Source organism: Paenibacillus sp. FSL H8-0280 (assembly GCF_045040665.1).
In the GTDB taxonomy this organism is placed as follows: domain Bacteria; phylum Bacillota; class Bacilli; order Paenibacillales; family Paenibacillaceae; genus Paenibacillus; species Paenibacillus xylanexedens_A.
On the sequence record NZ_CP150296.1, the window covers coordinates 1,557,126 to 1,787,811 of the forward strand.

The following is a 230,686-nucleotide window of genomic DNA, read 5'->3' on the forward strand; positions in this document are numbered from 1 at the left end:
GAAGGCTGGATACATTCAAGTTCTGGAGCGGAAAACGCAGCGTCTGTGTTTGTTGGTGGAGGACTTATTTGAAGCAGCGAAAATGGCGAGCGGAGATGTGGAACTTCATTTAAAACAGATAGACATGGGGGAGTTACTTCGACAGGCTGTAGCAGAATATAGTGATTCGTTCGAGCAGGCAGAGTTACAGATAAGGATTCGAGAGGAGACTGAGCCTGTATACGCAATGGTGGACGGCAGTCGGATGTGGCGTGTTATGGAGAATATGTTGGGAAACGTTTTGAAATATGGTCTGCCCCAATCCAGAGTCTACATTGAACTGATCGAACAAGGAAATCAATTGGAATTTACGATCAAAAATGTATCCGCATACGAGATGGAGTTCTCATCGGATGAGATTTTTGAACGTTTTAAGCGTGGGGACCGTTCCCGTTCAACGGAGGGTTCAGGTCTAGGCTTGTCCATCGCCAGAAGCATTGTTGAATTGCATGAAGGTTCTATGGGAATACAAGTGGACGGAGACGTATTCAAAGTAAGTGTTTGCCTTCCACGAGCAGACAGGGACATGATCCAAAATACTACCCAACTGGCGATGACCTCTTCCTTCTGAGAGGAAGAAAGCAATACAATTAGGAAATCTTGACAGGTCTGTTGACTTGGATTATTAATCATGATAGATTAATCTTATTCAAGTTAATTTTCCCTGATAGCTCAGTTGGTAGAGCACTCGACTGTTAATCGAGTTGTCACAGGTTCGAGCCCTGTTCGGGGAGCCATTTCTTGGAGAGATACCCAAGTGGCTATAAGGGGACCCTCTGCTAAGGGGTTAGACTGCGTAAGCGGTGCGAGGGTTCGAATCCCTCTCTCTCCGTTCTGAATTAAACTTCTCTGCAAAGGGATGAGAACCCTAAAGGTTCGTCGGAGCATAAGCTTCGTTAGCAATACTTCGCAGTCTCGAACGAAGAGAGAGTACCGCTCTCTCTCTGTTCCGATTGACAAAAAATCCTCTTCACATTAGACCGGTTAACGGTCAGTGTGAAGGGGATTTTTTGCGTTTACTGATCTTTGGTTATCCCTCGTATACGCTTCAGCCTAAAGTGTAATGCTCAACACCTCGTATAAACCTTTCTTGCCTGCTTCCGTTACTTCGACAGAACGACTTCCTGTTTTTTGACGAATCCAGTCCAGTTCCGCTAACTGATGTCTGAGTTGTTCCCCAAGCATACCTGAGATATGATGACGGCGTTCGCTCCAATCCAGACATTTGCGAGCGATGGCCCGGCGTGATCCCGGCTTCATCTGAAGTTCAATTCCGAACGTAGTGAACCACTGTATTCCTTTCTCTGTAACTTGATAATCCTTGCTGTGTGCCTCTTCGGGGTCTGAAAGATACCCCTTCTGTACTAAGGCTTCACAGAGCGAGATTCCCAATTTCCCGGCCAGATGACCATAACAGGTCCGTGCATGACTCAGTTGTTGAAGCTGATCGGATTGTTTGAGAGAGCGGATCTGTACAGGCGGGGCAATACTGGCCATGCTTTCAATCAGATTAGCAATTTCTTTGTTTGCAAGACGGTAGTATCGATGGCGTCCTTGTTGTTCAACTTCGAGTAATCCTCCCTCTACGAGTTTAGCTAGATGGCTGCTTGCCGTCTGGGGAGTGACACTTGCCATATGAGCAAGCTCTCCTGCGGGCAACGCACGGCCATCCAGTAAGGATGACAGAAAAATAGCGCGGCTTGAATCAGCGATTAACGACGCAATAACAGTAATATTCGGATATACATTCATACTTCGATCATACCTGAACTATTACTGTATTACAATCGAGTTGTATCGTCCCATATGGGTCAGATTGAGCTTATAAAGCATTGGAATGGGAACAGGAGAGGTACAGGATGAAAAAGATAACGAAACAGGACTTTGCTACAGAGCAGTTGTCCGCGAGTCCAGCAGTGATTCAACATGAGACGGTTAATCCCAGTATTTTATATTATGGTACGCCTGTAGTGCTGCTAAGCACATTAAATGAGGATGAGTCAACCAACTTGTCACCATTATCCTCGTCTTGGGCACTGGGGGATTGTCTGGTTCTCGGTCTAGGTATACAGGGCAAAGCCTATGAAAATCTGAGTCGACATCCGGAGTGTGTGATTAATTTGCCGGATGCTTCTATGTGGAGACAGGTTGAGGCATTGGGTCGTTATACGGGAGTCACACCGGTTCCTGAGGAGAAAATGAAGATGGGCTATGAATATTGTCATGATAAATTCACTGTAGCTGGACTAACATCTGAATGCTCGGTTCAGGTGGCACCAGATAAAATAGTTGAATGTCCGCTCCAGATTGAAGCGGCTGTACAACACATACGTATTCCCGAACATACACCGTTCATGGCGATTGTTGAAGTGAAAGCGTTGAAGGTACACGCGCACACAAGACTAATATCTGGACCGAACAAGATTAATCCGGAGGAATGGCATCCGCTGATATATAATTTCAGACATTATTTCGGATTGGGCAAGAGACAAGGGGAAAATTTCCGGGCAGAGAATTGACCTGAGTGGAGGCTTTTTATTAGTCAGGGAAAGATTGGGTAATAGTAAAGATAGACTCATGTAAGCATATACATAATGAAAGAGGTGATGTGCATGGAAGTGGAATATTTGATGCGTGTACTCATAGCTGGAATATGTGGTGTGCTAATCGGATATGAGCGCAAGAATCGAATGAAAGAAGCGGGAATCCGTACTCATTTTGTGGTCGCCGTTGGTGCTGCCCTGATGATGATTGTATCGAAATACGGATTCCAGGATCAGGCTGGCTGGGACAATCTGTCCCTGGACCCTTCAAGGATCGCTGCACAAGTCGTTAGTGGTGTGGGGTTCATTGGAGCCGGCATGATCTTCACACAGCGTCACACGGTCAGGGGATTGACCACAGCGGCTGGCATATGGGCTACGGCAGGCATGGGACTTGCTGTGGGTTCAGGTCTGTATTGGACGGGTGCGGGCGTGACACTGCTTATTGTCGTGGCACAGATGTTACTGCATAGACCCACACGCTGGCTGGTATCCGCCCGAACAGAGACGTTAACCATCCATCTGCAAAATGAGGGAGAGGCCCTGAAGACTGTTTTGGCACTGCTGGGACAGGAGAAGATCTCAGTCATCGGATTTAAGACTGAACAGCAAACAAGCACAGACTCCGTGGAAGAGACCGTGCTTGAATTCACGTTGCAACTGCCCGGTTCATACCGGGGAGAGCAACTAATTATTTTGTTACAGGATGTGCCTCACGTTCGATCTGCGGAGTTAAAATGAAGAGAGCCTGCATGGATCAACAGGTGATCATGCAGGTTCAGTGCTTAATTCAGTATGGGTTCATTTACTGACCCTCTCAGACAATCGTTTCCGGACGGGACACCGGTTTACCTTGAAGCAGGCACTCGATGGCATGGGCAACACCGTGCTCCACATTGGTCAGCGTTATGGCTTTGGCTAATGCCTGGATTTCGGGTTCGCCATTACCCATGGCGATGCCGAGTCCTGCCATTTTTAACATGGAGACATCGTTGAAGTTATCGCCGATCGCTACTGTATCCTCCATGGAGATGTTCAGGTGAGCCGCCAGTTTGGTGAGGGCATTACCTTTTGATACGTCCGGGTGCTGCATTTCGAAGTTATGCTCAAAGGATACAACCATGGCGACATCGGATCGGGAAGCGAAGTATTCTCGTCCTGTCTTTACTTTGTCCGGATTCATGGAGAAGGCCATAATATTATAGATGTAGGCTTCTGCCGGAATTTCGAGATGGCTGTTTACGCGGTGGTAGTCTTTTTTGTCATAGTGTTTCTTGATGGAGCGAATCATGCGTGCAATGTCCTCACCAGGGTTTGAACCAAGAACACGTTCCATCTCGGCGAGCAAGGTCTCATGACTGCTACGCGGGGCATAGATGCCTTGTTGTGTTGAAGCCTCATAATAGACATCATGATCTTCCAGCCACTGCATGACGGAAGCTGCTGTGTCACGCTCGAGTGGAAGATGGAATAAACGTTCACCGTCTGCGTCATGAATTGTCGCTCCGTTGGAGCCGATAATTGGGGTTTTGATTCCGCCTTCGCGGCTGATGGTCACAACATCGGAATAAACACGTCCTGTTGCAATGGTAACTTTCATACCGGATTGCTGGGCCTTTTGGATGGCTGCGGCATTCTCCGGGCTAATCTGGCTATCTATGTTCAACAAAGTTCCATCTAAATCTGTGGCAAATAATTTCATATATTTACAACTCCTTATCATCTGTTGGTTCAGGAATGAGAATCTCAACCTGTTGTTCGGCTAGAAAAACAAGCCATTCTTTGGTTGGCCATTGATCCGTAATCAATACATCCACCAATGACCAGTCGGCAAAACGATAACCATAACGTCTATCAAACTTGGATTGATCTGCAAGAACAACAACTTTCTTGGCAGCTTTCATCATTTGGTGTTTAATTTTCCCTTCCTCTTCGGAAGCACTGAAGCCATCCATGGTGATACCGCCAATTCCGATAAAGGCTTTATCTACATAATAGTGGGAGAGGGTCTCGATAACAGAGGTACCGTAGACATAACGTTGTTCCTTATCTACTTTGCCTCCGAGCAAACGAATCTGGACAGCAGTGTGATTGGAGAGAAGATCAGCGGAATGAATCGAATTAGTAATGACGGTACAGGATTTGCCGTTTAAGTTCTCGGCACAGGCCTGTACAGTCGTGGAAGAGTCCAGAATAATGATCTCGCCTTCCCTTACAATGGCCGCAGCGAGTTTGCCGATAGCCCTCTTTTCCTCAGATACATCGAGTAAACGGTCTTTGTAGGATCTGAATTCTTGCGGAGGAGGGGGGAGAATCGCGCCGCCACGGGTTCGGATAATGGCATCCTGTTCCTCGAGCTTAATCAGATCCCTGCGTGCAGTATCCCGTGATACATCAAACAAGGCGACAATATCATCGGCTGAGATGCGATTGTGTTTGCGTAGATGTTCAACAATGAGCTGCATTCGTTCTTCTTGAAACAAACATGTCACCTCCGAGTGTATGGATGACCGTACTTATACTGATACTTTAATTATAAGTATTTTTAATGTGATTTGCAATATTATAAGTGAACGTAAGTTTTTATAAGTGTTTTAATGGATGATTTACATTGTTCCTGCACGGAGATGACACTGGCATGAATGGGGAGATGGCTAATAACGGGGCTCAGAAGAACAGTATGCAATGGGCAAAAAGGCTTGAAAAATAAATTTTAAAAAAAGTATTGCAAGTTCAAATTGTCCTGTGGTATACTCATTCTTGTCGCCAAGAAAGACAACTTGTTATTAGGGCCCGTTGGTCAAGGGGTTAAGACACCTCCCTTTCACGGAGGTAACAGGGGTTCGAATCCCCTACGGGTCATATCTTCACCACCTCATGAGATCTACATTTTCGATGAGTAATCCTCAAAGTCATTGCTCTTATAGACAAGAATGAAGCGTGGCACATCCGGTGAAGTTTACAGCAAGAGCCATTAGCTCAGTTGGTAGAGCACCTGACTTTTAATCAGGGTGTCGAAGGTTCGAGCCCTTCATGGCTCACCATTTTTACAATTGAATATGCGGTCGTGGTGGAATGGCAGACACGCTATCTTGAGGGGGTAGTGGGTGTATACCCGTGGAGGTTCGAGTCCTCTCGACCGCATCACAGCAACAATATAAGATAGACTTCTATGATCATTCATGGGAGTCTATCTTTGTGTTATACGATATACCTCATCCTGTTCCAGGCATATAAAGGCTGAGCATTCAGGAATAATGTGGTATAATTCAAGCAGATGAGTTGATTATTACGGTTGGAAGGCGGTTCTTGTATGCAGTCGATCTATGAGCGAATTGAACACCTGATTGCCGAACGAGGGATGACCAAGAAGGCTTTCTGCCAACAGCTGAAGATTAGCACAGGCAATCTGGGTGATTGGAAACGTGGCAAGTCTATTCCGAGTACGAATAAATTAATTGAGATTGCTTCGTTTTTTGATGTGAGCCTCGACTGGCTCATGATTGGACGTCCATCGAAGGAAGCGATGGTTCGGGAAAAACGGGAGGATTATTTTTTTGACGTTTTGCGGCAATTGAATTGCCAAGAAAGTGAATTATCGACTGTGGAACAGTCTTTTATCAGCGAATATATTGAGTTCACCCGTTACCGCAAATCGAAAGAAAGTAAGGATCCAGGCGACTATCGCTACAAACCTGAGAACAAATCAGAGAACGATTCTGAGGAAAACGAAGCGTAAGTGATATGAGCAGCATCCATAGACTGAATGTACAAAAACCTCTGGACTAATCCGAACACACTCGGAGACAGTTCAGAGGTTTTTTGGTGTTAACCATGCATGCTTCATGCCCTTATTTACGAAAGACAAGAGTTTCTTTGCCCAGCAGATGGGGGCGGAGTGTGTTCCAGATCTGAAGACATTGCTCCTGAAGCTCCCAGGCTGCCATGCCGAGGAGTCGAACGCCGATGCCTCCGGTTGCCAGCAAACTTGCACCTGCGAGCATTCGTCCATCTGGTGGCAGCGCGGATCTGACTTGCTCCAACTCCGCAGTACCCAGTCCAGGTGCGATCATCCACAACGCAGCGGTATGGGTATAGTGAAGGAGAGACGCGGAGTGTTTGGGATCATCGGTATCCGGTTCGAGTCCGAATCGATCCCAGACAGCCAGTTGTTCACCTTGCCATATCTCCGTCAAGCTACGGTAACGCTCAAATTGGAACGCTTCTCCCCGATGAATCCGTCCGGCAGACCAGATATCTGCATAGGCCAGGATTGCCTGTTCTTCCAGCTCAAAGGTTACAGTGAGCGAAGAAGAACTTCCCTTGAAGGGAATGACACATTCAGGGAAGTATTCCAGCGTGGCCCCTTTTCCCAACCGAAAGTGATGATTAACGGATGAGGGAATGGAAGGTGTAGGATGAAGCCTGGTAGCTGACGTGCTGCTCAGCATGACATGGGTGCCTTCCCCTAATTCCCACTCGGAATGATAATGATCCCCGTTAAGAACTCCGGGCGAGACGTCTGACGTGTACACACATAATTCGGTTCCGCCTCCGGGAGGTCGAAAGGATCGGCTAAACCGGAGCGGTGCGCTGTAATAACGATCAGTCATGACAGTCCGGTCGCCTTGAAAGGCAAAGGTGGCCCGAAGCTCGCTGCGGCGTGTGACGGGCGCACCTGCACTTTCATTCCCATTTATCTCTGTTCCCGTGGGGACAGAAGATGAATTAATGCGAGTGAGTGCCATGTTCATGGCTATGTGAATGCAGATGTGCAGCGGAAGCATCGTCATCCATATATTGATGTTCGAGCCAGTGGACAATCTCGGATACACCTTCACCGCTCATTAGATTAGACATGACATAAGGGCGGCCTTCGCGTACCCGCTCGGTATCATTTTTCATAACTTCCAGGCTTGCTCCAACGTAAGGGGCGAGGTCGGTTTTGTTGATTAACAGCAGATCTGAACGTGTGATGCCGGGACCGCCTTTGCGAGGAAGTTTTTCTCCTTGAGCAACGTCGATAATGTAGATGAACACATCAGCCAGTTCCGGACTGAATGCAGCAGAGAGATTGTCGCCGCCACTCTCGATGAAGATCAATTGCAGATCCGGGAAGCGTTCAATCAACTCGTCAACCGCTTCGAAATTCATGGAGGCATCCTCACGAATAGCCGTGTGCGGGCATCCACCTGTCTCTACGCCGATAATGCGCTCTGGTGCCAGTGCATTCTGACGCAGCAAGATTTCGGCATCTTCCTTGGTATAAATGTCATTGGTGATGACAGCAAGGCTATAACGTGTACGCAGTGCCTTGGACAGCTTCTCCACAAGGGCTGTTTTACCTGAACCTACCGGTCCACCAATTCCAATTCGCATCGGACGACTCCGATCAAATGTCTTACGTTCCCACTCCGGATGATGCGTATGATTAGCTCCTCCACACATAACAATTCCTCCTAGGTTAGATAAATGTTGTAGTTAAGACATAAACAGCCGCGCGGGTAAGGTCTCATGCCGCATGGCGTAGATTTCCTGGGCGATTCCGAAGCTGTGCATATCTTCCGGGTCATTTTCCCGAATGAGAGCCCATTCCGATTCGATATCATCAAGCAGTTTCTGAATCAACATCTGCGCTTCGGTTTGTCCGATGGGCAGCAGGCGAAGTGCGCTGTTCACATAAGCGTTCACTGAGGTATACAGATGCCCGGTAACGGCTTCATCCAATTCAATCTCCAATTGATAGTTAATATAACCGTGAATGGTCGTGATGCCGCAATACGCGCCATGTTCCCGGATAGCCTCATCAATTAGGGAAAAGTCCATCCATGGATAGAGTGAACGGGCCAGTTTGAGCAGTCGTTTTCCCATTTTGTGGCCGCTTTCCCTGAGTTCCCGAGGGGAGCGCTGGGCGTGGACACGTTTGTCATACAGGGCAAGTAGAGCGGCATCTTGCTGTTTTATCGCCTGATAGACGCCTTTGATGGCAAGACCATCTAGTCGTACAAGACTGGAATGAAGCTGGTTGCGAATAAACTGTTCAAGCTGCGCGGTATTCCGCACAGTGCCATCATGCGTGTAAGCTTCCAGACCGAAGGAATGGGAGAAACCACCGATGGGCAGGGCCGAATCCAGCAGCTGAACATAACGGAGTAGCTTCGTGCCACTGTTCATCATGAGTGCCCCCTTATCAGCTAATCCGTATTCCTATCAAAACATAAAGTACCGCTGTGCCATAGGCAACTCGTCTGCGGGTTCACAGGTGAGAAGTTCGCCGTCGGCGCGTACTTTATAGGTTTCGGGATCGACTTCAATGACAGGGGTGACGTCGTTATGAATCATGTCTTTTTTGCTGACTGAGCGACAGCCTTTGACGGGTTCAACCCGTTTCTTCAGGCCCAAAGACTCTTTGATCCCCGCATCTGCTGCGGCTTGGGAGACAAAGGTGATTGATCCGCTGGAGATGGCGCTACCATAGGCTCCGAACATGGGTCTGCCAAATACCGGCTGAGGTGTCGGGATGGATGCATTGGGATCACCCATCTGGGCGAATGTAATCATGCCACCTTTGATGACAATCTCGGGTTTAACTCCGAAGTAGGCTGGTTTCCATACAATTAGATCGGCCAACTTTCCAACTTCCACCGAACCGACGAGATGACCGATTCCGTGTGCAATAGCTGGATTGATGGTGTACTTGGCGACATATCGCTTGATCCGATCGTTATCGGAGGGTGAATCCGGGTTGAGTTCAAGTTTGCCGCGCTGTTTTTTCATTTTGTCGGCTGTCTGCCAGGTACGGATAATGACTTCGCCCACTCGGCCCATGGCCTGTGAATCGGAGCTGATGATGCTGAACACGCCAAGATCATGCAAAATGTCTTCGGCTGCGATGGTTTCGGGACGAATCCGCGAATCGGCAAAAGCTACATCTTCCGGGATGGAAGGGTCCAGGTGATGACACACCATCAACATATCGAGATGCTCTTCTACAGTGTTGCGTGTGTACGGTCGTGTTGGGTTGGTTGATGAGGGGATAACGTAGGACTCCCCAGCGGCCCGGATAATATCCGGTGCGTGTCCGCCACCAGCGCCTTCCGTGTGGTACGTGTGAATCGTCCGGCCGTTGATCGCAGCCAGCGTGTTTTCGAGAAATCCGGTTTCATTCAGTGTATCGGTATGGATAGCCACTTGAACATCATGTTCCCCGGCAGCAGTCAGGCAGGCATCGATAGCACTAGGGGTGGTGCCCCAATCCTCATGCAGCTTCAGGCCGATTACACCCGCTTCAATCTGTTCGATTAAAGGTGCGGTACTGGAACTGTTGCCTTTGCCGAGGTAACCGATGTTCATGGGAAAAGCCTCTGCCGATTCTAACATCCGGTGGATGTGCCAGGCTCCTGGTGTGCAGGTGGTGGCTTTGGTTCCTGTTGCGGGTCCTGTTCCGCCGCCGATCATGGTCGTGACCCCGGAGGATAATGCAGTCTGAATCTGCTGTGGGCAGATGAAATGAATATGGGTATCTATGCCGCCAGCGGTTACAATCATGCCTTCACCGGCGATGATTTCGGTGGAAGCACCGATGACCAGTGCGGGATGAACACCATCCATTGTATCCGGGTTACCGGATTTGCCAATGGCGCAGATGTGACCATCTCGAATGCCGATATCGGCTTTTACAATGCCCCAATGATCGATAATGATAGCGTTGGTGATAACAGTATCAGGAGTGCCGTCGCTTCGCAGAGCAGTGGTGGACTGGCCCATTCCGTCGCGGATAACTTTACCACCTCCGAACTTGCTCTCATCTCCGTATACGGCATAATCATGTTCAATCTCTGCCCATAGTTCGGTATCCGCAAGTCTTACGGCATCACCGGTTGTGGGTCCAAACATCGACGCGTATTGTTCACGGCTCATTCGTTTCATGAAGGTTCACCTCCATCTTGTATGGGAGGAGAGAACGTCTTCAGGAATGCCTCCAGTTTCTGTGGATCAGGAGCTTGATCCGCAGAGCCTTCGGTTAGTCCGTTGAACCCGTGAATCTGGCGTTTGCCACCAAAGGTCGTGAGTTCAACCGGTTTCTCTTCACCGGGTTCGAAGCGAACTGCGGTGCCTGCCGGAATGTGCAGGCGATGTCCAAAAGCTGACGTGCGATCAAAGTCCAGTGCTGCATTAACTTCATAGAAGTGAACGTGAGAGCCGACTTGGACGGGGCGGTCGCCGCGGTTAAGGACAAGGAGTCGTAGGGTTAAACGATCCGGATGACAGATGATGTCGTCATCTGGCTTCAAACGGTATTCACCAGGAATCATGGTTTCTCCTGCCTTTCTCAGCGTATAGGTTCATGTACGGTAACCAGTTTTGTACCGTCAGGAAATGTGGCTTCTACCTGTACTTCAGGAATCATATCGGGAACACCATCCATACAGTCTTCACGTGTCAGGATGGTGCCTCCGTATCTCATTAATTCGGCAACACTCATTCCATCCCGTGCTCGTTCCATCAGTTCGGAGGTCAACAAGGCGATGGCTTCGGGAACATTCAACTTGAGTCCGCGTGCTCTTCGTTCACGGGAGAGGTTAGCGGCCACGGTAATCAGGAGTTTTTCCTTTTCCTGCTCAGTCCAGTGCAAGGCAATCCGACCTTTCGCTTATAATGTCTGATATGTTCATGGATCATGTTATATGTTAAATATACTCACACAGGGTGAATCCTTTGTCAATAAGCTTCAAGGCATTTTAGCAGTATGCATGAAACGAGTAGGCATGAAATAAAATTATGTAAGCTATATTGACATGAAGAGTGTGACCCTCCATAATTTGGATCAACGAACATTTCGGACGCAAATGACCTTAATGTTCGTCAATAGACTAAAAAAAGGGAGTGTAGGCTATTGAAGAAGAGGTCGGTCAAGTTATGGAGTATTTTGCTCGGTGCGGTCATTGTGATGACAGGATGTGTGGAGGGCGCTGCGCCGCCTGAAGCCTCGGGTTCAGGTGGTACAGGAGAGCCGGCTGCATCCGGTGATACGATTAAAGTTGGCATTCTTCACTCTCTCAGCGGAACGATGGCGATCAGTGAGGTATCTGTTAAAGATGCGGAGATGCTTGCCATTGAAGAGATTAACGCCGCGGGCGGAGTTTTGGGTAAACAGATCGAGCCTGTAATTGAGGATGGCGCTTCGGATTGGCCTACTTTTGCGGAGAAGGCTGGAAAGTTACTGCAACAGGATAAGGTCGCTGCTGTATTTGGTGGATGGACCTCTGCAAGTCGGAAGGCTATGCTCCCGGTGTTTGAACAGAATAAAGGTTTATTGTTTTACCCGGTGCAATATGAGGGATTGGAATCGTCGCCAAATATTTTTTATACAGGAGCAACAACAAATCAGCAGATCGTTCCATCCGTAACCTGGTTACTGGAGAACAGGGGCAAGACGTTTTATCTGCTCGGTTCAGATTATGTATTCCCGAAAACGGCCAATCAGGTCATTAAGGCACAACTCGTAGCAGAGGGCGGCGAAGTGGTGGGTGAAGAATACACACCGCTGGGCCATACCGATTACAGTACCATCATAAGCAAAATCAAAGCTGCGAAGCCGGATATTGTATACAATACGCTGAACGGTGATAGTAATGTGGCCTTCTTCAAACAATTGAAGGATGCCGGAATCTCCTCGGATCAGATGACGACCCTCTCGGTAAGTGTGGCGGAGGAAGAAATCCGTGGTATTGGCGCAGACGTATTGAAGGGACATCTGGCTTCGTGGAATTATTATCAGACAACAGATACGCCTGAGAATACAACATTTGTTGCCAAATATAAAGAAAAATACGGCGCTGATCGAGTGACAGCTGATCCGATTGAAGCGGGATATGTGGCGGTTTATCTCTGGAAGGCGGCGGTGGAAAAAGCAGGATCAACCGACGTGGAGAAGGTGAAGGCAGCTGCCAAGGGTCTGGAGTTTGATGCTCCGGAAGGTAAGGTAACCGTGGATGGAGAGAATCAGCATATCTACAAAACCGTACGGATCGGTGAGGTGCAGGAAGATGGGCAGTTCAAGGAATTGTGGAATTCTGGTGAGCCTGTCAAGCCGGACCCTTATCTGAAAACGTATGAATGGGGAGCTTCCCTCAGCGCTAAATAACATAGAAACCTCGCAATAAAACAGGTAACTCGATTCAATGCAGCCGAAACATAAACGAGGGTGTGTCAACACATCCTCTCACCGTATCGCGGTAAAGCGTTACTGTGATGTGAGAAGTGTTGCTGCCGCTAATTTAAGTTGTTAAATGTCGAGAGTCACGGTATGGAGGAGGGGATAGCGATGGATATGTTTATCCTGCAGATGTTCAACGGTCTGAGTATCAGTTCAATTCTGTTGTTGATTGCATTGGGGCTTGCAGTAACGTTTGGGCTGATGAATGTCATCAATATGGCTCACGGTGAACTGATCATGATTGGTGCATATGCAACGTATGTAACACAAAATCTGTTCATGTCCTATGCTCCAGCGGCGTGGTTTGGTGCCTACTTTGTTGTGGCTCTACCGATTGCGTTCATTGTAGCTGCTCTGATTGGCTGGTTGCTTGAAGTGGTGCTGATCCGGCATCTATATGGCAGGCCGCTGGACAGTCTGCTTGCGACATGGGGTGTAGGCATGATGCTGCAACAACTGGCCCGTACGATATTCGGAGCGCCAAATGTGGGAGTATCCAGTCCGGCTTGGCTCAATGGGGGATGGGCGATCTCGGATGGTATTGTATTTCCGTATAAACGAATTTTTATTATCGCACTGGTTGCGGTTGTGCTGTTGTGCATGTATCTCTATATCTATCGAACGTCTTCCGGAAGACGAATGAGGGCTGTTATGCAAAATCGGAGCATGGCGGGGTGTCTTGGGATTTCGACCCGGCGAGTGGATGGCATGACCTTTGCGATTGGTTCGGGCATTGCCGGAATTGCTGGCTGTGCATTAACGCTCATTGGTCCGATTGGTCCTTCACTTGGTACGTATTATATTGTGGATGCCTTCATGGTCGTTGTCCTGGGTGGTGTGGGAAAATTGGTCGGAACCGTGTGTGGTGCATTGGGGATTGGTATGTTCAACACGCTATTCGAAACCTATACATCGGCTTCCATTGGCAAGGTGCTCGTGTTTGTATGTATCGTTGCTTTTCTGCAATGGAAACCACGCGGTTTGGTCGCGATGCGTACACGAAGTCTCGATTAACGTGAAAAAGGGGGTTAGTTCATGTCCGCTTTACTCAAGACTGGCAGTCTGAAAATGAGGATTATCTGGGCGGTTGTACTCATCATGATGTGTCTTGCTCCACTGATCTCCACGGAGTTTCGTCTAAGTCTGTTAGCCAAGTTTTTGGCGCTGGCAATCCTGGCCATTGGTCTCGATCTGATCTGGGGTTATGGGGGTGTGTTGAGTCTTGGGCATGGTGTGTTCTTTGGGCTAGGTGGATACGCGATGGCGATGTATCTGAAGCTTCAGGCCAGTGGAGCAACGCTTCCTGACTTCATGGGATGGAGTGGTCTCAGTGGTCTGCCATGGTTCTGGGAACCATTTCGCTCTTTCCCGGTGGCGCTGTTATTGGGGATAGCCCTTCCGGCATTGCTTGCCTTTGCCCTGGGGTGGTTTACGTTCCGTAACCGAATCACCGGTGTTTATTTTACCATCCTGACTCAAGCCTTGGTTCTTATTACGGTAACACTCTTTGTTGGTAAACAGGAATGGACGGGTGGAACAAATGGCATTACCGGATATAATTCGATCTTTGGTTTTACACTTCATTCCGCTGGAACGACGATTGCTCTCTACTATATAACGCTTGCTGTTCTGGTGATCGCTTATATGCTCTGTCGTCGAATGGTGAACAGTCGGTTCGGTCAAGTGCTCGAAGCTGCGCGGGATGGAGAGAATCGAGTGCGATTCCTTGGATATGATCCGGCAGGATATAAAACGCTGGCTTTTGCTTTTTCCGGTGCGCTTGCAGGCATCGCGGGCATGTTGTTTGTTCTGCAGGTGGGTATTATCTCGCCATCAATGATGGGGATTGTACCCTCCATTGAGATGGTCCTGTGGGTTGCATTGGGTGGTCGTGGTACGCTTATTGGAGCGATCATCGGAGCGGTGGTGCTGAATGCAGCCAAAACAGGCATAAGTGAGGCTTATCCCGAAGGGTGGCTGTTTGTCATTGGTGGGCTCTTTGTAACGGTAGTTTTGTTCATGCCAAACGGTATTGTAGGTGTATATCGTCATGTCGTTCGCTTGCTGAAGCGGAGAGGAGAGAGTGCGCATGTCCAAGTCACTCGGGAAAAACCTAAAGTCTACTGAGGAATCAGCGGTGTTGGTAGCCGAGGATATTACGGTGGCCTTTGGTGGGTTCGTTGCTGTCAAAGGCATGAATCTGAAGCTGCATGAACATGACCTGCATTTTCTGATCGGACCCAATGGTGCTGGGAAAACAACGATGCTGGATGTGATATGCGGCAAAACAAAACCCATGTCCGGCTCGGTGAAGATGGCGGATGGCACGGAATTAACACGACTGAAGGAGCACCAGATTGTTCGCAAAGGTGTGGGACGCAAATTCCAGGCACCATCCATCTTTGCGGGTCTGACGGTGCAGGAGAATCTGACACTGGCGGCGGAGACTCGCCGTTCTCCTTTGCAAGCCATCGGTATTCGGAGATATGGGAAAATGAGTGCTGCCATGGAGGTTGTTACCCACCAGATTGGTCTGCAAGACCGCGTTGATGCTCGTGCAGGAGCGTTGTCACATGGGGAGAAGCAGTGGCTGGAGATTGGCATGCTGCTTCTGCAGGAGCCGCGAGTGTTGTTGCTGGACGAACCAGCCGCAGGCATGACGGATGAAGAAACACACAAGACCGGGCGACTTCTGCAAGAGATTGCGCGTGAACGCTCGGTTGTGGTGGTGGAGCATGATATGGAGTTTGTGCGAGAGTTCGCAGCTAAGGTAACGGTGATGCATGAAGGGAAACTGCTGAAGGAAGGTACGATGACGGAGGTACAGGCAGACCCGAAAGTGGCAGAAGTGTATCTGGGCAAAAGGAGGGATGACCATGCTGTCGCTGCAACGAATTGAATCCGGCTACGGGGAAAGCAATGTGCTTCGTGGTGTGAACCTGGATGTACAGCCTGGACAGGTGGTGTGTCTGATGGGCCGTAACGGTGTAGGGAAAACAACGTTGATGAAAACATTAATGGGGCTGCTCAAAACACGCAAGGGCAGTATTCAGTGGCAAAATCAGGAGTTATCCACCTTGGACACAGCCAAGAGGGCAAGGGCAGGGATTGGTTATGTACCGCAGGGGCGGGAAATTTTCCCGCAGCTTACGGTGAAAGAAAATTTATTGCTCGGTCTGGAGACAAGTGCGCCGGGAGTAAAAACGTTCCCAGAGGATGTACTGGCGATGTTTCCAGTGCTTGCTACGATGTATGGACGGCAGGGGGGGGATCTGAGTGGTGGACAGCAGCAACAGTTGGCATTTGCCCGGGCATTGGCTTCGCGTCCGGGGTTGTTGCTCCTTGATGAGCCGACAGAAGGCATTCAGCCTTCTATCGTGGAGGACATTCGGCAGGTTATTTTGCAGCTCAAGGCAAAGGGGAACCTCTCGGTTCTGCTGGTAGAGCAGAGTATTGATTTTGTACGAAGTGCCGCAGATTACATCTATATCATGGACAAAGGAACCATAACCCTGCATGGGACACCGCAAGAACTGGATATGTCGCAGTTTGAACATCATCTCTCCGTATAGTTATAGTTAGTCGGCGAGAGGAGAAAGGTTTCAGGAACGCTTGTCCAGGATATTCGAGTATTTCGGATATAACCGCCGGATGCATTCCGGACAGATGTCATGGGTGAATTCGGCGTGGGTATGCTTCTCCAGATAACTCTCAACGGAGTTCCAGTGTTCCTCTTCGTCCTTGATTTGTTTGCAGACGGCGCAAATAGGCAGCAGTCCGCGCAATGTGCGCACTTCAGACAATGCCTTCTTCAATTGGTGTTCTGTCTTTCTCTGTTCGGTAATATCCATGTGTGCAATCAAAGCGAGATCGGTATCCAGAATTGAATTTGCATAAGATAGAGGGGTGAGTTCTACACGAAACCACCTCTTTTCGTTGTATACAGTATACACGCAGATGTCATATGTATGATTTCGATTAAAGGGTATTCCGCGTTCTTTCAAATTCTGTGCGACAAGTGCCATGTTAGCGTTCTTGCCTCGTTTTGCCCAGGCTTCCGTCAGATTCAGGTAATGTCTATGACTACCGTGTATATCCGGGTTTGGTGAGCATTGACCGAGTCCCTGTTGCCAGGCACGGTTACAACTTTGGATAATCCAATTGTCATCAACGATGATGAGCTGGTGACGTATGGACTGGAACGACAGCCTCTCCAGATCGGATGTAACATGTCTCATGGATGAGACCCTCCTTTGGCAGAAATCTTATCTCAGTTCATCTGGAATATCCAAAATATCAGCGACCAGGTGCCTGAATCGGGTTGCTTTGCGTGTGCCGTGAATAAGATTGGATAAACGATAGGGTGGGATGCCATGCTGTTCACAAAAGGTCTTCTGGTCCACTTGAAGTTCGGTTAGCCGTCGTTTGATGGCCCAGCCGAACGGAGTAACTGGTTTCTTCTTGTTCAAAAGGGTTCACCCCTGGTTAGAATGTAGTATTCAGCCGCCCTTTCTTCATGTAGAATATATAGAAATGCGAGCTGTATGTTTCATTATATACGCAAATTCGTCATCTAACAATTAAAAAAGACGGAAAAAAGTGTATTTTGTGATGATAAATGGCGTAAATACGTAAATAAAACAAATAAAATGACAAAAAACACGTCGGCAAGGAGGTTGCCGCGTGTTTTTAGTTTGTCTGAATGAAGGGGAGTAGATATGAGGAGGAAGAGGATTAGGCCCTGTAGGCATGAAGTCCAGCTCCGAGCATATGGAAACTGGGGAAAAACGATTTCATGGACATCGAGGTTGGCTGTGCCAGTCCATCCGCAGCCGAGGCGCTGACGGTCTTCCATTCATTCTCCAGATCTGTGGCCAGGCGGACCATCAGATCCTTGGTTGTATCGTTGTTCAGGGGAATGACTTTGGAGGCTTCGGTTATGCAGGCATTCATGGCTGAATGCAGGTAACCAAGGACCGCCTCCTCGACCGGGATGTCGAGGTGGTGGTTAATCCAGGCGTGAACAGTGGAGAGGCAGCCAACCGAATCGTATTTGGCAAAGATCTGTTCGAGCTGGCTGAATTCAATCCAGGGGTGCAGAGCGCGTGCAAGTCTGATCAATCGTTTACCCATGGCGGCAGCTTGTTCTCTGAGATCTCCAGGGGTTCGCTGAACATGGACGAGCTTGTCGATCAGAGCTATCCGCCATGTATCCTTGTGATCTGCTGCGGTATAGATGCCTTTGATGGCCATACCTTCAAGACGGACGATGCTGGGATGCAACTGACAACGCATGAATGATTCGAGATCTTCAGCATTACGAATGGTACCCTCCCTGATATGGATATCCATGCCGAAGGAATGGGTGAACCCTCCAACCTGAATAGAGGAATCAAGCAGTTTGACATAATCGAGCAGCTTATTCCCACGGTTCACAATCATTCGCCTCCTGTGTTCGTTAAATGTCACTTAAAGTGACATTTATATTCCTTTTGTTTGCTTTATGTTTAAAAATCCGAATTATATGGTAGTTATCATCCCATAAATGTCCGCTTTTTGTCAATAGTATCCGTGAAATTTAATGGATTAAATTTGTAATTCAATATTTTTGTTATTTTATATAACTCACCGTGTTATTTATATGGCGAAGTGCAGGGAGGACCATATATAAGGAAGGACTATATATAAATGAATCAATAAGATCGACTCATACCGAAAAAGAGGGGATCAAATCTAATAATATGCAGTTCATGGGTAAAGATGACGAGATTATGCGATTTTTGATGAAAATGCCTAGCTGAAAAAGAAGTATTAAAAAATACTTTACTTTTAGTTCTGAACCCGGTATAATCAATTCTGTTGCCGATTATTTACGACATGCGGTCGTGGTGGAATGGCAGACACGCTATCTTGAGGGGGTAGTGGGCGTATGCCCGTGGAGGTTCGAGTCCTCTCGACCGCATCATATGAACGATTAAAAAGAAGCTTTCCGTTATTGGAAAGCTTCTTTTTTGTCTTTTTCGAACAGTATAACATCAAAGTTGAGAAAAAAAGCCATCCATTACCGGGGCAATACTGCTCTACCTTCCGGCTACGGGTGGCCTGTGTATTATTTTTGCAGCAAGTTCTTGATATCTTCTTCAATCTTGTCCGGTGTTGTTTTGGGAGCATAACGTTTAATGACCTGTCCGTTCTGATCCACAAGGAATTTGGTGAAATTCCATTTGATTGCTTTGGAGCCGAGCAGGCCAGGAGCTTCTGTACTAAGGTGTTGGAAAAGAGGGTGAGCGCTTGATCCGTTCACATCAATTTTCTCAAACATGGGGAAGCTCACGCCATAATTCATCTGACAGAACTCGGCAATATCGTCGGAAGATCCTTTTTCCTGTGCAAACTGGTTACTTGGGAAACCAAGAACTTCAAATGGAGCATCTTGAAACTTGTCTTGCAGTTCTTGAAGACCTTTGAATTGAGGGGTAAGGCCGCATGAGCTTGCCGTATTCACGATCAGGAGCACTTTGTCACGGTAGTCGGACATTTCAACTTCTTGACCGCGAAGGGTATTCACTTTGTAATCGTAGACTGTCATCTAAATCGCCTCCATTTATTTACTCTTATATCTTCTATTATATTGGTTACAATTAAATATTGCAAAACTAATATGGTGTTAAAAGAATCAAAACAGGCAAGTTGTGCGGAATACGTGAATGAATTGCGAAGGGATTTTCGTCAGAGTGAGAATTAGATAGCCTTGAAGAGATGGATAGAGTATAACCTTATTGTAAGCGTTATTATGGATGAGTATTGGCAAAAATCTGCCGATTCGGTGATCTGTGAGGACTTTACACCGTCATGGCACGGGTGTATGATTCATAACGTAATTTCAATTTAAACTAAATTGTATATGAAAAACGAAACAAACGATAATATCGCTCGATCTTATCTTAAGATATACGAACGATGTTTTAATCGCTGAGTTTCCATTCATTCATGAGTGGAAAACGGGGGAACCAACGGAATGCGCTGTCCAGGACAGTAGGCATTCATGGGGTGAATTTTCCGGTGACAGCCGGAAATAGGGCGACTCTCGCGCCCGAATCCGTCAGCTAACCTCGTAAGCGTTAAAGGGAGAGGCAACAAGCCGTACGCTGGTTCATGGCGTTTTCGCCATGGATTCTTTAAGAAGCGTTCGGGAGGCCTTGGTCCCCCACGCTTCTTTTTTGTTGTCTTTTCACGCCAAGGGAGGAACGAATGATGGATACTGAGATGATCTTAGTGACTGCTCCAAATGAAGCAGGACGCAAATTTATCAAATTACTGATGTACAAAAAAATGCCGTTTGCCGTTCTAACCAACAGTGCAGGGGAAGAGCGCAGACTCCGTAGAATCGGAGTAGAACATGTCATTCGCATGAACACGGCTGCAGCTCAAAAATGGTTTTTGCCGCAGGGCAGCGTAGGCAACGTGTTTATTTTCGAAAACAGCCTGAATCTGACCTGTCGTTATTTACAGATCTGCCGTTCATGGACATCGAAATCCCTGTGCGTCATTACGGAGCAAAGCCATCCAAAGGGCATCTATCGGGGCATGGGCGCAGACCGGATTGTATATTCGCTCAATGGGGAAGTTGGCTTTCTCCTCAATGGTTAATGCCATAGCTTGTGATTGCTCAGGTGTAAGGTGCCTGTTATAATTGAATGTATCGATAAACGGAAGTTTGAGGAGACTCATGCATGATGGTGAGTCTTCTTTTTTATGGTTACAAGGAGGAATTGGCGTGCCGGATGTAGGTGGATTAAAATGGTTGTTTTTTGATGTTGGAGATACGCTGGTGGATGAATGGGAGCCGGTTGATGATATTATCGGACAGTTCGTCCGTGAAGCTTGTGCTTTAGGGTATCCAGTGAAAATTGATGCGGTACGCGAACTGTTTGCCAACTGTTACCGAAAATATGAGCAATGGCCGATGAGAGTGGCGATTCGCACATTCGTTGAAGACGAGGGACACCAGAAACAGATTCAGGACAAGCTGAAGTTTCAAAAAGATCTTGAACGTCCTTTTCCTTCAGCGGATTCCGTTCTTCAGCAGTTGTCACGGCATTATCGCATTGGCATTATTGCCAATCAGAGTCCAGGAACGGAAGAGAGACTGGAGAGCTACGGCTTGCGGAAGTATGTTGATGTTCTGGCATGTTCGGCTGAAGAAGGAGTGTCCAAGCCAGACCCTGAGTTATACGCTGTGGCCTTGAAACAGGCCGGTTGTGAACCGGAGGAAGCTGTCATGATCGGCGATCGGATCGATAACGACATTATACCTGCTCAGAATCTGGGCATGCGGACGATTCGAATTATGCAGGGTTACGGAAGATTCCAGCCAGAATTATCGGATGACCAACGTGCGGATTGGACTGTTGATTCATTGGATCAACTCTTGCCGTTACTGATGCCAAATCAGGATTAGATTCAGATGGTTGTTTATTGGAGTTTGAGTTTTACTATAAAAGGAAACACCTTGCTATATTGCAACAATAAAGGCTGATCAACTTGGGTATAAAATACCGGAGTTGATCAGCCTTTTTAGTAACGAGTCGATTTGAACGAGATTAGAACAAACGGATCGTCTGAATGATCAGATATACATTCAGTACAACGATAATCGCGGCAATGACCCATGAGATGATTTTGAGCCACAATTTGTTGGCGAATGCACCCATGCTTTTTTTATCACTTGTGAACATCACCAGGGGAATTACAGCAAAGGGCAATTGAAGCGACAGCACGACCTGGCTCAGAATGAGCAGTTCTTCTGTGCCATGTTCTCCTGCAATGGCTGTCACAATTACCGCCGGGATGATGGCGATCAGACGTGTGACCAGTCTGCGCAGCCAAGCCGGAATTCGAATGTTCAGAAAACCTTCCATAACGATCTGCCCAGCGAGTGTACCTGTAAGGGTAGAGTTCTGACCTGATGCTAACAGCGCCACACCGAACAGGATACTTGCAACCGTAGTACCTAATAGAGGTGTCAGCAGATGATAGGCATCTGCGATCTCGGCAACCTGCGTCATACCAGCACTGTGGAATACAGCAGCAGATACAATCAGGATAGCCGCATTGATGAACAGGGCCAGTGTCAACGCGATCGTAGAATCCATGGTCGAGTACCGAATGGCTTCTTTTTTGCCCTGTGGTGTCTGTTCGATCTGACGGGTCTGCACAATGGAAGAATGCAGGTACAGATTATGCGGCATCACGGTTGCTCCGATAATACCAATGGCGATATAGAGCATAGCCGGATTTTGCAGAATCTCAACATTTGGTACAAAACCATGGAGAACACCGCCCATATCCGGTTTCGCCAGAAACAGGTCAATGCCGAAGCAGAGGGCTATGGTTGCCATCAGCACAATGACGAGAGTTTCCAGAGCGCGGAAACCTTTGTTTTGCAGTACAAGAATCAGGAGTACATCGACTGCGGTGATAATAACGCCGTATAACATGGGGATGTTAAATAACAGCTTTAACGCGATGGCAGAACCAATGACTTCAGCCAGATCGGTGGCTGCAATGGCAAGCTCACACAGTATCCATAACATCATGACAACAGGCATGCTGAATCGTTCACGACAGGCTTGAGCCAGATCCCGTCCAGTGACGATGCCGAGCTTGCCAGCCAGCGACTGAAGGACAACGGCCATCAGGTTCGATAACAGGATAACGGATAACAAGGTATACCCGAACTGCGAGCCGCCTGCGATATCTGTTGCCCAGTTCCCGGGGTCCATGTAACCTACGGCAACGAGGTATCCTGGGCCTACAAAGGCGAGGAATTTCTTCCACCATGCAGCATTCTGCGGAACTTTCATGGAACTATGTGCTTCTCCAAGGGAAGGGGCCATGCCCGCAGTAGATAATGATTCTCTTGAAGGAGCGTTGAACGGATTTTTTTTACTCATACGATAATCACCTGACTTTGAATTATTGATTTGGAGATATTGATGCGGGACAACCCGCTCTTGATATATCTAAGTTTTTATGTTTATTGTTACATTGTACTCCTTCAATTATTTTTGTCTAGTGCAACTTTTATGTATCAGCACAAAATTTCGGTTGTAGCTTGAAGATGCCCCTTCGTATATTACCCAACCTTAGGGAAAATACAGCCATGGCATTGAAATGCATGAAAATAATAAAGTTGTAAAAGCTGATAAAGATACAAAATTGCGTTTCAAAATGAGCCAGAAGTTTAAATTGAAAGGAAGGCAGTAAAAACTATATGGATAAGGGAGAGATTCTTAATGGAAGCTTTATATACAGCAGTAGCGACAGTTAAAGGTGGACGTACAGGTTCGGTGACTTCTTCGGATGGCGTGCTTAAGCATGATCTGAAAATGCCAAAAGAGCTTGGTGGCTCCGGTGGTGAAGGTACTAACCCTGAGCAGCTTTTTGCCGCTGGATATGGAGCATGTTATGAAAGTGCCCTTGCCAATGTAGCACGCAAAGCAGGTGTGAAATTGGAGGATGTGGTCGTTACAAGTAACGTATCCATTGGTAAAGACCCTGCGGATGACGGTTTCCAGCTGTCTGTTCGTCTGGACGTTAGCATGCCTGGTGTAGATCACAGTCAAGCAGAGGAACTGGCCCGCAAGGCGCATGATTTCTGTCCATATTCCAAAGCAACACGCGGCAACATTGATGTTGTATTAAACGTAGTTTAAGATTTGACTCCTGGTAAGTAAAGGGAACATATAGAGCAGGGTATTCCAGATACCTGATGTTCGACTACAAAGCCCTGCTGGCAATCGGCAGGGTTTTGTGTTGATCTTCATATAAGGATATGATGCAGGAGATTAGATGCCAGATCGCGTACTATTTTACATAATTGCACTCTCACTTCATGCTACACATTCCATAAAGGGGGAACGAAGATGAGTATTGAAGAGATGATCGAGCGGCGATTTGTGTGTACAAAATGCAGAGGCACGGATTGTAACATTAAGGAAGTTTCCATGTCAGGAGCAGGCCTGAGCAAGATGTTTGATATACAGCATAACCACTACCTGTTCGTGGCTTGTGCTTCCTGCGGGTATGTTGAAGTATTTGATCCGGATGTCTTGAAAGGGAAAAAACAGGGACAGGTAGGGACTATTCTGGATATTCTGTTTGGCGGGTAGACATGCGCGAGTTGACATTGATCTGAATTTTCTTTAATATAACTTAGTACTGAGTAGTGTCATTGCATGAACCAAATTTGAATTAAACAGGTGATATCCATGTCTTATAGACCGCGTATTGCAGATTTAGAATTAGCTTATGGTAACAAGGAAGACGGATTGTATGAATTCAAAATGAATTTGGTAGACGGTACAAAATGCCGTGTATTCTACACCCGTTCCCCGGAATGGAAGATGACCAATATCAGCCGTCTGCAGAAAACGCCTTGTCCAGTATGTCGCAAAGATTTCATTTGCAAATGTATGGACCAGTGGGCAAGTGACCTGCATCAACAGATGATCGATGACCAATGGATGGAAAAGGCAGTTACGGAGTAATTGTCGGACAGATACGAGCGTGGGCACAATGCCTGCGCTCTTTTTCTTTATATTTCCCATTATGCGTGTTCAAAAAGAGCGGTGTTCAGTCTTTTTGAACTACCTCTAGAAATAAATTTAGAATTAGTGAACAAGATGGCCCAGATTGGGTAAGTTACTCTAACCGCAACAATAGGAGGCAGCCAATATGACAGCAAATCAAACAGATGTGCATCAGGGACATCCGATCGTACTGGTGGATGGTGTCTGTCACTTCTGCCAGGGCTTAACCAAATGGATTATCAAGAATGACCCGGAAGGAAAATATCATTTTGCATCGCTTCAATCGGATGTAGCCAAGGAACTGCTGGCGAAGGGCAATTTGTCGACAGACAGTATGGATACCTTTGTGCTGATTGAAAATGGAAAATACTATACACGTTCAACCGCCGCACTGCGATTGGCTAAGGGTCTGAAGTTTCCTTATCCGTTGTTATATGTGTTCATTATTGTGCCGAAATTTATTCGTAATGCAGTCTATAACTGGGTTGCTCGCAACCGTTATCGCTGGTTTGGCAAGGATGAAGCGTGCATGTTGCCTACCCCAGAGATCAAAGATCGATTTTTATGATTAATAACGGAAATAATTGGGTAATGACTACAGATCATATCTATTTTGGGAGGACAACAACTTGAAGAAGTGGACTACATTATTTATCGGGGCATTATTAGCAGTGAGCTTAGCAGCATGCGGTAACGATACAGATAATACGGCAACGCCGCCAGCGACTAACAACGAAACATCTAACGAGGGTAATACACCTGCAGAGCAGGAAACAAAGATCCCTACCTTGGACGAATTGATTACCAAAACCAATGCAGCAACCAAAGAAATGAAAAGCTTCACAACTGAAGCAAACATTGATCAGAATCTGAAACTGGATGCTGGTGAACAGTCCCAGGATCAACAGGTTAAAACATCGCTCAAGATGGATATTATCAAAGATCCAATGATGATCTATCAAGAGATGAAAATGGAAATGTCGGGACAGGAAGCTCAGAACGTGAAGCAGTATATCACATCGGATAAAATCTACTCTCAAGTTGGGGATCAATGGGTTGCGATTCCTGAAGCTCAAACCAAGGAACTGGTTGAGCAGATGAAAGCAAGCATGAATCCGGAAGGTGAATTGGAGCAATTCAAAAAGATCGAAGAAGATACTGAAGTGACCGAAGAAGGCGACAATTATGTGATTAACGCTGACGTATCCGGTGATAACGTGAAGGAACTGGCCAAAGCCGTGATGGAGCAAAACGGATCGGATGCCCAGATGCAAGCCATGCTTGATCAGATGAATATCACCAGCATGAAGATGAAATACATGATCAACAAAGAAACCTATTTGCCTGCAAGTACGGACGTAACCATGGTCATGGAGATGGAACAGAATGGACAGAAAATGACGATGGATATGAAGATGACCAGTACGTTCTCCAACCAGGATCAAGTGGAAGAGATCAAGATTCCACAAGAAGCATTGGATAGCGCTAAATAAAACAGGCACCTCTGAACTAGATCTGTGTGAGCCGAGAGGTTTACCGGATTAGAATCAGGGGTGTTTTTCTGTTTAACGGAGATTATGGTCAGGATTCAAGGTGTTATAGTATAGTCATATTGAAGTAGAGAGGGGAGATAAAAGATGATTGAATATGCACACATCCACCATGTTAGTCTGGCTGTACGTGATCTGGAAATCGCGAAGAAATTCTATTCGGGGTTACTGGGCATGCAGGAGATTGAACGTCCGCCTTTCCGCTCCACAGGTACATGGTATGCCATCGGTAGCCAGCAGCTTCATCTGTTACAGCACCCGGAGGGTCACACGTTACGCGAAGCTGGTATTGATACTACAGACGGTCACTTTGCGATCTGGGTCACCAGTTATTCAGGGACTATAGCCTGGCTGGAGCAGCAGGGAATTGAGTATGAAGCGAGACCTGACAGTGTGGCTGGATTCGCACAGATTTTTATACTTGATCCGGACCGTAACATTATTGAGTTCGATTCACCCTACAACTCTTAAGGAAAAAGGGTTAGAATAAATCCCTTGCTCCCCCAGAAATTGTATGCTATATTATCCATACATTCATAGCACGTGACGGAAGCACCGTCCATATACTGCATATTCATGCGGTTATTGGACGGTGCTTTTTTTGTGCTTTTTGACAGGGAGGGAAGGAAAAATTGATTGTACTGAAGGTTGTTCTGGTTTCAAAGGATAGAGATTACATTAGCGCCTGGCTTGATTACGTACAGGGAAAATCGGCTGGTCTTCATGTGCGTTTCACGGCATTCTCCCAAGAAGATTCGTTCAGGGATCACATGAATGAGCAAGAGGGTCGGGAATTGCCGGATCTGGTTATTGCGGAACCGGAGTTTTTGAATAACTGGCTGAATAACGGGGGAGAAGCATCGGGTGTACCTTGGTTGATGCTTAGTGAAGGGATGGACGAAGTGGATGAGGCCAAGCGGCTGATGAAATATCAGCCCTTGCCTGCTTTGCTGGATGCTGTGATGCATGCTTGCCGGCAGCCACGCCGTAAGAAGGTTCACCATCCGGGGCAAGAGACTCTCTCCATCGGTGTAGTATCCGCTTCAGGTGGAAGTGGCAAAACGGCAGTGGCCCTGCATATGGCGAAGCAATTGGGACTTGCAGGTTATGCTGTTCTCTATCTGAATCTGGAGACGCTGGACAGCACGTTCCCGTTTCTGGAAAAGGGACTAATTAGAAGTGGGCAGCGTCACCCAGATGCGGAGACGGGATTGTCCCGCCTGTTATACGATCTGAAGGTGGGCAGGAAGGAATCCGGTAAGCAGTTACAGATACAATCGAAGGGCGTAGATGGATATGTGGTCCGACATGAAGCGCTGAAATCCGATGTGTTCTGGCCATTATCGAATCGGAAAGAACTGTTGCAAATGACTCGTGAGGATACGTCGAATCTGCTTCGTTATTTAACGGATTGCGGACAATATGACGTGTTGATTCTGGATGGGGATTCCGGTTGGGATGGGCGCAGTGAAGGGGTTCTGGATGCAGCAGATGCATTTGTCTGGTTGGTCGAGGATGATATATCTGCCATGCATCGATGGGGACAATGGTTACAGCATGCTGAGCGTACGAAACCAGATTTATACGAGGGTATGCTGGAGCGTTCACGCTTTGTGGTTAACAAATATCGGGACAATGTCGTTAATGCACTCCCACGCCCTGATCTGCATCTGGATGCAGTGTTGCCCTATATCCCTTCTTGGAAGCAACTCAGTCAGGAGGAAGTCATGCTTAGTTCTCCGATCTTCCAACGTGAAGTGAAGAGATTATGTGCCATGCTGGTACAAGATGGCGAAGAAGAATTGAAGCAGACAGGACGAATTCAGAAGCAGGATCGGTGGGCACTATGACGGATTCATCCAATCGAATACTGGATCGTGAAGAACAGTTTCAGATGATGCGCAGGGAAGTCAGGGCTGGCCTCGATTTAACCTCTTCCGCAGGAGATGATGAACTGTGGCAGGGGATAGAACGCAAAGTTCTCACTGACCCGAAGCTGGATGATCTGACCTCAGGAGAGCGTCATACGCTGGTACAGCGATTGTTTGATTCCTTTCGTGGATTAGATATTTTGCAGCCACTTGTGGATCATCCGGATATTACGGAAATTATGATCAATAGTCACAAGGAGATTTTTGTGGAGCAGGAAGGTGAAGTCAGCCAGATCACCCTCGAATTTGAGTCTAGGGAACGGCTCGAGGATATTATCCAGATGATCGTGTCCGGGGTAAACCGGATTGTGAATGAGTCTTCTCCAATCGTAGATGCCCGTTTAAAGGATGGTTCGCGGGTCAATATCGTGTTGCCTCCTATTGCCTTGAAAGGCCCCACGATGACGATTCGTAAATTCCCCAGTGAACCGATGAAGATGTCTGATCTGATTGAAAAGGGAGCCCTGCATGAAGAAGCGGCAGAATTATTGCAGCAATTGGTACGGAGCAAATACAACATCTTCATTGGAGGCGGGACCGGGTCGGGAAAAACGACCTTTCTAAACGCCTTATCGCAGTTTATCCCTGCCGATGAGCGAATTATAACGATTGAGGATTCGGCTGAACTACAGATTGTTACGGTACCGAATCTGGTATCACTGGAGACGCGGAATGCCAATACCGAAGGCAAGGGGCAGATATCTATTCGGGATCTGATCAAGTCTTCCTTACGGATGCGTCCAAACCGGATTGTGATTGGGGAAGTCAGGGGCGCAGAAGCGCTGGATATGTTACAGGCCATGAACACTGGCCACGATGGATCATTGTCTACAGGGCATGCGAATACCATCTCGGACATGATCAGCAGACTCGAAACGATGGTGCTCAGCGGTGCAGATATTCCTATTGCGGTTGTAAGGCAGCAGATTAGTTCAGCAATCGATATTTTTGTACATCTGTCCCGGCTACGAGACCGCTCACGGCGGGTGACAGAGATTAGTGAAGTAATTGGCATGCAGGACGGTGAGGTTATGCTGAATCCACTGTTTCGTTTCCATGAACAAGAAGAGCGTGAAGGCAAAATTATTGGTGGGTTAGTACAGGTTGGAAAGTTGAATCAGGTGGATAAAATTCAGATGGCTGGGCTCGGGGAATGGCTGGATGGATACATAGAACAATATAGTGTTGAAAAAGATTTGTCAGATAACAACGTGAATTAAAGCCATTGGAAGGTGATTACTGTTGGGTGAAGCCAGACAGATGTTGACGGATTACACCGTATATACGCTTTCCCGGAGACAACGAATGGTCTGTATGCTGATTAGTGGTCTGCTGTTTTTTGGCATCGGAATTCTGTTCTACCATCACTGGTTGGCTGGAGCGATCCTGGCTGCGGGTTGCATATGGGTACCAAAACATTGGACTAAAGTGCTGTTGGAACGAAAAAGAATGACACTCAGTTTACATTTTAAGCAAGCATTATATGCGTTATCTTCGGCACTGGCCGCAGGAAAATCGGTGGAAAATGGATTCAAGGAATCCGTAGAGGATCTGCGGATGTTGAACCCGGAAGCGGATACCGATCTGATTCGTGAGTTCACGATATTGCGGACACGGATGGAGTATGGACAACCAATCGAAGAGGCACTACAGGATTTTTCGGATCGGGCTCAGATTGAGGATATTACGAACTTTGCAGATGTGTTCATTACGTGCAAACGAACTGGCGGGGATCTGGTTGAGGTTGTGCGTCGTACCTCTGCGGTGATTGGTGAGAAGCTGGACATTCAGCAGGATATTATGGTCGCGGTATCGCAGAAAAAATTCGAATCAAAGGTGATGTTTGCCGCTCCATTTATTTTTCTGATATTCCTCAATCTGACCGCCAAGGACTTTATGGAGCCGTTATATAGCGGGATGGGGTACCTCATCTCTAGTGGTGCATTGGCAGTACTCGCCTGCTGTTATCTGTGGATTAATCGCATTATGGATATCAAAGTATAAGGAGCTGAAAAGATGCTGCTTCCCGTTATAGTCGCAGGGATGCTCGGAGCGGGATGGCTGGTGCTGGATCGAACTCGGGGACAGACCTACCGGCATCTGCGCAAGCTGGATATGGAAGGATTACGACTGAAAAAATTGCATGGCCCCTTCCTGTTTATATTGGACAAGTTTGAGATTGGACGCAGATTGCCAGTGCTCATGTTTCGAATGCAACATGCCATTCAGAAAATGTATGGCATACAGCACAGTGGAGAGAAAACGATGCTGTATTGCGCTGAAATGTTGACCTACACGTGGCTCATGCTGCTGGTGGGCTGCCTGTTATCACTCGTTGGAGATATGGGCATCGGAGGTATGGTAGGTGGGCTTGCGCTCGGTGCAGCATTGCCTTTTGCGCTCTACAAAGACCTCAATACGAAAGTGCAGCGAAGAGACCAGGATATTCTTATGGAACTGCCTGAGCTGCTGAACCGAATTGTACTGCTGGTTGGCGCAGGGGAGACCGTGCAACGTGCTATCGTTCACTGTGTCACAAGCCAGGGGGAACGGGATCATCCGCTGTACAACGAACTCAGAAAGACAGTGGGGGATTGGAATAACGGTTATTCGTTTCAACAATCATTTGAACAGTTCAGCCGCCGCTGCGGTGTACAGGAAGTGACGATTTTTACGACAACGGTGCTGCTGAATTTCCGGCGTGGGGGAGGTGACTTTGTATTGGCGCTGCGGGATCTGTCACATGTGTTGTGGGAGAAACGCAAGGCTGTCAGTCGGGCGAAGGGAGAACAGGCTTCTTCCAAACTGGTGTTTCCGATGGTACTGATCTTTTTTACGATTGTGGTCATGATCGGGGCACCTGCTTTTATGATGATGAATATGTAGGAGGAATTGGGATGATGGAAGTGTTAAAAAACAAGGTAAGCGCATTTTGGAAAGAAGAGGACGGACTCGGCACGTTGGAGCTGATTCTGATTATCGGGGTTATTATCATTATTGCTTTGATTTTTAAAGACCAAATTAAAAAATTGGTAGAAAGACTGTTAACTAATGTGAGTAATAAAAGTAATGAATTCTTCGAATAACAAGTTCAAAAAGGAAGAAGGGAGCTTCACCGTTGAAGCCTCCCTGATCTTCCCTGTCGTGCTGTTTATTCTTGTGTTATTACTCTTCTTCACCATGTACATGTATCAAAAGACATTCTTGAATCAGCATGCTTATGCAGCTTCCGAACGTGCAGCCTATAGCTGGGACAACAGCCACAAGCAGGCGATGACAGGTGAATATGTTGTTGGAGAACATGACAATCTGTACTGGAGACTGACGGACGATCGTATGCTTGGAGCACTGTTTGGCTGGGCGGGAGCGGATAATCAGGTTAGCGTCTCTATACCTGCTGGTGAAGGTGGAAGTCTCTCGGAACAGAAATTAGCACAAGCGGTGCAGCATATGCCCTCAGCTATGAAAGGAACAATTGAGTATCAGAATTCTCTGATTCAGCGGAAAGTAACAACCAAGCTGGAACAAGTAATTTCTTTGCCTCTTCCTTCTTTTTTGTTCGATTCAGGTAACCGTGTCCTCACTCAAGGATCGTCCGCAGTTGTTGAACCGGTTGAATTCATTCGAACGGTAGATTTAATCCGGTATTACGCAGCCAAGTTTAAAGGAAAAGGCGGTGCGGCGACCAGTACAGCGGCAGAAGCTGGACAGGTTGTGCAGCATTTTGGCAAAAGCAAAAAGTGAGAAAAGGAGGAGGGCGGAGCTGTTTAGAAAAAAAGACGGTGAGTCGGGAGCCGTAACCCTTTTTTTAATATTAATATTGGCCGGAGTTTATATGTTTGTCGCTATATTTATTGATTACGCTCGAATAGCGGCATTCAAGGTGCAGACCGAACGAATGACACATGCTGCAATGAGATCCGTCATGTCAGCCTATGATACATCACTCCGGGAGTATGGTTTATTTGGGTATGGCGACAGCAGCGGGGATGCGATTATGGCTAAAGTGCTGAACGATAGCGTGAAGCCTTCATCCGTAAAAGATGGATTCCCCATTATGGATATCCAGTGGGATACAACTACGCTGAGTATGGAGCGCGAACTGGGCAGATACGATATATTTAATCGCCAGATTCAGGAGGATATGAAGTATCGGGCTCCGGTTGATTTTACCCTTGAAGTGATCAATCGGTTCAAACCGATATCAGACGAGATGAAGGAAGCTGCACACACGGTAGACTTGTTGAAAAAATTACAGAAGTTATATGACAAACGTGAAGAATTACTGGATGAAGCCATTGCCAATCAGACGGAATCCGCGGAGAAACTGAAGAATCTTCCAAAGTTGATCATGGACCCGCCTTCACAAGCCATCTATGAAGAAATGTTGGAAGAAACACCAGAGACAGCTGCCGAGGCAGCAGCACGTTATGCAGATTATCTGAACAAGAAACAGGCAGATGAGGGACTGCCGTTCAGAGAGCAACAATACATATTGGAACTGGCTCGTTATCGGACTGGTGTTGGTAATGTGGTGACAGGCATCAGCATGATCATACAACCCGCGTTACAGGCCCATCAAACGAAGCTGGAAGAAGCACAGTCCAAAATCGAAGAAGCGCGCAAGATCAATGAGGAAATGAAACGTGTGATCGCGGAGGGGGAGAACCGTTCGCAGAATGCGAGCTATGACAACGTCGGCAACTCGAATCTACCTGGGACGAGTCCTGCATCTGCTGGATCAGGCAGTGAAGCTAAAAGCACACGTTCCCTCGCCTCGGAGCTTGTGAGGGCAGATAGCCTATTTGATCAGTTGAAGGTACGGGTTGTTTCCCAGAATTCGGACTTCTCTAACGTCAGAAGAGACAACATGGAATTGAATACACAGCTTCGCAGTGTCACGGCCATAAGCGGTGTTCCGATTAAACCGGCGGTCAGACAGGCAAGTCAGGTTACGGAACGATATATGGACACCTATGTACGTAGCGGTCCTGCCAATCTCATCCAACAGAGTAAACAGCAGCTGGAGAGTGGTCGTGGGTCGGATGCCCAGCGCAAAGCGAATGACAAAGAATCCAAAGGGAAATTGAAGGAAGTCAAACGAATCTTGTCGCAGATTCAGAATGGAAGTTCGGGGTCCATGGACGCTTTCAAACAGTTGGAGGAATATTACAACACTAATATTTCTTTTAACGAGGCTAGTCGTGAGGAAGCCAAAAAGGCAGAGATTGCTGGTGATCCCTATGACTCGGGTGGCGATGCCATGAAGGGAATGGACAGTTTGTTTGGTGGGATGTCCGGTCTGCTGGACAGTCTTGGCGACGAATTATTTCAGAATGAATATGCTTTAGCCTATTTTAATTCCATGGATTTTGGTCAGTTATTTACCTGGATTGAAGGTGGTGGAGATGCTGGTGATGTCTTCAAACTGGAGAATCAGGAACTGGAGTATATCGTTTACGGGTTTCACAATCCTTCGGGTAACATCGCTGCGGCATATGCGGAGATATTTGGGATGCGGCTGGCTATTCGGACGGCAGAAGGGTTAATTGAGCACAGCAAGCTGGGGAATCCACTTTTGGTATTATCGGCGGCAATCTTATACGGGATTACAAACGCCATCGCGGATATGGTGAAACTAGCAAAAGAGGGCAGTGTGGAATTGTCCAAGTATATCAAAGTCAAACTGTCGTACAGGGACCATCTCCGATTGTTCCTATTGATGCATAGTAACAATGAACGCAAAATGTCCAGAATGCTGGCGCTAATTCGATTGAATACCGGTGTGAATCCAGATGAGAAACAGACGTATGCTTCGGGTAACATGCGTAGTAGCATCAAGCTGTGGTTTTTACCAGGGGTGGTTAGAAGCATAGGTGCAGTTATGGGTAGTGCGGACCAGGTTGAAGATGGGCGATTTTTCATTGAGCGGAAGGCGGATTATTCCTATTGAATAATTAGGATCGTTTCGGTGGAGGGATTATGGACAAGCAGCAACATTACGAAAAAGATAGCGCACAATTTCAGATTCGTTTAACAAGAATAATCAGATTGCAGCGTTTGAAGTCTCTCAAAAAGCAGATATGTTCTCCGAAAAAGGAACAGGGTAGCATGGTTCTGGAAGCCTCACTAGTGTTACCTGTCTTCTTGTTCTTTATCATGTTTCTCATCTTCATAGTGCAAATGACTCTAATCTCCACAGCGTTACAAAGCACAGCGGGTGAAACGGTGAAGCAGTTATCAACGAAAATATATCCCGTTTCCCTTGCATTCACACCTTCTGATTCTGCCGGAGAAGAAGGTTCTGGAGGGGGTTGGAAGATACCAGAGTTATCTCTGACGGAATGGGCAGAAGGTTATGCATCTTCTCTACCCGAGCCATTAAGTGATTGGGTACGTTCAGCTGCGGCCAGTGGTGAACAGCCACTACAGGAGATCAAGACATCCGTCTTGGAAACCGTACTTGATCCCATGGTAAAACCCCTGCTTCAACCATTCATTGAACCAACTCTACTGGATATGGAACGTGTGCATGTGAATGGTATCTCCATCCCTGATCTTAAAAACAAAACAAATCCATATTTCCGAATTGAACTGAGTTATGAATTGCCGGTAAAAGTCCCCTTTCTCAGTAAACCGCTACGGATTCAGGCTGCTGCGGCAGAACGGGTATGGATTGGAGATACCGGAGAAGGATCAGATGGCAGCGCAGGTGACGGAGATAATGCGGGTTCAGCATCGGTGCTGTCGAAGCCTGACCCGGCATACATAGGCAACAATGCAACGATCAAGGTGAAGGTAGAACCAGGAGCGACAGCCAACTTAACGATATTTTACAAGTCAGGTGAAAGTTCTGCGAAGCACATCGGCTGGGCTACCGCAGATGAGAATGGAATTATTGAATGGAACTGGTTTGTTGGTACTCGGACAACAGAAGGAACATGGAGTTTTGTTGTCGAGACAGGGGACGGTGCCAAGACGGAGACTACGTTTAATGTGGCCTCCAGAAAATAAGGAAGGGGATGATGGAGGTGGAGTGGTTTTACTTTGCCTGTGGCATATACGTCATTGCAGCTTTTATTACAGATATTCGTTCAATGAAAATTCCAAATCGATTGACTTTACCCGTGACTGTTGCTGGCGTATTGGCCCATATCATATGGGGAGGTTGGGATGGTTTCTTGTTTTCAGCCGCTGGATTTGCAGCAGGTTTTGGCATTTTGTTTCTGATGTATGCGATTGGAGCCGTAGGGGCAGGAGATGTGAAATTGTTTGGTGGAATTGGTGCATGGACGGGACTTACTTTTGGCATTCATGTCATTATTTACTCCGTTTTGTACGCGGGCGCAATTGGTCTAGTAATACTTCTATTCCGTAAAGATTCAGCGAAACGAATTCGAGGCATGGCAGGTAGTCTTGCAGGTTTTTTCATGCTCGGTTCGCTCAAGCTGGTAAACAAAGAGAAGACATTGAAGTTTCCGTTTATGCTGGCGGTGTTACCTGGATTTATCACGGTGCTTGTCTCAGGACTTTTCCCTTGATATCAGGAGTCTGGAAAACGTTAGGATAACAGTGATCGAAGATAGCACTGCGATTGGAGTGGAAGAGTGTGGTGTATTGTAACTCAACTTATATCAACTAAACTTTTTACACGAGAACGGAGAGGACGGAAAAAACCTGAAGAAGCGGAGCTAAAAGCTTTCTGAAAGAAAGCTGCATCGGAAGCATATGCTTCGCCATTATCCCCGGATTTTCCCCTTTACCAAGGGAATCAAGAAATCTGGGGATAACAGCGATCGGAAGGTTGTTCCGTCATCGAAGTACTCAGTGTAACTTTCTTTAGTTGATCCTATATAGCAATGGAAAGAGAGGATTGGCATGTATGGATTAACGAGAGATTTTATTCGTAACGGCGGAGCGTTCATGGTTTTGGAAAAAGCAGAAGGGTTACGAATGGAGGAATTAAGCCGGGTACAGATGGGGATGTTGTCCTCCAATCAGATTCCGCGACTTCTTCCTGTTCATATACGGGAAGTCGATCGAAATGTAACTTTGCAGTACGACATATCAGGGTACAAGATGTTATCCCAGATGTTAAAGTCAAGCAAAATCAAATTGCGTGTTCTGTATGGTTTGTTGTTCCAACTAGCTGATGCCTTCACGGAATGCCGGCAATATATGCTGGAGCCTCGTAAATTATTGATCCAGGAAGAGTACTTGTTCATCAACGGTTCATTCGAACAGGGTGAGCTTGGGATGGTATATGTACCAATCATGGATACGGTTGAAGTTGATCCAACGCCTCAGCAATTCCGTGAGCTGGTGATCAGGCTGATGGCACATGTACAGGAACTGCAGGGAGAAGGCATTCAGCGTGTTCTGCAGTTATGTGACAACGAACGCTGGGATATCAGACAGTTGCGCGAGCTTTTGCTGGAGTTATACGCTGACGAGCAAGAGAATGGAGGAGGCGCAGCATTTCTCTCGTCCAGAACTTTGGACACACCCAATGATTCAAGAGGTGATCCTCATTCGTCGATTTCTGAGCGAGATAGCAGGCTAGCCGCTGGTACTTCTCGGCCATATCAACCCGGTGCTCCCGTTCAAAATACTCCTGTGGGGCCGCAACTAAATTTCCGACTGCCGCAGAAAACAAGTGAATTCGAGGTTGAAGACATTCCGGTGAGATCTCGAACCTTCCCAGGCAGGCGCTCACCTGAGCAATTTCCATTAGAGAGTTCAAACGGTATGGATAAGAGAGGAAGTAACTCGTATGATTCGCTAGAGCGTGTTGATATGGAAGTGGAGGAGAAGCCTGGATCTTCCAAAGTAACCTATATCATATTGGGCTGCATGGTTGCCATGGCATTGGTATGGAGATTTATTTACATGGAGCAACCGGGACAGACACAGATGATCCTGAGCATGGTACTCAGCCTTGGCTTGCTTGGTGTAGCAGGATGGACGTGGAAGCGCAAGGGAAGCCCTCATAATGACTCAGAGAATAAGCGGTCTTTTTCATTCAATTTAGGTAAGAACAAAGGCAAGCAAATGGAAGATGAAGAGGAGCAATTTCAGGAGAGTTGGCGCTGGAATACAGCTGAAAGGCCAGCGGAACGCATAAACCAAATGGTTGCATCCGCCTCAGAAGGTGGTAGCGAGCATTCCCGTTTTCAAAATTTGCATATGATACCTGAACACTCCGAACCACCGTTCGTTCAGCGCCATGTGGAAACGGTAGCTTCAACCTCAGAGCTAATTCGTCAGGATGCAGTTGCGGAGGCAACCGTGAATTTGCAGAATCTGAGTGGAGGTAATGCTACAGGGGCAGGCGAGGTGATGGCGTCTTATTATCTTGAAAGAAGATCGGGAAGCAGTGACCAACATGAACGGATGGATGTGCAGGGAGCATCTTTTGTCATCGGAAGATCAGCAGACATGGTTCAGTGGGTGGACACAGCGACCGGCGTGTCCCGTGCTCATGTGGAATTGAGCCGGAACAAATCGGGCTATGTGATTAAGGATCTGGGTTCCGTCAATGGAACCATTCTTCAGGGCAATATTCTTGCTCCGTATAAGGAGTATCCATTGGCGGATGGAGACACATTTACACTTGCGGAATCAGTCTACACTTATCGGTCGGTTGGATAAGGCATAGTTCAATCAGTCAGATAAGCCACGGTGTTTCAGATCTTCCAGTGCCTGGGTTAAGGTTGGGAAGGTGAACTGGAATCCGTGGTCGAGAGCTTTTTGCGGAATGACTCTCTGCCCTTGAAGCACGACAACAGATAGTTCGCCGACCAAGGTTTTAATCAGGAAGCTGGGTACGGGGAACCAGTGAGGGCGATGGTACACTTTACCGACTGTACGACCGAATTCATCATTGGTGACAGGGTTCGGTGAGGAAGCATTGACCGGACCTGACACTTGTTTATTTTGAATGCTAAAATCAATGAGTCTTACGATATCCATAATGTGAATCCAGCTAGTCCATTGCTTGCCACTGCCGATCTTGCCACCAACACCCAGCATATAAGGAAGTTTCATCAATGGAAAAGCACCTCTTTTATGTCCAAGAACCAGACTTACCCGGATTTTGACGAGTCTTACATTTTTGATTGCATCTGCAGCAACTTCCCATTGTTCCGAGACCCGGGACGGGAAATTCATTGATTTTTGCGGACTGCTTTCGTCAAAGGTTTCGTTAGGAGAGGTTCCATAGATGGCCATGGCAGAAGCCTGAACGACGACTTCCGGCTTTTGTTCCAGGGATTCCACCAATCGGGCTACCCGCGCTACGGTCGTGACTCTGGATTCAACAATCTCCAGCTTCGCCTTGGTTGTCCATCGTTGATTCAGCGTTTCTCCGGCAAGGTTAACGAGAGCGTCCATACCTTCCAGCAAGTGAGGTTGTTCTTCGACTTGTTCCCACGATATATATGTAAGATTTTTACTTGGATTATGCAAGTCAGGCAGTTTTCGTGTAATAACTTTCACATGGTGCCCGGCTTGCAGCCAGTAATCTACAAGTGCTCCTCCTACAAATCCGGTACCTCCACAAATGGCAATTTTCATATCAAACATCCTCTCTGTAAGTTCACTGCGCTGATACATACCGTTGGATCGACAAACAGCCCCGTACGGTAAGCAATGCCTGTTGGGAACAACTTACCTGACGGAGCATATCTGTATCTAATTAACCAAATCTATATGCCACTTAACTCATCTTTTATTTTATTTAATCAAATGTTGATAAGGGGAATAATCGATTTTGTTTTTCTCCAAAAATTTTACCAAAAACTTATTATCCCGCTTCGGTGTGGCAATAATGTATCCTTTGATGCAATGATCTCTCGATACTTCCGTGGCATTGTCTTCAACTGCAATCTTACCGATCTCTGCTGCAATGGAATGTTTGGCGATGTCACGAAATGGCCCGGGCACAGGCTCCACTAGTTGATCCAAAAAAGCTTTGGCTTCATCTGTCCATAAATGACGGCTGGCTTCAACCCAATAATTCTGCCAATCCAGTTTGGACTTTCCGTCTGCTTTTGGTAGCACTTTCAAAAACTTGCGCATCATAAAAAATCCACCGATACACATGCTCCCAAGCAATAAAAAAGTCCAGAATGCGATCGTATTCATAAACCAATTGCTGGGGGAATAGCTGGTCAGTATCATCGCGTAGGAGTCGAAAATCATTGCGGAATCACCTCGGTTCATTGATTTTCACGGAAAGACGGATTCCGCCCACCATGTTCCACATATTAGCTGTAAAAAATAGCCTCTATCCCGAATTATAGCGCATTTCTAGATTTATTTCGATAATCGCGTTAGAATAAGGGATAATTCAGATTAAGGGGGATCAATAATGCTGAAAATCGGCTCCCACGTGTCCTTTTCGGACAAGGGATTATTGAGTGCAACGAAGGAAGCGTCCTCGTACGGTTCCAGTTCGTTTATGATATATACGGGTGCACCACAGAATACACGTCGCAAGCCAATTGAGTCCATGTATATTGAAGAAGGCAAGGTAGCCATGCAAGAGGGTGGAATGGAAGATATCGTTGTCCATGCACCGTACATTGTTAATCTTGGCTCATACAAAGATAACACGTTTAGACTTGCTGTAGATTTCCTTCAGGAAGAGATTCGTCGGACACATGCCATTGGTGTGAAAAACATCGTATTACATCCCGGCGCATTTACAGACAAAGATGCCCACTATGGGATCGGACGGATCGCAGAAGGGTTGAATGAAGTGCTGGAGGGTGTGAAAGAGACGGATGTGAACATCGCTCTGGAGACCATGGCTGGCAAAGGTACGGAGATGGGGCGCAGTTTCGAAGAGATCGCCCAGATCATTGAGAAAGTAACGTATAACGAGCGCCTGACTGTGTGTATGGATACATGCCACATTCATGATGCCGGATATGATATCGTTAATGATTTTGACGGTGTACTGGAACAATTCGATCGTACGGTAGGACTTGACCGCATTGCCGTAATGCATATTAATGATAGTAAGAATGCTGTGGGTGCGCATAAGGACCGTCATACACCAATTGGTTCTGGCTGGATCGGGTTTGAGGCGATTAACCGCATCGTCAACCATGAGAAGCTTCAAGGACGTCCATTTATTCTGGAGACACCTTGGATTGGTAAAGAGGCCAAGACACAGCGTCCAATGTATGAGGTGGAGATTGCGCTGCTTCGTGGGGATGTTGCCGGTCGATTCGGCCAGGATTTCCTGACAGAAGTAGAACAGTTGCAACACTTTTTCAAAGGTAAAGAGATTGAGTCTCGTTCGTATATTCTGGATGTGTGGACGTTGCTCAAAAATGATGCCAAAGCCAAAAAGGCAGATCCGCGCGAACCGCTGGAACGCCTCTATGACATGGTGACTGAAGCTGCTTTGTTCCCGCATTTGAATGAAGAACAACTGAATCATCGCTTGATTGCATGGCTTGCGGGTTAACCCCGCAGGTCATGGCTTAATTGAAGGAGGAAGAATAACCCGATGGAGATCCACGCTAAACAAGTACGCCCTGATTCTAAAAACCGCGCTGATCGTGCGCGCATGCTTATTTCCTGTCCGGATGGTCCAGGAATTGTAGCTGCCGTTTCTCACTTCCTGCACCAGCATGGTGCAAACATTGTTCAGTCGGACCAATATACAATGGACCCTGCTGGCGGCATGTTCTTTATGCGAATTGAGTTTGATCTTCCGCAATTGTTGGTCAATTTGCCGAAACTGGAAGCCGATTTTGCAGAAGTAGCAAGCCGTTTCCAGATGGAATGGACGTTATCTGCGGTTAGCCGCAAGAAGAAACTGGCTATCTTTGTATCCAAAGAAGATCACTGTCTGGTTGAATTGTTGTGGCAATGGCAGGCAGGCGACCTGGATGCAGATATTGCGCTTGTGGTCAGCAACCATCTGGACATGAAGGATTATGTAGAATCATTTGGCATTCCATATCATCATATCCCAGTTACAGCAGATACGAAAAAAGAAGCGGAACAGCGCCAACTGGACGTCATCGGCAACGATGTGGATGTGATCATTCTGGCTCGTTACATGCAGATTATCTCTCCGATGTTCATTGAGCATTACCGCAATCGAATCATTAATATTCACCATTCGTTCCTGCCAGCCTTTGTTGGTGGTAAACCGTATGCGCAGGCGTACAACCGTGGTGTTAAAATCATTGGTGCGACAGCGCACTATGTTACGGAAGAACTGGATGGCGGTCCGATTATTGAACAGGATGTGCAGCGTGTAAGCCACGGGGACGATGTAACCGAGCTGAAGCGTATTGGACGTACCATTGAGCGTGTTGTGCTCGCACGTGCAGTGAAATGGCATGTCGAAGACCGTGTTCTTGTTCATGAAAATAAAACCGTTGTATTTTAAGCTCACGCTTTAATACTGTGCAAGGTTGATTCGGAACCACGTAATAGACTAACAAAAAAGCGACCCCAATTCGTTTACGAAGCGGGAGTCGCTTTTTTTGTATACACATACTTTCCGCACAAGCCAAGCACAATACCGAATAGCAGATGTCCTACAATCCAGTAGATGATGGCGGACACATCGTACAGGTCTGGCACACGTGATGACAATTGAGAGAGTGGGATATAGAGCAGGGACGAGACTGCACCAAGTAAAATTCCTTTGTTCATAGGGCAGCCTGAATGCCTTACCCACCACAGATAGAAGATACCGATGACAACGGACACGATGAGATGCAAAGCAAATTCAATGAATTCGGGTAAGGTTGCCGGAAGACCAGGCACAAAATCAATATTCAGCAGCAGAGTATATACTTGTTCACCAGTGTTGGCCTGAATCATTTTGAGGAAAAATCCCAGGACAACTCCCGAGAGAATTCCCGTTAAAATACCGGATATCCAGGGTAATGAATGTTTTACGGATGGGGATGGGTGAGCAGCAGGATCTGGCATGATCGAGACCTCCTATGATTGACGCATGTACATTTGAGAAGTAAACTACAGCCCGAATTTCGTAATCCATATTAAGGAACATTATATGTGAATTGAGGATGAATATCTAAAAAATGCATGGTTTTCAGGTAAAAGGTTATACTTCATGCGATGGATTTGCGAGGCTCCTTAAGTCTGCTTTTGGAATTTAGTACCTTGTACAGTACGATTTTTGCTTGATAGGCCAAGGATTATTCATCACAAACCACCGATTTTTCACGAACTTCTAAAAGAAGGTTATGGAAAAGCTTCACGCCAAGTGATACAATACAAAAGTGAATAAGTCAAAATGAAACACTCAAGCGGATTCACTTATTGTGAAATTCGGTTTGCTTGTATGATGAGAGGGATTCGCTTGCGCACCCGACTTATCTAAAGACATGAGGAGGACAAACCATGACTGACAAGAACGAAGCGATTCAAAAGGACGAGAACACTACAATCGACAACCTGTCGATTACTACCGTACGTACTTTGGCGATTGATGCAATTGAGAAGGCAAATTCCGGACATCCGGGTATGCCTATGGGCTCCGCTCCAATGGGGTACCAACTTTTTGCAAAAACGATGACTCATAACCCGGACCACCCAACTTGGGTTAACCGGGACCGTTTTGTCCTGTCTGCAGGACATGGCTCCATGTTGTTGTACAGCTTGCTGCACCTGAGCGGATATGATCTTCCAATGGAAGAACTGAAACAGTTCCGTCAATGGGGAAGCAAAACTCCGGGTCACCCGGAATTCGGACATACTGCAGGTGTTGATGCAACAACCGGCCCACTGGGTCAAGGTATTGCAATGGCTGTAGGTATGGCGATGGCTGAAGCTCAACTGGGCGCAACATACAATAAAGACAAATTCAACGTAGTTGACCACTACACTTACGCAATCTGTGGTGATGGTGACTTGATGGAAGGCGTATCTCATGAATCAGCTTCCCTGGCTGGACGTTTGCACCTGGGCAAACTGATCATGTTGTTCGACTCCAATGACATCACGTTGGATGGTAAATTGGATCTGTCTTCTTCCGAAAGCATCGCGAAGCGTTTTGAAGCTTATGGCTGGCAAGTGCTGCGCGTTGAAGATGGTAACGATCTGCCTGCAATCGAAAAAGCAATTCAGGAAGGTCAAGCAGATACACTGCGTCCTACACTGATCGAAGTTAAAACGGTTATCGGTTATGGTAGCCCGAACAAACAAGGTAAAGGCGGCCACGGCGGTACTCACGGATCTCCACTGGGTGCAGACGAAGCCAAATTGACTAAAGAGTATTACAAATGGGTTTACGAAGAAAACTTCCACGTACCAGCTGAAGTTCGCGATCACTTTGCACAAGTGAAAGATCGTGGTATCTCTGCTAACAAAGCTTGGGACGAGAAATTTGCCGAGTACAAAAAAGCCTTCCCTGAGCTGGCTGCTCAATTCGAAACAGCGATTAACGGCGACCTTCCAGAAGGTTGGGACCGTGATCTTCCTAAATATGCAGCAACAGACAAAGCTCTTTCCACTCGTGTAGCATCCGGTAACGCTCTGAACGGTCTGGCGCACAACGTGCCACAACTGACAGGCGGGTCTGCTGACTTGGAAAGCTCCACAATGACTCACTTGAACAACCTGGAGAACTTCACACCTGAAGATTACTCCGGCCGTAACATCTACTTCGGTATCCGTGAATTCGGTATGGCTGGAGCAATGAACGGTATGGCACTGCACAGTGGTGTGAAAGTATTCGGAGGTACGTTCTTCGTATTTACCGATTACCTGCGTCCGGCTGTTCGTCTGGCTGCCCTGATGGGATTGCCTGTAACGTATGTTCTGACTCATGACAGTATCGCTGTTGGTGAAGATGGTCCTACGCACGAACCGATCGAGCAACTGGCATCCCTGCGTATCATTCCTAACCTGACGGTTATTCGTCCGGCTGATGGTAATGAAACTTCGGCTGCTTGGGCTTACGCGCTTGAGAACAAGAGCAACCCGGTTGCACTCGTACTCACTCGTCAAAACCTGCCGATCCTGGAAGGTACCGTTGAAGGTTCACGTGAGAACGTGAAACGTGGTGCTTATGTTGTCTCTGATGCAAAAGATGGCAAAGCGGTAGCACAAATTATCGCTACAGGTTCTGAAGTGCAATTGGCTGTTAAAGCTCAAGCAGCACTTGCAGAACAAGGCATCCAAGTTCGCGTAATCAGCATGCCAAGTTGGGATCTGTTCGAGAAACAAGATAAAGCTTACAAAGAGTCTGTTCTTCTTCCGGATGTTAAAGCTCGTCTTGCGATTGAAATGGCTTATCCAATGGGCTGGGAGAAATATGTTGGAGATCAAGGTGACATTCTCGGAATCAGCACATTTGGTGCTTCCGCGCCTGGCGACCGTGTTATCCAAGAGTATGGCTTTACAGTGGATAACGTGGTTAGCCGCGTAAAAGCATTGCTGTAATAGCTTCATAAGCGCTGCTATGGTTGGGAGGGCGTCATGTTGTCCTGATCCATGGCAGTAAGTTATTTCCGCAGAGATGGGCGGTGATTCGTTATCGCCCTGATCTGTTTTGCCTTTTGTTTTCATTAACTTCAGGGGAGCGGGTACGCATGTCACAATTCGATCAAGTCAGTGTAGTGAAAGAGGCCAACATTTATTATGATGGTCAGGTAACCAGCAGAACGGTTATTTTGGGGGATGGCAGCAAAGTGACTCTGGGCATCATGCTTCCAGGCAGTTATGAGTTCGGTACGGATTCCCGTGAAATTATGGAGATTCTGTCCGGAGATCTGAAAGTATTGCTTCCCGGAGAAGAAGAGTGGCAAGAGATTCAAGGTCAAGCTACGTTCCACGTGCCTGCCGAATCCAAATTTAAACTGGAGATACGCAGCGTTACTGACTACGTCTGCTCGTACCCGGCGGAATAACATAAGAAGGGTAAGCAGAACCGCAACCCGCGGATTCGGTTTACCCTTTTTGCTTCTTGAATTCTAACGACAAAGTTCGAGCTGCAAGCTTGTCAGCCCCGTGGATTTGAAGTATCCTTAAGGCAAGTTGTTTAGAATGGAATACGGACATAATATAAGAGGTTGTTCAAAAAGTCCGCTTTTGATTACAAAGTTTGAACACGCACTATAACCGAAATCAGGAGGTTTTTGAGATCATGGCAAAAAAAGTGACATTTGACTATAGCACGGCATTGCAATTTGTAAATCAGCACGAAGTGGACTATTTCGCTGAACCGATTCGTCTGGCTCATGAGCAGCTTCACAACGGAACAGGAACAGGCTCCGATTATCTGGGCTGGATTGACCTGCCAACGGCTTATGACAAAGAAGAGTTCGCTCGCATTCAAAAAGCGGCTGCCAAAATCCAAAGCGACTCCGAAGTACTGATCGTTATCGGTATCGGTGGATCATACCTGGGTGCACGTGCAGCGATCGAAATGCTGACTCACTCTTTCTATAACAATCTGCCAAAAGACAAACGCAAAACGCCTGAAATCTATTTTGCAGGAAACAATATCAGTTCCACATATGTAACTCATTTGCTGGATCTGGTTGAAGGTAAAGATTTCTCCGTTAACGTCATCTCCAAATCCGGTACAACAACAGAGCCGGCAATTGCTTTCCGTATCTTCCGTGCAGCACTGGAAGAGAAATATGGTAAAGAAGAAGCTCGCAAACGCATCTATGCTACAACAGACAAAGCACGTGGTGCACTGAAAGAGCTGGCAAATGCAGAAGGATACGAATCTTTCATTATCCCTGATGATGTAGGTGGACGTTACTCCGTTCTGACAGCTGTAGGTTTGCTGCCAATCGCAGCAGCGGGTATCAGCATCGAAGAAATGATGCAAGGTGCAGCTGATGCATCCAAAGAATACAGCAACCCGAACGTAGCTGAGAATGAAGCATATCAATATGCTGCAGTTCGTAACGCATTGTATCGCAAAGGCAAAGGAACTGAGATCCTTGTAAACTATGAGCCATCCCTGCACTTCGTATCCGAGTGGTGGAAACAACTGTTTGGAGAGAGTGAAGGTAAAGACTACAAAGGGATCTATCCTGCATCTGTTGATTTCTCTACAGACTTGCACTCCATGGGTCAATTCATTCAGGAAGGTAGCCGGAATATTTTCGAAACTGTTATCCAGGTTACTGAAGTTGCAGAGCATATCTCGATCAAATCCGATCCGGACGATCTCGATGGTTTGAATTTCCTTGAAGGCAAAACCATGGACTTTGTTAACAAAAAAGCGTTCCAGGGAACACTGCTTGCACATACGGATGGTCAAGTACCAAACCTGATTGTGAACATTCCAGATATGACTCCATATTCTTTCGGATATCTGGTATACTTCTTTGAAAAAGCATGCGGTATCAGTGGCTACCTGCTGGGCGTCAATCCATTTGACCAACCAGGCGTGGAAGCTTACAAGAAAAATATGTTCGCATTGCTGGGCAAACCAGGCTTTGAAGAAGAGAAAGCAGCGCTTGAAGCGAGACTTTCCGAATAATTCATCGGTCTGCTCATATAGTTGAATAAGGTAATGTAAATCTAACCGGGAATCATTGTTCGTGTAAAAGGCAGGGTTCCCGGATATAGATAACCAGGGCAGTTCGTCCGCGTTCGCGCGGTGAACTGCTTTCTTGTAAAATGGACTCAGGAAAAGATCAGAAAGTTGGATTTAGGATGATTGAACGTTATCGCACGGTTCGAGGACCGGGCAATCTGGAAATTGTAATCAAGAAGTCGCGATTTATCGGTCATATTATGCCGGTCACGACAGAGGAAGAGGCTGTTGCCTTCATCGATGAGATCAAGAAAAAACATTGGAATGCAACTCATAACTGCTCTGCATACATGATTGGGGAGCGGGACGAGATCCAGAAGCAATCCGATGACGGGGAACCTAGCGGAACAGCAGGGAAACCTATTCTTGAAGTAATCAAAAATCAGAAATTAACAAATGTGGCAATTGTGGTTACGCGATACTTCGGGGGAATTATGCTTGGAGCTGGCGGGTTAATTCGTGCTTATACGGATGGAGCTGTAGCAGCCATTGAAGCCGGAGAAGCCATTACCAACGTGCTGCATCGTGAAGTGTTTGTTGAACTCGATTATACGTGGCTGGGTAAAGTGGAAAATGAGTTAAGAAGCCGGGAAGTCCGTACAGGTGAAACTGGATTCACCGATAAGGTTACGTTGACTTGTCTTCCGCCGGATAGTGAAACCGAGGCTTTTATAGCCTGGATCACGGATTTGACGCAAGGGCAATCCCGGATCACGGAGGGACAGCGGCTTTATTTTATTGAAGGGGAATAAAATATATGGCTAGAAGAGCAGTCGAACAGGAGTTGTCGAGGGAGCGGATACTGGAGGCGGCGAGGCACCTTTTTATTACCAAAGGATACCGCGCCATTTCGATGCGAAGCATCGGCCAGCATCTGGGCTATAGTCATGGGTCGCTGTATTATCACTTTAAGGAAAAGGCAGAGCTGTTCTATGCCATCGTGGTTGAAGATTTTAATCATCTGGGGCATTTACTGCTGCAAGCCATGGTCAGGCCGGTTCGTGATGATGTGAGCAAGGTAGAGCACATTATGATGGAGTTTATTCGCTTTGGTCTGGAGAACCCCTATCAATACGAAATCATGTTTATGATCAGGGACGAAGAACTATTGTCTTATTGTCGTACCGAACAGGGACGTTGCTTCGAATTGTTTGCATCGATTATAAGGCAGTATATGAATGAAGAGAACTGTACGGAAGAGGATATTCAAAGGGTACCGCGTACGCTATTTTTGGCTATGCACGGATTCATTTCTTATTACATTCAGGACCGTTTAACGTTTGTGGAGATTGAATCGTCTGCGCTGTCTCATGTCAAAGTGCTGTGCCGCAATCTGGGTCAGCAGCCTGGCGTCCAATAATGGCGCTATTGTTGCACCCCTACACTTCAGGGCGGTGATTTGTCATAACTTTAATTCTTTATAACGTTATCTCGCGAAAGTTAATATGCGCAGCAGACCAAGTCAGGCGGCTCCGACCCGAAATGAGGGTGGACCGCCTGTTTGTGTTTGCAAAAATGAATGAGTAGGTGGCAGGTCTGTTGCGCCGAATCTAACCTTCCATGATTTTGAGAAAATACTCCCGCTCACGTGGTCCATCGAATTCACAAAAGTAAATGCCTTGCCATCGGCCAAGCAGCAATCTGCCTTCATGAATAATCACCGTCTGTGATGGCCCCGTTGTGATCGATTTGAGGTGAGAAGCTGTATTACCTTCGGCATGTCGATACTCGGGATGCTCCCAAGGGTACACTTCGTCCAGGCGCAACAATACATCGTGTTTCACATCCGGGTCTGCATTTTCGTTGATGGCGATACCCGCCGTCGTATGTGGACAGTAAATGAGCACCGTCCCATTCTGGACGCCACTACTCTGGACAACCTGCTTTACGTCCCATGTGATATCCTTCATTTCATCTCGTGTGGAAGTGGATATATTCTTCGTATATAACATGTTAGATCACTCCTTATCATCTCTGTTCTTACCCTCGATTGTACCTTAACCACTACATACCAAACAAACCACATATGTAAGGTGAAAAAAGTAAATCGCATCATAACGGAGAGTACAGAAATAACCTGAAGTGATTTTATTAATTAATCTCATATGTGGCCCAATTATATTCAATAAAAGCATTGACGATTAGCACTGCAAACTGGTAAAGTATCAGAAAAGCAAAACCAAGTAGACTAATGGGAATAATATTAAAGTAATATCATCCAACTTAGGAAAAATGTCGCATTGAAGTCAGGAAGACTGCCGACCGGAGTTAAAGCCGGAGGCTGGGAGGGAACGCAGCAATGAATACCGTTCTTCGTCATAAGGGATGGACTTGGGGATTTCGCAGTACCGTATTGTTATATTTTATCGTACTTATTGTACTTCCAATCATCGGTGTGTACGTCAATTCCTTCTCCGAAGGATGGAGCAACTTTGTTCAGAGCATTATGGACCCCATCGCGTGGAAAGCCGTACTGCTGACTATTCGGCTGGCCGTGATTGCCACGCTGATTAATGTGGTTTTGGGCACGATGATCGCCTGGGTGTTGACAAGGTATCGCTTTGTGGGCCGATCGTTTCTCAATAGTCTGGTTGATCTCCCGTTTGCACTGCCAACAGCGGTGGGCGGCTTGATGATTATGTTGCTTTTGGGTCCGGTCAGTGCCATCGGGAAACTGGCAGAATCCATGGGATTTGAGATTGTATTTCACCAGCCCGCCATTGTTATCGCGATGACCTTTGTCACGTTTCCGTTTGTTATCCGTGCAGTGCAGCCTTTGCTGGAAGAAATTGATCCTTCGGAGGAAGAAGCCTCGTATACGATGGGGGCATCCAAGGCTCGCACGTTCATGCAGGTTATTCTGCCGTCCATGGCACCTGGCATGATCAGTGGGGGGATGCTGGCTTTCTCGAGAGGACTGGCTGAATTCGGGGCTGTTGTGCTGGTGGCTGGTAACATTCCGGGAAGAACACTGACCGCTTCCGTATTTATCTACGGGGAGATTGAAAGTGATAATCCAACGGGAGCCGCTGCTGTATCCGTGTTGCTCCTGACGCTCTCCTTCCTGATCCTCTGGCTGATCAATCTGGTGCAGATGCGGGGGAGAAGACGATGAGACGACTGTTAATCGGACTGACGTTTGCGGTATTTATTGTACTGTTGATCATCCCGCTTGGCCGCATTTTTATTGGCGCATTTGAAGACGGGGCAGGTGGATTCCTGAAAGGGCTGATGCGCCCTGAGGCGTTACACGCTTTGATGATGACCGGACTGGTTGTCCTGGTGGTCACCCTGTTAAATACATTGTTTGGCATCATGATGGCTCTGTATCTGGTTCGTGCCGGCTGGCTGAGTGAACGGATAAAAGGGCTGCTGAACAGCATTGTAGACCTGCCTTATGCCGTATCTCCTGTCATTGGCGGCTTGATGATTGTGTTGATGTTGGGACCTAACAGCATTATGGGCGCTTTTTTTGAAGGGATTGGATTCAATGTGGTCTATGCCTTCCCAGGTATGGTGATCGCAACGTTATTTGTTACCTTTCCACTGATGGTCAGAGAGGTTATGCCTGTCCTCCAGGAACTCGGTTCTCAGCAAGAGGAGGCTGCATCTACACTTGGCGCCTACGGCTGGAGAACGTTCTGGAGTGTAACATGGCCTTCGATCCGCTGGGCGGTAGTGTATGGTCTAGTCTTGACGGTTGCGCGCTCGCTTGGGGAATTCGGTGCAGTGCTGGTGGTATCCGGTAATATTATGAATAAAACCCAGACCGCAACAACCCTGGTGTACCAGGATGTTGAGAATTTTAATGTAGCTGCCGCAAATGGTGTGGCATTGGTGCTGGTCACCTTCTCCGTCGGGCTGCTGCTCATGATGGAATGGGCCAAGAAGCGAAAGGAAGTGCATTGATATGCATGTAGAAGTCCGTGATCTGAACAAACATTTCGGTGATTTTCATGCGGTAAAAGATGTCTCATTCGATATTGCCAAAGGCCATCTGATCGGTCTGCTTGGACCCAGCGGAGGTGGGAAAACGTCCATTCTGCGGATGCTTGCGGGTCTGGAGAATCCGGGTTCCGGAGAGATTCGCTTTCACGGAAAAGTCGTGAACCATCTGCCTCCACAGGAGCGGGGCATCGGATTTGTATTCCAGAACTATGCCTTGTTCAAACATATGACGGTATTTGAGAATATTGCTTTTGGACTCAAGGTCAAGAAGACGCCAAAAGCCCAGATCCGTGATCGGGTGATGGAACTTGTTGAACTGACCGGGTTAAAAGGTTTCGAACAGCGCTATCCACATCAGTTATCTGGTGGGCAGCGTCAACGTGTTGCTTTTGCCAGAGCACTCGCCCCTGAGCCACAGCTGTTATTGCTGGACGAACCGTTCGCGGCCATTGATGCCAAGATCCGTCAGGAACTGCGTTCATGGTTGCGGGAGCTAATCGAGCGGGTAGGAATCACTTCGATATTTGTAACGCATGACCAGGATGAAGCGATTGAAGTGGCGGACGAGATTATGATTATCAGTCAGGGTCGTCTGGAACAGAAGGGCACACCTTGGGATATCTACAAAAACCCGCAGACACCGTTTGTGGCTACATTTATCGGGGAGTCTACGGTTGTGGAGGATGCCTCCCAGTTGAAAGGATTCGAACATGCCGTCGAGGGTGAACATACCAAAGCGTTGATTCGACCGGAGTATATTGAGATCGGCTTGAAGAACGAGTTCACCATGTTGTCTGCAACGGAAAAAGGTACAGTCAAACATCTTCATTTCCGCGGTAGTGAATGGATGGTAGAGGTGGACGTACAGGGTCATAAGTTAATCACATATCGTTCCCTGGAGAAAACGACATTGGAGATCGGTCAACAAATTCGAGTCCTTGTACACCGTGCGTACCTGTTCAATGACTCCAACAGTTGGGTGGTTGAGAACCGACTGAAGGAAGATCCGATGCCGGTGATGATTTAGATCAAGTGGAAGAAAGGGGCTGCCCATGCAGACGAGGAAGAAGAAAGCCATACTCTTATATGTTGCCCTCATGCTTCTGCTCGTCTGCATGACCGCTGGATGCAGCAAGCAGGAGGAGTCAAGCGAACAAAACGAGCCCTCTGGTAACGATTCATCCAATACGCTGGTGATTGGTGCTTATAGTGTAGCGAAAGATGCTGTAGGCGAATTGCTGCCCAAGTTCCAAGAGGAGTGGAAGGCAAAAACCGGACAGACAATTAACTTTCAAGAGTCCTATGAAGCTTCTGGCACACAGGCAAGAGCCATCGTTGGTGGATTCGAGGCTGATGTGGCCTTGCTCGCGATGGAGAGTGATATCGAGAAGTTGGTCAAAGCCGATCTGGTTAGCTCTGATTGGAAACAGACCCCTAATGAGGGCATGATCACCCGTTCAATTGTTGTTCTGGGCACAAGAGCGGGCAACCCGCTCGGTATTCGTGATTTTCAGGACTTAACCAAGCCAGGAGTGAAGGTACTGTACCCCAATCCAAAGACATCCGGAGGAGCACAATGGGACATTAATGCCATTTATGGTGCCGGATTGAAACTGTCGGAGGAGCAAGAGGGGAAGAAAGATCCTGCCGCAGCCAAGGCTTTTCTCGAACAGGTACATCGTAACGTTGAATCATTGGACAAGAGTGGGCGTTCTTCGATGGCGGCATTTGAATATGGTGTGGGTGATGTCATCGTCACGTATGAAAATGAATTGCTTGCCCGGATCGCCAAAGGTGTAGATTATGACATCGTCATTCCAAAAAATACGATCCTGATTGAGAACCCGGCAGTTGTGGTGAATAAATATGCCGATAAACATGGAAATCGCGAACTGGCAGAAGCCTTTGTCGCCTATCTGCGTACACCAGAAGCGCAGCGTATTTTTGCCAAGCATGGTTTTCGTTCAGTAGATCCGGATGTATTTGCACAGACGGAGTCGACATTCCCAACGCCAGAAGGACTATTTGATATCAACTATCTGGGTGGATGGGACGAGGTACGCAGTACGTTGTACTCCAAACGCGGCGTGTGGTATCAGGTGCTCGCTGGATTATGAGTATTGCTGATGTAATCGAATAGGTAACCGAGCATGTGGATACAAAACCTTCATTTCAATGGAAGTAGAGATGGAGGTTTTTTACTGCCAAAAGGTTATAATAGAGGTATACTGAATCATGATTGTTACATAGTACTAGCAGGAAGGTGTGAGTTGGATGAGTGTAGAGATCAAATTATCCCAAAGTACAGCGATTCGACTGGAGCAGGCCCGCGGTAAGGGGATGCCTGAGGAAGAAATATTAAAAGCCATTCAAGCCAAAGACGTTTCCGCTTTTGACGCCGTGTCTGAAGAGGAATACCGATATAATGAATTTTTCTCATATGCGGACGAGCATGGTGAAAATCTGGAGGCAGCAGTGAAAGACGGCTACCGGATTACCTTTAACACGCGTGGTGGACTCGGAATCTGGTTGGAAAAGGCCTTTAAGGTACAGCCAGAGAGAGACTTCACAGTGGGTGAAGGAATCGTTACCGGATTACAGTTGAAACCGGAGCAGGCAGAGGTACTGGCGAAGCGGCTTGCATCGAACTGGGTCATTACGGATTCGAAGGATGTACCTGCGGGTCAGGAACTGACGTTGAAGCTGCGGGCACTGGTATAGTTCCAGTGCTATGTGGGTGTGACTCGAAATAATCGGTCGTGGCCTGTTTAAAAGGTAAGGCCTGATCTTCATGCGGATGACCCGCTTATAAGGTTGCACCACATGCTGACGAAGCGTACGCTCCCGAATGGAGCGAAGCATGGAATTAAAGTCTGACGGTGAACGGTCAGACCACAGACTGTCCCGAATTGCAGTGGCTAACTGCAGCGGGATGGTCTTTTTTTTGCAAAAACAGAGGTGGACGATTACAATTTACATATCATTAATTCAGGGGGAATGCGGATTGAATCAGCTAACATTTCTGGGCACTGGCGATGCGATGGGCGTTCCACGTGTGTATTGTGATTGCGAAGTATGTACAGAGGCGAGGCTTACGGGAGAAAATAAACGCAAACGTTCTTCTGTTCTGATTGACGGTGGTGGGAACGGTACGTGTGAACAGTTCATGATTGACTGCGGACCGGACTGGAGATCACAGATGGAGGATCAGGGATTGCGTATGGTGCATACGCTGCTCATCACTCATGCGCATTTTGACCATATTGGAGGATTGCCGGAATGGGCGGATGCATGCCGCTGGTTGGGTGTAAAGGGGCGTTTGTATGCACCACGCGAAGTGATTGCTACCATTCAGGGACAGTTTCCCTGGTTGGGTCGTCATATGGACTTTCTTGAAACGGATGATGATATTGAACTAGGCTGCTGGAAGGTACATTCTTGGAAAGTGTGCCATGGACATAACGGGTATTCTTACGCCTATCGATTGGATCAGGGTGGGTATAGCTGGGCGTACTGTTCAGATGCCATTGACCTGAAGGACGCCGAGAAAGAGCCATTGCACGGACTGGATCTGCTGGTGCTGGGAACAAGCTTTGTGCATGAACTTGCGGAATTCTCCACACGTTCCGTGTACGATATGCGCGAGGCGCAGGAGCTGCTGCGGGAACTGAAGCCAGGTCATACTTATTTTACACATATGTCTCATGACGTTGATGTACGGCAGAATTATAATCTGGATCAAGGTATTACGATTGCCCTTACCGGGATGAAGGTGCCGCTTGGAACATTAAAGCTGGAAACAAATGCGTAACTCAACTTAATGAGCGTTACAAAAATAAATTCAGAAGAGCGTATCCTTTCAAAGGGGTTCTTCGTTTACATAGTGTAAGTCAAAATCAATCAGGAACCAGCAAAGGGGGGCCCCCAAGATGGCCTTTGTGAAGTCCGTGGATTGCAGAATCAACAGACCACATGATGATGGTAAACAAGATAAATTCGATATTGAATCTAATGGCAACGACAGAAAAAATCAATTGAACCAGAACGTCCATACCGTACTACCCGATCTGATGGGTTCGTTGTATGCGTATTGTTTATCTCTGACGAAATCAGTTCCAGACACGGAGGATCTGGTTCAGGAGACCTGTCTCAAAGTATTATCGTCGAATGGTGTTGGAACTTCCGAGATGAATAAAGATATAAACTGGGAAGCTTATCTGATCCGTATTGCACGCAACAGCTGGATTGATATCTTACGTCAGCGTGAGAGATTAGCATATAAACTGGATAGCTTGAAGCCGCTTCTGCACGAGATGGAGGAGGAAAGACGATTCGAGGAGTTGGAGTCTGCTGTTCAACTTCTTGTAGATAAGCTACCACCGTGGCAGCGAGTGATATATGTATTACGTGAATTAATGGGTTATAAGGCGGCAGAGACTGCGGAAATGCTGGATACGACAGAAGGCGCTGTGAAAGCGGCGTTAAGTCGTGCCCGCTCTGCCATAGCTGAAGTGAGGCACAGGTTGGAACAATCGGACGCTGAATTGCAGTATGAAGCAGGCGCAGTGGAAAACAATCGGGAGGAACTGCGCAACTATCTGTTGGCATTTCGTAATGGAGATACAGCTCGAATCATTGATCTGTGCCTGAATCGGACTGATGATCCGATGGCTGTGGCGGGTACTATTTTGCAGCAGGCTTTGCCGTCTCCATCCATGCAGCCAATGATGTACGGGCACTCCACTTCTGGTATGAACTCGATGTCGTATGGAGGTGGGTACACGATCAACATGGTTGCCTAAACCGAGGAGGCGACACACATGAATGTAGTACCCTATGTGGTGGAACAGACTGCTCGCGGAGAGCGGAGTTATGATATTTATTCCCGTTTGCTCAAAGACAGGATCATTATGGTGTCCGGAGAGATTGAGGATCAGATGGCAAATGCCATCGTGGCCCAGTTATTGTTTTTGACTGCAGAAGACCCGGAGAAGGACATCCAGATGTACATCAACAGCCCTGGTGGGTCGGTGACTGCGGGGTTCTCGATCTATGATACGATGCAATTTGTGAAGCCGGATATCTCTACGATCTGTACAGGTATGGCGGCAAGCTTTGGCACGATTTTGCTGGTCGGTGGAACAAAGGGCAAGCGTATGGCGTTGCCGAACAGTGAGATCATGATCCATCAGCCACATGGCGGTACGCGAGGGCAGGCGTCGGATATGCTGATTCATGCTAACCGCATCATTCAGCATCGTCAGCGCCTTAACAAGCTGTTAGCCGACCATACAGGACAGTCAATTGAGCGGATTGAGAAGGACTCGGATCGAGACTATTTCCTGACCGCTGCTGAAGCAGTCGAATATGGATTGGTGGATAAGGTCATATCCAGCACATAACATTAGCCTGGGAGGTCATATGACCTTTCGGGCTTGATTAATCAAGAGGACGAACAGGAAACTGACGTCCTCTTTTTGTCGTCCAGATTAGCTAGCCCGTGTCTATGGATCGAATCAGAATGAGAATAATGTGAAATAAAGATTGACCATCGGTAGGTATAGTGTATATATTATATATATACACTATACCTACTGAAAACTACGTAACATCAATGAGGTGAGGAAAGATTAACATTTTAATATCGAATGCTTCGAGCGATCCGATCTACATGCAGATTCTAACTCAGATCAGACAGAGCATCTTGAGCGGAGAATTGGTTGCTGGAGATAGTCTTCCCTCCATTCGGCAACTCGCCAAGGATCTGCAAGTCAGTGTTATTACAACTAAACGTGTCTATGAAGAGCTGGAGAAGGAGAAACTGATCGATTCAGTTGTAGGCAAAGGGAGCTTTGTATCCGGAGCCAATCAGGACTTTATTCGAGAGCGGCGGATGAAACAATTGGAAGAGAAGATGCTCGAAGTGATTCGAGAGAGCAGAGAACTGGGCATGAGTTCACAGGATGTAATCCATCATCTTACATTGTTGGTTGAGGAGGAATAAGCATAATGAACGCTATCGAATTACGTAATGTAACCAAAACGTATCCCTTATTTAAAGTAGATAATGTATCTCTGGATGTGAAAAAAGGGTATATCACGGGACTTATTGGTCCGAATGGGGCGGGAAAGAGTACTTTGATCAAAATGATCACGGGTCTGATCCAGCCCGATAAGGGGAGCCTCAAGACATTGGGCAGTGAGATGCCAAATCAGGAAGTTGATATCAAGCAACGCCTTGGCATTGTGTCCGATGAATGCTTTTATTATGAGCATCTAACGATCCGGGAGATGACACAAATGATCGCTCCTTTTTACACCAAATGGGATAATAAAGCGTTCAATGACTACTTGGATCAGTTCGAACTGTCTCCCAAAAAGAAAATTCAGGATCTGTCCAAAGGCATGAAGATTAAGTATTCTCTCGCTGTGGCTTTGTCGCATGAAGCGGATCTGCTGATTATGGATGAACCGACATCCGGGCTTGATCCTGTGTTTAGGCGGGAACTGCTTGATCTGCTTGCAGATATGATACAGGACGAAACAAGGTCTATTATTTTCTCAACGCATATTACGACGGATCTGGAACGTATTGCAGACTACATTACGTTTATTCATCAAGGGAAACTGGTGTTTAACGAGGCAAAAGATGATGTGCTGGAAAGGTATACGATTGTAAAAGGGGATATGAGTCTGCTTGATTCCGACATTCGGAAACATTTCATCGGAATACGCGAGACAGCCGTTGGTTTTGAAGCATTGTCGGATCATAAGGTAGAGGCCGAACAGTTATTTGGGAGGTTAGCTCTTTTACAAAGACCTACGTTAGAAGACCTCATTTATTTTACGGCGAAGGGAGGACGCAAATATGCTTAACTTGCTTCGTAAAGATTTCATTGTACTAAAAAGTTCACTGTGGACGATTGGGTTATACCTGGTGGTATTTAGTCTCGCCTTTATACCTAAGAGTGAAATGTCAATGTATTTTGTAGGCATCTACACAGCCTTTGGTTCGGTCATGCTGGCAACCATGATTGATATCAAGAACCATAATCACAATTTCCTGGTTACACTCCCCGTTAGCCGCAAACAGATTGTGAAAGCCAAGTACCTCTCAGCCATAGTCTATACGTTATTCGGGGTGCTCGCGTCGTTTGGGATTCATCAGCTTGTGAACCTGAATTATCCTGAACTGAACAAGCCGAATTATTCACTTAGGGATATTGTCATTGCCGTAGGCATGGTGCTTGTATTAGTTTCCCTATACATGCCTCTTTTCTACGGACTTAGCAAAAAAGGTGCTGGTATCATCAATGCGATATTCATGGTCTGCATGATTATATTGGCGCAACCCGTTGCGTACCTCATGAGTATGGCCAACGAGAACGGTATGATTACCACAACGACAATGGCATTGGTTTCCGTAGGCATTATAGGTTTGTTTTTGGTGTCCTATCTCATTACCATTCGCTTGTTTGCAAGAAAAGACCTTTAAGCACAGAGCGGGTGCAGGTAGAGAATATAGAACACCAAAAGTAAAGTCGCCATAAGGCGACTTTTTTTGATGCAGCGATACGAGTGGCAAATTGCACTTGAAATTCTTCGGAGTGACGTCAGTTCCAAGGAATCCAAACCTTACATTTCTTTCGCAAGCGTAATGAGCCTGCTCATCCCTTCCCGAATCTGCTGCTCATGTGCATAAGAGAAGGACAGGCGCAGCTTGCGACTGGCTGAATGATCCGAAGAATCAAATACGGTTCCGGGTACAAAGGCAACGGATTGTTCCATGCATCGGTGAAGCAGTCTCCCTGTATCCACACCCTCAGGAAGCTCCACCCAAAAGTTGAGTCCGCCCTCCGGCCGGGTCCACGTCCAGTCCGTTTCCAGCAGAGATTGTTCCATCACTTCCATCCGTAGCTGGATGGCGGTCCGCAGCTTGGACAGGTGCTGATGCATACGTTCTGACTGAAAATAACGGAGAAAAAGCTTCTGGTTCAGAAGGGGCGTTCCGTTATCTGTCAGTGATTTTACAGCCTGTAGTCCCGGCATGAAACGCTGACGGCATATGATGGCTGCAATTCGTAGCCCGGGTGCAACATACTTGCTGTAACTGCGGATGTACAGGGTGTGTCCTGTGGTGTCGTAGGTGAAAATGGGTGCAGGAGGTTTCTCCTTAAAATAGATATCATAGGTGCTGTCGTCTTCGAGCAAAAAACAACCATACTGTTCTGCAAGTTCGGGTAACTGCTTACGCTGTTCTACTGGAACATTAACGCCGGTTGGATTATGAAAAGTTGGCGTCGTGTAGAATAAGCGTGGTTTCTCCGATTTCATCAGATGCTCAATCTGCTCCAGATCATAACCATCCGAGTGAATATCCGTAAAGATCAGACGAGCACCCTGCTTGCGGAAAATCTCCATTGCTGGTCCATACGTAGGCCGTTCCATCAACACCCGATCCCCGGGCTTGACCAGCGTCCGCGAGATGACATCAATCGCTTGCTGCGCCCCCGAAGTAATGAGCACTTCGTCTGCAGAGAGGTAAAAGCGTTCTTTTTTCGTCAGATGGCTTGCCAGCGCACTTCGCAATTCCAGATCACCCTGAATTGTGGAATACGTTCCGAGCAAACGAGGATATTGATCCAGCAGATCACGCATTAGTTCACCCCAATAACGGTTGGGCAGCAAAGAGGGATCGATTAACGATTTGGAAAATTGGTATTCTGCTTCAAGGGACTGTACCCGTGCAAGTGAATCCCAATGCAGCCAGGCAGACACGGCGGGATCATCCGCCTGATCCGTTACTGAGAATGGAGTCGCTGGGCTGACATAATAGCCAGACTTATCCTTCACATAAACATTCCCACGTTCCTTTAACTCCTGATAGGCTTTGAATACGGTCAGACGATGTACGCCGAGTAGCTCGGACAGGCTTCGTACAGATGGCAGTTTTTCATGTTCGGCCCACTCTCCCGCTTCTATACGTACAACGAGATAATGGATGACTTGCTCATATAATTTCAGGCTGTTATCTGTCATCATCATGGTTCTGCCCACCCGGCTCACACTCCTTTTGAACTCTATTGTAACAGCTAATGGGAGAAAACTGTTCTGTTTTGTTCATTCTGTTCTGTAGACCATGAGATATGATGGAGAACAGATAAAGGAGTGGTTATCATGGTGGGGATTGCATTTACGGTCATGTGTCTTATTTTCGGTACAACATTTCTGGCTATTAAAATTGGAGTAGAGGCAGGCATGCCGCCTTTTCTGTCAGCCGGATTACGATTTGTAATCGCGGGAGCGCTGATGTTTGCATGGATGAGGATGAAGGGCAAAGTGAGCTGGTCGCTCCTGTTCCGCAAGGAGATGCTGTTGACGGGAGCGGGGCTGACCTTCGGCACCTTTGCCACATTATATTGGGCCGAACAGCATGTGAGCTCGGGTGTGGGTGCCATTCTGTCGGCGACAGGGCCTTTGATGATTATGTTGATGCAGACGGCGCTGTTACGGCAAAAAACATCTGCCCGTATGATTACAGGCTGCCTGATCGGGTTCACCGGTGTGGTACTGGTTGTGTTGCCAGGTGTATCGCTTGGTGCAGGTTCCCTGTTTATGTGGGGTTGTATCGCGGTACTGGTAGGGGAAGTCTGTTATTCAGCAGGTGCATTGTACTCCAAAAAGGTTATTCATCAGTTCAAGGAGGCTAGTCCTGTAGCGATCAATGCGGTGCAGATGATGTATGGGGGACTGCTGTTATCCCTGCTCTCGGTCGGAACGGAATCGTGGAGTATGTCTGCTCTGGACTGGGTGCCTGCTGTGTCGTCGGTGATCTATCTGACTGTCATCGGCTCCATGGTGGGGCATAGTCTGTTCTATTGGATTATGTCGCGTACCAACCCATTGTTTCCAGCAACATGGTTATACATTTCACCACCCATTGCCGTAGGGCTTGGTGCTGTTGTCTACGGTGAGCATGTCAGCTGGGTTACATGGATCGGTGTAGTGCTGGTCGTTTCAGGTCTGCTGGCGATGAATGAGAAGGTGAGCGGCTGGTTGAAGAAAAGAAGTCGTGCGAGGATGACAGTGCAGGCTTCCGAATCTGTTTTAAAATAGGTAAAGTTTGAAGGTATGCAGCTCAATCTCAAAATCAGCCATTGATTTTAGGTTGAGCTGTTTGTTACTCCGACATGATATTCTCGTTAACCAGTAGGTAGTAATATTCATCCATCTGTTCTGCCGTAACATTTTCTTCGAAATGTTGTATCCACCACATCACAAGTAAACGAATCACCCCCGAGTGAAACTCGGCAACAAGTTCTATGGGAAGTGAAAATTGTTTACCTCTTCTCTTCAATTCCAGAAAATCTCGTCTGAATATCTCTCCGATATAATGTATGAAAAAGTTGTTAAACCCCTCATCCTTCTGTTGGTTCTGCACTATGGTCTCCAGTACATTTCCAAACAGAATTTTAGATACGCTTTGCAAAGGCTGTTGTAGCCGCTCTTCTACATTCATGTGTAAATAACCCCGAAGGACCCAAGTTAGGGTGGAGGACAGTAGAGCAAATTTATCCTTGAAATGTTTGTAAAACGTTGTTCGGTGAACCATAGCTTTGTCACATATTTCATTAATTGTGATGTTGCTGAATAGCTGACCTTTCTCACATAACAGATCGAGAAGCGCCATCGTTAACAATTTATGAGTTCGGGTAACTCTCAAATCCACCTTTTTATCAATCATTTTCATCTACATCATTTCCTTATTGTAGTTTAGCTATATAGTATCCTGATATTGATTCTTACTTGATGCGAGATTCCAAGTGTATATTGGTATTATAAGTAATTTTTTGATAGGGCTACAAGTGTAGATAAAATATGATGGATTAGAGAGGATGAAGTGGCGATGTCCGACATGAAAAAAGCTGTGGTAATTGGGGCAGGTATTGCAGGATTAATCACTGCAAGGATGTTATCTGATTATTATGATGAGGTATGTATCATTGAGCGAGATGAATTGCCTTCTGAGCCGGCGAATCGGCAGGGTGTGCCTCAATCCTTTCATCCACATCGTGTATTACCGCGCGGCGGACTCATTCTGGAACATTACTTTCCCGGATACAATGATGAATTGGTCGCGCTTGGTGCCATTCCTTCACATGAAGAGAAGTTTATGATTGCCAATCGCTACGGTACATTAGTTAATAAAGCGAATGCTGCTTCTTCATTCAAAATTGCATCGAGCAGCAGAGCTCTGCTGGAATGGGTATTGCGTCAGCGAGTCCAGAACATAGATCATATAAGCTTCTTAACGAGTACGGAAGTTACCGGGTTAATGGCATCAGAAGATCAGCGTTCGATTACAGGCGTGTATATCAAAGAAAGAGGTCGGGATAATGGGAAAGAAATGCTTGCAGCAGATATGGTTATTGATGCCGCGGGGCGTTCTTCCAAATTGATCAGATGGCTTGAACAGATAGGGTTGTCCGTGCCTGAGCCGGAAGTGCTGAAGGTGTCTCTTGGTTACAGCACCCGCTATTATAAGATACCATCCTCTATTCAAAATGATTGGGGAACGGTGATAACAGAGTCCGATCCTGTGCAAGGAATTCGTGCAGGCATGTTGTGGCGCATTGAAAATGATATCGCTGGACTGTTACTGTTCAACGCAGGAGGAGATGAATATCCGTCAACCCATCCGGATGAGTTCCAAGAGCAAATCAAACATCTGTTTGCTTCGGATGAAATCGTAGCGTTGGCAGACCAGCTGGAGCCTTTTCAAGGGCCGAGGGGATACCGTATTTCCGAGTCTGTTCGTCAACATTTTGAACTGATGGAGAATTGGCCCTCCGGATTACTTGTCCTTGGCGATGCATTTTGCAGCTTCGATCCGATCCATGGTCAAGGCATGACGGTCGCTGCAATTGAAGCCGAGACCATAGCGAAATGTTTGGATGAGCAGCGAATGCATCCTGAGCCGCAGTTTGAGCGCCAAGTGTTGCTTCGTATGCAGCAGGCTATTGAACCGGCCTGGTGGCTTAGTTCGGTGGCTGATCTGCGTTGGAAAGGGGTCGAACATGTTGGGCCTTCCCGAATGAGAGGGGTTGCGTTTGCTCAGAAGTATATAAACTTGTTTACTAAGCAGGCGATGAAAAAGGCGAGTCAGGAAAATAATAAACATCTCTTTTTTACCCAGTTCCTGATGAATGCTCTAATCCTTCCTCCAAGTGAATACTTTAAAGGTGAAATCCTGAACATGATCCTGAACGACAATGGTTCCAAAGAAGAAATGGAGTTAAGAGCAGAGCTTGGTGTCCAAGATCCGGAGCTGTTCCAGCAAAGAATAGATGAGATCATTCCGTCATTTCAACTGGAATTTGATGGGCAAATCAAAAAACTGCTGGAGTCTTTCCAGCATGCCGTGACCAAGTAAGATACTGGATAATGAACAGATTTTTAAAATCAAAAAAACAGCCCTGCACGGCGAAATTCGCCGATTGGGCTGTTCGTTGATCTTATTTACTCTGCGTTCAGCACAAACTTCTCGATAACCTCTTTTACACCGTCTTCGTTATTACTTGCCGTAATGTAGTCCGCCAGCTCTTTCAGCGCAGGGATGGCATTTCCCATCGCTACACCAAGACCAGCAACTTCGAGCATCTCATGGTCGTTCCAGGAGTCGCCGATGGCAATACACTCGCTGAGCTGGTGACCGAAATGGTCAGCCAGGAAGGTCAGGGCGTGGCCTTTAGTTCCTTCGTTGTGCATGATCTCCAGGAAGTAAGGTTTGGACTTTGTGATATGGACTTGAGGTCCGAGCAATTCACGCAGGTCAACGGCAACCTTATCCAAGTAGTCTGGCTCATCGATAATAAGCAGCTTCGGAGTTTTTTGTTCGATCACTTTGATGAAATCAGATTCGATATAATATTGGGTACCGTTTAATTTGGCATAATCACGCAGCTTGTCGTTTTCCTCACGGGCATACAGCTTGTCGTCAATGTATGTTTGAAGGTGGAGATTGTTCTCCAGGCAGTAATCATACAATTTGCGGGAAGCTTCCTGTGGAACATAACGCTCATAGAGGACTTTTTCGTCCAGCAGGTTTTTCACCAATGCGCCTTGATACGTGATGATCGGCACGTTAAGTCCGGTTTGACGAGCAAGCGCTTGTGCGGAAGCATAAGCACGTCCAGTCGCCAGCGTTACAGTTACACCATGGGCAACTGCTTGTTCCAGTGCAGTCTGTGTAGCAGGGGTTACTTCCTTGTTGTCGTTGATCAGTGTGTCATCAATGTCAATTGCGATTAATTTGTAGGTCATCTGTGTTTCTCTCCTTTTTTATCTGTATCTATATTAACGAACGAAAAATAAGTTTTACACGAGGCCACTCCGAATACAGATTCATCTTTCGATCGCTGTTATCCCCGGATTTTTGATTCCATTCCCCAAGGGGAAATCCGTTGATAGCTTATGCTTCCGATGTAGCTTTCTTTCAGAAAGCTTTAAGCGAACGCTTCGCTTCTCCCGATAAATTCTGTCTTCTCCGTTAACGTGTAATCTTAGACTTCGTTCTAAAACTATACTTACATCTAAATTTTATTCTTCTAGAAAAACAAGGCCGATAAAGTCTTCCAGCTCAAGGTTGCCGAAGTAATGTTTTACATCCAGGCCTTCAAGTGCAGTACGCACCTCGGTTTCCTCATACCTCTTGCCGCGTAGCATATTTTCGATATCCGCCACATCGCCTACACCGAAGAAGTCGCCAAAGATTTTGATATCTTCGATGCGTCCATCCTTGATGTTCATGCGCAGATCGATGATGCCTACAGGGAATTTGCGAGTGTGCTTCACATTGCTTTCCGGAGACAAGCCATAGTTCCAGTCCCAGTTGTTATAACGCTCAGCGGAGATTTCTTTGATTTTGTCCCAGTCTTTGTCAGTGAGCGTGTACTGTGGAACGTCCTTAGGCTCCATCCGGAAAATGTGACGTAACAGCTCATCGCGGAACTGCTCAATCGTCAGGTTGGTGTCAATCAGATCCCGTATGTTGGCGACCCGGCTGCGCACGGACTTGGTGCTCTTGGATTTGAACTTCTCGGGATTGACGTTCAGGGAAGCCTGAACATGCTCCAGATTCAGATCAAACATCAATGTGCCATGACTGAACATGCGCCCACGTGTGGAAAACTGGGCATTGCCCGAAATTTTCTTTTCGCCTACTTGCAGATCATTACGCCCGGTCAACTCGGCATTTACACCAAGCTCGTGCAAAGCTTCAACCACAGGCTGGGTGAACTTGCGGAAATTGTGGAAGGATTGACCGTCATCCGCTGTAATAAAACTGAAATTCAGGTTGCCCAGATCGTGATATACCGCTCCGCCTCCCGAAAGACGACGAACCACCTGCACACCGTTATCCTGAACGTACTCGATATTAATTTCTTCAATCGTATTTTGATGTTTTCCGATGATGATCGACGGACGGTTGATGTAAAACAGCAGATAGCTGTCATCCTCCATCGGCAGATGCTTCAGAATGTACTCCTCAATGGCGAGGTTTACAGAAGGATCTGTAATGCCCTGGTTGTCTACAAACAGCATGGTCATTCCTCCATTAATGTATGTGAGGGATTGCTAGTCCCTTATGTAGTGAACCTTGTATATCAAAAGGAACCGAAATTCCTCTTCTATTGTAAACGAATTATGGTTGGGACACAAAGAAAACAGGATTGACCCACACCTCCCGTGCCATCCATAATAAAAAGGACATACAGAAAGGATGACGGAAGAATGACCGGTTATATCGAAGTGTTCGGACATGGCGGGGACGTGGAGACGGCTGCGTCACGATTTGGGAGGGAAGCCGCTGATTTTCTGGACTTCAGTGCCAACATTAATCCGCTCGGTCCACCCAGAGGAGTGCTGGAGGCTATACAGCAAGGATTGCAGTCGGTGATTCGGTATCCCGATCCGGCGCATCGGGGATTCAAAGCACTACTGAGCGAGCGTCTTGGTGTGATGCAGGAGCAGATTTCCGTGGGCAACGGTGCAGCCGAGAGTATGGCGCTCATTCTGCTGGGGCTTGCCCCGCGCAAGGTGGGTACTGTGGAACCGGGATTCTCGGAGTACCGGGCGTTGGCACGACAATTCGGTGCCGAAGTTGTGCATACGGAGGGCAGAGAAGAACTGGCGTGGCGAGCGGAACCCGGGGACATTGAGCAGCTCATGGAAAAGGTAGACCTGCTCTTCCTCGGCCAACCCAACAATCCAAACGGTGTACAATATCCGCTTGAAGTATTACAAAGACTTGCCCGCAAAGCGGAAGTAACGGGAACCGTACTTGTCATTGACGAGGCCTTTATGGATTTTATTCCGGTAGCCCGGCGCCAGTCCCTGGCAGCACATCTGAATGACTATCCAAATGTGATCATCATTCGCTCGATGACAAAGTTTTATGCCATTCCGGGCTTGCGTCTTGGATATGCTCTGGGCCGTGCAGAATACATTCAGGCGATGACGAAGAAACAGGTGACCTGGAGTGTCAACGGTCTGGCGCTCATGGCAGGGGAAGCCTGTCTGCGCAGCGGAGAACGGTACGAACAGGAAACCATATCACTGATCACGCGGGAACGGGGGCATCTCATCGCAGGACTGCAGGCGTACGGGTTTACGGTGACACCGGGAGAGGCGAACTTTATTTTGGCACGTGTGCCGGCCCCTTGGACAGCGGCATCAATGCAGGAGGCGTTGGGCCGAAGAGGCATTCTGATTCGCAGCTGTGCCATGTATCCGGGGCTTGACAAAGGGCATGTACGTTTCGCGGTCAAGGATGCAGATGCCAATGCTACATTACTCGAAGTGCTGGGCGGCGTGCTGGAAACCAAGGGATATCCGAATGTCGATCAGACCTCCATTCATGAATCAAGTCAGCAGGAGCAGACAAAAGATTCGGAACAGGCACAGGGAGGGAAGCGGTCGTGACACTCCCGTTTTATAACTACTTTACGAATGGAGAAACAGGTGAGAATAAATATGCGGCCTCTTCCTGGCCGGGACTGATCATATCTGCACATGAACGACATATCAAAGCACAGAGCCCAATGGCTGTCCAAGCGCTATCAAGTGCGGTATATGGTGGCGGGATGCTTGAACTGGATCGCATTTTTAACATCTATGTGGACAGGCATTACCGCTGTGATGATCCGCCGCGTGATATCGAACAAGCGCTGAACGAATGGCATGAGCCGCGGGATCAATGTGCCGGATTATTGACGGCCGTAAGGCTGGAGCATACCTCCATTCAGGAATATACAAGTGATGAATTTGGTCTTCTGTGCTGCACCACTGCGGGTGTATCGAATGCAGCACGTGCGGGGTCGGAGAGAACGGTATTTGATACGGCGGGAAATAAGAAGATGTCTTCCGGCAGGGAGCGCTCTGCTCCTTCAGCACGGAATCTAACGAGTCACCCCTATGTCCCGGGTACAATTAACATCATGCTCTGGTTGAATGGACGCATGACCACCGGGGCGATGGTGAATGCGGTACAGACGGCGGTTGAAGCCAAAACGGCCGCGCTGGCGGATGCGGGTGTTCTGGATTCGGAGAACGGGTTGCCCGCCACCGGTACCACAACCGATGCCATTGTGTTGGCGGTACGTCAGGCAGTGGAGGAACCTCATCCGATGATCAATTATGCCGGGACAGCAACTACGGCAGGGGCGGCAATCGGCAGATTGGTATACGACACGGTGACGGAGAGCCTTCAGGCCGGACTGTTATGGAAAGAGAGGATCAGGCACAAATGACTTTTGAGCTGGAGCATCTATGGACCTGGTCATTCTGGACAGGCATGGCGGGAGCCTGGATTATTATACTGGCGTACCTGTTGGACCGATGTATCGGAGATCCGCGCTGGATTCCCCACCCGGTGATTGGCATGGGAAAAGGCATCTCGGCATTGGAGCGTGTCATTCGCTCGCGTGTGCGCACAGAATTGGGGCTGAAGAGAGCGGGGCTGTTGTTCCCAATTGTGATTGCAGGGGGTTCTTTTGCCATCACCTGGGGACTCGTATATGTGCTTGGGCTGATTCATCCTGTCATTGCAGCGGCAGCTGAAGTGGTGCTCATTGCAACGACCATTGCTTCAAAAGGGCTGAAGGATGCAGGTATGGAAGTGTATCGTCATCTGAAGCAGCAGGATTGGCCGGCGGCCAGACGTTCACTGGGCATGATTGTTGGACGTGATACGGCACATCTCGACGAACCGGAGGTTGTGCGGGGAACGGTAGAGACGGTTGCTGAAAATATCGTTGATGCCATTGTATCACCGTTATTCTATGCACTTATTGGAGGCGCTCCACTAGCCATGGCTTATCGCGCCGTCAACACGTTGGATTCCATGGTCGGATATAAAAATGACAAGTATCTGCATCTTGGCTGGGCCTCGGCCCGTCTGGATGATGTGGCGAACTGGATCCCTGCCCGGCTGACCGCGATTCTTTTAATCCTGGGTGCCTGGGTTATGAAGATGGACGCGAAAGGAGCAGCACGCATGGTCGCACGGGATGCAAGACTGCACCCAAGTCCGAATAGCGGGTTTCCCGAATCGGCGGTGGCTGGAGCACTGGGCATCCGGCTTGGCGGACATAACGTGTATCATGGAGTTGCTTCATTTCGTGCCTACATGGGTGAAGCCACACGGCCGATGGAAGCCGAGGATATTGTGCGAACATCACGCCTGATGTTCTGGTCGGCAGGTGCTTTTGTGGTACTGTGCATGTTCATAACGCTGGGCGTGTGGCTGGCAGGAGGGACGCTGTTATGGCCGTAAATGAAGGGAATGCAGGCAATGAAGTACATATGGATCAACCTTGCCCGCTGAAACGAAACATTCTGTGGGTCCGTCACGGGACAACGCTGTGGAATGTGGAAAAAAGATACTTGGGGCATACCGACATCGGTCTGCTGCCAAATGCCAAAGAAGAACTGGCTCCGCTTCATGAACAATTGAGCGGTGTTTCGTGGAACGAGGTATATTGCAGTGATCTGCTTCGCTGCCGACAGACGCTGGAACAGATCCTTCCTGATGCCAACGCACAGGTGAAGTTTGACTCGCGTCTGCGTGAGAATGATTTTGGACAGTGGGAAGGGCTGACGTATGATCAGCTTAAGGATAATTCTGTGTACCGAAGCTGGATTGATGCGCCGCAGGAGGTCACTCCGCCCGGAGGGGAATCGTGGCAGGAGTTTACCGGACGGTTGGATTCCTTCCTCCAAGAGATGTTGTTGGAGGATCGTCCTTCGATGCACGTTGATGAGGGGCAAGTGCCAACCATGGTTGTGGTTACGCATGGTGGTGTCATCCGGTATGCCTTGTCCCGTCTGATTGCAGGGCTTGGGTTCTGGGATACACATGTTGTCCCGGGACAGGCGATTCAGGTTCAGCTTGAACAACAGGGGAATCAATGGTTTGGCAGCAGAGTGACTTTTCCGCCAATCGGGTTGTAAGGATGTACAATATACCCTATAATCACAACAGAAGTGTGACTTCAGCATGGATACATACACGCTGCAGGTGTGAAGCCTGAACGAGTATGTAGTATGCAGAAATTACACGGCAATGGTTTACCATATCAGCGACCAAGGGTCCCGCGTGTGAAGGCTGTCTTTTCATGGCAAATTAGTACGAGTCATGAAACACACAAGGGTGAAATGGGGAAGCCGGTGCAAATCCGGCACGGTCCCGCCACTGTAAAACAGGATGATTCCTGTAAGTCAGATTACCTGCCCTGGACGTACAAACCGGTGTTCCTTCGAGGAAAGGACAGCGTTTCGGGCTATTCTATGCGCATGGACAACCCTTGGTTGAACATGTACAGATCGCCATATGCGAGACGTCATCCCTGATCCTTGTCCAAGGATTGGGGATTTTTTATTGTTCATGTAAGATGAACCCAGACCAATTTTACACGAGGTCACTCCGATTGCAGTACCATCTTCCGATCGCTGTTATCCCCAGATTTTTTAATTCCCTTTTTGAAATGGAAAATCCGGTGATAAAGGCGAACACTTCGTTTCTTCAGATTGGTTCTGCACTCTCCGTTAGCGTGTAAATGTTGCAGTTCAAACCTTACACAGGAACACCAAGACATGGGGAATAAGAGTTCGAGCACGATGCAAGAAAATAGCGCAAATAGAGAAGGGGAGAATAACAGAATGAATTTCAAAAATTGGAAAAGCGTAGCGTCCCTGCTAAGTGCAGCGGCACTCGCACTGGCTTTGGCCGGATGTGGCAATGCAACAACAAACGAGGGCACAGGTACTTCACAGCAACCGGCACAGGAGCAATCCCAAGGCCAGGCGCAGACGGACCTCAAAACACAATATCCACTTACCGTTACGGATGCAACGGGTGAATCGTTCACCTTTGAAAAGGCACCAGCCAAAATCGTATCCGTGTCTCCGGCTGAGACGGAATCCCTGTTTGCCCTTGGATTGGACGATCAAATCGTTGGTGTATCCGACTATGACGATTATCCGGAAGCGGCAACAACCAAAGCTAAAATGGGCGGTATCACCAAGCCCAATGAAGAGTCCATTATTGCAGCTGAAGCCGACATTGTCTTCACAGGTATCTCCATGAGCGAAGATGCGGTGAAGAAACTGCGTGAACTGGGCATTACCATTTTCAAAACGGATCCTAAATCCATTGACGATGTGATGAATAATATCGAAACCTTCGGTAAAATTACCGATCATCAGGAAAAAGCACAAGAAATCATCACTCAGATGAAACAGGACGTTACGGATGTAACGGAAGCAGTGAAGGCAGTTAAACCGGAAGATAAGAAAAAAGTATACGTTGAATTCTCCCCAGGCTGGACTGTGGGTAAAGGCGAATTTATGGATGAACTCATCACTGTAGCCGGTGGCAGCAATATTGCTTCGGACAAAGAGGGTTGGTATGAAATCAATGAAGAGAACGTGATTGCCTCCAACCCGGATGTGATTTTGTATGCTAATGATGTAATTGATGAAAACTCCAAAACACTGGATCAGATCATCAAGGCGCGCAGTGGCTGGGATCAAATTACGGCTGTGAAAAATGACGCGGTTATTGGCCTGGATGCCAACCTGCTGAGCCGTCCGGGTCCACGGGTAACTCAAGGGTTGAAAGAAGTAGCCAAAGCGATCTACCCTGACTTATTCCAATGAGTAAAAAGCTGATCCTGTTCGGAACGACGGGCATGGTGCTGCTGGTGCTCACCGTGCTCATCTGCACGGGCATTGGTTCAGTAGCTTTGCCGATCCGGGATATTGCAGGTATCCTGATTCACAAAATTCCCTGGGTGGGCGATTGGATTACACCGGATTGGAATAAGGCAGCCGAACAGATTATCTGGAAAGTCAGATTCCCACGTGTACTGCTTGCCGTGCTCGTTGGCGCATCGTTGGCGATTGCTGGTGCGGGATTCCAGGGGGTTCTTCGGAACCCGCTGGCAGACCCGTTCACCCTGGGCGTATCATCCGGTGCTTCGGTGGGTGCAGCCTTTCTGATTTTCTTCGGATTGCAGTATGCACTGATCGGAATCTGGACGTTGCCACTGGTGGCGTTTTTGACGGGTGTAATCACGTTATGGTTTGTTATGGCACTGGCTCGTGAAGGGCGTAAAATACCTACACACAGCCTCATTCTGGCTGGTGTGGTCATGCAAAGTTTCCTGGGCGCAGTTGTTTCCTTCCTGTCGACCATGTCGAAACAGACGATTAATGAAATTATATACTGGACGATGGGAAGTCTGGCTCTGCGTGGGTGGTCGTATACGGCCATCCTTTTCCCGTATTTTCTGTTAGGGCTGGTCTTTCTCTGGAGCCGCGCACGCTCGTTGAATGTGCTTGCACTGGGAGAACGTCAAGCGGCACATATCGGGATCGGAGTGGACAGGCTCAAGCTGTCCGTGCTGGCAGTTGGCACACTGCTGACTGCAGGCGCTGTCTCGGTATCAGGTGTCATCGGATTCGTTGGATTGGTGATCCCGCATATGTTGCGGCTGGTGGTGGGACCGGATTACCGACTGCTGGTACCTTTGTCAGCCATTGGTGGAGCGATCTTCATGGTGTGGGCAGATACCATAGCAAGGTCGTTGCTGGCGCCAACTGAAATTCCGCTCGGTGTTGTCACCGCCTTTGTTGGTGCGCCATTCTTTGCTTACCTGCTGCACCGGAACAAAAAGTTGCAGAAGGGGATGATGCCATGAATTCCAGTACCAGTTCCAACTCGACTTCACTTATCTCCATTAAGGGAGCAGGGAAGTCATATGGCAATCATCAGGCATTGCGTAATGTAGACTGGCATGTTGGCGAAGGTGACTGGTGGGGAGTTGTCGGACCAAACGGCAGCGGCAAGTCCACTCTGATCCAGCTTATTGCTGGAACGGAACAGTTAAGCGAAGGTCAGATCCATATCGATGGTCGGGATATCAGCTCATACAGCCGTAAGGACTTGTCACGCATGATTGCTGTATTGCAGCAGGACGGTTTGCCACCTATCTCCTATCCCGTACGGGACGTGGTGGAGATGGGGCGATATCCGTACCAGAACTGGCTGGGGCGGGAAACGGGTGATGGGGCACTTGTGGTGGACAGAGTGCTTGAAGATCTGGGATTGACAGAGCTGGCGGACAGACCGCTGGATGCACTCAGCGGGGGACAACGGCAGCGGGTCGCACTAGCCAAAGTTATGGCTCAGGAGCCGAGGTTACTTCTGCTGGACGAGCCGACCACGTTTCTGGATATTAAATATCAATTGCAATTTATGGAATTGTTATCGGCATGGCGACAGAGAAATAACATTACAATTGTGGCTGTGCTGCATGATTTGAATCTGGCCGCGTTATTTTGCGATCACATTCTGGCGCTCCGTGAGGGCATGGCGGTTGGAAAGGGCACGCCTCATACGTTGATCAACGATGAGAATATCCAGGATATATTTCGCGTCAAACCCGCGATTGTCTCCCATCCCGACCATGCCATACCTCAACTGCTGCTGCGGCGGGACATCGATTAAATGAAGCGGGGCAACCCATATTTTGATGAAGGAAGTGCTGGTTGTATGAATAATGAACAGGTGTTGGAGCATTTAATAAGTAAGATTACTGCTCCTGATCAGGAAGTCGCGGCAGAAACCTCTGGACATGTGGATTCGTTGACAAAGCCGCCGGGGAGTCTGGGCAAATTGGAAGAGCTGGTGATCCGTTTGGCAGGCATGACGGGCAATGCACGCCCGCGTTTTGAACACAGAGCGGTCATTGTCATGGCCGCAGATCACGGCGTAGTGGAAGAAGGCATCAGTGCCTTTCCTGCTGAAGTGACTCCGCAGATGGTCCTGAATTTCCTCGCTGGGGGCGCAGCCGTGAATGTGCTTGCACGTCACGCCGGAGCTGATGTGATCTGTGTGGATATCGGGGTGAATGCCGATCTTGAACATCCGGACCTGCTCTCCCGCAAAATTCGCAAAGGCACGGCCAACATGGCCCGAGGGGCAGCGATGACCCGGGATGAGGCAGTTCGGGCTATCCTTGCAGGAGCCGAAGTTGTATCGGCAGAGGTGGCGAAGGGAACACAGCTGTTTGTCACCGGGGAGATGGGAATTGGCAACACAACTGCAAGTGCTGCGGTAATGAGCGCGTTAACCGGAGTTGCACCAGCTGCCGCTGTGGGGAGAGGTACAGGGATTGATGATGCAGGCTTGCAGCGCAAGGCTGCTGTAGTCAGCCAGGCGCTTAGTGTAAACGCACCGAACCCGGATGATGCACTGGATGTTCTGTGCAAGGTGGGTGGACTGGAGATTGCTGGACTCACGGGGGTTATCCTCGCAGCAGCTGCTCATCGGTGTCCGGTCGTTGTAGACGGGTTCATCTCTACCGCGGCAGCGCTGGTTGCAAGACAACTTGCACCTCTGAGTACGGCTTATATGATCGCTTCTCATACTTCACATGAAAATGGGCATGGAGCGCTGCTGCGTGAACTGGACCTGAAATCGATGCTGGATCTGGACATGCGTCTGGGTGAAGGCACAGGCGGTGTGCTTAGTCTTCATCTGATTGACGCAGCATGTCTCATTCTGAACGAGATGGCAACCTTTGCAAGCGCGGGTGTCTCGGACGGGGCAAGCCATGCTTCGGACTCTGCTGCGTCGGTTGATTCATCCCTGCAAGGAGAGAGTTCCCGATGAGCGTACTGGTGACAGGCGGCGCACGCAGTGGCAAAAGCTCCTTTGCCGAGCGTCTCTGCATGCAGCGTTCCTCGGAGGCCTGGTATGTGGCGACAGCTCAGGCCTACGATGATGAAATGCGTGAGCGTATCGCCATGCATCAGCATCAGCGCGAGGCATCGGGGTATCTGTGGCATACAACGGAAGAGCCGATACATCTGCCTGCTTTGATAAGCCGCATGGGTGAAGGGCATACAGGGACTTCTGCACCCACCATTCTGGTGGATTGCCTGACGCTGTGGCTGACAAATGTTCTGTTAGCGCATGAGCATGACGAGAAGCAGGTGTTACAGGGACATTTGGACGCGCTAGTTGAAGCGATTCGCACCTATCCCGGTTTACTTGTTCTGGTTACGAATGAAGTAGGGGACGGGATCGTACCGGAATATGCCCTTGGCAGGAAATATCGGGATTTGGCCGGTGTACTGAATCAGCGCATTGCGGCGATATGCGGTGAAGTGTTTCTGGTGACCGTAGGCATTGCGATTGAACTAAAAAGCAAGGAGTACCGCTTATGAAGGATGGCACGCCTGCTCCTCAGCGTAAACATGCGGCGGCAGCCGCTTTTCAATTTTTGTCCCGTTTCCCTGTCAAAATGCAAATCGATTTTGTCCCGCCGTTGCTGCGGGAAAGTGTAGTCTTTTATCCGCTGGTCGGTGCTGCAATCGGCCTGTGCGTCTGGCTCATGGGAGCCTTAAGCGGTGCAGTGCTTCCCGCCTTCCCGGCAGCCGTCCTGACCTTGACGTTATGGGTATGGCTCACCGGAGGACTCCATCTTGACGGATGGATGGATACGGCGGATGGTTTGCTCAGTTATCGTACCCGTGAGCGGATGCTGGAGATTATGAAGGACAGTCGTGTCGGGGCAATGGGCGTGATCGCCTGCGTGTTGCTTCTGATGATGAAGGCTGCGCTGATCGCCGATTTTATTGCCCGGGGCCACTGGATGTACGGTGCGCTACTAATCCTGCCCATGATCTGGAGCCGCTGGTTCATGGTGTATGCGATGTCGGCCTGGCCGAATGCGCGCGAAGATGATGGACTTGCCGTATTGTTTAAAGGTCTGGGTGAGCGGAAGGAGGTCCAGCGTGCAAGCAGTTCAGCTGTAGGCCTAACCTTGGTCGCAGGGGCACTTACGTTTGCCGCGGTGTGGCTTTTCAAACCGGATATGGGGATTGCGGATGCGATGGTGAGTGGGCTGGGAACACTGCCATGGTGGCTATACCCGGTGACGGCAGTTATTATACTGCCTGTGGCGTGTTATTATATCGGCCGATTCGTGGCTGCCCGGATCAGTGAACGGCTCGGCGGTTTAACCGGGGATACGTATGGTGCCATGAATGAGCTGCTGGAGGCGGCTTTGTTGACCGTGCTGAGCGTGCTTCAAGGACTGTTCTGGCTGTAACTTTTGAAGTAAGAAGCAGTATAGAAAGTGTTACGCATGAGGTTGGGAGCAAGGTGATCTGGATATAACACGGAGACAGGGGGAGAGAGCGTGGAAGATAGGCCATCACAACCAGCGGCGATACTGATGCTGCAAGGAACGGCTTCCGATGTAGGCAAAAGTGTTATCACAACGGCATTGTGCCGGATTTTTAAGCAGGATGGCTTCAAGCCAGCCCCGTTTAAATCACAGAACATGGCACTGAATTCCTATGTGACGGAAGATGGCAAGGAGATTGGTCGGGCTCAGGGAGCACAGGCCGAGGCCTGCGGTATTGAGGCGACAACCGATATGAATCCAATCCTGATCAAGCCGGTGCGGGACATGCATTCGCAGATCGTGGTACATGGTGTACCTTTTGCCCAGATGAGTGCATCAGATTATCGGCAGAAGTTCCTGCCTGAAGCAAAGCAGACGGTGATGGATGCGTTGAATCGGCTACGGGATACCTATGATATTGTGCTGATGGAAGGAGCGGGCAGTCCGGCCGAGATCAATCTGAAGGACCGGGATATCGTCAACATGAATCTGGCAGGCTGGGCCGATGCGCCGGTGATTCTGATCTCCGATATTGATCGGGGCGGAGTGTTTGCTTCCATTGTAGGTACGCTGGAGCTGCTGGAACCCCATGAGGTGGCGCGAGTCAAAGGGTTCATTATCAACAAGTTCCGCGGTGATCTGTCCCTGTTGCAGCCGGGACTCGACTGGCTCGAAGAACGGACAGGCATTCCAGTATTAGGGGTATTGCCTTACATAAGAGATATTCAGATTGAAGCAGAGGATTCAGTGGTGCTGGACTCCATGCGTCATGGGAAATCCGGTAAAACCGAGCTGGATCTGGCGGTGATCCGATATCCGCGAATTTCCAACTTTACAGACTTTGACGCACTTTCCCGTGAACCGGATGTGAATGTGCGTTACGTGACCTCGCCAGAGGAATTGGGAAGTCCTGATGCTATTCTTCTACCGGGTACGAAGGATACCATAGGTGACCTGGCATATCTGCGTGAGTCTGGGCTGGAGCAGGCGATTGCCAGCCAGACCGAGCGTGAGCATGTTCAGCTCGTAGGAATATGTGGCGGGTACCAGATGCTGGGACGTCATCTGAAGGACCCCTTTGCTGTGGAGGCGAATCAGATTCAGGAAGCGAAAGGGCTTGGCTGGCTCCCGCTATCAACAACGTTTCTTCAGGAAAAGCAGACCGTCAGAGCTTCCGGACGGGTGCAGCCTAATCACCCGATTCGTCTGTATGGTGAGCGAGATGTAGCAGATGCTGCATTACCTGTTAATGGATATGAGATCCATATGGGTGTTACAGAGTGCCACGAGCCTGAACGTGTAACCGCACTATTTGAAATATCCCATCCAGGTGGCCAACCTTTCCAAGAAGGCTGGGGCTCAGTAGATGGCAGCGTGTGGGGAACCTACCTGCATGGTTTGTTTGAAAGTGATCAATTCCGACGTTCGTGGCTGAATGCCTTGCGTGAAGGAAAGGGACTGGCTCCACTTCAGGAGACATATAGTGCGCATGAACGTAAGGAGATGGAGTTCGATCGGGTAGCCGAATCGTTGCGTTTGGCATTGGATATGAAACGTGTGTACGAGATTATGGGTGTTCAGGCACCCAAGTGAAACAACAATACCCCCATGCCCGACAAACCGTTCTCTAGAAACGGAATGTTAGCGGCATGGGGGTATTGTATATCCTATGATTAAATGAGGTTTAAAACAGGTGATGATAGGTTAATGGTTAACCTGTTAGTTTATTTTGAAATTCTTCATAGCGGATTGCAGCTCTACAGCTTGTTCATGCAGATGACGAACTGTATTCGAATGTGAATCCATCTCGCTGAGCTGAAGATCTGCTGTTGAAGCAATCTGTAGCATACTTTCACGGGATTTGGTCGTAATCTGTGCCGTTTCTTCAACGGACGCACTCACTTCTTCAGCACCAGCAGATACTTGTTGTGTAGAAGCAGAGACGGTCTGAATGGTCAGATTCACGTTCTGGATCAATTCATTCAGCTGCTGGAAGGCTGAGCCTGCTTGTTGAACAACAGTTGTACCTGAACCAATCTCCTGGGTTACACGGTTCATGGCGTCAACGGAACGTTCAGCGTCTTCACGAATGGTACCCAGATAATCCGAAATTTCTTCGGTGGCTGTCTTGGATTGCTCGGCAAGTTTGCGAACTTCTCCAGCAACAACAGCGAATCCGCGGCCATGTTCTCCGGCACGTGCTGCTTCAATGGAGGCGTTGAGTGACAGCATGTTAATCTGTTTGGTGATTTCAAAAATGGAAGCAACAATGGTGCCGATAGCTACCGAACGTTCATTCATAGTTTCGACATAACGCAACGATTCGCTTGCTGTCTGGCCTACACGCTCCATCTGCTCAATGGCATTCTGAGCCAGTCGGTTACCGTTAACTGCCTCGTTGGCTGCTTCACCAATCTGGTCAGATACTTCAGCGGAAGAAGAAGCAATATGCATGATACCTTGCGTAATTTCTTCCATAGCTCTCGCGTTCTCGGATGCGCTTGAGGCAATGCTGATGCTTCCTTTTTCTGCATCTTCTGCGGAGCGGCTGGAGTTTCGAACCATACCAGACATCGATTCAACTCGCTGAAGCAGGTCATTGGAACCTGACACAACTTCATTGGATGTAGACAAGGCACGGCTAATCATTTCTTTCAGGTTATGCGTCATCGTCTGGAAGCTTGCGGCAAGCTGGGCAATTTCATCTTTACCTTTGATCTCTAGCTCAGCGGTCAGGTCGCCTTGGGAAATTTGTTTACTATGTTGGACAAGCTTGATGATCGGTTTGGTCACTCTTTTGATCATACTAGTGGAGATAAGCCACCCGAGCACAAACACTAATGCTGTAATCCCAAGACATAACCAGAAAATCTGGGTAATCTTGTCTTGAATGAACTGGGCATCCATGCTCACAGCCATAATCATGTTACTTCCTGCAATGGGGATAAAGGCTGCTTTATGTACACCAAAGGAATCGGAGTAGACCTCACTGATTACCATTTCTTTGTTCTCAATAGCTGCATTCATTGCGGGTTCTACACTGATCTCATCCTGCGCTTTCATGCCTGAGGAAGAGTTGGCAACAACCACTTTGGCGGTGCCATCTTGAATAGCAACAACGTAAGCAGCATCCAGATTATGTTCTTTTGCTTTATCTGCCAGATACGATTCCACGGTCATGGCAGCACCTTCAGAACCGGCTCCGCCACTCTGTACCTGTAGGATTTTGGATGCTGAAGTATTCTTGTATATATCCTGAATGGACGTGTTTAGGACTTTGTCAAACTGCGGCAGCACGTAGCTTTGAATAATATTCATCGAAACGGCGTAAAAACTAATACTGAACAACAGGGAAGCAACCAGCAGAACGAGGAACAAAGTGCCTCTGATTTTACCGGCAACGGTGCGATTACGAAACATATGATCATCCTTTCACGTCAAGTTCATTAACATTGTCGCTTTTCCGTAATCCTAAGACCTATCTACCAATGAAGAAAGACCTAAATTATACGTTGAGAAAACTTGGGAATAAGCGGATATACCTATATTACAAAATTAACCGGAGGTTGAATAGAACAATTTTCACGATTTGGTGTATTTTTTTCAGAAATACATGAATCTGTTACATGCATATTACATAATATCAATTAATACCTACCAGAATAGTTTGTTATATGGTATATTGTAAAATGTCTTTGTTGGAAGTACAAAAGATAGAAGAGAAAACCGGATATGTTCCGGTTACACACATGCCTGAGGAGGATTTAAAGAAATGGATACTTTTCTAGTCATATTGAATGTAGTGGTTATGCTTGCCTTACTTGGCATCCTCTACTGGATGCAGAAAAAGCATATCTCCTTTACGAAACGCGTATTTGCGGGTCTGGGACTGGGGGTTGTTTACGGGGTTATTCTCCAATTGGTGTACACATCAGGTTCTGATGTAGTTACGAAATCAGTCGATTGGTTCAATCTGGTCGGTTCAGGATATGTTCGTTTGTTGCAAATGGTCGTGATCCCATTGATCATGGTGTCCATCATCTCGGCCATTATGAATCTGAAGGGCAAACAAAATCTCGGCAAGATGAGTGTTTCCATTATTGCCATTCTGTTGATCACGACAGCGATTGCCGCAGGGGTCAGCATTGTGACCAGTCTGGGCTTCAACCTGACTTCCATTGAGATTCAAGGAGGAGACCGGGAGAATGCGCAGATTCAGAAGGTGGAGGAACGGCTTGTTGATGTGAAGGATCAGACCATCCCGCAGCAAGTGCTGGAATTCATTCCTTCGAATCCATTTGCAGATATGACAGGAGAACGTCGTACATCCACACTGGCGGTGGTTATCTTCTCCGCGTTTATCGGTGTAGCCGTACTTGGACTGGATCGCAAAAAACCTCAGCAGGCGGAGACGTTCCGCGGTATGGTTAATGCGGTGTATGCGGTGGTTATGCGAATTGTTACACTGGTGCTGAGGCTTACGCCTTACGGGATTCTAGCACTGATTACAAAGGTGACGGCGACAACCAATGCGGAAGAGATATTAAAGCTCATCAAATTCGTGATTGCGTCTTATATCGCGCTGGCGATCATGTTTATTATTCATCTGATCATTATCTCTCTGTCCGGCTTCAACCCGGTTACGTATTTGAAGAAGGTGTTGCCAACACTGGTATTTGCCTTTACGTCCCGTTCAAGTGCAGCGGCGATCCCGCTGAATGTGGAGACACAGACGAAGAAACTCGGTGTATCGGACGGCATTGCGAACCTGTCTGCAAGCTTTGGGGCTACGATTGGGCAAAACGGCTGCGCCGGGATCTATCCGGCCATGCTGGCGGTAATGATTGCTCCGACGGTCGGCATCGACCCGCTGAGCTGGGACTTCATTGTGACTTTGATCCTCGTAGTCATGATCAGTTCGTTTGGTGTGGCTGGCGTTGGCGGCGGGGCAACCTTCGCTTCCCTGATCGTATTGTCCACCATGAATCTGCCTGTGGCTCTGGTTGGACTACTCATTTCCGTGGAGCCGCTGATCGACATGGGTCGTACAGCGCTTAACGTGAACGGGTCGATGACATCAGGACTCGTAACGAGCAGAATTTTGAAGGAAAACGATCGGGACACGTTTAACGATCAGAGTCGTGAGCTGGATTCTGCGGCTCAGGCTTAATACAGAATGGATTAGATAGAAGCTCACATTAAGATAGCTAGAGCCGTCTACAAGCCAAGTGAGAAAAGCCGTCCTTCGGAGGAATCCGGAGGGCGGTTTTTTGTGGCAATCAAATTATACTTTACACGGTGTGTGAAGCAGTCTTCTTTTTCGATACATGGTGCAAGGCAAGGAGATACAAAAACAGTCGTATGGTCGAGAGGACATGGGAGGAATATAGCAGGGATCGTATTCACTCAGGCACACTTGGAGTTATTTAGTTCTGTTCATGGGACGAGAAATGTGATAGAGTATTCATGTTTTGGCCCTGAGCCAAACCGCGGTTCGTAACCATCCCGCGTAATCAAAACTAGGAAGGCAGTGTATGTATTTATGTTTAACTTAGGGTGGGGAGCAGTTTTTGTTCTCGTAACTTATGGATTTTTCCTGTTGTGTTACCGCTTGTTCGGTAAAAAAGGTCTCTATGCCTGGATTGGTGTGGCTACGGTTATAGCCAACATTCAGGTGACCAAAACGATAGATATCATGGGAATCGTGCTGACGCTTGGTAACACGATGTATGTCAGCATGTACCTGACCAGTGACCTTCTTAATGAGAAATATGGACCAGGTGAGGCACGCAAAGCCGTATGGTTTGGATTCTTCACGCTCATCATGACGACGGTTCTGATGCAGATGGTGTTGTTTTTTGACCCCGCACCAACGGACTTTGCACAGGAATCCATGGCGAAGTTGTTCGGTCTGCTGCCACGTTTGGCACTCGGAAGTCTGACAGCGTACTTTATCAGTCAGTTCCTGGATGTTCGATTGTACTCATGGTTACGCAAGGTGGCCCCAGGGCGCAATCAGTTGTGGATTCGCACCAACGGTAGTTCGATCATCAGTTCATTTGTGGATACATTGGTGTTCTGCACGATCGCGTTTGCATTCATCTATCCTTGGGATGTTTGGCTGGAAATCTTCCTGACGACGTATATTATCAAATTTGTATTAACTGCGGTTGGAACGCCGTTTCTGTATGCGGCACGTAGCTTTAAGTTTAAGGATGAAGCTTAGACAGTATTCAAAGAGTATCACTTAAAAAAAACCTCTGCGCAGTCAATTGTAATTCGGACTCTGCAAGGTTTTTTTTCATAGAAAAGACCCGAAACAAGAAAAATCCTTTTTACATTTTTATGAAAAAGTTATAATATAAACGACCTGTCGTTATAAGCGTGTATCATTAGGAAAGATGATTTTCATACAAAGGGGAATCGCACATGTACTCTACACTGCGTTATACACTGGAAAGCAATGGCACAACCTACGAGAATGATAGCATTAATGCCTCGTTATTGGTGGAGTTGATCTCCAATCTGGAATTGCAGGAATTCGTAGTACTTGTACCTTCCGAGCTGGTGGAGGGAAGTATGTATATGCAGGCTGCTGCGCTTGAGGAACCGGGGCAAATGGTGGCGGAGATTCGTTTGCAGGAAGGCGAGGGCGGTTTCCGACATTACAGCTGCAGAACAACAGATACGACTGGGATTATTCAATGGTTTCTGGATTACTGGGGGAAGCAACAGCTGCCACAGCTGGAGTCTTGGCAGGACATCACGCATGAGTTTGACTAATGGTAAATGAGTGAGCAGGAATAAGATTACGTAGAATGCAGACGGAGTAATTTAGGATATGCTTTGTATTAATTAAAATCCCGCAACCCATGATATTCATGGATTTGCGGGATTTTTGCGTTCGCGTGTGTACTTTATATTATTGAAGATACAGTTCAGCACAGTTTTGTGCAGTTTAGTTCATGATGCATAATATCGGCTGAGCATTGATGTATATGGGCTGTTTTTGACATAGATCCAATTGGATTAGTCGGTAAGGATTTGCAGTTCTTTTGGATATGTCGTCAGAACTTCCACACCCGTCTCGGTCACAATTACATCATCTTCGATACGGACGCCGCCTGCTGCGGTATAGATGCCCGGTTCAATCGTGAATACGGTACCTTCATTCAGAATGTCCATATTCTCTCCATGGAGAGAAGGATACTCATGTACGTCGATACCCAATCCATGGCCTACTCTATGCATAAAACGCTCGCCATATCCTGCTTCTTCCGTGACCTGGCGTGCTGCACGATCCACTTCGGCGCAGGTGATGCCTGGTTTCACGATTTGGATAGCAGCCTCGTTCGCTGCGAGCACAGTGTTATAGATGGTTTTGAGTTCAGGGGAGATGTCACCAAAGGCGAATGTCCGTGTGATATCCGAGGCATATCCCCCAGCATACACACCCATGTCAAACATCAACAGGTCACCATGTTGCAGTTTCCGTTCACCCGGTGTACCGTGTGGCAGACCTGTTTTGGGTCCCGTGAGCACCATGGTATCAAAGGAAGGACCATCGGCACCCAGCTTTTTCATCTGATACTCCATCTCGGCGACAAGTTCAATCTCGGTTACACCTGTGCGAACATGAGAGAGGCCTTGACGCAATGTTTCTTCGATCAGATGAATGGCGTGGCGAATGCGGGCTACCTCATCAGGTGTTTTTTTCACACGTAATGTGCGAAGCAGGGGGCCAACATCTTCAAAGCTGGCAGCACCGAGAGCGGCGGTCAGTTGTTCATAACGTGCGACCGTCACGTATTCTTTCTCGAGACCTACTCGGCCGAAGCGCCCCTGATAACGATCAAACAAAGCGTACGGATTATCCGTATCCGTGTGCGTGGCAATGTTGGATACCGAGGAAGCAGCTGCGGCAGCTTCAGCATCGAGCGCAGGTACAATCAACAGGGGCTCTTCGCCACGTGCGAGAACCAGACCTAGGAAGCGTTCATGCGGATTGCTCGCAAATCCAGTTAAATAGTAGATATGTTTCGGATCTGTGATCAGCATGGCGTCCAATCCTTGCCCGGACAGATCGGCTTCAAGACGAGATAAAGGGTTTTGATTCATAAGTGTAGTTGTCCACCTTTCCATTCATACTATTCTTCTATTATAAAAGATTATGATGGAATTCCAAACCGCAGTGATTTCATATCCTCGGAATCCTTTGAATTCTCGGTTTAAGCGGCTGATATGAAGGGTAATACAGGGCGAAACCGCTTTACAGATGAATAATAACACCACAACTATAGCGAACAATACATTAACAATACGTTGAAGCTTAAACTTATTTATTTTATACAAAAGAACGATATACGAAGGGAGATGTAATCATGAATAATCGAGTAACCGTTCCGCTGTATGCTTCATTATTAAGTGTGGCACTGTTAACAGCGTCATGTTCTTCAGGTGAACCCTCAACGGGAGGGGGAGGGCAAACGTCTCAGGGGCAGGGAACTGGTCAGGGACAGACAGCCAATGGAGGTAATACCGGTGCAAGTGGAAATGAGAGTGGAGCGCAGGGAGAGACGGTTATTCCGTATCAGGCATCTGTTCTGGTTGAAGGATTGAATGCACCATGGGAGATTGTGAGTGTGCCTGATGGTCGGATGTTTGTAACGGAACGCCCTGGTGCGATTCGGGTCATTGAGGATGGAAAACTAGCCCCTGAACCACTGATTGAATTCTCAGCCCCGTTTAATGAAGAAGGTGAGGGAGGTCTGTTGGGTCTTGCAGCTGATCCGGACTTCGAGGATAACGGTTATCTGTATGCGTACCACTCCTACCTAGAAGGCGACGATATTGCGAATCGGGTGTTACGCCTCAAGGTGAATGATGGCAAAGCCGTCATAGATCAAGAGTTGCTTGGTAACATTCCAGGCGGAACAAATCATAATGGTGGGCGAATCAAAATTGGCTCGGACAAGTTGCTCTATATCACGACAGGTGAGCGTTATGAACCGGAACTGTCACAGAACGAAGATAGCCTTGGAGGTAAAATATTGCGGATAGGTCTCGACGGATCGATCCCGGCAGACAACCCATGGCCGAATTCACCTGTATACAGTATGGGACACCGCAACGCACAGGGACTGGCATGGAATCCGGAAAACGGTTACCTCTATTCCACGGAGCATGGTCAGCGTAATCATGATGAGATCAACCGGATTGTGGCCGGGGAGAATTATGGCTGGCCCGAGGTAGAAGGAGACGACGATGACAATGGCGCATATCAGGCTCCGCTTGTACATAGTGGGAACGATACATGGGCGCCGTCTGGTGTAGCTTTTGTAGAAGAAGGACCTTGGGCCGGCTCGCTGATTGCTGCGAATCTGCGTGGAGAGCAGCTGCTGAAGGTCACTCTTTCGGAAGATGGCACACAGGTGGAGAAGGTGGAACCCATCTTCGAAGATGAGTGGGGTCGAATTCGTAATGTGAGTGCTGGCGAGGACGGCAAGTTGTACGTGCTTACGAACAATCGGGATGGACGAGGATCGCCACGTGATGGAGATGACAAGCTGATTGTACTAACTCCGGAGAGCTGAGTCGGGGTCAATGGAGATAAAGTCAGTGTTGCAGGACAGCGTCGCACCGAATTGGTCTCGCCGTAAGGTAGCGAATGGAGTGAGTTTAAAACGAACGGTTGCCGCTTATCTTGAACCAAAGCCCTGACTGAAGTGCCCTGAATCTGAATCGATCTAAATAAAATTTTTCTAACGAACATGACGCACCTTAAATAGAGGTTTGGTGGCGGTCGTAGAATTTAACGAACCTCAGCCGCGCTAAATCGACAACATTCACTTGAAACCTGCTGAAAAACCAACGAAATGAGTAAATAAGGTGTCTGGAGTTCGTTAGAAAAACTTGATACTCAAAATACTGCGTATAGGGTGTCTGAGATTCGTTACAAAACAACTATAGCGTTTAGACTGTGCCCAATTCATTAGAGGCGGACCTGAGTCAATAAGTAGACACTTACGTTACGGATTTTCCGGTGAATTGATTTGCCAAACGGGCAGGGGAAAGATACTGTGCACATGCCGTGGTGCAATATAAGATACTGCGTGCATTTCTGTATGAATAGTGTGCGCAATAGGTGCTACCGTACGGTCAACACCAGTGCAGTAGAGTAGTAGAAGTGAGTGGTTAATTAATTAAAGGAGCTGTCCCTGTCAAGTTCATGACATTGGGACAGCTCCTTGATTGTAATGTATGTGTCATCCTAATCTTGAATGAGCTACAACGCACAATGCCGCACGAAGAGCAACAGCGTTAATAGGATGCTTGTGTCATTCAAAAGCACTCACAAGTCCGCGTTCTTTACTTACTCTGCGCTCTCCGCAAGTGTGGCAATGCGCTGAGTCGGATCATTCGTGTACTCTCCACCGTGATAACAGAGAACCTTATTGAGCTTAAGGTTGGTCAGTTTCTTCAGGCTTCGCAGCGCTTCAGGCATGTCCGGTGTCGCTTGTGGTGCAGGGCCAACCAGTTCATCATCGACCACACGAAGTTCATCGGCAGCGAGCAGGAACTGTTGCTCTCCGAAATACAGGCAGATATGACCTGGCGTATGTCCCGGTGTATGAATGATCTGTGTACCACCTTGAAGGGGTAACAAGTCTCCGTCCGCCAGAGTTTTACTAATGTTCACTTCAGGCAGCTGCAAGAGCAGTTGGTCTGCCAGTGCCAAAACGGGCGCGGGCAGCAGAGCACGACGTTCGGGCGTGAATTTGATCAAGGGCTTCTCACCGGTTAGATATGGAATCTCATCGGCATGTGCCCAGATTTCCAGATCGGGAATAGCATCAAGCAGAGCGCCCAGATTACCGATATGATCGATGTCCTGATGGGTAATAATCACACGTTTGACGTCCGAGAGCTGTACGCCCTCTTGTTCCAATGCAGATTGGAGTTCGGCAAATTGTCCAATCATGCCTGTATCCACCAAGGTAACGCCATCTACATCACGAAGCATGACGGGGAATATGGGGCTGTTCCCGGAAGGTGTGGGAATCTGAAGATTTAGCACAGTAATCGAAGTTGTTGGATGGCTCATGGTTATCCGGACCGTAGTCCGGTACACCTCCTTTTCTTTTTTAGCAATGATTGTTGTTATTCAGGGCGATTATATTTTAAGTGTTTTCTATATTTTTTTACCGTATGGAGCAGCGCTTCGAACGTTTCTTCTTCATTACTGCCATCCTTAACGATGGTGACAAACGAGAAGTTATCATGAACAAGTTTGTTCCTCGTCTGAAACACCAGGCTAAGGGCTTCAGCGAAGTGTTCTTTTTCGGATTCCAGAGCAATGAACTCTTTACTCAGTTCGGCCTGAATAATCTCCATATTGGAGCGTGCACGGTAGGCAGGAGTTTTCATCAGCTGGGTCGAATTAAACTTTTTCTGATATACGTCTTTGTACAGTTGATGTAACATTTGTTCAGTAATGGCGCATAGTTCGATGACCAGTGAAGCATATCTTCGGTTTTTGCGTTTTCGGGTGAGCTCACGTGTTTCTTCTTTGTCCAAAATACCGTATTTTTCATACAGCGTAGAATCAACGTTCTGCAAGATTTCCTGATATTCCTGTTCGAGTAGTGCGATTTCAAGTTTGGCTTGTTTTTTAACTTTTTTAAAATCTTCTTTGGTCAGCATACTTGTCCTCCCATGGAAACCGAGATGTGATCCTATCATTATCTCATATTGTCCGTCGTTGCGCCTCTAATTTCGGAACCTCAGGTTCAGAAGGGAAGTACCTCATGTCCAATCAGACAGCAATTGTAACAGGAGCTAACTCAGGTATGGGGTTGGCAACCACCATTGAACTTGCAAGACAAGGATATCACGTAATCATGGCATGCCGCAGTGAGAAGCGCGGACAGGAGGCTCTTAAGGAAGCTGTGCGTCAGTCCGGTTCTTCTGCGATTGAATTGATGCTGTGTGACCTGGGTTCACTCGAAAGTATACGCCAGTTTGCCCGCGCATTCCACGAGCGTCATGATCGCCTTGACGTTCTGGTTAATAATGCGGGGGTAGTGATGGTCAAGCGGAAGGAAACCTCAGACGGGTTCGAACAAAGTATCGGTATTAACCATCTGGGGCATTTCCTGCTGACCTTACTTTTGATAGAGCCTCTGAAAGCCGCAAAGCAGGGACGGGTTGTGAACGTTTCGTCAGGTGCATACAAGGCCGGCAAAATTCACTTCGAAGATCCACATCTGCACAAAGGTTATAATCCGATCAAAAGCTATGCTCAATCCAAATTGGCTAACGTGCTGTTCACTCGTGCGCTGGCTCGCAAACTGTCAGGTACGTCTGTGACGGTGAATTGTCTACACCCTGGTGCGGTGGGAACGAGTATTGGCGTAGATCGCAATACCGGATTTGGCACACGTATTATGGCTTTTGCAGGTAAACTTCCATTTTTTCTGTCCCCTGAAGAAGGGGCGCGAACGGCTGTTTATCTGGCCACAAGTCCTGAAGTCGTCGGCATCACCGGGCGTTACTTCTATCAACAGAAAGAGCAGCAGCTGAAGAAACATGCCGTTGATGATGCTTCAGCTGAGCGTTTCTGGACATGGAGCGAAGAACAGGTGGGGATAAAGGCTGACGAGAAGTTGTGATGCGGATGTGGTTCAGACTTTTGCCTTCACAGCTTGTTGTATCATTTCAATAACAGCTTCAATACGTTGGATGCCTTGATCTCCCTGACCGTATGCACGGACAGAGGCGGATGAGGCATTTTTCTCATTCTCACCAAGCACGAGCGAATAAGGCACTTTTTCCATCTGGGCTTCACGGATTTTGTACCCGAGCTTCTCGCTACGCAGATCTGTTTCTACCCGAATGCCCGCAGCCCGGAGTTGGCTCTGTACTTGCAGCGCATAGTCAGCATAATGATCTGACACAGGTAGGAGCTTCACTTGTACAGGTGCAAGCCAGAGTGGGAACGCTCCTGCATAGTGCTCAGTCAGGATGCCGATGAAACGATCGATCGAACCATAGATGGCACGGTGGATCACGACCGGACGGTGTTTCAGGCTATCCTCGCCAATGTAAGTGAGATCGAACTTCTCCGGCATTTGAAAATCAAGCTGGATTGTTCCGCACTGCCAGCTGCGCTTCAGCGCATCGAGGATATGAAAGTCAATTTTCGGTCCATAAAAGGCACCGTCCCCTTCGTTAATGCGATACTCCACGCCCCGACGATCTAGTACATTTTGCAATGCTCTTTCGGCTTGATCCCACAGCTCTTCCGATCCCATGGAATCTTCCGGGCGAGTGGACAATTCAATCTTATATTCGAATCCAAAGATATCGTACATACGTCCGATCAGTGAGATCGCCTGATTAATCTCGTCCTCGATTTGCTCTGGCATGACGTAGAGATGAGCATCATCCTGGCAGAATGTCCGCACACGCATCATGCCGTTCAGGGCACCTGAGAATTCATGACGGTGAACCTGACCAAATTCCATCATGCGAATGGGCAATTCGCGGTAGGAATGAAGTGTGTTTTTGAAGATCAGCATGTGCCCAGGACAGTTCATCGGTTTCAGTGCAAAAGTGGCATCGTCTACTTCAGAGAAATACATGTTGTCCTTGTAATGCTCCCAGTGACCGGATTGCTCCCACAGACGATTGTTCATCATGAGAGGAGTCCGAACTTCCTGATACCCTTCCTGCAATTGCAACTCACGGGAGAACTGCTCCAGTTCAGTGCGAACAGTCATACCTTTGGGCAGATAGAAGGGCATGCCGGGCGCTTCTTCGGAGAACATGAACAGTTCAAGCTCTTTGCCAAGTTTACGATGATCCCGTTTCTTTGCTTCTTCGAGCATGTGCAGATGTTCATCCAGTTGGGCGTTGTTCGGGAAAGCAGTGCCGTAAATGCGTTGCAGCATCTTATTATCCGAGTTACCCCGCCAGTACGCACCAGCGACATTTAATAACTTGAACGCTTTGATTCGACCAGTGGATGGGAGATGGGGACCACGACACAGATCGAAGAACTCACCTTGATCATAGATCGAAAGTTCGGCATCCTCTGGCAGATCCTGAATGAGTTCAAGCTTGTAGGGGTCCTGGATTTCTCCGAAGATACGGAGGGCTTCCTCCCGGTTAACGACCCGGCGACTGATCTTATGATTCTCCTGAATGATTTTGTTCATTTCCCGCTCGATGGCAGCCAGATCGCTAATGGACAAGGCATGCTCCAGATCAACATCGTAATAGAATCCATCTTCAATGACTGGGCCGATACCCAGTTTCACTTGTTCTGCACCGTAGATGCGTTTGAGCGCCTGTGCGAGCACATGTGCTGCGCTGTGACGATAACGATACAGACCTTCCGCACTGTCCAAAGTAACGATAACAAGTTCGCAATCTTGCTTGAGCACCCAATCGAGATCGACATTTTGACCATCTACAATACCGCCAATAGCCTGTTTTCCCAGGCTTGTGCTGATAGATGAGGCAACCGCACCTACAGTGATACCTGCTTCGTAAGAACGTACCGCGCCACCTTGCAGACGGACCTCAATGGAATGACTGGATGGTTGAAGATCATTTGCTTGATTGTTTATTTCGTTACCTGATTTGTTGCTTGCTGAGTTACTGTTTTCTTGTTTGCTCATGTGAACCACTCTCCATTTCTTAAAATGAAAGCGCAAAAAACACCCGTCCCGGAAAAGGGACGAGTGCGCTTGGCTCGTGGTTCCACCCTAATTTGGTTATGGTGCACCCTGCTCTCGGCCAGCCGCCGGAACAGGAAACATCATAACCCTCATTGGAATCCGTTATCGGGGATCAGGCGGTGAACTCTACTGGCAACAAGCCGAACACCCGGAGGAGGTCCGAAATGCTGAGGTTCGAGGTCACGGCTGCAGAGGGGTAATTCCGGTCCGTTCGCTGAAGAAGGTTTCACCAATCCCCTCTCTCTCTGGGCAGCACGCAAACGAAATCATGTCTCTGGTCATCGCCAAATATGTTAGATCAACTCATTAAAGTTATCCTGAAATGTGTTGCATTCAATATCAATATATTGGAACAGGTGTTATTGAGTGTCGATTATATAGACTGAAAATGGAAAGGTCAAGCGGAACATTTTAATTGGTTTCGGACGGCCCATCCCATATTAAGCGAATGATCGTTCCTTCACCAGGGGTGGACTGTACCTCAATACGACCATTCATGGCTTCGATCAAACCTTTGGTTACCGCCATGCCCAGCCCTGATCCAACGTCCGATGTACCTGTATCTGTACCGCGATAGTATCGTTCAAATAACTTCCATACCGTCTCGGGGTCCATGCCTCGTCCATTATCGGCAAACTGAATGCTGAATTCATCTGCCTGCTTACCAGAATGCACACTGACAACCAGGATGGACTCGGGCGGATTATGAAGAAGGGCATTGGCGGTCAGATTATCCACAATTCGTTCAAACGACGGAATATGGACAAGTCCATACACAGGCACTTCAGAAGGTTGGAATACGATGCGACCTTCCCCATATGCCGGATTCCGTTCAGCGCGTTGGATCAGATCACGGAGCAACGTATTTACGTCAGTCTCTTCCACCACAGGTTGATATCCTCCACTGCGTAATCGATAGGTCATGGCAAGGTCGTTGACAAGTCTGTCCATATACATGGACTTATCGAGCATTATACCTGCGAATTCCCTGACTTCTTCCGCGGTCCAGCTATACTTATCTGCCTCAAGCATATGAGCATATCCCTGAATGGAGGAGAGGGGGGTCTTCAGATCATGTGTTATGCCAGCAATCCACTCCTCCCGCAAAGAATCCGTCTGTTTCCGAAGTTCTTCATCTTGCTTCAATGTGTGAGACAGGGCCTGCATGGAGCGAAGCACTTCAGCATACACGTTGTATTTTCGCTTCCACTTTCCGTTACGACGCTGACTGCGAGGCACCCCAAAGGCTCCGGTAGGTTCCTCGTAATGTCCTCGTTCCAGACGCTGTAACCATTGGAGCATATGCAGCATGGGTGAACCGAATCGGTTGGCATACCAGAAGGCAAGCAAAATGAGCAGAATGATGATGGACACGATCAATACAACCAATGCCGGTTCCAGAATAAAATTGTAGGGGTTTTGGTTTCCGGTCGCCAATGGATCGCTAGGTATGCTAATCAGCCAGGTAGTTTCATTCTGTTCGTCGTACCACGTGGCAACAGACATACCTGATCGACTCGGATAGCGAATTTGCAGAACCAGTTCCTGAATGGTGTATTCGCTTGGTACGCCCATGGCCGGTTTGTTAAAGGAGGAGAGTTCGCTTCCTGACGCGTCCAATACTTGAAGATAAGCATTAGCGGCACGAAGCGCCTCCTGTTGGTCGGGCTGAAGATCAAGCTTCCCGTTGGTGAAAGCAAGATCTGAACGAATGTTATTCATTAAGGACTTGGCCGGGTTACTCTCGCCATATAACAAGGTGAAGTCCTTCCCGTTTTTCTCCCGGATCAGCATGACAATCTGATAAGGAAACGGCTTCTGGCTTTCCCAGTATGCAATCAATTCCCCCGGTTTATAGTGAGTAGGAACATCAGCAGGTGTGTGATATTCATCAATGGCGTAACCTTGTTCATCGAGAACCTGGAGCCAGCCTTGATTTTTATCCACTTGTTTCAGCAATTCGGGGTCATATCGGATCGTATTATCTGGCAGAATCTCGGCTGTATTAATCAATTGGTCCAGACCATTAACAGCAAAATCATCCACCAGATTCACTTCATTTATCTTTTGCACAACCCAGTAGGTGGCTACAGACCCAAGCAGGATGATAAGAACGACTGCACCGGCAAGCATCCCGATAAACCGGGTCATTAACCTGCGACGAATACTCATGGGCGTGACACATGTTCAGGCTGAATCAGTTTGTACCCCAGACCCCGGACGTTCACGAGAAACACCGGATTGGAAGGATCGGCTTCAATGCGCTCCCGAATGCGGTGAATATGAACCATCACGGTATTGTCATCACTAATGGCTTCAGAGCCCCAGACACGTTCATATAGATCTGATTTGGTGAAGATTCGATTGGGATGTTTGCAGAAAAAGAGTAACAGTTGAAACACAAGTGCCGGACAGGATACGGACTCACCTTCAACCCGAAGTTCACCAGCCCACTCCAGCACTTGAAACCGTCCAAAGTCGTACACGCCTTCCGATGTGCTGAGAGATGACGTATTTACGTTAGATGGGACGTGATCCGAGATTGCTGCGGTTTTAGAAGGTAAATAACGCTTCAGTAATGATTTAATTCGAGCAACGACTTCCAGAGGATTAAAGGGTTTGGCAACATAATCGTCGCCACCAACGGCGAATCCGGTTAATTTGTCATAATCGGTTGTTTTGGCCGTCAGAAACAGGATGGGCGCATCAGTGACCTGTCGTAGAAAAGGACAGATTTCCAGTCCGCTTTTGCCAGGAAGCATGATGTCGAGCACGATGCAATGATACGTCTTGTTGTTGCATGCCTCAATGGCAGCTTCGCCTGTTGTAACGGTATCAATATCGAGAAACTGCTCTTTGAGCAGAACGGTTTTGAGCATATGCAGAATAGCCTGTTCATCATCCACAAGCAGTAATGAGACGTTATCCATAGTTTAAAAATGACCTCCTGATCCTTCCGTTGTGCGTATTGCTAATCATACCATCCAAGAAGGCTGTATAGCGTATGAGCTATCTTAACGGAATCTTAATTATACAGCCTCAAAAGGCGTTGCAAGTTTAACTACATGTAAGATGGGGTTAGACGAAGGATAAGACTCATTCTGTACACTTAACTGGAAAGTATAACGATTAGGGCGTGTCTAAAAACTCCGAAGGAAGCAGATTTTGCCGAATTTTCGTTCCAAGCAAGGAAGTTTTCCGCAGGCGTGCCGGGGCACGTCAAGGGAAATTGACGCAGCAGGGGGCGAAAAGGCGGTAAAAGATGCACTTCAGCGAGTTTTGAGACACGTCCTAACTGAAGGGATGTTGAGAATGAACAGAGAAGGTCATCTGAAATCAGAACAAAATACACATTCAAAATTACAGAATAAAAAGGGCTGGAAGGTGCTTGCGATTACCCTTGGAGCTTGCGTAATACTGTCTGCTTGCGGCAACAGTAACTCCATTACTTCCGACCAGGCGGAGCAGCAGTCAGCCGAACAGGCGTCCAATAATGAAGCGAGCGAGAACTCCAATCAGGAGCAGAACTCAAGTTCAGAGGTGAGCGCGGTGGTTACACCGGACAATTTCATAGATACGTTGATGAACGGTTCAAAGGATGCAATCTATAATCAGTTCTCTCCGGAATTAAAGGGGACGTTAACACTTGAACAGTTCAAAACGACCGCTGATCCTTTTCTGGAGGGTGTTGAATCATGGGAGCAAGTGGTAGACGCCAAAATGAATCAAATATCTGAGGTGGCCTGGAAGGATCAGACTGGGACCAAAGGGATTCGAGCCTATTTTTCCGAAGAAAATCAAATTGAAGGTCTCTCGATCCAACCACTGCAAGCTCATGAGGACACGGATGCCAAATTCACCAAAACGGAATTTCAATTGCCGATGAAGGGGGAATGGTACGTATTTTGGGGAGGCAATGATGCCTTGTCAAACTATCATTATGAGCACGAAACGCAGCGGTATGCGCTAGATATCGTTCGGACCAAAGAACAATCCAGTTATCAAGGTGATGCAACGTCAAACGAAAGCTATTATGCTTTTGGTGAACCGCTTTATGCTGCTGCGGACGGAACCGTCGTCGAAATCAAGAATGATATTCCGGACAATGTACCGGGTGTCATGAATCCGGAAGAGCCGGCGGGTAACTATGTGGTTATCGATCATGGAAATGGTGAATACAGCATCACAGGACACATCAAGGAAGGCAGTGTTTCGGTCAAAAAAGGAGATAAGCTCAAGCAGGGAGACCCTATAGGTGAGCTTGGTAATTCGGGTAACTCCAGTGAAGCTCATCTGCATTTTCAGGTATCGGACGGCCCGGATCTGTTCACATCTCGCTCAATCAACATTCGCTGGGCAGACCAGAGCCAGCAGTTCACTCGTGGGAACACAATACAGGGACTTCCAGAGTAATGATGGAGTAATTCTCTGTCAGAATGTTAGAGGTGACGAAAACTTCTCTTCTCCGTTATAATATCCTCTATGATAATAGAACGATCTGGAATGATGGAGGAGTAGCGATGAAACTGGAAGATGTGCAGATTGAACATGCGCGCCTGGAGGACTTGCCGAGGATTGTGGAGATTTATAATTCTACTATTGAGGGCCGTATGGCAACAGCGGATTTGGAGCCAGTGACGGTGGAGCAACGTTTGCCTTGGTTCGAGGAACATACACCGGAACATCGTCCACTGTGGGTGATGAAACAGGCAGGACAGGTGGTAGCTTGGGCAAGTCTCAGCTCGTTCTATGGACGTCCTGCGTATAATGGAACGGTGGAAGTCAGTGTATACGTGGATCAGCAATGCCGCGGATTTGGGGCTGGAGGACGTTTGCTCGAAACGGTATTTGCAGCATGTCCTACACTTGGAATTAAGACCATTCTGGGATTTGTCTTCGGGCATAACGAACCGAGTCTGGGGTTATTGCGCAAGCATGGTTTTGAACAATGGGGTTATTATCCCGAAGTGGCCGTGTTGGATGGTGTGAATAGAGATCTGGCGATTTTGGGCAAAAAAATATAAGTGTCGTTCTTATTCGTAACATAAGAACACTGAAAACCTCCAATCTAAATTAATAGGATTGGAGGTTTTTTTGTCGTTCGACTCTATTCTTCGCTATGTGAAAAAGGAGGTTGTGTTTATACGTCAAGCTGCTGTTTAATCTCTTGGATCTGTCCCAGATGACGTTCCTCATGATAACTTGTAAAGTCAATCCATTGGGTAAGATCCATCTCACCAAATACAGGATGAGGAAAGGACTTGCTGCGCAGCAGGTCAGGATCATGATCCAATGCAAAGTTGTTTAACGCTTGGTGAGATTCGTCCAGATCATTGCGTACGTCTGCAAGTGCTTCAGGCGCTGCTGGAGGCTGAAGATGGGGTGGTGCCTCGACGGAGCGGCTGCGGTCCAACGATAATTCATATGGTTTTTTGTCCACAGACACCGTCTGTTCCTTCTCGAGGGCTAGGCGGGCTTGTTTTCCAATGACATCTTCCATCAGATTCAGATGTCGTAGTACTTGCATAATACTCCATTGTTGGGGTGAAGGTTTTTGGTTCAATTGTTCTTCTTCGAGTCCAGAGACTGCTTCCCAGATTTGGTTGCGTATATTGTCATTACGAGTAAACATTGTGCAATCCTCTCCTTATATATAGGTTCTATGATGCGAGTAGTCTGTGTATGTTCATTACCCCAAATGTGGATGCTTATTCTATAAGCATTGAGAATGGAAAGAGTGAATGCGAACCTAGGCAAGATTAGCCTTTGTTAGATGTAATCTGTGCCAAATAAAAAAAGCCGTTCTCCATGAACGGTTCATTTAAATCCATCCCAAGTCCAAAAAAAGATTGACGGGCAGACCCCGGCAAACTATAATCGGTACAAGTAACTTGATATGTAAGGAGTCCTGACATGATATGTTAGTAATCGACGAGGTGTATCACCATACAGCATTGCAAATATCATCGTCCGATTTATTGTACCTTATCGAACGGCTGAAGGTCAAAAAAGAAAGTGAGATCCAAACGCTCAAGCAGAAGATCGAACAGTTCGAACAAAAGCGTCGAGCAGAAGAGGTCGCTTATCAATCGTTGTCGCCCGTACGCAAATGGTTTGCGGGACGCCCCGCATCCCATCATCAGGCGGTGGAATATATGGTTCAGGTGAAGGAACGTTTTCGCAAGATGGAACAGATTCGCAGACGCATACGTGAATTGGATCAGATCGCAGAACGAATTAAGCATCCGGACAGCATTGAGCGGGACGAGATTGAGCTTGCGCCCGATACAATCCGTGAGCTCAGACAGCTTAGTGAAACGGAGGATGTACAAGCATGACTTTGGAGACGTTAAGCACCGGGATCGATACGGTCTGGGTCGTACTGAGTGCAGCGATGATTTTATTGATGGAGGGTGGATTCGCCCTGCTCGAGGCTGGCTTTGTGCGTTATAAAAATAGTGTGAACATTATTATGAAGGTATTTGCTGACATTACGATTGGAACGTTGCTGTTCTATGCGATCGGTTTTGGACTGATGTATGGTTCGGACGTAGGCGGTTTTGCGGGAGTAACGGGATTTTTCCTGAGTGGGGATTTGTCTCACCTGGACGTGCCGGTATCTCTGGAGACATTCTGGTTGTTCCAGGCGGCCTTTACCATTGCCGTTATTTCCATCGTTTCAGGAGCGGTAGCCGAGCGGATCAACTTCCGTGCTTATCTTCTGTATATCATATTGATGACGGCGATCATCTATCCAATTGGTGGACACTGGGCATGGGGCGGCGGCTGGCTTAGTCAGCTGGGGATGCAGGACTTTGCCGGTTCGGCTGTCATCCATGCGCTCGGCGGATTCTCGGCACTGGCGGCTGCGATTATCATTGGTCCGCGTAAAGGGAAGTACACGCCACTTGGCGTAAGTGCCATTGCACTCCCGAGCAATCTGCCATTGGCATCTGTAGGTGCATTTCTGTTATGGTTCGGCTGGTTTGGCTTCAATGCGGGTAGTACACTCAGCGCGACGGATGTAAGAATTGGTCACATTGCGATTGTCACGATGTTATCTGCGGCTTCGGGTGGGGCGGTTACGCTGTTGTATACGTTATTCCGCTTCAATCGTTCAGATGCACCTTCGGTCATTAACGGTTCGCTTGCGGGACTGGTCGGTATTACGGCAGGCTGTGCTTTTGTTGGTGATGTAGCAGCGATATTCATTGGGGCAGTATCCGGTTTATTGATGATGGCTGCAACCAACTGGCTGGACCGTCGGCAGATTGATGATCCAGTTGGTGCTTTCCCGGTGCATGCTGCATCAGGGATGTGGGGCACGATTGCTGTGGGTCTGTTTGCCACGGATGGTGGATTATTTATGGGCGGCGGCTGGAGGTTGCTGGGTGTTCAGGCACTTGGCCTTACAGCCCTGGTCATCTGGGGATTCGCCATGACCTGGATCGGGTTAAAGTTGATTGGCAAAATTGTGCCTGTACGTTCGACAGAAGAAGAGGAAGATCTCGGTCTGGATATTAGCTATCATGGTGTGATGGCAGCCCATCAGGCCCATGAATTCCTGGATGGTGAGGAGCATATGCGCGCTTATCAGGAAAAGTCTTCTGATCCAAATCGTTAAATGGAATATAGGATAAGGAAGTAGACTGACAGAGGATGTCAGTCTCTTTTTTTGCTAGAAGCAGGGAAAGACGTCCGGGCGGAAGAATATACAGGTGTGAACCTGAATATGTCTCAGCATAGGTGTATTGTCAAAAGGGGAGGATCTATATGATTAAGCCAGAACAATGTGAACGTCTGACCAGAAAAGCCCGTAAAACACTTGAGGAATATGGTTTGGGAGTCGCTGCCGATCTGTTGTTATCTTCAAGCCGCTGGGGAATTCGCCTTGATGTATCCACAATGGACGAATATCGCAGAACAGGAAACTCACGTGTGGGTGGACATCCGGATTTGCCGAGTCGCATGGAATGGCCCGTAACACAAGAAGGAGTCCCGATGACTTTCCTGGCCCAGTTGAACCTGGTGGATTTGTCGCCGTATACGCCGAATGATGGGCGCGGAACTTTGCCTGAACGTGGAATGTTATACTTTTTCGTCGGCACGGATGAATCTGCTTGTCCCATTGAACATCGTGTGATTTTTGAACCGAGTTCTCATAACCTGATAAGGCGAGAGCTTGAAGGTGATACCGCGCTGGATGGAGCCCCGTTTGTTGCGCATTCGGTGACTGTACTGCCTAATCTGGAGTTTCCTACATATGCTTATATAGACGCCAACGCGCTGAATGAGCTCTCGCCGCCTCAGCTTGAGACCGATGAGGCCGAAGCGGAAGTGAGTCTGTATGACCGATACCTTGAATTCGAGTCGAGCTGGAATCATCCAAGTACGCTGAATTGGGGTGGAATGTTTGGATATCCTGACGGGCAGCATCCGGATGCCGAGCATCGGGCCTTGTTACAGATCGCATTGGGAGAAGAGTACGATTATAATGAGCAGGAGTGTGAGAAGAAGCTGACCAAGCATTACGGCGGTGATGAGGATCAGACATGGCAGGAACTATCCGATACGCTGCTGCTGTTGAAGATAGATACCCATGATGCTATTGGTTTCCAATGGTGGGATTGCGGGGAACTGCAATTTTTCATTCGCAAGTCTGACTTGGAGGCTGGACGATTCGAGCATACGTATTGTTCGTTATACTCAAGTTGAACAAAGATTTGAAAACAAATAGGCAACAAAATGTCCTGAATCCCGTCTTTATGAAGGAGGAAGGACTTTTTTTGTTCGTAAATTGTTATATAAATTGAACTAAATAATATTTACACTGCACACTCCGATGACAGAACAACCTTCCGATCGCTGTTATCCCCAGATTTTTTTGATTCCTTTTATAAAGGGGAAATCCGGGGATAGCGTATGCTTCCGATGTAGCTTTCTTGCAGAAAGCTTGTAGGCGAAGTGTATGCTTTCGAAGTAGCTTTCCTGCAGAAAGCTTGTAGCTCCGCTTCTTCAGGTCCTTTCTGTCCTCTACGTTTTGTGTAAATGTTTTGTTCAATTTATATAGATTTGGGGTATATATTAGGGAGGGATATCTTGGTTGATAACCGATCATATGTTCTGTATAATGGGATAAAAAGGAAGTGTATCTGTTGATTCAATCTGCGTTCAAACATATTGACGTGGCCGTAACATCGTTGATTGATATATGTGATCAGTTGTCGGAAGAAGACTTGGCTTTGACTCCAATTGAAGGTAAACGGCCTGTTGGAGAGTTACTAGCTCATCTGTCTGTGATCTGCCGAGCGGATGTTTATATTTCCGAAGGTGCATCGGAGGAAGAGATGGCTCAATTCTATGCAGAGAATCAGGTGCATTCGCTCGGTGAGATCAAGCAGGCTTTGATTGATAACCAGATGTATCTATACCAACGGTACAGGCAGTTTAACACGGAAGAGTTATTACATGTGACGGATTCGTACTGGGGAGCTTCCTATAGTCGGCTGGAGTGGTTACTTGAGATTATGGGGCATGTATATCATCACAGAGGACAATTGTATACGATGCTGACCCTGACGGGCAAAGAACCCGAATCAGTACTTTTTAAATAGAAATAGATAGAATACATATAAGCATGTTATAGGAAACATCATGGGTTAAAGTGGGAATAGACCGACGATACTACACGTTATACGTGAAATAACGGAGGATTCTGGTATGCAACGACATAATACATGGAATGCATCGATGGACAATACGTTGATTGACAGGTTAAAACAGATTCCTGAACTTGATCAGGCTACACGGATTGAACCTGTTATGAAGGGGTATTCAGCGGATGCTAAATTCAAAATGTTTGTCCCTGGCCAAGGCCATGTGCTAGTGAGAGTATATGATGTTGCTGAGGAATGGATGAAACAAAGGGAATATCAATGTTTGCAAAGCATGCAACAATTAGGCGTACTGTGTCCAGCAACGTTGGGCACAGGTAGATTGGATGAGAAGCATGGTTATATGATTTTTAGCTACATTGAAGGCGAAGATGCTTCCGAGAGATTGCCCAAGCTGAATGAACAGCAGCAGTGGGCGGTTGGTTTGGAAGCAGGAGCGCAGCTACAGCTGATTCACCAGTTGCCGATGGAGGAACAGATCGAATCATGGTACATACGCAAGAGCACCAAGCATCAACGTTACGTGGAGCGCTATAAACAGTGCCCGATCGTGATGAAAGAGGATCAGGCCATTCTAACGTTTATTGCAGACCATCTCGGTTGGATGAAAAATCGTCCAGATGGATTTCAGCATGATGACTTTCACCCGAGCAATCTTGTCGTTAAGCAGGATAAACTCGCAGGAGTGATTGATTTTAATCGTTATGATCAAGGGGATCCCATTCATGAATTTTTGAAGCTGGGTTTGTTTGCTTCGGAGATCAGTATTCCATATTCCATAGGTCAAATTCAGGGCTATTGCGATGGCAATGAACCGGATGAGTTATTCTGGAGATTGTATTCACTGTATACGGCTATGGCGCTGGTGTCTTCTGTGGTGTGGATTCAGCAGGTGAAGCCTGAAGATACGCTTGAGATGATGGCCAAGATCGAGCGTGTCCGTGAAGATCACGATGATTTTCGCAGTTTCATCCCGCGGTGGTATACTTTGAACAGATCATGAATTATGGAAGGGAAAGGAATAATGCCGTGGCAGAGCCAGCAACTATTCTGCTTGTGGATGATGAGCAGGAGATTATTAAACTGATGGAAATTTATTTTGGCAACGAGGGTTATCGGATTCTCACCGCGAATGATGGGCTTGAAGCGTTGGAACAATTGAAAAAAGAGTCGATCGATCTCATTATTCTGGATGTCATGATGCCAAATATGGACGGAATCGAAGCTTGTATGAAAATTCGGGAAGAGCAGAAAATGCCGATTATTATGCTGTCCGCCAAAAGTATGGATATGGATAAAATTACAGGGCTAAGCATCGGTGCTGATGATTATGTGACCAAGCCGTTTAACCCGCTTGAACTTGTGGCACGGGCCAAATCCCAGCTGCGCAGGTATCATACCTTCAATGAAGGTCGGGAGAACAAAGAGCACGAGTGGGTTATTGATGATCTGGTCATTAATACCGATACACATGAAGTATGGGTGGATGAGCAGCCGGTTCGTCTGACTCCGCGTGAATTTGCTGTTCTTGAACTACTGGCTCGTCACCAAGGTTCAGTACTTAGTATGGAACAGATCTATCGTCAGGTCTGGAAAGAAGAATTCATGGAGTCGAACAATACCGTCATGGTGCATATTCGCAAGATTCGTGAGAAGATTGAACTCGATAGCAAACATCCCAAGTTCATTCAGACCGTATGGGGTGTTGGTTATAAGATGATCAAACCGCAATAAACTTGTACATCCACAGGATGTCATGTGACATGAACACAGGCAGGGAGTTCCTACTATGAATTCAAAGCTGATTAATACAGTCCGATGGAAATTTATCTATGCATTTCTACTGAGCGGAATATTAACTGCAGTTATTTTGTACGGGGGCAGTCAGGTGGGGCAGACCATCCTGGAAGCTCAGACGTATCCGGATTATTCCATTCCGGCTCAGGGGATCAGGTGGTTGGTGAATAATATTGGTTCAGTGCCTTTGATGATTGTGGTAGGCGTGCTCAGTTTTGTGCTGTTTTTTTTCCTGTTTTCTCGTAAGGTGATGCGGGTTCTGGATGAAATTACGGCAGGAATTCAGGAGGTTGCCAAAGGAGAGTTATCCCATCGCATCGAAGTGAAGACCTCGGATGAATTCGGAGTGGTTGCTGCAAGCATTAATCAGATGGCTGAACAATTGCAGTTATCTCTTCAGGAAGAGCGTAGTGCAGTTGCTGCCAAAAACGACCTGATTACGGGGATATCACATGATCTGAGAACACCGCTCACTTCTATTCTGGGATTTCTGGAGTACATTGAGAAGGATCGCTACCAGGATGAGATTGAGATGCGCTATTACGTTAGCATCGCCTATGAGAAATCCCTGACCCTTCGCAAGCTGATTGATGACTTATTCGAATATACGCGTGTGAGTGGCGGGAGTCTTCCGTTGTCTTTGCAAGCGTTGAACCTGAATTCGTTTCTGATGCAGCTGGCTGAAGAGTTTGCTCCCATGCTGGAGGATGCTGGCATGACCTACAAAATCATCGGCGGGCAAGAGCCACTATGGATAAAAGCTGCTCCGGGGGAGCTTGTAAGGGCGTATGAGAATCTGTTCAGCAATGCCATTCGGTATGGTTCGCAGGGTAAACTAATGGAGATTGGGCTGGCCCTTGAAGGTGAAGAGGCTGTAGTCCGCATCAGTAATTATGGTGAACCGATTCCGGCACAAGATCTGCCACATCTGTTTGATCGATTCTATCGTGTGGATAAATCGCGTTCCCGTGAAACGGGAGGTACGGGTCTCGGCCTGGCGATTGCCAAATCGATGATTGAATTACATCGAGGAAGTATCGTTGCCTACAGTGAAAATGGCAGAACGGATTTTGTTACCCGATTCCCTGTAACTGCTGCTCCGCCAAGTAATTACGAAGAGCAGTAATAATTAAGAATTTGGTAAGAAGTTAACTACTTCCTCATTAAGAAATATTCGGTATGCTACCTCTATTACCTTATTGTTGTATAGAGGAGGATACCAAATATGAAGACCCGATTCAGTACTGTAAGACTAAGATACATATACATTGGAGGAGCAAGCGCGTTACTGAGCGCAGCGCTCCTTTTTGTCGTTTATCACGTGCTACGATTTGCGCATCACCACGTCCTTCCTGATACAGCATGGATAACGCGTATGATGAACTGGGGAATCAACCATATCGGAACAAAGCCGTTTTTCATCTTCATTGGTGGAGCCGTATTTGCGATCTTTTTTTGGATTCGATCCCAGAAGATTGCGGAAGATCTCAGTCAACTTGCATGCGGAACAGCCGAACTTGCATTGGGCCACAATCCTGGAAGAATTGATGTTCTAAGTGGGGGTGAACTACGACAAATTGCTGCCAATCTGAATGTAATTACGTTTCTCCTGCATGAGGAAGGGCTGAGCAGATCAGAACCGAAACATGAGAGAAGAGAGGTAGAGGGAGCGTCTATTCAGCATGAGCAACCCGGCCTTCAGCAACATAATGAAGAAGACAAGGAGAACACTCAAACTATTTCTACACAGGTTGACCTACCGATAAAACTTACTCTCTACGGTATTCAATCTTCTCTGGATGAGATTATCCAAGGGCGGTGTCAGGACGAGATGGAAGTTCAGCATTGGGTCAAGTTGGCGTATGAACAGACATTGCTGCTTCAACATGCTCTGGAGATTACACAACGGAATGGACAGGAACGCGGAGTTTCAATGGAACAGGTACACAAGGAGCCTGAATGTTGAAGCACAGGGGCAAGCGATGGATGTATTACGTATTTGATGGAGCAGTGGTTGTCGTTTTGATGTTGACCGTCTTCTATCTCTATCTGATTACTTATGGCGAAGGAGTGCTTCGTAATCGTCCAGAGGCCATGCAGGTGGCCTCCTCAACCATTATTACGAATGCAGAGGGGACCGAAATTTCGAGGTTACATACGCAGACCAAAGGGTATTCCGAATATGCTGACCTGAACGCCATGCCAGATTTATTGAAAATGGCTTTTCTGGTTACAGAAGATCGACGGTTCTACAACCATGATGGACTGGATTTCATAGGACTCGGGAGAGCCATCGTGCAAGACATCATACATATGGATCTGAGTCAGGGAGGAAGCTCCATCACGCAGCAATTGGCAAGAAATCTATACTTGAACGGGGATAAAACGTTGAGTCGAAAGGTGAATGAGATATCGATTGCGATGGCCCTGGAGAAGAAGTATAGCAAGGATAAAATTCTGGAAATGTATCTGAATCAGATCTACATGGGACGCCAGCAGTATGGTGTAAAAGCGGCAGCCTGGCGGTATTTCGGAATTAAGGATATGCACCAGTTGGAACTATGGCAGATTGCTACATTAGCCGGAATCCCCAAAGGTCCATCCATATACAATCCAGTAGATCGTCCTGAATTTTCCAAACAAAGACGTGCCGTTATCCTTGGACTAATGCATGAACAGGGACTAATTACACGAAAGCAGATGCTCCAAGCCCGTGACGTCCATTTCACGCCGCCTGAAACCGTATTGAATGCAACAACTTCACTGGGCTTGAGCAAGCCCGCATATGTGTCTGCCGTGGATGCTGTGATTCAGGAGGCTTCTCGGCTCACAGGTAAAAGAGAAGCAGAGATTCGATCGGCAGGTTGGGATTCAAACTGGGCTAGACGAACAGGCACAACTGGCGATGGAAGAAACATTTGCAGACGCTACCCGATTCCCTGATGATCGCCAAGACGAGCTGGTACAGGCAAGTATGGTTATTATTGACCAGCATAACGGTGAAGTGAAAGCAATGATGGGTGGACGTAATCCTTTAAAAGGGGGCATTAACCGGGCGATTATGGATGCAAGGCAGCCAGGTTCTTCTTTTAAACCAATTATTGCATATGGCCCTGCGTTGGAGTCGGGGAAGTTCAAGCCAGAGAGTATACTACCGGATAAACGCATGCAATATGGCAACTATCAACCTTCCAATCTGGGTGGGCGTTACAGCGGTTCAATACCGATGTCCCAAGCCCTGCAAAAGTCCATCAATGCCCCAGCCGTATGGCTGCTTCATGAGACAGGACTGAACGATGCACATCAATTTGCGGCACGACTCGGTATTGAACTGGGGAAAGAGGATAGGAATCTCTCGATTGCTCTGGGCGGTGTGCATCAGGGGGTGTCGCCAATGAAGATGGCGCAGGCCTATACGGTGTTTGCGAATAATGGCAAGTTGAATACAGCCCATCTGATACGCGAGATTACAGATTCCCGTGGACGGACAATATTTGCTCATAAGTCGGAAAATAAGCAGGTAATCTCCTCCAGTACGGCGAATGCCATGACCAGAATGCTGCAAAATGTAGTCAGTCAGGGAACAGGAAGCCGTGCACAGTTAGGTCAGCACAAGGTAGCAGGGAAAACGGGAACAACACAGGCTGCATTACCTGGTGTAGGAAGAGAGGCCAATCGGGATCTGTGGTTTGTGGGCTATACGAGCAGCTGGACTGCGGCGGTCTGGATGGGATTTGATCATACGGATGAAGATCATTATATGAGGTCAGGAAGTGGTGTTGCAGCGGAGTTGTTCGCAACAGTGATGAGACGTGCTACCCAATAGAATGCAAGAGAGAGAGACCATAGTTCATACGATTCTTTCCTTCTCTTGGATAACACAGAGTATAGCTTCTAATGTATAATATGTGTCTTATTTATCGTAAAAGGAGGCTAAAATGAACTATAAATATAGGAACTCGGAACTGGATACAAGCTCGCTGCAGCCTAAAAGTGGTATCAGACCGGAACGGCCTGGCATCTCCGGATTAGGCGGATGGCTTATTTTAATTCAGATTGGCCTGTGGGTCTCATTGGTGCTTCTGATCGCGGATATGTCTCAGGTAAATGTTATTATGGATCCGGTAAGATGGGAGGGTGTTCGTGGTGTTGATCCGGAACTTTATACTGAAGGGATACGACCGCTCCTTTGGTTCGGGGTCATAAGCAGCGTCATGTTACTAATGCTCGTTATCGTGAATCTCGTACTGCTGTATAAGAAAAAGAAACAGTTTCCACGCATGATGATTATTCTGTACATTGCAAATGTATTCATTGGAGTCATGACATGGATCATGATCGCACGAATTGAGATTCCGAGGGAGCAGCATGTGCTCGATCCAACATCAGCATTTAATTTAACAATCCGATCGCTTCTGACATGTTGTATCTTTATCCCGTATTTCCTAAAGTCGGTTCGTGTGAAAAATACGTTTGTGAAGTAAATAGAATATTGATTGATCTGCTGCTCTATAATGCTCTATAAAAAGCGATATGTAAGGCCCGTAGGTATACAAGATTTTATCCTGTATGCTAACGGGCCTTACGTGTGCTGAATATGTGAAAAGAATAATCATTTCGATGATGATTTTGCCCGAAGTGAGGCGGGAATTCGGCGTATCATCTGGTTTAATACCTCAGAGAGCACAAGGCCTACGGCAATAGCGCCGGATAACATGAGTGCCTTGGCGGCCATCTCCATAGCGGCACTGTAGTCATTTTGCACAAAACTTCGCATCGCATTATACGCCAGTCCACCAGGAACGAGAGGAATGATGCCTGCGACGCTGAAGATGATGACGGGTGCGCGAAACATGCGAGAGAATATCTGGCTGATGACACCTACGGCTATGGTCGCTGCAAGTGTAGCAGGCACCGCATCCGCTGCATATTCAAGCACGATATAGATGATCCAGCCGATCATGCCGACAAATCCACCGTGGAGCAGCATGCGCCGTGGTGCGTTGAAGATGATCCCAAACGCGGCTGAAGCGACAAAACTGGTCAAGGCTTGTTCAATAAAATGGAGCATATCCTGCATTCCTCCGTCTTACATAAAAAGTGAAAATACAACTGCAATGCCGGTACCTATGGCGAAGGCGGTCAGAAATGCCTCGGCTCCCTTGGATAATCCGGATACGAGATGCCCGGCCATCAGGTCGCGTACAGCATTGGTAATCAGCAGCCCCGGAACCAGCGGCATAACCGAACCAATGATGATTTTGTCCCGTTCATGACCCACTCCCATGTAGATCAGGAGAAAAGCAAGTAAGCCAATAACAAAGGATGCCGTAAGCTCGGCAAAGAATTTGACCCGTACCAATCGGTGAAAGGCAATAACGGCTGCATAACCTATACCACCACAGATCAGCGCCGGAAGAAAGTCGCTCCAACCTCCGCCAAACATAATGGTAAAACAACCACTGGATAACGCTGCGGCCGTAAGCTGAACAGCCGTTGAATAGGAGGAAGGCTTGCCTTCGATCTGTACCAACAGATCATGGGCTTCCTGAGTAGATAGCTCACCTTGTCCGATGCGGCGGGAGACCGCATTAACCTCGGACACCTTGTCCAGATCCGTCGTACGCTCGGAGATGCGAATCAGCTTGGCAGGTTCGGTTGCATCAACAGAGAAGAAGATACCTGTCGGAACAACGTAACTATGCGAATGGGGTAACCCAAGCGCAGCCGCCATACGTTTCATCGTATCTTCGACACGGTAGGTTTCACCACCGCTTTGCAGCATGATTTTGCCTGCGAGCAGACAGATTGCAATCACGCGGGATTGTTCAGTAGGGTTGCTGCCAATCATACCCGTCTCGGCTTGTGATACGGGTGATGAATCATGACGTATGTATTCCAACCGGATCAAGCTCCGTTTCATATGAGATATGGGGTGGTGCGACACCATTGTATCATATTTCACACGCTCGCAAGGAATCATACCGCACCATCGCCAAGACGATAAAAAAGCCTCGTTCCCAAGACTTGAAGATCTCAGGAGCGAAGCTTCTTGGAACAGGTTCGGATATAGAAGTACAATGCCACTACATCAACAGTGTGATAACCAACAATTCATACAGCACAAGCGGCAAAATCGTTGGTCCAAACAAGGCACGCGGTTCAGGATATCCATGCATCGGGGTAACCTGGAGATACAAAATTCCCCGGTCTGCACTGATGATGACACCTTCCCACACTTGCCCATCGATATTCTGGACTTGTACCTTCTTGCCTATATGCTGCCGAGCTGTATGATGAAGCATATTCCGCACACTTTGCACGGATTGAAGCATCGGTTGATTGGCTTGGTACACGACACGCGTGGATGGCGTGGATGTGGATTCAGACATGATGCACAACCCTTCCCTCAAAATAAGTTCTTACTTCAAGGTATGCATCTGCCTATAAAAGGTGATTACACAAACGCCATCTCAAGGCTCCCGCGTCCATTTTCATAAGCGACTTTGCCTAATGCTCCATTCACAAAGGTGAGTTGGGGCGGAACATGGCCGAGATCCACATCGTACAGTACAGGGACATCCAGATCCCCAAGTGCAGAGGATAGGGCATCGGTAAAATTGAAATCGGCTGTATCGGAATAACCCGCAGGTCGGCCGAACATGAAGCCTTTTACACCTGCAAACCAGCCAGCCTGTTTCATCTGCCACAGATGACGGTAGATATCCCCCGCATTCATCTCACAGCTTTCCAGATACCAGATGGTACCTTCGACTGCACAGTATTGCTCCAGATAGGATGCAACAGGTGCATACGGCGTGCCAATCAGACTGGAGATCGTATCCATGCAGCCGCCGATCAGTCGACCGGAGAACACCACATCTGTGTCTGTATCTTCCGAGTGACCGAGCTGTTTCCAGCGCGAAGGTGTATCCAGGTTAAATCCAGGAGATTCCGGTTTCCATGCCGATTGATAATGTGTGGAAGACGATTGTGTGATCTGTCCGCCGTATTTGGTCTGTAACACATCAATCCAGCGCGCAGTCACGGGATCGAGGGCGTTTGATCTTAGATCAACATAGTTGGTGCCATGTGCTGATGCTGTTCCGGTGATCAGGGTATAGGCGAACAGGAACGTACTGATATCCGAGTATCCCATGACCCATTTGGGCGGCAAGGTTTTCAAAGCTTCCCAATCCAGCAGGGGCAGGATATCCATAAGAAACTCTCCACCCCATGGAGGGATAATGGCCTGAATATTAGGATTGCGAAAAAATTCATTCATCTCTTCGGCGCGTTCCTCTTTGGAGGCACTCACGCATTTGGTGTTATGACGTAGAGAGGGGCTTTCCATCACGCCAAAACCCAGGCGCTCCATATTGCGTTTGCTCTCCTCAAGATAATGGTGCAGGGATTCACCTACACCGCTGGAGGGGGCTGCCACACCGATGGTATTTCCCGGAGCGAGTGGCTGCGGGTAACGGATCGAACGTTGATTCATTGTGGAAACACCCTTTCTTGTGAATATTGCTCATCTTCATGAATATTTCCATTATATAGATTAATCCGATTATTGAAAGCACGTTGTGTTCAGATTAAGGATTCACAGGAATCTCCAATGAGAATGGTGACTTGATTTTCATCGGATAGGTGGATATGTTCATCTTCAATTCACCTTTTAACTTGGCTCCATTTTCGATAGTAGAAGAAACAATCGTATGACTATCATCCGTCCCTTCCCCACTACTCCAACTGGTTCCAGGAATCTCATATGACTTCCCTTCACTGTCTTTAACATTTTCGAAAGAGAGAACGAACCCACCTTGCATACTGCCAGCAACAGAGAAGTCAATAATTAAATCGTTGCCTTCAACCTTGCTGCCAACCATCTTCAATCCAGGAGGACCACCTGTAATCTGACGTGACTTCAGATCAAGTGAAAGATTCAGATCCTTTTTGTCCAATCCCGAGAAGCCAGATCCCTGTAAGGTCAGCTTTTTCGGTATGGAGAAGTACATGCTTTCGAAATAAATGGAACGTTCATCCCCACCTGTTGAGGTGTCTGTTCTCCACGCGCGACCTTGCTCGTCGACCAGTTGAAGATCATTGAGGCCAAATACCTTCTTGGTATTTTTAGGATCAAAATTCACATCAAGTACAAGACGGGTTGGATACAGAGTAGCCTGTTTCACATCAATACGCTGCCCATCCACCGTTAACGTCTGATTAACAGGAATAACTTTTTTCATTCCTTTGGTAAGATTCTTGTCTACCGGGAACGTCACTTTCCACTTTTCAGCACTTGCTGTATCTCTTGGCTTAAATACAACGCTCAGCTCTTCGGGCGGAGAGGCTCCATCTGTGTAGATCACGTCTATCATATTCTCATACACATTCTCGTCTGGAGAAGGCGTTGGATAAGCGTAACTAAATGCAACAGGAAGGTCTTTACCGTTTTCATCTAGCAAATCAATGTCATAGTTGAATTTCTCGGGATCTTTCATACCTTTCATTGTGTAAAAAATAACCATACGTGACTCGTCTGTGATAATGCCTTCAACGGTCAATGAAGTACCATCATGCTCGTCGGTTACCCCGACTTTCTGTAAGAGGGACTTATCGATCGCCATCATTAATCCTTTGTCCTGGCGAATCATGCTCACAATGCCTTCCATGCCAGGCAATTGCTCCACGAAGGACGCAAAAGCGGGAGAGACACGGATACATCCCGTAAATAGCAGGATGAGGGCAGCTGCTGAGATGGAGCTCATATACCAACGCAGCCGGGACTTGCGCTTACGGGCAGCCTGGCGGATTCCGGACTGCACAGCCTGATATGCGGCGGCATCGGGCACAGGCATGGTTTCGTACTCCGTCTTGCGAGCATTCAGACGTTCTTCCAATGTCTCGAATGATTTTTGTTCATCCGTCATGAGGATGCATCTCCTTTCGTTTCAAGTTGATCACGGAGCTGTCCGAGTGCCCGATGTAATCGGGATTTTACGGTTCCGGTCGGGATTTCGAGAATATCGGCGACTTCAGTTAAGGAGAAACCTTCGAAATAACTCAGGATAATAATCTGTTTGCAATCCCGATCAAGGGTGGATACGGCCGCAGCAAGATCGGGGTCCGCAGGACGATCCCAACTGCTGGATTCATGAATCTCGGTGACGGGACTGAACCGACTTTTGCGTTTGCGTTCGTCCGCACAGTAGTTGAGCAGAATGCGGATGAGCCAAGTGCCAAAGTAGGAGGGCTCTTTTAATTTTTTGAGTTTATGGAATGCCCTGAAGGTTGATTCCTGAATCGCTTCCAGCGCATCACCTTCGTTATGCAGGTAGGCATAGGCGATACGGTACAGTTGGCTCTGATGTAATTCCATTAAGGCTGCAAAAGCCTCGGCATCCCCTTTTTGTGCGGCGATGGTGAGCTGAATAGGGGTCACATGGCTCCTCCTTTCATGGATATGTTGAGTATTAGACAGCGTAAGGCACCAAACGGTTCTTACTCCCTGGAAAAAATATGATGTTTCGCGATTTCTATATAAGTTGAACTATATTTACACGAGAACGTAGAGGACTGAAATAACCTGAAGAAGCGGAGCGTTCGCCTTTATCGCCAGATTTTCACCTTTGTAAAAGTGAATTAAAAAAATCTGGGGATAACAGCGATCGGAAGGTTGTTCTGTCATCGGAGTGGGAAGTGTAAATATTCTTTAGCTCAACTTATATAGCCTCTCGATAGAGGTATGTAATCGAACAACAAATAACCGTCAGACCTTCTCTTTGTACTCCAAAAAGAGTTCTGGCGGTTATTCATGTTTTCACTCTAGCTGATCATTATTGCTGCTGTCCTGCGGCTGCTCGCAGACATGAAGCTGTAGACGTGTTACCACGTTCAAGTGAAATCTCCAGTGCGGTCTGGCCCGCTGAGTTCAGCCCGTTTGGATCAGCTCCATGCTGAAGTAACATCTCGATAAGTTCGATCTGATCTGTATGAAATGCTGCGGAGTGCAACGCATATTGTCCATCGCTGTCCAGAATACTCGTGGATGCCCCATGTTCGAGTAAAAGTTGGATAACTTCTGGCGAGCGTTCTCCCGCAAGTGCGGCATGCAGTGCAGTATTGGACGGAATAAAGGAAATCTTGGAATGAGAAAGGGCGTTAACATCCGCTCCATGCTCCAGAAGAAGACGAACTACCTCTGCTTGTCCATAATGAGAGGCATATCCCAGCGGAGTTAACCCATCCTGATTTTCAGTATTGGTGAGTTCCGGGTGAGAATTGAACAATAATTGCAGGTTGGCCAAATCTCCAGACTGTGCAGCCTGAAATAGTTGATTAATCTGTTCTGCATGTTTCATAAGGAATACCTCCATCTGATGGAATATTAGAATTTACAGGGATTCATTATATAACTTCTTCACAGCTTCCAGCCCAGGTATGGCAAAGCAGGCGAGTGGAGAGGGCAGATCATTCAATGGGAACCAGCCGATCTCACCAATGGCTCCGCCTTCTTCCAGATTACGAGCATGACCGCCAATCACCTTGGTGGAATAGAGCACGGATATCCAATGTTCCTTCTGTTGTGGCTGGATCGTCTCCGCCGTACAGAGCAGACTGTCAATGGCGATATCCAGATTCACTTCCTCCTTGATTTCGCGGATGACGGCAGTTTCCAGTGATTCGTAGGGATCGACTTTCCCGCCGGGAATACTCCAGGTGTGCTGCTCGGGCTGGCGATTCCGCCAGGCGAGAAGCACTTCGCCCCGTTCATTCAGGATGACCGCACCTACGCCAATGCGAGGTGAAATTTCAGATTCCCCTTTTGGAACAGAACTTAATTCCGACAGGGACAGCGCAGCTTGTTCGTTCACATTACGTTGTGAAAAACCACCCGCGTCCATATCCCCAGATTGAGGAGTATGAGTAGACTGGAATGACAATGGAAGCTGAGACTGCGCTGACCATTCTTCCGCAAGGATACTCATCGAGATCAGGTCATAATGCATGCCATCCCGCAAAACTGCTGAACGCTGGCGACCCTCTTCCCGGAATCCGGCTTTTAGGTACGCACGTCTTGCGGCTTCATTGTATTCAATGACTTCCAGCGCAATCCGGTTCAGGTTCAATTCGTGGAAGCCATACCGAAGAATCAGAGCCAGAGCGTCGCTTCCGTAACCTTTACCCCGATCATTTTCTTCACCGATGCCAATGGCCAGACGAGCCGACCGATTGTTCCATTCAATCCGGTATAGGGCTGTGAATCCAATGAATCGGTTCCCCTCCAGTGTACGTAATGCAAATTCAAATCCGTTGTCTCGGCGGACAGAGGAGGACCCTGTCTCATCCGGCGTTAACGGGATCGCGATATCGGTATCCATGTTGCGCAAATATTCATAATCGTCTGTGAAGCGGGAGAGACGCATGCAATCTTCCGGGCATGGGGCCGCTAATCTGACTTTGGAACCTTGAAAACCATTTAAATGACGTGGAGACATGTTGCACCTCTTTTATTCGATATGAAATCAATCGTTTCTCCCCATTATACTACGAACAAGAGAGGATACCGAAAAATGGCACCAAACAAGCTACATTCAGGTGAAAAACAACAAAAAAAAGCAGCCCGAAACGGCTGCTTGTACATTCATTATTTCAAATCATTCAATAAATTCTTCATTTTTTTGTAATGTCCACTGACCCGATCAACCATGTAGTTATACATGAGCTGATTCTCCGAAAGATTCGCCATTTCCTTGTCAATGTCAACGTTATTGTTGTTATTGTTCATCGTAGTTTCGTTGTTCTCGACAATTCGGTACTGTACGATGGAAGAATTGGGATCACTGACAGGGAAGTGTTTGTTATGAGTCCGCTTCATGGCGAGCTGATCTGTTTTGCCATTCTCAACGATCCGTCTCAGCTCTTCCTGAAACTCTACCGTTTTCTTTTTGTAGTTGGGCGTGTCTGCATTGGCAATGTTATTGGTAATGGCATTGTGCTGTGCAGTCAGTGCTTGTAACAGTGATTCGTTACGTCTTGTCGTATTCGTTTCGATCACGGGCTCAGTCTCCTTCACTGTAGATTGATACAGTTACTTCTATAATAAGAAATAAAGTTGCACACTGTCAACATAACAAAGAAAAAGACAAGCACATGTCGGAGGTTCCCCGATAAGAAGAACCCTGCCTTCATGAAATCTTGTCTTAGACTTTGCCCTTATGGATCAGCGTTGAACAACCTCTTTAAGAGGGACGATTAATATTTTTGCCGTAATAGATCTCGTCCATCTCCAGCTTCAGCCACTCTGTAATCTCCTGTTGTTCCTTCTTGCTGAGCTTATCTTTGGTGTACCCAAACAGATAATTGTCGAGATCAAATTCCCTCAGTTTACACTTGGTGTGAAAAATATTCTCCTGATAGACGTTCACGTCAATCATGTCAAAGCTGCTTTTGATCTCGTCGGGAATATAATTCTGAATAGAGCCGATCTCATGGTCAATGAACAGCTTGCGTCCGCTCGTATCCCGCGTAAAACCACGCACCCTGTAATCCATCGTCATAATGTCCGTATCAAATGAGTGGATCAGATAATTCAGTGCCTTAAGCGGTGAGATCTCACCGCAGGTGGAGACATCAATGTCCGCACGGAAGGTACTGATACCTTCACTAGGATGAAATTCAGGGTAGGTGTGCACAGTGATATGGCTTTTATCCAGCTGCATGACAACGTTATCGGGCAGAGGGCCGGGAGATTCATCGAGTGATTCTTCGGGGATCTCCACGATTGGACCTTCGGAGACCAGCATCGTCACACTCGCACCTTGAGGCACGTAATCCTGCTGGGCAACATTAAGAACGTGGGCTCCGATGATATCGGAGACGTTGTTTAGAATTTTACTCAGCCGGGCGGCGTTATACTGTTCATCAATATATTCAATGTAAGCTTCACGTTCATCTTTGGTTTTGGTATAACAGATATCGTACATATTAAAGCTGAGCGACTTGGTCAGGTTGTTAAATCCATGCAGTTGAATGCGCTGCTCTGGCGTAATTGTCATGGTTGCAGTTCCCCTTATCCCATACGACATATCATCGCAGTTATAATACTACTTATACCCAACCTGCCACGAAAAAAAACATATGTAGGTCATTCAAAATACGATTCCCCTCTGATGACAGCTATGCATGAATGGACTTCAGATGATCTACATTTTTTCAGAATGAAGAATCGTCGAAATCTGCAATATCATTTATGCGCTCATCCTCAGCTACAGATTGGATATCCTCTGAAGTGACACTGATGATTGTATAGTCCTCGTTCTGCTGTTTCTTCACGGCTTTTTCCTTCACAAAACGGGGACTGCCTTCTCCGGCATCTTCGTCATAGACGAGCAGAAGACCGTCGCTTTTGCGCAGCAACAGGTCATCCCGTGCAGTGAACTGCCACGGCCCGATATAAGGTTGATTGCTAATCGCACCGTAATAGTCCACACCCGAGAGGATGGAACGGTAATACTCCTGCTTGTCTTCTTTCCATTGCTCCTCCGGGTTCTGAAAGGCAGTGATGATCGACAGTTTCAGATGTGGATACGTCTTCTTCAGATCAATCACTACTTCGCAGGCCCACAGATCCACACCGTATTGTCCGGGCGTCAGCACCCATTCCAGACCTTCTTCGACAAGGGGAGTGAGGCGGGAGGAGATGGCTTTTTTGATAAAAGGAATACCTTCATGCTTCTGTCCAAAAATCTGCAATTCATGTGCCCGGTAACCGGTGATTAACAGGTTTTTCAGTGTCCGTTCCTCCTTTCAGGCATGATCAATCAATTAGTGAATTTTCTATATATGCACACATTAGAGGTGCAGTTATTTCGCAGGTGGAGTTTCTGCACGGAACGGATAAAGGAATGGCTTTGGAATATCCGTTTCGAATGACATTAACTCATCCGTTGTGGGATGGATAAACGAGAGTATACGTGCATGAAGTCCGAGACGGCCAAGGTCTCTTGTGCGTGCGCCGTATTTTCTGTCACCGGCAATCGGATGTCCGAGATCTTCCATATGCACACGAATCTGATTTTTACGCCCTGTCTCCAGACGCACTTCCAGCAAGGAGAACTCACGGTTCGACTTCAGACGTTTGTAATGTGTGATGGCATGTTGTCCATCATTCGGACGAGAGCTGGAATACATTTTCAGCGTTTTGGTTTCCTTCAACCAGGAAGAGATGGTGCCTTCTTCTTTGGCTACTGAACCTTCAACAAGGGCAACGTAGACGCGGTCCTGCACATTTTCTTTCCAGTTGTTTTGCAGCTTCTGCTGTACCTCTTCACTTTTGGCAAACATCATGACACCTGACGTATCCCGATCCAGACGATGTACAACAAAGATCCGGTTGAGCGGATTCGTGCGGCGTACATGCTCTGTCAGTTGGCGATAAGCCGTCAGGTCATCCGTCTTGTCAGCGGCAATGGACAACAGTCCGGCTTCCTTACGGATCACAATGATATCATCGTCTTCATGCAAAATGTTAATACCCGTCAAGGACGGAGCAGCGACTGCACCTTCTTTTCTAATATATACAATCTGACCTGGCGTCAGCGCCTCATTAAACTTGGTTACGACCTTCTGATCCACGGATACCTGTCCACGACCCAGAATGGACTTCACCGCGTTCCGTCCTGATTTCAGATGCTGCAACAGGAAGTTCAACAGTTCGTCCGGTTCGGTTACTTTGTACTGGCGTGGTGGTTCCTGCTTGCGATAGTAGGAATTGCCTGGTCGTTTGGATGCGCTGGCATTTTTGGGTTTGTTACCTCCAGCTTTCTTGGGTGCACCCGATGATTTCGCGGCTAATGGCTTCTTATTCTCCTCCGTATTGCGTGATGCGGAAGCACCTGATGTTTTGGCAGATGAGAAGTTGGACTTGCCGGAACGTGCTGTAGATGAACCTGCGTATGTTTTTCCCTTGGCCGAGGCCGATGTTTTGCCTGTTGGACGTTTGCGTTTATTCATGAATAATAATCTCCTTCTGAACAGCCTGTACCGCTTGTGTGCATACGATCCGTTCATTTCGTTATGCAGTTCAATATACCACTAACAGTCGACAAATAAAAATAGGTTCATGGAATCTGCTATACATCCAATCCGAAGAGTTGTGAGATTCATAGGATATGTTATCCCATAGCATTGGAGGTGTTACTCATGGGCGTGTTTCTCGATATGAGAACTTCGATGAACTCGGCAACCGTAGGACAGCCCGGTTTATCTCTAAGTCCATCCCCGGAAGCATTCGGCGCAATTGGTCTTCAGACCCAAGGTGTGGTGAACCCCATTATTACTTTGAACGGGACAGTAGGTGTTACGGGAGAACTGGGAGATACCTTTGTTGTAGAGCTGGTACGGGGATTCCTATATGATCCTTTCTATGTGATCTACCGTGCTGAAGGTACGATTGGACAGAATGGCGGTGCCGAATTTCATTCGTTCACTGCTCAGGATCTGTCTGCACCACCAGCATTGGAAAGTGTGTATACTTCGTTCATCTCGGGCGTGTCCACAGCAGTAAGAACCGGGCCGGAGATGTTATACGGTATTGCAGCCACCGGTTAGTAGTGAAAGGCGAAATATAACAGGCAGAGTGCTTCGTCATCACTTCTGTTGACGGCAGAGTTCGCTTCATACCCCAGAAACGCAAGACAATGCAGCGATAGGTTTCGACTAGCGCTCAGCAAGAAACCCCCAGCTCAAGAAGTCGGGGGTTTCTTGCCGTACAAGCATCTGTACATTTCAATGTAGCTCACTCATCTGAAGGAAGTGCCCGTGTGGATCAGTTGGCACGGCCTTTCAGAATGATGTTGTTGGCTTTGCCAAAGTCGATGGCAACTTTGCCTGCGAGTGCAGCTGTTCGCTCCGCAAGGATAACCGCGTTGACGCCACAGGAGAAGAGAGCGACATCGAAGGAATGTTGATTATTCTGAATCCAATGCAGCGTTTCATCCATTTGATCATAGCTGTCGAAGGGCAGGGCAGTCACAATGTTTAGATTATACGGCTCACGTTCGAGCATGACACGCAGAGCCTCAATCTCACGAGTAACGAGCAACACACGCTTGCCTGCAAGCATCTGCCAGAAACGCGGATTCTGCGCCAGTTCCCGATTGACACAGGCGTGACAAGTCATCGGAGGAGAGATGCCAAAGTGTGCAAATACCATGTCGGTCAGGGGTCTTTTGAGATAATCGGGAGCATTAATGGTGCTGTCACCACGAGGAAGAATGCCCACGATATCGGCACGTTGCAAGGAAGCGGCGACTTCATCCCGTAGTTTCGGGTTGGGAAGACGAAGTCCCTTTTGCCCTAAGTTGGCTTTCTTGGCCCAACGCTCCTGAAGGACCTGTTCCGTGGGCCATACGGTTTCTTGAGACATGACGATATTCTCGCCATCACCGACTCTTACAAGAGACAGCGGTCGGTGTTCCAGAAGTGCCGCTTCGAGCTGATCAAGCACACCTTCCATTTCAAGATAGATCGAATTCATATGATGGGTTGCCTCCTTTGAAAATTGAACTGTTCTATTCTATGTTGCGACTACCGTAACGATATGTACGTTCGACCCAAAGGGCGCCATTCTTGGTTGAATATCAATCTATTTATATGAAAGTTAGTACATCTGTCGGTACCGCTTCTATCAACGTTTCATACGATATAGAGTGCTGGATTCACAAGCGAGATGTGGCTTGTAAGCGATCAGATAGATAGAGGATGGTCTTCGTAGGAAGACGGCATCAAAACTATGAAAACAGTCTGTATCCGACAAACGGAACTTGCAGCGTTCATGAGGAGGAATGTTATGTCCAGGAAAGTTGTGATTGAGATTAACTTCAACAATTATGGGATGGACCCGCAGCGATTAACGCGGGAATGGCTGGAGCGTCGGATGAGCATCTTCCGCACGTTCACATTGCATTGCCTGAAGGCGCAGACGAATCAGGATTTCCTCACAGTGGTGAAGTTGTCCAAGGAATCCGGGGAATTAATGCAGGAGATTCTGGCGGGTCAGGAGCCGCTTCCTTCCAATATTCGTTTTGGAACCAATATGGAGAGTGTACGTGCCATTTTGGCGTTTGCCAATGGTTCGGAGCAACTCTATATTGCCCGTCTGGATTCGGATGATTTATACCATAAAACCTTTGTTCAACAGCTCTACGATATTCAACCACAGCCGCAGACGATGGCACTGATTAACCAGAACGGATATCTGTGGGACAGTGTGAATAACGAGATGGCCCCAGCGTTTCACCGTTCTCCACAGTTCTATGTCTACTTATATAAGACAACCGAATACGCAGCAGGATACCGGGTCAAGCTCCCGGGCAGAGGTACACATGGCAATGTCATTGAACTGCCGCACGAGCTGCTTGCTCCGCGCAATTATGTCAACATCGTGCATTCGAGCAATACTTCAACCAAAAAGGTACCGCCCAAAGACCGGTTAAGCCGGGATGAGATGGCACAGGTACTACGCGAATTCATGATCTGATCAGGGAGGGACTCATCCATGATTCAAGGACAAACGATTCTGATCACCGGAGGAACAGGCTCCTGGGGTCAAAAGCTGACTGAGGTACTGCTGGAGCAGGACCCGGCTGAGATTCGCCTTCTGTCACGTAATGAATACGCCCAGATTGCGATGCAGCGAGAGTTCAACCATGATCCGCGTCTGCGATTCATCATTGGGGATATCCGCGATTATCGGGCAGTGGAAGATGCATGCAGAGGTGTGGATGTGCTCTTCCATCTGGCTGCGCTGAAGCATGTTCCGGTCTGCGAGGACCAGCCGGATGAAGCGTTCAAGACCAATGTGATCGGTACCCAGAATATTATTCGGGCTGCGATACGCATGCAGGTTGCCAAAGTCATCGATGTGTCCACCGATAAGGCGGTAGATCCGATTAACGTATATGGCATGACAAAGGCTTTGGGTGAAAAAATGATGATCCGTGCCAACTGGCTGAGTGAAAGCACCCGGTTTGTCTGCATCCGCGGCGGCAATGTGCTTGGAACCAGCGGTAGTGTCGTTCCCTTGTTCCGTCGTCAGATTAATGAAGGCAAGAGCCCAACCATTACGGACAAAGGCATGACCCGCTTTTTCCTGACGCGTACCGAAGCCATACATTTACTGCTTAAGGCGGCGGAGGCGGCGGTGGGCGGGGAGACGTTTGTGATGAAAATGAAAGCTTGCAAGATGACGGATCTGGCCTCCGTCATGTTGGAACAGGCAGGTCGTCCATCCTTCGATTATAAGGTGACGGGCATACGTCCAGGCGAGAAATTACATGAAGTGTTAATCTCGCCCTTTGAAGCGCCGCGTACGTACCAATACGATGCACAGTATTACGTCATCCTGCCGGAGCACAAGGACAAGGGACTGACCGATCAGTACAGCAGTCTGCCTCGTGTGAACTTCTCCGAGTATCGCTCGGACAGTGCCATGATGAACAAACCAGCGATTGCCCGGTTTTTGCGTGCAGGCGGTTATATCGATTAGGGTGTGTCTCAAAACTCGTTCGGAGTTTTCAGACACACCCACCGAGAGGAGGTGGAGCGTTTGGAGGTGGAAGGAATGGAAGAAAATCATCAGCACAACCAGCACGAAGGAAATGAAGAGTTACAGCAACGTACCCTAATACAACATATTAATGACCGCTCCCTGAAGGCTGTTGTCATCGGTCTCGGTTATGTTGGTTTACCCATGGCCGTAGAGATGGCACAGGCCGGTTATCAAGTCCACGGGATTGATATCGATACTTCGAAGGTAGCCAAGCTGAACGCCGGGAATTCGTATGTCATAGGTATAGAAGATGATGTTGTGCAGTCGCTTATGCAGGCTGGATTATTCACGGCAAGCACCGATTATGCTGCGGTGGCACAGGCCAATGTGATTGTAATCTGTGTGCCCACCCCTCTGACTGCCGAGCATCAACCGGATATCTCATATATCTCGGCGGCGGTGGATGGCATGACTCCGTATTTGCAGGAAGGCAGCCTGGTTATATTGGAAAGCACGACCTATCCGGGCACAACGGAGGAACGCGTGAAACAACCGATTGAAGCGGCAAACGGCTGGCGTGCTGGAGAACAGTTCTACGTCTGTTATTCTCCAGAGCGGGTAGATCCGGGCAGTGTACATTATGGTGTGAAAAATACCCCGAAAATCATTGGCGGCTCCACACCCGCTTGTCTGAATTATGGTAAACAGTTCTACGGCTCGTTCCTCAACGAAGTTGTTCCGGTTAGTTCAACAACGGTAGCGGAGACAGCAAAGCTGTTCGAAAATACATTTCGCAGTGTCAACATTGCACTTGTGAATGAGCTGACCCCGGCCTGTGAACAGATGGGGGTAAACATCTGGGAAGTACTGAATGCGGCGGCAACCAAGCCATTTGGTTATATGCCATTCTATCCAGGCCCCGGCATCGGCGGGCACTGTATCCCAATCGATCCGATCTATCTGTCCTGGGCTGCAAACCGTCAGGGATCCGAACTGCAGTTCATTCAGCTGGCGGATGCAACCAATCGGCAAATGCCAGAGAGAGTGGTGAAGCGTGCCGCGGAGCTGCTGGAGCAGAATGGTGTATCTGTGCGAGGAGCACGTGTTGTACTGGCGGGTATGGCTTACAAAAAAGACATTGACGACTTGCGTGAATCACCAGCGCTGGACGTTTTTCGGCTACTGAGCGCAGCGGGCGCAGATGTGGTTTTCACCGATCCAATGGTGCCTGTCTTCCGTAAGGATGATGGTACAGTGCTGCATTCTAGTCCAGCAGTGCCAGAATTGTGGACAGGAGCTGATCTGGTGATCATCACCACGGATCATTCTGGATTCGATTATCAGGAGATGGTGGATCATGCAAAGCTAATTTTCGATACACGCAATGCAACGGCCGGATGCCACGGGGGAAATATTGTGGTACTGGGTCAGCCTGTACGTCATGAGGCGAAGAGAGTTTACGAGCAACAGGAACGAGTAGAAGGGTCCGGGCAAAAAGAGGAAGTCAAGGTGGCAGTCGAGGGCGCCTTAACTCGCCGTGAAGCTGCGATCGATCCCGACGAGGATCCGGGAGATGCCCATGGCAAATCATGATCGTGTAAGCGAACGCTATTACGGCGAGATTAATTCTGAAGATTCTCATGAAGCGACGAGAACGCGTATCCACTGGATGTGCCGTGAGGCAACAGGCAAACGCATCCTGGATGTCGGGTGCAGTCAGGGCATTACGTCGATTTTGCTGGCACGTGAAGGATTTCGTGTGACCGGTATTGATCTGGAAGAAGAGAGCATCCGATATGCACAGGAAGAGCTTGCTAAAGAGTCCAGGCCCGTCAGGAACAATGTGGATTTTCGGATGCTGGACATTACGCAATGGAAAGTCAGGACTACCTTTGACTCGGTGCTGCTTGGAGAAGTGTTGGAGCATTTTGCCCATCCGGAGACGTTGTTGATCCAGATTTATCGGCTGTTGCAAGAAGATGGGACGTTGGTTGTGACTGTGCCGTATGGGTATCACCCGTTCTATGACCACAAGCAGACCTTCTATGCGGGAAGCCTGGCCATGACCCTGATGCCGTATTTTGAAGTCTTGAAACTTGAAGTTCATCATAAATATCTATGTTGCGTGGCCCGCAAACGTCGGAGTACACAACTGCATATGTCACCGACTTTGGATCAACTGTTGGAGTGGATGGAGCTGGATCATGTCCATTTTGCCGAGGTGGAACATCAGCACCTCCGTGTAATGAAGCAGCGCAAGAAGGCACTGGACAGTGCAGTGGAGCAGGTGAAACGGCTTCGCCGACAGGAGAGTGGGGAAGGGTAGCCGTGTTGTTTAGTGTGACGACAGAGCTATTCTATGTTCTAACGAATCTCACACACCTTATTTTGATGATTTTGGAGAGATGAGAAATGTAACGAATCTCAGCGGCGCTATTTCATCTGAAAGCTGCGATAAACGACGAATGGATGCCTATAATGCGATAATAGCGGGTCTCAGATTCGTTACATTTTCTTAGTGGCTGAAATACACCAAATAGCGTCACCTCAGTTCGTTAGCCACAGTGAAAATGAAATGAATTCCGTGACCAATACCAAATACCAAAATAAATTGGACTAAACATTTACACGAAACGGAGAAGACAGAAAGAATATCAAGAAGCGGAGCTAAAAGTGTTCTGAATGAAAGCTGCATCGGAAGCATATGATTCGCCTTTATCCCCGGATTACCCTTTATAAAAGGAATTAAAAAAATGGGGATAACAACGATCGCAAAGTTTTTGTCATCGGAGTGTCCAGTGTAAATCTCTTTTAGTTCAACTTACGATAGTACTTTGTTCGAAGTATTTAACCAACGAAAGAACAAATCCGTTATGAAATTTCGCAATACGCGTACGACAGGAAGGGGCTCAAAACGTGATCACCATCAGTCTGTGCATGATTGTGAAGAACGAGGAACGCACGCTTGCGCGCTGTCTGGATTCGGTTGCTGGCATTGCGGACGAGATCGTCATTGTGGATACCGGTTCATCGGATCGCACGATGGATATCGCTGCGCAGTATACCGACCAGGTCTATACGTATGAATGGAAGGATGACTTTGCCGCAGCGCGGAATGAGTCATTCGCCAAGGCCACTCAGGAGTATATCCTGTGGCTGGATGCGGATGATGTGCTGCTGCCCGCGGAACGGGCGAAGCTGGAGGTGTTGAAGCAGCAGCTTCCGTCCGGGGGGAAGACGGAAGCTGTGATCTTGAACTACACGCTGGCCGAGGGAGCGGAGGGGAGTCCACTTGTGACGGACCGACGCCTTCGCCTGGTCAAGCGGGATGCCGGGTGCCGCTGGCATGGCCGGCTGCACGAGCAGCTCAGCTTCCCGCGAGGCGAAGTCATTACGGCAGACATTGCCGTCACGCATCGCCGCGAAGCGGGACATCATTCGGCGCGAAACGTGCGCATTCTGCGCAAATGGATCGCCGAAGAGGGCGTAGCCCAAGATCGCCTGCTGTTTTATTATGCAGGCGAATGTTATGACCGCCAGCGTTATGCGGCGGCGGCACGCGGGTACGCGAAGCTGCTGGAGCAGCCAAGCGGTTACCGCGAGGATCGCCTGATTGCCTGCGCGCGGTTAGCGGAATGTTATGAACGACTGGGTGAGCCGGGCCGTAAGCTTGGCGCATTGCTGCAGTCGTTCCAGTATGATCTGCCACATGCCGATTTCTGCTGCGCCATTGCGGCCTGTTTCCATGAGCGCCAGGAACCCGTCTCGGCGATCTACTGGTATATGCAGGCGGTGGACGTGAGCAGCCGCGATCCGGGTCTGCGCCCGGTGCCTATGGCTTGCCGTACATGGCTGCCACATGCCCGTTTATCCCTTTGTTATGCTCATCTGGGCAACTGGGAGCAGGCACTCATGCATAACACCAAAGCCCGTGAGTACTTGCCCAACGATCCCGGATTGCTTGCCAATCGGCAGAAGCTCGAAGTGGTGGTACGCAAGGAGATGAAGGAGCGGGAAGAACGTGGTGAAGTATCACCTCGTAAGTAGGGAGACATATTGGGACAGATGAGGACAGAAGAGTTTGAAGTGTGGAGTAGATATAGAGAAAATAGATTGGAGTAGAAGTGAAATAACAACAAAAACTATTTCGTTGCTGGTAGGATGCGATAGGACGGATCAGTGTGAAAATAAGGGTTGAGCGGAAATAGAGTGTAAGGCACAATTGCGAGCAGAAGCAGAAGCAGAAGCAGAAGCAGAAGCAGAAGCAGAAGCAGAAGCAGAAGCAGAAGCAGAAGCAGAAGCAGAAGCAGAAGCAGAAGCAGAAGCAGAAGCAGAAGCAGAAGCAGAAGCAGAAGCAGAAGCAGAAGCAGAAGCAGAAGCAGAAGCAGAAGCAGAAGAGGGTTAAGAGGTAGAATAGATATAATAGATAAGTTATGTGCTGCTATATATTTAAAGTTCCATAGCTACGAAGTTGTTAGTGAAGAAGCATATCAAACCACCAATGAAGTATAAGTAAATAAACGATAAAATGTAGAACAAGAGTAGCCCCGCTTAACCGAAAGAGTCGGTGAGTGGGGCTTTTAATGCTTCTCGTGCTACGTGTATCTCCTACCAAGATCTAATGAAGATTGGCATGTGGAGAAAATTTCACAAGGCTTACAGAGCGTTGGAACTTTGACATGCGGTGCAGTGAGGACTACGCATCAAGATGAGACTTCGAGTATATAGGGCCGTCACATTAGCTGTTAAGTTATTTTACTTTTCGGGTGCCGGGCATCGCACAGACTGGTCTTTCATTCGTATGCTTTTGCACGCCCAGCCCCATCCATCATATATTTCGTTATCGATATTGAGGGTAATGGTCTCATCCGTGTACTCATTCCAGTTTACAATCCGGAGTGTGTTTTCACTTTCCCATTCGAGATGGTTATTTCCGGGGTGCTCGGCACGATAGATCGTTTTTACCGTGGCGTTCTCGGGGGCATTTGTCTTCTTAACATCGACCCAGATCGTAATCCCGCCTGCGGCACCACCATAGGGCACACCATAAATCTCGGCAGTATAGTCACCATTCCGTGATTGCATGGAATAACTCAGTTCCCCCAGCTCGGAACGGTCAAATGTGGAGAAGTATGGACGGAGCCAGAAATATAGGAATATGGCAACAAACAGTACAAGAATCAATAATGTAAATGCGGCGAAAAACGGGTGTCTACGTATCCAAGGTTTGCGAGAATCTTTATGGGAAGAACTTGCATTCGCTTGAGTATTTTGAGTCATAAGCATCGAACCTCCACCTACAGTGAAATTTGCTTTGCAGGAATATAAATGTCCATTTCTCCGTAGTGGTCCTGAGCCAGACTGCCATCAATTCTTTCAAAATAGTATGGATCACTCTTCTCATACCCTGAATGGCTCTGCCAATATTCATCAATAAATGTCCAGACACTGTCCAGATGATCAATATTGATCAGACTTGGATGGAAATCACAGACAAATTTGAATACGGCATACTGGTTGGCCGGGACCTCAATTCCGTCCAGTTCTTCAGGGATATGATCCAGACTGGTGACTTCTACAGACGGCTGATACGTACTGTAATCCTCGTTAATTTCATTGGTAAATCCAATATATACGTTGGGTTGCAGGACGTTAGGAATCGAATGAAAGTGTTTTTCAAAAAAGTCGTTGCCTGCTGAATTGGCTTCATAGTGCTCTTCATTATCTGCATACCGAATATGGGATCGTTGTCCAATGAGTTTCATGGCCGGTTTTCGTACATAAGTTGGTGTGAAAATATATCCGTACGGAAGCATCGTGATCATGGACGAAGTCATGCGGGCTGTGAATTCAAGGTCTCCAGCTCCCTGTTTGCGATACTGCAGGGGTGTAATGCCGAAGGCTTGTTTGAAAGCACGTATGTAGGATTGTTCATGTTCAAAAGCGTAATGTCCACTGATATCGATAATCTTCCAGTTCAAATTTACCAATTGCTCCAGGCTGCGTGCCAATTTGCGTGAACGAATGTATTCTCCAGGCAATTGTCCGCTTACATGTTTGAACATGCGATGCAGGTGGAATTTGGATATATGAGTCACAGATGCCAGATGATCCAGCGTTAATTTGTCTTGAATATGATCTTCTATGTAGTCGAATAGCTTATCCAGTGTGTCTAGCAGATCGTGTTGCATATCAATCTCCCTACTTCTAATAGTACTTACAGCAATAAATGTTCATTTTTTCCTTATCACCGATGATATCATAACTAAGTACATAATTTAATGACAAGATTGGAGAAACCATCCATGTTTGCTGACAAAAGAACTTATACTACGTTAGGCATGTTAACTCGATTATGGACACTAACGGGCAAGTACCGTATGTTCATCATTCTGTTACTTTTCGCCGCATGTTTGGTCTCCCTGATTGAGGTAGGTTATTTGGAATCGATCCGAAGACTGGTCAAAGGCGCGACTGAAGCACAGTTTTCGTTACTCTACTCAGGGTTGATCATAGGCGTTAGCATTGTCGTATTACGATTGATTGTAACCGCATTCATGACGAGGGTCGAGACGTTATTCCAGCAAAAGACATTATTGTCTGTGCAGTCTCTACTGCTCTCATCCTTTAGCAACACAGAGACACGTGATCTGGCACATTATCATACGGGTGACCTAACCTCTAGGGTCTGGACTTCAGCCAAGGAAGCACAGAAGGGGATCAACCAACATGGCATTGAACTCGCGAAAAATATCATTCAGCTGATTCTTGCCTTTGCTTACTTCAGCTGGGTGAACTTGCCGCTGTCGTTGGCTATCATTGCATTCACATTGATCTATCCTCTTGTAACGGTAGGACTTGGTAAACGTCTACAAATACGGCATGATCAGTTAAATGCCAGCGCAGCGTCAAGAGATGAGATACTGACTGAAATCATCCAAGCCCCAGTTGAGATCCGAAGTTACGGACTCGCGGGTTATGTACACCATCATTTCAAAGATCGAATGGATCAAGTGTTCAGACATACGATGTCCGTATCTGTGTTACAACGACTTTCGGAAGCAGCCGGACGGGTCTCGACGTATGGTGGCATGATTCTGATTCTCTATCTAGGCGGCATGCAGGTCCTGAATGGACATATGGATGTAGGCGGACTGGCAGCTTTTTTGGTAGCAAGCAGTCAATTAACACGTCCGATTGAATCGTTATCTGGGCTGTGGAATGATTTTATTGGCTCGGCTTCTCATGCGTCCAGAATCTTTGAAGTGCTGGATTTGGAGAGAAAGAACACGGTTGCTAATACCAGTACAAATACAAATGTACGGTCCGATACGTATTTAGTGCAGCTTGAAAAACAATCTAAACCGGCTGGTATCAACGTGCAGCATGTGTCTTATAGGTATGCGGAGCAAGAAGAAGTGTTAACAGATATTTCTTTTGAGGCCAAGCAAGGAAAGCTTACTGTAATCACAGGGCCAAGTGGATGCGGGAAAACCACGTTATTGAAATTAATAGCCGGATTAGATGATACACCTGTTACTGGTTCGATTCAGGTCATGAATCAGAAGAATCCACTGAATGGTGTGAACGAAGTTCAGACAGCACATGTCAATCAGGTTTATGTTCCACAACAAGCCTTTATTTTCACAGGTACAGTGGAAGAGAATATTGTTTTTGGACAAGAGGGGATATCTGCCGATCAATTAAAGGTTGCCGCCCACATGACGCTTGCACATGACGCGATTATGCGTCAATCGCTCGGCTATGGGACAGAGCTTCAGCCACAAGGCGGGACGATGTCGGGTGGTGAGCTTCAGCGTATTAGTCTAGCCAGAGCGATGCTGAGGAACCCGGATATTCTATTGTTGGATGAACCGACGTCATCTCAAGACCCGTGGCATGAGCAACGATTGAATGATCTCTTTGCCCGAATCACTGCTGACAAAGGCACAACGGTTATTGCAGTTACACACCGATTATCGCTGATAGAACGGGCAGATCAGGTCATCTATATTCAGAAGGGACGCGTCGTAGATACGGGAACTCATCGTGAATTGCTGGATCGGCCAAACGGATATCGAAGTTATATTGCGGAGCAGGATACGGAAGTGGAGGAACAGCATGAGTAACAAGATCGAAGATGCAGCATATGTCGATGACGTTGAAATGAAAAGCAGTCATGAGAAAAGTGGAGCATATGAAATAAATGAAAATAATGAAAATGAAAAGTCTGAAATAGAAGCTCATCATCAGATGAACGAAAGTGATGTTCCAGATGACCCAAAGCAAGCTGTATCATTGGCAACGGTATGGCCCATTATTTTTCGCTGGATGAAGCCTTATGGATTAGCTGTAGCGATCTTGCTCATTTTTATCGCAGTAGATGCGGTCTTTGATTGGGGACTTGCCTTTGTACAGGGATTCTTCGTGGATGCTATTCATGATGGGGGACAGGAGCAGTTAAACGCTACGGCGATGATCTTTATCGCCATTCTGGCAGGGTTTATTGTATTACTCGCGATGCATCGTTATGTGCTGGTATGGCTCAAGGAATCGATGCAACGGGATATGTCCATGGATCTGTTGAAACTGTTAAACCGGATGCCCTATTCCTGGGTGCGCAGACAGAAGTCCGGGGATGTGATGCTTCGCCTCAAAGAAGACACCAAGCATGGTGCAGAAGTTGTGGAGGCTATTGCAGAGGGTGTTACGGTTGTATTCATCATTGCTCTATCGCTGGGTTACTTGTACAGAGCAGATGCATGGGTTGCGGTTATTGCCTTGGCAAGTGCAGGGGCAATCTGGTTTACGGCGAGGTTGTATGATCAGCGAATTGTACATCTGTCCGATGAGGTCGAATCCAGGGAAGGCGAATCCCAAGAACAGATCCAACAGTATGTTGAAGGGATACCGGTGATTCAGATGTATAATGCTTCACCGTGGTTTCTCGCTCGTTTTCGGACACAACAGCAATCACTGAATCGTGTTCAGGCTAAGTTGCAGATGACCCTGAGCATGTCGGATAACGTGGCGATGGCGGTGTTTGGTCTGGCTCAATTGGCAGCGTTGTTCCTTATTGCGTTGTCAGCGGCTAGGGGAACTTTGTCTCCGGGCATGGTTGTTGCAAGTAGTCTGCTGTTTGAACTGGTGGTGTGGCCAGTACTCGGCTTGTCCAGCCAGTGGAGTCAGATGCAAGCCAGCGTGGGTGCATTTGGACGTATCTCTGCATGGTTGAAATTGGCGGAGAACAAGAAGACAGACACATCCAATACTAAGCACGAGGAGCTTGCACAGGGAATTTGTAACCAAGATCAAGGGAGTACACAAAAAGGGGCACATAAAGAGAACGAAATTGCTATGCTACGTCTTCAACAGGTTACGGTAACCGATGAAAACAGTGGTCGGAAGATTTTAAATCAGATTACGCTTAATCTGGTTCCTGGTGAACTGGTTGCGGTAGTTGGCGCCAGCGGTGCTGGCAAATCTACACTGTGCCAAGTGTGTGCAGGGCTTATCGAGCCAACAAACGGAAGCGTATTGCTGGGTGATAAACATGTTGCAGAGTATGTAGAGATGGATGACCAGTCCAGACTGACGTATATGCCGCAGACACCAACTTTTTTCACAGGAACGATTGAAGATAATATTCGTCTGAGTTCAGACGTTACATTGGACAGAGTGAAGCTTGCGGCAGAGCAGGCAGGTTTGCATGAATATATAGAGGCACAGGAAGGACAATACGCGGCAATGTTACATGAGAAAGGGGCCAATCTATCTGGAGGCCAACAACAGCGACTGTCGCTTGCCAGACTCTTTACGAGGTCATCTGATCTGTATATTCTGGATGAACCAACGTCATCACTGGATATTCAGACAGAACAGAACGTAATGAATCACTTGCTGAACTTTATGAAAGGCAGCATAGGATTGCTTGTCACACATCGCATGGAGGTTGCTCGCCAGTGCTCTCGCATCCTTGTGATGGAACATGGCCGAATTGCCGAGGATGGAACGCATGAACAACTGATGCAGAGGAAAGGATTGTATTATCGTATGAATGCAAGAGGCGGTGATACAACATGAATGAATCTGGGGTTAAGAAAGTAATGGATACGCTGGAGTTCTTGAGTCAGGATCGGGAGGTACGTCGGCTGTATGAAGAGCGGCAGAAGTATTTGCATGATGAAGCTTCCATGATTGAGTGGGCTACGGAAAAGGGCATAGCAAAAGGCGAACAAAAGAAGGCTATAGAAATTGAGAAAAACATGCTCTCATTAGGGATCGAAGTTTCTGTTATTGCAAAGGCCAGTGGCTTGCCGGAGTCTGAGGTAGAGTCGTTAAAAGATTAAAGTGAAGTTATAAGGTGTGGTAGGTTCACCAGATGAATGGGTACGGGTACACTAGCATGATATGAGTGTGATTTGTGAATAAAAGTTTAATGCAATCGTTTTGCCTACCTATGGCAGGACGGTTGTTTTTATTTTGATGAAGAAGCTTCAAACGTTTTACAGTAAAACGCGGTTGCTCATTCGGGGCTGGGCCGTTAAACTAAAGGGAGCGGCGTTTGCTTGACGGACAAGTCATGAGAACGCCATTTTGTTGTCAAGGATGCGGCATATGAGCTGCTTTCGGATGTCAGAATCGGATCGGACCAAGCTGGTGGAGAAACACCGGTGATAAGTAAGGAGTCTTTACATGAGTGTGCAAACACCTACATTAGAAGAAGCGCAGGGTCTCCTGCAAAAATATTATGGCTACCCCGACTTCCGTGAGGGACAGAAAAAGATTGTAGCCAGCCTGCTCGAACGTGAAGATACGTTGGGTATTATGCCAACCGGGGGCGGTAAGTCGATCTGTTATCAGATCCCCGCCCTGTTATATTCGGGTCTGACACTTGTTGTCTCCCCGTTGATCTCATTGATGAAGGACCAGGTCGATGCGTTGACGACCGCCGGAATTGCTGCCGCGTATATTAATAGTACACTTAGCGGCAAAGAAGTGAATGATCGCATCCGCGCGGCGCAGCGCGGTGAGCTGAAGTTGCTCTATGTCGCGCCTGAGCGACTGGAGCTGGATTGGTTCCGCGAGGAGATGGGCCATTTGCCGATCTCTTGCGTTGCCGTGGATGAGGCCCACTGTGTATCGCAGTGGGGGCATGATTTTCGGACAAGCTACCTGGCGGTAGCGCCGTTTGTGGACAGTTTGCCGGAGCGGCCGGTAGTTGCGGCCTTTACGGCTACAGCGACGCCCGAGGTCATGGGCGATATTCTGCGGTTGCTGCGTTTGCAGGACCCGCAGACGTATGTGACCGGACTTGGGCGGGATAATCTGGCGTTTAGCGTGCTGCGCGGCGAGAGCAAGAAGGACTTTGTCCTGAATTATGCGCGTGAGCATGCTAGCGAGCCGGGCATTGTGTACGCCGCGACTCGTAAGGACGTGGACGATCTGCATCAGCGTTTGTTGCAGGCGGGATTGCCCGCAGGACGCTACCATGCCGGGATGACGGACGATGAACGGTCCCAGAGCCAGGAAGCTTTTTTGTACGATGATATCCGAGTGATGGTGGCGACCAATGCGTTCGGGATGGGGATTGATAAGTCGAACGTACGTTACGTTATTCATAACAGCATGCCGAAAAATATGGAGGCATACGTGCAGGAAGCCGGACGTGCAGGCCGGGATGGAGAGCCAAGCCAGTGTATTCTGTTATTCGGGGCACAGGACATTATCACCCAGAAGTTCCTGATTGAGCAGAATCCGATGGACGGCGACCGCAAACAGAACGATTACCGGAAGCTGCAACAGATGGTGGATTACTGTTACACAACGCGTTGTCTGCGCAGTGCGCAGCTGGATTATTTCGGTGAGGTGCATGACGATACGCCTTGCGGTATTTGCAGTTCCTGTACGGACGACCGCGAGCTGGTAGACATGACGATTGATGCGCAGAAAATATTCAGCTGCATTCACCGCATGCGTGAACGGTATGGTGTATCGCTGGTCGCTTCGGTGCTCAAAGGCTCCCGTGCCAAAAAAGTGCTTGATTACGGCTTCAACTCTCTACCAACTTACGGCGTGATGGGTAATCGGACAGAGCGCGAGATATCGGAGATCATCAACGTGATGGTATCCGAAGGATATCTGATGTTGTCCGAGGGACAGTATCCGGTTGTACGTTTGCAACCACTAGCGGTGGAAGTGCTCAAAGGCCAGCGTGAAGTGATGCAACGTGTCGTCCGCAAGACAGCGGCAACGGCTTCGGGTACGAACTATGGCGGACGTCGTGGACGCGATGCAATGCCATCTGCGGTTAATGAGACGGTATTTGAACAACTTCGTCTGATCCGTCGTGATCTGGCGGCGAAAGAGCATGTACCATCGTACATTATCTTCAATGACGCGACCCTGCGTGAGATGAGTGTGGTATGTCCACAGACAGAACGTGACATGCTGGATATCAAAGGGGTCGGCGAGGTCAAGTACCGCAAGTACGGACTGCCGTTCCTGGAGTTTTTCCAAAAGCAATCGGGTGAAGAAGTGGATACGGATGACGATGCGTTTTACGAGTATGAGTGAGTATGAAATGAGTAAGAGTAAGAGTGAATTGAGTATGAATTGTTAATTTTCACTTTCTAATCTTTTAAGTTGGTTGTCGCGTCTCTGTAGAGTGGACAAATGGTGGCGAATTGTCTTTCAAAGGGTGGACATTGGCGTTAGGAATGGCCGACCGTATCGTATACAACATGTAGGTTCGAGGTGCGGGTTTTGTACTGTATGTTGTGGTTTTTGTTTGGTGAGGTGTATATGTCTTTTTGAAAAGAGTGTCCACTCTTTGAAAGACAAAAGTTAGATATGTCCATGAGACATGGAATGGCTAGTTCAAAAGAGGTTTAGATGAACAGCATCCGGGGCAGGATGGCTGTGCAGCTTTCTTTTTACCAAAAAAATATGGTCTGGGTGTCCAGGCAAAGGTTGTGAACCATGAAGGTTATTCTTTCTACATTAAATGCAAAGTACATCCATACCTCCTTGGCCTTGCGGTGTCTGAAGGCATACAGTGAGAAGGATTTTGATATTGACCTGGCGGAGTATACGATCAAGGACCCGGTGATGAATATTGTGTCTGATCTGTACCAGCGCGGTGCGGACGTGATTGGTTTCTCGTGTTACATCTGGAACATTGAAGAGACGATCAAGGTCATTGATAACCTGAAAAAGGTTATGCCGAACGTGAAAATTCTGCTGGGCGGACCGGAAGTGTCCTACGACACGGAATATTGGATGAACCGGATTCCCAATGTTGATTTCATCGTTATGGGTGAAGGGGAAGAGACACTGCATCAGCTGTTGATGGAACTGGAAGGAAGCAAGAAGTTCCACTTCGTGTATGGACTGGCGTATCGCAAAGGGGAAGAAGTCATTCTCATGCCAGGACGGCCAAAAGCGGATCTGAACGATCTGCCTTCACCGCATCGATTTGAAGAGGATATCCCGGAGCTTGGGAAACGGGTTGTTTATTTTGAGACCAGTCGGGGCTGTCCGTTCAGTTGTCAGTTCTGTCTGTCCAGTATTGAAGTGGGTGTGCGGTATTACGATATTGAGCGGACAAAGTCGGACATTCTGTACCTGATCGAGAAGGGTGCAAAGCTGATCAAGTTTGTGGATCGGACGTTCAACATCAAGCGGGATTATGCGCTCGAAATGTTCAAATTCCTGATCGAGAATCATCAGGGGACGGTGTTTCAGTTTGAAATTACGGCGGATATCATGCGTCCGGAAGTGCTGGACTATCTGGCAGAGAATGCGCCGCCAGGCACATTCCGGTTCGAGATCGGGGTTCAGTCTACGAACGATCCGACAAATGAACTGGTGAAACGCCGCCAGAACTTTACCAAGCTGAGCCGTACGGTCAACAAGGTCAAAGCTAGCGGCAAAATCGATCAGCATCTGGATCTCATCGCCGGACTGCCTGAGGAAGATTACAATACGTTCCGCAAAACGTTTAACGATGTGTTTGCACTGGGGCCGGAAGAGCTTCAGCTGGGATTCCTCAAAATGCTGCGTGGTACAGGTCTGCGTCTGGATGCGGAAAAGTACAACTATACGTATATGGATCACGCGCCGTATGAGATTCTGGGCAGTGATGTCCTGCCGTTCAGCGACATCGTGCGCCTGAAGCGTCTGGAGGATGTGCTGGAGAAATACTGGAACGCACACCGAATGGATCATACGCTGAAGTACCTGATGGAGCAGGAGTTCAACTCGCCGTTTGATTTCTTCCAGGCGTTTGGGGATTACTGGGAGGGTCAGGGTTGGCAGAAGATTGGTCACCAACTGGAGGATCTGTTTACTCGTCTGCACAGCTTCCTGGAATCACGGAACACGCCGCATATGGATATCGTGCTCGGCTTGATGAAGCTGGACTATTTCCTCGGCCACAAATACAAACCACGCAAAATCTGGTGGGAAGATCCGCTCCAGAAAGACCAGTGGGCGGGTTATATGAAAACGTTGGCCGAACGTCCGGAAGACGTTCGCCTGCCACGTGTTGCCGGTGCCGCAGGCACGGCTTGGTTGGAAAGCAGCGGCACGGGTCCGAGTGCCGCTGTGGCAAGTCCGGCTGCTGCCGAGGAAGACGCTGCCGCAGATGCGGCGGGTGTGATCGGCAGCGAAGCCGGGGGTGCAGCGTCGCTCACTTCGGGCGACGCAACAGGGTCCGCCGCGGATGGAGCGGCGGACATGGTGGACGGCAACGCTTCGCGTGCGTTGCCGATGACCTCGGCCATGACCGCACAGACGGTCATGGGTGCCCGTGCTTTCGCCGACCTTGGTCTCGGCGAAAAGGAACTGCAGAAGCACACCGTATTAGATGTGCTTCCGTTCCGGCTTGAGCGTGTGCTAGCTGGCGCCAGCCCGCTTGCCGCGAAAGGCCGGACGCTGCTGGTCGTTGTGTACCAGCAGCATGAAGGGCAGCAGGCGCAGTATTACACGCTGCCGCTGGGAGAAGAAGCCGCTGCCATGTAGATGCAGCGGCTTGAGATAAGCTACATGGCTAATTGGTGCCATGCAGCAAGAGAAAGCGCCACGACTATGAGGTCGGGGCTCTTTTTTTTACAACAGCAAAGCTCTCATATTAAGGTGCTGTAAAACCATAGAAGACACGGAGGCCACAGAATGGATCTGAAGACATACCTGGCAGAGCATTTTCCAAACCTGACCTTAGAACCGCCTCTTTTTTATAATTGGGATGCTGCAATACGATTCGAACTTGGCAATCCACTGATGTTTGGAACGAATACGGAGCATTACATGGAACAAGTTTATCAGCGATCAATTGAATTATTTAAGGCTCTTCATGATCAAGAAGATGAAGTCCTATTAATAACTCAAGCTTATTTTGCAGATAAGGCTAAACACAAAGTGAAGAAATTGAACCTGTACAGAAAATATATCAAGAAGAAAGGGCCGATTAGAGCCTTGAGACTTGAGATATTTCCAGGTTTGGATTGTGAAACGGATGACATCCCAGACCCAAGAAACAACATGTATAGGTACTGGACTAAATGTAGAGTTGAGGACTTGAAATATAATCAGTTAATCAAAGCTATATGTAATCATGATGTTGGAATTAAGCCAAAGATTTATCATAGGGTGTATTTCATTAATATAAGTAAGAAAACGATATTTCACATCTATGATGATAGAGGTTGCGATGTTATTTCAGCATCAAAGGAAGAGCTGAGGGGTATTTATAAAGAATTTAATGATTGGATTTTAGATTATGATCGAGACAGAATTAACAATGTATTTCTAGGATAATACAGAAAAACCTAAAATTTAATTAATCATAATCTCTAATAATTGTGGAAGAATCAATAAAATATTCTAGGTAGCTGAGAGAAGCTAGATACAAGTTATACTGTAATATTCATGCATTAGGCCATTCGTACTTGTTGGGTTAGAGAAAAGCAAAGAAGCCGGGGACTTAACCACACGGCTTCTTGTAGATGATTTTTCAAAGAAATTGTAATGTTGCAATAAGGAGATTCTATCTGCACCAAAGGGTGTTGTAAATTGTTAAGCTTATCGCTGTTTTATTTTATCTAACGGTACGTTAATGCTTGTTGATTCGATTGGGGTTATAGTGGTTCCGTCTTGTCCAATTAAGGAAATCGTTATTTCTATAGAGTCTTGATTATCCAAATCTATAGAAATTGATCTACGCTGAAACTCATCAAACAGGCCTTCTGTTTTAACAACGGTATCTTCTTCAAACAAATTACCATTTTCATCTAGGATCGTAACTTGGAAAATTCGATCTGGAATTTTTTTTGATTGATTCGGTTGATAGTCTCTTTTACTGTACCATAACCCAAATTGTAGTTTTTTTGAAGTTGGTAGGTAGTAGAGCTCTGTAAGATGTATATTTGGATTCTTTAAATCTTGATTCTGTTCTGTAAGCTGAATTGGTTCTTCATCGTTATTATATGGAGTATCCCATTGTAATGGCAATGTCGAACCCGTTTTGAGAGCGATTAGTTCCCTGTCAGCATACCAATAAATCCCTACTAGAATTATAATGACTGAAAAAAGTGAAATAATTAGTTTTCTTTTCACATAACATCCCTACCATCTTTAGTTAATAACCTAACTGTCCTACTCCGTGTATCCAAGATTTAAATTGATTTAAAACCCCATTGTAGTTATTAATTTCCTTACTAGCAACTAGAGTGTTGGACATATCTAAAACAGAAGTTTTCAGATGTGATTGCACAGGGGTAATGTATTATTTGAAACACAGGTTTGGAAAGAAATTTAAGAGTGTTCCGATGTAAGGAGTATGGATTATGGATAAAAAAGAAAAGAAGTTTATCATTGCTATGATTGTACTTGCTGTAGTTGTATTAGGAGCTATATGGTACCTAAAAGTAGGCTATCTATTAAAGAAACCGGAGATGCCCGAAGCAAATATTGCAATTCAGACCCAAATGGTCGATGGTGGTGCGATTAGTTTACGAAATGCTGATTACACCGAAAATCAAATCAAGGTTGGATATGAAGTGAAAGGGTTCAGTTTGGAGGAATATAATATTGCTTGTAAGCTTTATCGTGACGGACATTTGATTTCAACTTCTGGCTCAACAGGTGGAGGTTTGATAGAACTGGACGAAAAGCATTATTACTTCACCGGTTATGAGAATATAACTGAAATGAATCTTCCTGAGTCTATACATCTAAACGTGGAGATTAAAGTGATACCCAATGATTTTAGGCAAAAATCGATAACTTCATCATTTGACGTTAGTCTTGATAAAAAAGTGAAATAGATTGAAGGGGGCAGCTATGTCCGCAAAGGTCACCGTTTTTTGATGAAAACCTTAATTCAAATGGTACTTCTTCGTGACAGAGTCCCGGAAAGTTTCGTATTCTGATAACGCTTGTGTAGTGGAGGATTGAGGCACACTATATTGAGTTATCCCTTCAAGGCTGAATTTGCCTAGGTTATCATTGATTAATCCATAATCACCAAAGGAGTTTTTCATCAAGAAAAGCACACTTTTATCACCCTTCTGCAGTTCTACATAGTCATCAACTGTATATTTGACGTCTCCTTCGAGACTAACGGGTTCAATGATCGTCAATTCGTTCTGATCCGAAGGGAAATCTTCGGGTTTCTTCAATACCTTTTCAATCTTAATGTTTGTATTGGTGTGAAAGGATTGCATGGTCCCATCATCAAATGCAGTAATAACATGCTCTCGATCTCTGAAATCTTCTGTTGCATAACCAATAACGATCAGTTCAGCAAACGCATCCAGCTTATCTATTTCATGAAATGTTAAAGAGTTGGCTGAAAGGTTGACGACTTTATGAATGGGCACGTCCGGTTTCGATTGACCACTTGCGTAAGCGATTGCAACAGCAGAGATAGCCAATACAAATAAAGAGATTAGTACAACCTTCCTTTTGAAAAAAGACATGATCTCATCCTCTTCGTTAGATTTAACTTCTTTTGAAAGCATCTTGCTTCATTTCTACTATACACATATCCGAAAATTATTGTAAATTAAATGTCTGACAGAATATCAATCCTGAATTAATTCAGAATCTAAAATATGGTGGCACCATGAAATTGATTTTTGGAACGGAAAGACAAAATATGTTGAAAGACCTAAAGCGTGACCATAAATTTGATAGAAGAAATTCAAGGAGGGTCCTATGAAGACCATCGTTTATATGGTTAGGCATGCGGAGTCACCGTATACGGAAGGAACGGAAAGAACGAGGGGGCTTACTCTGGAGGGCAAGATGAATGCAGAACGAATAACGGAAATATTAACGAATGAAGGAATACATTCCATTGTCTCAAGTCCTTATGCCAGGGCTATTCTAACCTTAGAGGGTATGGCAGCAGCGTTAGGATTAGATATTCAGATCATGGAGGATCTGCGGGAAAGGCATTTTTCAGATAATATGATTGCGGATGAAGAGTTCGAGCCTGCTTCGAAGAAGATGTTTGATGACCCGGATTATGCATTGCCAGGAGGCGAGTCGAACACGGTTTGCCAGAATAGAGCAGTGGGCGTGTTGAAACAGATTTTAGAAGAATACAAGGGTAAAAAAGTGGCGATCGGCACACACGGACATGTAATGACGTTGATGATGAATTACTTTGATTCGAGTTACGGATTGGATTTTATGAATCAAACCAAGAAACCGGACATTTATCGATTACAATTTGACGAGATGGAATTAGAGAACGTGACAAGGCTATGGAGCGAATGGGGTGAAAGTGAATAGGCGTGAACGCTTGTTCATAATTTTGGTTACAGGTAAAGTATAGATATAATTGAATTTTAGAGGGGTGACTCCAATGACGTTACAAAACTTGTTTCATCAAAAACCAACGAAGTTATGGAATGAAAGAATGATTGAAGGCGGAGATGAGCTCTTCACAGAAGAGAGATTACTCAAGTCTGATCAAGCCCTGGATACATATTTGCACCAATTAATAGCATTACAAGAAACGAAAGATTGTGAGCGCATGATGAAGGCTGTAGAAGAAGTTGTGCTTATGTTTAATGAAATGAATGAGGCCAATGGTTACTTTATTGAGACGATGGAACGTGAAGAATTGGCTAATTTTATAGACAAGGCGGCTAGGCTGGCTGGTTTAGACATTCAGGAGGATGAAGATATTACGGAAGAATGGAGAGAATGGTAATTCGGCAGAACAGTGTTTTCCAATTTTAATGATAAGGGTGATAGATATGGAACGAGGACTCATTATATTTTTGAACGGAACGTCAAGTTCGGGGAAGACCAGCATCGCGATGGAAATGAAAAATCAGGAAGATATTCCGTTTCATCATCTGTCTGTAGATCAATTTTTGCATAATTATGATCAGTTTATCGACAATACATATCCAGATATGAAACCAACAAGAGAAGTGGAACACCATGTGATGGCAGATATCCTGTTCGACCCGATCAATTCGATGTACTGTGCAACCATTAAACTGTTTTCGGAAATGGGTTTGAATGTCATCGTGGATACGGTCATCAGCAATGACAAGTGGTTTAACGATTTTTATGATTTACTATCGGATTATCCGATAATGTTTGTAGGCGTGCAGTGCTCAAAAGAAGAACTCACCAGAAGAGAGCAGAGCAGGGGAGATCGCGAGATTGGACTTGCCCATTCCCAGTTTGATTACATCTACTCCTATGATGAATATGATCTGGAAGTAAATACGGAAGAGCTTAGCTCAGCTGCATGCGCGGAAAAAATATTAAGTTGTATGAAGTCTGATCAGGAATACTTGGCATTTAAGAAGCTAAGCAGAAGAGACTGAAGCTGATTGCGTCAGATAATATGATATCCATTCCAATGAAAGTTAGGGATTCGGCCAAATCTTTTTCTTAGAGTTGCCAGGACCTAATAAGTAGATTTCATCAACATTCCCATAAGGATTAGAAAATGAAATTGTGAAGTCTTTACTACCACCGATAGGAAGTTTACTGCCTTTAATCTGAATGAATAATGAATTGTTATGATGTGAGAGGTAGTAGTCGTGATATCTGCTAATACTGTCTGCAAATCCACCTTTTATAGTAATAAGCTCAGGAGAAACTTCAGTTCTCGCAACCATAATCTCGTCAGGATCGACAACCTTGTTCAACATATAAAATCCAATGATAATAGGAACAACGACAATAATAACTGCGCTAACAATAATGCTAAACTTCATGTTTGGTCGCATACTCATGATTCACCTCATAATTAGATGATATGAATCGATGTCTCAATACTCATTGGGCATCGATTTATTGTATTTAATCAGAACAGAATTCTACGTTTAGCAATAGGAGAATCATTTAAATCATATACTAATTCATTTTTGTGTATAGAGATAGGGGGAAGTCACGGATGGAAACTAAAGCTAAGAAGCCTGAAGACCATATCCAAGATATGTTGCAGGTGATCATCGAAAAAACTCAATCCATCATTAACGATCAAGGAAAGCAGTCCTTCGGCTCACTGGAATATTTCCTGGGACATATTTTAGAGTATTGTGATGATAAGAAATACCTGACAGATGAGTGGCATATCCGTACACCGCGCTGGTTAGGGGAGTATGGCAATACGCCAGAGGAAGAAGAGCTTCTTTCAGACATTTACCGACTGCAAGCGTATATCGCTGAGAAATTAAAGAGCGGATAAATGGCTCACCATGTCGCATTAGTCCGGCTCAAATGTCGCAAAAGTACATGGTAACGCGATGCGGAGATCGTATATACTCTCTTTATGTTTCGATAATGAAAATCATTATCAGTATTTACCATAAGGGGGATTCATCATGAATCAAGGAACAAAGGGGCAGGCTGCTGGGAGCAAGGCATATACTGCTCACAAATCACGATTATTCATGGGCTTGATGTTGGCCCTTATTCTTGTCCTGACGGCTTGCGGTGCCGCAACAGGTACAGATAGCGGAAAACAATCTGCTGCAACGCCAGGCGAGACACCTGCGAATGCAGAAACACAGACAGATGGAGCTTTTCCTGTAACGATCAAGGGTATGAAGGGTGACATCACTCTAAACGAAAAACCACAGAAAATTGCAATTCTCGATGTTAAGTTTCTGGATCAAATGTTAGCCGTTGGCGAGAAGCCGGCAGGCAGTGTTATTGCAGGAGGGAATACCGATTTTCCAGAATATTTAGGAGACCAACCGAATGGCGTAGAAGTTCTGGGTACACGGGACGAGCCTAACCTGGAAGCCATTGTTGCACTTGACCCGGATCTGATCATCATGACCGACTTTCAAGAGAAACAGTATGAAAGTGTAAGCAAAATTGCACCTACCCTCGTACTCGATTTCTACGAAGATTGGCGGGAGACGTTAGCTACAGTAGCTCAGATTACAGACAAGCAGGACGAGGCAGAGAAAGTACGTACAGCGTATGAAGACAAAATTGCCGGGCTGAAGACAAAATTGTCAGAGAAGCTGGGCGATGAAACGGTGGCGATCATTCGTCCACGAAAAGAAGGAATTCGTGTTCACGGTATTGAGCACCGCATTGGCGGTATTATGTACAATGACTTGGGGCTGAAGATGCCTGCTGTGGTACAGGAGATTAATGAAGATGGTTCCGTAGAAATCTCGATGGAAAAAGTGCCTGAGATCGGGGCAGATCGTTATTTTGTGTTGTCGGATGAGCTGTTTGCCGCAGAAGCTGAGGCGATGGTGAACAATCCGGTATGGAAGTCTCTTGATGCTGTGAAAAATAACCACACGTATGACGTAAACTCAACACTGTGGATTGCATACTACGGACCTCTTGCGATTAATCTGATTGTAGATCAGGCATCGGAAGCCCTGCTCGGATCGAACTAATATGAACCGATATCTCTCGACAGACGCATGGAAAGAGACGGTAGAGGATCATTCGATTTTGCTTGGTGAGCCGCCTGAACATAGTGTCCGTACCATTGCTTTGAGTGAGTTGCATGACGAAGAGGCGTGTCGAGAGTATATCCGCTGGTTTCAGAACTATATCGATGCGCCTGACATGAAAGTCGCAGCCTCCATGTTAGCCAAGCGGCTTGGCTATCTATGGACGACTCCGCTCGTGACCGCGATGACGTTTCATCATCAGCATGTAACCTTTCAGCTGGAGAACAGCTTTCTCTATCATCCGGCACTCTCAGATCATGAGGGCGGCACACGATTTCCTTTTCTAGCGGTGAATGCACTTCAGGCTGAAGGACTAACGGGAGACAGGGGAGTATGGCGGGAAAAGGTGCTCGAGGAGATGTTTGCGGTACAGCTTACACCTCTGTTAAAGACACTTGCTGCGATTGCACCTCTTTCGATGAGCATTCTCTGGGAGAATATTATGGTACGGATTGGCCGACTATTCGCTCCTGATGAAGCCGAGACAGAGCAGGAAAGTAAGATCATTCGAGAGGACTTTTCCTATCTGACGCAGGTGGCATCCGGGGAAGTGTTTGGTGAGAGGAAGAATCCGTTAACCCGCTTCACCGATTGTAAGGACAATGTGCATGTTGCCAAAAGCGAGCGAATTACCTGCTGTTTCTATTACCAGATGTCAGGTGAATATTGTCTCAAATGTCCGAAAATTGACAATGAGAAAGAATCTCAACTAAAATGACAACAGCAAGAATTTTACCTTTGCGATTGTCAGGAGATGAGAGAAATGCCGCTGCAAGAACAGACAAGTCTATGGTGTGATACAACGATCAAGATGCTTGACGGGTATAGCGGTACTTTGCAGACAGGCAGCGTTTTACACGAAACGGATTTAACTTCAAATGTGCTGCTGCTGGCATATGGAGGGGAAGGGGAGCTTGCAATGGATGGCGAGGGTTGCCACATTGGAGCTTCTTTTGCCTGTCATGTGGTGAAGGGAGCATCCTTTACGCTGACGGCCAGATCAGAAGAACTTTATTATATCGTAATCATGTACGAGGCTTCTTCCATGGAAGGAGCCTCCCATGCCATGCCCTCGTATCGCAAACATCCGCTGCAAAATTCGTTTATTCAGAACCCTGTGACTCAGGCAGAATGGATCCAGAATGCGGAAAAAATCGTTGCCAAATGGCGTCGTGGCGAAGGACTGGAACGGTTTCATGCCCATGCGTTGCTTCAGGGGATGATCTATGAACTGATCATGGAGTATGAACGTGGTCAAGGCGGAGCAGAGTCCGACTTGGTGGATGTAGTCGTGTCATATATATCATCGCATTATCGCCAGAATCTGGAGCTTAAGGAGCTGGCAGCCCTTGCCGGATGCAGCGTAAGGCAGTTACAGCGACGATTCAAACAAGAGAAGCAGCTTGGACCGATGGAGTACGTCATCCAGCTACGGATGGAAAATGCATCACGGATGCTGCATCATACAGATGCGTCCATTGGAGAAATTGCTGAAAAGATGGGCTACCGCGACATGTATTATTTCAGTAGGGCATTTAAGAAATATTATGGCGTCCCTCCGCTGCGTTATCGGCTTGATGCCGCTAAGGAAACAGATGCAAATTATGCTCAATCCTTACTGCGGAATCGCATGGCTTCTTCGTACGAGTCGGACCAAGGTCCAGTGATATGCCATATGCGAGGTGAATATCCTGTCACCCGTTCTCCACAGCGAATTGCCGTACTTGATGTGCAATATGCAGATCATTTGCTTGCACTTGGATTGTCTCCAGCGGGAAGTGTGGGATTGGGAAGTGGAACGTTCCATTTCCCGCAATATATCAGGGCAGGACTTCAGGGTACCGAATTACTCGGAACGTATGAGTACCCTGATCTGCTTGCGGTAGAACGACTTGCACCGGATCTGATTATCTGTACCGAGGTGCATGATCAGCATCATGAACGGTTAAGCCGGATGGCTCCAGTTCTTATGTTTAAGCGCAATGAGAGCTGGCAGACCATTCTTAGCCTGTTCGGTGAATTAACTGGTAAACGAGCAGAGGCAAAGCGAATACTTGCGGATTATCACCGAAGAACCACATTGCTTTCTGAAGAACTTGCTCCAGTACTGGCAGGTAAAAGCGTGGCACTGATTCGTCCACTGGATTCTCTGGTTCGCGTACATTCTGCTTCGCATCGTACAGGTGCTGTGCTGTACCGTGATCTGGGTTTGCCTGTCCCGTTATTTGTAGCAGATACCACCGACACGGCCTATCATATCTCCGTTGACAGACTACCGGCTGTGCAGGCGAGCCACTACTTTTTGCTTAGCAATGAGATCATGCAGGAGGGCATATCCGCGACCGAGCAACGTGTCTGGGGGATGCTTGATACAGATGAGCGACAGCAAATACACTCCGTAGATGCCGCGACATGGATCGGTTGTTATGGGCCAACAGGCATCAATGGCATTGTGGATCAGATTGAACAGGCGTTGTTGGGATGAGAGGGAGTTCTGATGTGACTCCCTCTATTTCTTTATATTCAGAATTCATCAAATTAGTGGATAACTTCCTTAAACAGAGGTTTATCTTAATTTCAGAACACAATCATTCTATTATGTAGATCGCATTTGTTTCTTCATTTTATTGTTGCGGAGAACGTTGACAGAAGTAATTGACGAAAGATACAATCCATATATTCCCTATAGATTCAAATTGTTTATATAGATTGATCGTTTTAAAAATAACTTCAACTCTCTATTTGGAATTTGGTTTCTTGGATATACCTTCAGGAAGCGATAGTGTCTCAATACTTAAAGGATCGTAGTTAACGAAAACAAATACCTTCTTTTTCTTATCGCCTTCAATGTAGCCATGGAGGCCTAACGAATTGGATAGATCGGGAGGAGAGAATTTATACTCCGTAAAACGAACGGTTACACCGTATTTTTCGAGAACATAATTTGCAGCGAACTTCTCGGCGGAGGATACAATCATCTTTTCCTCTTTGGAGGCACATGCTCCAAGCAAGAGAGATGAGATAATTAAGATTACAAACAGGAAGAAAGGTTTTCTCAAAAGGGACACCTCTACTTTCTTTCATAAAAAGGAATAAATGCACTATAAAGATTGAATTATTACTAGTTTACATAATCATATTGAAATGTTCAATTCAGGAGGTATTTATGCGGAACGATTACATTATCGATGAGGTGTATTAGAAAATAATTGATCCTTGCTTACTAGAACAACATTCATGCCGGAAACCCTTTGAGGTGAACAGATTATGCAGGCGTTTTGGTTGGAGAGGCAGGTTTTCATGAGAAAAATAAACCGTCCCGTAGTAGGTTGAAGCGCGTGCAACCATATACCAAAGGAGACGGTTTCTTTGTACATTTTACATACTTGAATGAGGACACATTGGAATAGGCCGAGTGTTAATAATGCAGGAACGATATACGATACGAGTCAGGGGGATATGTTAAAATGATAGAAAGTTGAACCAATACGAATAACAGGAGGTATAACACATGAAATGGCAAGAGGTTAGAGAACTGTTCCCAGACCAATTTGTTCTGGTTTCTATCATTCATTATCATGAGGAAGATAACAAAAAAATTGTAGATGAAGTTGCACCAATTCGTACCGTATCAGAACAAGATGCGAATAAAGAGTTTTTTCGAGTAGAGCCTGGTAACGTTGTATATCATACGTCGAATCAAGACTTTGTGATTCATCTCCGTAAAGATCCATTAATGAGAGTGAGACGTAATACGAATGAAAATTAACTATGATGGACAGCTAATTACAACGTCACTTACCGTTACATTTAGAGGAAGAACGCTGATAATAGACGATGTTATTATAGACACTGGATCTTCACATACGATCATTAGTCCTGATATTTTAGAGGAAATCGGCGTGACTTATGAAACAGGGGATTCGATTTTTGAAGCATACGGGATTGGAGGGAGTATTCCTTTCTACACAAAAATCATGGATAGGATTGTAATAGGCACAAACTATATTGAGAATATAGAGATCGATGTAGGCATATTGCCTAAAGATCATAAAGGTCTTCTCGGGTTGGATATTCTGAAACAACAAAACTTTATTATTGACTTGAAGTTACTAGAGTTACGTAAGTGAATTTTGAAATAACGGCTATGGTGAAATCTACTTAGAGGGAGAAGCTATGAACGAAAAAGCTAAAGGGAAATTAAAAAAGCAATTCCTACTCATCGTTTTATTTGTTTTTATAATTGGAATTCAATTAGCTACCAGATACTTTGTATATCATCCTCCTGCATGGACAACTGCATTATCAACATGTAGCTTTATTATATTTTGTATACTGGGCCTTGTAATTTATCTTGATCTCAAGAAACAAGAGCAGTTCATAACGATCGGACAAATTGTAGATGTGAAGAAGAATAAAAATATCATTATAGTCAAAGGATTGGGACGAGGTAATAGCAAAGTTTTATTCAAAGATAGTCCTATTCTGAATATGATGCAGTCAAATGACCTGATTGAAATCACGAGATTAAAATATACAAAAATGATAACGAAAAAAGTGTATAAGGACGAAGAGATACAATGTTGAGCAAGTGGTGGAAGAGTTGTAGTACTTTACATAAAATAGAGGATGAATTTTGAGATACGTCTAAGGTAGAAGGAGAGAATGTAAATGAACAACATAAACTCTCATAATTGCAACCTAAATATAAGGTATGACCTGCCTGATGAGGTATGGGCTAAAGTTTCTAAAGTATATGAGCGGATGCCAGGGTGGATTGGTTATAAAAGTGGAATTCCATATTGGTTTGGAACTGAAGAGGATGATGTTTTCATTGAAGCATCCGTTGAGCCTAGTGGGTTATCATTTTATGCACAGATGAATAGCGATGTATGGATATCTTGGATAGAAACATTTAAGTTGGAAGCGACAAAAGTGTTGGGTTTTGATGTTGGTGAACCTGAAGATGGATATGTGTGATGAAAGAAGGAGGATAAAAAGAAAAAGTGATAAATTCTATTAGCATTGATGAACGGAATGGGACCACATTTATTGAAGAGATCATTATGAACCCTACATGGGCAGACAGTTTACGTTTTTTGAGAAAACTCGATGGAGATAAATTTACATTAGTTTTTTTTGAGGTATCTGACACAGGTTCAGCATTAGTTGGAGGCGGACCGGACTATTTTGTAGTGTCTATTACAATTGATGAACATATATATACGCTTATGAACGATAATCGGGGAAATAGTGAAATTTCTCTAGTTATCGGTGGTCAGTTAGGAAATTATTGCGATAACATTTGTATAGAATTAATACCCATGCTTGAAGTACTAAAGTATTTTTATGAAACTGGTAAACTACACGAATCACATCAATGGAAGCAAGAATAATAATTACTGGTCAGTTAGGGTTCTCGGGCTCGTAAACACCAAAGGTTATGTGCAATTGTATTAAAAGAGTTGGAGTAGGAGAGTTCTGTGGTGAAGCGGAAATTCAAAAGTCATTTTTTTTATATTGTTCTACTGTCAGTTCCATTTGTAGTATTAGAGGTTTTACTTTTACTAAAATATCCTAACACCGGATTAGGCAGGATTATAAGCTTGCCCATGACCTTTTTGGTGAATGGTATGATTATTCTGATCTCATCCAGTTTAGTTTATTATTTGCTTAGATACACCAGATTTAGAGTTGTTGGGCTAGTTATTCTAGGATTAACGATATGTTTAACTCTTATCGTAACAGTATGGTTGTATCCGCAGGATTCATCCAAACATATTTCAAAAACTATAGTAGAAGATATCAAGAGTTTAAGGAGTAAATAAGGAATTTAATTGTGAAACAGATAAAATCAATTTACTAAGATATTGGATGTGACTGTATGAATCATGAACTATTCAATAAAATCAATGGATATTTAGAAGGGGTAAGTAATTTAATTACTCACTTCGGAGGATGTTATGGGCACGAATATCAGTTTATAAAAATTGATTCGCCAATAGAACGAGCAATAGAACTTCATAATACTAATGGTAATTTAAAAGATCACAAAGATATTAAATATGTAGGACTAAGCGAATTAGATGATTGGAAGGATGAGATATTTAATATTACCGCAAGATGGTTTTTCTCTTTATTTCACTTACAAAATTTTGGCGTAAGTGTTAAATATCCGGACACTGATGGAGAAACGCCTGCAGAACTAAATAAAGAGTCAAATAACGTGAGTAATAAACTGATTAAACTGTTGGAAGAATTCTTTGAAGGGTCAAATGTTAAAGCTTATAGACTGGTAACAGAGGTTGAATGGAAAGATGAGTTTGATTGGGAACAGATTTATTTTTCGCTAGGTAATGAAGTATTTATCTTAGATCTATATCAGTGGGGTTAACGGACAACTTTGCACTTCTCAATCTGTCGAATCATTCCCGTTGGTATTTAATAAGTGTTAAAGGAAATTAACAAGTCAAAAAAATAAAATAATGATAACTTGTGAGGCATTATGAAATTAATAAAATTAAAGGGCACTAAAACTGAAGAAGATATAAGAAGAGAATTAGTAGGATCGCATGAGTCATTATTTAATGATGAAATAAGATCAGGTTTGCTTTCAGTTATTAAGAGGTTTTTTCCACAAATGAAAACTGCCTATATTTTGTTCTGGATACCTGAACAAGGGGAAGATATTTTTTCGTTGCTGATTAATAACGATACAATTGCAAAAGTAGAAATCGATCGCTACGACCACGATATTAAACCTATAATTGAAAGCAAACAACTAGACAATACCTATTTAAAAGGACTTAGGAAATATGCACGGATTAGATTAGCGATTGCACTTGAACTTGCAAATATAGATCTAAAAAATGAAGAGAAAAATTAAAGGAGTTCCTGAATTGAAGAATCAAAAGCGTTTAATGATTTTACTATTTCTTTTAACAATACTCGCCCTAAGTGGATGTATTTCATACAGTGTGAAGACAGATAAAATTGTTGAGGACGGGTTGATAATAAACTCAAGTTCATTTGGACTGGGAGAGAGCGAAGAAGATGCAGGTATTACAGTCGTAACATACAATTTCACTCTTCGAAATAGAACCAATAAATCAATAATGTTAAAAACAGTTGAACCGATCTTGAGTAAGGATATTCAGGAGCGATTAATTGATAGGGATATTAAATTGGACATAAATATGAAAATTGATGGTAATAGCTCGGAAGAACTGACAGGTACTTATAAATTAGATACTAAAGGGCTGGATAAAGAAGGAATAATCAATTTAAACATTAATGTTAACGAATTTAATATAGCATTTGAACAAGTCATAGGAATGAATGAAGTAAATAACTAATTTGAGATGACTTTAAGAAAATATATCTAACAACGAGGTGTATTCTTATGGAAAGAAAAAAAGATGATAACAATCAGATGGCTGTAATTCCAGAGCACCATAGCCCTGTTCGACATATGCTTAATGAAGCAAATGGACTACCGAGCAATCAATTTATAGACAGTTTTAAGAAAGCTCAGGATACTCCAGATGCATATGTAATTATGGAAGGTGATGATGGAGGACAAATCTACTTGTCTTGCCCTATGAAACTAGTAAATTGCAGTGAGGAGACATTACATACTCTATTAAAAGATTTAGATACCATTGCATGGGACTGTAATGAGGGAGAAGGCCAAGGACTATTTTACGAAAAACTCTTTCCTGGTGATGGGATTAGTGGAGGTATGGGGGGAGGAGATGTTGAGGAAGGACTATGGATTCATGAAGAATTTATAGATTTACAATTATATGATGAAATTCATGAAGTCATATTAGGCAATAAAGAAAGAATAACAAAGTAATAGAATTAATGAATCTTAAGGGCCTTCAACATCGGATAACAAAGTGTTAATGTTGTGGATTGGCAAACTGTTGAAATACTTCATACGGTGTTAAGCAAAATATGTGAGGTGAGTTATGGGCGTAAGAAAAAAATATAAACGTAAAATCGTTCGATCCAATCGATTATTTTATTGGTATGTTGAACCGGGTATTGACGATGAAGGAATAATCAAATTACATATTGTTTCTGAAGATAAGAAGTTAATCGTCACTTATGAAGTGGGACAACATAGTATTAAGAACAAGCTCCCATATATAGTCATCATCGGAGAAGAATTCGAAGGCTGGACGTTAGAATATATAGGATACAGAAGAGTATTAACACCGAAATGGAGCGATGAGATCATCACGCCAAAATGGATAGGTGAAATTATTGATTGGTGCCTCTTGAAAGATAAAGAAATAAGCATCGTGAATTGGAAAGGTGAAATTCTTCGGCCTCTCTCTTGAATAGAGTGTAATTGCATTTGAGAATAATTTAGAGTCATGTGGACTTTTTTGAAAACGCATACGTGAAAACAAAAGATGAAATTAACATTTCATATAAAAGGAGAGAAGCTAATGCAGATGAATCGTGGACATCACACGGTAAACAAAGTAATCGCTTGTGTTCTGTCATTCATATTTATCATTATGGCAATAGCGGTACCTGCCCACGCTGAAGAGAAACAGGTGGAGACTACACCATCCAGAATTCCTTTATCCAAGTTAGAGGAAACGATTGATGCTTATGTTGCCTCGTATGAGAAGTACACCGCTGCCGTTTCGGTTGTGGCTATCAAAGATGGTGAAACCATTGTGAATAAAGCATATGGTTACGCAGATATTGAGAATCAGCGGAAGGCGGATACCTCTACTGTGTTTGAATGGGCTTCCATCTCTAAACTGTTGGTGTATACGAGTGTGATGCAGCTTGTCGAACAAGGAAAGCTTGATTTGGAGACGGATATCCAGGAATATCTGCCAGAGGGATTTTTCAAAAAGCTGAAATACGATGATCCAATAACCCTTTTGAACCTGATGCATCACAATGCGGGTTGGGAAGATCAAACAGCGGCCGAGGTGTTTTATTACTCTGAGGATGAAACGTTAGAATTAGGAGAAACGCTGCGTAAAAATGAGCCGAAACAAATATACAAACCGAATAGCATAGTGGGTTATTCGAACTACGGTGTTGGTCTAGCCGGTTACATCGTGGAAGAGATAAGTGGCCAACCTTTTTATGAATATGTCAATCAACATATTTTCGAACCGCTTCATATGAACGACACCTCGATTCATCCAACGGGGCAAGATCATCCAGACCTAGTACAAAGAAGGAATGAGATTGAAGGGTATACAAAAGATTTAAAACTGATCCCTCAGAACAGAGGATACGTAACCTTTTATCCTGCCGGGGCAGCGATTGGGACAGCAGAAGATTTAGGGAAATTCCTTGCTGCGTTGATGCCAGTAGATGATAGCAATGTATTATTTAAGAACAGGGATACGTTGAACGAAATGTTGTCAACAAGTCTATATTATGACGGGACTTCTACTCCGCGATTTGCGCATGGGTTCGTTGAGATGGAATACTGGGTGCCTACACTGATGCACGAGGGGAATTTGAAAGCATTCTCCAGCAAAGTTGTCTTTGATCCGGAATCTAAATTTGGGATGGTCGTCATGACAAGCCAGTCTTTTGAAGAAATTTATGGTTATGGACTTATTAAAGAAATTTTCGGTGATAACGTCAATTCTAATAGAGTTACTGCGGAGGGGGGAGGATATTTTCAATCCGCACGACGGGCAGCATCTAGATTTACTAATTTATTTACGGCCCTTGATATAAGGAAATTCACAAAAGCTGAATTAAGTAGTTCTTATCATGTTGTCGAGCATAATGGTGTTGTTGATAAAATTTCCTTTACTCCTTACATTGATTACTTGCCTATATCTAATTTAAAGGTGAACTTGATTAAAATATCTTTTATTCCTGCTTTGCTTGCCGCCATTTTCACTATAATTGCTTTGATCGGCTATGTAATCCGGATGTTTCTTACCAAACTACATAAACGAGGAAATCCTACTACCAATTTTAATAAATATCATCTTGCCATTAATTTTGCAGGTGTGGCACTCTTTCTTAATCTTTTCATCCTACAGACGAAGTTGAGGTTTCCGAATTATCCTGCTTATTCTTCGTTACGGATTAATTTAATGTTTAACCTACTTTATGTAGTTCTAGCAGTGGCGTATCTTGGCTTGCTTATTTACAAACTGCGGAAGAGTAGTTACAGCAAAAAGCAAAAGGTGATGTACATCATATCTGGCATCTCGGCTTTTATCTTGGCTGCTTTTATTGTGGGATGGAATTTGTACGTTTAGAGTGTCAAACGCTGAATATAGATATTTCAAACATTACAATGGCTCGCGGATGACTTCTATACATCGTTGATATTATAAGTGGAGAAAATTATAAAAAGTAAAGGCAGCAGTTCCTTATGTGGGACTGCTGCCTTTGTGTTAGTATGCCCTTTGGCAAAGTGTACCGCGGCATATTGAAGGGGGATCAAGATCATCCTATTTTTTGTCTCTCAAAATAAATAATTTAATAGAACTGTAAATGACCACCAGAATATTCAATAATAATAGACCTATATATCCATCCGTTAACTTTGTTCGTTCAATCCACTTGTTCACTAACTCTCCGGTGAGAGCTTGTTTTTCTAGATACTTATTTATATCACTCTGATGGATTTCATCCATATACATTAGTGGAAACTCCATGCTGTTGGGAGAAGCAGCTAGCGGAGGATAGAACTCTACCCATTTTTGACTAGCCCATCGATCATACTTATAATTAATGTCTCCGCTGGAATCAAAGTTATCCCATCTTAGGAAACCCAATAGTAATAAAATAAAAATCGTGACGATGCTAAGTACTAATTTCTTGTTTTTCAAATAATCCACATCCTTATATTGCACTAAGTATAACTATTTTTCAGATATACCTAGTGCTTGTGGGGGATAAAATTCTAAAACTGATCTTTTATTTTAACTCTTCTTTGATCTCTTCAACAAACTCTGTCGCATTTGTATCTTTAAGCTCTTTAAGCGTTTTAGAATTTGTATTAGAACTAACAATACCGTTGTTATCCACTTGCCATACTCCGTCATTAAAGTTATAGGACCAATAGAAGCCATCGGATGTACCGTTTAACATTAAAACAACTTCATCATCCGTTTTTATTTTATCGGTACTTTCTGTTCTCTGTAAGTAGGTTATTTCATTCCCAACTAAATCTCCAGAAATCACCTCTTCAATCTTAACTTTCACAGGAGAAACTAAATATGAAGTATCGACTTTGGGATTAGAAATACCGGACTCTCGGCGTATCTCAGGCATCTCTTCAATAACAACACCTTTAACAATCAACTCAGGAATTGATAATTCTTCAGCAATAGAGTCGCTCTGAATAGTTGCAAAATGATTATCAACATCGTGGTTATGTATTGATGAAGAGTAAACATAACCTAAGCCAACACTAAACGAAATACAAACAATTGAAATCAGAATTTTTCTCATTTTTTCCACTCCTATTTATATACACTGTTAATATCATTAATATCTGTTGACGTAGGTGTTAAGGAAAAATTATTGTCATTCCACATACTTGTTTTCATAATTGAACTTACTCCTATTAAACTGTTATGGCGAATAGTAAAGGCATGACCAAGTTCATGAGCTATAACTCCTCTTCTTCGATCTTGTTTTGTAGATGATAACAATCCTCCAGTATCTTTGGCTATATTAATATAAATGGCAGCGTAATCAATACTGTTAGAAGAAGTGCAATTATTTGTTATTAAGTTAGTAGCACAAGCAAATGTACCATCATATGGTTGTGTCCACGCATATGTGTTTGATCCCCAGCCATTATTATTCCATGTTTGTGCATTAACGGCCCTAATATCAATATTAGATGAAGCAAACGAAGCTGTTGATAAGTTTAAATTTGCACTTGTGTTCTTCCATCTGTTAATACCTTCCGTTAGGTCTGTAGAAGTATAATCTCCACCGGTAGCATATTCAGTACTAATTTTAACAGTTAATTTTCCTGATTTAATAAATGAACTTTTCCACTTGTATGGTTCCATTTGAGCGAAAACATTTGAGCTAATGAAAAATGTAGTAAAACAAACTAGCAATAGACTTAGTACGAATTTCAAGTTAATTTTCACAATAATCCTCCATTATTTTCTAATTACTGGCCAGTTTTAACATATTATCATATTATACTTATTTTTTATATACTAAAATGTAAAAATTTATTTTTTACTTAAGGATTCTTACATTTATTATAGTAGGTGTGAGGTATTCTATGACGAGAATTATGGTTACGCCAGAGCAACTTTTTACAATTAGTAAACAGTTCTCTACAGCTTATACTACTCTTCAACACATGAATGAAAGTCTTCTGCGAAGCATGACTGATATTGAAGCGAACTGGGATGGGAGTACTAGAGAAAGGTTCTACTATGATTTCAAGAAGTCACAGCTTGTTATGACTGAAGTTGTCACACTCATGAGTTCAATATCAACTGTGTTACATAACCATGGAGAAAGATTTCTCCAAGCTGATCACGGGTTGGAAGGGCAAGTAGACATGAACTGTTTACCACCACCACCGAATGCTTGTGGCCCACAGGAAGGTGTAGACGATCGTAATGCAGTTGAGAAGTCTGTAGATAGTTTAAAAGAGCTAGGACAAGCATTTATACAATCGGCAGATGACCGATATCAGAAGAGATATGATAGTGTAGGCGGATTTCTGGATTACTGGACATTTGGTATTCCGAGTGGACTCGTAAACGGGTATGTTGATCGAGCTGACAAAGCTTTTGAGTCGCCTCAAGACACACTGAACTGGTTGACATTTGGAGTCCATGGAACGATTAGAGAAGCCGTTTTGCCTACAAATGCTTGGTCAAGTGAACATTGGGCAAGTATGCTTGGTACAGGTGGTATGGTATTAGGCGTCGGCTCTGTTTTCAAACCTAAGCTGCATATCGATACCCCTGTCAAATACGATGGCGCGGTAGATTTTAGACAGATTCTCAGTGACGGACAACGCAATGAGCTTCCGCTGACGGATAACCAAAAGCTTGAGATAAAGAGTTATTTGAACAAGCTTGATTTCCCCGAAGAAAATATCTTAATCGCACAACTAGGTTATTATGATACATGGAATACAGGCATGATGTATAACCGCTTGGTCATCAATACGGATGTCTTACCAGCAGCAGCCCCAGGAGTAGGGACTTTGAGTGCAAATACTCGAATCTCAATGAATGCTACATTAGCTCACGAGATCGTTGGACATTATGAGGCTTCTATTGCAGGTAGAGCGTTCCCACTTTATGATCTTCCTCCTGAAGTCATCAAAAGAAACTATGCTCTTGATGAGGCTCAGGCAAGTATCCGGGCAGCGAGATTTGCTCCTGACCTCAATTCTACTGAACGGTATGCTTTATTGAGAGATGCCATGGTTAGACTTCGTAATGCCGATCTCAGGGTAAGAGATGTCAAAGGCGAGCTATTTATAGATCAGAGATAAGGTGGCCACAGAATGGAAACTAAAATGCTGTTTGGCGTGGGGTTAGTCTTCGATACACCGGAATTCGGAACCATCGTTATGGGGGCCAATGAAGAGTTGGATGAGCTACTTCCGTCAACAATCAAAGAGATGATCGGTGAGCAGATTATCATCAAAAAAACGGATGGGGAAGAGCAAATGTTTGGAGTTGTTTCTACTCAAATTAATCATTCTATTGCGGGTAAAAAAAATATCGGTATATGTTTGGGTAAAAGTATATCCCCAGACGAAATACCTGCGGGTTCAATCGTCTACTGTTATCCATGAGGACAAATTGACAGTAGGTATGCTTTGTTGAAGCTACATGGAGTGGCAGTTTTTTATTGCACTGGCTGTGCCCATCTTTACTTTTAAAGATCATATATGTTCCGAAAGCAATGGAAGGTCATCTTATTCCCTTTTTGGGATGAGGATAGCCTTCCTTTTTATTTCTCAAAATTGCGGAGAAAGACATAGACTTAAACAAAGGAGAGTTTTCTATGAACGATGATACTACAACGGAAAAGAAGATCACCATAACTAAAGGTTCTACTCATTCATTGCATATTCGTTGTCCCTATAACCCTGCATATATTCAGCGCATTCGCCAGATTACGGGCAGAAAGTGGGAACCCAAACAGAAAATGTGGATCATACCCTACACTATTGCGGCCATCCAGGAGTTTACGAGCCAGTTTGATCCAGATGAAGTTCAGATTACCCCGGAGTTGTGGGTTGTCAATGAAGAACTGCAGCAATGGAAAGCTAATAGGGGAAACAACCAGTGGAACAAAGAACCGTTAAAGAAGGCACTAAAGTTACGAGGATATAGTCGTAAAACGATCAAAGCGTATTGTAATCAGGTCGAGCGTTTTCTAAGCAGCCTTAGCCTTAAAAATAAGGATGTCACTACTTCCAATGTTCAGATGTATTGTTTAGGTTTGCTGGAACGAGGAATTTCCCATTCAAGCGTGAATCAGACCATTAGCGCGCTCCGCTTCTATTGCAAACATGTGCTCCATCATCCTACGGATATCCAGTTTATTCGTCCCAAGAAGCAGACCAAGCTTCCACAAGTGATGTCCGAAAAGGAAGTTGCACAATTACTCAAATCCGTAACCAACCCTAAACATAAGGCCATATTGTTTCTGACCTATTCTTCCGGGCTTCGTGTAGGTGAAGTTGTGCGTCTGCGTTGCACCGATCTGGATATTGAAAGGCAGACACTCATTATGCGACAGGGAAAGGGTCAAAAGGATCGGAGAACGCTTCTTTCAAGCCTTGCCTGGGATATGGTGCAGAAATACATAGATGAATACAGACCCAATCGTTGGCTGTTTCCGGGCCAATCTTCTGATCGACATCTTACTGAGCGGAGCGTACAGAAGGTTTTTGAAGAAGCTAGACAACGCGGCAGGAATTTTGAAAAAGGTAAGTATTCATGCGCTGAGACACTCCTTCGCCACTCATTTGCTGGAAAATGGGACAGACCTGCACTACATTCAGGAGTTACTTGGTCATACGAGTGCACGTACAACTCAGCGATATACGCATGTTAGTACGAAAAACATCCAGCGTATTCAAAGCCCACTGGATCGGATAGATTTGGGAGATTGAGTGCTAGGCTCCTCCTTCCTTTTTTTCATCGAATTTTTCTTCGCAAATGTAACAATATGGGTTATTATATACGTAGTTCAGCTAAAGGACAGGATGTGTGGCATTCATGAAGTACATAAACTAGAAGTTATATGCAACCTGGAGGAAAATTATTTGTTGAAGTTTTCATTATACTAAAAATACATAAAATAATATCATTCAATTAAAAGATGAGTACCCAGATAATACTAGGATTGAATGTAATACAAGTCAATGATAAAATAAAGAGACAGAGCAAATCTTATTTTATGTGGAGTATGTTAGTCAGAATGTTAAGAGTATAGAAACTAGTATCACAAAAATGTGAAATACAAGTTCAACTTGTTCAGAAAAGGAGAAACAAATGAGTGAAGATCCTAAGTTGTTTATATTTAACAGTAAAGAAGATTTAATCATGTATACCAGTCTTGTATTGGAACTATCTATCAGACATTTAGACAGACATAAAAGGTATTTAGAGGAATGGTCTAGGTTTTTGAAAAATAATAAAAATATAGATTATAGAAAATATAAAGAAATAGAAGATAAATTGTATTCTCCGCAAAATTATTTGTTGAATTTGTTTGCAGACAAATCAAAAAATTCAGCCTCTTACGCTCGTATAAGAAAAGTAATGTCAAAAAAATCAAAAGAATTTAACATGAATTATGTAGAGCATCATCAAAAAGATCTTGAAATAATGAATGATTTGTATAAACGCAGGAATTATGAACATCATTTCACAGATGCTAAGATGATTGAATGGGGAGATTACAGAAAGAAACAACTTAAGTCGTATCCGGGATTTAAATGGCCGTCAGAAAAAATTGAGGTTAATTATAGCCAATTTATAAGTAAAGAAGATGCCATGAAAAGTTTTAAATTAGCCCAACATTTGCAAAAAGGATTTGAAAGACTTCTAGAACTGCTTAAAGAAGACTATTCAGAAATGGTAGGGGAAAGAGTACGAGTAATAACAAGAACTTTGCCATCTTCGATTCCGAAGCATAATCTCCATATTTCTGCTAATGGTCAACTTAGACATTTTGGTAAAAAGAAAGATTGATATTAATGGAATTTCAAAAATACATAAAATAACTGGAATAGATGAGCGCCCTTCGGGCGCTTTTTTATTTAGTTTAAAGTGATACATAACTTATTCGAAAATTTTAAGAGTCAATGAAGATTAAAGATATACGTAATGAAGTAAAAGATTAAAGAAAGAACCCAAATAGAAAAGCAATTAGACGCACAGTTCGAGTTTGAAAAAGACATATGAATAATTATAATTAAACAAATAAGTTAATAAGATTAAAAGTATCTGGAAGATCACAGGCAGCATATAACATAATATTCACGCTACAGGCATTCGTCCTTGGTCCAGCATACGTCGGGTCGGATCGTCAATACAGGAACGTTGTATGAAACCTGAAATACTGATAAATTCTAGGAAATATTGAAATGAAGAAGCGCCGAATTACTTATCGGCGTTTTTTTATGTAGGGTTCGAAAATCAAAGAGAATTCAAAGATAACAAGACAATTGAATGAGGAGATCAAGAGTTGAAAAAGGAAGCACTAATTCCCTTCAGTTCAGACGAATAAAAAGGAGAATAAAAAGAGAATTTTAAAAGATAATATCTCTAAAAAATGAAATTAAAAACTAAAAAACTATTGTGAAAAGATAGAAAGAAAGCATAAAATTGAAGAAGGAAATAATAAAATAATATTAAGATGAATTGGAAGGTCACAGGCAGCATATAACATAATATTCACGCTGCGGGCTTACGCCCTTGGTCTGGCATTTGCCGGACACCCGACATGCGTCGGGTCGTGAATACGGGAACGTTATAAGAAACCGTCGAAAAATATATACAAACAAAATACGACAATGATATACTAATTTAAGTAAAATATATAGGGGGGATTCCAAATGAATATCGCCATAATTATAGGTGTTAGTGAATATTTGGATATTCAAAATAATTTGCCAGGATGTCAAACTGACGTCGAATATATTAATAAATTATTATCAGGAATTAATAAGTTTGATGAAATTTATATTTTAGATACCAAAACAAATAGTATTGAGATTAAAAATCAATTGTCTACATTTGTATCAAGATATCGAGACAAACAGATAGATGAACTGTTTTTCTATTACACCGGGCATGGTGAATTTTTTAATAATGAATTTTATTACATACTTTCAGATTTTGATAAGAAGAAACGAAAACAAACATCGCTTGAAAACAGTGAACTAGACAATCTTTTTAGAAGTTTGAGTCCAGAGTTGATTGTGAAAGTCGTAGACGCTTGTCAGGCTGGAATTACATATGTTAAAGGTGGTGACAATTCATTCGAAAAATACTTAAATGAGACGGGGAATTCTTATAAGAAATGTTACTTTATGTTTTCTTCACAGAGCGAACAGTATTCATATCAAGATGATGTTAGCCACTTTACTCAAAGTTTTGTAAATGCTGTTGTTAATTACAAATCAAACGACATTAGATATAAAGACATTATAGATTACATTTCAGATGAATTTGAAAGTAATTCTGTTCAAACTCCCTTTTTTGTTACTCAGGCCAATTTCACGGAGAAATTTGCAACACTTACTGATGAGATAACAGAATTTCTTTCAAAACTCCTTACAAAACAGAATTTAGAAATCCAAGAAAACAAAGATAAAACGCTACCATCACTTGAACAATTTGTAATGCAAGAAGCTGCCATATATTGTTCAGAGTCTGATATGCTAAATATTCTAGAAGAGATTAAGGGGTATATTGAAAGCTATACCTTTTCAACTACTCTTAATTCTCTGTTTGATTTTACTATTGAGTCACATAAAAATCTTGAAAACAGAAAACTGTCGGAGCCAATAGTGCCCAAAATTAACTTAATTGGTAAGTGGTTGAACGACAACAAACACGATTACTTTGCTAAACCGACCATAGCGACCGAAACATATGAAGAAGAAGTTGAGGATTTTTCTACTCTTAGCTCAGTGGCAATCAGCTTAGGACACAACAGGCCTAAAAAAATAGTCAAGAAAACCAGAAACGTTATTTTGGGTTATACTACTACATATGATTATCCGCATAAGGTCATAAAGATTACAATGAAACCTAAATATGAGAATCTCCAATGGTATAATTGCTCGATATTAGTCATGACTTCTAAGGTCAACATTAGATTCTTTTACTTTTGTTCAAATTATGAGGAGACTAATTGGAATTATAGAACTGTTAGTAATAAGTTTGATTGGAAGACAGTTGAGGTCAAATTGAAAGAAATAGATAAAATAAAAGATAATCTTAACAAAATAATGGAAGAATATTCCAACTGTATTCTTAACCCCTTAATAGAGAGATATAATTCTTCAAATAATACACAAAGTAAGATTCAAGACGATTCCAAGAGTACGAAAGCGAAAACAAAGGAAACCAAGGAAGAGATACCCGTAAGTTAATGCTACATGTTACTAAATGTCCTAACCATGTTAGTTATTGGTGGGGCATTTTCTTTAGTAACTCGAGGGAGTCGTCGGAATCTTATAACAAAGTATTCGCGCTGCGGCCCATTCAGCACTTGGTCTGCAGATGTATTTCCGGGGAAGAGGATTCAGCAGACAATCCTGCGAGGCAAAGTGGCGGAGCCACCCGGGCCTTATGGGCCTTAAGCCTCTCGGGTTCGTGAATACAACAACTTTATAAGAAATCGGCATAAAGAAATGAGGACATAGGAGGATCAGATGTTACGTTTTATTGATGATGAATTAAAAACACAAACTTATGAGTTATTATCATTTTTTGAGAAGAATCAAATTGAATTTGAATTTTATGATTTGGATAATCCCGAGGATTATGAAGAAGATATTATTATTGATTTGGAATCAAAGATGAATTTTGGTTTGCCTCATTGCGAGGATTATGCAGAGAGAACTTTAGGTGAAGTTCTTACAATAATAGAGGAAGTAAAAGAATCAAAAATTGTTGATGATTACATCTATATCAGCCCGAGGAGACTATTAATTAGAGTGGACTCGTTAAATAGAGAAAAAATTATTGCCCTTGAAGAAACAGTGGAGGGGGTATTTAATACATCTCTTACTGTTGATAATCAAACTCTTCTTTTTGATTTAGTTAAAGAGCAAACAAATTTTGCAATCGTTGTTACCGTAATGAACAATTACGACAAATACTTCCCACCGGTGCTTTATGAAGATCTCTTCATTGAAATTACTTCAGAAAGACAAATTACTGAAGAACTTATTGATGAGTTATCCCAAGCATATATGTTTGAACTTAGTTCTTCATTAAATATAAAATTATTTTATTCCCCGAGACCTGTATATTTTGAATTGGAGTATGAACTACAAGAAGGCGAGGAGAAGGCTAGACTTCGACCTTTAGTAGCAGGGAGAGGGAATAAGGAACTGTACCAAATTTATAACTCGTGCGCCAGTATAGAGGACCCCGAGATTTTAGTTCTTATGTATACAAAAGTAATAGAGTATGTTTCCCAGACAGTCGTGCGGCGAGAATTACTAGATTCAGTCATGACAAAATTGTACAGCCCTAAAACGTTGAGTCCGGATGCGGGATATGTTCTCGAATTAGAGAAGCTGTTTGATGAGTTGGGAAATTTTAAGAAAGATAAAGAAGCAATTAGAATAACAATCGAAGTATGTTGTGATGTTCTAGAGTTAAAAGAATTTGCTCCAAAATATTTAAAGAATCTTAGCGAAATTAATCTTGAGAGTACGAGAGAAGAAAGGAAGCGTGCACTTCTAGAATTATCAAACGCAGTTTCAGATACAAGAAATATGATTGCTCATGCAAAGACAAATTATAAAAATAAGGGGTATGAGTGTCCCAAGAGCAAAATGAAAGAGTTCTCAAACTGTTTGAAAATTCTTTCTGATCAGGTTATAAGATGGTTTTCTAGACAACACGATGATTCAAAAGTGATATAAGTTAAAACGGGGATATTACAACGAAGATGCCGATATCTTATAACACCGCATTCAACGCGTCGGTCGCTGCCGCTCCCTCTGTCCGCCAGAGGCATTTCGGAGAAGCGGATTCAGCGGACAACCCCTGCGAGGCTAAGTCTTCGACCCGGCCGGCGATCACTTCGTTTGATAGCCGCGGCAACTTAAGCCTCTCGGGTTCGTGAATGCGTGAGACGTTATGAGAAATTAAATTAAAGGGGAAACCAAGAGTGGGAAAAAAACTAACTATATTTCTTGTGGATGGGTCAGAAACAGGGCCTAGAACAATTGAAATCGGTAATTGGTCAGGTAAGGCTTTATATTCACAGCGTTCTTCTTTGCCTAAAATCATAGAGCGACCCGAATTTAATAGACCAGGAGTCTACATTCTAAAATCTTTACCTAACAACGACAACTATAATGAACGCATATACATAGGTGAAGCAGAGAATCTTAAAAAGAGATTAAAGCAACACTTAGCGGATTCAGATAAGGATTTTATCGAAATTGTAGCCTTTATAAGCAAGGATGAAATGCTTACTAAATCTCATATCAAGTATTTAGAATCTCGAATTATTTCTTTATCTAAGGATGCGAAAACAGCCGAAATTGATAATGCTGTACAGCCTGAGTTAACAACTCTCCCTGAAGCTGATATTTCAGATATGGAATACTTTTTAGAGCAGATGAAGTTGATTTTTCCAGTAGTTAATTTTATGTTCTTGGTTCCTTCTACCCTTAAACAATCAAATGATAATGTAATTTCATTACCTCCGGTTAGTAGTGACATCATATACACGCTAAAAAGCAAAAGAGCTTCTGCTAAATTGATAGAAACTGAAAAAGGCTATGTAGTTCTATCTGGATCTCAAAGCTGTAAACAGACGTCAAGTTCAATTTCCGAGGGATGGATCAAGCAGAGAAACAAATTGATAGAAACTGGAGTTCTGATTGATGGCGGGGAATTTTATATATTTAATGAGAATGCGATTTTCTCCAGTATCAGTGCAGCGACTGCTGTAGTATTAGGCCGTCAAGCAGCAGGCCCTGTAGAGTGGATAGATGTTAACGGAAGAACGTTTAAGCAAAATCAAGAAAAGAAATTTGAAAGTGAAAGCAATGAAGAGTAATTTGACATCTCATAACATAATATTCAAGCAGCGGCTCCTGATGGAGCCTAGGTCTGCGGGAAGGATATCGAAGAGGGATTTCAGCAGACAACCCCTGACGGGGTTCATGAATACAAGAACGTTATGGGAAATTATCAAATGCTACTTTTTAAAATACTTTATTATTGATTTGAGATCTTTAAAGTATTTATCCAAGGATATTTGTATTAATTTCATGAAATTTTCTTCTTTGATTTGGCCACTTATCTTTAATTGGATTGCAGAGGTGATCACAATTAGTACAATCCCAACCCCAGACATCAAAAAGAACTGAAGAGGCGTTAGTAAGTTGCTTACAGTAGCCAGCAATGCAAAAATGATTGATATAGAAATCAAAGTAAATATACCACTGATTATGTATTTTTTCATTTGAATATGCCCTCCATTATTAAGAGCTCTTTTATAATTTTTCATATCAATAGATTTAAGGTTCTCAATAAATGCATCATCTTGCTTCATTTTAGCAATGAATTGAGGCCATAAATTCTTGTTTTTTGACAATAAATTATTAATTTTTGTAAGTTGGTTTTCTGCAACAACAATATTTTGCTCGATTTCAGGAAATATGTATATTGAATTAATCGTATGAACATAAGCATTCCACAATTCAGTAACCGTTTCAATTAGTATTGTTCCATAAAGTTTTGACGATTTGTCAATTGACCCTAAAGAAATTGATTTTACAATCGCATAATTCGAGATAACCATTTCATAATTTGCAAGAACTAACCTCTCATAATGTGGTTCTAAATATGGCAAATATATTTTCACTGTCTCTAGTAACACTAGCTGTTCATTGATAGATTTTTTGTAATTATCTAATGAAGCAGTAAGATTATTTTTGCACTTCTCAAAGTCCCCCATCACAAAATAATATTGAGAGCTTAATTGGAGGGAATAATATGTCCAACGATTCTTATCATATAAAAAATCTTCTCTTATATTATCTTTAATTGATGGCTCAAGCAAATTAATATAATGAAGCGTATTATTAATGTGGTTGTTTGCTAATTGAAAATTAGCTAATGATTTCTCATATTTGTGAATTCTGTGATAATAGATAAATAAGCAATTATATTTTTCGTAACGAATATGTTCCCTATTTATTTTTATGAGATCATTGTGTATTGGTATGTCTTTGTAGGTATTATAAATCTGATCATATCTCTTTAAGGCCTCATTGAAAATCTCAGATGCTTTTATTAAGTTTTCAAAACTAGTATATTTAATCCCGGCTTGATTTCTCAAGGCAAAGGCGTGTTCTAATAGTTGATCTAAATTTAAATCTTTAGTATGCATGGCTATTCTCCTAGTATTTTTTTAGTGAATTATAACAAGTATATTAGGTGAAGTCGACAACCTCTCATAACATAGGATTCACGCTGTGGGCCTGGCGGCCCTTAGTCTGCCAAAGACTTTTCGAGGAAGCGGAATCAGCAGACAACCCTGCACTGGCCAAGTCCGTCAGACCGGGGCTGGCTCGCCCCTTAAGCTAGTGCAGGGTTCGTGAATACAATAACGTTATACGAAACCCCTAAACCAAACAAAACGACACAACACATTTAAAAATTGAGGATGAGATTAATGGACGAGAAACAAGATAAGCTTCTTCGAAAGATCTGGATTGTTATTCTTTTATCTCCTTTTATCGTTGGATTGATTGTGTCTATAAACGTGGTGGATATTACTATATCAAATGATTGGATCGGATTCTATGGCACCATTATTGGCGGATTAGTAACCTATTTTAGTATTTACATGAGTATGAAAGGTGTTAGAGGACAATTAATGACCCAAAAGGAAGCAAATGACCTAACAAGGTATCAACTTAATAATGAGAAAATTAAGATAGAAGAAGAGCGAAGATTGAGCGTTAGGGCTTACATAAATGAATTTTCTGGGGATTCTAAGGGGGCAATTAGCTACTTAGCTGTTATGTTTGATGACCATCGATTAGAAGAGCACACTTATCAAGATGATATAATATTAAACATTAAAAATATTGGTCTAGGACCAATAATATCCTTAAAAGTTATAGGTATGAAAAGTTTTCAAGCTGAATTCTTGACACCATTCCATGAAGAAACTAAGTCTTTAGAAAAAGATGGAATAATGATAATAACCATTAGCTATATGCATAGTCAATCATTTTTGAGTAACAATCAGCAAGTCATATTAGAATACTACGATATCTTAGATAACTTGTATACTCAATCCATTACATTTACTGTCCTGAAAAAGGATGGGAGATTAGAAAAAACAATAATAAACAATATTTCAAAACAAGAACTAATTACCAGTGGGAAGAAGATCAATTGATCTAATACAACAAACCTGGGTCTTCGTATGAAATAGTATTCACGCTGCGGGTGGTCCTGTATTCGCCGGACAGCCAGCATAAGCCGAATCGTGAGAAAGGAACATTATCATAAAGTTATCCTATTGCCTGTTCTTTTGCCTATTATTTCTGCTACCTATACAAATATATTAAATAAATATACTAATGATTTAACTACATTTTCAACAATATTTTCTATATTGTTGATAGTTATTTTATTTGTATTCATTTACGCTACTTTGTTTAGATTTATTTACGATGATTTAGCCAATGACTTGCGAGAATTACACTTTAAATTATTATAGTTTTATATTAGAAAAAGATATTCAAAGTTATAATTATAAAAATATTCGAAATAATAGAATTTAAGGGGCTAGATTATGAGAGAGATTAAATTCTATTCAAGAAATGACTTGGCAAGTGGGTTTGTCTTAAAAGAAATCGAAAATTATCTAATAGAGGGTAGAGCAGAAAAAGAAGAACTAAATATTAATGATCTGATTGAAATATATAATATAAAACAATATTTTAAGCATAAGCTATACCTCCTTACTTGGACTTCGAATGAGATAGAAAACTATGAGAAGCAAGTTAATATTTATTTCAAAAAGATTGGACGTTTTTTTCATTCCATTAACAGTGAAAACCTAGCAGATTTTTATAATGAATTGGAAATAGAATACAGAGAGGATTTTTGGGCACTTTTTGAAAAATTCAAAGTATACGAAAGAATTACTGATTTAAGCTTTAATCAATTTTTAACCGAAAATAATATTTGGCTATATCAACTATTAAGGCACAAAACGTTAGTTCAACACTTTGGTAATGTTATTAAGGAATATATGTTGAGTGATCATTCAGTAGCAGAACTACTGTTAGATGAATATGAAATGCAACATACAACAGATAAAGAAAAGTTGAATTTCCCAAAAGAGCTAACATTTTTGGATAAAGAAAGAATCATTCTTAATTACATTAATAGAGAAAGTCCTAATTTGAATTATTTGCGGCTTATTGTGAATGTACAAAGTAATAAAGACAAACTTCTGCTCTCATCGAGAACTATATTAACCGCGAAAAAAAGAGTAGAAAAAGAAGAAGAAAGACTTTTTCCTGAAGACTCGGGGATGCTAGTCGAAACTACCGTAGGTTTTTCTAAAAATCAGGAAGAAGTTGTTATTTCTAATATAGATGGGCTTTCAATAAAGACTATGTACAGTACAAAATGGTTTGAAAACAATACCGATTATGGAACACTATTAAATAACTTTATATATTTATTCGAATTTGTTGATTATCAAATGAGATGTAACTTTGTAAACAAACCTAATCAAATGGGGGTAATGGAAAAAATTCTTTATTCTCGTTCTCGAAATGCTTATTTGACAGGAATGGTATTTAATCAAAAGGATTCATTATCTTTATTACAAATAAACGGATATTATAATGAACTGTCTAGCCTAGGAGTGCGTATTGAGTTAGTAATTGAATGGTTTTTTAAAGAATACTTGCCGAATGAGTTCTTAGTATCAAATTTTGATATTAATATGCCATCAACTCACTCTACATTACTCGAGAAGTGCACTAATATAATGCCAGCGGTAGAGTCTGTTCTAAAACAATTTATTTTATACGTTGAAGAAGGTATAGTTGATTTCGATTTACTTGAAATACGCTCTGAACATCTTATATATAGCAATATTCCTTCACTAGTAAATAAAAAGTATGCTTATGGTAAAGGCGAGGAGTTTGACTACGCATCTTTTCTCTTTTTTTCTGATCAAAGTGGACTTGGCTATAGTAAAAAAAATCAGAGTAGCTACAATAACTACTTTGAATTACTATGCAATCAACCTCTCAAGTTAGCTGATTATCCAGAATACTCTCATAGCAAAATTGAATGGTTGATTGAAAAGAACTATCTCAAGAATAATGAAGAAGGATTCATTGTTTTTGAAGATGAGTCTGTGGTTTTGGTAATGAAAGATTTATATATTAATGAGGTAGTTAACTATTGGCGAGCTTCACTAAAAATGAGAAATGCTTTGGATAAACTTGAAACAAAGAATGTAGTTGTTTTTGAAAGTTCGTTGTTATCAAAACCTGAGCAAGAGTATGTAAATTATACGCTTAATAAGTCACAGTTTAACAACGGATTGGATTTAAGGAATAGATATAGCCATACTCAACCTAAAAGTACTGAGAATGATAAAACGCACGAGTATAACTATATGATCTTCCTAAGATTATTGATTTTGTTTGTGATAAAAATAAATGATGATTTTTGTATAGAAGATATGTTATCAAAAAGAGAAGCTAAATAGATATTTAAATGCTTTGGTAGATTTAGCTCTTTGTTCTCAAATGATTAGTACAAAGTGGAAATCAACTAATAGACTCATTCAACAATTGAAAGGTAGTATTTAAACTTTTCTTTAGTCAGTTCAACAATTTACTTTCTTGAGGAAAATAGAGAGCTTCTAGAGAATGCCTCATATCATTGAGAAATCTTCGTATATATCCGTCCCAAAAGCAATGGCCTGGGAATAAGACAATCAGTATTAAGTTGCCTGTCGAGTTTTAGGCAGGCTTTTTTAATGCATATAACAATCGGAAAGATGGTAAAAGAGTGGATGCTTTCGTGTGTATAATCAAATGCATTCGTTCACAGGGGAATTAAGGTTTATATACAGTAATTTAGATAATCAATTATTCTTCCCCAAGCAAATACCCCACAGAAACCTCCAAAGCTCTCGCAATCATTACTACTTCATAATCCTGAACAAGACGATACTGACCCTCCAAACGTGAAAGACTGGTCTGACTGATATCCAACCCCAGTGTTTGCAATCTGGCGAGGAATTCTCTTTGTTTGATTCCTTTACTTTTACGGATAGCTACGACTCGGGAACCGATAATATTTTTGTTGCCAGGTGGTTCTTGTCTATGCTTCATTATGTACACCCCTCATTTCAACCAAATTGTATGAGAAATAATGGTTGTTTTAATGCGTATATCGAATTAAAATAAAATAAACCGATAATCGCATTAAAATGACTGCTCAAGTCTAGTCTTACCAAGACATGAAGCAGTTTAGACCCATCAGAGAGGTGGATGTATGAGCCGGTTGCTTGACTTATTGGAAGATGAACGGCGCAAGCTTAATCAGCTTGGTGAGGCATCCTTGAAGCAAGCGATTCCGTTGTGGGAGAACCCTGAGGTTCAGGAACAGAGCCGAAGGGTGGACGAACTGGTGGCACGAGTTAGTGAAATGAGGGCGAAGCATAGTCGAGGGGTACGATGATGAGCGAGGTACATAATGCGTAGGGGAGGAGAAGCAATGGATTTTCCACGGTGGTTGCAACGAGCGATTCAGGCAAGGCTGGATGAGGTGTCTTCTCGGATCGAGCAAGATCCTGAACTGAGTCGAGTACGTGGGGGAACAGACGAAGCGTTTGGAGTTTTGTTTGCAGGTAAGGATGTCAAACAGACACCTGAATATATCGAGTGGGAGAATCGTTATATTGTCAGCAAAGGCATAGAAAATGAGCGGTTGTATATGCAGGGGCTACGAGATGGCATTCAGCTCACAGTATCCTTGCTGGGTCAGTCGACACCAGAGGAGACCGATACAGAGGCTTGATCCACTAATGCGAACCCATAAGTCAGGGGAAGCTGCCTAGATCTTAACTTAAAAACTGGAACGGAAGCGTGAATCTTGCGCTTCCGCTCCAGTTTTAATGCTCTACTTTTCCAAATTCTAAATTAAGGAAAGGAGGGCTTTGAGTATGTGTTAAGCTTAAAGAAACAAGGGTAGAAGCGAGGTATGGTTATTATGAAAAAAAGATCTAAATACTTAATCCTGCTTTTTATGTTTATTTTGATTGTGTTTATTCTGCTTTTTTTAAATACCAATAAAAATGAAGCCAATGAGCCAGTGGTTAACTGCAATATTATTCACGTCAAAAGCTTTGATCTGGATGCCAAATCAACGAATTTAAAGACTATGACAGAAGGGTCGATATTCGTTGAGGGTGAGAAGGAGCATATTGATCATATCAAGATAGTAGCACATGTAGAGATTGACCCTGCTGACTGGGGTGGTGTTGCATTTTATATCCCTGATCAATGGAGTGTCTCCAGCATCACCAGCAGTTATCCTGAAAATCAATCGAAGTTAAAGCCCGCTGAGTATGTTTCAACCTGGATGAATTCTTCCGATGACTCTTCATGGCGCACGATGATTGAAATTGGGAGAGAACGAAATTACATAGCAAACGGCGGAGGTACTGGAACGATTGTGATCGACTTAAGTCCAGATCAAAAGGGAATGTCCCCCTCTGAGTCATTAAAAATTGGTATTGAGGTCGGATCAGAAGAGAAAGATGGAAAAAGAGTTATGGGCACAGATTCTGTTGAAGTTCCTGTATTTTAAAGTGCTGGGTTAAATAGATATAGAAAAACAAGCCGAAGCGATGGCAATGCACGCTTCGGCTTGTTTATTTATTCTTTTATTTTGACCCGTGTTACTTCTTCAATTCTTACTTCGCACTTACCGACTTAAACCAATCGTTCACTTCTTGCGTGATCTGATCTCCGCCATTGGATTTCCAGTTGGCGACGAATTGGTCAAAGGCATCAATTGGCAGATTGCCGTAGATGATTTTGTTGAAGGTTTCCATCTCGGACTGACGGAGCAGGTTCCATTTGGATACCATGGTTGGTGTTGCTGCGCCAGTGAAATAGTTTTGTTTACGGACGTCGATCTGGGACATAACGACTTTACCTGCATACCAGTTTTCCGGTTTACGGAATTCAGCCATTTGTTTCTCGTACGGTGTTTCAGGCTTCTCGCCGTTGGCCAGCTTCACGAGTGTTTTCATGTACAGATCCGGGATACGTGCTGGACCGGTCAGGAAAGGGAATTCGTTGGAGAAGTCTTTGATCTTCTCTTTGTCACTGGTCGGTTGTCCGTCAATGATATCCCAGTCGTAACCTTTGGCGAAGCCGTATTCATACTCACTGCCCGCTTTCGGGTTCGCAAGGTTATCAAGCAAGTAGTTGTAATACAGGAAGATGGCTTCTGGATGCTTAGCATCCTTGTTGATCATGATACTTGCGTTGACACCAGAGTTCTGCCACTTCGTACCGATCTTGCCATCTGGGCCAGCAGGAACAGGGTAAGCTTTATACTTAGAGCCAGGTACGTTCTTCAGCAGGTCAGGTGCAGGCCAGTCCGGTACCCAGTTTGCGCCAGGCAGAATGCCCGCTTTGCCAGCTGTCCAGCTTTCAGCGGATTTGCCTTCGTCCCACAGAGCGGAGTCAGCGTGGATATAACCTTTATCCATCCATTCAGCCAGCTTGGCAAGGGCTTGTTTGGCACCCGGGTTAACGGAGCCGTATTCGAGGTTGCCGTTTGCGTCTTTGTTCCATTGCTCCTCGATTGTGCCGTATGCACCGAACAACCAGTCGAGCTGACCCATCCAGGTGTTGGTGTTATTTTTCAGCGAGATCGCCAGCGGGAATACTTTGTCTGGAGACAGACCGTCCGGGTTTTCGTTTTTGAATTTGTCCATGATGTTCTCAAGGTCTGCGATGGTTTTCGGAGCTTCCAGGTTCAGCTTCTCCATCCAGTCCTCGCGGAGCCAGAGCAGTGTATCGTCGTTATCCGTGTACTCCATGATCGGCATGTTGTATTTCTTGCCGTCCTTGGTGAACGGATACCACAGTTCAGGATGTGCTGCTGCGTGATCTTTCAGGGTCTGACTCGCGTACTTGTCGAACAACTCATCGATGGCGATGAATTGACCGGAGTCGATCAGCTGATTCGTCAGTACTGCATTGGTGGGTACGGTAACGAAATCAGGCAGTTTCTCGCCAGAGGCGATTGCCAGTTGCAGCTTTTGTCTGTATTGATCGTCATTGGCCGGATACCAAGTATCTTTATGTTTCATACCCAGCGTTTCGAGCATCCAGCGATCGTGCACGTTATTTTCTTTGGTATCTCCTTGCACGTATTTCTTCGGCATCAATACCGAACTGAACTCGATGGGTGGGTCATATTTTCCTTTAGCAAAAGCAGCTTCTGCTTCAGCTGAGCCGACAGTTCCCGGCGTATTATTACCATTGTCACTGCCTGTCTCGCCACTGCCGCACGCAGTGATCGTGATGAGTGCGATAACCATGAGCAGTGACCACCATGTTTTTTTGATTTTGATCATTGTTCAATCCCCCTACGGTGTATGATCTTTACAGTGTAACTGTACCAATTTGTGCGGGAGTGCATCTATATGAGTTTTTTAGTTTTGATAGGACTCTATTAGTGAATGTTCAAATGAATGTTCAAATGAAGTTCAAAAAATTCGGTTTTCAGTACCGAGAAGATGGGATAAAGCTAGAAATGGAGTAGCGGAGCGTAGGCAAACTACGTGAGCAACGGACATTTCGGCTGAATTCCATATTCGATGCTGATGATGCCGTTAGGCATCCTTCGTAATCAAAAGCGGATTTTTTGAACAACCTCTAAGATGTTATTTGTGCTGGTCTCGGTACTCTTGCGGTGTAACGCCAAATTGGCGCTTGAACACTTTGATAAAATAGGCCGGGTCCATATAACCAATCTCCATGCTGATTTCATACACTTTTTTGGTGGTCGTGACCAGCTTGTGGCAGGCCCGATCCATACGCAGGCGAGAGATATAGTCACTAATGCCTTCGCCCGTTTCGATTTTATAGATCTTGGACAGGTGGGTGGGGTGCAGATTGACATGGTCAGCAAGCACACGCAAAGACACATCCAGATGCAGGTTCTTATCTGTAAAATCCTGAATCTTCTTCACATACTCTGAACGGATGTCCTTGATCTCGTTGGACGTGCCTTCCTTGAGTTTGCCCAGCACGCTGAGCGACCATTTCCGAAGTTTGCTGATGGTAGCGAAAACTTCCCCACTTTGCAAATCCTCGACATCATTTCCCATTAAAGTAGTCAGAGTCAGCTTGTTCCGGTGAGCAATGTTGGTGAACGAAGCCGTAATGAGAAAACCAGCCTCCATGCAATGCTCCCATGATTCCGACCATTTCTCATCCAGCTCCGCGCAGACCGCGAGGATTTTCTCTTCCGCTGCATCCCACTGTCCGCTCTCTAGCAGACTAATGAAGGTGGGCGGGGTGTACAGTACATCCAAGGGACCTTGCGCCGCAGGTGTCTCGACATCGCTGACACGCATGACAAATTCGCGTTCGTCGCCGACGATCTGCCGAAAATAGGCGGAAGCCTGACGGAAGCGATCGTAAATCTGGTCCGGAAAGGTGAACCACTCGGTGATGACAATGGAGAGGGAGCCTTTCAGAAACTGTTTTACTTTGGATTGAAGCTGAATCGATAACTTCTCCAGGATGGTTTCTTTGCCAATATCGCCTTTCCGTTCTTTCATTTGCAGTAGAAACACCAGATATCCGTGCTCCTCCTTCACGCCCCACACTTCCATAAACTCACCCATAATCTCTTCCGCCATATTGATGATCGCATATTCGATCAGGGTCTGATCATTGCTGTCATAGTGTCCGAATTCTTCTTCCAGCCGTACCAGCATTAAAGCAGCATCCCCGGTATGAAAGGGGAGATTGTAATTGGCGAGCTTCCGATCCCATTCCGCAGCGGCGATTCGTTGTCCCTGCAACGCCCCTAGAAGCAGTCGTCCTCGCAAATGGGGGAGATTCTCTCGCAACGTAAACTGTGTTCGTGTCAGTGAACTGACAAGTTCCCATTCGTTGTTCAATTGATCGATGGCCTTCTGAACAGCACCCATTAATTCATCGTCTGTGGGCGGCTTCAACAGATAGTCTACAGCCTCGAACTGGATGGCTTTTTTGGCGTAATCAAATTCGGAATACCCGGATAACAGGATGCATTTAATTTTTTTGTCCCGGATGCGGATGCGTTCGATCAGTTCAATACCTGTCATTTCAGGCATCTGAATGTCTGAGATCACGATATCGATGGGGTGGGTATCGATCATTTGTAGTGCTTCGTGTGCTGAGTATGCTTTATGCACATGTTCGATCCCCAGTGTGTGCCATGGCTTGGTCATGGACAGGTTATCGACCCAATGTGCTTCATCGTCTACGATCATCATGTGCATTATAATGTCTCCCTTGGTGGTTGGTATATAAGGCCAATAATTAAAATCAAAGGATACGTGAAGTGAACAAAATCGCTACGGATTTGAAGGGTTCTTTCGATCGCTGTTCAAGCCCCATTTTCTGAATTAGATGATTATAAGGTAAAAATGGTGCTTGAAAGGCGAACACTTCGTTTCTACAGAATCCCTTCAATCCTTCGCTTGAGTTCACGTAAATTCTAATCATTTATTTTAAACAAGGCCTTATATAAATGTTCTTGTAAATAGTTCGTTCAAAATCAAATATCAACTTATCGTTCGTATCGTATCAATTCGTATCGGTATTTCCTTTATCGGAATCTGTGTCATCTTTTGGTATCTCCCAGATGATTTCGGTTCGGAATCCGCCAAGTGGGGATGGGCCGAATAGGAGGTAGGAATGACTACCGAACAGGTGCGTGATTCGTTGATGCGTATTCCAAAGGCCGCAGCCCATTTCTTCTTGTAAAGGTTCCTGCATCTTCAAGTTGAGTGCTTCGTATTGTTCCGAGCTCAAGCCAGGACCATCGTCGTCGATGTATATTCTGCCAAAACCATTCAAGCGCTCCCCGGTAATTCGGATTTCCCCGGATGAATAGGACTTCGCCACACCGTGAATCACGGAATTCTCAACCATCGGTTGAAGCATTAATCGTGGCACCGACTGGGAGAGCATATCCTCAGGGATATCGATGTGATACTCAATTCGACCATTGCGCAGCTTCTGGATATCCAGATAGTTGATCAGCAGCTTGATCTCTTCCTGAAGCGAAGATGTCTCTTTTTCCATACGGGTGGTATAGCGGTAGTAGGCACTAAGATTATGCGCCATGGAGACCACGGCTTGCTCGTCCTTCATCTGGGCCATGTTGATGATATAACCTAGACAATTATATAGGAAATGCGGATTGATCTGCGCTTGTAATTGCTTAAGCGTAGCTTCCCTGGCTCTAATTTTCTCATGGAATACATTCTCGATCAGATCCTGAATCTGATGGGACATATCGTTGAATCGGCGGAACAGGAATGAGAACTCATTTTGGTTTTTGCTATGCAGTCTGACAGAATAATCCCCTTGCTCGACGCGGCGTAAGCCTTTGATCAGCTGTTTAATCGGATACTGGACATTCCGGTACAGCAGGATTGAAGCAGAGATGCCTACCACCAGCAATAAAATCATACAGGTGTAGAACAGATTCTGACTCAGCGAGATGGGTTTCAGAATCTGATACAGCGGGATGACGTCAACCAGATGCCAATCCAGATAGGTAGACTTCACGGAGCTAACCAGATATTTCTTTCCGTTCAGTTCGACCACGTCCTGTGTGGTATCCTCTGGCGAGTGTGTATCCAGATACTGAGTAAGTGCTGCGGATAACTGCTTGTCCGCGCTGCGATTCAGAATGGGTGAATTTCCTTTGTGATATAAGAAAGGATCACCTTGTCCGCCTGCTTTATACGTATCCAGCATATTCTGAATATTCTCATAGCTGAAGCTGGCTTCAATCACCAGATTGCTTCCAGTGAGCATTCCTGGTTGGGCAAGGGAGTCCGTAAAGAACCAATAGAAGGATTTCATCTCATCCTGTGATTCCGCACTTTGGTCCCCATAGGTCCATTGTCCGCTCATATTTTTTTTCAAATAAGCCTCATCATATCCTGTAGTTCGGTTGTAGTTGGCGATGACATCCTCATTCTGCTGTGAATACACCGCATATCGGGTAGGCCATATATCGGTAACGCTCGTCTGAAGCGTCATCTTCTCCTGAATTACATAACGGGTCTGCATCCGGTCATATCGATCATCCCACATGTTGAGGCCGTTGAATGCTCTGACGTTCGGGTCTCGGGAGAGAATCAGGCTGAAATCCATCATCTGATTGATGCGGGAGTCGATCTGACTGGATAGAAACGTGAGCTGCTTCGTGTTGGAGATCTGCAGTTCTTTGCTGACGACATCATAGGTGACGTTATTCGAGTAGGTGTACATGATAAGAATGGGGATGAACAAGACCACAATTAATAGGTTTATTTTGGCAAATAGACTGAATCGGGATCTGGTTTTATTTTGAAAAGGCATTAAGCGCTTCCATATATACATGAAAAGTCTCCTTCAAATTCGTGTGTAAACAACTTCTTCCTAGGATGGCCCTAACAAAACACTATCAAGCCTAACAATGTTATATAGCAGACCTCAGTATGGCTTGATACTATTTATATCAGAGAACCCCATCACACACAAAAACTTTTTTTGGGAACAGGAGCAGTGCTATGGAGGCTAAATTGGAGGGTAAGCGGGTCCCGCAGGCAAACGTTGGGAACAAGCTGGAAAAAAAGAGAAAAAAACGCTATAAACAGCCATGGATTCTGCACTTCATGGTGTTGCCGGCGGCCATTATGGTCTTTATATTTTCATACATTCCGATGTCCGGGATTTTGATGGCATTTCAGGATTATAAACCTGCACTGGGATTTTTCAATTCCGAATGGGTAGGACTGAAACACTTCAGGTACATGTGGGAAAATGATTATTTCCTGCAAATTACGTGGAACACGCTATTTTTTGCCTGTACGAAGATCGTCATGAATCTGATCATTCCGTTTATCTTTGCCTTATTGCTCAACGAGGTACGGAAGATGGCGCTGAAAAGAACGATTCAGACGCTCGTGTATCTACCACACTTTCTGTCTTGGGTAACGTTATCCGGTATCCTGATCGACATTCTGGCCCAGACGGGTATCGTCAATCAGTTCCTGGTCTCGGTATTCGGCATCAAGCCGATCTTCTTCCTGGGGGATGGCAGCTGGTTCCGGTTCACGATTATCGCGAGTGATGTCTGGAAAGAGTTTGGATTCAACACGATCATCTTCCTCGCGGCATTGTCCGGCATTAACCCGGCACTGTATGAGGCAGCTGAGGTGGACGGCGCAGGACGCTGGAAGCAAACGATGTATATTACCATCCCGGCTCTTATTCCGATTGGGATCGTCATTGCAACCTTGGCACTGGGGAACGTGCTTAACGCCAACTTTGACCAGATCTTTAACTTATATAGTCCGTTAATTTATCAACAAGGCGATATTATCGATACGTTTGTGTATAGAGAAGGTCTGCTTAGTGGGCAGTTCAGTTTCGCTACCGCTGTGAATCTGTTCAAATCGGTCATCAGCCTGATCTTGATTGTGATCTCGTACCGACTGGCTTACCGATTCGCCGGATACCGAATTTTCTAGAAAGGAGGACGAACAAATGTATCATAAAACGATGCCTTACCGCATATTCAGCATATTCAACAATGTGTTCCTGACCCTGCTTTCCCTGCTCTGTTTGCTGCCTTTGTATCACTTGCTCATGGTATCTCTTAGCGCATCTGCACCTGCAAATGCTGGTCTCGTAACCTTCTGGCCGATTGGATTTACACTGGAGGCGTATGCGAAAACATTTGCCAATACCAACTTCCTCTCCTCCTTATGGGTATCCGTGGAGCGGACGGTACTGGGTACAGGGCTTGCGTTAATCGTTAATACGCTTGCAGCCTATGCGCTCTCCAAAGAGACACGGGTGTTCCGTGCACGTAACATCTATCTGTGGTATTTTGTCATCACGATGCTGTTCAGCGGTGGCCTCATTCCGGGGTACATCCTGATTCTGAAGCTGGGACTGATGAACACATTGCTGGCATTGATTTTGCCAGGATTGGTCGCGGTGTTTAACATCATTCTATTGCTCAATTTCTTCCGTACCGTTCCGAAGGATCTGGAGGAAGCTGCATTTATTGATGGTGCAGGTCACTTGCAGACGTTTATCAAAATCTATCTGCCTGTCTCCGTACCCGTTATTGCAACGGTTTCACTCTTCATGATGGTTGGGCATTGGAATGCTTATTTCGACGGGATCATCTACATCCGTGATGCGGAAAAGCTGCCACTTGCGACTTTCATGCAGACGATCATCGTACAGGCTGACATGTCGAAGCTTGATCCGGAAGCGGTGAAGAACCTGTCCCAACGGACGATTCGTGCTTCGCAGATCTTTATCAGCGCGCTGCCGATCCTGCTTGTGTATCCATTCCTGCAACGTTATTTTGTAACGGGGATCGTAGTTGGTGCTGTTAAGGAGTAGTTGAATGTAGGGGTTAGGATAGGGTTGTGAAAAAGGAGTCACTGAACTGGGGAAGGCCAGGGAGGTGGCTTTTTTTTGTTGTATGGAAAAAGAACGTTGCACATATGTAGTGTATTACCTTTATTTCAATAAAATGGTACGATAAGAAAAGTGAAATGCAAATATATCCTGATTATTCCTGACGAGGAGTTGTACATAGTGAAAAAGATGATGATGTTGACACTTGCTGTAACGTTATTAAGCTGCTCCATGGCTCATACCGTTTCAAGTGCACCTAAGAAAATCAGCGTGATTTTTAATGAAAAGGAACTCAAAACACAGGCAGGAGTCGAAGCAAAAATGATAGACGGCCGAGTATATATCCCGGCTAATATTCTTCGAGGTGCGAGATTCTCGGTAGAGTATAAAAACTCAACGCTGCATTTGGTTAATAGCTATTTTCTGTACACCAGAAATTTGATGGAGATGCATGTGTTTAATCATGTCTTTATAACGCGATTCAACAAGATGGATCAGGAAGTGGTTCACATTTTGGGCAATGTGCTGCTGGAAGAGCCGGTAGATTTCTCGAAATTACACGAGTTCATAGCGGAAGCTGAATCAAATGCGGGAATCCGACCGGAGAACTTTACTCCCGTGCTAGACTATAATTCCTTTGATTTTGGATCTGCGAGACGAAGTGTAGAAGCATACAAAAAAGCAAGTCGAGAGTTAATCGCTTATGTCGATACTGGAGACAAAGAGAGGTTGAAGTCGTTTTACGAAGAAAGAAAACAGGCACTTGAGTACTATGATTCTTACACCAATGTGCATGATCTTATTTTTAAAGCGAGTTTTACGAGTGCAGTGAGATAGAGAAGAAAATAGTAATGATGATAAGTGCGGGAGGGAATTCAAAATGGAATTTAGAAGAGTAACTTGGGATAATTTTATCGAATGTATTGAACTTAAAGTTACTCCAGACCAACAAAGATTCATATCCTCGAACCAACATGCACTTGCTGAAGCGTACGTTGCCTCAGATGAGGGGCAGATTATTATTACTTTTGCAGTCTATAAGGAAGACAATATGGTAGGTTTTATTTCGATGTACTATGATGACGGGGATGGCAATTTTGATTATAGCAGTTATGGCATCTTCAAGATGATGATTGACCAGCGATATCAAGGTAAGGGATATGGTAAAGAAATGGTAGTAAAAGCAATTGAGTATGCGAGGACTTTCCCACGTGGAAAAGCCAAAGTTGTAGAACTCACCTACAAACCTGAAAATGTCGTTGCGAAGAAAATTTATGATTCTCTTGGTTTTATTCAAACAGGTGAAATGTTGGCATGTGGTGAAGTGCAGGCGGTATTAACTTTGTAATTGTCTGTTACACCTTCAATCCTGCTCTTTCTTCATGAAATTTACACCTTGATTTGGGCTATTCAAATCACCTATTCCCGAATTGAGCTATTTCAAATTCAGAGAGGATGAATACGATGATGGATCAAAACTTGAAACAAACAATAGTCAGGGGAGAAACTTCGCTAGGCATTGAATTTGGATCCACACGAATCAAAGCTGTACTTATTGATCACCATTTTAATACCATCTGTTCCAGCAGTTATGAGTGGAAAAATCAATTGATTGGCGGTTACTGGACTTACCCTATGGATGAAATGATTCATGGGTTGCAACAAACCTATCATCAATTAAAGCAAGAGATTGAAAAAAATTATGGTGTAACGATACAAAAAATTGGCTCAATCGGATGTTCTGCTATGATGCAGGGTTACATTGCACTTGATCAAACAGGGGAGTTATTGGTTCCGTTTCGTACATGGCGCAATGCCACAACGGGTAAGGCTGCATCAGAGCTAACCGAGAAATTCCAGTTTAAAATTCCAGAGCGTTGGAGCATCGCACATTTGTATCAAGCGATTTTGAACGGAGAAGAGCACGTAGCTAACATCAATTATATTACGACACTATCGGGTTACATACATCGGCTGTTAACTGGCAGTAAAGCTATGGGTATAGGGGATGCCTCAGGTATGTTCCCAATTGATGAATCCACACTGGGATATCATGAAGAAATGTTGAATAAGTTTGACGATATAATTGCCGACAAAGGCTACGCGTGGAATCTTAAAGATATTTTACCTACAGTGTATACTGCCGGTGAACATGCCGGATATCTTAGTGAAGCTGGTACCCGACTGTTAGATCCATCAGGTAACTTGGAATCCAATATTCCACTGTGCCCTCCGGAAGGTGATGCTGGAACAGGCATGGTCGCTACGAATAGTGTCCAAAAACGTACGGGTAACATTTCCGTAGGTACATCGATTTTTGCAATGATTGTATTAGATAAAAACCTATCTAGGGTATACCCTGAGATTGACATCGTGACTACACCTGATGGCAATCCTGTGGCTATGGTTCTTGCGAATAACTGCTCCAGCGATATTAATGCCTGGGTCGACTTGTTCCGTGAGTTTTATGAGGCGATGGGACAGAAGCCCGATATGAACCAGTTATTCAGTGTGTTGTTCAATGAAGCGCTGAAAGCTGACGCTGATGGCGGTGGCTTACTGAGCTATGGCTACTATTCAGGCGAGAATATTACAGGAATTGCAAAAGGTCGTCCGTTGTTTGTGCGTTCTCCAGAGAGCCGCTTCAATCTGGCAAACTTTATGAGAGTCCATCTGTTTGCTGCATTTGCTGCACTAAGGCTCGGGCTGGATATTCTCACACAGAAGGAGCACGTAACGATTGAGCACATTTGGGCGCATGGGGGATTGTTCAAAACCCCACTAGTCGCTCAAAAAATATGCGCATCCGCACTGAATATTCCCGTGTCGGTCATGTCTACCGCTGGTGAAGGTGGCGCATGGGGAATGGCTATTTTGGCTTCCTACATGGTTAATAAGCAACAGCACGAGAGTTTGGCGGATTACCTTACCACTAAGGTGTTTATTGATGCAGAAGGACAAGAGGTTTCTCCAAATAGCGCGGATGTGAATGGATTTGCCTTGTTCATGGAGCGTTACACGGAAGGACTGGCCATTGAGCAGTCAGCAGTAGATCATTTCGTGGAAAATGGGAAGAAAGCCTGAGAATCAATCATATTTCTTGAACAGAGGAAATTGGAACGAAGCCCGTTGCCTACACTATGCTGCCCTGCTATAATTTCGATATATCTATCGTATTGGGGGTTATGACGTGGCAATATGGATGATGCCGGATTGCTCGTTCGCTAGAAAGCCTTACGCAAAGCCTGAATAGGGGCGGACTTTGTGTAGGGCGCGACAAAAATGAGATTGTTGCCCTGAAATCAATATCAACATAATGTTACATCCCGCAGGCTTTGCACCTTATTTGTTCTTCCAATAAAAATAAGGGGCTGAACGCCATGCAAACACCATTTATTCAGAATCATCAATTTAATTATATTCAAAAACAAGCTGATTTCCTGCTCAAAACGCTACGCTCGGTTGTGGATCCCAAAGTATTGGAAACCGTCCGTTATACGGTCGGCACAAATGCGGTGAGCAACTTCGATGAACTCACTCCGGAGCAGAAGCAACTGTTGGAGCAGTTATCCACGTATGAGACGACACATGAATTGCAGACGTATCTGAACCAGCTCGAATCATATCTGATTCCATATCCGCAAGTATCAGCGAAGCAGATTCAGAAGTTGTTTCCAAAGGCCAAGAAGCTTAAAGTGCCGGATCTCGAATCCATCGATTACGCACACACAACCTATCTGAGATGGACTGACATCGCGACAAGTCGTTTGTTCATCGTGTACCCGTACGAAGGCAGATTCCTCGGTATTGAGGGCCGGATTACACCCACGAACAAAAAAGGGTACTGTATGTTCTGTCATCGTCATCAGGAGCTTGGATTCTTCAACGTGAAGACCAAGAGTCATACGCCAGACAATATTTCTTCTGTAGCCCAGTACGTATGCATGGATAACACAGCTTGCAACCATAGCATCACCGATACCAGTATGTTGGAGAAGTTTCTTCTCTCGACAGTAAAATAATGCATCTAAACAAACAGGGTCGCTCTTCGGAGCGACCTTTTTTGCCGTGTTCAAGCGGAGTTGGGACGTTATAACCATGCAGCGCTATTAATATCTTTACAGCGTCGGAATATCGTTGGCATAGTTCAGGCCCAAGTGATGTGCATGGTTCAGCAATGCCTCATAATGCTCAGGCTTGGATTCCAACGTTTCATATAAAAACTCAACCCTCGATTGGGACACGCCGCAGTAATCGGCAATACCCACATTGAGCAAATTGGCGATCGATTGACCATAGTTGCGCTTATGCATCTGTTCTTCCGTCACACCCGAAAGAGAGATCCACAATATCTGCTGATGAGGAAGTTTGTTCGCGCCATAGGCAAATCCGTTGTTCATGACACGATCCACATAACCTTTCAGCATGGCTGGCAGATGCCACCACCAGAGAGGAAACACAAAAGCCACAGCATCGTGTTTCTTCAATCGCTTCATCTCGGTTTCAACTTCAGGTGAGAACACCTGATTTTCTTGGGTATAGTCTGGTTCATCCATCTCTCGGAGAATTGGGTCGAAGCCAATCCCATGCAAATCCAATATCTCATAACCGTGACCGGCATCGGTAAGACCCTGTGCAAAACGTTGAGCTACCTGAAAGGTCAAGGAGTCTTTTCTTGGGTGGGATACTACAACGAGTACGTTCATCTTATCTTTCACTACCTTTCTGGATTGCAGTCTTGTAGCCATAAATCAGTGGCTGATGCTATTATAAACAGGTATGAAAACATCTGGAAGTACGCACTTTGATGTTCTATAGGAAGAATGAAGTGCTATAGGAACATTAAAGTACCCTAAATGGATGCCTCGAAATAGGCTCAAATAATAGAAAAAAGAGCAGTAAAAAGATTATATTTTCACTTGGGATACAGCCTGATTATGGAGGGGTTCAAAATGACGGAACATGAAGACACAAACGCTACAAAGAAATATAAAGTTGGCGTGGAAGCGGCCTTGGAAGTGATGGGCGGGAAGTGGAAACCTTTGATTATTTATCATTTGATGACCGGACGGAAACGCACGTCGGAGCTTCGAAGATTGATACCGGACATTACGCAGAAGATGCTGACAACACAGCTCAGAGGTCTGGAAAAGGACGAGATTGTACAGCGCAAGGTATATTCGGAGGTTCCTCCCAAAGTGGAATATGAGTTGACGGACTACGGCTGGGGACTCAAGCCTGCCCTGGATCATCTATGTTATTGGGGAGAAGAGCATCTTGATAAAATCCACGGAGATAAGTTTAAAGTTTTGGAGGACTTCGATTCTGAAGAGAAGGGGGCGAGAAATTGAATGGTACAGAGCACGTGAAACAGGTAGTCCCTATTCGTTGTGAAGGCGTGGCTGTAGTTCTGTTGAAGAAAAGCCTCGATCAATACCGTGTACTGATGCTGAAGCGGGCTGGTCGTATGTTGCATAACGAGTGGTGTTATGTTGGCGGCGGGATAGAAAAGGGCGAGAAGGCATGGGAAGCTGCACTTAGAGAAGTTCATGAGGAAACAGGTATTACGGAAGTCCGGTTGTATTCTGCCAATCAATTCGAACAATATTATTCACCCATGGAGGATTATATCTATACCGCTCCCGTATTCGTAGGATACGTGGATGAACGTCAGGTTGTCCGGTTAAATCATGAACATATCGAGTACCAATGGATGACGTTTGACGAAGCTAAAGAAAATGCGGCATTGCCCGGAATTGATGATATTTTGGATTTTGTTGAAAAGCATTTTGTCAGAAAAGGCCCTTCCGAGTGGCTTCGGATTAATGGTTAGAATAATTAGGAGGTGGAACTCATCACATACAAGACGATTTATCCAAGAGCATGGTTGAGCCTACTATGTATGTTGATCATTGAAGCTATACTTTTCAGGGATGGTATTTACGGTAAAAATGGTATTTGGAAGTACTCGCTGATCGTTATATTGACCTTTATTCTCGGTTATATCGTTTTCCTGATCTGGCGTTTATTTTTCACTAAACCCAGTATTACGCTGGAAAGCGATCATGTGATTTCTACGAAAAACCAGAGATATGATGCATCTCAGATTGAGTGTATTTATATGAATTACAGACGGATTGGCATCAAACTCTACGGTAAACGGTTAGTGCCGATGGATCTATGTTTTTATTTTCAACGAGGTCAGGAATCCGCAGGCGTGGAAGCTGTGCATGAATGGGCGGCGCGTAACGACAAAGAGATAAAACACAAATTTTTTCAAACCTTGGGGTAGAACAGTGCGTTTGTGAATATAAGGAATCGTTGAGGCTGAGGATTTTGAGGAGTAGCGATGCAAACAATAGAGCAATTTCTAACGAGATCAGGTCTATGCTTTAATAGCAAAGTAGATTTAGATTTCTAAAAATTAGCAGGAGAGATGCATATGAGATATCGAACGAAAGAATGGTATGAGCTGTGTCAGCGGACAGGGCTTCATTTTGGGATGAGGGTACATAGAGGAGCTTACGAATTGGACGAAGCACTTTTCCTGCGACGTTATAAAAGAAAAGAAAAAGATTATATAGAGCTTCAGCGTGAGATGTACAATATAGATCCTCGTTTTTTGCTGGAGCAAAATGGCCATGTTTTTGTATCTGCCGAAAAGTTTCTTAGTGGGAATGAAATATCGGAAGAAGATAAAAAAGTATATCAGATGCCTGCTGAAGAAAGAGAGCGGATCGAGAAATTAATCGCGGATTATGATGTGAGGCCTCCTTTTGACGAGCTACAGCATAGAATTGCATTTAAAGAGATGCAGGAATGGGATTACAAACACCAGAAAGAACGATTACCAAAGGAAATATATGAGCAAATTGCGGATATCCGTGTATTTACGTTGGGTTATTGCACGAGAGAAGTTATGCTTCAGTTGAAGAAACAGAGTGCAGAAAATAGGAGAGAGATGGAGCGTGTATCGAATGAATACAGGGAAGCCATTCTAGCGCAGGATATTCCCGATGAAATACATAATCGGGTTCAATTTCATGATTGTACAGTGACAGAACTGCTGACGGGTGATGAGGTGGTCATTCGTTTTGACACCCGTGGGGGCTTCACCAATATAAATAAACTTACGCTGGTTGCACCCGAAATCATCAAGCAAGAGGGTGAGATTGTAGGCAGTTACTGGCTGTATCAAGAGCTGTATCGGATTGATAATGGATATGAACTTCATGTTCTATTTGATGGAGAGAATATGCCTGAGCTGATTGTTCACTGTGCTGATATTCTCGTAGAGGTAGAATGAGAGAGGCCAAGAGGATGAATATGGAGGGAATAGAGATGGAATGGACCACCATACGTTTGGTTATTTATCTACTCCCGTATTTGTCGTGGGTATTGCATGTTACTTCTTTCCTGATTTTCTATACAAAATATTTGTCCTGATGAGATATCGAAAAATAAAACCGAATTACGAGTTTGAAGATAACCCACCTAATAGTGATATCCCTAAACATATCGAAATAATATTAAAAGTAATAGGCACCATTATGGTTATCCTGGGGATTATATGGTTTTGGTTTTCAGAAGAGTTTTATGACTTATTATTTTGACAGCAAGGAGTTGGACACCATTTTGGAATTTATCTGGGCTTTAGTGATCTCAATTATAAGTTTAATTGTGGTTCTTATCTTTGCTGCAATTGTACGTTATGCGATAGATTCATCCAAAACATCGAAGAAGCTGGATCTACTAATCAAAGAAGTGCACTATCTGAAAACTGAAATTAAAAAGCAACAACACCATAAGCAGCAAGATGGTAGCAAGCATATTATTGACGAAAAAGTATAGATGAACGACTTTAAATTTTACTAAGAAGGGAACGGACCTTGATGAACCCACAGGGAAACGTACAAGCTGTTTTTATAGACAGAGATGGAACAATCGGTGGTACAGGTCATTTTATTCATCCAAGAGATTTCAGATTATACCCCAATGCTCAAGAAGCAATTATGCGTTTGAAACGAGAAGGAATTATGGTGCTGGCTTTTACGAATCAATATCGAATCTCACGTGGAGAAGCAAGTGTTCAGGATTTTGAAGAGCAATTTCGCGAGTACGGATTCGATCACTCCTATATATGTCCGCATGAGCAAGAATGCAGTTGCAGAAAGCCACAACCCGGAATGTTGTTACAGGCATCAGAGGAACACGGTCTGGATTTGTCCAAATGCATCGTTATTGGAGATGTAGGAGATACAGACATGCTTGCTGCCCATGCCGTAGGAGCGACCAAGATCATGGTGAGAACAGGCTGGGGGGAATCTTCATTAACCAAATTCAGAGACAAATGGACGGAGACTGAACCTGATTATATCGCAGAGGATATTTGGGATGCCGTACAATGGATCATTGATGGAAGAGAATTCAGAAAATAATTTTTAGTTCCAATCAAGAAGAACGAGCCCATTTTGAAAGATAAGCCACTGTGCAATTGGAATCTAAACCACCTTATGTTAACCAAATGAATCAAGATCCTAGTTATATGAGGAGAACCATATGTTAATTAATCCAATGATAAATGAGGTCAATAACTTATTCAAGATGCATCATATCAATGAAGAAATATCTGAAATTCAAAGTTTGTCAGGTACCACAGCTGGACGTGTTTATCGGTTGAGTACGAGTCTGAATAAGCACTATATTCTAAAATCAGATGAATCCGAACAGATTCACATCGCCCAGCAGTTTTTGGATACGTATAAAAATTCTTCGTTATTGCCTGAAGTTTTGTTGACTGATCCGGCTAACACTTATTTTATTTATACGTATATGGAAGGCACGACCCATTTCAACCGGGGACAGAAGAGAGACTGGTTAACTCGTCTGGTGAAAGAGTTATTCAATACATATGTGCGTTCTACAGATACGAAATCATGGGGCAGAATAGAGTTCCCGCAGAGGACATGGAAAGAATTCAATCAGGTTAGTATTCATGAAGCAAAGATAAATATCGGAAGTATTTTAACGACAGATGATTATAATCTGGTTCAATCCAAAGTCGATCGTCTCTTTCATGAGGAAGAAGAGAAGTTTCTTTTGCATGGCGATACGGGGGTTCATAATTTTGTATATGATCAGAATGAACTCATCGGCGTTATTGACCCATCTCCAATGGTTGGACCTATCCTTTATGATTTCTTGTATGCTTTTAGCTCCTCGCCGGATGATATCAACACCGAAACATTATTTGCTACGTTCGAACTTTTAGAGCAAGTAGAAATGGATAAATCCAGATTGATTGAGGAAGCTCTGGTCCATCTATATTGTCGAATTGGGCTGAGTAATAAACATCATCCTGATGATCTGCCTGAATACTTGAAGGCATGGCAGGAATGGAAGCGATTATGTCGTGAATTTTGAACTAGCAAAGCTTTTACAGCTATTGTAAATGCCTTAGATCAGACTATACAAGACAGGAGAGATATCACAAGTTGGATAACAAAAGTAGTTTGAATCGTCCGAATGCTTGGACGACCTCCGATGTACTTCATGGCGACTTACTTGCCAGTAAAGAACTTATCTATGACAAGTGTGGCTTTGATTGCTTCCAACCACATGAAGAAGCACAAAATGCTGAATATGGGGCATATGTATTTACGTTAAATGCTCTGAAAATTCGATTTCGCGTCGCCAAAACCACACCAACCAAGATTGGACAATTTGTTACGCTGTGGCAGCGTAGTGAGGATGGTTCGACACAGCCATATGACGTTTCAGATCCAGCAGATGTGTATGTCATTAGTACGCGCTCAGGTAGCCATTTTGGTCAATTTGTATTTCCAAAGCATGTATTGTTACAGCGAGATATCCTATCGGATCAAGGCAAAGGTGGCAAGCGCGCCATACGTGTATATCCGCCTTGGGACAAGCCAACAAGTAAACAGGCTCAGAAAACCCAGCAATGGCAGCTGGAATACTTCTTGGAAGTACCTTTTACTGAACCATTGAATTATGATCAAGCCCGGATACTTATGATAAACCATTATAATCACCTATGATTTAGGAGTGTGGTCATGATCGTATTAACGTCAGCAATAGCATTTACCTTCCTGATCCTAATCGTGATTCTCTTTCAAGTTGCTTTAGCGGTAGGTGTGCCGTGGGGCGAGTATGCTATGGGTGGGAAGTTTCCCGGGAAAAACCCGTTTCCATGCGGTTTGCTTGCATATTTCAGATTGCAATTTTAGCATTCACGGGTATCATTGTTCTGAGTAAAGCAGGATTGCTTTGGCCTCAGTGGTCTGTTTTTGCAGAGACAGCGATCTGGTTTATCGTCGCGTATTTAGTACTTGGGACGATTTTGAATCTGATTACGAGAAGTGTATGGGAACGAAGAATCTGGGCGCCCGTAACGTTGTTGATGCTGTTAAAGAGTATAACGGTTGCCATTACATAACATAGCGTTGAAATATTGATTACAGATTGAAAGAGGTGATTCCATTGGTAAATCCATAAACGGAGAAAAATCCATGTATTAGCTAGAATAAGCATGCGGTTTTTCTCTGCCTATGATATGAAAATACTCATATAGAGGAGATAAATTGCCATGTTAAACAAATTAAACGATTCCATTTATTATATGTCCAACGAAAATGATAGAGATAGACCGGTACTAGGCTTGGTGTGTGGGGAAAAACATAGTCTGGTGATCGATGGTGGAAATTCGGTTCAACATGCCAGAGACTTTATTGAGGAGATTCGATGCTTAGATGTGCCGCCCGTTCAGTATGTGGTTATTACGCATGCGCATTGGGATCATTTTTTGGGAATGAATGAATTCGGTGCGACGATCATCGTTAATTGTTTAACCAATAAGCGCTTGAACGACTGGAGATCTTATTCCTTCGATGATCAGTCACTTCGTGAGTATGTAGATGCCGATATAATCAGCAGACATTGTATGGAAATTATACAGGCGGAAATCCCGATGAGAGAATCATTTCTACTAGATAAGCCCGGTATCGTCTTTAAAGATTCCCTCCAGATTGATCTGGGGAACAAGCTCTGTATGTTGGAGAGGATTCAAAGTCCGCACACGGATGATTCAACAATTGTTTATATTCCTGATGAGAAAACTATTTTTCTCGGAGATAGTCCTTATGGAACAACAACGGATAAAATGTTTCATTTTAAGCAATCCTTGCTAAACCCCATGATACAAGATATCCAAATGTATGATGCGGAGCATTTCTTGTTGGGTCATGAATCCATCTGTGATCGGGAAGAGATGGATGTATTCTGGAGAGAACTTACTACTAGTAGTAGAGCGGTGACATCTACTTCCTTGGAGCAGGCAATAACATCTTTTGAAAAGGAACAGCTGCGGGAGCCTAATGGGAATGAACTCTTCTTCTTGAAAGCATTTGTTAATGATCAACTGTTACAGGCACAGAAGAAATAGATGGACAGTTCGAAAGCAACTTAATACTGTGACTTTTAGATTGGTAATGCGGTTTATAAGGTCAAAGTTTCTTAAAGAGAATTTGAGCTTGAATCGAAGAGCCCTGGCATTTGTGCTAGGGTTCTAATATCCGAAAGGAGGGGAAGTATTGCGCAGCTCCAGATTCACACCGTATTTAAGTTTTATAGGTTTTGGATTAGTCATTCTCACCTTGAGTGTGAATGTAAGCTTCAAACTAGGAATGGAGAAAGGCTTGGATGAAGGTTCCCTTATGCTGTTGTCAGTTGCTAATGCAGTATTACTGGTATATCCATTGGCATGGGGAGTATTTGCTATACTTGAGTTCTACATGTTGTGGAAAGAAAAACAAAAGATGAAGTCCAAGCTGGAACGCGGAAAAATGAACAAAGAAGATTTCTTGGATCAGATCAAGAAAGTTAAGACCAGTTTGGGAATCAACATCAGTTATATTGTTATCCTGCTGTCTCAGCTTGGATACGTCATAATTAACTGGGACGAGGTTAATGTTTAGCCTTCTGACCGACCTTTTCTAATTTTGAATATAGACATACATAACCTTTAGGAGGAACATTCATTGAAAGCATTATCGATCGTCAGTCTTATTGGGTTCGTACTCAATTTTTTGTTAATGGTCGTTTTTTTAGATGGTTCGCAAGATGGTGCGGAGGTAGCGGCAGTTTTGGGACTTCTGGGTGGACTGTATGGTCTGCTTTTCTCAATCCTTGCTTTGATCATATCAAGCAAGAGAAAAAAGACCCCTGTAAATGTTCATGAACAACTGCTTCAGCTAGGTGACTTAAAAGAAAAAAATATCATATCAGAATATGAATTCGATCAAAAGAAAGAGAAGTTACTCTCCAGATACAAGTAGTCCAGAGCCCGCTACGGTTAGGTAAAGGCTATTCTATTTTCTACTCATACCAAAAGCTGAACTTAGGAAAATAAAAACAGGGCGTTCCCTTCACCGGGGAATCTGCCCTGTTTTCATTTAGAAGCAACTAATATTTGTTACCCTTCTCAATGGTGATGATGTGCGTGAGCATCTGGTGCGTCGCCTTTGACCGTACATAATACCGAGGTGTCATGCAGATGTTTTTCGGACTCTACTTGGAGCGTCACATGTTTTATTTCTTTATGCTCCAGCATATGTTCAATCTTCTGAACTAGGATCTCGGATGCATAAACATCCATCGTTCCATCTACCACGATATGAGCGGTCAGTGCGTTCAGGTTACTGGTGATAGACCAGACGTGCACATCGTGTACGCCTTTGACACCATCGACTTGTTTAATAGTCTGCACCAGGTCATTCACATCCACATTGGCCGGAGTACCTTCCATCAAGATATGCAGGGATGATTTGGTGACAAAGAAACCACTTCGCAATACCAGTGCTGCGACAATCACACTCGCCAGTGGATCGGCCCAACCCCAGCCAAAGAACATCATGAGCAGTGCCGCCGCAATGGCCCCAACCGATCCCAACATGTCACTGATGACATGGAGATAAGCACCACGCATATTCAGATTATTTTCCGTATCGCTACCACGCATCATGATCCAGGCCACCAGAATATTGATGAGCAATCCAATGACGCTGATGATTAACATGCCTACGGTTGCCACTTCTGGCGGGTTGATAAAACGACCAATCGCTTCGTAGAAAATATAGAGTGCAATGGCGATTAACGTAATTCCGTTTAACGTAGCAGCCAAAATCTCAAAGCGTCTGTATCCGTACGTTTTTCCAGTATTCACCGCTTTTTCACCAAAGGTGAATGCCAGTAAAGCGATCCCGAGTGCAATGGAGTCGGACAACATATGGCCTGCATCCGAGATGAGCGCGAGACTGTTGGTGATGAACCCACCAACGGCTTCAACGATCATATAGATGGTAATAATAATGAAGGAAAACAACAGCACTTTCTTATTATTGGTAGTATGAGCGTGGTTGTGTCCATGATCGTGCCCATGGTTCTGATCGTGATGATGTCCGGACATATAAAATCCTCTCCTTTGGAGCCTTGCTCCGTTATGTAATATGGTTTCTAGTGTGGATATAATTGATCCTTAGCGATGGTTACTCACTAACAAATGAATATATGAGCGTTTGTTCATATGTTATGGTTTTATTATAGTTGGGCCTCATAATAGTGTCAACCAGATTCATGGAAATATAAACATGGCCGCGGTGTTTCCGGGAATGTGGCTGGCGAATGAAGTTGCTTTTATGCTACCATCTGTGCAGGATCAAAGTGAGATGTACTCGTTACATAGAAGGGCGGACAACGATATGAAACATCTGCTGCTGGCAGACGATGATGCCAATATTCGAGCACTCCTGCGGCATGTCATGACCAAGGAAGGGTATCGGGTTCATGAAGCGCAGGACGGACTGGAAGCGGTCAAACTGATGCAAGAAACACCTATCGATCTGGCAATCTTAGATGTGATGATGCCAGGCATGGACGGACTGGAGTTATGTGATTACATTCGACAGCACTACGACATTCCCATTATGCTACTGACGGCACGCGATCAGCTATCCGATAAGAGAGACGGTTATCTGAAAGGAACAGATGAATATGTGACCAAACCGTTTGAACCGGAAGAACTGGTCTACCGGGTAAAAGCGTTATTTCGTCGGTACCATCGCACATCCAGCGATATCATCCGTATGAACCGGATTGTCATTGACCGTAACAATGTGGAGGTTACCGATGGGCAATCCATTCTCTTTTTGCCGATGAAAGAATTTGAATTACTTTCACAGCTTGCCCAGTTTCCGGGCCGTTTGTTCTCGCGGGATGAGCTCATTCGGCTCGTTTGGGGAGCAGACTACGAAGGAGATGACCGTACCGTTGATGTGCACATTAAGCGGCTGCGTGATCGTTTTGCCGAGTATACGGACGATTTCGTCATTCAGACTGTGCGGGGTATTGGTTACAAGATGGAGGTGAAAGCACCTTGAGGACCTTGTACGTCCGGGTATTCCTCATTACAATTGGGGTGATTATGGTCAGCGGCATGCTCGGTTTTCTTTTGTCCAACATCTACTATCATACAAAGCTCAAGGATTTCAATGATGAGAAGCTGGTGGGTATCGCGACGCATATGAAGCAATTTGTGGAGCAGCAACCCGGCACGATGGAGCAGTATTTGAACAATGCCGCCGCACTCGGATACGAAATCTATGTGACGGATGGAAAAGGCAACGACCAATTCTACGGCCGCGAATTTCGAGAGAAAGATCTGAACAAGCAAGCTGTAGAACTGGTGTTGAATGGTGAGGTATACCATGGCGTCGCCCAGTTTCCAAGCAAACCGTTCATTACCGGATTCTTCGATAATCAATTAAGCAATACCGTGGGTGTTCATCTACAGCTGGACAATGCGAATTATGCTCTCTTTATGCGTCCAGATGTAATCCTGCAATTCGGTGAGCTGCGTATCTTTTTTGCGCTGATTGGAGCATTTACGATAGGTATTAGTATCCTGATCTTTCTGATCAGTACCCGCTATCTGGTCAATCCCATTGAACGTCTGTCCGAGGCGACCAAGCGCATTGCGCAAGGAAAATATAATCTGAAATTACCTACCGCAAGGCGGGATGAAATTGGACAGCTGGCCCAGCATTTCATGACCATGAGTCGTGAATTGGAGAGGGTCGATCAGGCACGGCAGCAGTTTGTATCGAATGTATCGCATGAGATTCAATCACCGCTGACCTCGATTCAGGGTTTTGCCCAATTGGTGGCGGACCGGGATCTGCCTGAACAGGAGCGGGAGCACTATGCATCGATCATTGAGGAAGAGAGTCGTCATCTCTCCTTGCTCAGTAAACAACTGCTTCTCCTGTCCTCCCTTGAACAAGGCAACGAAGATCTATCCAAAGTAAAGTTCTCTTTGCGAGATCAATTCCGGCAAACGGTTCAGGTGCTGCAATGGCAACTCGAAGAAAAAGAACTGCTGCTTCGGATTTCGGTGCCCGAATCCATCCAGCTGGTCGGCAATGAAGTGTTGCTCATGCAGGTGTGGATGAATCTGCTGGGAAATGCAGTGAATCATCTGCCACAGGGAAGAAGCATCGAGATTCATGCCGAGCAGATGGATAACCAGTGTGTGATTCAGATTCGGGATACAGGAGACGGGATTGCTGCGGAGCATCTGCCTTTCCTGTTCGATCGATTCTATCGGGTGGACCGTGCGCGGGAACGTTCTTCCGGACGAACCGGGCTTGGACTTGCCATTGTGCAGAAAATAATTCGAATTCATGACGGTACAATCGAGGTTTCCAGTTCACCGGAGGGCACGGTTTTCACCGTGACACTTCCGCAGATGTAATCTGTTATTCATTTGCCGTTCATTTTCGCCTCCTATACTTGGGTTATCAAGAGGGAGGTCACAGAACATGTACTTGGCTATTCGGGAAATGAGGTATGCCAAAGGGCGGTATGCCTTAATTGCTACAATCATGGTGCTTGTTTCATTTCTGGTACTGTTTGTTACAGGTCTTGCACAGGGGCTGGCGTATGATAACGCAGCTTCGGTCAAAAATATGGCAGCAACCCATTTTGTGCTGGAACAGGATTCGAATCATCGGTTTACCCGGTCACAAGTGGATCAGGATCAGCTTAATCAAGCTCGCTCCGTAGTGGGGCAAGAGAACGCTGAGCCACTGGGTGTGAAAATGACAACTGTCAGTCCAACGGGCGACACAAAAAAGATCGATGTCACGCTGTTCATGGTTAATCCGGAAGGTTGGCTTGCTCCAACCGTTACCGAAGGAACTCCGATTACAGATCAGACAAATGGGCAGGTTGTGGTGGACCATAAGTTGTCTGAATCTGGCGTCAAGATTGGCACCGTTCTGGTCGATCAAGCTACAGGAACGGAATGGACCGTTGGTGGATTTGTACAAAATGAGTCCTTCAGTCACTCCCCGGTGGTATTCCTGAATGAACAGGAATGGCTCGCACTCCAGGGAAGTTCACGAACTTCGCAAGGTTCAGCCGACACCAATGCCAATGCTCCGATTTACAATGCCATTGCTATCAAGGATGGGGGCGAGCAGGTAGACGGACTGAGTGCTGCAATGCCTAATACGGAAGTCATAACAAAGTCGGATGCCGTATCGGCCATTCCTGGATATAAGGAAGAGCAGGGATCGTTGCTCATGATGATCGCTTTTCTATATGTCATCTCGGCGTTTGTGCTTGCGGTATTCTTCTATGTCATCACGATTCAGAAAACGAGTCAGTTCGGGATATTAAAAGCCATCGGAACGCGGAATGCTTATCTGGCGGGTAGTGTTTCGTTACAAGTTTTGGTTCTGTCGGTTGGCAGTCTGGTGATTAGCGTACTATTGGTTCGACTGTTCGAGTCCATTCTTCCTGCATCGATGCCGTTTCAATTAGGCTTGTCCACCCTTGCTCTGACCTGTGTGTTATTCATACTCATGTCTGTGGCGGGTTCGTTATTCTCGGTGTGGAAGGTTACCAAAATTGATGCACTTGATGCGATTGGGAGGACAGCAGCATGAGAAACCGATTGGTATTACAGGGAATTACACAGACCTTTGAAGATGGCGGCAGCAAACGCACGATTCTGGACAAGCTGGATCTTGAGGTTGCTGAAGGGGAACTTGTGGCTGTGATGGGGCCTTCCGGCTCGGGCAAAAGTACATTCCTGTCCATTGCTGGAGCACTTCTCGAACCAACGGAAGGACAGGTTCTACTGGATGGAGCTTCTATTATGGGCAAAAGCAAACAAAATATATCCGATGTACGGCTTCAGCAGCTTGGTTTTATATTTCAAAGTGCCAACCTCATTCCGTATCTGAAAGTAGAAGAACAACTGATGGTGGTCGCAAAGCTCGCCGGAACGGATAAAAACAAGGCGGAGAAGCGAGTGGATGAGCTGCTGGATACGGTAGGCTTGACTCATCGACGGAAGGCGTATGCGGAGAAGCTGTCTGGCGGGGAACGCCAGCGGGTCGCCATTGCACGGGCGTTGATGAACGATCCGGCTGTCCTGCTCGCGGATGAACCAACAGCCAGTCTGGATGCGGAACGTGGGCTGGATATTGTCGGCATGATTGCACGGCTCGTGAAAGAGCAGGGCAAGAGTGCAGTGATGGTTACGCATGATGAGCGGATCTTGCCGCTCTGTAGCCGGGTTCTTTTTTTGGAAAATGGGAAACTGGTGCAGCATTAGAAGTAGCATGGTCTGAGAGTCTGGAGAGAATACTGATCCAAGGCTTAAGGGCAGAGAGTGTAAGAAGAGGGTCACATATTCCCGGTGGGAAGGTGGCCTTCTTTCTTCGTTTTCGACTATAATTGGAAGAATAGTGGAATTAGATAGAGAGGATCGGATGCGGATGAGTAGCTTAAGTGCGGAATTATTTCCGGCGCTGAGTACGTCAATTCATTGGGGAATTATTGAGGCGGAGTTCAGATTAAACGATATCGTGGATGAAAATCTGGTGAGCAATATTAGCATCATTCCGTTTGTCGGGGATCAATGTGTTGTCTTCCAACTGGATAATGGAGACTGGGAGCTGCCTGGGGGCACGCTTGAAGCAGGTGAGTATTACATGGATGGACTGAAGCGCGAACTGATGGAGGAGCTTGGGGCAAAAATGCGGTCCTATCAGATCTTTGGTCAATTCTATTGCACATCCAGTGCTTTGGAACCGTATCGTCCGCATATTCCGCATCCCCATTTCGTACGAATCATCGGATATGGAGATGTTGAACTTGTCGGTGATCCGCTGAATCCGGAAGATGACGAGCAGGTGGTTGCAGTTGAAGTGGTAGAGATCGCCGAAGCGATCCGAAGATTTCAGGAACAGAACAGGCAGGACATTGCAGAAATGTACAAACTGGCTTATGTACTGCGAGATGAAGCTAAATAGTATTTTTATAAAATGGAACAAGCATGATTCTGAACAAAAAAGGGTAACAACGAATTAAATAAACTTTGCCTTGGGAGTGATATCAATGCAGGAACTTTTTAAGAAGATCATCAGTACAGAAGTCAAACCCGTATTTGCCAAACACGGCTATTCGAAGAAAAATCTGAATTTCTACAAAGCGGATGGAAATCTCGCATACAAGTTCAACATTCAAAGAGCAAAGTATAACACCAGTCGTCAAGTCCAGTTTTATGTTAATTGTGGTGTTCATTCCACCGAACTTGCGGAGTTGCATTCCGTTGGATTGAATGGAGACATATTGGAGTTCACATCTCATTTTACCTGCCGAATCAGAGAAATAGCCCCTTCCGCTCCGGCCCACTATACCTTAACGCCTGATATCGATCCAGACGCTTTATCGAAAGAACTGGTGTCACATTTGGAAGAGGGTATGTCATTCTTACACTCGCTAACAGGGGCCAAAGATATAGTCCATTATTATATGGACAAGACAGCGCTATATTTAAGCGAAGTAACCTTCCGCTTCCTGCTAAAAGCCGGCAATACGGAAGAAGCCAAGCATTATTTACAGCAACTGCACGCCAAATACGGAGCCGAAAAGCGCTGGACGATATTAGAAAAGAAATATGCAGCCGTTTTTGCCGAGTACGGAATGTAATCTTTGATTCAGACAAATAGCCAAAATGAAAGGGGATAACATATGAACGATACTCAATATAATTTAAATTTTGAGAAACTGTGTAATGAGTTACAGCTTGGTGAATTGATCAGTTCGCCCAAACCGATTTCAGGTGGACTTCTTCATCGAATGTACGCCATTGAAACGACACAAGCTAATTATGCAGTTAAGGCATTGAATCCCCAGATCATGATAAGACCTGCTGCTGTGCAAAATTATATGGATTCAGAAAAAATCGCAAGCGTGGCAGCCGAACATATCCATGCTCAACCTGCAAAAAGGTTAAAGGGTTCTTCTATGCATAACATTGATAATCAATTCTATCTAATATTTGATTGGATTGAGGGTCAACGTTTGGAACAAGATGAAGTTACTATCAATAACAGTTCTCTGATGGGAACGATCCTTGCAGATATCCATAAAACGGATTTTAGACAACTAGAGCTGGATAGTTCACAGGCGACTAATTCTAAAAAAATAGATTGGATGTTTTATCTGAACAAAGGAAGAAATGAGAATTCGGAATGGATTGAGATTTTGGATTCCAATATGGATAAGCTGTATGAGTGGAGCATGAAAGCTAAGAATTCATCTTTAATGTTAGCATCCAATAATGTTATTAGTCACAGAGATCTGGAGCCTAAGAATGTGATGTGGAGACAAGACATACCTATTATTATAGATTGGGAATCGGCAGGTTATATTAATCCGATGCATGATCTGGTAGAAACAGCTGTGTATTGGTCAGTAGATAGCTCTGGAAGTATAAACGAGGAAAAGTTCTTGGCTTTTATAAGTGGATATAAGAAGCGAGTGGGGAGTCTAACAGCCAATTGGGAAGTGGTTCTGGATATTGGTTTTGCTGGAAAGTTGGACTGGCTCGAGTATAGTCTTAAACGGTCACTGTGGATTGAATGTACGGATATAGAGGAACAGTTAGTAGGTACATCACAAGTCATTTGGACTTTAGAGGCTTTAAAACAATATGAAAATATGATTTCAGATATTAAGAACTGGTTGAATACTTAATTCAGGAGAGGATACCCACATGGCAAACGATAAAGGAACACTCAGAACATGCGAACAAGGACATTTGTATTATAAAAAAAGTGATTGCCCAACCTGTCCGACGTGCGAAGCTGAACGTAAACCGACAGAGGGATTTCTAGCCTTGCTGTCTGCTCCCGCCAGACGTGCCTTGGAGAATGAAGGCATCACAACACTACTGCAACTTGCGGAGTACACGGAGAAAGAAATCCTGAAGCTGCACGGAATCGGACCGTCTGCTATGCCCAAACTAAGAAGCGCTTTGGAAGAAGAGGGAATGTCTTTTAAGCAATAACCCTCTTCATGTTGTTCCACTAATCCAAACCAGAAGCTGAAGTAATCTCCTCCATCGTTACCCGATACAACAAGTTACCTTCACTGAGTAGCAGACGATGTTGGCGAAAATCCTGCCGTGCCTGCTTGAAGGGCTGACCATCTACATTTAATAAACCAATCTTCTGCCCCTTGCTCAATCTTCCGGGCTTCTCCATTTTCTTAAGGACAAACGTACCATGTTTACCGTACCCGGCATCGAACAAGAAATGATAACCATCCGTACTGAAGCCAGAGGAACCGGAGATGTTTGGATTCATCAATGTAACGTTGGGTTCACTGGTGCCACCTGAGATACAACCGATTTCAAAATCGGTATAGAAGTAGAACCAGACCTGCTTCTCATTCACCACATTGAGTGCGTAACAATCCGCAATGTCAGCTGCGCTGTTTTCGTACACTTTATTACCGTGCTCATCCCAGGCCAACAGACCGTTTGATCCAATTGGATCGGCCCATCCGTAGTTACCAAATACCCCTTCATCAAAGTAACTGGTCCAGATTGTTCCCTTCTCTGTGACCTGTACACTTTGGATACCGTCTCCCAACAGAAACTCGCGAATTGTATTTCCGTCTAAATCACACACTTTGGCGTTCAAATCAAATTGTTCATTTCCGTAATTCGCACACCGTGCTCCGACGAGCAGCAGATGATCATGTAATGATTGTACGTAATGATAATTGAACGTCTGCCCCCAGATGACTACTTCCTCGATAGTTTGATCTGTAACAATGAGCACTTTGTACGTATAGCTTTGCTTCAATTTACTTTGGACGAACATACCTCGCTCTCTTTCGGGAATCTGATTCATCAGCAGCACATAGACAAGGCCATCACCGCCCCACTGGGTGGAAACGATATCGAAGCCTTCGACATAATTTGAAATATCGGCAAAAGGCAAAAGCTTTACTTTGGGATTGGTCATATCCATATCCTCCTTTGTAATCAAATGCAGAGTCACCATCTGCATCTGTATAAGAGGATTATGACGTACGTGTACTTTACTGAACATGGCGGAAGTATAGCGAAGGTCTTTCTTTGGCTTTTACAGTGGATGAGTATGATGTTTGGTAACCTGTGCCTTGACGCTCGTAGTACAATAAGGAAGTTGTGTAAAATTCTATATAATAGGAGGGCGGAGAGATTGCTATAAGGAGAGTATGAAAATACATACAACGCATGTGAAGTAAGGAGAAAGAATAACCCGTAGATTCAATTTGCAATTACGAGAAAAACTCATCTCAGAAAAACAAAACTAGTTAAGGAAGTGTTACGAAGTGGAACCACATATTCAAGAGCAAAAGACAGACTACCGTCCACTAGGCGTATCGGGCTTAGGTGGTTGGCTGATTCTCGTCCAGATTGGATTATTTCTTACATTGATTTTCCTGGCGCTCCAATTGGTTATGTATTGTTTGCCCATGCTTACAACAGAGACTTGGGAGTTGCTAACTTCGAAGCAATCTGAATATTATCACCCGCTATGGGGACCGGTCGTTATTTTTGAAACGGTATATAACGCACTGTTTTTAGTGTTTAGCATATATACTATCATTACTTTGTATAGTAGAAAATCGATCTTTCCTCGTCTTATGATCATATTTTATAGTGTCAGTCTAGCCGTTAGTATCATTGATTATCTATTGTTGCTTCAGATTCCGATGGCGAGAGAACTTGAGGATGGAAACTCGTTAAGAGATATTGGTAAGTCGGTACTTACTTGTGCCATCTGGATCCCTTATTTTATCAAATCCGAGCGAGTTCATAACACATTTGTAAGATAAGTGGTAAGCAGGAAATGCCCGATCTTGGATAGAAGCTATCTGAGGTCGGGTTTATTTGATAAATACGAAAGTAGTTATAGATGTAAAGTTAACCTGTTCAATGTGAAAAGGAGGAGAGATCTTGAAAATTTATCTGGTAAGGCATGGAATGGACGAGGAAGGGTATCGAGGCGGATGGAGTGAGCGTGGACTTACGGAACAGGGGATCAATCAATCCAAGAGACTGGGAGAGCATCTACATCATCATGCTGAGGAGTACAACATACAGACGATCATTAGCAGTGATCTTCCTCGTGCAGTACAGACATCACGAGAAATTGAGAAGAAACTAAATATGCAGGCTAGCTTAATGAAAGAATGGCGGGAGATGAATAACGGAGATTTAGCAGGCATGCTCCATAAGGATGCTGAAGAACATTACCCAGGAGTTTATTTCAACACCCTTGAAATGGATTCACCTTTTCCGGGAGGAGAAAGTCCAAGGGATTTTTATAACCGGATAAGCATATCTTTCGAGAATCTTCTTAGAGATATAGAGGAACAAACAGTCAAGTCCAATGTTCTGTTAATTACTCACGGCGGAGTGATTAATATTCTGTATTATCTGCTTGAAAATAGGGAGTGGAGCAATAAGTCCAGCTTTTATCCCATGGACAACACCAGTGTACATACCGTTGAAAAGGGAAGTCATGGTTGGAAATTTAGCAGCGCAAATGTGTTAAGTCATCTAGATTAGTTGTTTGATATGTCTAACGAAATGGGTGAACCACGGATGCTCTTGGGTATTTATTTTGAAGAAGACAATGATCTGCTTACATGGGAAGCGGAGAGTAAAGGATAAAAATAAACGGATAGTTAAATAGAAGACGGAGGCGATGACATGAGCGATAAACCAATTGAACTGCTGCAACGTTTAAAATCTTTATCTGGACCATTTCCTACGTGGGATATGGGGCAGTTGCCGGAGCGGCCAGGGAAGCTATTCTTGGATTGGTTGAGAGTGGCGGTTGAGAACGAAGTGAAAGAACCTCATGCCATGACGATCTCGACCGTGGATCACGACGGTCACCCTGATGCACGGGTGTTGATTTTGAAAAACGTAATCGACGAAACGTTTTATTTTGCCTCCAGTTCGGAGAGCCGAAAAGGGCAGCAGTTGAAGGAGAACCCTCATGTGGCTCTCACCTTCTACTGGCCTTCCCTTGGAAGACAGATTCGGATAAGGGGAATTGCCGAAGATTGTGGAGATGAAGCGGGCGCTAATGATTTCCGCAAACGTTCAGCTGGAGCGAGAGCAGTTGCCATGACAGGACATCAGAGTGAGGTTTTGGATAGCGAGGAAGTACTGGATCGTTCCATCGAAGCTCAGAAAGTAAAGATAAGTCGTGATCCCGGTGTCGTTACACCTAATTGGCGTTTATATGCCGTGAATGCACAAGAGGTGGAATTTTGGCAGGGAGATTCGGAGCGCAAGCATGTACGAGTCCGATATTCGATGCAAGATGGGCAGTGGAATACACTCAGGTTGTGGCCTTAATTTTAGAACAGATGAGTCAGGCAATATGAAGCGAGCTACTGTGTGTTTCTTTTTCCTAACAATCTGAGGGAGGATAAATCTATGAAAAGAATTGAAAGTTTCTTCGAACCATTTCCGGTGTTGGAAACCGAACGGACGTTACTCCGACCTCTTACCTCTGATGATCTGGAGGATATGTACAGTTACTGCGTTGTACCTGCTGTATCGGAGTTCACCACCTGGGACGCGCATCAGAGCAAAGAAGACACCAAAGCTTTTTTAGATTTTGTCATGAGTCGGTATGAGACCGATCTAATTGGCCCGTGGGGGATTGAAGATAAACAAACCAAGAGGCTGATTGGTAGTTGTAACTATCTAGGGTGTGATAGCGATAACAGGAGAGTCGAGCTGGGATATGTGTTGTCTGATCAATATTGGAATCGAGGCTACATGACCGAGGTAGTGAAACGAATCATTCAATTTGGTTTTGACGAAGTGGGGCTAGAGCGAATCCAGGCCAGATGTTTGGTGAAAAACACAGGTTCCGCCAAGGTCATGGAGAAGGCAGACATGCAATTCGAAGGTGTGCTGAGGAAGTACATGAGGGTGAAAAATGAGCTTCAGGATCTGAAGATGTATGCTATCGTAAAAGAAGACTTCTATACTCGTATTAAATAAAGAACGTGTTATTGAAAAGTCGTGTGTCATTTATCATGCTGGCGAGCCATGGATTTTCCTATAATCCTGAATTTATCAGTGGTACACAATAAAAGCAGAAGTAAGAAAGAGCTTGAATTGCTGCATCAAAAGGTCAAGGTATCGTATTTTATATTGTCTAATTCAATAATTATATGCCTAGCTTTGGCCCATTCCTGATCGTTGAGGAAATGGGTTTTATTTTTGTTTTCAGCAATCAACGTACATAATGTCATATCGTGAACCTGATGCCTTCCGCTATAATCTTCAAGTTATCCAAATGTGGATTAAATGAAGGAACCAGGAGGTACAACGAATTGATAGCCAAAAACAAATATAAATCACTCGAACTGGAAACCCCCGGCGTATATGAGCTAGAAGGGCTTGAAGTGGGAGTGACATCGAATTGCAATTATAAATGCGACTACTGCTGCGCCTACAATCGGGATGATGGAGCGTGCATCGATAGTCAGGAAGTCATCCGTATTATTAGTGAGCTTCCTCGTCTCAAGCGAGTGAGATTGTCTGGGGGTGAAGTCACTCTGAAATACCAGGATTGCCTGAAGATCGTGAAGTATTGTGCGGCACATGGCATTGATACGCAGTTGAACAGTAATGCCAGTCTGCTGACAGAAGAACGGATTCTCGCATTTCGTGATGCAGGCTTGTCCAACATTCATATCTCGTTCAATTATACGGATGCGGAGGCCTATGCTGCGTACTACCGTGTGCATCCTCGCATGTATGAGAGACTGGAGCAGAATATCCGTTTGTGTACGGAAGCTGGTCTGGAAACGGTATTGGAAACGTTACTGTTTGAAGGTAACCAAGCGAACATGCAGGCCATTAGCGATAAGGTGTATGATCTGGGTGTGCGCATCCATGAGATCCAGAACAGTATTAAAATGCCGCATACCGATTGGAGCCAGATTGTATCCAAAGAGTCCCTTGTTCGATCTGTTACGGAATTAATTAAACATAAAAAGCCAGATACAACGCTCTATTTCACCTGTATGGATCGGTTCGCTGAACAGTTGAATTTGTGCGAACAACCCGGTGTGTATTTTTCTAATTGTGTGGATGGCACGAAACAGCTGCACTTGCACGGTAATGGGGATATCCTCATCTGTGAGTTATGCCATCCTGTTGTGATTGGCAACCTCTATACTGGAACGTCGTTGAAGGATATCTATGCGCAGCAGCCACCGGCGTTAACAGAATTTCTGGAGAAGCGGCCTTGTCCCGCATACGATGCCCTTTTTGCAGACGCATAACAGGAAGACCTGTTGAAGATATGTGATATGAATGTTAAACGAGATATGTACACGATAACAGTGACATTTAGGGTTATATAGACTGAAATCAAGGTGATCTGATTTCCTCAATGGGAAAACGGATCACCTTTTTTTATTGAACTATTCATTTACACAATAACAGCGATTGGAAGGTTGTTCTATCATCGTAGTGTCTGTGTGAATATTCTTTAGTTCAATTGATGTGGTTTCAGATTCATTTAAGCTACCCGGCCTAATATGGCCTTAAGAACTTAGATGAAGAGGTGAGATTCACATGATGAAGATCTATGAGAAACCAACCCGGAAAGACCCACATAAAAGGCCCATCTCTCCAATAAAGCGCAGATGGCTCATCATCACACTTGTCATCGTGCTTGCGGTTGGTGGAATCCTGTACAGTTTGGCTGACCGTTACCTGATCCGGCATGTGCAGGTGGTTGTGGCGGATGAGAACACGGCAACGGCAACAACGAACAACGCGAATGATTCCACCAACACTTCAACCACAGTGACTGAGGTGAATGCAACGTCAGATGATTGGAATTATTCGAGTGATGATATGAAAGTAAATATTGAAAAGGTACAGACGGGTTCTGGCTCGGATCAGATTACGTATTATGTCGCTGATGTTCAGCTAACAGATGCAAGCAGCCTGCGAACCGCGCTGGCGGACAACAGCTTTGGAACGAACATTACCGAAAACACGTCAGAAATTGCCGCAGCCAACAATGCGATTTTTGCCATTAACGGTGATTACTATGGATTCCGTGATGATGGTGTCATTATTCGAAATGGAACACTGTATCGGGACAGCCCTACGCGGGATGCACTTGCCCTGTTCAATGATGGAACGATGAAAACCTACAACGAGAACGAGATTACTTCCTCGGAACTGCTGGCCGAAGGGGCAACCAATACGTTATCCTTTGGACCGATTCTGATTCAAGATGGCGAGATCGTCAGTGATTTTAGCAGTGTGAAAATCGATAACAACTTTGGCAACCGCTCCATCCAGGATGCGAATCCAAGAACTGCGATCGGCATGATTGCTCCGAATCATTATGTCTTCGTGGTGGTGGACGGACGGCAGGACGATAGCCGTGGCATGACCTTGGCAGAACTGGCTGACGTCATGAAAGGCCTCGGAGCAACCGAAGCCTACAATCTGGACGGCGGCGGTTCATCCACGATGTATTTTATGGGCAGAGTCGTAAATAACCCGCTGGGACGCAACCAGGAACGTGGCGTAAGTGACATTTTATATCTGACGGAGGGACAAGGATCATGACGATATTAATTCCATCATATGAACCCGATGTGCGTTTACTAAATCTTGTTCTGCAGTTACAGACATTTAAGCTTGGACCCATTGTGATTGTGGATGATGGCAGCGGCCCTGGTTACCGTGGAATTTTTGAAACGGCAGAAGCCTATGGCTGTACGGTCCTGACACATCCCGTCAATCTGGGTAAGGGCAGGGCGTTGAAGACAGGATTTCAGTATATTAAGGAGTACGGACCTCAGGGCGGTGTGGTATGCGCAGATAGTGACGGACAGCATTTGCCACATGATATTAAGCGTATCTTCGAAGTGCTGCTCGCACAGACGACACCGGGAATTGTACTCGGGAGCCGTCGCTTCAGCGGTAAAATTCCAGCACGCAGCCGTTTTGGCAACACAGTTACACGGGCGGTCTTTTCACTCACGACAGGTACCAAAGTATATGACACGCAGACCGGTCTACGTGGTTTTCCCTACGCCATGCTGGACTGGTTGAACCAGATTCCAGGGGATCGGTTTGAATACGAGATGAACATGCTGTTAACGGCACATAAGGAAGGGTATGAGATTACGGAGGAGTTTATTGATACGGTGTATTTGGATCACAATGAGTCCTCCCATTTCCGCCCGCTGGTTGATTCATTCCGGATCTATATGCCAATCCTGATGTTCAGCACATCTTCAGTGTTGTCTGCTTTAATTGATTTTGGACTATTATTTGTTATTCAGTATTTCACACACAATCTGTTTCTGTCGGTTGTCGCAGCAAGACTATGCAGCTCCATCTTCAACTATACGATTAATCGGAAGTATGTATTTTCCGCTGGACGAACCTCGAAGGTTCGGCAGTCTTTGCCCAAATATTTCTCACTTGTCTTGCTGGTGCTGTTATTAAACTATGGTTTATTGTATTTTTACAATGAAAAACTGATTATCCCACTGCTCGCAGCCAAGCTGTTGACCGAGGTGTCCATCTTTGTATTCAGCTATTGGGCACAGCGCAGATTTGTCTATTAACTCTGAAGATAGAGTAAGCCTATGGCTTGCTCTTTTTTGGTTGAAACGGTTTCATATCTACCCCGATATAGGTTACGATGGAGATCATAACCCGCAAGGATATCATTCGTCCGTGGCTGGACCAATCAAGATTAAAACTGAATGTTAAATTGAAGATAAGTGCGAAGTTCGATTTAAAATATGCTTTAGTTAAACTTATATAAAATAAATGTGGGAGGATGATTATGTATCTTCGAAGTGTGGAACTCATGTCGGCCAAGATTGAGAATCGGGACCAATATCCTTTTGACATCCCCGCGATACGGTCCTTGGAACGTTTGGAGCTCACGAATAACATTACTTTTTTTGTAGGTGAAAATGGTTCAGGGAAATCTACACTGCTGGAAGGCATCGCTCATCAATGTGGATTCAATACCGCAGGGGGCGGCAGGAATAATACCTATGAGACACATGCTTCGGAGTCCTCGCTCGGGAATTATCTCAGGCTGGCATGGTTGCCCAAAATAACGAATGGTTTCTTCATGCGCTCTGAATCGTTCTATCAATTCGCATCACATGTCGATGAGATGCCGGCGTCGCTTCAATACTATGGCGGGCGTTCATTACATGAACAATCACATGGGGAGTCTTTTCTCAGTCTGTTCGTCAATCGCTTCAGTTCCAAAGGCATCTATCTGCTCGATGAGCCCGAAGCCGCTTTATCTCCCGCAAGGCAGCTCTCCTTATTGCGTATCCTTCATGATCTTTCGGGCACTTCACAATTCATTATTGCGACGCACTCACCCATTTTGCTGGGATATCCGGGGGCAGAGATTTTAAGTTTTGACGATAGCCATATTCAAGAGGTAGCCTATGAGGAGACCAATCATTATCAGATTACCCGCAGCTTTCTGGAGAACCGCGACCGGATGCTGAATGAATTATTTAAGGATTAAGTTCTCAGTTTAACAAGGGAAGTTACTCAACCATGGGCGTAAAATTTATTTCTGAGGAGAGATTGGATGAAAGTAGGTTTGCTGATTGTTGATATGCAGGAGAGTATTGTGCGGAAAAAGATGGATCAGACTTCGATAGACCATGCTTGTGAGTATATTAACCATGTGGCTAATGTGCTTCGCTCGAATGATCATACGGTCGTTCACGTGCAGGATGTGGAGGGCATGGAGGAGGCACCACCGGAAGAATATCGTATTATTCCCGAGGTAGATGTGAATGAGAAGGATATCACCGTTACCAAAGAAGCTTCCAATGCTTTCTGGCAGACGAACCTGGAGCAGGTTTTGAAGAGTCATGGAATTGAATTGGTGATTATTTCCGGGTTTGCCGCAGAGGAATGTGTTCTATTCACCTACAACGGAGCGATGGAGCGAGGTTTCCGGCCGGTGATGTTGCAAAATGGAATTCTTAGCACACATCACGAAGCGGTGATTTCAACGTATAGAGATCGCAATGTGATCTCATATCCTGTGGTTGATTATCTGATTCAATAAGTGTTGGCTAAATGCCAGTGGAGGTGATGGTTATGAACGGGCTTAACGTTGCTTTTGTCCTATTGATCTCATTGGCAGGAGTTGTTTTCGGTGTTCAGGGGTTGAAGAAAAAATCTCCAGTCATGATGTATATCAGTGTAATATTTATTTTCGTTCCTATACTTCTTTTCATGGATTGGTTGACGTTCTTACCTTTTATCGCTCCTGCAGCGCTTGCCAGTGGATACTTGGTGAAAAATAAAGATAAGACCAATAATCGGACTCTGTAGAGAGTCTTTTTTTGTACAAATGTTCATGTCCACTGTGAAAGATAAGGTTACTCTATGGTTTAAACCAAACTTTGCCTATATCTGCTCGGGTTGAAACGATATATTGAGAACAGGGCACAGCAAGCTCGCTGTGGAGATCGGTAAAGTCATGTATGGATCACTAACCAACTCATTAACTAAGGGAGATGTGCAATGAAGATGAATGTACAAATTACGAGTATTTTGGCAGAGCAAAAGGAATTGTTTCTCAACCTGTACAACTTGTACTTATATGATCTGTCTGAATTTTCTGGCGAGGATCTACTTGAACAGGGGAAATATGACCCAACGAACACCTATCTATATCTGGAACGTGATGAATTACATCCGTTTTTGATTCAGTATGAAGGGAAGGTTATTGGATTCGTACTGGTGTGCTCACCTCCATATGTGCCGGAAGACGTGGATTATACCGTGCAGGAGCTGTTCCTGGTCAAAAAGTATCGCGGACAGGGACTGGCAGCACAAGCGGTTGACTTGGTTTTTGCTCAATTTGAGGGTACATTCCAAGTGGAACAGCTTGCTAACAATGCAGTGGCAGTTTCGTTCTGGAAAAGATATTATGAGCAACATCAGATTGAATATACCGAGTCTGAGTATAACATTGAGATTGACAACATCGCTGGCAGCCACCGGATTTTGTCCCAGACTTTTGTGCGTGAAAGAGAGAAATAATATTTGAATTAGAAGGTGATTGCTCTGTTCATTATCGTAGCAACCAAGGGGAGTTTGAAGTGGATTTCAGGTGTATTTCAGGCAGAAGATGTAGCTAGACAGTACATGCATCTCATACCTGATGAGCTTAAGGCATACCAGAAATTCATTCAGATAGAAAACCTCACATATCCATTTTATATTATAGAGCGTCAGGATTCTCCATTTAGGTTTCTTGGTAAAGATGAGATGATTTCACTTTTTGATAAAACAGATGTATCAGAGGACGAAGATGCGGTGCACTTCAATATCTACACGGTGGATTCAGATTATAGACCAAAGAAACCTGGAACAGATTATATGGGAATACTGAGGCATGATCATGTGACCAATGAATTTATAGAGATGTATCGTGAAGAAGGAGCAGAGTTTCTGAGTAAACGAAGGATTTTTTGAATGTAAGGAAGATTTTATCACGGTCCTATTTTGCTTCTCCTGATATGGGAGGTAGATAGGACCTTTTTCAATTTCCATTTACCAATACATGGGTTATGATGAATTAAGAGGAGTCTATGGGAGTGACGCGTAAGGGGGGGGGAGTACGTAGGAATGCCAGTGCATCATTTTGTTATCGAAAACAAATCGCAAGTAGACGGAAATATTCATACCTCCTACTCATGGGATTCACAAGGGAGAATACATGGAAGTGGATTAACCACAGAGAATCATGCGACCTTGGAAGACGAATTCATTGCGTACATCTATGATTCCCTTTGTTGGTTGGATACATGGAATCCATCTACCTGCATGAGATGTGGTGGGCTGAACAACTATGGAATAACCGTTATTGAAGAACAGGATGTTTTGTTGAAGTTTCATCAACTCATTCGGGCCTGGATTGATCTGTTTAACCATGCGACTGATCCGATTGTTCTAACAGGGAGTTACTGTGTTGATGGAGAAGAACGGAAGGGCTACTACGAGAAACTCGTGTACAACAAAGTTGAATTAATCAACGAATTAAACAAGCTTGCAAATATGGCAAAGTATGCTGAGGTAAATGGGAAATGTATTGTGCATTTTGGTATATAAATCGATAGAAAAGGTTCCTGATTAAAATCGTAAGCTGTTGAGGAGCAACTCAACAGAGAGGAGCAAGAGTAATGACTAGTCGTATTGTAGTTACGGGTGGAGCTATTATTCGAGATCATATGGGGAGGGTTCTGCTGCAAAAGAGATCAGATTATGGAGATTGGGGGTTACCCGGTGGTGGTATGGAGCCAGGTGAACGAATCGAAGAAACCATGATTAGAGAAGTGAAAGAGGAAACAGGGCTTGAGGTGAGTTCTTATGAATTGGCCTCCATCTACACGGGCGAGAGGATGCACTATACGTATCCGGATGGAAATGAAGTAGTATTTGTAATGTTTTTATTTGACGTTATTGCGGAGTTGGAAGGAAAACTCTGTGATGATCAGGTAACTCTTTTATTTGAAGATGAACAAAAGGAGTCGTTACAGCTTGTTTTTAAAAGTGTGGATGAGATTGATATTTCCACAATTAACAAGGTGCAGAAGTCTATATTTGTAGACTTGAAGCAAGGAGAGTCTAAATTACTACGCAAGTGACAGCGTTAATATAATAGTATTACGTTGAGGACTATGAGAACGGAACATTAGGATTTTATTGTGAGGATATTGAATTGATACATATACAAGAGAGTGAGCACTTAGCTTAGTAGGTCATAGAGCATTAAGTGTAGCATTCTTATAGAAGGGAGTTTTTACATTGCCTTGGCCGATGGTTCATTTTGCAATTGCATCGGAAGTGATATCAGATCCATCCCCTGAATTATTATTGGGAAGCCTTGCTCCAGATTCCATCCATGTTAGAACCAATCTTCGTACCGAAAAGGCAAAAACCCACCTCATGCCAGAGGCAGGAAGATTCGCAACAGACGAAGAGCTTGAAGCCTTTTTTGAGTGCAACAAGAAGTTGGCTTATAGTGATCCCAAATTCATGCAATATCTGTGCGGTTTCATCGCCCACATCTATACAGACCGTGTGTGGACATTCGATATTTATCCTACATATGAAGTTCATCCCAATGGAAGAAGCGTGTATACACAGGATGTCACTAAACTGGAGTTTATGATTCTACGGAATTGGAACGGGGCCCATGAATGGTTAAATGAGCTGAATGTGGGAAGAGCATTTGATTTAGGGGGATTGCTGGAATCTGAGGTGTACCAGTATAGAGGAGAGAAACTTGAGTTTTTAGCTAACCCTGACAACGAACCTTTGGGTGATTTAAATATTTTATCCATGGAAGCTATGGAAGAGTTCATACATAAAACGGCGTTAGCGCTAAAACAATTGTATACAAAATGGAATGTGTATGAAGATTTACGCAGCACTGTGTAAGCAAGGGAGGGATTTACCTGAAGGTATACAGGAAACAAGTACGCAAAATTGTAGTGAATGATACACTTTTCCTTTACGTTGTGGATGAGCAAGCTTACGATATCGTCATTCGGGTTTATTCGAATGCGCTTAAATCTACATTTGTAGAGTTCGATGTTGCTTGGGAAGATACATGGGATATATTTGTCTATGAACCCAAACTGATATCCAACCTTATTCAATATGCTATAAAACAAGGGTGGGACTACCAACAGAAGAATAACAAAATGAAATTTAACAATGCGACCAGCATTGTAAGGATTCTAATGGCAGAGAAACAAACACGATCATAAGGAACTTGAACACAAATTGAAAGCACGTCTACTGCTCCACAACTCACCTAATTTTAAATTAGAAGCTTTATATACTGAAAGACATGATCTCCAGTTAATCTTGCATCATAGAATCACATAGAGGAGGAAGGACATGGACATCGTTATGACGCTTGAACCTCACGGATGGCTGGATATCCTGGTTCAACCTGATCAGGGAGAACAGATTGAGATTCCTGTTTCTTTTTTGTCGGATGCGGTGGATGAGATAGCACGTCAATTCGTTGCATTGCACAAAGGAGCCACGGAGGTAACCATGACTATGCAGACCGAACCTGGAGAATATCGCTTCTGGATCAAGAAACGTTCGCAGGTAATCGTCCAATTCATGGTGTATGAGATGAGTAATAACTTTAGCACGGAAGCCGTTACAGAGGGCCGTTTACTTATGTCCGAGGAGTTAACCTTGGTCAAGTTGACTAAGCTATTTTACAGAGAATTAAGCAAATTGAAGGAAATGGGACTGGAGGAATATCACAAACGGTGGAGTTTTGAGTTTCCCCTGAATGCCTATGAGCAGATAGGAAGGGGCGTCCAGATCCGATGAAATCGATTGTTTTTGACGAGAAGGAGGGGTGACGTGCCGAATATATATAAGGGAAGATACTCAGCTCAGATCGAGGGAGAATTTGTTGTTTTTATTATCGGAATGAGGATCAATCGTTTGTGGGCTATACACAAATGGCTGCCTGTCTTAAAGTCCATGGGCCCGATGATTAAAGAACTGTATATGAATCCGGAGACTGGATTTCTGAGTACAGAGTATTTTATTAGCTGGCGTGGGGTGACGCTACTCCAATACTGGCGCTCTTACGATGAATTGGAGAAATACGCACGGGGCGGACTACACTTGGAAGCTTGGAAAAGATTCAACCGCTCCATCGGTTCAGATGGAACTGTAGGGATCTATCATGAAACATACAAGGCTCAGTCGGGTTCCTTCGAAACCATATACGCCAACATGCCCAAATTTGGATTAGCTAAAGCGTCTGAACATGTGCCTTCGACAGGGAAGATGGAGACATCCAGACGCAGAATGGGCGGAGAGAATGACCCGGCAGTGGAAGCACCAGAGAATCCTTGAAGCGCTGAATAGAGAGGAGAATGTTATGAAGGCTAGAGTGCGAGCAGAAAATGTACATTCAAAGCAGCTTAGCTGGTTGTGTATTAAACCGATGCTTGTTTCTGTACGGGGCAGAGATATGGCGGCCAAAACAGAGATATACCGAAAGTTACATGAAGGGCAACAAGCCTTATTTCTGTTCTATTCCTATCACAATCACACGAAGAGTATGGCAGAATTTTATTGGTTTTCGGCATATAACATCATCGAGATCAAGAGCTGGAATGGAATAAAAAATGGGATGCGTTTTTTTCGTATAGATGAGATGGTGACTGTATTGGATCAGATTGAAAGGCTCATTACGGACAAAAATAAAGTGGGTGAAGATTGGCGTGAGGTGTTGCCAATGGATCTGGAGAAGGACCCGATCTTGTTTCAGAGAACTGAGGCATTATATGCGACCTATCAGACCGTAGCGCAAGCTGCTATTACACATATGAATGAGATGATCCTGCAAAATCAGGAGATGTATCTGGAGGTTGAGTAGGTTAAGGCAGCACTTTGATAAAAAAGAATAGCTCATGCCTTGAATGCTTTGGATGAGTACATAGAAGAACTGCTCCCATGGAGTGGTTCTTTTTAGTATCTATGCAGTACCGATGCAACAAACTTGCAAAATCATGCAACAAAACGCAGTACAGTGGGATTGCCGTAACTATGCTTGTAATATGAGTTGTGAGAGGAGGGGCAAACACATGAAAGTCATTTTTGAAGAGGACACGACAGTTGAAAAAAGGTTAGCCAAGGTCATAACCCATCCTGCGGAGAAGTCGAAGTGGGACCGTATTCAGAAGGCAATCTGTGAATCGGAAACTCAATTAACGGTCATCCATGCCAAGAATAATCGCAATATACAGATCCAGTTGAGCTCGGTGGTTGCCTTTGAATCAGAGGATCGGATGTGCTGTGTCCGGGTGATCTCAGGCGAGAGGTATTTGCTTCATAAACGTCTGAAATTTGTAGAAGAGGATCTGGATGACCTTCATTTTGTAAAAATCAATAATCAAACGATCATCAATACGCGGTACATCACCGCATTCTCTGCAACAGACCAAGCTCGAATTAAGGTAGACCTGAGCGATAGCTCCAGTTACTTCGTCAGCCGATTTTATATTAAAAACTTTAGGGGGAAATTATCATGATTACTCAACTTAGAAATTCTTTTTTTCAAGTATTCACTATAATGACGCTATGGATCACGCTCTTGGCTACAATATTCTTTGGTGATCTGCCCATTCAGATGTCCTATTTATGGAACATAGCGGGTATTGCTTTTATTGCAGCTTTGTTGTTTGGAATGATGTATAACATACTGTGGAACTATTTTACGTTAAAACCGATATGGAATATCGTCATTTCTTCCACATTCAATATTGCAGGAGGTATGGCGATGGTATGGTTATTCTCGGTAGACATGTTCCAATTCATCGCTCCCTGGTTCCCCGGCATGTGGTTATTATCTATCGTGCTGCACGTCATCGCTTTTTATTTTTATGCTAGAATAGATAGCAGGAAAAAAGCGGAAGAGTTAAATAACATTCTCAAGTAGGTAGGGAGTACACGTATGAACGAGGAAAAACTGTTGCAGTTGTACAAATTGGAACCTGATGAGGTACACCGGGAGGCCATCCGACAGCTGCTTCAGCAAGAGATTGAGAACCGGAAGTCAGAGGATAACGAGGTTCTGAGACTGTTGTGCATCATGTTATTCTGTATTGGAAATGTGGAGGACACCACGCTGATCTGGCAAGCCAAACGAAAGAATCAGGATACGGGCAGTTATATTGATGTGCAGTTATTATGTGGTGCAGGGTATGAGGAAACCTTGTTTTACCTGGAAAATATGGACGGGGAACAGGCGCAAAAGGAGTTGCTTTACCTTAAACAGTGCGAGCCGTATGACTTAGTTGATTTTTCCAAAATGGAATGGGTCTCAGACTATAAACAATATTATGGTGTTTAATATATGAACATACGGGATGAGGTAATTCATAGGCATGGAATAAACGAGCTAACAGACATACTGGAAGGCGGGGGACTATGCCAAGTTTGCATGACAACATCATATTAAGCTACGAAGTCGATTTAGAGAACGAAAGGATAAGGATGTGTACTCGTTCGAGTCATGATGTGCCGAAAAATATGGATGTTTTATTCTCTGGTGTAATGGCCCATACGTTTGATACACCGCTGCATGGCAGTATTATTTTGGATCTCGATGATTGGGACATAGAGCATTTTGTCCCTCATAATCGAGAGTTGTTAGAGTCGGGAAAGGGCTACGGTTGGCCTGTCAGTTATGATTCCTATGACGAATTGCAAATCCGGCTGATTGAGGAGAAATACAAGTACATGGTGATCTCATCCTCGTATGGATTGAGTGGTTGGGTTTTGGCAAAGAACGTAGAGATTTCTGTTCAAGAAACGGGGTGAACGGGATGGAGCGTGAGAACACGCAGCATGTTAGCAAGAGGGGCGCGGGACTAAGAGCGGGAATTGTTGTGCTTGTTGTTCTGTTCGTTATTTTAATAATGACCAATCCAAACGAAGAAGATTTTGTCGCATGGCTCGCAAGTGAACATAACATCCATTCTTCGTATAATGTGATTGAAGGCAGGATGTTTGTGCAGAGAATCGATGGTGAGGGAAGGAATCTTCATGTTAAAGGTGGACATATACGGCATATGGGAATCTTTTCAACATATAGTTACCTTTTCTCGGATCATGAAGAAAAAGAGATCCAGATTGAAGCGGTTGGCATGATGAATATGCTATTTAATAGATAGCTAGATTGATTGTGGACAGTTACAAAAGTTGAGTGAAAGTTCTACTGATAACCACGCGCTTTGCATGATGTAACTCGTGCAGAGAAGTGTGGTTTTTTGCGTGAAATACGATAGAAACAGAGATGGTTAACTTCGTTTATTCGCAAATTCCACATTATGGGTTATGATGTACCTTGAGATAAAATTTTACATACATAGGAAGTCTCTATTTTAAATTATAGGCATTTAAGGTCTTTACCAGGGGAGTATTATCCATGATTGAATGGAGGGCTGACTATGAAAAAGTTAACCGTAGTTTCATTATTATTTCTACTTCTAGCGGCCTGTCAGAACAAGGGAAACACTGAAGATGCACAGCGATCAATAGATTCCTCGGTTCAAAGTGTCACAGCAAAAGTGACACAACAGGATGAAGAAATATCGACATCCCAAGAGAATGAAGACATCCCACCAGAGTATCTCGATGAAACAAACTATACAGGGGACAAATTGGAAATCGTCAAACTTATGAATGCACGTATGCGTTATTTATACGAAGAGGATGAAAAGCGATATATGAATCTTTTTGATCCAAAATCTCCTATATCAGGTATGGGAAGATACAAAGTTCTCAAGGTTACTCCCATGAGCGACATAACTATACAGGAGCAAAGGAAGCTCTTTCAGGCAGTGGTGACGGTTAATGAGTTAAAAAAGAACAACGAAGAGTATAACAATACGATGGTGTTTTGGAAAAAGAAAGAAGATGGCGATAACGCGCAATGGGTTATTGCAGATATTGATTAATAACATAGTGTCTGACACATGGAAGATCCATATCTTCACACAAAATAAAGGGTGATGTAATGATGGCAAGGCGATTAATACTGATTGAAGGTTTACCGGGTTCAGGCAAGTCAACGGTTGCCGAGATGGTTTCCGAAATTTTAAAGGGACAAGGCAAGGAGGTACAACTATTTCAAGAAGGAAACCTGGATCACCCTGCTGATTACGAGGGCGTATCTTTTTATTATGCTGGAGACTTCGAGGTTTTATTGAAAACACATGAAGAATACAGAGAGATTCTGAAAAGCAATGCGACGGTCCATGATCAAGGTTTCCTGATTCCATACCGTAAGATGAAAGAGCAATGGGGAATAGATATTCCCGACCATGTCTTACAGGATATATTCAGCCGAGATATTTACGAAATTCCTTTTGAGCAAAATGTTAAGCTGATCACCGAGAAGTGGCAAGATTTCGCCCAAAACGTGTTAAGCACAAATGATGACTGCATCACGATATTTGAGTGTTGTTTTATCCAGAATCCACTAACCATGGGTCTTGTAAAATGCAATCAATCCAAAGAGCAGAACGTGCAGTATGTATTGGAACTGGGGCGTATCATTCATGCTTTGAATCCACTTCTCATCTATATCGACCAGAAAGATATATCCTATACCTTTGATAAGGCAGTTAGTGAAAGACCAAAAGAATGGTCAGAGGGATTCATAAATTATTATACGAACCAGGGTTTGGGGCAGGCACAGGGTTATCAGGGTGTTAAGGGTACGGTACAGGTTTTGCAGGAAAGAAAGAAGCTAGAGTCCGAAATCTATGGGTTACTTCAAATGGATAAGGTATGGCTGGATAATTCGGATTATGACCGCGAGGCTTGTAGGCACAAGCTAGAAAAGATTCTGTAGTAACCTTAATGAAATACGAATACATACCGGAGGTCAGTTTTATGACATTTTATGGAGTAACCTTAATTGCAACAACCGCAATCTTAATTATTATAGGTGTTCGAAGCAAACGGAAAGTAATTCTTAGATGGGGCATAGCCAGTTTAATTTTATTGCTCGTACTCATCATTCCCTCATTCATCATGGGATTCATGGACGGATTTGCTGATGGATGGTCAGCGAGATGACCACTGCAGATAACAATAATATATCGTATGAACAAAATAACAACAAATTCAACTTCCGTGTGGCAGGTATTGTGATGGATGCGGGAAGAGTTCTTTTACATACGACTGAACAGGATGATTTCTGGAATCTGCCCGGAGGTCGGGTGAAATTAAACGAGACAACAGAAGCGGCTATTGTGCGAGAGATGATGGAGGAACTGGGTGTTCATGTAGAAGCGCAAAGGCTCGCATATGTTAGTGAAGATTTCTTTGAATATGATGGCCTGAAGTATCATGAAGTTGGTTTTTATTATGTCATCACATTGCCGGAAGCCCATAAGCTTTATAGTGAAATAGAATTCAAAGGTCTAGAGGATAACGGTAAGTTAATCTTCCGATGGTTTTCCTTGGACGAACTGGAGCGAATGGAAGTCTATCCTGTGTTTTTGAGAAAGGAACTGACTACTCTCCTTGATGCAAAAAGCATCAAACACTTCATTCAGAAATAGAGGAATAGAGGTCTTATGGACATTACATTTATTCGTCATGGTCATGGCGAACATTTGATGGATTACCCAAACCAATTAAATTGCCTGCATCCTGGTCTCACTGAATTGGGAAAAAGTCAGGTCATAGCGTTGCGAAAACAAATGGTTTTTGCACCTGAAGACGTCATTTTGGTCAGTCCAACAAAACGTACTATTGAAACAGCACAACTTCTGATCCCTAACAAAAATCTTGTGTTCTTAAGCCCGCTGGTTGGCCCAAGAATGTTTCCTCAGAATCCAGAGTTTGTACCTTTCGTCTGCGATCAGACCTACTCCAAGGAAGAACTCAGCCATCAGTATACTGACTTAAAAATGGTTGAGTTAGGATTGGATTGTTGGGAAGAGAGTATTAATCAGATGGATGCACGTCGATTCAAGATATTAGCTGAGCAGCTTCTTGAATGGTGCAGGCAACAGAGCGGCAATACGTTTATCATTTCCCATGATGGTACGATATCGAACTACAGGATGGTACTCGGAGAAGAAGGGTTAACCAAAAGTGATTTTCTTGGTGAAGCAGGGCAGTACACGATCAAGAACTTTTAAAGGAGATCCCGACAATCTCTTTTACTACACATTAGACAAGGATCTGCTTTATAAGCGACTATAACTGCACTTAGGGGGATTTTCAATGAAGTTATCGGATTATGAGTATCTAACTTTGGCTCTGGAAGAAGCAGAACAATCATTTACTGAAGGAACGTATCCGATTGGTGCGATAATCGTGGATGTGGATGGGATTGTCGTGAGTAAAGGCCGGAACCGAGTCTTCTCGGATTGCGACCCGACCGCACATGCTGAGGTGGATGCCATTCGTCGGGCAGGAAAACATTTGCTGGATGTAGAGAAGAAGAAATTCTCGAAGAAGAAAGACTTGACGCTTTATACTACCTGTGAGCCTTGTCCCATGTGTTCATGCACCATATTAATGTCGGGGATTAAAAAGATTGTATGGGCAGCAGATGATGAAGAATATGGCGGGCTTCGACGTTTCAAGGAAGGGCCTCATTTTATCCATATGTTCGACACGCTATCCTGTGTTGCAGCACCCTACCTTGATCTGGAAAACAGACAGAGAGCTTTGCTCGCCAAATGGAATATTGGTAGAGGTTTGCTTAATACAGAATGGGAGATTCCGAAGCAATGATCTTTTTATAAAGGGGATGTTGGCATGTCTCAAAAAAAATATGCTCAAGCCAGTATTAATGCAGTCCATTACGTAGAGACCAAGAAATTTGTTGATCCAGTTGAGGCATGGAATTTTGCGACTGGAGAGTTGTTCGGTGAGGGGAGTTGGGGACAACAGAAAGGCTGTCCAAGAACTGCTTTTTTGGGTCTATGTGAGGATGGTTATGTCAGAGGTATCCCCCAAGGAAGATATAATCATAAAGAGAACTCGTTAAATAAAAGATATGCCATTAACACGGTTAAGTTATTTTATAAGGACTCTAGTATGGTTCATGAAGATAGTAAGAGGTTGTGGTCAGCGGTCACTGAGGGGAAAGTGATTAAGTCAAACTATCAGGTTGATATTGTTAAAGGGCTATGGGGAAAAGGAATGATCCTAATCAAAAGGAGATGAATCCACATGGAATTTGTGGGAGAGAAGGTCAAAATAACAACAGTCACAGAGCAGGACCTCGACTTCATATGTCAACTTGAATGTGACACAAACATATGGAGCTTTGAGGAAACTGTTGAAACGGATGAGGAAAAGGTCCGTGAGAAATATCGCAGCCATTTTGCTGTCGCAGATGAGAAACCGTATGCCTATGATTTTGTTATACGCCGCTTGAATGATCCGGAAGATACACCAATTGGGATTGTTCAAATGTGGAGTTATGTGGATTACCGAAAAAGCTGGGAACTTGGGTACGGTGTGCTTTCAGAATACGCAGGCAACGGATATGGGAGCGAGGCTACACGTCTTTTGTTACAATTTGCGTTTCAAGAGTTACAAGCTCATAAGGTCATCGGCAGGTGTAATTCACAAAACGTTCGCTCAGTCGCACTGATGCAGCATGTAGGAATGACACGGGAGGCCATCTTCCAGGAAGAACTATGGTGGAACAATCAGTGGACAGACCAGTATTTTTTCTCGATTTTAGATAGAGAGTTTAAGCTAGTCTAATAGGTACGGGAGGAAATAATATGACTACGTTGGTTCTGTTAAGTGATTTAATTTTCGAATCAAACGATAAATTGGATCAGAGAATACGAAGCTTATTCAACAGTGAACAGCCTTCCATCGGATATATCCCTTCGTGCTCCGACCCGGAGCGGAAGTATTTTGAACACACTAGACGTTACTATAATCAAATAGGAATAGATAACATTCAATATTTCGATCTTGATCTGGAGTATGAGGAGAGAACATTTGGCTCTATTTTTGAATGTGATGCGATTCATCTATCCGGAGGGAATACGTTTTATTTTCTAAGTTTATTACAGAAGAGAAATATGGTTGGTTTGCTGCGTTCCTATGTGAAGAGTGGCGGCATTCTGATTGGGGTCAGTGCAGGCAGTATTCTGACTACACCTACGATAGAGATAGCAGGGTATGGGGAAGATGCTGATGAAAACAATATAGATCTCAAAGATATGAAAGCACTGGGTCTCGTTAATTTAGAATTTGCACCGCATTGGGACGGTTCGGAAGACACTCTGAATTCATTAAGAGAGTATACACGTGTTAATCGTTCGGCGGTTTATGCGTGCCAAGATGGTGGCGGGGTTGTAGTTGATGGTGATAGCGTAGAGTTATATGGAAATGTGAGTTTCGTAGATTTCAGAGAGAGTGGGTCTGCTGATGAGTAATATTACGGCCTATCATTATGATGCTTTCTCTACAGTTCCCGGTCAAGGTAACCCGGCAGGAGTGGTTTTTGATGCGGATCATTTTAGTGAGACGGAGATGCAGCAGATCGCTTACAAGGTTGGTTTTAATGAGACGGTATTTGTGTTGAATTCTGAAGTAGCTGACGTCAGATTACGTTATTTTACACCGGGCCATGAGATTAATCTGTGTGGTCATGCCACAATGGCATCATTGTATGGTTTGAAGACGCGCGGTATGTTGGGTGACAAAGAGTTAATCACGATTGAAACCAATGTAGGTATATTACCCATACGATTTGAGCGCAATACCGACACCATTTACATGGAAATGAAACAGGATCAGCCGCAGTTTATACCATTCCAGGGGGATATCGAGAAGCTGGTAAACGCCATAAACCTAACTCTGGATGATGTCGACCTTTCTACGCCAATCGTTTATGGGAGTACGGGAACTTGGACGTTATTAATCCCGATTCGTGAATTGAACTCTTTTATGAAAATGAAACCGGATTCTTCCCTGTTCCCAGGAATTTTAATTGAGAATCCCAAAGCTTCCCTGCATCCCTTTTGTTTCGAAACCCGTGATTCCGATGCGATGATGCATGCGAGACATTTCTCTTCACCGTTCTCAGGTACGACGGAAGATCCAGTGACTGGAACAGCCTCCGGGGTAATGGGTGCTTATTATTTAACCTATGTGAAACCGGAGATTGATGAGGTACAGTTTGTGATAGAGCAAGGGCATGAGATTGGTAGAGATGGAAAGGTTCAAGTGAGTGTATTTCGGGATGGTGAGGAAATGGATGTCAGAATGAAGGGGACAGCTGTTTTTGTGCGTGAACTGAATATTGAATTGGACACCTGATCATATACGAAAGCAAAAAGCGTGAAGGGAGATTAACATGTTGCAAATTTTTGATATTCGGCAGAAGCCGGACGCGCTGCAAGAGGCGGTACAGTATTTCTGGAAACAATGGGGCTCGGAATCAAGCCTCCATTTCTATCGAGATTGTATAGAGCGTTCTGTGGATACAGAGAGTGATGTACCAAGATTTTATGTGATGTTGGATGGAGACCGAATTATCGGTGGTTACGCATTATTACGAAGCGATCTGAATAGCAGACAGGATCTCTTTCCCTGGTTTGCATGTCTTCATGTTGATCCAGAATATCGGGGCCGAAACCTAGGTGGACAACTTCAGACCCATGCATTAAATGAGGTGAAAGCAAAAGGGTATGCCAAGCTATATTTGTGTACTGATCTGACCGATTATTATGAGAAAAATAACTGGGCCTATATTGGTAAAGGATATCTGCTTGATGATGAAGAGACGAGAATCTATGAATATAAGATTTAATAGAGGTTACACACGTTTTAGGGCTTTGTTTTGAATTCAGGAGGAATGAACCTATGATTACCGAGATTAATAAACATGAATTCCACAAAGTAAAACATCTCACGGACTCGTGTCAGAATATTGAAGTCAAGGCGGTGGCGTCTGGCTTGAATCCGGGACGGATCTATGTCGATGATGAAGAGAATATCACTGCAGCACTAATTTGGATACATGGACAATCTGGTTTTCAGTTGATTGGCAACTCTCGAAGTGAGCCCTTTCTGAATGAATTGAAAGAGTACATGCGGGAACGTATTGAACCTGAGTTATTGAACTTACATATGCATGCTGTTGAAATTGGTGTGGTGGACGAGTCCTGGGAAGATATTCTTCAGCACATCTCCGGGAAAAGAGAGATCTCCAGTGACATTCAGCATGTATTCAAATTGAATCTAGATCCGATAGGTCAGCAAGTACCTCTCGACATATGTGCTTCTCAGGACGAGGAAGTCAGAATTCTCAGGATAGATGAAGTACTATTAGGAGAGAAAAGATATAACAATTCTCCATTCCTGAAAGATAAAATCTCTCACTTTTGGACGACAATAGATGATTTTTTACAACATGGCTTTGGCTATATTGCACTACATAACGATGATATCGCTAGTGTTTGCCTGTCGGCATTTATTGCAGATCAGACACATGCGGTTGATATTGAAACGGTTGAAGTCTACAGAAGAAGAAATTATGGTGCGATGGTGGCAAAAGCTTTTGTAGAGGAATGCGGTCGTGTAGGTATACATCCGTATTGGGATTGTTCACCGGACAATGCGGGCTCAATTCGTTTGGCACAGGGTGTTGTCATGTCACTGGATTTTAACTATAGAGTTTACTGGTATGATCTATTCACGTAGATAGGTATGGGATCTGAAGGAGGATGTGCTGTGAGCGAATCATTACAGGATCAGATTCAATTTCTCATTGAGATTGATAAACTCAAAACGATTGAACGAAAGACGAGAATTATGCATGGTGAGAGACTTGAAAATGATGCGGAGCATTCTTGGCATCTGGCGATGATGGCCTTGGTTTTGCAGAGTCATGCCAACAAGGATGTGGATATCCTCAAAGTCATTAAGATGCTTCTCGTTCATGATCTGGTCGAGATTGATGCCGGAGATACATTCGCTTATGATACGGTGGGACACACGGATAAATATGATCGTGAACTCCAAGCGGCTCATCGGCTGTTTGGTATGTTGCCTAAGGAACAGGCTGAAGAACTACTCCAGTTATGGTTAGAGTTTGAAGCAAAACAGACGCCTGAAGCACAATTTGCCTCATCTCTCGATCGGCTGCAGCCTCTTATCCACAATCATCAGAATGAGGGAGATACGTGGCAGAAATATAACATTACAAGTGAACAGGTGTTAAACAGAAACCGTGAGATTGCAAACGGTTCCGAAACATTGTGGGAGTATGCGCAGCAGCTTATTCAGAAATCCGTGGATCAGGGAATCTTGACCAAATCATAAGGGTACGTTTCACGTATGCACTTTGAAGATGGGGGAGAGGCATGGATGGGATATATCATGGAGCTAAGAAAACTGGTGGGCCCGCGTCCTCTAATTATGGCGGGCTCATGTGTACTCGTTTTCAACGAGGAAGGTCACCTGTTGCTACAAAAACGTACAGATAGCTTGGATTGGGGGACACTTGGGGGATCCATGGAACCCGGGGAGTCTTTGGAGGAAACAGCTGCGCGGGAATTGTATGAAGAGGCCGGACTGAGAGCGGAATCGTTCAAACTCATTAGCATTTTTTCAGGTGAGGACATGTACTATCAGTATCCACATGGTGATGAAGTTTACAACGTCATGGCTGTTTATGAAGCTTCAGGTATCAAGGGCAGCCCAACCATTATGGATGATGAAGGGCTGGAACTCCGATATTTTGATCTGAATCAGCCGATCCCTGAGATCAATCCGTTTACGGAATATGTGTTGAAGAAGGCAGGATATATTAGAACTCACTAGCTGTATACCTGATTATAAATCTTGCACCTTTCACAAATGGGTGTGGAAGATTTTTTTATTTTCAACTTATAAGCACCTAAATGCCCCTTACATCTACCCAAAAAATTAACTAAGGAAAAATATGCTAGAATAGGGAGTGAATATTTAAAAGGGTCTATTAGGAGGAATAATAATTATGATTACGATATTTCTAATGTTGATTAATGTACTGTTATACGGACTGGGCGTGTATGCACTGATCCTGTTTATTAAGCTTGCCCGGCGTGGGATTCAGGCACTGGACATCTACCTGTATGAGAAACGCGGAGAGCGGTTCTAACGTTCACCAGATCACATTCGAACAGAATTATCATTTTTCTCTCAGTGTTTTATCTTTCCTAATCTAGTATGATTAACGCATCAATCCAGTAAAGAGAGGGTTAATGACATGGATGCTTTTTTAGAACAAATTAACAAGTTAAACGAGCTTCAGAAGGACTTGGTTAGCATACATCCTTTATTTGCAGAACATTATCCAGTGGTTGTAGCCTATGAAGCTTTATTGTATATCTATGATTATTCGTCCAAGACGCAACAATACGAGTGGGTGAAGACGGTACCGGACGATTTATATATTCCTGATGAGTGCCTTGCAGCCATGCCAGTGCCTCATATGGACGAACGAATGTGTGCGATCGTAACGGATGCAGCGTTCAAAGATCTGGAGCAGAAAGTCTATCTGTTCCACGAATATGTTCATTGTTATGTATATGAGAAATATGATGAGCGGATCGTGAACCGTCTTCAGATTAAACATAAAATGACGCAATTGAAGCGTGTGACATGGGAACTGGATTATGAATTTCCGTATGAAGATGAAATCGTTGTGGAGCGGATTAACTCATTGTTGTCTGCTTTGAAGAGTAAAGACCTGACACTAGTACAAACAGCTAGAAAGGCGTTGTTCACTTCATTAAATGAAGAGCAAGCCGAGTACTGGAGCTGGTTGGAGTGGAACGAGGGTTACGCGCGTTATATTGAGAATCTGATTCGGGCAAAATTTGGGCAGGAAAGCAATCATTTTGGAGATACTGCTCCGTTTAATCGTCTGGTATTCTATGAATGTGGATCGGAATACATTAGTCTGCTTGTGAAGGAGCACCCGGAGTACCATACGGATCTGGAGCAGCTGTTTGACCGCATGCAAGTGGAGAGAATACAGGGTTAGTCACGCATCTACGGTGAAAAAAGGTGGAACCTAGCGAAGTCTCACTATTCGCGAGATCTGTACGTTGCACCAGTAAGTTATATCGTTTCTTTTTCTAAGTATAGTAGAATACTTCCCGATAAAAGGAGATTAACTCTATGCCGTTACCTATGGTTCATCTCAATATCGCTAATCGAATTGCAGACTCGCTGCAAATGCAGGCTGATCGAGGTTCATTCTATCTGGGGAATATCGCCCCGGATTCCATACATATGCGCGAAGGTACAACCAGAGATGATAAGGAATACACCCATTTTAACCCGAAAGATGATGGAGATTACGTTGGTGAACTGAAGGATCTATACTCATTCTATATGCACCAACTTACCGATGAAGGATGGAAGTGGTTTGTGCGAGGATACTTTATGCATGTGCTGACAGACTATTACTGGTTCCGGAGTGTACATCCTGAATTCGTGGAACGGGTCAACAAGGTAGATCAACATACAGGAAGTAGCAGATCGAAGGATGAACTAGCGCGTTTATATTACCAGGAGACGGACCAGATCGATTTCAATCTCTATCAAGGTTCAAGTTGGAGCGAAGAGGTATGGCAGGTGCTCAACAGTTCACCGGGTTATGACATGACGGATCGTTTAACTGCTGATGAGATTGTACGCTGGCGGGACCACACGTTTTCTTTTCTGAATGGGGAAGAACCGGGAATTACTCCTGAGTTCATTACGGGTGAGAGAGTTCAGGTATTTGTGGAAGAGAACGTAGAGCGACTGATCTCTCTGTTGTCTTCATGGGGCCCGGAGTTACGTAACTTGATATGAATATAGATAGTTAGTGCAGTTGAGTCATTATATACTATATTTATTACTTCTCTACTCATTACTAGTTTATTAATACTAAGTCAGGGAGGCACGCAGTATGGTGAAATATGTAGGAGTGTTGCTCGTATTTGTCATTGCCACGTTCATTGCAGGTTGCAGTAAACCGAATGAATCGAACGCGGAAGAAGGGCTTCCTGTACTGATCACTTTAACGTGTAATCCCAACCTTGCCTCGGAACCATGCCAAGATGTTGAGTTTGATCGACCTGACGAGATTCGAATCATGATGGAGGCCATACATAAGGCAGAGCGTATGCCGGGTATTATTGATTATGGTACGCAGTACAAGATGAGTATTAATAATGCAGATGGTTCGGTTACACGGTATGATTTTTCATTGGGAATGGATCCCAAGATGCAAGGCTTGTTAGTAAACGAGGAAGACACGCATACTGGATATAGCATTCCTCTTGAAGATGCGAATCAACTAAGAAGACTGATTCAGAGACGTACAGATTAAGAAGGTATATGGAACGGAGAAGAACCTGTGGATGACAAAATTACCATTGAACCTATGACACGATCGGATGCAGAGGGAGCGTATCGGGTATTCGAGACAACGATCCCGGCAGCATTCGAACAGGAGGGAATAGGCTCGCTACTGGTTGATATTCAGGATGAAATAGCCCATAAAAAAGCGATGATTCACATGGCATTGCAAGCAAAGGACAACATAGAATCAAGTGTATTTTTCCTTGTCGCCAAAATGGGGGATGTTATTGTAGGCACAATCTCATATGGACCGTGTGGTAAGGAGATTCGAGAATGTACAGAGGGCCGGCTGAACAGTATCGGAGAACTGGGTAGCCTGTATGTGTTGCCCGAGGTACAAAGACAGGGGGTTGGTTCGGCGCTCATTCTCGCACTGGTTACTGAACTGCAACGGCTGGGGATTCAGCAATTCTGCCTGGATAGCGGTTACCAGATCGCACAGAAGAAGTGGCAACGTAAATTCGGTGAACCCTATGTCGTGGCGAAGAACTACTGGGGCGAAGGAACAGATCATATGGTTTGGCTGTGTGAAGTACAGGATTTTATAGAGGTTGTTCAAAGAGCCCGCTTTTGATTACGAAGGATGCCTAATGGCATCATCAGCATCGAATATGGAATTCAGCCGAAATGTCCGTTGCTCACGTAGTTTTCCCTACGCTCCGCTACTCCATTTCTAGCTTCATCCCATCTTCTCGGTACTGAAAACCAGTCTTTTTGAACATGCACTAAAGTAAAATGAATGAACAAAAGAGATGACGACCTGTATTGTATAGGGGTCATCTCTTTATCTTTTTGCATCGATCGTGAACGATTGTTCGTACAGTGTATCATGTGTGTTTTTATGTACCCGAGGACAAAAGGAGTGAACATATGTCAATCCAGTGGAATACACCCGAGCAACGGCTGTCCCCTCAAGCGGTAAACCTGTGGAGAATTAGCGCCATCCTATGGAATGTGATAGGCTTTCTAATTCTTGCCGTACTCCTAATACTCGACTCCATCTATGGATGGAAGACGTGGATTGGGTGGTTGTTGTGGGGCGTTACGGCTATATCGGTGCTCTATGCAGTGTGGGATATTTTCATCCAGCCTGCATGGTTATACAAGCATTGGTACTATGATGTGAATGAGGAGTTCCTGCAACTGAAGCGTGGGGCGCTAACCAAGGTACATCAGATCATCCCCATGGCGAAAGTGCAATCGGTTACAACAAATCAGGGACCTTTGATGCGAAAATATGGACTCTATTCCGTATCGGTTGGCACGATGGGTTCATCGCATGAAATCCCGGCATTACCAGAGGAAGTCGCGCTTGCACTCCGTCATCAGATTGCGTCCTATGCACGTATTAATGAGGTGGATGAATGATCGATATGAAGCGACATCATCCATTAACCATACTGTGGAGCCTGTGGAAACTGGTGAAGAATTCGTTCGCGATCATCCTGTTTTTGTTTGTTTTCCGTCAGGGCTCAGAGTCCCAATGGCTCTTCTATGGAAGGATCGCCTTTTATGTAGGGATTTTCATCGGCATCGTGTCGATCATCTGGAAGTGGTTCACTTCTCGTTATACAGCAGACGATAAGGCCTTTCACATCTATAGTGGTGTGTTCAACCGTACTCGAAGAACGATACCGTATACCAAAGTCCAGAACGTGAATCGACACACGACGTTGTTTCATCGGTTGTTCAGCGTGACATCGATCCGATTCGAGACCGGGATTAAGGGAGAAGACGCTACCTTTCAGTTACACGTTGTTTCACTTTCCGAAGCGGAGCAGTTGGAGAAGATTGTAGCGGGTTATCTGGCAGAAGATGCAGAAACAGTAGGAGCAACAGAGGAACGTGATACGTTGGATGCGGTTCAGGCTATGGAAGAGAGAGAGGCGCAATCCGAACCTTTTATAACGGATGAAGCCATGTCTCTGCCTGCAAAAGAGAAACAGGAACGGGTTGTTCATTATCATTCCACCCGCAAGGACATATTCAAAGCATCCTTTACCTCGCTTAGTTTTCTCGTATTGATTCCGGTCCTGGCTACGCTCTATTCCTGGGTGAAGGACTTCTTCCCTGATGAAGAAGTAACGGAAAGTTTGTTGTTAACCTGGCTCGATTCTTGGTGGATTGCCGGGTTGATGATTTTGATTTTATTGATCATATCTATTGCTCTGGGCATAGTTAGAACCTTCGTAAAGTATGGCAATTTCCAGATCACCTCGGATGCCAAGCGGATCTATATCTCGAAGGGCATGATGGAGCAAACGTCATTTTCTATCCTGAAAGAACGCGTTCAGGCCGTGAAAATCACACAGTCACCGATGAAAAGGCTGCTTGGATTAGCGGAAGTAGAACTGACCACTGCTGGTAGTCTGGGGGAATCCGAGCAGGAGGTGAACTCGCTCTATCCTTTCTTGCCTGTGAAGCAAGCCTATACCCTAATTGAGGAGATCCTGCCATCCTATCGGGTTACGCAGGAGATGGAAAAACTTCCACGAATATCACTATGGCTGCGCCTGCTCAAACCAAGCTGGGGGTGGATCATAATTACGGGTTTATTGTGGTATTTCAAACCATTGGTGTTTGGGCAGAAACATGCCTGGTGGATGATTTCCGCGATTCTGCTCGTGTGGATTGCAACATGCAGAGTGATGGACTTTTTCCATACCCGATACATTCTGCATCAGAATTTCATTCAACTTCGAACCGGTGCGCTCACGTCAACCCTCTTCATCTCCAAACGTGAGAAAGTCATCGAAGTGCAGATCACCCGTAATGTGTTACAGCGTTGGTTCGGTGTGGCTTCCATTCATACGGTAAACCGTGCCAAACCAGTACTGCATCATCGGGCACATGACATTTCCCTGGATACGGCGAAATCATTTCAATCATGGTACATGGGACGTACCCAAGATGTTCAGACCCGTTAATTGCAAGAGCAAGTGCAGGAAGACCACATCAGGTTATTCTGTACTTGCTCTTTTTACTTGAAGACTTTTTATTACTAAGGAGGGGCAACGTGAGTAAAAGGAAAAAAAACATATCTCTGACGATCTTGATCATTCTAGCGATCTTAGTTGTTACGCCCTTTGTATATGTAAAAGTGAATAAGATGATCTACGCTCATCGAGTGACCGAATATTTAATTGAGAAGAAGTATTCTCCCGAGGAAATTGAATCTGTAGAAGGCGTATGGTCAATCAAGCTGCCGCCATTCCTTGCCATAGTCAAATTCAAAGATGAGCCTGATGTAGAATACATCTATTTTGCTCATAATGATGTCATCCAATTTAGTCACCGCATTTCGGAAGAAGCTCAGAAGAAAGGCAAGACGAAGTCAGATCTGAAGCATTTTGTACCCATGAGTGACCAAGATTAGAGGAGGAAGAACTATTTGATGAAAGCTGTGTTTTTTGATGTGGACGGTACATTGCTGAGCGAAGTAGATCGGAGTTTATCACCGAGTACAGCTGAGTCGATCCGGGAATTGATTCGTAAAGGCGTTCAAGTCGTACTCGTCACAGGCAGGCCTTATAATTTATGCGAAGAATTCAGAAATCTCGGAATCGATACGATCATTTCGGCTAATGGGGCATTGATCAAAGCAGGTGATGAAGTGATACATAAGTCTGTACTTTCAGCACAGATGGTTAGAGCATTTAGTGAGTTTGCCGAGTTGCACGGGCACAGTATTTCATATTTTACAGAGTCATTTGAGACAAACGGGTTGTGTACTGGAGATGGTCGTGTTACTGACGCCTTAAGAGATACGCTTGGACTCATGGATTCGCCGCAGAAAATCAGTACGTTGGAACAGGACGTATATTGCATTTGTTTATATGCGGATGAAGCGGAGATGGAGAAATTCCAAGTCAGATTTCCTTCTTTACGATTCGTGAGATTCCATCCGTATGTAGTAAATGTGCTGGAAGCAAGCGAAGTCAGCAAATCCATAGCCGCACAGAAAGTTCTCGACTACCTGAAGATATCTAGAGAGGATACAATGGCCTTTGGCGATGGGGAGAATGATGTGGATCTGCTAGATTATGCGGGAATCGGAATTGCGATGGGAAATGGCGGAGAACGAATTAAACAAAGCGCCGATTATGTCACCCTGCGGGCAAGTGAAGATGGAGTCACCCATGCATTGAAGCAGTTTAAGATTTTATGAGAATGGATTGGATAAAAAGATGAAGGATATCCAAATTGTGGATTTTAATGTAGAATGAGATAGCACGTATTAAGCCCTAAAGTATAGGGTGCTGATCGAAGGGTGACTTATGAAAAAGGTTGTTATCGTAATCCTGTCTCTTGTCGTACTTGTTGGCGTATCCTCTTCCGCTTATGCTCATCCAGGCAGACTGGATAAGAACGGTGGACATAACTGTTCAGCCAAATC

At 45.0% G+C, this 230,686-nt stretch carries 252 protein-coding genes, 6 tRNA genes, 2 pseudogenes and 2 riboswitches (2 of these 262 only partly in view); of the genes and pseudogenes, 199 read left to right on the forward strand and 61 right to left on the reverse strand.

Annotation, left to right across the window (positions count from 1 at the left end):
* From MHI12_RS06810 to MHI12_RS06820, 3 genes are all read left to right on the forward strand, one after another.
* On the forward strand, window positions 1-610 hold the 3' portion of the coding sequence (locus MHI12_RS06810; protein ID WP_405171931.1) for a sensor histidine kinase. It extends 1,007 nt beyond the left edge of the window; the window shows 610 of its 1,617 coding nt (coding positions 1,008-1,617); the start codon falls outside the window, past its left edge; it ends in the stop codon at window positions 608-610.
* Between the two features lie 90 nt (window positions 611-700).
* Window positions 701-776 (forward strand) — tRNA-Asn (locus MHI12_RS06815).
* A gap of 6 nt (window positions 777-782) precedes the next feature.
* Window positions 783-871: transfer RNA gene (locus tag MHI12_RS06820), tRNA-Ser, on the forward strand.
* Between the two features lie 221 nt (window positions 872-1,092).
* Here MHI12_RS06820 and MHI12_RS06825 read toward each other — a convergent pair.
* Window positions 1,093-1,791, reverse strand: a complete 699-nt coding sequence (locus MHI12_RS06825) for an ArsR/SmtB family transcription factor (protein ID WP_405171932.1) — start codon at window positions 1,789-1,791, stop codon at window positions 1,093-1,095.
* 107 nt (window positions 1,792-1,898) lie between these two features.
* Here MHI12_RS06825 and MHI12_RS06830 point away from each other — a divergent pair, with 107 nt between their 5' ends.
* Together MHI12_RS06830 and MHI12_RS06835 are read left to right on the forward strand one after the other, a co-directional pair.
* Window positions 1,899-2,558 carry a flavin reductase family protein gene (locus tag MHI12_RS06830; RefSeq protein WP_405171933.1) on the forward strand — a complete coding sequence of 220 codons (660 nt, stop codon included), beginning with the start codon at window positions 1,899-1,901 and terminating at the stop codon, window positions 2,556-2,558.
* A gap of 93 nt (window positions 2,559-2,651) precedes the next feature.
* On the forward strand, window positions 2,652-3,323 hold the full coding sequence (locus tag MHI12_RS06835; protein WP_017690026.1) for an MgtC/SapB family protein: 672 nt from the start codon (window positions 2,652-2,654) through the stop codon (window positions 3,321-3,323).
* 76 nt (window positions 3,324-3,399) lie between these two features.
* On the opposite strand, the gene MHI12_RS06840 is transcribed toward MHI12_RS06835, so the two are convergent.
* A complete protein-coding gene (locus tag MHI12_RS06840) occupies window positions 3,400-4,284 on the reverse strand; it encodes a Cof-type HAD-IIB family hydrolase (protein ID WP_405171934.1) in 885 nt (294 codons plus the stop codon).
* A 4-nt stretch (window positions 4,285-4,288) separates the two neighbouring features.
* Window positions 4,289-5,065, reverse strand: a complete 777-nt coding sequence (locus MHI12_RS06845; protein ID WP_047842021.1) for a DeoR/GlpR family DNA-binding transcription regulator — start codon at window positions 5,063-5,065, stop codon at window positions 4,289-4,291.
* Between the two features lie 307 nt (window positions 5,066-5,372).
* Here MHI12_RS06845 and MHI12_RS06850 point away from each other — a divergent pair.
* The 4 genes from MHI12_RS06850 to MHI12_RS06865 all read left to right on the forward strand — a co-directional run bounded on the left by MHI12_RS06850 (window position 5,373) and on the right by MHI12_RS06865 (window position 6,321).
* Window positions 5,373-5,444, forward strand: a tRNA-Glu gene (locus MHI12_RS06850).
* A gap of 106 nt (window positions 5,445-5,550) precedes the next feature.
* Window positions 5,551-5,626: transfer RNA gene (locus MHI12_RS06855), tRNA-Lys, on the forward strand.
* 17 nt (window positions 5,627-5,643) lie between these two features.
* Window positions 5,644-5,726: transfer RNA gene (locus MHI12_RS06860), tRNA-Leu, on the forward strand.
* A 169-nt stretch (window positions 5,727-5,895) separates the two neighbouring features.
* Window positions 5,896-6,321 carry a helix-turn-helix domain-containing protein gene (locus MHI12_RS06865; RefSeq protein WP_405171935.1) on the forward strand — a complete coding sequence of 142 codons (426 nt, stop codon included), beginning with the start codon at window positions 5,896-5,898 and terminating at the stop codon, window positions 6,319-6,321.
* Window positions 6,322-6,433: 112 nt separating this feature from the next.
* On the opposite strand, the gene MHI12_RS06870 is transcribed toward MHI12_RS06865, so the two are convergent.
* From MHI12_RS06870 to MHI12_RS06895, 6 genes are read right to left on the reverse strand one after another with little or no spacing between them, the layout of a single operon-like run.
* A complete protein-coding gene (locus tag MHI12_RS06870) occupies window positions 6,434-7,405 on the reverse strand; it encodes an urease accessory protein UreD (RefSeq protein ID WP_405171936.1) in 972 nt (323 codons plus the stop codon).
* The gene (ureG, locus tag MHI12_RS06875) at window positions 7,311-8,030 is read right to left on the reverse strand and encodes an urease accessory protein UreG (RefSeq protein WP_405171937.1); all 720 of its coding nucleotides are present in this window, start codon (window positions 8,028-8,030) and stop codon (window positions 7,311-7,313) included. The genes MHI12_RS06870 and ureG overlap by 95 nt, the downstream gene beginning before the upstream one ends.
* 33 nt (window positions 8,031-8,063) lie before the next feature.
* Complete coding sequence (locus MHI12_RS06880; RefSeq protein WP_405171938.1) at window positions 8,064-8,759, reverse strand: urease accessory protein UreF; 696 nt, start codon at window positions 8,757-8,759, stop codon at window positions 8,064-8,066.
* Window positions 8,760-8,792: 33 nt separating this feature from the next.
* Complete coding sequence (gene ureC, locus MHI12_RS06885) at window positions 8,793-10,511, reverse strand: urease subunit alpha (RefSeq protein WP_405171939.1); 1,719 nt, start codon at window positions 10,509-10,511, stop codon at window positions 8,793-8,795.
* Window positions 10,508-10,897, reverse strand: coding sequence for an urease subunit beta (locus MHI12_RS06890; protein WP_405171940.1), 390 nt, complete (start codon window positions 10,895-10,897; stop codon window positions 10,508-10,510). The genes ureC and MHI12_RS06890 overlap by 4 nt, the downstream gene beginning before the upstream one ends.
* A 17-nt stretch (window positions 10,898-10,914) precedes the next feature.
* Window positions 10,915-11,217, reverse strand: coding sequence for an urease subunit gamma (locus tag MHI12_RS06895; protein WP_036669066.1), 303 nt, complete (start codon window positions 11,215-11,217; stop codon window positions 10,915-10,917).
* Between the two features lie 261 nt (window positions 11,218-11,478).
* On the opposite strand from MHI12_RS06895, the gene urtA reads away from it, so the two are divergent.
* The 5 genes from urtA to urtE all read left to right on the forward strand — a co-directional run bounded on the left by urtA (window position 11,479) and on the right by urtE (window position 16,373).
* Entirely contained in the window at window positions 11,479-12,729 is a 1,251-nt protein-coding gene (urtA, locus tag MHI12_RS06900) for an urea ABC transporter substrate-binding protein (protein ID WP_405171941.1), read from the forward strand.
* 180 nt (window positions 12,730-12,909) lie between these two features.
* Window positions 12,910-13,815: an urea ABC transporter permease subunit UrtB gene (gene urtB / locus MHI12_RS06905; RefSeq protein ID WP_405171942.1), complete on the forward strand. Its 906-nt coding sequence runs from the start codon at window positions 12,910-12,912 to the stop codon at window positions 13,813-13,815.
* A 21-nt stretch (window positions 13,816-13,836) separates the two neighbouring features.
* Entirely contained in the window at window positions 13,837-14,928 is a 1,092-nt protein-coding gene (gene urtC, locus MHI12_RS06910) for an urea ABC transporter permease subunit UrtC (RefSeq protein ID WP_405171943.1), read from the forward strand.
* Complete coding sequence (gene urtD, locus MHI12_RS06915; RefSeq protein WP_405171944.1) at window positions 14,891-15,700, forward strand: urea ABC transporter ATP-binding protein UrtD; 810 nt, start codon at window positions 14,891-14,893, stop codon at window positions 15,698-15,700. Before urtC ends, urtD begins: the two co-directional genes overlap by 38 nt.
* Window positions 15,678-16,373, forward strand: a complete 696-nt coding sequence (gene urtE / locus MHI12_RS06920; protein WP_076209466.1) for an urea ABC transporter ATP-binding subunit UrtE — start codon at window positions 15,678-15,680, stop codon at window positions 16,371-16,373. Before urtD ends, urtE begins: the two co-directional genes overlap by 23 nt.
* Window positions 16,374-16,403: 30 nt before the next feature.
* Here the strand turns inward: urtE and MHI12_RS06925 are convergent, their stop codons facing one another.
* From MHI12_RS06925 to MHI12_RS06935, 3 genes are all read right to left on the reverse strand, one after another.
* A complete protein-coding gene (locus MHI12_RS06925; RefSeq protein ID WP_405171945.1) occupies window positions 16,404-17,039 on the reverse strand; it encodes a hypothetical protein in 636 nt (211 codons plus the stop codon).
* 27 nt (window positions 17,040-17,066) lie between these two features.
* Window positions 17,067-17,270, reverse strand: coding sequence for a hypothetical protein (locus MHI12_RS06930; protein WP_017690011.1), 204 nt, complete (start codon window positions 17,268-17,270; stop codon window positions 17,067-17,069).
* Between the two features lie 265 nt (window positions 17,271-17,535).
* Window positions 17,536-18,237, reverse strand: coding sequence for an urease accessory protein UreF (locus MHI12_RS06935; RefSeq protein WP_162158974.1), 702 nt, complete (start codon window positions 18,235-18,237; stop codon window positions 17,536-17,538).
* A gap of 443 nt (window positions 18,238-18,680) precedes the next feature.
* On the opposite strand from MHI12_RS06935, the gene MHI12_RS06940 reads away from it, so the two are divergent.
* Window positions 18,681-18,763 (forward strand) — tRNA-Leu (locus MHI12_RS06940).
* A 147-nt stretch (window positions 18,764-18,910) separates the two neighbouring features.
* On the opposite strand, the gene MHI12_RS06945 is transcribed toward MHI12_RS06940, so the two are convergent.
* The gene (locus MHI12_RS06945; RefSeq protein ID WP_036610823.1) at window positions 18,911-19,390 is read right to left on the reverse strand and encodes a glutathione peroxidase; all 480 of its coding nucleotides are present in this window, start codon (window positions 19,388-19,390) and stop codon (window positions 18,911-18,913) included.
* A 371-nt stretch (window positions 19,391-19,761) separates the two neighbouring features.
* A riboswitch (cyclic di-AMP (ydaO/yuaA leader) is annotated at window positions 19,762-19,937 on the forward strand.
* 115 nt (window positions 19,938-20,052) lie between these two features.
* Here MHI12_RS06945 and MHI12_RS06950 point away from each other — a divergent pair.
* Window positions 20,053-20,451, forward strand: a complete 399-nt coding sequence (locus MHI12_RS06950) for a hypothetical protein (protein WP_235193755.1) — start codon at window positions 20,053-20,055, stop codon at window positions 20,449-20,451.
* Window positions 20,452-20,578: 127 nt separating this feature from the next.
* Window positions 20,579-21,262: an HAD family hydrolase gene (locus tag MHI12_RS06955; protein ID WP_405171946.1), complete on the forward strand. Its 684-nt coding sequence runs from the start codon at window positions 20,579-20,581 to the stop codon at window positions 21,260-21,262.
* A 142-nt stretch (window positions 21,263-21,404) separates the two neighbouring features.
* Here the strand turns inward: MHI12_RS06955 and MHI12_RS06960 are convergent, their stop codons facing one another.
* Window positions 21,405-22,700 (reverse strand): Nramp family divalent metal transporter, encoded by a 1,296-nt coding sequence (locus MHI12_RS06960; RefSeq protein ID WP_036669231.1) that lies wholly within the window; start codon window positions 22,698-22,700, stop codon window positions 21,405-21,407.
* A 399-nt stretch (window positions 22,701-23,099) separates the two neighbouring features.
* Here MHI12_RS06960 and MHI12_RS06965 point away from each other — a divergent pair, with 399 nt between their 5' ends.
* From MHI12_RS06965 to MHI12_RS07040, 16 genes are all read left to right on the forward strand, one after another.
* A complete protein-coding gene (locus MHI12_RS06965) occupies window positions 23,100-23,519 on the forward strand; it encodes an organic hydroperoxide resistance protein (protein ID WP_036610819.1) in 420 nt (139 codons plus the stop codon).
* 210 nt (window positions 23,520-23,729) lie between these two features.
* Window positions 23,730-23,975, forward strand: a complete 246-nt coding sequence (locus MHI12_RS06970) for a zinc ribbon domain-containing protein (RefSeq protein ID WP_036610816.1) — start codon at window positions 23,730-23,732, stop codon at window positions 23,973-23,975.
* Window positions 23,976-24,074: 99 nt separating this feature from the next.
* A complete protein-coding gene (locus MHI12_RS06975; protein ID WP_036610814.1) occupies window positions 24,075-24,353 on the forward strand; it encodes a hypothetical protein in 279 nt (92 codons plus the stop codon).
* 187 nt (window positions 24,354-24,540) lie between these two features.
* Complete coding sequence (locus MHI12_RS06980; RefSeq protein WP_405171947.1) at window positions 24,541-24,963, forward strand: thiol-disulfide oxidoreductase DCC family protein; 423 nt, start codon at window positions 24,541-24,543, stop codon at window positions 24,961-24,963.
* Window positions 24,964-25,024: 61 nt separating this feature from the next.
* A complete protein-coding gene (locus MHI12_RS06985; RefSeq protein ID WP_341010062.1) occupies window positions 25,025-25,888 on the forward strand; it encodes a DUF6612 family protein in 864 nt (287 codons plus the stop codon).
* Between the two features lie 144 nt (window positions 25,889-26,032).
* Window positions 26,033-26,416 (forward strand): VOC family protein, encoded by a 384-nt coding sequence (locus tag MHI12_RS06990; RefSeq protein WP_405171948.1) that lies wholly within the window; start codon window positions 26,033-26,035, stop codon window positions 26,414-26,416.
* A 161-nt stretch (window positions 26,417-26,577) separates the two neighbouring features.
* On the forward strand, window positions 26,578-27,795 hold the full coding sequence (locus MHI12_RS06995; protein ID WP_405171949.1) for a ParA family protein: 1,218 nt from the start codon (window positions 26,578-26,580) through the stop codon (window positions 27,793-27,795).
* Complete coding sequence (locus tag MHI12_RS07000) at window positions 27,792-29,096, forward strand: CpaF family protein (protein WP_405172948.1); 1,305 nt, start codon at window positions 27,792-27,794, stop codon at window positions 29,094-29,096. Before MHI12_RS06995 ends, MHI12_RS07000 begins: the two co-directional genes overlap by 4 nt.
* A gap of 40 nt (window positions 29,097-29,136) precedes the next feature.
* Entirely contained in the window at window positions 29,137-29,880 is a 744-nt protein-coding gene (locus MHI12_RS07005; RefSeq protein ID WP_091016179.1) for a type II secretion system F family protein, read from the forward strand.
* A gap of 12 nt (window positions 29,881-29,892) precedes the next feature.
* On the forward strand, window positions 29,893-30,762 hold the full coding sequence (locus tag MHI12_RS07010; protein WP_076209457.1) for a type II secretion system F family protein: 870 nt from the start codon (window positions 29,893-29,895) through the stop codon (window positions 30,760-30,762).
* 11 nt (window positions 30,763-30,773) lie between these two features.
* Entirely contained in the window at window positions 30,774-30,962 is a 189-nt protein-coding gene (locus MHI12_RS07015) for a Flp1 family type IVb pilin (protein WP_150366477.1), read from the forward strand.
* Complete coding sequence (locus tag MHI12_RS07020) at window positions 30,946-31,620, forward strand: TadE/TadG family type IV pilus assembly protein (RefSeq protein ID WP_405171950.1); 675 nt, start codon at window positions 30,946-30,948, stop codon at window positions 31,618-31,620. Before MHI12_RS07015 ends, MHI12_RS07020 begins: the two co-directional genes overlap by 17 nt.
* A gap of 91 nt (window positions 31,621-31,711) precedes the next feature.
* A complete protein-coding gene (locus MHI12_RS07025; RefSeq protein ID WP_405171951.1) occupies window positions 31,712-33,829 on the forward strand; it encodes a hypothetical protein in 2,118 nt (705 codons plus the stop codon).
* Window positions 33,830-33,858: 29 nt separating this feature from the next.
* On the forward strand, window positions 33,859-34,890 hold the full coding sequence (locus MHI12_RS07030; protein ID WP_341010056.1) for a pilus assembly protein: 1,032 nt from the start codon (window positions 33,859-33,861) through the stop codon (window positions 34,888-34,890).
* Window positions 34,891-34,901: 11 nt separating this feature from the next.
* Complete coding sequence (locus tag MHI12_RS07035; protein WP_405172949.1) at window positions 34,902-35,417, forward strand: prepilin peptidase; 516 nt, start codon at window positions 34,902-34,904, stop codon at window positions 35,415-35,417.
* 337 nt (window positions 35,418-35,754) lie between these two features.
* Window positions 35,755-37,527 (forward strand): DUF6382 domain-containing protein, encoded by a 1,773-nt coding sequence (locus MHI12_RS07040; RefSeq protein ID WP_405171952.1) that lies wholly within the window; start codon window positions 35,755-35,757, stop codon window positions 37,525-37,527.
* A 12-nt stretch (window positions 37,528-37,539) separates the two neighbouring features.
* Here MHI12_RS07040 and MHI12_RS07045 read toward each other — a convergent pair whose 3' ends face one another.
* Both MHI12_RS07045 and MHI12_RS07050 read right to left on the reverse strand, forming a co-directional pair.
* The gene (locus tag MHI12_RS07045; protein WP_036610794.1) at window positions 37,540-38,451 is read right to left on the reverse strand and encodes a TIGR01777 family oxidoreductase; all 912 of its coding nucleotides are present in this window, start codon (window positions 38,449-38,451) and stop codon (window positions 37,540-37,542) included.
* A 159-nt stretch (window positions 38,452-38,610) separates the two neighbouring features.
* Window positions 38,611-39,078 carry a DUF2621 domain-containing protein gene (locus MHI12_RS07050; RefSeq protein ID WP_253506432.1) on the reverse strand — a complete coding sequence of 156 codons (468 nt, stop codon included), beginning with the start codon at window positions 39,076-39,078 and terminating at the stop codon, window positions 38,611-38,613.
* Between the two features lie 169 nt (window positions 39,079-39,247).
* On the opposite strand from MHI12_RS07050, the gene MHI12_RS07055 reads away from it, so the two are divergent.
* Both MHI12_RS07055 and purU read left to right on the forward strand, forming a co-directional pair.
* Entirely contained in the window at window positions 39,248-40,354 is a 1,107-nt protein-coding gene (locus MHI12_RS07055) for a deoxyribonuclease IV (RefSeq protein WP_076209450.1), read from the forward strand.
* 42 nt (window positions 40,355-40,396) lie between these two features.
* Window positions 40,397-41,290 carry a formyltetrahydrofolate deformylase gene (purU, locus tag MHI12_RS07060; protein ID WP_017689986.1) on the forward strand — a complete coding sequence of 298 codons (894 nt, stop codon included), beginning with the start codon at window positions 40,397-40,399 and terminating at the stop codon, window positions 41,288-41,290.
* Window positions 41,291-41,364: 74 nt separating this feature from the next.
* Here purU and MHI12_RS07065 read toward each other — a convergent pair whose 3' ends face one another.
* Window positions 41,365-41,841, reverse strand: a complete 477-nt coding sequence (locus tag MHI12_RS07065; RefSeq protein ID WP_405171953.1) for a hypothetical protein — start codon at window positions 41,839-41,841, stop codon at window positions 41,365-41,367.
* Window positions 41,842-42,276: 435 nt separating this feature from the next.
* Here MHI12_RS07065 and tkt point away from each other — a divergent pair, with 435 nt between their 5' ends.
* The 5 genes from tkt (at window position 42,277) to MHI12_RS07090 (ending at window position 47,795) form a co-directional block, all read left to right on the forward strand.
* Window positions 42,277-44,319: a transketolase gene (gene tkt / locus MHI12_RS07070; protein WP_036610788.1), complete on the forward strand. Its 2,043-nt coding sequence runs from the start codon at window positions 42,277-42,279 to the stop codon at window positions 44,317-44,319.
* A gap of 149 nt (window positions 44,320-44,468) precedes the next feature.
* Window positions 44,469-44,786, forward strand: coding sequence for a pyrimidine/purine nucleoside phosphorylase (locus tag MHI12_RS07075; RefSeq protein WP_017689983.1), 318 nt, complete (start codon window positions 44,469-44,471; stop codon window positions 44,784-44,786).
* A 236-nt stretch (window positions 44,787-45,022) separates the two neighbouring features.
* Window positions 45,023-46,378 (forward strand): glucose-6-phosphate isomerase, encoded by a 1,356-nt coding sequence (locus MHI12_RS07080; protein ID WP_017689982.1) that lies wholly within the window; start codon window positions 45,023-45,025, stop codon window positions 46,376-46,378.
* A 176-nt stretch (window positions 46,379-46,554) separates the two neighbouring features.
* Entirely contained in the window at window positions 46,555-47,187 is a 633-nt protein-coding gene (locus MHI12_RS07085; protein WP_405171954.1) for a YigZ family protein, read from the forward strand.
* Between the two features lie 5 nt (window positions 47,188-47,192).
* Window positions 47,193-47,795 (forward strand): TetR/AcrR family transcriptional regulator, encoded by a 603-nt coding sequence (locus tag MHI12_RS07090; RefSeq protein ID WP_017689980.1) that lies wholly within the window; start codon window positions 47,193-47,195, stop codon window positions 47,793-47,795.
* Window positions 47,796-47,985: 190 nt separating this feature from the next.
* Here the strand turns inward: MHI12_RS07090 and MHI12_RS07095 are convergent, their stop codons facing one another.
* Window positions 47,986-48,387: a secondary thiamine-phosphate synthase enzyme YjbQ gene (locus MHI12_RS07095; protein ID WP_076327247.1), complete on the reverse strand. Its 402-nt coding sequence runs from the start codon at window positions 48,385-48,387 to the stop codon at window positions 47,986-47,988.
* Window positions 48,388-48,734: 347 nt separating this feature from the next.
* Between MHI12_RS07095 and cysT the strand changes: the two genes are divergently transcribed.
* The 11 genes from cysT to MHI12_RS07150 all read left to right on the forward strand — a co-directional run bounded on the left by cysT (window position 48,735) and on the right by MHI12_RS07150 (window position 57,878).
* Entirely contained in the window at window positions 48,735-49,550 is an 816-nt protein-coding gene (cysT, locus tag MHI12_RS07100; protein WP_017689978.1) for a sulfate ABC transporter permease subunit CysT, read from the forward strand.
* Window positions 49,547-50,344 carry a sulfate ABC transporter permease subunit gene (locus MHI12_RS07105; protein ID WP_017689977.1) on the forward strand — a complete coding sequence of 266 codons (798 nt, stop codon included), beginning with the start codon at window positions 49,547-49,549 and terminating at the stop codon, window positions 50,342-50,344. The genes cysT and MHI12_RS07105 overlap by 4 nt, the downstream gene beginning before the upstream one ends.
* 1 nt (window position 50,345) lies before the next feature.
* Complete coding sequence (locus MHI12_RS07110) at window positions 50,346-51,410, forward strand: sulfate/molybdate ABC transporter ATP-binding protein (protein WP_036610770.1); 1,065 nt, start codon at window positions 50,346-50,348, stop codon at window positions 51,408-51,410.
* Between the two features lie 25 nt (window positions 51,411-51,435).
* Entirely contained in the window at window positions 51,436-52,500 is a 1,065-nt protein-coding gene (locus MHI12_RS07115) for a sulfate ABC transporter substrate-binding protein (protein ID WP_036610768.1), read from the forward strand.
* 157 nt (window positions 52,501-52,657) lie between these two features.
* Complete coding sequence (locus MHI12_RS07120) at window positions 52,658-53,104, forward strand: hypothetical protein (protein WP_405171955.1); 447 nt, start codon at window positions 52,658-52,660, stop codon at window positions 53,102-53,104.
* 283 nt (window positions 53,105-53,387) lie between these two features.
* Window positions 53,388-54,194 (forward strand): MBL fold metallo-hydrolase, encoded by an 807-nt coding sequence (locus MHI12_RS07125; RefSeq protein WP_405171956.1) that lies wholly within the window; start codon window positions 53,388-53,390, stop codon window positions 54,192-54,194.
* 118 nt (window positions 54,195-54,312) lie between these two features.
* Window positions 54,313-55,185, forward strand: coding sequence for an RNA polymerase sigma factor (locus MHI12_RS07130; protein WP_405171957.1), 873 nt, complete (start codon window positions 54,313-54,315; stop codon window positions 55,183-55,185).
* 18 nt (window positions 55,186-55,203) lie between these two features.
* On the forward strand, window positions 55,204-55,785 hold the full coding sequence (gene clpP, locus MHI12_RS07135) for an ATP-dependent Clp endopeptidase proteolytic subunit ClpP (RefSeq protein ID WP_036610761.1): 582 nt from the start codon (window positions 55,204-55,206) through the stop codon (window positions 55,783-55,785).
* Window positions 55,786-56,012: 227 nt separating this feature from the next.
* On the forward strand, window positions 56,013-56,387 hold the full coding sequence (locus MHI12_RS07140) for a GntR family transcriptional regulator (protein ID WP_036610760.1): 375 nt from the start codon (window positions 56,013-56,015) through the stop codon (window positions 56,385-56,387).
* Between the two features lie 5 nt (window positions 56,388-56,392).
* Complete coding sequence (locus tag MHI12_RS07145) at window positions 56,393-57,259, forward strand: ABC transporter ATP-binding protein (RefSeq protein ID WP_405171958.1); 867 nt, start codon at window positions 56,393-56,395, stop codon at window positions 57,257-57,259.
* Entirely contained in the window at window positions 57,252-57,878 is a 627-nt protein-coding gene (locus tag MHI12_RS07150; RefSeq protein ID WP_405171959.1) for an ABC-2 transporter permease, read from the forward strand. Before MHI12_RS07145 ends, MHI12_RS07150 begins: the two co-directional genes overlap by 8 nt.
* 140 nt (window positions 57,879-58,018) lie before the next feature.
* On the opposite strand, the gene MHI12_RS07155 is transcribed toward MHI12_RS07150, so the two are convergent.
* Complete coding sequence (locus MHI12_RS07155; RefSeq protein ID WP_405171960.1) at window positions 58,019-59,440, reverse strand: PLP-dependent aminotransferase family protein; 1,422 nt, start codon at window positions 59,438-59,440, stop codon at window positions 58,019-58,021.
* 120 nt (window positions 59,441-59,560) lie between these two features.
* Here MHI12_RS07155 and MHI12_RS07160 point away from each other — a divergent pair, with 120 nt between their 5' ends.
* A complete protein-coding gene (locus tag MHI12_RS07160) occupies window positions 59,561-60,499 on the forward strand; it encodes a DMT family transporter (protein WP_405171961.1) in 939 nt (312 codons plus the stop codon).
* Window positions 60,500-60,563: 64 nt separating this feature from the next.
* Here MHI12_RS07160 and MHI12_RS07165 read toward each other — a convergent pair whose 3' ends face one another.
* Window positions 60,564-61,133, reverse strand: coding sequence for a TetR/AcrR family transcriptional regulator (locus MHI12_RS07165; protein WP_405171962.1), 570 nt, complete (start codon window positions 61,131-61,133; stop codon window positions 60,564-60,566).
* Window positions 61,134-61,289: 156 nt separating this feature from the next.
* Here MHI12_RS07165 and MHI12_RS07170 point away from each other — a divergent pair, with 156 nt between their 5' ends.
* Window positions 61,290-62,816, forward strand: a complete 1,527-nt coding sequence (locus MHI12_RS07170) for an NAD(P)/FAD-dependent oxidoreductase (RefSeq protein WP_405171963.1) — start codon at window positions 61,290-61,292, stop codon at window positions 62,814-62,816.
* An 86-nt stretch (window positions 62,817-62,902) separates the two neighbouring features.
* On the opposite strand, the gene MHI12_RS07175 is transcribed toward MHI12_RS07170, so the two are convergent.
* On the reverse strand, window positions 62,903-63,706 hold the full coding sequence (locus MHI12_RS07175; RefSeq protein WP_062833159.1) for a Cof-type HAD-IIB family hydrolase: 804 nt from the start codon (window positions 63,704-63,706) through the stop codon (window positions 62,903-62,905).
* A 276-nt stretch (window positions 63,707-63,982) separates the two neighbouring features.
* Entirely contained in the window at window positions 63,983-64,987 is a 1,005-nt protein-coding gene (locus MHI12_RS07180; protein WP_289391551.1) for a lipoate--protein ligase, read from the reverse strand.
* Window positions 64,988-65,176: 189 nt separating this feature from the next.
* Between MHI12_RS07180 and cobD the strand changes: the two genes are divergently transcribed.
* The 11 genes from cobD (at window position 65,177) to MHI12_RS07235 (ending at window position 76,737) form a co-directional block, all read left to right on the forward strand.
* Window positions 65,177-66,367, forward strand: a complete 1,191-nt coding sequence (gene cobD / locus MHI12_RS07185) for a threonine-phosphate decarboxylase CobD (RefSeq protein ID WP_405171964.1) — start codon at window positions 65,177-65,179, stop codon at window positions 66,365-66,367.
* Entirely contained in the window at window positions 66,364-67,194 is an 831-nt protein-coding gene (locus MHI12_RS07190; RefSeq protein WP_405171965.1) for an adenosylcobinamide amidohydrolase, read from the forward strand. Before cobD ends, MHI12_RS07190 begins: the two co-directional genes overlap by 4 nt.
* A 44-nt stretch (window positions 67,195-67,238) precedes the next feature.
* The gene (cbiB, locus tag MHI12_RS07195; RefSeq protein ID WP_405172950.1) at window positions 67,239-68,219 is read left to right on the forward strand and encodes an adenosylcobinamide-phosphate synthase CbiB; all 981 of its coding nucleotides are present in this window, start codon (window positions 67,239-67,241) and stop codon (window positions 68,217-68,219) included.
* Window positions 68,210-68,896, forward strand: a complete 687-nt coding sequence (locus MHI12_RS07200; protein WP_405171966.1) for a histidine phosphatase family protein — start codon at window positions 68,210-68,212, stop codon at window positions 68,894-68,896. Before cbiB ends, MHI12_RS07200 begins: the two co-directional genes overlap by 10 nt.
* Before the next feature lie 180 nt (window positions 68,897-69,076).
* A riboswitch (cobalamin riboswitch) is annotated at window positions 69,077-69,195 on the forward strand.
* A gap of 409 nt (window positions 69,196-69,604) precedes the next feature.
* Window positions 69,605-70,603 (forward strand): ABC transporter substrate-binding protein, encoded by a 999-nt coding sequence (locus MHI12_RS07205; protein ID WP_074094019.1) that lies wholly within the window; start codon window positions 69,605-69,607, stop codon window positions 70,601-70,603.
* On the forward strand, window positions 70,600-71,646 hold the full coding sequence (locus MHI12_RS07210; protein ID WP_133386799.1) for an iron ABC transporter permease: 1,047 nt from the start codon (window positions 70,600-70,602) through the stop codon (window positions 71,644-71,646). Before MHI12_RS07205 ends, MHI12_RS07210 begins: the two co-directional genes overlap by 4 nt.
* Window positions 71,643-72,455 carry an ABC transporter ATP-binding protein gene (locus MHI12_RS07215; protein WP_405171967.1) on the forward strand — a complete coding sequence of 271 codons (813 nt, stop codon included), beginning with the start codon at window positions 71,643-71,645 and terminating at the stop codon, window positions 72,453-72,455. The genes MHI12_RS07210 and MHI12_RS07215 overlap by 4 nt, the downstream gene beginning before the upstream one ends.
* Window positions 72,456-72,500: 45 nt before the next feature.
* A complete protein-coding gene (cobT, locus tag MHI12_RS07220) occupies window positions 72,501-73,622 on the forward strand; it encodes a nicotinate-nucleotide--dimethylbenzimidazole phosphoribosyltransferase (RefSeq protein ID WP_340909195.1) in 1,122 nt (373 codons plus the stop codon).
* Window positions 73,619-74,179, forward strand: coding sequence for a bifunctional adenosylcobinamide kinase/adenosylcobinamide-phosphate guanylyltransferase (gene cobU, locus MHI12_RS07225; RefSeq protein ID WP_036610730.1), 561 nt, complete (start codon window positions 73,619-73,621; stop codon window positions 74,177-74,179). The genes cobT and cobU overlap by 4 nt, the downstream gene beginning before the upstream one ends.
* Complete coding sequence (gene cobS, locus MHI12_RS07230) at window positions 74,176-75,066, forward strand: adenosylcobinamide-GDP ribazoletransferase (protein ID WP_405171968.1); 891 nt, start codon at window positions 74,176-74,178, stop codon at window positions 75,064-75,066. The genes cobU and cobS overlap by 4 nt, the downstream gene beginning before the upstream one ends.
* A gap of 126 nt (window positions 75,067-75,192) precedes the next feature.
* A complete protein-coding gene (locus MHI12_RS07235; protein WP_405172951.1) occupies window positions 75,193-76,737 on the forward strand; it encodes a cobyric acid synthase in 1,545 nt (514 codons plus the stop codon).
* Window positions 76,738-76,863: 126 nt separating this feature from the next.
* Here MHI12_RS07235 and MHI12_RS07240 read toward each other — a convergent pair whose 3' ends face one another.
* Window positions 76,864-78,564, reverse strand: coding sequence for a methyl-accepting chemotaxis protein (locus tag MHI12_RS07240; protein WP_100527909.1), 1,701 nt, complete (start codon window positions 78,562-78,564; stop codon window positions 76,864-76,866).
* A 352-nt stretch (window positions 78,565-78,916) separates the two neighbouring features.
* Between MHI12_RS07240 and MHI12_RS07245 the strand changes: the two genes are divergently transcribed.
* The 3 genes from MHI12_RS07245 to MHI12_RS07255 all read left to right on the forward strand — a co-directional run bounded on the left by MHI12_RS07245 (window position 78,917) and on the right by MHI12_RS07255 (window position 81,927).
* On the forward strand, window positions 78,917-80,314 hold the full coding sequence (locus MHI12_RS07245) for an L-cystine transporter (protein WP_091033512.1): 1,398 nt from the start codon (window positions 78,917-78,919) through the stop codon (window positions 80,312-80,314).
* Between the two features lie 372 nt (window positions 80,315-80,686).
* Window positions 80,687-81,370: a queuosine precursor transporter gene (locus tag MHI12_RS07250; RefSeq protein ID WP_017689950.1), complete on the forward strand. Its 684-nt coding sequence runs from the start codon at window positions 80,687-80,689 to the stop codon at window positions 81,368-81,370.
* Between the two features lie 203 nt (window positions 81,371-81,573).
* The gene (locus MHI12_RS07255) at window positions 81,574-81,927 is read left to right on the forward strand and encodes a hypothetical protein (RefSeq protein ID WP_341010032.1); all 354 of its coding nucleotides are present in this window, start codon (window positions 81,574-81,576) and stop codon (window positions 81,925-81,927) included.
* A 246-nt stretch (window positions 81,928-82,173) separates the two neighbouring features.
* On the opposite strand, the gene MHI12_RS07260 is transcribed toward MHI12_RS07255, so the two are convergent.
* Window positions 82,174-83,262, reverse strand: coding sequence for a M24 family metallopeptidase (locus MHI12_RS07260; RefSeq protein WP_405171969.1), 1,089 nt, complete (start codon window positions 83,260-83,262; stop codon window positions 82,174-82,176).
* A gap of 263 nt (window positions 83,263-83,525) precedes the next feature.
* Here MHI12_RS07260 and MHI12_RS07265 point away from each other — a divergent pair, with 263 nt between their 5' ends.
* A complete protein-coding gene (locus tag MHI12_RS07265) occupies window positions 83,526-84,737 on the forward strand; it encodes a PQQ-dependent sugar dehydrogenase (protein ID WP_405171970.1) in 1,212 nt (403 codons plus the stop codon).
* Between the two features lie 779 nt (window positions 84,738-85,516).
* Here MHI12_RS07265 and MHI12_RS07270 read toward each other — a convergent pair.
* Together MHI12_RS07270 and MHI12_RS07275 are read right to left on the reverse strand one after the other, a co-directional pair.
* Entirely contained in the window at window positions 85,517-86,248 is a 732-nt protein-coding gene (locus MHI12_RS07270; RefSeq protein ID WP_405171971.1) for an MBL fold metallo-hydrolase, read from the reverse strand.
* A gap of 56 nt (window positions 86,249-86,304) precedes the next feature.
* Window positions 86,305-86,847, reverse strand: a complete 543-nt coding sequence (locus tag MHI12_RS07275; RefSeq protein ID WP_405171972.1) for a hypothetical protein — start codon at window positions 86,845-86,847, stop codon at window positions 86,305-86,307.
* A 104-nt stretch (window positions 86,848-86,951) separates the two neighbouring features.
* Here MHI12_RS07275 and MHI12_RS07280 point away from each other — a divergent pair, with 104 nt between their 5' ends.
* Complete coding sequence (locus tag MHI12_RS07280) at window positions 86,952-87,815, forward strand: SDR family oxidoreductase (RefSeq protein WP_405171973.1); 864 nt, start codon at window positions 86,952-86,954, stop codon at window positions 87,813-87,815.
* A 12-nt stretch (window positions 87,816-87,827) separates the two neighbouring features.
* On the opposite strand, the gene thrS is transcribed toward MHI12_RS07280, so the two are convergent.
* The 3 genes from thrS to MHI12_RS07295 form a co-directional block, all read right to left on the reverse strand.
* A complete protein-coding gene (thrS, locus tag MHI12_RS07285) occupies window positions 87,828-89,828 on the reverse strand; it encodes a threonine--tRNA ligase (RefSeq protein ID WP_405171974.1) in 2,001 nt (666 codons plus the stop codon).
* Between the two features lie 471 nt (window positions 89,829-90,299).
* Window positions 90,300-92,060, reverse strand: a complete 1,761-nt coding sequence (locus MHI12_RS07290; RefSeq protein ID WP_341010021.1) for a HAMP domain-containing sensor histidine kinase — start codon at window positions 92,058-92,060, stop codon at window positions 90,300-90,302.
* Complete coding sequence (locus MHI12_RS07295; protein ID WP_341010020.1) at window positions 92,057-92,818, reverse strand: response regulator transcription factor; 762 nt, start codon at window positions 92,816-92,818, stop codon at window positions 92,057-92,059. Before MHI12_RS07295 ends, MHI12_RS07290 begins: the two co-directional genes overlap by 4 nt.
* A gap of 382 nt (window positions 92,819-93,200) precedes the next feature.
* Here MHI12_RS07295 and MHI12_RS07300 point away from each other — a divergent pair, with 382 nt between their 5' ends.
* Both MHI12_RS07300 and MHI12_RS07305 read left to right on the forward strand, forming a co-directional pair.
* Window positions 93,201-94,301: a M23 family metallopeptidase gene (locus MHI12_RS07300; protein ID WP_405171975.1), complete on the forward strand. Its 1,101-nt coding sequence runs from the start codon at window positions 93,201-93,203 to the stop codon at window positions 94,299-94,301.
* A 107-nt stretch (window positions 94,302-94,408) separates the two neighbouring features.
* Window positions 94,409-94,912 carry a GNAT family N-acetyltransferase gene (locus tag MHI12_RS07305; protein WP_405171976.1) on the forward strand — a complete coding sequence of 168 codons (504 nt, stop codon included), beginning with the start codon at window positions 94,409-94,411 and terminating at the stop codon, window positions 94,910-94,912.
* 116 nt (window positions 94,913-95,028) lie between these two features.
* Here MHI12_RS07305 and MHI12_RS07310 read toward each other — a convergent pair whose 3' ends face one another.
* Window positions 95,029-95,520 carry a DinB family protein gene (locus MHI12_RS07310; RefSeq protein WP_405171977.1) on the reverse strand — a complete coding sequence of 164 codons (492 nt, stop codon included), beginning with the start codon at window positions 95,518-95,520 and terminating at the stop codon, window positions 95,029-95,031.
* A 286-nt stretch (window positions 95,521-95,806) separates the two neighbouring features.
* Between MHI12_RS07310 and MHI12_RS07315 the strand changes: the two genes are divergently transcribed.
* The 11 genes from MHI12_RS07315 (at window position 95,807) to MHI12_RS07365 (ending at window position 105,843) form a co-directional block, all read left to right on the forward strand.
* The gene (locus MHI12_RS07315) at window positions 95,807-96,226 is read left to right on the forward strand and encodes a hypothetical protein (protein ID WP_341010015.1); all 420 of its coding nucleotides are present in this window, start codon (window positions 95,807-95,809) and stop codon (window positions 96,224-96,226) included.
* Window positions 96,223-97,512 (forward strand): ammonium transporter, encoded by a 1,290-nt coding sequence (locus MHI12_RS07320; protein ID WP_341010014.1) that lies wholly within the window; start codon window positions 96,223-96,225, stop codon window positions 97,510-97,512. Before MHI12_RS07315 ends, MHI12_RS07320 begins: the two co-directional genes overlap by 4 nt.
* 149 nt (window positions 97,513-97,661) lie before the next feature.
* A complete protein-coding gene (locus MHI12_RS07325) occupies window positions 97,662-98,603 on the forward strand; it encodes a DUF1963 domain-containing protein (protein ID WP_405171978.1) in 942 nt (313 codons plus the stop codon).
* Between the two features lie 431 nt (window positions 98,604-99,034).
* The gene (locus tag MHI12_RS07330; protein WP_244898302.1) at window positions 99,035-99,502 is read left to right on the forward strand and encodes a DinB family protein; all 468 of its coding nucleotides are present in this window, start codon (window positions 99,035-99,037) and stop codon (window positions 99,500-99,502) included.
* A gap of 106 nt (window positions 99,503-99,608) precedes the next feature.
* The gene (locus MHI12_RS07335) at window positions 99,609-100,565 is read left to right on the forward strand and encodes an aminoglycoside phosphotransferase family protein (RefSeq protein ID WP_341010012.1); all 957 of its coding nucleotides are present in this window, start codon (window positions 99,609-99,611) and stop codon (window positions 100,563-100,565) included.
* Window positions 100,562-101,296 carry a response regulator transcription factor gene (locus MHI12_RS07340; RefSeq protein WP_341010300.1) on the forward strand — a complete coding sequence of 245 codons (735 nt, stop codon included), beginning with the start codon at window positions 100,562-100,564 and terminating at the stop codon, window positions 101,294-101,296. The genes MHI12_RS07335 and MHI12_RS07340 overlap by 4 nt, the downstream gene beginning before the upstream one ends.
* A 55-nt stretch (window positions 101,297-101,351) precedes the next feature.
* Entirely contained in the window at window positions 101,352-102,485 is a 1,134-nt protein-coding gene (locus MHI12_RS07345) for a sensor histidine kinase (protein ID WP_405171979.1), read from the forward strand.
* Between the two features lie 99 nt (window positions 102,486-102,584).
* A complete protein-coding gene (locus MHI12_RS07350; protein ID WP_405171980.1) occupies window positions 102,585-103,325 on the forward strand; it encodes a hypothetical protein in 741 nt (246 codons plus the stop codon).
* A 20-nt stretch (window positions 103,326-103,345) separates the two neighbouring features.
* Entirely contained in the window at window positions 103,346-104,302 is a 957-nt protein-coding gene (locus MHI12_RS07355) for a transglycosylase domain-containing protein (protein ID WP_405171981.1), read from the forward strand.
* The gene (locus MHI12_RS07360; protein ID WP_405171982.1) at window positions 104,265-105,185 is read left to right on the forward strand and encodes a transglycosylase domain-containing protein; all 921 of its coding nucleotides are present in this window, start codon (window positions 104,265-104,267) and stop codon (window positions 105,183-105,185) included. The genes MHI12_RS07355 and MHI12_RS07360 overlap by 38 nt, the downstream gene beginning before the upstream one ends.
* A 112-nt stretch (window positions 105,186-105,297) precedes the next feature.
* A complete protein-coding gene (locus MHI12_RS07365; protein ID WP_405171983.1) occupies window positions 105,298-105,843 on the forward strand; it encodes a DUF2569 domain-containing protein in 546 nt (181 codons plus the stop codon).
* A gap of 128 nt (window positions 105,844-105,971) precedes the next feature.
* Here MHI12_RS07365 and MHI12_RS07370 read toward each other — a convergent pair whose 3' ends face one another.
* The 13 genes and pseudogenes from MHI12_RS07370 to MHI12_RS07430 form a co-directional block, all read right to left on the reverse strand.
* Window positions 105,972-106,430: a threonine/serine exporter family protein gene (locus MHI12_RS07370; RefSeq protein ID WP_339785405.1), complete on the reverse strand. Its 459-nt coding sequence runs from the start codon at window positions 106,428-106,430 to the stop codon at window positions 105,972-105,974.
* 18 nt (window positions 106,431-106,448) lie between these two features.
* A complete protein-coding gene (locus MHI12_RS07375; RefSeq protein ID WP_405172952.1) occupies window positions 106,449-107,210 on the reverse strand; it encodes a threonine/serine exporter family protein in 762 nt (253 codons plus the stop codon).
* 235 nt (window positions 107,211-107,445) lie between these two features.
* On the reverse strand, window positions 107,446-107,751 hold the full coding sequence (locus MHI12_RS07380; RefSeq protein ID WP_036610673.1) for a hypothetical protein: 306 nt from the start codon (window positions 107,749-107,751) through the stop codon (window positions 107,446-107,448).
* A 65-nt stretch (window positions 107,752-107,816) separates the two neighbouring features.
* On the reverse strand, window positions 107,817-108,860 hold the full coding sequence (locus MHI12_RS07385; protein ID WP_405171984.1) for a S66 peptidase family protein: 1,044 nt from the start codon (window positions 108,858-108,860) through the stop codon (window positions 107,817-107,819).
* A gap of 94 nt (window positions 108,861-108,954) precedes the next feature.
* Window positions 108,955-110,292, reverse strand: a complete 1,338-nt coding sequence (locus MHI12_RS07390) for a DUF4179 domain-containing protein (protein ID WP_405171985.1) — start codon at window positions 110,290-110,292, stop codon at window positions 108,955-108,957.
* A complete protein-coding gene (locus MHI12_RS07395) occupies window positions 110,289-110,804 on the reverse strand; it encodes a sigma-70 family RNA polymerase sigma factor (protein ID WP_405171986.1) in 516 nt (171 codons plus the stop codon). The genes MHI12_RS07390 and MHI12_RS07395 overlap by 4 nt, the downstream gene beginning before the upstream one ends.
* Before the next feature lie 394 nt (window positions 110,805-111,198).
* Window positions 111,199-111,723 carry an ankyrin repeat domain-containing protein gene (locus MHI12_RS07400; RefSeq protein ID WP_405171987.1) on the reverse strand — a complete coding sequence of 175 codons (525 nt, stop codon included), beginning with the start codon at window positions 111,721-111,723 and terminating at the stop codon, window positions 111,199-111,201.
* Between the two features lie 33 nt (window positions 111,724-111,756).
* Complete coding sequence (locus tag MHI12_RS07405; protein ID WP_405172953.1) at window positions 111,757-112,161, reverse strand: NUDIX domain-containing protein; 405 nt, start codon at window positions 112,159-112,161, stop codon at window positions 111,757-111,759.
* Between the two features lie 210 nt (window positions 112,162-112,371).
* A pseudogene (locus MHI12_RS07410) lies at window positions 112,372-112,860 on the reverse strand (GNAT family N-acetyltransferase); the annotation flags it as partial.
* A gap of 149 nt (window positions 112,861-113,009) precedes the next feature.
* Window positions 113,010-113,420 (reverse strand): flagellar basal body rod protein FlgB, encoded by a 411-nt coding sequence (gene flgB, locus MHI12_RS07415; RefSeq protein ID WP_076209406.1) that lies wholly within the window; start codon window positions 113,418-113,420, stop codon window positions 113,010-113,012.
* Window positions 113,421-113,604: 184 nt separating this feature from the next.
* A complete protein-coding gene (gene speD / locus MHI12_RS07420) occupies window positions 113,605-114,420 on the reverse strand; it encodes an adenosylmethionine decarboxylase (protein WP_036610662.1) in 816 nt (271 codons plus the stop codon).
* A 157-nt stretch (window positions 114,421-114,577) separates the two neighbouring features.
* Window positions 114,578-115,156 (reverse strand): DUF1273 domain-containing protein, encoded by a 579-nt coding sequence (locus MHI12_RS07425; protein WP_405172954.1) that lies wholly within the window; start codon window positions 115,154-115,156, stop codon window positions 114,578-114,580.
* Between the two features lie 72 nt (window positions 115,157-115,228).
* Window positions 115,229-116,377 (reverse strand): RluA family pseudouridine synthase, encoded by a 1,149-nt coding sequence (locus tag MHI12_RS07430; protein WP_405171988.1) that lies wholly within the window; start codon window positions 116,375-116,377, stop codon window positions 115,229-115,231.
* A 189-nt stretch (window positions 116,378-116,566) separates the two neighbouring features.
* Between MHI12_RS07430 and MHI12_RS07435 the strand changes: the two genes are divergently transcribed.
* The gene (locus MHI12_RS07435) at window positions 116,567-116,974 is read left to right on the forward strand and encodes a hypothetical protein (protein WP_074094052.1); all 408 of its coding nucleotides are present in this window, start codon (window positions 116,567-116,569) and stop codon (window positions 116,972-116,974) included.
* A 217-nt stretch (window positions 116,975-117,191) separates the two neighbouring features.
* Here the strand turns inward: MHI12_RS07435 and MHI12_RS07440 are convergent, their stop codons facing one another.
* Entirely contained in the window at window positions 117,192-117,902 is a 711-nt protein-coding gene (locus MHI12_RS07440; RefSeq protein ID WP_405171989.1) for a GT-D fold domain-containing glycosyltransferase, read from the reverse strand.
* Window positions 117,903-118,214: 312 nt separating this feature from the next.
* On the opposite strand from MHI12_RS07440, the gene MHI12_RS07445 reads away from it, so the two are divergent.
* From MHI12_RS07445 to MHI12_RS07470, 6 genes are all read left to right on the forward strand, one after another.
* Window positions 118,215-118,904 carry a glycosyltransferase gene (locus tag MHI12_RS07445; protein ID WP_405171990.1) on the forward strand — a complete coding sequence of 230 codons (690 nt, stop codon included), beginning with the start codon at window positions 118,215-118,217 and terminating at the stop codon, window positions 118,902-118,904.
* A gap of 18 nt (window positions 118,905-118,922) precedes the next feature.
* On the forward strand, window positions 118,923-119,912 hold the full coding sequence (locus tag MHI12_RS07450) for an SDR family NAD(P)-dependent oxidoreductase (protein ID WP_405171991.1): 990 nt from the start codon (window positions 118,923-118,925) through the stop codon (window positions 119,910-119,912).
* Between the two features lie 75 nt (window positions 119,913-119,987).
* Window positions 119,988-121,508 (forward strand): nucleotide sugar dehydrogenase, encoded by a 1,521-nt coding sequence (locus MHI12_RS07455; protein WP_405171992.1) that lies wholly within the window; start codon window positions 119,988-119,990, stop codon window positions 121,506-121,508.
* Window positions 121,495-122,241 carry a class I SAM-dependent methyltransferase gene (locus MHI12_RS07460; protein ID WP_405171993.1) on the forward strand — a complete coding sequence of 249 codons (747 nt, stop codon included), beginning with the start codon at window positions 121,495-121,497 and terminating at the stop codon, window positions 122,239-122,241. The genes MHI12_RS07455 and MHI12_RS07460 overlap by 14 nt, the downstream gene beginning before the upstream one ends.
* A 590-nt stretch (window positions 122,242-122,831) precedes the next feature.
* Window positions 122,832-123,962, forward strand: a complete 1,131-nt coding sequence (locus MHI12_RS07465) for a glycosyltransferase (protein ID WP_405171994.1) — start codon at window positions 122,832-122,834, stop codon at window positions 123,960-123,962.
* Between the two features lie 175 nt (window positions 123,963-124,137).
* Window positions 124,138-124,320 carry a hypothetical protein gene (locus MHI12_RS07470; protein WP_405171995.1) on the forward strand — a complete coding sequence of 61 codons (183 nt, stop codon included), beginning with the start codon at window positions 124,138-124,140 and terminating at the stop codon, window positions 124,318-124,320.
* Between the two features lie 350 nt (window positions 124,321-124,670).
* Here MHI12_RS07470 and MHI12_RS07475 read toward each other — a convergent pair whose 3' ends face one another.
* Together MHI12_RS07475 and MHI12_RS07480 are read right to left on the reverse strand one after the other, a co-directional pair.
* Window positions 124,671-125,195: a DUF5412 family protein gene (locus MHI12_RS07475; protein WP_405171996.1), complete on the reverse strand. Its 525-nt coding sequence runs from the start codon at window positions 125,193-125,195 to the stop codon at window positions 124,671-124,673.
* Between the two features lie 17 nt (window positions 125,196-125,212).
* On the reverse strand, window positions 125,213-126,106 hold the full coding sequence (locus tag MHI12_RS07480) for a helix-turn-helix domain-containing protein (RefSeq protein WP_405171997.1): 894 nt from the start codon (window positions 126,104-126,106) through the stop codon (window positions 125,213-125,215).
* A 114-nt stretch (window positions 126,107-126,220) separates the two neighbouring features.
* Here MHI12_RS07480 and MHI12_RS07485 point away from each other — a divergent pair, with 114 nt between their 5' ends.
* From MHI12_RS07485 to MHI12_RS07510, 6 genes are all read left to right on the forward strand, one after another.
* Entirely contained in the window at window positions 126,221-128,044 is a 1,824-nt protein-coding gene (locus MHI12_RS07485) for an ABC transporter ATP-binding protein (RefSeq protein WP_405171998.1), read from the forward strand.
* Window positions 128,037-129,998, forward strand: coding sequence for an ABC transporter ATP-binding protein (locus MHI12_RS07490; RefSeq protein WP_405171999.1), 1,962 nt, complete (start codon window positions 128,037-128,039; stop codon window positions 129,996-129,998). Before MHI12_RS07485 ends, MHI12_RS07490 begins: the two co-directional genes overlap by 8 nt.
* Window positions 129,995-130,264: an Rpn family recombination-promoting nuclease/putative transposase gene (locus tag MHI12_RS07495; protein ID WP_405172000.1), complete on the forward strand. Its 270-nt coding sequence runs from the start codon at window positions 129,995-129,997 to the stop codon at window positions 130,262-130,264. Before MHI12_RS07490 ends, MHI12_RS07495 begins: the two co-directional genes overlap by 4 nt.
* Before the next feature lie 346 nt (window positions 130,265-130,610).
* The gene (recQ, locus tag MHI12_RS07500; RefSeq protein WP_405172001.1) at window positions 130,611-132,491 is read left to right on the forward strand and encodes a DNA helicase RecQ; all 1,881 of its coding nucleotides are present in this window, start codon (window positions 130,611-130,613) and stop codon (window positions 132,489-132,491) included.
* A 405-nt stretch (window positions 132,492-132,896) separates the two neighbouring features.
* Window positions 132,897-134,939, forward strand: coding sequence for a B12-binding domain-containing radical SAM protein (locus tag MHI12_RS07505; protein ID WP_405172002.1), 2,043 nt, complete (start codon window positions 132,897-132,899; stop codon window positions 134,937-134,939).
* 150 nt (window positions 134,940-135,089) lie between these two features.
* The gene (locus MHI12_RS07510; protein WP_405172003.1) at window positions 135,090-135,734 is read left to right on the forward strand and encodes a DUF3885 domain-containing protein; all 645 of its coding nucleotides are present in this window, start codon (window positions 135,090-135,092) and stop codon (window positions 135,732-135,734) included.
* Window positions 135,735-135,998: 264 nt separating this feature from the next.
* Here the strand turns inward: MHI12_RS07510 and MHI12_RS07515 are convergent, their stop codons facing one another.
* Window positions 135,999-136,532 carry a hypothetical protein gene (locus MHI12_RS07515; protein ID WP_405172004.1) on the reverse strand — a complete coding sequence of 178 codons (534 nt, stop codon included), beginning with the start codon at window positions 136,530-136,532 and terminating at the stop codon, window positions 135,999-136,001.
* A 230-nt stretch (window positions 136,533-136,762) separates the two neighbouring features.
* Between MHI12_RS07515 and MHI12_RS07520 the strand changes: the two genes are divergently transcribed.
* On the forward strand, window positions 136,763-137,242 hold the full coding sequence (locus MHI12_RS07520; protein WP_405172005.1) for a hypothetical protein: 480 nt from the start codon (window positions 136,763-136,765) through the stop codon (window positions 137,240-137,242).
* Window positions 137,243-137,293: 51 nt separating this feature from the next.
* Here the strand turns inward: MHI12_RS07520 and MHI12_RS07525 are convergent, their stop codons facing one another.
* Window positions 137,294-137,896, reverse strand: a complete 603-nt coding sequence (locus MHI12_RS07525) for a hypothetical protein (RefSeq protein ID WP_405172006.1) — start codon at window positions 137,894-137,896, stop codon at window positions 137,294-137,296.
* Between the two features lie 238 nt (window positions 137,897-138,134).
* Between MHI12_RS07525 and MHI12_RS07530 the strand changes: the two genes are divergently transcribed.
* From MHI12_RS07530 to MHI12_RS07540, 3 genes are all read left to right on the forward strand, one after another.
* On the forward strand, window positions 138,135-138,716 hold the full coding sequence (locus MHI12_RS07530; protein ID WP_405172007.1) for a histidine phosphatase family protein: 582 nt from the start codon (window positions 138,135-138,137) through the stop codon (window positions 138,714-138,716).
* A gap of 73 nt (window positions 138,717-138,789) precedes the next feature.
* The gene (locus MHI12_RS07535) at window positions 138,790-139,140 is read left to right on the forward strand and encodes a hypothetical protein (protein WP_405172008.1); all 351 of its coding nucleotides are present in this window, start codon (window positions 138,790-138,792) and stop codon (window positions 139,138-139,140) included.
* 46 nt (window positions 139,141-139,186) lie between these two features.
* Window positions 139,187-139,771, forward strand: a complete 585-nt coding sequence (locus MHI12_RS07540; protein ID WP_076327210.1) for a chloramphenicol phosphotransferase CPT family protein — start codon at window positions 139,187-139,189, stop codon at window positions 139,769-139,771.
* Between the two features lie 42 nt (window positions 139,772-139,813).
* Here the strand turns inward: MHI12_RS07540 and MHI12_RS07545 are convergent, their stop codons facing one another.
* Window positions 139,814-140,185 (reverse strand): hypothetical protein, encoded by a 372-nt coding sequence (locus MHI12_RS07545; protein WP_405172009.1) that lies wholly within the window; start codon window positions 140,183-140,185, stop codon window positions 139,814-139,816.
* A 161-nt stretch (window positions 140,186-140,346) separates the two neighbouring features.
* Here MHI12_RS07545 and MHI12_RS07550 point away from each other — a divergent pair, with 161 nt between their 5' ends.
* The 4 genes from MHI12_RS07550 (at window position 140,347) to MHI12_RS07565 (ending at window position 144,362) form a co-directional block, all read left to right on the forward strand.
* Complete coding sequence (locus MHI12_RS07550) at window positions 140,347-140,640, forward strand: hypothetical protein (RefSeq protein ID WP_076327208.1); 294 nt, start codon at window positions 140,347-140,349, stop codon at window positions 140,638-140,640.
* Between the two features lie 136 nt (window positions 140,641-140,776).
* Entirely contained in the window at window positions 140,777-141,817 is a 1,041-nt protein-coding gene (locus MHI12_RS07555; RefSeq protein ID WP_405172010.1) for an ABC transporter substrate-binding protein, read from the forward strand.
* 1 nt (window position 141,818) lies between these two features.
* Entirely contained in the window at window positions 141,819-142,595 is a 777-nt protein-coding gene (locus MHI12_RS07560; RefSeq protein WP_405172011.1) for an IucA/IucC family C-terminal-domain containing protein, read from the forward strand.
* 45 nt (window positions 142,596-142,640) lie between these two features.
* Window positions 142,641-144,362, forward strand: coding sequence for a helix-turn-helix domain-containing protein (locus tag MHI12_RS07565; RefSeq protein WP_405172012.1), 1,722 nt, complete (start codon window positions 142,641-142,643; stop codon window positions 144,360-144,362).
* A 253-nt stretch (window positions 144,363-144,615) separates the two neighbouring features.
* Here MHI12_RS07565 and MHI12_RS07570 read toward each other — a convergent pair whose 3' ends face one another.
* Window positions 144,616-144,936 (reverse strand): hypothetical protein, encoded by a 321-nt coding sequence (locus MHI12_RS07570; RefSeq protein ID WP_341006390.1) that lies wholly within the window; start codon window positions 144,934-144,936, stop codon window positions 144,616-144,618.
* A 452-nt stretch (window positions 144,937-145,388) separates the two neighbouring features.
* Here MHI12_RS07570 and MHI12_RS07575 point away from each other — a divergent pair, with 452 nt between their 5' ends.
* The 11 genes from MHI12_RS07575 to MHI12_RS07625 all read left to right on the forward strand — a co-directional run bounded on the left by MHI12_RS07575 (window position 145,389) and on the right by MHI12_RS07625 (window position 152,142).
* Window positions 145,389-145,646 carry a hypothetical protein gene (locus MHI12_RS07575; protein WP_062833241.1) on the forward strand — a complete coding sequence of 86 codons (258 nt, stop codon included), beginning with the start codon at window positions 145,389-145,391 and terminating at the stop codon, window positions 145,644-145,646.
* A complete protein-coding gene (locus MHI12_RS07580; RefSeq protein WP_062833242.1) occupies window positions 145,636-146,007 on the forward strand; it encodes a retropepsin-like aspartic protease in 372 nt (123 codons plus the stop codon). The genes MHI12_RS07575 and MHI12_RS07580 overlap by 11 nt, the downstream gene beginning before the upstream one ends.
* A 46-nt stretch (window positions 146,008-146,053) precedes the next feature.
* The gene (locus tag MHI12_RS07585; protein WP_405172013.1) at window positions 146,054-146,464 is read left to right on the forward strand and encodes a hypothetical protein; all 411 of its coding nucleotides are present in this window, start codon (window positions 146,054-146,056) and stop codon (window positions 146,462-146,464) included.
* Between the two features lie 84 nt (window positions 146,465-146,548).
* Complete coding sequence (locus tag MHI12_RS07590; RefSeq protein ID WP_145146568.1) at window positions 146,549-146,857, forward strand: hypothetical protein; 309 nt, start codon at window positions 146,549-146,551, stop codon at window positions 146,855-146,857.
* 26 nt (window positions 146,858-146,883) lie between these two features.
* Window positions 146,884-147,273: a hypothetical protein gene (locus tag MHI12_RS07595; protein ID WP_341006392.1), complete on the forward strand. Its 390-nt coding sequence runs from the start codon at window positions 146,884-146,886 to the stop codon at window positions 147,271-147,273.
* Between the two features lie 488 nt (window positions 147,274-147,761).
* Window positions 147,762-148,271 (forward strand): hypothetical protein, encoded by a 510-nt coding sequence (locus tag MHI12_RS07600; RefSeq protein ID WP_340019710.1) that lies wholly within the window; start codon window positions 147,762-147,764, stop codon window positions 148,269-148,271.
* Window positions 148,272-148,382: 111 nt separating this feature from the next.
* Window positions 148,383-148,763, forward strand: a complete 381-nt coding sequence (locus tag MHI12_RS07605) for a hypothetical protein (RefSeq protein WP_341006393.1) — start codon at window positions 148,383-148,385, stop codon at window positions 148,761-148,763.
* A 13-nt stretch (window positions 148,764-148,776) separates the two neighbouring features.
* Window positions 148,777-149,232, forward strand: a complete 456-nt coding sequence (locus tag MHI12_RS07610; RefSeq protein WP_341006394.1) for a hypothetical protein — start codon at window positions 148,777-148,779, stop codon at window positions 149,230-149,232.
* Between the two features lie 47 nt (window positions 149,233-149,279).
* Window positions 149,280-149,735, forward strand: coding sequence for a hypothetical protein (locus MHI12_RS07615; RefSeq protein WP_341006395.1), 456 nt, complete (start codon window positions 149,280-149,282; stop codon window positions 149,733-149,735).
* 115 nt (window positions 149,736-149,850) lie between these two features.
* A complete protein-coding gene (locus MHI12_RS07620) occupies window positions 149,851-150,225 on the forward strand; it encodes a hypothetical protein (RefSeq protein WP_405172014.1) in 375 nt (124 codons plus the stop codon).
* A gap of 111 nt (window positions 150,226-150,336) precedes the next feature.
* Window positions 150,337-152,142 (forward strand): serine hydrolase domain-containing protein, encoded by a 1,806-nt coding sequence (locus MHI12_RS07625; protein WP_405172015.1) that lies wholly within the window; start codon window positions 150,337-150,339, stop codon window positions 152,140-152,142.
* Window positions 152,143-152,337: 195 nt separating this feature from the next.
* On the opposite strand, the gene MHI12_RS07630 is transcribed toward MHI12_RS07625, so the two are convergent.
* From MHI12_RS07630 to MHI12_RS07640, 3 genes are all read right to left on the reverse strand, one after another.
* On the reverse strand, window positions 152,338-152,718 hold the full coding sequence (locus MHI12_RS07630) for a hypothetical protein (protein ID WP_405172016.1): 381 nt from the start codon (window positions 152,716-152,718) through the stop codon (window positions 152,338-152,340).
* An 88-nt stretch (window positions 152,719-152,806) separates the two neighbouring features.
* Window positions 152,807-153,343, reverse strand: a complete 537-nt coding sequence (locus MHI12_RS07635) for a hypothetical protein (protein WP_405172017.1) — start codon at window positions 153,341-153,343, stop codon at window positions 152,807-152,809.
* 11 nt (window positions 153,344-153,354) lie between these two features.
* A complete protein-coding gene (locus tag MHI12_RS07640; RefSeq protein WP_405172018.1) occupies window positions 153,355-153,999 on the reverse strand; it encodes a hypothetical protein in 645 nt (214 codons plus the stop codon).
* Between the two features lie 140 nt (window positions 154,000-154,139).
* On the opposite strand from MHI12_RS07640, the gene MHI12_RS07645 reads away from it, so the two are divergent.
* From MHI12_RS07645 to MHI12_RS07675, 7 genes and pseudogenes are all read left to right on the forward strand, one after another.
* Window positions 154,140-155,375 carry a WXG100 family type VII secretion target gene (locus tag MHI12_RS07645; RefSeq protein WP_405172019.1) on the forward strand — a complete coding sequence of 412 codons (1,236 nt, stop codon included), beginning with the start codon at window positions 154,140-154,142 and terminating at the stop codon, window positions 155,373-155,375.
* A gap of 12 nt (window positions 155,376-155,387) precedes the next feature.
* Window positions 155,388-155,681, forward strand: a complete 294-nt coding sequence (locus MHI12_RS07650; protein WP_405172020.1) for a hypothetical protein — start codon at window positions 155,388-155,390, stop codon at window positions 155,679-155,681.
* Window positions 155,682-156,037: 356 nt separating this feature from the next.
* Window positions 156,038-157,010: pseudogene (locus MHI12_RS07655) on the forward strand (tyrosine-type recombinase/integrase).
* 382 nt (window positions 157,011-157,392) lie between these two features.
* Window positions 157,393-158,094 (forward strand): hypothetical protein, encoded by a 702-nt coding sequence (locus MHI12_RS07660; protein WP_405172021.1) that lies wholly within the window; start codon window positions 157,393-157,395, stop codon window positions 158,092-158,094.
* An 866-nt stretch (window positions 158,095-158,960) separates the two neighbouring features.
* Window positions 158,961-160,505 (forward strand): caspase domain-containing protein, encoded by a 1,545-nt coding sequence (locus MHI12_RS07665; RefSeq protein WP_405172022.1) that lies wholly within the window; start codon window positions 158,961-158,963, stop codon window positions 160,503-160,505.
* A gap of 282 nt (window positions 160,506-160,787) precedes the next feature.
* Window positions 160,788-162,011 carry a hypothetical protein gene (locus MHI12_RS07670; RefSeq protein ID WP_405172023.1) on the forward strand — a complete coding sequence of 408 codons (1,224 nt, stop codon included), beginning with the start codon at window positions 160,788-160,790 and terminating at the stop codon, window positions 162,009-162,011.
* A gap of 248 nt (window positions 162,012-162,259) precedes the next feature.
* Entirely contained in the window at window positions 162,260-163,159 is a 900-nt protein-coding gene (locus MHI12_RS07675; protein WP_405172024.1) for a GIY-YIG nuclease family protein, read from the forward strand.
* Between the two features lie 141 nt (window positions 163,160-163,300).
* Here the strand turns inward: MHI12_RS07675 and MHI12_RS07680 are convergent, their stop codons facing one another.
* A complete protein-coding gene (locus MHI12_RS07680) occupies window positions 163,301-164,497 on the reverse strand; it encodes a hypothetical protein (RefSeq protein ID WP_405172025.1) in 1,197 nt (398 codons plus the stop codon).
* A gap of 285 nt (window positions 164,498-164,782) precedes the next feature.
* Here MHI12_RS07680 and MHI12_RS07685 point away from each other — a divergent pair, with 285 nt between their 5' ends.
* Complete coding sequence (locus MHI12_RS07685; protein WP_405172026.1) at window positions 164,783-165,517, forward strand: hypothetical protein; 735 nt, start codon at window positions 164,783-164,785, stop codon at window positions 165,515-165,517.
* 399 nt (window positions 165,518-165,916) lie between these two features.
* The gene (locus tag MHI12_RS07690) at window positions 165,917-167,860 is read left to right on the forward strand and encodes a hypothetical protein (RefSeq protein WP_405172027.1); all 1,944 of its coding nucleotides are present in this window, start codon (window positions 165,917-165,919) and stop codon (window positions 167,858-167,860) included.
* A gap of 385 nt (window positions 167,861-168,245) precedes the next feature.
* Here the strand turns inward: MHI12_RS07690 and MHI12_RS07695 are convergent, their stop codons facing one another.
* Window positions 168,246-168,491, reverse strand: a complete 246-nt coding sequence (locus MHI12_RS07695; RefSeq protein WP_111619945.1) for a helix-turn-helix domain-containing protein — start codon at window positions 168,489-168,491, stop codon at window positions 168,246-168,248.
* 163 nt (window positions 168,492-168,654) lie between these two features.
* Here MHI12_RS07695 and MHI12_RS07700 point away from each other — a divergent pair, with 163 nt between their 5' ends.
* The 3 genes from MHI12_RS07700 (at window position 168,655) to MHI12_RS07710 (ending at window position 169,971) form a co-directional block, all read left to right on the forward strand.
* Window positions 168,655-168,840: an aspartyl-phosphate phosphatase Spo0E family protein gene (locus MHI12_RS07700; protein ID WP_405172028.1), complete on the forward strand. Its 186-nt coding sequence runs from the start codon at window positions 168,655-168,657 to the stop codon at window positions 168,838-168,840.
* Between the two features lie 36 nt (window positions 168,841-168,876).
* On the forward strand, window positions 168,877-169,179 hold the full coding sequence (locus MHI12_RS07705; RefSeq protein WP_405172029.1) for a hypothetical protein: 303 nt from the start codon (window positions 168,877-168,879) through the stop codon (window positions 169,177-169,179).
* Window positions 169,180-169,371: 192 nt separating this feature from the next.
* Window positions 169,372-169,971: a hypothetical protein gene (locus MHI12_RS07710; RefSeq protein WP_405172030.1), complete on the forward strand. Its 600-nt coding sequence runs from the start codon at window positions 169,372-169,374 to the stop codon at window positions 169,969-169,971.
* Window positions 169,972-170,077: 106 nt separating this feature from the next.
* On the opposite strand, the gene MHI12_RS07715 is transcribed toward MHI12_RS07710, so the two are convergent.
* The 3 genes from MHI12_RS07715 to MHI12_RS07725 all read right to left on the reverse strand — a co-directional run bounded on the left by MHI12_RS07715 (window position 170,078) and on the right by MHI12_RS07725 (window position 175,796).
* Window positions 170,078-171,757, reverse strand: a complete 1,680-nt coding sequence (locus tag MHI12_RS07715; protein ID WP_405172031.1) for an ABC transporter substrate-binding protein — start codon at window positions 171,755-171,757, stop codon at window positions 170,078-170,080.
* A gap of 309 nt (window positions 171,758-172,066) precedes the next feature.
* Complete coding sequence (locus tag MHI12_RS07720) at window positions 172,067-173,677, reverse strand: response regulator (RefSeq protein ID WP_405172032.1); 1,611 nt, start codon at window positions 173,675-173,677, stop codon at window positions 172,067-172,069.
* Window positions 173,678-173,984: 307 nt separating this feature from the next.
* On the reverse strand, window positions 173,985-175,796 hold the full coding sequence (locus MHI12_RS07725) for a sensor histidine kinase (RefSeq protein WP_405172033.1): 1,812 nt from the start codon (window positions 175,794-175,796) through the stop codon (window positions 173,985-173,987).
* 275 nt (window positions 175,797-176,071) lie between these two features.
* Between MHI12_RS07725 and MHI12_RS07730 the strand changes: the two genes are divergently transcribed.
* The 6 genes from MHI12_RS07730 to MHI12_RS07755 all read left to right on the forward strand — a co-directional run bounded on the left by MHI12_RS07730 (window position 176,072) and on the right by MHI12_RS07755 (window position 181,858).
* Window positions 176,072-176,929, forward strand: coding sequence for a sugar ABC transporter permease (locus tag MHI12_RS07730; RefSeq protein ID WP_175623691.1), 858 nt, complete (start codon window positions 176,072-176,074; stop codon window positions 176,927-176,929).
* A 16-nt stretch (window positions 176,930-176,945) separates the two neighbouring features.
* Window positions 176,946-177,818 carry a carbohydrate ABC transporter permease gene (locus MHI12_RS07735; RefSeq protein WP_405172034.1) on the forward strand — a complete coding sequence of 291 codons (873 nt, stop codon included), beginning with the start codon at window positions 176,946-176,948 and terminating at the stop codon, window positions 177,816-177,818.
* Between the two features lie 198 nt (window positions 177,819-178,016).
* Window positions 178,017-178,673 carry a hypothetical protein gene (locus MHI12_RS07740; RefSeq protein WP_405172035.1) on the forward strand — a complete coding sequence of 219 codons (657 nt, stop codon included), beginning with the start codon at window positions 178,017-178,019 and terminating at the stop codon, window positions 178,671-178,673.
* Window positions 178,674-178,716: 43 nt separating this feature from the next.
* Complete coding sequence (locus MHI12_RS07745; protein ID WP_405172036.1) at window positions 178,717-179,184, forward strand: GNAT family N-acetyltransferase; 468 nt, start codon at window positions 178,717-178,719, stop codon at window positions 179,182-179,184.
* Between the two features lie 119 nt (window positions 179,185-179,303).
* Window positions 179,304-180,920 (forward strand): xylulokinase, encoded by a 1,617-nt coding sequence (locus MHI12_RS07750; protein WP_405172955.1) that lies wholly within the window; start codon window positions 179,304-179,306, stop codon window positions 180,918-180,920.
* Between the two features lie 296 nt (window positions 180,921-181,216).
* Window positions 181,217-181,858, forward strand: coding sequence for a FusB/FusC family EF-G-binding protein (locus tag MHI12_RS07755; RefSeq protein ID WP_405172037.1), 642 nt, complete (start codon window positions 181,217-181,219; stop codon window positions 181,856-181,858).
* A gap of 96 nt (window positions 181,859-181,954) precedes the next feature.
* On the opposite strand, the gene MHI12_RS07760 is transcribed toward MHI12_RS07755, so the two are convergent.
* Complete coding sequence (locus MHI12_RS07760; RefSeq protein WP_405172956.1) at window positions 181,955-182,542, reverse strand: NAD(P)H oxidoreductase; 588 nt, start codon at window positions 182,540-182,542, stop codon at window positions 181,955-181,957.
* A 246-nt stretch (window positions 182,543-182,788) separates the two neighbouring features.
* Between MHI12_RS07760 and MHI12_RS07765 the strand changes: the two genes are divergently transcribed.
* From MHI12_RS07765 to MHI12_RS07820, 12 genes are all read left to right on the forward strand, one after another.
* Window positions 182,789-183,187 (forward strand): helix-turn-helix domain-containing protein, encoded by a 399-nt coding sequence (locus tag MHI12_RS07765; RefSeq protein WP_047842123.1) that lies wholly within the window; start codon window positions 182,789-182,791, stop codon window positions 183,185-183,187.
* Window positions 183,184-183,669 (forward strand): NUDIX pyrophosphatase, encoded by a 486-nt coding sequence (locus MHI12_RS07770; protein WP_405172038.1) that lies wholly within the window; start codon window positions 183,184-183,186, stop codon window positions 183,667-183,669. Before MHI12_RS07765 ends, MHI12_RS07770 begins: the two co-directional genes overlap by 4 nt.
* Window positions 183,670-183,738: 69 nt before the next feature.
* Window positions 183,739-184,128: a hypothetical protein gene (locus tag MHI12_RS07775; RefSeq protein WP_405172039.1), complete on the forward strand. Its 390-nt coding sequence runs from the start codon at window positions 183,739-183,741 to the stop codon at window positions 184,126-184,128.
* 150 nt (window positions 184,129-184,278) lie between these two features.
* On the forward strand, window positions 184,279-185,142 hold the full coding sequence (locus MHI12_RS07780) for a DUF4085 family protein (RefSeq protein ID WP_405172040.1): 864 nt from the start codon (window positions 184,279-184,281) through the stop codon (window positions 185,140-185,142).
* Between the two features lie 329 nt (window positions 185,143-185,471).
* Entirely contained in the window at window positions 185,472-185,687 is a 216-nt protein-coding gene (locus MHI12_RS07785) for a hypothetical protein (RefSeq protein WP_405172041.1), read from the forward strand.
* Window positions 185,688-185,728: 41 nt separating this feature from the next.
* Window positions 185,729-186,274: an HAD-IIIA family hydrolase gene (locus MHI12_RS07790; RefSeq protein WP_405172957.1), complete on the forward strand. Its 546-nt coding sequence runs from the start codon at window positions 185,729-185,731 to the stop codon at window positions 186,272-186,274.
* A 121-nt stretch (window positions 186,275-186,395) separates the two neighbouring features.
* A complete protein-coding gene (locus tag MHI12_RS07795; protein WP_405172042.1) occupies window positions 186,396-187,259 on the forward strand; it encodes a phosphotransferase in 864 nt (287 codons plus the stop codon).
* 71 nt (window positions 187,260-187,330) lie between these two features.
* Window positions 187,331-187,897 carry a MepB family protein gene (locus MHI12_RS07800; RefSeq protein WP_405172043.1) on the forward strand — a complete coding sequence of 189 codons (567 nt, stop codon included), beginning with the start codon at window positions 187,331-187,333 and terminating at the stop codon, window positions 187,895-187,897.
* A 152-nt stretch (window positions 187,898-188,049) separates the two neighbouring features.
* The gene (locus tag MHI12_RS07805; protein WP_405172044.1) at window positions 188,050-188,295 is read left to right on the forward strand and encodes a hypothetical protein; all 246 of its coding nucleotides are present in this window, start codon (window positions 188,050-188,052) and stop codon (window positions 188,293-188,295) included.
* Between the two features lie 150 nt (window positions 188,296-188,445).
* Window positions 188,446-189,300 carry an MBL fold metallo-hydrolase gene (locus MHI12_RS07810; RefSeq protein WP_405172045.1) on the forward strand — a complete coding sequence of 285 codons (855 nt, stop codon included), beginning with the start codon at window positions 188,446-188,448 and terminating at the stop codon, window positions 189,298-189,300.
* Between the two features lie 148 nt (window positions 189,301-189,448).
* The gene (locus MHI12_RS07815) at window positions 189,449-189,832 is read left to right on the forward strand and encodes a hypothetical protein (RefSeq protein ID WP_341006423.1); all 384 of its coding nucleotides are present in this window, start codon (window positions 189,449-189,451) and stop codon (window positions 189,830-189,832) included.
* 63 nt (window positions 189,833-189,895) lie between these two features.
* Window positions 189,896-190,192, forward strand: a complete 297-nt coding sequence (locus MHI12_RS07820) for an SHOCT domain-containing protein (RefSeq protein WP_405172046.1) — start codon at window positions 189,896-189,898, stop codon at window positions 190,190-190,192.
* A gap of 146 nt (window positions 190,193-190,338) precedes the next feature.
* On the opposite strand, the gene MHI12_RS07825 is transcribed toward MHI12_RS07820, so the two are convergent.
* Window positions 190,339-191,322 (reverse strand): cation diffusion facilitator family transporter, encoded by a 984-nt coding sequence (locus tag MHI12_RS07825; RefSeq protein WP_405172047.1) that lies wholly within the window; start codon window positions 191,320-191,322, stop codon window positions 190,339-190,341.
* A 292-nt stretch (window positions 191,323-191,614) separates the two neighbouring features.
* On the opposite strand from MHI12_RS07825, the gene MHI12_RS07830 reads away from it, so the two are divergent.
* From MHI12_RS07830 to MHI12_RS07865, 8 genes are all read left to right on the forward strand, one after another.
* A complete protein-coding gene (locus tag MHI12_RS07830; RefSeq protein ID WP_341131745.1) occupies window positions 191,615-192,292 on the forward strand; it encodes a response regulator transcription factor in 678 nt (225 codons plus the stop codon).
* On the forward strand, window positions 192,289-193,665 hold the full coding sequence (locus MHI12_RS07835) for a sensor histidine kinase (RefSeq protein ID WP_405172048.1): 1,377 nt from the start codon (window positions 192,289-192,291) through the stop codon (window positions 193,663-193,665). Before MHI12_RS07830 ends, MHI12_RS07835 begins: the two co-directional genes overlap by 4 nt.
* 67 nt (window positions 193,666-193,732) lie before the next feature.
* Entirely contained in the window at window positions 193,733-194,863 is a 1,131-nt protein-coding gene (locus MHI12_RS07840; RefSeq protein ID WP_405172049.1) for an ABC transporter permease, read from the forward strand.
* Window positions 194,860-195,537: an ABC transporter ATP-binding protein gene (locus MHI12_RS07845; RefSeq protein WP_405172050.1), complete on the forward strand. Its 678-nt coding sequence runs from the start codon at window positions 194,860-194,862 to the stop codon at window positions 195,535-195,537. Before MHI12_RS07840 ends, MHI12_RS07845 begins: the two co-directional genes overlap by 4 nt.
* Window positions 195,538-195,700: 163 nt before the next feature.
* The gene (locus MHI12_RS07850; protein ID WP_405172051.1) at window positions 195,701-196,237 is read left to right on the forward strand and encodes an NUDIX hydrolase; all 537 of its coding nucleotides are present in this window, start codon (window positions 195,701-195,703) and stop codon (window positions 196,235-196,237) included.
* Window positions 196,238-196,322: 85 nt separating this feature from the next.
* On the forward strand, window positions 196,323-196,916 hold the full coding sequence (locus tag MHI12_RS07855) for a DUF4304 domain-containing protein (RefSeq protein ID WP_405172052.1): 594 nt from the start codon (window positions 196,323-196,325) through the stop codon (window positions 196,914-196,916).
* A 42-nt stretch (window positions 196,917-196,958) separates the two neighbouring features.
* Window positions 196,959-197,966 (forward strand): phosphotransferase, encoded by a 1,008-nt coding sequence (locus tag MHI12_RS07860; protein ID WP_405172053.1) that lies wholly within the window; start codon window positions 196,959-196,961, stop codon window positions 197,964-197,966.
* A 19-nt stretch (window positions 197,967-197,985) separates the two neighbouring features.
* Window positions 197,986-198,279 (forward strand): RNA polymerase alpha subunit C-terminal domain-containing protein, encoded by a 294-nt coding sequence (locus MHI12_RS07865; protein ID WP_405172054.1) that lies wholly within the window; start codon window positions 197,986-197,988, stop codon window positions 198,277-198,279.
* Between the two features lie 19 nt (window positions 198,280-198,298).
* Here MHI12_RS07865 and MHI12_RS07870 read toward each other — a convergent pair whose 3' ends face one another.
* Window positions 198,299-199,243, reverse strand: coding sequence for a hypothetical protein (locus MHI12_RS07870; protein ID WP_405172055.1), 945 nt, complete (start codon window positions 199,241-199,243; stop codon window positions 198,299-198,301).
* Window positions 199,244-199,595: 352 nt separating this feature from the next.
* Here MHI12_RS07870 and MHI12_RS07875 point away from each other — a divergent pair, with 352 nt between their 5' ends.
* From MHI12_RS07875 to MHI12_RS08105, 47 genes are all read left to right on the forward strand, one after another.
* Window positions 199,596-200,102, forward strand: coding sequence for a DUF2569 domain-containing protein (locus MHI12_RS07875; protein ID WP_341006437.1), 507 nt, complete (start codon window positions 199,596-199,598; stop codon window positions 200,100-200,102).
* A 121-nt stretch (window positions 200,103-200,223) separates the two neighbouring features.
* Complete coding sequence (locus MHI12_RS07880; RefSeq protein ID WP_405172056.1) at window positions 200,224-200,838, forward strand: histidine phosphatase family protein; 615 nt, start codon at window positions 200,224-200,226, stop codon at window positions 200,836-200,838.
* A gap of 144 nt (window positions 200,839-200,982) precedes the next feature.
* Entirely contained in the window at window positions 200,983-201,639 is a 657-nt protein-coding gene (locus MHI12_RS07885) for a pyridoxal 5'-phosphate synthase (RefSeq protein ID WP_405172057.1), read from the forward strand.
* Between the two features lie 81 nt (window positions 201,640-201,720).
* Window positions 201,721-202,296, forward strand: coding sequence for a GNAT family N-acetyltransferase (locus MHI12_RS07890; protein WP_405172058.1), 576 nt, complete (start codon window positions 201,721-201,723; stop codon window positions 202,294-202,296).
* A 335-nt stretch (window positions 202,297-202,631) separates the two neighbouring features.
* Window positions 202,632-203,588: a radical SAM protein gene (locus MHI12_RS07895; protein WP_405172059.1), complete on the forward strand. Its 957-nt coding sequence runs from the start codon at window positions 202,632-202,634 to the stop codon at window positions 203,586-203,588.
* Between the two features lie 295 nt (window positions 203,589-203,883).
* The gene (locus MHI12_RS07900; RefSeq protein WP_405172060.1) at window positions 203,884-204,897 is read left to right on the forward strand and encodes a phosphodiester glycosidase family protein; all 1,014 of its coding nucleotides are present in this window, start codon (window positions 203,884-203,886) and stop codon (window positions 204,895-204,897) included.
* Window positions 204,894-205,907, forward strand: coding sequence for a bifunctional glycosyltransferase family 2/GtrA family protein (locus tag MHI12_RS07905; RefSeq protein WP_341006444.1), 1,014 nt, complete (start codon window positions 204,894-204,896; stop codon window positions 205,905-205,907). The genes MHI12_RS07900 and MHI12_RS07905 overlap by 4 nt, the downstream gene beginning before the upstream one ends.
* Window positions 205,908-206,131: 224 nt before the next feature.
* Entirely contained in the window at window positions 206,132-206,842 is a 711-nt protein-coding gene (locus tag MHI12_RS07910; RefSeq protein WP_405172061.1) for an AAA family ATPase, read from the forward strand.
* 66 nt (window positions 206,843-206,908) lie between these two features.
* Complete coding sequence (locus tag MHI12_RS07915; RefSeq protein ID WP_341006447.1) at window positions 206,909-207,397, forward strand: isochorismatase family cysteine hydrolase; 489 nt, start codon at window positions 206,909-206,911, stop codon at window positions 207,395-207,397.
* A gap of 32 nt (window positions 207,398-207,429) precedes the next feature.
* The gene (locus MHI12_RS07920; protein ID WP_405172062.1) at window positions 207,430-207,666 is read left to right on the forward strand and encodes a hypothetical protein; all 237 of its coding nucleotides are present in this window, start codon (window positions 207,430-207,432) and stop codon (window positions 207,664-207,666) included.
* 192 nt (window positions 207,667-207,858) lie between these two features.
* A complete protein-coding gene (locus tag MHI12_RS07925; protein WP_256332313.1) occupies window positions 207,859-208,380 on the forward strand; it encodes a GNAT family N-acetyltransferase in 522 nt (173 codons plus the stop codon).
* Window positions 208,381-208,434: 54 nt separating this feature from the next.
* Window positions 208,435-208,815, forward strand: a complete 381-nt coding sequence (locus tag MHI12_RS07930; RefSeq protein WP_405172063.1) for a hypothetical protein — start codon at window positions 208,435-208,437, stop codon at window positions 208,813-208,815.
* Between the two features lie 153 nt (window positions 208,816-208,968).
* On the forward strand, window positions 208,969-209,451 hold the full coding sequence (locus MHI12_RS07935; RefSeq protein ID WP_405172064.1) for a hypothetical protein: 483 nt from the start codon (window positions 208,969-208,971) through the stop codon (window positions 209,449-209,451).
* Between the two features lie 71 nt (window positions 209,452-209,522).
* A complete protein-coding gene (locus MHI12_RS07940) occupies window positions 209,523-209,987 on the forward strand; it encodes an NUDIX domain-containing protein (RefSeq protein WP_405172065.1) in 465 nt (154 codons plus the stop codon).
* A gap of 160 nt (window positions 209,988-210,147) precedes the next feature.
* Window positions 210,148-210,783 carry a hypothetical protein gene (locus MHI12_RS07945; RefSeq protein WP_405172066.1) on the forward strand — a complete coding sequence of 212 codons (636 nt, stop codon included), beginning with the start codon at window positions 210,148-210,150 and terminating at the stop codon, window positions 210,781-210,783.
* A 465-nt stretch (window positions 210,784-211,248) separates the two neighbouring features.
* Window positions 211,249-211,701 (forward strand): hypothetical protein, encoded by a 453-nt coding sequence (locus MHI12_RS07950; protein WP_405172067.1) that lies wholly within the window; start codon window positions 211,249-211,251, stop codon window positions 211,699-211,701.
* Between the two features lie 33 nt (window positions 211,702-211,734).
* Window positions 211,735-212,238, forward strand: a complete 504-nt coding sequence (locus tag MHI12_RS07955) for a DUF4188 domain-containing protein (RefSeq protein ID WP_405172068.1) — start codon at window positions 211,735-211,737, stop codon at window positions 212,236-212,238.
* Window positions 212,239-212,263: 25 nt separating this feature from the next.
* A complete protein-coding gene (locus MHI12_RS07960; RefSeq protein ID WP_405172069.1) occupies window positions 212,264-212,764 on the forward strand; it encodes a hypothetical protein in 501 nt (166 codons plus the stop codon).
* Window positions 212,765-212,972: 208 nt separating this feature from the next.
* Window positions 212,973-213,419: a LytTR family DNA-binding domain-containing protein gene (locus MHI12_RS07965; RefSeq protein ID WP_047842163.1), complete on the forward strand. Its 447-nt coding sequence runs from the start codon at window positions 212,973-212,975 to the stop codon at window positions 213,417-213,419.
* A complete protein-coding gene (locus MHI12_RS07970; protein WP_405172070.1) occupies window positions 213,416-213,826 on the forward strand; it encodes a hypothetical protein in 411 nt (136 codons plus the stop codon). The genes MHI12_RS07965 and MHI12_RS07970 overlap by 4 nt, the downstream gene beginning before the upstream one ends.
* 15 nt (window positions 213,827-213,841) lie before the next feature.
* Window positions 213,842-214,240, forward strand: a complete 399-nt coding sequence (locus MHI12_RS07975) for a hypothetical protein (RefSeq protein WP_405172071.1) — start codon at window positions 213,842-213,844, stop codon at window positions 214,238-214,240.
* 77 nt (window positions 214,241-214,317) lie between these two features.
* Window positions 214,318-214,710, forward strand: a complete 393-nt coding sequence (locus tag MHI12_RS07980) for a hypothetical protein (protein WP_341006461.1) — start codon at window positions 214,318-214,320, stop codon at window positions 214,708-214,710.
* A gap of 5 nt (window positions 214,711-214,715) precedes the next feature.
* Window positions 214,716-215,063 carry a hypothetical protein gene (locus MHI12_RS07985; protein WP_405172072.1) on the forward strand — a complete coding sequence of 116 codons (348 nt, stop codon included), beginning with the start codon at window positions 214,716-214,718 and terminating at the stop codon, window positions 215,061-215,063.
* A gap of 276 nt (window positions 215,064-215,339) precedes the next feature.
* Complete coding sequence (locus tag MHI12_RS07990) at window positions 215,340-215,849, forward strand: hypothetical protein (protein WP_341006463.1); 510 nt, start codon at window positions 215,340-215,342, stop codon at window positions 215,847-215,849.
* A gap of 59 nt (window positions 215,850-215,908) precedes the next feature.
* Entirely contained in the window at window positions 215,909-216,748 is an 840-nt protein-coding gene (locus MHI12_RS07995; RefSeq protein WP_405172073.1) for an adenylyl-sulfate kinase, read from the forward strand.
* Window positions 216,749-216,789: 41 nt separating this feature from the next.
* Window positions 216,790-216,975 carry a hypothetical protein gene (locus tag MHI12_RS08000; protein ID WP_405172074.1) on the forward strand — a complete coding sequence of 62 codons (186 nt, stop codon included), beginning with the start codon at window positions 216,790-216,792 and terminating at the stop codon, window positions 216,973-216,975.
* The gene (locus tag MHI12_RS08005) at window positions 216,972-217,463 is read left to right on the forward strand and encodes an NUDIX hydrolase (RefSeq protein WP_405172075.1); all 492 of its coding nucleotides are present in this window, start codon (window positions 216,972-216,974) and stop codon (window positions 217,461-217,463) included. Before MHI12_RS08000 ends, MHI12_RS08005 begins: the two co-directional genes overlap by 4 nt.
* A gap of 15 nt (window positions 217,464-217,478) precedes the next feature.
* Window positions 217,479-218,048 (forward strand): phosphoglycerate mutase family protein, encoded by a 570-nt coding sequence (locus MHI12_RS08010; RefSeq protein WP_340908911.1) that lies wholly within the window; start codon window positions 217,479-217,481, stop codon window positions 218,046-218,048.
* Window positions 218,049-218,133: 85 nt separating this feature from the next.
* A complete protein-coding gene (locus MHI12_RS08015; protein WP_341006467.1) occupies window positions 218,134-218,649 on the forward strand; it encodes a nucleoside deaminase in 516 nt (171 codons plus the stop codon).
* 24 nt (window positions 218,650-218,673) lie between these two features.
* Window positions 218,674-219,084 (forward strand): DUF6979 family protein, encoded by a 411-nt coding sequence (locus MHI12_RS08020; protein WP_405172076.1) that lies wholly within the window; start codon window positions 218,674-218,676, stop codon window positions 219,082-219,084.
* Window positions 219,085-219,090: 6 nt separating this feature from the next.
* A complete protein-coding gene (locus MHI12_RS08025) occupies window positions 219,091-219,633 on the forward strand; it encodes a GNAT family N-acetyltransferase (RefSeq protein WP_405172077.1) in 543 nt (180 codons plus the stop codon).
* A 20-nt stretch (window positions 219,634-219,653) separates the two neighbouring features.
* Complete coding sequence (locus tag MHI12_RS08030) at window positions 219,654-220,319, forward strand: Type 1 glutamine amidotransferase-like domain-containing protein (protein ID WP_405172078.1); 666 nt, start codon at window positions 219,654-219,656, stop codon at window positions 220,317-220,319.
* The gene (locus tag MHI12_RS08035) at window positions 220,312-221,205 is read left to right on the forward strand and encodes a PhzF family phenazine biosynthesis isomerase (protein WP_405172079.1); all 894 of its coding nucleotides are present in this window, start codon (window positions 220,312-220,314) and stop codon (window positions 221,203-221,205) included. Before MHI12_RS08030 ends, MHI12_RS08035 begins: the two co-directional genes overlap by 8 nt.
* A 37-nt stretch (window positions 221,206-221,242) precedes the next feature.
* Window positions 221,243-221,698, forward strand: a complete 456-nt coding sequence (locus MHI12_RS08040; protein ID WP_341006470.1) for a GNAT family N-acetyltransferase — start codon at window positions 221,243-221,245, stop codon at window positions 221,696-221,698.
* Between the two features lie 53 nt (window positions 221,699-221,751).
* Window positions 221,752-222,591 (forward strand): GNAT family N-acetyltransferase, encoded by an 840-nt coding sequence (locus MHI12_RS08045; RefSeq protein WP_405172080.1) that lies wholly within the window; start codon window positions 221,752-221,754, stop codon window positions 222,589-222,591.
* A 30-nt stretch (window positions 222,592-222,621) separates the two neighbouring features.
* The gene (locus tag MHI12_RS08050; protein WP_211081242.1) at window positions 222,622-223,212 is read left to right on the forward strand and encodes an HD domain-containing protein; all 591 of its coding nucleotides are present in this window, start codon (window positions 222,622-222,624) and stop codon (window positions 223,210-223,212) included.
* A gap of 45 nt (window positions 223,213-223,257) precedes the next feature.
* Entirely contained in the window at window positions 223,258-223,713 is a 456-nt protein-coding gene (locus tag MHI12_RS08055) for an NUDIX hydrolase (RefSeq protein WP_340027022.1), read from the forward strand.
* Window positions 223,714-223,888: 175 nt separating this feature from the next.
* Complete coding sequence (locus MHI12_RS08060) at window positions 223,889-224,032, forward strand: hypothetical protein (protein ID WP_165790066.1); 144 nt, start codon at window positions 223,889-223,891, stop codon at window positions 224,030-224,032.
* A gap of 108 nt (window positions 224,033-224,140) precedes the next feature.
* Window positions 224,141-224,920 carry a hypothetical protein gene (locus tag MHI12_RS08065; protein ID WP_405172081.1) on the forward strand — a complete coding sequence of 260 codons (780 nt, stop codon included), beginning with the start codon at window positions 224,141-224,143 and terminating at the stop codon, window positions 224,918-224,920.
* Between the two features lie 137 nt (window positions 224,921-225,057).
* On the forward strand, window positions 225,058-225,738 hold the full coding sequence (locus MHI12_RS08070) for a zinc dependent phospholipase C family protein (RefSeq protein WP_405172082.1): 681 nt from the start codon (window positions 225,058-225,060) through the stop codon (window positions 225,736-225,738).
* A gap of 97 nt (window positions 225,739-225,835) precedes the next feature.
* Window positions 225,836-226,258 (forward strand): hypothetical protein, encoded by a 423-nt coding sequence (locus MHI12_RS08075; RefSeq protein ID WP_405172083.1) that lies wholly within the window; start codon window positions 225,836-225,838, stop codon window positions 226,256-226,258.
* A 27-nt stretch (window positions 226,259-226,285) separates the two neighbouring features.
* Window positions 226,286-226,864, forward strand: a complete 579-nt coding sequence (locus tag MHI12_RS08080) for a GNAT family N-acetyltransferase (protein ID WP_405172084.1) — start codon at window positions 226,286-226,288, stop codon at window positions 226,862-226,864.
* A gap of 296 nt (window positions 226,865-227,160) precedes the next feature.
* Window positions 227,161-227,658 carry a PH domain-containing protein gene (locus MHI12_RS08085; RefSeq protein ID WP_341006478.1) on the forward strand — a complete coding sequence of 166 codons (498 nt, stop codon included), beginning with the start codon at window positions 227,161-227,163 and terminating at the stop codon, window positions 227,656-227,658.
* Window positions 227,655-229,217 (forward strand): PH domain-containing protein, encoded by a 1,563-nt coding sequence (locus MHI12_RS08090; protein WP_405172085.1) that lies wholly within the window; start codon window positions 227,655-227,657, stop codon window positions 229,215-229,217. The genes MHI12_RS08085 and MHI12_RS08090 overlap by 4 nt, the downstream gene beginning before the upstream one ends.
* A gap of 89 nt (window positions 229,218-229,306) precedes the next feature.
* Window positions 229,307-229,666, forward strand: a complete 360-nt coding sequence (locus tag MHI12_RS08095; protein ID WP_405172086.1) for a DUF3139 domain-containing protein — start codon at window positions 229,307-229,309, stop codon at window positions 229,664-229,666.
* 15 nt (window positions 229,667-229,681) lie between these two features.
* On the forward strand, window positions 229,682-230,458 hold the full coding sequence (locus MHI12_RS08100) for a Cof-type HAD-IIB family hydrolase (RefSeq protein WP_405172087.1): 777 nt from the start codon (window positions 229,682-229,684) through the stop codon (window positions 230,456-230,458).
* Window positions 230,459-230,567: 109 nt separating this feature from the next.
* Window positions 230,568-230,686 carry the 5' portion of a YHYH domain-containing protein gene (locus MHI12_RS08105; RefSeq protein WP_094030640.1) on the forward strand. The gene runs 52 nt beyond the window's last position, so the window shows 119 of its 171 coding nt (coding positions 1-119); its start codon is at window positions 230,568-230,570; its stop codon lies beyond the right edge, outside the window.

Coding starts and splice junctions, on each gene's coding strand:
- MHI12_RS06825 (WP_405171932.1), bottom strand. CDS start 1,791: ATGAATGTATATCCGAATATTACTGTTATTGCGTCGTTAATCGCTGAT.
- MHI12_RS06830 (WP_405171933.1), top strand. CDS start 1,899: ATGAAAAAGATAACGAAACAGGACTTTGCTACAGAGCAGTTGTCCGCG.
- MHI12_RS06835 (WP_017690026.1), top strand. CDS start 2,652: ATGGAAGTGGAATATTTGATGCGTGTACTCATAGCTGGAATATGTGGT.
- MHI12_RS06840 (WP_405171934.1), bottom strand. CDS start 4,284: ATGAAATTATTTGCCACAGATTTAGATGGAACTTTGTTGAACATAGAT.
- MHI12_RS06865 (WP_405171935.1), top strand. CDS start 5,896: ATGCAGTCGATCTATGAGCGAATTGAACACCTGATTGCCGAACGAGGG.
- ureG (WP_405171937.1), bottom strand. CDS start 8,030: ATGTGTGGAGGAGCTAATCATACGCATCATCCGGAGTGGGAACGTAAG.
- MHI12_RS06880 (WP_405171938.1), bottom strand. CDS start 8,759: ATGATGAACAGTGGCACGAAGCTACTCCGTTATGTTCAGCTGCTGGAT.
- ureC (WP_405171939.1), bottom strand. CDS start 10,511: ATGAAACGAATGAGCCGTGAACAATACGCGTCGATGTTTGGACCCACA.
- MHI12_RS06890 (WP_405171940.1), bottom strand. CDS start 10,897: ATGATTCCTGGTGAATACCGTTTGAAGCCAGATGACGACATCATCTGT.
- urtB (WP_405171942.1), top strand. CDS start 12,910: ATGGATATGTTTATCCTGCAGATGTTCAACGGTCTGAGTATCAGTTCA.
- urtC (WP_405171943.1), top strand. CDS start 13,837: ATGTCCGCTTTACTCAAGACTGGCAGTCTGAAAATGAGGATTATCTGG.
- urtD (WP_405171944.1), top strand. CDS start 14,891: ATGTCCAAGTCACTCGGGAAAAACCTAAAGTCTACTGAGGAATCAGCG.
- urtE (WP_076209466.1), top strand. CDS start 15,678: ATGCTGTCGCTGCAACGAATTGAATCCGGCTACGGGGAAAGCAATGTG.
- MHI12_RS06925 (WP_405171945.1), bottom strand. CDS start 17,039: ATGAGACATGTTACATCCGATCTGGAGAGGCTGTCGTTCCAGTCCATA.
- MHI12_RS06945 (WP_036610823.1), bottom strand. CDS start 19,390: ATGACAGTCTACGATTACAAAGTGAATACCCTTCGCGGTCAAGAAGTT.
- MHI12_RS06950 (WP_235193755.1), top strand. CDS start 20,053: ATGATGGATACTGAGATGATCTTAGTGACTGCTCCAAATGAAGCAGGA.
- MHI12_RS06960 (WP_036669231.1), bottom strand. CDS start 22,700: ATGGCCCCTTCCCTTGGAGAAGCACATAGTTCCATGAAAGTTCCGCAG.
- MHI12_RS06965 (WP_036610819.1), top strand. CDS start 23,100: ATGGAAGCTTTATATACAGCAGTAGCGACAGTTAAAGGTGGACGTACA.
- MHI12_RS06970 (WP_036610816.1), top strand. CDS start 23,730: ATGAGTATTGAAGAGATGATCGAGCGGCGATTTGTGTGTACAAAATGC.
- MHI12_RS06975 (WP_036610814.1), top strand. CDS start 24,075: ATGTCTTATAGACCGCGTATTGCAGATTTAGAATTAGCTTATGGTAAC.
- MHI12_RS06980 (WP_405171947.1), top strand. CDS start 24,541: ATGACAGCAAATCAAACAGATGTGCATCAGGGACATCCGATCGTACTG.
- MHI12_RS06990 (WP_405171948.1), top strand. CDS start 26,033: ATGATTGAATATGCACACATCCACCATGTTAGTCTGGCTGTACGTGAT.
- MHI12_RS07000 (WP_405172948.1), top strand. CDS start 27,792: ATGACGGATTCATCCAATCGAATACTGGATCGTGAAGAACAGTTTCAG.
- MHI12_RS07005 (WP_091016179.1), top strand. CDS start 29,137: ATGTTGACGGATTACACCGTATATACGCTTTCCCGGAGACAACGAATG.
- MHI12_RS07010 (WP_076209457.1), top strand. CDS start 29,893: ATGCTGCTTCCCGTTATAGTCGCAGGGATGCTCGGAGCGGGATGGCTG.
- MHI12_RS07015 (WP_150366477.1), top strand. CDS start 30,774: ATGATGGAAGTGTTAAAAAACAAGGTAAGCGCATTTTGGAAAGAAGAG.
- MHI12_RS07020 (WP_405171950.1), top strand. CDS start 30,946: ATGAATTCTTCGAATAACAAGTTCAAAAAGGAAGAAGGGAGCTTCACC.
- MHI12_RS07025 (WP_405171951.1), top strand. CDS start 31,712: ATGTTTGTCGCTATATTTATTGATTACGCTCGAATAGCGGCATTCAAG.
- MHI12_RS07030 (WP_341010056.1), top strand. CDS start 33,859: ATGGACAAGCAGCAACATTACGAAAAAGATAGCGCACAATTTCAGATT.
- MHI12_RS07035 (WP_405172949.1), top strand. CDS start 34,902: ATGGAGGTGGAGTGGTTTTACTTTGCCTGTGGCATATACGTCATTGCA.
- MHI12_RS07040 (WP_405171952.1), top strand. CDS start 35,755: ATGTATGGATTAACGAGAGATTTTATTCGTAACGGCGGAGCGTTCATG.
- MHI12_RS07045 (WP_036610794.1), bottom strand. CDS start 38,451: ATGAAAATTGCCATTTGTGGAGGTACCGGATTTGTAGGAGGAGCACTT.
- MHI12_RS07050 (WP_253506432.1), bottom strand. CDS start 39,078: ATGATTTTCGACTCCTACGCGATGATACTGACCAGCTATTCCCCCAGC.
- MHI12_RS07055 (WP_076209450.1), top strand. CDS start 39,248: ATGCTGAAAATCGGCTCCCACGTGTCCTTTTCGGACAAGGGATTATTG.
- purU (WP_017689986.1), top strand. CDS start 40,397: ATGGAGATCCACGCTAAACAAGTACGCCCTGATTCTAAAAACCGCGCT.
- MHI12_RS07065 (WP_405171953.1), bottom strand. CDS start 41,841: ATGCCAGATCCTGCTGCTCACCCATCCCCATCCGTAAAACATTCATTA.
- tkt (WP_036610788.1), top strand. CDS start 42,277: ATGACTGACAAGAACGAAGCGATTCAAAAGGACGAGAACACTACAATC.
- MHI12_RS07075 (WP_017689983.1), top strand. CDS start 44,469: ATGTCACAATTCGATCAAGTCAGTGTAGTGAAAGAGGCCAACATTTAT.
- MHI12_RS07080 (WP_017689982.1), top strand. CDS start 45,023: ATGGCAAAAAAAGTGACATTTGACTATAGCACGGCATTGCAATTTGTA.
- MHI12_RS07085 (WP_405171954.1), top strand. CDS start 46,555: ATGATTGAACGTTATCGCACGGTTCGAGGACCGGGCAATCTGGAAATT.
- MHI12_RS07090 (WP_017689980.1), top strand. CDS start 47,193: ATGGCTAGAAGAGCAGTCGAACAGGAGTTGTCGAGGGAGCGGATACTG.
- MHI12_RS07095 (WP_076327247.1), bottom strand. CDS start 48,387: ATGTTATATACGAAGAATATATCCACTTCCACACGAGATGAAATGAAG.
- cysT (WP_017689978.1), top strand. CDS start 48,735: ATGAATACCGTTCTTCGTCATAAGGGATGGACTTGGGGATTTCGCAGT.
- MHI12_RS07105 (WP_017689977.1), top strand. CDS start 49,547: ATGAGACGACTGTTAATCGGACTGACGTTTGCGGTATTTATTGTACTG.
- MHI12_RS07110 (WP_036610770.1), top strand. CDS start 50,346: ATGCATGTAGAAGTCCGTGATCTGAACAAACATTTCGGTGATTTTCAT.
- MHI12_RS07115 (WP_036610768.1), top strand. CDS start 51,436: ATGCAGACGAGGAAGAAGAAAGCCATACTCTTATATGTTGCCCTCATG.
- MHI12_RS07120 (WP_405171955.1), top strand. CDS start 52,658: ATGAGTGTAGAGATCAAATTATCCCAAAGTACAGCGATTCGACTGGAG.
- MHI12_RS07130 (WP_405171957.1), top strand. CDS start 54,313: ATGGCCTTTGTGAAGTCCGTGGATTGCAGAATCAACAGACCACATGAT.
- clpP (WP_036610761.1), top strand. CDS start 55,204: ATGAATGTAGTACCCTATGTGGTGGAACAGACTGCTCGCGGAGAGCGG.
- MHI12_RS07145 (WP_405171958.1), top strand. CDS start 56,393: ATGAACGCTATCGAATTACGTAATGTAACCAAAACGTATCCCTTATTT.
- MHI12_RS07150 (WP_405171959.1), top strand. CDS start 57,252: ATGCTTAACTTGCTTCGTAAAGATTTCATTGTACTAAAAAGTTCACTG.
- MHI12_RS07160 (WP_405171961.1), top strand. CDS start 59,561: ATGGTGGGGATTGCATTTACGGTCATGTGTCTTATTTTCGGTACAACA.
- MHI12_RS07165 (WP_405171962.1), bottom strand. CDS start 61,133: ATGAAAATGATTGATAAAAAGGTGGATTTGAGAGTTACCCGAACTCAT.
- MHI12_RS07170 (WP_405171963.1), top strand. CDS start 61,290: ATGTCCGACATGAAAAAAGCTGTGGTAATTGGGGCAGGTATTGCAGGA.
- MHI12_RS07175 (WP_062833159.1), bottom strand. CDS start 63,706: ATGACCTACAAATTAATCGCAATTGACATTGATGACACACTGATCAAC.
- MHI12_RS07180 (WP_289391551.1), bottom strand. CDS start 64,987: ATGCTGTTTGTAGACAACCAGGGCATTACAGATCCTTCTGTAAACCTC.
- cobD (WP_405171964.1), top strand. CDS start 65,177: ATGACCGGTTATATCGAAGTGTTCGGACATGGCGGGGACGTGGAGACG.
- cbiB (WP_405172950.1), top strand. CDS start 67,239: ATGGCGGGAGCCTGGATTATTATACTGGCGTACCTGTTGGACCGATGT.
- MHI12_RS07200 (WP_405171966.1), top strand. CDS start 68,210: ATGGCCGTAAATGAAGGGAATGCAGGCAATGAAGTACATATGGATCAA.
- MHI12_RS07205 (WP_074094019.1), top strand. CDS start 69,605: ATGAATTTCAAAAATTGGAAAAGCGTAGCGTCCCTGCTAAGTGCAGCG.
- MHI12_RS07210 (WP_133386799.1), top strand. CDS start 70,600: ATGAGTAAAAAGCTGATCCTGTTCGGAACGACGGGCATGGTGCTGCTG.
- MHI12_RS07215 (WP_405171967.1), top strand. CDS start 71,643: ATGAATTCCAGTACCAGTTCCAACTCGACTTCACTTATCTCCATTAAG.
- cobT (WP_340909195.1), top strand. CDS start 72,501: ATGAATAATGAACAGGTGTTGGAGCATTTAATAAGTAAGATTACTGCT.
- cobU (WP_036610730.1), top strand. CDS start 73,619: ATGAGCGTACTGGTGACAGGCGGCGCACGCAGTGGCAAAAGCTCCTTT.
- cobS (WP_405171968.1), top strand. CDS start 74,176: ATGAAGGATGGCACGCCTGCTCCTCAGCGTAAACATGCGGCGGCAGCC.
- MHI12_RS07235 (WP_405172951.1), top strand. CDS start 75,193: ATGCTGCAAGGAACGGCTTCCGATGTAGGCAAAAGTGTTATCACAACG.
- MHI12_RS07240 (WP_100527909.1), bottom strand. CDS start 78,564: ATGTTTCGTAATCGCACCGTTGCCGGTAAAATCAGAGGCACTTTGTTC.
- MHI12_RS07245 (WP_091033512.1), top strand. CDS start 78,917: ATGGATACTTTTCTAGTCATATTGAATGTAGTGGTTATGCTTGCCTTA.
- MHI12_RS07250 (WP_017689950.1), top strand. CDS start 80,687: ATGTTTAACTTAGGGTGGGGAGCAGTTTTTGTTCTCGTAACTTATGGA.
- MHI12_RS07255 (WP_341010032.1), top strand. CDS start 81,574: ATGTACTCTACACTGCGTTATACACTGGAAAGCAATGGCACAACCTAC.
- MHI12_RS07260 (WP_405171969.1), bottom strand. CDS start 83,262: ATGAATCAAAACCCTTTATCTCGTCTTGAAGCCGATCTGTCCGGGCAA.
- MHI12_RS07265 (WP_405171970.1), top strand. CDS start 83,526: ATGAATAATCGAGTAACCGTTCCGCTGTATGCTTCATTATTAAGTGTG.
- MHI12_RS07270 (WP_405171971.1), bottom strand. CDS start 86,248: ATGAGCCATCCAACAACTTCGATTACTGTGCTAAATCTTCAGATTCCC.
- MHI12_RS07275 (WP_405171972.1), bottom strand. CDS start 86,847: ATGCTGACCAAAGAAGATTTTAAAAAAGTTAAAAAACAAGCCAAACTT.
- MHI12_RS07280 (WP_405171973.1), top strand. CDS start 86,952: ATGTCCAATCAGACAGCAATTGTAACAGGAGCTAACTCAGGTATGGGG.
- thrS (WP_405171974.1), bottom strand. CDS start 89,828: ATGAGCAAACAAGAAAACAGTAACTCAGCAAGCAACAAATCAGGTAAC.
- MHI12_RS07290 (WP_341010021.1), bottom strand. CDS start 92,060: ATGAGTATTCGTCGCAGGTTAATGACCCGGTTTATCGGGATGCTTGCC.
- MHI12_RS07295 (WP_341010020.1), bottom strand. CDS start 92,818: ATGGATAACGTCTCATTACTGCTTGTGGATGATGAACAGGCTATTCTG.
- MHI12_RS07300 (WP_405171975.1), top strand. CDS start 93,201: ATGAACAGAGAAGGTCATCTGAAATCAGAACAAAATACACATTCAAAA.
- MHI12_RS07305 (WP_405171976.1), top strand. CDS start 94,409: ATGAAACTGGAAGATGTGCAGATTGAACATGCGCGCCTGGAGGACTTG.
- MHI12_RS07310 (WP_405171977.1), bottom strand. CDS start 95,520: ATGTTTACTCGTAATGACAATATACGCAACCAAATCTGGGAAGCAGTC.
- MHI12_RS07315 (WP_341010015.1), top strand. CDS start 95,807: ATGTTAGTAATCGACGAGGTGTATCACCATACAGCATTGCAAATATCA.
- MHI12_RS07320 (WP_341010014.1), top strand. CDS start 96,223: ATGACTTTGGAGACGTTAAGCACCGGGATCGATACGGTCTGGGTCGTA.
- MHI12_RS07325 (WP_405171978.1), top strand. CDS start 97,662: ATGATTAAGCCAGAACAATGTGAACGTCTGACCAGAAAAGCCCGTAAA.
- MHI12_RS07335 (WP_341010012.1), top strand. CDS start 99,609: ATGCAACGACATAATACATGGAATGCATCGATGGACAATACGTTGATT.
- MHI12_RS07340 (WP_341010300.1), top strand. CDS start 100,562: ATGAATTATGGAAGGGAAAGGAATAATGCCGTGGCAGAGCCAGCAACT.
- MHI12_RS07345 (WP_405171979.1), top strand. CDS start 101,352: ATGAATTCAAAGCTGATTAATACAGTCCGATGGAAATTTATCTATGCA.
- MHI12_RS07350 (WP_405171980.1), top strand. CDS start 102,585: ATGAAGACCCGATTCAGTACTGTAAGACTAAGATACATATACATTGGA.
- MHI12_RS07355 (WP_405171981.1), top strand. CDS start 103,346: ATGTATTACGTATTTGATGGAGCAGTGGTTGTCGTTTTGATGTTGACC.
- MHI12_RS07360 (WP_405171982.1), top strand. CDS start 104,265: ATGGAAGAAACATTTGCAGACGCTACCCGATTCCCTGATGATCGCCAA.
- MHI12_RS07365 (WP_405171983.1), top strand. CDS start 105,298: ATGAACTATAAATATAGGAACTCGGAACTGGATACAAGCTCGCTGCAG.
- MHI12_RS07370 (WP_339785405.1), bottom strand. CDS start 106,430: ATGCTCCATTTTATTGAACAAGCCTTGACCAGTTTTGTCGCTTCAGCC.
- MHI12_RS07375 (WP_405172952.1), bottom strand. CDS start 107,210: ATGATTGGCAGCAACCCTACTGAACAATCCCGCGTGATTGCAATCTGT.
- MHI12_RS07380 (WP_036610673.1), bottom strand. CDS start 107,751: ATGTCTGAATCCACATCCACGCCATCCACGCGTGTCGTGTACCAAGCC.
- MHI12_RS07385 (WP_405171984.1), bottom strand. CDS start 108,860: ATGAATCAACGTTCGATCCGTTACCCGCAGCCACTCGCTCCGGGAAAT.
- MHI12_RS07390 (WP_405171985.1), bottom strand. CDS start 110,292: ATGACGGATGAACAAAAATCATTCGAGACATTGGAAGAACGTCTGAAT.
- MHI12_RS07400 (WP_405171987.1), bottom strand. CDS start 111,723: ATGAAACATGCAGAACAGATTAATCAACTATTTCAGGCTGCACAGTCT.
- speD (WP_036610662.1), bottom strand. CDS start 114,420: ATGACAATTACGCCAGAGCAGCGCATTCAACTGCATGGATTTAACAAC.
- MHI12_RS07430 (WP_405171988.1), bottom strand. CDS start 116,377: ATGAATAAACGCAAACGTCCAACAGGCAAAACATCGGCCTCGGCCAAG.
- MHI12_RS07435 (WP_074094052.1), top strand. CDS start 116,567: ATGGGCGTGTTTCTCGATATGAGAACTTCGATGAACTCGGCAACCGTA.
- MHI12_RS07440 (WP_405171989.1), bottom strand. CDS start 117,902: ATGAATTCGATCTATCTTGAAATGGAAGGTGTGCTTGATCAGCTCGAA.
- MHI12_RS07445 (WP_405171990.1), top strand. CDS start 118,215: ATGTCCAGGAAAGTTGTGATTGAGATTAACTTCAACAATTATGGGATG.
- MHI12_RS07450 (WP_405171991.1), top strand. CDS start 118,923: ATGATTCAAGGACAAACGATTCTGATCACCGGAGGAACAGGCTCCTGG.
- MHI12_RS07455 (WP_405171992.1), top strand. CDS start 119,988: ATGGAAGAAAATCATCAGCACAACCAGCACGAAGGAAATGAAGAGTTA.
- MHI12_RS07460 (WP_405171993.1), top strand. CDS start 121,495: ATGGCAAATCATGATCGTGTAAGCGAACGCTATTACGGCGAGATTAAT.
- MHI12_RS07475 (WP_405171996.1), bottom strand. CDS start 125,195: ATGACTCAAAATACTCAAGCGAATGCAAGTTCTTCCCATAAAGATTCT.
- MHI12_RS07480 (WP_405171997.1), bottom strand. CDS start 126,106: ATGCAACACGATCTGCTAGACACACTGGATAAGCTATTCGACTACATA.
- MHI12_RS07485 (WP_405171998.1), top strand. CDS start 126,221: ATGTTTGCTGACAAAAGAACTTATACTACGTTAGGCATGTTAACTCGA.
- MHI12_RS07490 (WP_405171999.1), top strand. CDS start 128,037: ATGAGTAACAAGATCGAAGATGCAGCATATGTCGATGACGTTGAAATG.
- MHI12_RS07495 (WP_405172000.1), top strand. CDS start 129,995: ATGAATGAATCTGGGGTTAAGAAAGTAATGGATACGCTGGAGTTCTTG.
- recQ (WP_405172001.1), top strand. CDS start 130,611: ATGAGTGTGCAAACACCTACATTAGAAGAAGCGCAGGGTCTCCTGCAA.
- MHI12_RS07505 (WP_405172002.1), top strand. CDS start 132,897: ATGAAGGTTATTCTTTCTACATTAAATGCAAAGTACATCCATACCTCC.
- MHI12_RS07510 (WP_405172003.1), top strand. CDS start 135,090: ATGGATCTGAAGACATACCTGGCAGAGCATTTTCCAAACCTGACCTTA.
- MHI12_RS07520 (WP_405172005.1), top strand. CDS start 136,763: ATGGATAAAAAAGAAAAGAAGTTTATCATTGCTATGATTGTACTTGCT.
- MHI12_RS07525 (WP_405172006.1), bottom strand. CDS start 137,896: ATGTCTTTTTTCAAAAGGAAGGTTGTACTAATCTCTTTATTTGTATTG.
- MHI12_RS07530 (WP_405172007.1), top strand. CDS start 138,135: ATGAAGACCATCGTTTATATGGTTAGGCATGCGGAGTCACCGTATACG.
- MHI12_RS07535 (WP_405172008.1), top strand. CDS start 138,790: ATGACGTTACAAAACTTGTTTCATCAAAAACCAACGAAGTTATGGAAT.
- MHI12_RS07540 (WP_076327210.1), top strand. CDS start 139,187: ATGGAACGAGGACTCATTATATTTTTGAACGGAACGTCAAGTTCGGGG.
- MHI12_RS07545 (WP_405172009.1), bottom strand. CDS start 140,185: ATGAGTATGCGACCAAACATGAAGTTTAGCATTATTGTTAGCGCAGTT.
- MHI12_RS07550 (WP_076327208.1), top strand. CDS start 140,347: ATGGAAACTAAAGCTAAGAAGCCTGAAGACCATATCCAAGATATGTTG.
- MHI12_RS07555 (WP_405172010.1), top strand. CDS start 140,777: ATGAATCAAGGAACAAAGGGGCAGGCTGCTGGGAGCAAGGCATATACT.
- MHI12_RS07560 (WP_405172011.1), top strand. CDS start 141,819: ATGAACCGATATCTCTCGACAGACGCATGGAAAGAGACGGTAGAGGAT.
- MHI12_RS07565 (WP_405172012.1), top strand. CDS start 142,641: ATGCCGCTGCAAGAACAGACAAGTCTATGGTGTGATACAACGATCAAG.
- MHI12_RS07575 (WP_062833241.1), top strand. CDS start 145,389: ATGAAATGGCAAGAGGTTAGAGAACTGTTCCCAGACCAATTTGTTCTG.
- MHI12_RS07580 (WP_062833242.1), top strand. CDS start 145,636: ATGAAAATTAACTATGATGGACAGCTAATTACAACGTCACTTACCGTT.
- MHI12_RS07585 (WP_405172013.1), top strand. CDS start 146,054: ATGAACGAAAAAGCTAAAGGGAAATTAAAAAAGCAATTCCTACTCATC.
- MHI12_RS07590 (WP_145146568.1), top strand. CDS start 146,549: ATGAACAACATAAACTCTCATAATTGCAACCTAAATATAAGGTATGAC.
- MHI12_RS07600 (WP_340019710.1), top strand. CDS start 147,762: ATGAATCATGAACTATTCAATAAAATCAATGGATATTTAGAAGGGGTA.
- MHI12_RS07605 (WP_341006393.1), top strand. CDS start 148,383: ATGAAATTAATAAAATTAAAGGGCACTAAAACTGAAGAAGATATAAGA.
- MHI12_RS07615 (WP_341006395.1), top strand. CDS start 149,280: ATGGAAAGAAAAAAAGATGATAACAATCAGATGGCTGTAATTCCAGAG.
- MHI12_RS07620 (WP_405172014.1), top strand. CDS start 149,851: ATGGGCGTAAGAAAAAAATATAAACGTAAAATCGTTCGATCCAATCGA.
- MHI12_RS07625 (WP_405172015.1), top strand. CDS start 150,337: ATGCAGATGAATCGTGGACATCACACGGTAAACAAAGTAATCGCTTGT.
- MHI12_RS07635 (WP_405172017.1), bottom strand. CDS start 153,343: ATGAGAAAAATTCTGATTTCAATTGTTTGTATTTCGTTTAGTGTTGGC.
- MHI12_RS07645 (WP_405172019.1), top strand. CDS start 154,140: ATGACGAGAATTATGGTTACGCCAGAGCAACTTTTTACAATTAGTAAA.
- MHI12_RS07650 (WP_405172020.1), top strand. CDS start 155,388: ATGGAAACTAAAATGCTGTTTGGCGTGGGGTTAGTCTTCGATACACCG.
- MHI12_RS07660 (WP_405172021.1), top strand. CDS start 157,393: ATGAGTGAAGATCCTAAGTTGTTTATATTTAACAGTAAAGAAGATTTA.
- MHI12_RS07665 (WP_405172022.1), top strand. CDS start 158,961: ATGAATATCGCCATAATTATAGGTGTTAGTGAATATTTGGATATTCAA.
- MHI12_RS07670 (WP_405172023.1), top strand. CDS start 160,788: ATGTTACGTTTTATTGATGATGAATTAAAAACACAAACTTATGAGTTA.
- MHI12_RS07680 (WP_405172025.1), bottom strand. CDS start 164,497: ATGCATACTAAAGATTTAAATTTAGATCAACTATTAGAACACGCCTTT.
- MHI12_RS07685 (WP_405172026.1), top strand. CDS start 164,783: ATGGACGAGAAACAAGATAAGCTTCTTCGAAAGATCTGGATTGTTATT.
- MHI12_RS07690 (WP_405172027.1), top strand. CDS start 165,917: ATGAGAGAGATTAAATTCTATTCAAGAAATGACTTGGCAAGTGGGTTT.
- MHI12_RS07695 (WP_111619945.1), bottom strand. CDS start 168,491: ATGAAGCATAGACAAGAACCACCTGGCAACAAAAATATTATCGGTTCC.
- MHI12_RS07700 (WP_405172028.1), top strand. CDS start 168,655: ATGAGCCGGTTGCTTGACTTATTGGAAGATGAACGGCGCAAGCTTAAT.
- MHI12_RS07705 (WP_405172029.1), top strand. CDS start 168,877: ATGGATTTTCCACGGTGGTTGCAACGAGCGATTCAGGCAAGGCTGGAT.
- MHI12_RS07710 (WP_405172030.1), top strand. CDS start 169,372: ATGAAAAAAAGATCTAAATACTTAATCCTGCTTTTTATGTTTATTTTG.
- MHI12_RS07715 (WP_405172031.1), bottom strand. CDS start 171,757: ATGATCAAAATCAAAAAAACATGGTGGTCACTGCTCATGGTTATCGCA.
- MHI12_RS07720 (WP_405172032.1), bottom strand. CDS start 173,677: ATGCACATGATGATCGTAGACGATGAAGCACATTGGGTCGATAACCTG.
- MHI12_RS07725 (WP_405172033.1), bottom strand. CDS start 175,796: ATGTATATATGGAAGCGCTTAATGCCTTTTCAAAATAAAACCAGATCC.
- MHI12_RS07730 (WP_175623691.1), top strand. CDS start 176,072: ATGGTGTTGCCGGCGGCCATTATGGTCTTTATATTTTCATACATTCCG.
- MHI12_RS07735 (WP_405172034.1), top strand. CDS start 176,946: ATGTATCATAAAACGATGCCTTACCGCATATTCAGCATATTCAACAAT.
- MHI12_RS07745 (WP_405172036.1), top strand. CDS start 178,717: ATGGAATTTAGAAGAGTAACTTGGGATAATTTTATCGAATGTATTGAA.
- MHI12_RS07750 (WP_405172955.1), top strand. CDS start 179,304: ATGGATCAAAACTTGAAACAAACAATAGTCAGGGGAGAAACTTCGCTA.
- MHI12_RS07755 (WP_405172037.1), top strand. CDS start 181,217: ATGCAAACACCATTTATTCAGAATCATCAATTTAATTATATTCAAAAA.
- MHI12_RS07760 (WP_405172956.1), bottom strand. CDS start 182,542: ATGAACGTACTCGTTGTAGTATCCCACCCAAGAAAAGACTCCTTGACC.
- MHI12_RS07765 (WP_047842123.1), top strand. CDS start 182,789: ATGACGGAACATGAAGACACAAACGCTACAAAGAAATATAAAGTTGGC.
- MHI12_RS07775 (WP_405172039.1), top strand. CDS start 183,739: ATGTTGATCATTGAAGCTATACTTTTCAGGGATGGTATTTACGGTAAA.
- MHI12_RS07780 (WP_405172040.1), top strand. CDS start 184,279: ATGAGATATCGAACGAAAGAATGGTATGAGCTGTGTCAGCGGACAGGG.
- MHI12_RS07790 (WP_405172957.1), top strand. CDS start 185,729: ATGAACCCACAGGGAAACGTACAAGCTGTTTTTATAGACAGAGATGGA.
- MHI12_RS07795 (WP_405172042.1), top strand. CDS start 186,396: ATGTTAATTAATCCAATGATAAATGAGGTCAATAACTTATTCAAGATG.
- MHI12_RS07805 (WP_405172044.1), top strand. CDS start 188,050: ATGCGGTTTGCTTGCATATTTCAGATTGCAATTTTAGCATTCACGGGT.
- MHI12_RS07810 (WP_405172045.1), top strand. CDS start 188,446: ATGTTAAACAAATTAAACGATTCCATTTATTATATGTCCAACGAAAAT.
- MHI12_RS07825 (WP_405172047.1), bottom strand. CDS start 191,322: ATGTCCGGACATCATCACGATCAGAACCATGGGCACGATCATGGACAC.
- MHI12_RS07830 (WP_341131745.1), top strand. CDS start 191,615: ATGAAACATCTGCTGCTGGCAGACGATGATGCCAATATTCGAGCACTC.
- MHI12_RS07840 (WP_405172049.1), top strand. CDS start 193,733: ATGTACTTGGCTATTCGGGAAATGAGGTATGCCAAAGGGCGGTATGCC.
- MHI12_RS07845 (WP_405172050.1), top strand. CDS start 194,860: ATGAGAAACCGATTGGTATTACAGGGAATTACACAGACCTTTGAAGAT.
- MHI12_RS07850 (WP_405172051.1), top strand. CDS start 195,701: ATGAGTAGCTTAAGTGCGGAATTATTTCCGGCGCTGAGTACGTCAATT.
- MHI12_RS07855 (WP_405172052.1), top strand. CDS start 196,323: ATGCAGGAACTTTTTAAGAAGATCATCAGTACAGAAGTCAAACCCGTA.
- MHI12_RS07860 (WP_405172053.1), top strand. CDS start 196,959: ATGAACGATACTCAATATAATTTAAATTTTGAGAAACTGTGTAATGAG.
- MHI12_RS07865 (WP_405172054.1), top strand. CDS start 197,986: ATGGCAAACGATAAAGGAACACTCAGAACATGCGAACAAGGACATTTG.
- MHI12_RS07870 (WP_405172055.1), bottom strand. CDS start 199,243: ATGACCAATCCCAAAGTAAAGCTTTTGCCTTTTGCCGATATTTCAAAT.
- MHI12_RS07885 (WP_405172057.1), top strand. CDS start 200,983: ATGAGCGATAAACCAATTGAACTGCTGCAACGTTTAAAATCTTTATCT.
- MHI12_RS07890 (WP_405172058.1), top strand. CDS start 201,721: ATGAAAAGAATTGAAAGTTTCTTCGAACCATTTCCGGTGTTGGAAACC.
- MHI12_RS07900 (WP_405172060.1), top strand. CDS start 203,884: ATGATGAAGATCTATGAGAAACCAACCCGGAAAGACCCACATAAAAGG.
- MHI12_RS07905 (WP_341006444.1), top strand. CDS start 204,894: ATGACGATATTAATTCCATCATATGAACCCGATGTGCGTTTACTAAAT.
- MHI12_RS07910 (WP_405172061.1), top strand. CDS start 206,132: ATGTATCTTCGAAGTGTGGAACTCATGTCGGCCAAGATTGAGAATCGG.
- MHI12_RS07915 (WP_341006447.1), top strand. CDS start 206,909: ATGAAAGTAGGTTTGCTGATTGTTGATATGCAGGAGAGTATTGTGCGG.
- MHI12_RS07920 (WP_405172062.1), top strand. CDS start 207,430: ATGAACGGGCTTAACGTTGCTTTTGTCCTATTGATCTCATTGGCAGGA.
- MHI12_RS07925 (WP_256332313.1), top strand. CDS start 207,859: ATGAAGATGAATGTACAAATTACGAGTATTTTGGCAGAGCAAAAGGAA.
- MHI12_RS07935 (WP_405172064.1), top strand. CDS start 208,969: ATGCCAGTGCATCATTTTGTTATCGAAAACAAATCGCAAGTAGACGGA.
- MHI12_RS07940 (WP_405172065.1), top strand. CDS start 209,523: ATGACTAGTCGTATTGTAGTTACGGGTGGAGCTATTATTCGAGATCAT.
- MHI12_RS07950 (WP_405172067.1), top strand. CDS start 211,249: ATGGACATCGTTATGACGCTTGAACCTCACGGATGGCTGGATATCCTG.
- MHI12_RS07960 (WP_405172069.1), top strand. CDS start 212,264: ATGAAGGCTAGAGTGCGAGCAGAAAATGTACATTCAAAGCAGCTTAGC.
- MHI12_RS07965 (WP_047842163.1), top strand. CDS start 212,973: ATGAAAGTCATTTTTGAAGAGGACACGACAGTTGAAAAAAGGTTAGCC.
- MHI12_RS07970 (WP_405172070.1), top strand. CDS start 213,416: ATGATTACTCAACTTAGAAATTCTTTTTTTCAAGTATTCACTATAATG.
- MHI12_RS07975 (WP_405172071.1), top strand. CDS start 213,842: ATGAACGAGGAAAAACTGTTGCAGTTGTACAAATTGGAACCTGATGAG.
- MHI12_RS07980 (WP_341006461.1), top strand. CDS start 214,318: ATGCCAAGTTTGCATGACAACATCATATTAAGCTACGAAGTCGATTTA.
- MHI12_RS07985 (WP_405172072.1), top strand. CDS start 214,716: ATGGAGCGTGAGAACACGCAGCATGTTAGCAAGAGGGGCGCGGGACTA.
- MHI12_RS07990 (WP_341006463.1), top strand. CDS start 215,340: ATGAAAAAGTTAACCGTAGTTTCATTATTATTTCTACTTCTAGCGGCC.
- MHI12_RS07995 (WP_405172073.1), top strand. CDS start 215,909: ATGATGGCAAGGCGATTAATACTGATTGAAGGTTTACCGGGTTCAGGC.
- MHI12_RS08000 (WP_405172074.1), top strand. CDS start 216,790: ATGACATTTTATGGAGTAACCTTAATTGCAACAACCGCAATCTTAATT.
- MHI12_RS08005 (WP_405172075.1), top strand. CDS start 216,972: ATGACCACTGCAGATAACAATAATATATCGTATGAACAAAATAACAAC.
- MHI12_RS08010 (WP_340908911.1), top strand. CDS start 217,479: ATGGACATTACATTTATTCGTCATGGTCATGGCGAACATTTGATGGAT.
- MHI12_RS08015 (WP_341006467.1), top strand. CDS start 218,134: ATGAAGTTATCGGATTATGAGTATCTAACTTTGGCTCTGGAAGAAGCA.
- MHI12_RS08020 (WP_405172076.1), top strand. CDS start 218,674: ATGTCTCAAAAAAAATATGCTCAAGCCAGTATTAATGCAGTCCATTAC.
- MHI12_RS08025 (WP_405172077.1), top strand. CDS start 219,091: ATGGAATTTGTGGGAGAGAAGGTCAAAATAACAACAGTCACAGAGCAG.
- MHI12_RS08030 (WP_405172078.1), top strand. CDS start 219,654: ATGACTACGTTGGTTCTGTTAAGTGATTTAATTTTCGAATCAAACGAT.
- MHI12_RS08035 (WP_405172079.1), top strand. CDS start 220,312: ATGAGTAATATTACGGCCTATCATTATGATGCTTTCTCTACAGTTCCC.
- MHI12_RS08040 (WP_341006470.1), top strand. CDS start 221,243: ATGTTGCAAATTTTTGATATTCGGCAGAAGCCGGACGCGCTGCAAGAG.
- MHI12_RS08045 (WP_405172080.1), top strand. CDS start 221,752: ATGATTACCGAGATTAATAAACATGAATTCCACAAAGTAAAACATCTC.
- MHI12_RS08055 (WP_340027022.1), top strand. CDS start 223,258: ATGGGATATATCATGGAGCTAAGAAAACTGGTGGGCCCGCGTCCTCTA.
- MHI12_RS08060 (WP_165790066.1), top strand. CDS start 223,889: ATGATTACGATATTTCTAATGTTGATTAATGTACTGTTATACGGACTG.
- MHI12_RS08065 (WP_405172081.1), top strand. CDS start 224,141: ATGGATGCTTTTTTAGAACAAATTAACAAGTTAAACGAGCTTCAGAAG.
- MHI12_RS08070 (WP_405172082.1), top strand. CDS start 225,058: ATGCCGTTACCTATGGTTCATCTCAATATCGCTAATCGAATTGCAGAC.
- MHI12_RS08075 (WP_405172083.1), top strand. CDS start 225,836: ATGGTGAAATATGTAGGAGTGTTGCTCGTATTTGTCATTGCCACGTTC.
- MHI12_RS08085 (WP_341006478.1), top strand. CDS start 227,161: ATGTCAATCCAGTGGAATACACCCGAGCAACGGCTGTCCCCTCAAGCG.
- MHI12_RS08090 (WP_405172085.1), top strand. CDS start 227,655: ATGATCGATATGAAGCGACATCATCCATTAACCATACTGTGGAGCCTG.